The sequence below is a fragment of the Roseobacter sp. TSBP12 genome, from assembly GCF_009129705.1.
Taxonomy (GTDB): domain Bacteria; phylum Pseudomonadota; class Alphaproteobacteria; order Rhodobacterales; family Rhodobacteraceae; genus Celeribacter; species Celeribacter baekdonensis_A.
In genome coordinates this window covers 57,672-272,026 of the sequence record NZ_PYIB01000026.1, presented here as the reverse complement: position 1 = coordinate 272,026, position 214,355 = coordinate 57,672, and the positions used below count along the sequence as shown (strand labels likewise).

Annotated in this window: 208 protein-coding genes, 10 pseudogenes and 1 riboswitch (1 of these 219 only partly in view); of the genes and pseudogenes, 92 read left to right on the top strand and 126 right to left on the bottom strand. The window is 58.2% G+C overall.

Translation table 11 applies throughout. The annotated features are described in order from the left end of the window. Positions 1-25: 25 nt before the first annotated feature. Positions 26-799: a sulfite exporter TauE/SafE family protein gene (locus C8029_RS08240; RefSeq protein ID WP_152002677.1), complete on the bottom strand. Its 774-nt coding sequence runs from the start codon at positions 797-799 to the stop codon at positions 26-28. A gap of 207 nt (positions 800-1,006) precedes the next feature. Between C8029_RS08240 and C8029_RS08235 the strand changes: the two genes are divergently transcribed. Next, positions 1,007-2,680, top strand: a complete 1,674-nt coding sequence (locus tag C8029_RS08235; protein ID WP_152002676.1) for an acyl-CoA dehydrogenase family protein — start codon at positions 1,007-1,009, stop codon at positions 2,678-2,680. 18 nt (positions 2,681-2,698) lie between these two features. Here the strand turns inward: C8029_RS08235 and recO are convergent, their stop codons facing one another. The 13 genes from recO to folK form a co-directional block, all read right to left on the bottom strand. Then, the gene (recO, locus tag C8029_RS08230) at positions 2,699-3,445 is read right to left on the bottom strand and encodes a DNA repair protein RecO (RefSeq protein ID WP_152002675.1); all 747 of its coding nucleotides are present in this window, start codon (positions 3,443-3,445) and stop codon (positions 2,699-2,701) included. A 92-nt stretch (positions 3,446-3,537) separates the two neighbouring features. Then, entirely contained in the window at positions 3,538-3,870 is a 333-nt protein-coding gene (locus C8029_RS08225) for a DUF1491 family protein (RefSeq protein WP_009569912.1), read from the bottom strand. Next, the gene (era, locus tag C8029_RS08220) at positions 3,870-4,793 is read right to left on the bottom strand and encodes a GTPase Era (protein WP_009569913.1); all 924 of its coding nucleotides are present in this window, start codon (positions 4,791-4,793) and stop codon (positions 3,870-3,872) included. Before era ends, C8029_RS08225 begins: the two co-directional genes overlap by 1 nt. Position 4,794: 1 nt before the next feature. Further along, positions 4,795-5,478, bottom strand: coding sequence for a ribonuclease III (gene rnc, locus C8029_RS08215; protein WP_009569914.1), 684 nt, complete (start codon positions 5,476-5,478; stop codon positions 4,795-4,797). Then, positions 5,475-6,251 (bottom strand): signal peptidase I, encoded by a 777-nt coding sequence (lepB, locus tag C8029_RS08210; protein ID WP_009569915.1) that lies wholly within the window; start codon positions 6,249-6,251, stop codon positions 5,475-5,477. The genes rnc and lepB overlap by 4 nt, the downstream gene beginning before the upstream one ends. Positions 6,252-6,389: 138 nt before the next feature. Beyond that, positions 6,390-6,794 (bottom strand): holo-ACP synthase, encoded by a 405-nt coding sequence (gene acpS / locus C8029_RS08205; protein WP_152002674.1) that lies wholly within the window; start codon positions 6,792-6,794, stop codon positions 6,390-6,392. Beyond that, positions 6,791-7,255: a hypothetical protein gene (locus tag C8029_RS08200; protein ID WP_152002673.1), complete on the bottom strand. Its 465-nt coding sequence runs from the start codon at positions 7,253-7,255 to the stop codon at positions 6,791-6,793. Before C8029_RS08200 ends, acpS begins: the two co-directional genes overlap by 4 nt. Position 7,256: 1 nt before the next feature. Continuing rightward, entirely contained in the window at positions 7,257-7,880 is a 624-nt protein-coding gene (locus C8029_RS08195; protein ID WP_152002672.1) for a LysE family translocator, read from the bottom strand. After that, positions 7,877-8,638, bottom strand: coding sequence for a pyridoxine 5'-phosphate synthase (locus tag C8029_RS08190; RefSeq protein WP_009569919.1), 762 nt, complete (start codon positions 8,636-8,638; stop codon positions 7,877-7,879). Before C8029_RS08190 ends, C8029_RS08195 begins: the two co-directional genes overlap by 4 nt. Before the next feature lie 99 nt (positions 8,639-8,737). Further along, complete coding sequence (locus tag C8029_RS08185) at positions 8,738-9,394, bottom strand: DUF2062 domain-containing protein (protein ID WP_009569920.1); 657 nt, start codon at positions 9,392-9,394, stop codon at positions 8,738-8,740. 24 nt (positions 9,395-9,418) lie between these two features. After that, positions 9,419-11,536 carry a RelA/SpoT family protein gene (locus C8029_RS08180; RefSeq protein WP_009569922.1) on the bottom strand — a complete coding sequence of 706 codons (2,118 nt, stop codon included), beginning with the start codon at positions 11,534-11,536 and terminating at the stop codon, positions 9,419-9,421. 39 nt (positions 11,537-11,575) lie between these two features. Then, positions 11,576-11,929, bottom strand: coding sequence for a DNA-directed RNA polymerase subunit omega (gene rpoZ / locus C8029_RS08175; protein ID WP_009569925.1), 354 nt, complete (start codon positions 11,927-11,929; stop codon positions 11,576-11,578). A gap of 82 nt (positions 11,930-12,011) precedes the next feature. Further along, a complete protein-coding gene (folK, locus tag C8029_RS08170) occupies positions 12,012-12,623 on the bottom strand; it encodes a 2-amino-4-hydroxy-6-hydroxymethyldihydropteridine diphosphokinase (protein WP_226946277.1) in 612 nt (203 codons plus the stop codon). Positions 12,624-12,758: 135 nt separating this feature from the next. Here folK and C8029_RS08165 point away from each other — a divergent pair, with 135 nt between their 5' ends. From C8029_RS08165 to C8029_RS08150, 4 genes are all read left to right on the top strand, one after another. Further along, positions 12,759-13,319 (top strand): LabA-like NYN domain-containing protein, encoded by a 561-nt coding sequence (locus C8029_RS08165; RefSeq protein WP_009569928.1) that lies wholly within the window; start codon positions 12,759-12,761, stop codon positions 13,317-13,319. Positions 13,320-13,461: 142 nt separating this feature from the next. Continuing rightward, positions 13,462-14,412: a 4-hydroxy-3-methylbut-2-enyl diphosphate reductase gene (gene ispH, locus C8029_RS08160; RefSeq protein WP_152002671.1), complete on the top strand. Its 951-nt coding sequence runs from the start codon at positions 13,462-13,464 to the stop codon at positions 14,410-14,412. 89 nt (positions 14,413-14,501) lie between these two features. Then, positions 14,502-14,963: a ribonuclease HI gene (rnhA, locus tag C8029_RS08155; protein ID WP_152002670.1), complete on the top strand. Its 462-nt coding sequence runs from the start codon at positions 14,502-14,504 to the stop codon at positions 14,961-14,963. Continuing rightward, positions 14,960-15,583: a trimeric intracellular cation channel family protein gene (locus C8029_RS08150; protein WP_152002669.1), complete on the top strand. Its 624-nt coding sequence runs from the start codon at positions 14,960-14,962 to the stop codon at positions 15,581-15,583. The genes rnhA and C8029_RS08150 overlap by 4 nt, the downstream gene beginning before the upstream one ends. Before the next feature lie 43 nt (positions 15,584-15,626). On the opposite strand, the gene C8029_RS21995 is transcribed toward C8029_RS08150, so the two are convergent. The 6 genes from C8029_RS21995 to def (C8029_RS08125) are packed head-to-tail and all read right to left on the bottom strand — an operon-like array spanning position 15,627 to position 18,440. Further along, positions 15,627-15,764 (bottom strand): hypothetical protein, encoded by a 138-nt coding sequence (locus C8029_RS21995; protein ID WP_176832880.1) that lies wholly within the window; start codon positions 15,762-15,764, stop codon positions 15,627-15,629. A gap of 9 nt (positions 15,765-15,773) precedes the next feature. After that, positions 15,774-16,016 carry a hypothetical protein gene (locus C8029_RS08145; RefSeq protein ID WP_009569933.1) on the bottom strand — a complete coding sequence of 81 codons (243 nt, stop codon included), beginning with the start codon at positions 16,014-16,016 and terminating at the stop codon, positions 15,774-15,776. Positions 16,017-16,025: 9 nt separating this feature from the next. Further along, on the bottom strand, positions 16,026-16,931 hold the full coding sequence (fmt, locus tag C8029_RS08140; protein ID WP_009569934.1) for a methionyl-tRNA formyltransferase: 906 nt from the start codon (positions 16,929-16,931) through the stop codon (positions 16,026-16,028). Then, entirely contained in the window at positions 16,928-17,431 is a 504-nt protein-coding gene (gene def, locus C8029_RS08135; protein WP_009569935.1) for a peptide deformylase, read from the bottom strand. Before def (C8029_RS08135) ends, fmt begins: the two co-directional genes overlap by 4 nt. Further along, positions 17,428-17,919 carry a peptide deformylase gene (gene def / locus C8029_RS08130; protein WP_009569936.1) on the bottom strand — a complete coding sequence of 164 codons (492 nt, stop codon included), beginning with the start codon at positions 17,917-17,919 and terminating at the stop codon, positions 17,428-17,430. The genes def (C8029_RS08135) and def (C8029_RS08130) overlap by 4 nt, the downstream gene beginning before the upstream one ends. Continuing rightward, complete coding sequence (def, locus tag C8029_RS08125) at positions 17,919-18,440, bottom strand: peptide deformylase (protein ID WP_040401757.1); 522 nt, start codon at positions 18,438-18,440, stop codon at positions 17,919-17,921. The genes def (C8029_RS08130) and def (C8029_RS08125) overlap by 1 nt, the downstream gene beginning before the upstream one ends. A gap of 135 nt (positions 18,441-18,575) precedes the next feature. Here def (C8029_RS08125) and C8029_RS08120 point away from each other — a divergent pair, with 135 nt between their 5' ends. Next, positions 18,576-19,754, top strand: coding sequence for a MalY/PatB family protein (locus C8029_RS08120; protein ID WP_009569938.1), 1,179 nt, complete (start codon positions 18,576-18,578; stop codon positions 19,752-19,754). On the opposite strand, the gene C8029_RS08115 is transcribed toward C8029_RS08120, so the two are convergent. The 8 genes from C8029_RS08115 to C8029_RS08080 form a co-directional block, all read right to left on the bottom strand. Then, positions 19,748-20,101 (bottom strand): hypothetical protein, encoded by a 354-nt coding sequence (locus C8029_RS08115; RefSeq protein WP_009569939.1) that lies wholly within the window; start codon positions 20,099-20,101, stop codon positions 19,748-19,750. The two genes, C8029_RS08120 and C8029_RS08115, sit on opposite strands and share 7 nt — an antisense overlap. A 126-nt stretch (positions 20,102-20,227) precedes the next feature. Further along, positions 20,228-20,995, bottom strand: a complete 768-nt coding sequence (gene cobM / locus C8029_RS08110) for a precorrin-4 C(11)-methyltransferase (protein WP_152002668.1) — start codon at positions 20,993-20,995, stop codon at positions 20,228-20,230. Beyond that, positions 20,992-22,806, bottom strand: coding sequence for a precorrin-3B C(17)-methyltransferase (cobJ, locus tag C8029_RS08105; protein ID WP_152002667.1), 1,815 nt, complete (start codon positions 22,804-22,806; stop codon positions 20,992-20,994). Before cobJ ends, cobM begins: the two co-directional genes overlap by 4 nt. After that, the gene (cobI, locus tag C8029_RS08100) at positions 22,797-23,513 is read right to left on the bottom strand and encodes a precorrin-2 C(20)-methyltransferase (protein WP_009569942.1); all 717 of its coding nucleotides are present in this window, start codon (positions 23,511-23,513) and stop codon (positions 22,797-22,799) included. The genes cobJ and cobI overlap by 10 nt, the downstream gene beginning before the upstream one ends. Beyond that, positions 23,510-24,724 (bottom strand): bifunctional cobalt-precorrin-7 (C(5))-methyltransferase/cobalt-precorrin-6B (C(15))-methyltransferase, encoded by a 1,215-nt coding sequence (locus tag C8029_RS08095; protein WP_009569943.1) that lies wholly within the window; start codon positions 24,722-24,724, stop codon positions 23,510-23,512. Before C8029_RS08095 ends, cobI begins: the two co-directional genes overlap by 4 nt. Further along, on the bottom strand, positions 24,721-25,359 hold the full coding sequence (locus tag C8029_RS08090) for a precorrin-8X methylmutase (RefSeq protein WP_009569944.1): 639 nt from the start codon (positions 25,357-25,359) through the stop codon (positions 24,721-24,723). The genes C8029_RS08095 and C8029_RS08090 overlap by 4 nt, the downstream gene beginning before the upstream one ends. A gap of 5 nt (positions 25,360-25,364) precedes the next feature. Further along, positions 25,365-26,672: a sirohydrochlorin chelatase gene (locus C8029_RS08085; RefSeq protein ID WP_009569945.1), complete on the bottom strand. Its 1,308-nt coding sequence runs from the start codon at positions 26,670-26,672 to the stop codon at positions 25,365-25,367. 6 nt (positions 26,673-26,678) lie between these two features. Beyond that, complete coding sequence (locus tag C8029_RS08080; RefSeq protein ID WP_009569946.1) at positions 26,679-26,894, bottom strand: DUF6732 family protein; 216 nt, start codon at positions 26,892-26,894, stop codon at positions 26,679-26,681. A gap of 297 nt (positions 26,895-27,191) precedes the next feature. Between C8029_RS08080 and C8029_RS08075 the strand changes: the two genes are divergently transcribed. Beyond that, positions 27,192-28,166: a glutathione S-transferase family protein gene (locus tag C8029_RS08075; RefSeq protein WP_009569947.1), complete on the top strand. Its 975-nt coding sequence runs from the start codon at positions 27,192-27,194 to the stop codon at positions 28,164-28,166. Positions 28,167-28,187: 21 nt separating this feature from the next. Here the strand turns inward: C8029_RS08075 and C8029_RS08070 are convergent, their stop codons facing one another. After that, complete coding sequence (locus C8029_RS08070) at positions 28,188-28,553, bottom strand: response regulator transcription factor (protein WP_009569948.1); 366 nt, start codon at positions 28,551-28,553, stop codon at positions 28,188-28,190. 184 nt (positions 28,554-28,737) lie between these two features. Between C8029_RS08070 and C8029_RS08065 the strand changes: the two genes are divergently transcribed. The 4 genes from C8029_RS08065 to C8029_RS08050 are packed head-to-tail and all read left to right on the top strand — an operon-like array spanning position 28,738 to position 32,191. Continuing rightward, the gene (locus tag C8029_RS08065) at positions 28,738-29,133 is read left to right on the top strand and encodes a DUF1636 family protein (protein WP_009569949.1); all 396 of its coding nucleotides are present in this window, start codon (positions 28,738-28,740) and stop codon (positions 29,131-29,133) included. Next, positions 29,130-30,065, top strand: coding sequence for a threonine-phosphate decarboxylase (locus C8029_RS08060; protein WP_009569950.1), 936 nt, complete (start codon positions 29,130-29,132; stop codon positions 30,063-30,065). Before C8029_RS08065 ends, C8029_RS08060 begins: the two co-directional genes overlap by 4 nt. Further along, complete coding sequence (gene cbiB, locus C8029_RS08055) at positions 30,062-30,967, top strand: adenosylcobinamide-phosphate synthase CbiB (protein WP_009569951.1); 906 nt, start codon at positions 30,062-30,064, stop codon at positions 30,965-30,967. Before C8029_RS08060 ends, cbiB begins: the two co-directional genes overlap by 4 nt. A 51-nt stretch (positions 30,968-31,018) precedes the next feature. Beyond that, the gene (locus C8029_RS08050) at positions 31,019-32,191 is read left to right on the top strand and encodes a lytic murein transglycosylase (protein ID WP_152002666.1); all 1,173 of its coding nucleotides are present in this window, start codon (positions 31,019-31,021) and stop codon (positions 32,189-32,191) included. A gap of 41 nt (positions 32,192-32,232) precedes the next feature. On the opposite strand, the gene smc is transcribed toward C8029_RS08050, so the two are convergent. Further along, positions 32,233-35,688, bottom strand: coding sequence for a chromosome segregation protein SMC (gene smc / locus C8029_RS08045; protein ID WP_009569953.1), 3,456 nt, complete (start codon positions 35,686-35,688; stop codon positions 32,233-32,235). Positions 35,689-35,887: 199 nt separating this feature from the next. Next, positions 35,888-36,110, top strand: a riboswitch (cobalamin riboswitch). Between the two features lie 35 nt (positions 36,111-36,145). On the opposite strand from smc, the gene C8029_RS08040 reads away from it, so the two are divergent. Both C8029_RS08040 and cobW read left to right on the top strand, forming a co-directional pair. After that, positions 36,146-36,820, top strand: a complete 675-nt coding sequence (locus C8029_RS08040; RefSeq protein WP_009569954.1) for an energy-coupling factor ABC transporter permease — start codon at positions 36,146-36,148, stop codon at positions 36,818-36,820. Between the two features lie 77 nt (positions 36,821-36,897). After that, positions 36,898-37,947: a cobalamin biosynthesis protein CobW gene (cobW, locus tag C8029_RS08035; RefSeq protein ID WP_009569955.1), complete on the top strand. Its 1,050-nt coding sequence runs from the start codon at positions 36,898-36,900 to the stop codon at positions 37,945-37,947. A gap of 19 nt (positions 37,948-37,966) precedes the next feature. On the opposite strand, the gene C8029_RS21990 is transcribed toward cobW, so the two are convergent. Continuing rightward, entirely contained in the window at positions 37,967-38,134 is a 168-nt protein-coding gene (locus C8029_RS21990; protein ID WP_009569956.1) for a hypothetical protein, read from the bottom strand. A gap of 69 nt (positions 38,135-38,203) precedes the next feature. Here C8029_RS21990 and cobN point away from each other — a divergent pair, with 69 nt between their 5' ends. Genes cobN through C8029_RS22935 form a run of 3 tightly spaced genes read left to right on the top strand, consistent with a single transcriptional unit; the run spans position 38,204 to position 42,356 of the window. After that, positions 38,204-41,881: a cobaltochelatase subunit CobN gene (gene cobN / locus C8029_RS08030; RefSeq protein WP_009569957.1), complete on the top strand. Its 3,678-nt coding sequence runs from the start codon at positions 38,204-38,206 to the stop codon at positions 41,879-41,881. Next, complete coding sequence (locus tag C8029_RS22940) at positions 41,878-42,072, top strand: hypothetical protein (protein WP_353617594.1); 195 nt, start codon at positions 41,878-41,880, stop codon at positions 42,070-42,072. The genes cobN and C8029_RS22940 overlap by 4 nt, the downstream gene beginning before the upstream one ends. Before the next feature lie 44 nt (positions 42,073-42,116). Continuing rightward, positions 42,117-42,356, top strand: a complete 240-nt coding sequence (locus C8029_RS22935; RefSeq protein WP_353617593.1) for a GNAT family N-acetyltransferase — start codon at positions 42,117-42,119, stop codon at positions 42,354-42,356. On the opposite strand, the gene C8029_RS08020 is transcribed toward C8029_RS22935, so the two are convergent. Both C8029_RS08020 and C8029_RS08015 read right to left on the bottom strand, forming a co-directional pair. Next, positions 42,334-42,729 (bottom strand): hypothetical protein, encoded by a 396-nt coding sequence (locus C8029_RS08020; RefSeq protein ID WP_009569959.1) that lies wholly within the window; start codon positions 42,727-42,729, stop codon positions 42,334-42,336. The two genes, C8029_RS22935 and C8029_RS08020, sit on opposite strands and share 23 nt — an antisense overlap. Positions 42,730-42,782: 53 nt before the next feature. After that, positions 42,783-43,631 (bottom strand): MOSC domain-containing protein, encoded by an 849-nt coding sequence (locus tag C8029_RS08015; protein WP_009569960.1) that lies wholly within the window; start codon positions 43,629-43,631, stop codon positions 42,783-42,785. A 345-nt stretch (positions 43,632-43,976) separates the two neighbouring features. On the opposite strand from C8029_RS08015, the gene C8029_RS08010 reads away from it, so the two are divergent. Genes C8029_RS08010 through cobO form a run of 3 tightly spaced genes read left to right on the top strand, consistent with a single transcriptional unit; the run spans position 43,977 to position 45,679 of the window. After that, positions 43,977-44,339 carry a CidA/LrgA family protein gene (locus tag C8029_RS08010; RefSeq protein ID WP_009569961.1) on the top strand — a complete coding sequence of 121 codons (363 nt, stop codon included), beginning with the start codon at positions 43,977-43,979 and terminating at the stop codon, positions 44,337-44,339. Beyond that, positions 44,336-45,052, top strand: coding sequence for an LrgB family protein (locus C8029_RS08005; protein ID WP_009569962.1), 717 nt, complete (start codon positions 44,336-44,338; stop codon positions 45,050-45,052). Before C8029_RS08010 ends, C8029_RS08005 begins: the two co-directional genes overlap by 4 nt. 12 nt (positions 45,053-45,064) lie before the next feature. After that, entirely contained in the window at positions 45,065-45,679 is a 615-nt protein-coding gene (gene cobO, locus C8029_RS08000; RefSeq protein WP_009569963.1) for a cob(I)yrinic acid a,c-diamide adenosyltransferase, read from the top strand. A 55-nt stretch (positions 45,680-45,734) separates the two neighbouring features. Here the strand turns inward: cobO and C8029_RS07995 are convergent, their stop codons facing one another. Next, complete coding sequence (locus C8029_RS07995) at positions 45,735-46,775, bottom strand: NAD(P)/FAD-dependent oxidoreductase (RefSeq protein ID WP_040401719.1); 1,041 nt, start codon at positions 46,773-46,775, stop codon at positions 45,735-45,737. A gap of 76 nt (positions 46,776-46,851) precedes the next feature. Between C8029_RS07995 and mnmC2 the strand changes: the two genes are divergently transcribed. Both mnmC2 and C8029_RS07985 read left to right on the top strand, forming a co-directional pair. Then, positions 46,852-47,517: a tRNA (5-methylaminomethyl-2-thiouridine)(34)-methyltransferase MnmC2 gene (gene mnmC2, locus C8029_RS07990; protein ID WP_009569965.1), complete on the top strand. Its 666-nt coding sequence runs from the start codon at positions 46,852-46,854 to the stop codon at positions 47,515-47,517. After that, a complete protein-coding gene (locus C8029_RS07985) occupies positions 47,514-48,404 on the top strand; it encodes a DMT family transporter (protein ID WP_009569966.1) in 891 nt (296 codons plus the stop codon). Before mnmC2 ends, C8029_RS07985 begins: the two co-directional genes overlap by 4 nt. 6 nt (positions 48,405-48,410) lie before the next feature. Here the strand turns inward: C8029_RS07985 and C8029_RS07980 are convergent, their stop codons facing one another. After that, entirely contained in the window at positions 48,411-50,351 is a 1,941-nt protein-coding gene (locus C8029_RS07980; RefSeq protein WP_152002664.1) for a lytic transglycosylase domain-containing protein, read from the bottom strand. A gap of 170 nt (positions 50,352-50,521) precedes the next feature. Between C8029_RS07980 and dapA (C8029_RS07975) the strand changes: the two genes are divergently transcribed. Beyond that, a complete protein-coding gene (dapA, locus tag C8029_RS07975) occupies positions 50,522-51,394 on the top strand; it encodes a 4-hydroxy-tetrahydrodipicolinate synthase (protein ID WP_009569968.1) in 873 nt (290 codons plus the stop codon). Between the two features lie 51 nt (positions 51,395-51,445). On the opposite strand, the gene C8029_RS07970 is transcribed toward dapA (C8029_RS07975), so the two are convergent. Further along, on the bottom strand, positions 51,446-51,886 hold the full coding sequence (locus C8029_RS07970) for an ion channel (protein ID WP_009569969.1): 441 nt from the start codon (positions 51,884-51,886) through the stop codon (positions 51,446-51,448). A gap of 105 nt (positions 51,887-51,991) precedes the next feature. On the opposite strand from C8029_RS07970, the gene smpB reads away from it, so the two are divergent. The 5 genes and pseudogenes from smpB (at position 51,992) to C8029_RS07945 (ending at position 55,734) form a co-directional block, all read left to right on the top strand. After that, positions 51,992-52,474: an SsrA-binding protein SmpB gene (smpB, locus tag C8029_RS07965; RefSeq protein WP_009569970.1), complete on the top strand. Its 483-nt coding sequence runs from the start codon at positions 51,992-51,994 to the stop codon at positions 52,472-52,474. A 150-nt stretch (positions 52,475-52,624) separates the two neighbouring features. After that, positions 52,625-52,915: a hypothetical protein gene (locus tag C8029_RS07960; RefSeq protein ID WP_009569971.1), complete on the top strand. Its 291-nt coding sequence runs from the start codon at positions 52,625-52,627 to the stop codon at positions 52,913-52,915. A 223-nt stretch (positions 52,916-53,138) separates the two neighbouring features. Next, positions 53,139-53,992: pseudogene (gene sseA / locus C8029_RS07955) on the top strand (3-mercaptopyruvate sulfurtransferase). Then, positions 53,992-55,176: an amino acid aminotransferase gene (locus C8029_RS07950; RefSeq protein ID WP_009569973.1), complete on the top strand. Its 1,185-nt coding sequence runs from the start codon at positions 53,992-53,994 to the stop codon at positions 55,174-55,176. The pseudogene sseA and the gene C8029_RS07950 overlap by 1 nt, the downstream one beginning before the upstream one ends. Positions 55,177-55,353: 177 nt before the next feature. Continuing rightward, positions 55,354-55,734 carry a rhodanese-like domain-containing protein gene (locus tag C8029_RS07945; protein ID WP_009569974.1) on the top strand — a complete coding sequence of 127 codons (381 nt, stop codon included), beginning with the start codon at positions 55,354-55,356 and terminating at the stop codon, positions 55,732-55,734. 51 nt (positions 55,735-55,785) lie between these two features. On the opposite strand, the gene C8029_RS07940 is transcribed toward C8029_RS07945, so the two are convergent. From C8029_RS07940 to C8029_RS07930, 3 genes are all read right to left on the bottom strand, one after another. Then, the gene (locus tag C8029_RS07940) at positions 55,786-56,547 is read right to left on the bottom strand and encodes a lysozyme family protein (protein ID WP_152002663.1); all 762 of its coding nucleotides are present in this window, start codon (positions 56,545-56,547) and stop codon (positions 55,786-55,788) included. Between the two features lie 156 nt (positions 56,548-56,703). Further along, positions 56,704-58,032, bottom strand: coding sequence for an ammonium transporter AmtB (gene amt / locus C8029_RS07935; protein ID WP_009569976.1), 1,329 nt, complete (start codon positions 58,030-58,032; stop codon positions 56,704-56,706). A 35-nt stretch (positions 58,033-58,067) separates the two neighbouring features. Then, a complete protein-coding gene (locus tag C8029_RS07930) occupies positions 58,068-58,406 on the bottom strand; it encodes a P-II family nitrogen regulator (protein WP_009569977.1) in 339 nt (112 codons plus the stop codon). A 272-nt stretch (positions 58,407-58,678) separates the two neighbouring features. Here C8029_RS07930 and C8029_RS07925 point away from each other — a divergent pair, with 272 nt between their 5' ends. Next, positions 58,679-60,874 carry a transglycosylase domain-containing protein gene (locus C8029_RS07925; RefSeq protein ID WP_152002662.1) on the top strand — a complete coding sequence of 732 codons (2,196 nt, stop codon included), beginning with the start codon at positions 58,679-58,681 and terminating at the stop codon, positions 60,872-60,874. Positions 60,875-60,937: 63 nt separating this feature from the next. Here C8029_RS07925 and C8029_RS07920 read toward each other — a convergent pair whose 3' ends face one another. Continuing rightward, entirely contained in the window at positions 60,938-61,534 is a 597-nt protein-coding gene (locus tag C8029_RS07920; RefSeq protein ID WP_009569979.1) for an MlaC/ttg2D family ABC transporter substrate-binding protein, read from the bottom strand. Beyond that, entirely contained in the window at positions 61,527-62,288 is a 762-nt protein-coding gene (locus C8029_RS07915; protein WP_009569980.1) for an MlaA family lipoprotein, read from the bottom strand. The genes C8029_RS07920 and C8029_RS07915 overlap by 8 nt, the downstream gene beginning before the upstream one ends. Positions 62,289-62,477: 189 nt before the next feature. Here C8029_RS07915 and C8029_RS07910 point away from each other — a divergent pair, with 189 nt between their 5' ends. The 7 genes from C8029_RS07910 to C8029_RS07880 all read left to right on the top strand — a co-directional run bounded on the left by C8029_RS07910 (position 62,478) and on the right by C8029_RS07880 (position 69,193). After that, positions 62,478-64,217 carry a type I secretion system permease/ATPase gene (locus C8029_RS07910; RefSeq protein ID WP_152002661.1) on the top strand — a complete coding sequence of 580 codons (1,740 nt, stop codon included), beginning with the start codon at positions 62,478-62,480 and terminating at the stop codon, positions 64,215-64,217. Beyond that, positions 64,214-65,521 carry an HlyD family type I secretion periplasmic adaptor subunit gene (locus tag C8029_RS07905; RefSeq protein WP_009569982.1) on the top strand — a complete coding sequence of 436 codons (1,308 nt, stop codon included), beginning with the start codon at positions 64,214-64,216 and terminating at the stop codon, positions 65,519-65,521. Before C8029_RS07910 ends, C8029_RS07905 begins: the two co-directional genes overlap by 4 nt. A gap of 86 nt (positions 65,522-65,607) precedes the next feature. Beyond that, positions 65,608-66,072, top strand: coding sequence for a RidA family protein (locus C8029_RS07900; protein ID WP_009569983.1), 465 nt, complete (start codon positions 65,608-65,610; stop codon positions 66,070-66,072). Continuing rightward, the gene (locus C8029_RS07895; protein WP_009569984.1) at positions 66,072-66,830 is read left to right on the top strand and encodes a glycerophosphodiester phosphodiesterase family protein; all 759 of its coding nucleotides are present in this window, start codon (positions 66,072-66,074) and stop codon (positions 66,828-66,830) included. Before C8029_RS07900 ends, C8029_RS07895 begins: the two co-directional genes overlap by 1 nt. 48 nt (positions 66,831-66,878) lie before the next feature. Continuing rightward, positions 66,879-68,057, top strand: coding sequence for a GNAT family N-acetyltransferase (locus C8029_RS07890; RefSeq protein WP_009569985.1), 1,179 nt, complete (start codon positions 66,879-66,881; stop codon positions 68,055-68,057). After that, complete coding sequence (locus C8029_RS07885; RefSeq protein WP_009569986.1) at positions 68,050-68,352, top strand: 4a-hydroxytetrahydrobiopterin dehydratase; 303 nt, start codon at positions 68,050-68,052, stop codon at positions 68,350-68,352. The genes C8029_RS07890 and C8029_RS07885 overlap by 8 nt, the downstream gene beginning before the upstream one ends. Then, positions 68,345-69,193, top strand: a complete 849-nt coding sequence (locus tag C8029_RS07880) for a mechanosensitive ion channel family protein (RefSeq protein WP_009569987.1) — start codon at positions 68,345-68,347, stop codon at positions 69,191-69,193. Before C8029_RS07885 ends, C8029_RS07880 begins: the two co-directional genes overlap by 8 nt. A gap of 39 nt (positions 69,194-69,232) precedes the next feature. Here C8029_RS07880 and C8029_RS07875 read toward each other — a convergent pair whose 3' ends face one another. Further along, positions 69,233-69,721 carry a peroxiredoxin gene (locus C8029_RS07875; protein ID WP_009569988.1) on the bottom strand — a complete coding sequence of 163 codons (489 nt, stop codon included), beginning with the start codon at positions 69,719-69,721 and terminating at the stop codon, positions 69,233-69,235. An 89-nt stretch (positions 69,722-69,810) separates the two neighbouring features. Between C8029_RS07875 and C8029_RS07870 the strand changes: the two genes are divergently transcribed. From C8029_RS07870 to C8029_RS07860, 3 genes are read left to right on the top strand one after another with little or no spacing between them, the layout of a single operon-like run. Beyond that, entirely contained in the window at positions 69,811-71,016 is a 1,206-nt protein-coding gene (locus tag C8029_RS07870; protein WP_009569989.1) for an NAD(P)/FAD-dependent oxidoreductase, read from the top strand. Continuing rightward, positions 71,016-71,576 (top strand): 16S rRNA (guanine(966)-N(2))-methyltransferase RsmD, encoded by a 561-nt coding sequence (gene rsmD, locus C8029_RS07865; RefSeq protein WP_009569990.1) that lies wholly within the window; start codon positions 71,016-71,018, stop codon positions 71,574-71,576. Before C8029_RS07870 ends, rsmD begins: the two co-directional genes overlap by 1 nt. Then, a complete protein-coding gene (locus C8029_RS07860) occupies positions 71,573-72,220 on the top strand; it encodes an HAD family hydrolase (protein ID WP_009569991.1) in 648 nt (215 codons plus the stop codon). Before rsmD ends, C8029_RS07860 begins: the two co-directional genes overlap by 4 nt. Positions 72,221-72,286: 66 nt before the next feature. Here the strand turns inward: C8029_RS07860 and C8029_RS07855 are convergent, their stop codons facing one another. From C8029_RS07855 to sfsA, 3 genes are all read right to left on the bottom strand, one after another. Next, complete coding sequence (locus tag C8029_RS07855; protein ID WP_009569992.1) at positions 72,287-73,372, bottom strand: TRAP transporter substrate-binding protein; 1,086 nt, start codon at positions 73,370-73,372, stop codon at positions 72,287-72,289. Positions 73,373-73,551: 179 nt separating this feature from the next. Further along, positions 73,552-74,400, bottom strand: coding sequence for a type I methionyl aminopeptidase (map, locus tag C8029_RS07850; RefSeq protein ID WP_009569993.1), 849 nt, complete (start codon positions 74,398-74,400; stop codon positions 73,552-73,554). A gap of 74 nt (positions 74,401-74,474) precedes the next feature. Continuing rightward, positions 74,475-75,161, bottom strand: coding sequence for a DNA/RNA nuclease SfsA (gene sfsA / locus C8029_RS07845; protein WP_152002660.1), 687 nt, complete (start codon positions 75,159-75,161; stop codon positions 74,475-74,477). A gap of 46 nt (positions 75,162-75,207) precedes the next feature. On the opposite strand from sfsA, the gene C8029_RS07840 reads away from it, so the two are divergent. The 3 genes from C8029_RS07840 to C8029_RS07830 are packed head-to-tail and all read left to right on the top strand — an operon-like array spanning position 75,208 to position 77,619. Continuing rightward, positions 75,208-75,942 (top strand): competence/damage-inducible protein A, encoded by a 735-nt coding sequence (locus C8029_RS07840; RefSeq protein WP_152002659.1) that lies wholly within the window; start codon positions 75,208-75,210, stop codon positions 75,940-75,942. Continuing rightward, positions 75,935-76,666, top strand: coding sequence for a GNAT family N-acetyltransferase (locus C8029_RS07835; RefSeq protein WP_152002658.1), 732 nt, complete (start codon positions 75,935-75,937; stop codon positions 76,664-76,666). Before C8029_RS07840 ends, C8029_RS07835 begins: the two co-directional genes overlap by 8 nt. Next, positions 76,666-77,619 carry an OmpA family protein gene (locus C8029_RS07830; RefSeq protein WP_152002657.1) on the top strand — a complete coding sequence of 318 codons (954 nt, stop codon included), beginning with the start codon at positions 76,666-76,668 and terminating at the stop codon, positions 77,617-77,619. Before C8029_RS07835 ends, C8029_RS07830 begins: the two co-directional genes overlap by 1 nt. Before the next feature lie 43 nt (positions 77,620-77,662). Here C8029_RS07830 and C8029_RS07825 read toward each other — a convergent pair whose 3' ends face one another. The 5 genes and pseudogenes from C8029_RS07825 to C8029_RS07805 form a co-directional block, all read right to left on the bottom strand. Then, positions 77,663-78,568, bottom strand: coding sequence for a LysR family transcriptional regulator (locus tag C8029_RS07825; RefSeq protein WP_009569998.1), 906 nt, complete (start codon positions 78,566-78,568; stop codon positions 77,663-77,665). Between the two features lie 202 nt (positions 78,569-78,770). After that, a pseudogene (locus C8029_RS07820) lies at positions 78,771-80,794 on the bottom strand (oxidoreductase). An 88-nt stretch (positions 80,795-80,882) separates the two neighbouring features. Then, complete coding sequence (locus C8029_RS07815) at positions 80,883-81,269, bottom strand: hypothetical protein (RefSeq protein ID WP_009570000.1); 387 nt, start codon at positions 81,267-81,269, stop codon at positions 80,883-80,885. Positions 81,270-81,280: 11 nt separating this feature from the next. Beyond that, the gene (locus C8029_RS07810) at positions 81,281-82,054 is read right to left on the bottom strand and encodes a DUF6478 family protein (protein WP_009570001.1); all 774 of its coding nucleotides are present in this window, start codon (positions 82,052-82,054) and stop codon (positions 81,281-81,283) included. 153 nt (positions 82,055-82,207) lie between these two features. Next, positions 82,208-82,849: a hypothetical protein gene (locus C8029_RS07805; RefSeq protein ID WP_009570002.1), complete on the bottom strand. Its 642-nt coding sequence runs from the start codon at positions 82,847-82,849 to the stop codon at positions 82,208-82,210. A 75-nt stretch (positions 82,850-82,924) separates the two neighbouring features. On the opposite strand from C8029_RS07805, the gene C8029_RS07800 reads away from it, so the two are divergent. The 4 genes and pseudogenes from C8029_RS07800 (at position 82,925) to C8029_RS07785 (ending at position 87,363) form a co-directional block, all read left to right on the top strand. Next, positions 82,925-83,950: a CPBP family intramembrane glutamic endopeptidase gene (locus tag C8029_RS07800; RefSeq protein WP_193217615.1), complete on the top strand. Its 1,026-nt coding sequence runs from the start codon at positions 82,925-82,927 to the stop codon at positions 83,948-83,950. 63 nt (positions 83,951-84,013) lie between these two features. Further along, a pseudogene (gene accD, locus C8029_RS07795) lies at positions 84,014-84,978 on the top strand (acetyl-CoA carboxylase, carboxyltransferase subunit beta). A gap of 35 nt (positions 84,979-85,013) precedes the next feature. Beyond that, positions 85,014-86,249 (top strand): bifunctional folylpolyglutamate synthase/dihydrofolate synthase, encoded by a 1,236-nt coding sequence (locus C8029_RS07790; RefSeq protein WP_051130576.1) that lies wholly within the window; start codon positions 85,014-85,016, stop codon positions 86,247-86,249. Between the two features lie 82 nt (positions 86,250-86,331). Further along, a complete protein-coding gene (locus C8029_RS07785; protein ID WP_009570006.1) occupies positions 86,332-87,363 on the top strand; it encodes an LLM class flavin-dependent oxidoreductase in 1,032 nt (343 codons plus the stop codon). A gap of 1 nt (position 87,364) precedes the next feature. Here the strand turns inward: C8029_RS07785 and zapE are convergent, their stop codons facing one another. Continuing rightward, positions 87,365-88,456 carry a cell division protein ZapE gene (gene zapE / locus C8029_RS07780; protein WP_040401720.1) on the bottom strand — a complete coding sequence of 364 codons (1,092 nt, stop codon included), beginning with the start codon at positions 88,454-88,456 and terminating at the stop codon, positions 87,365-87,367. A gap of 112 nt (positions 88,457-88,568) precedes the next feature. On the opposite strand from zapE, the gene C8029_RS07775 reads away from it, so the two are divergent. Continuing rightward, on the top strand, positions 88,569-89,822 hold the full coding sequence (locus C8029_RS07775) for an MFS transporter (protein WP_152002656.1): 1,254 nt from the start codon (positions 88,569-88,571) through the stop codon (positions 89,820-89,822). Here the strand turns inward: C8029_RS07775 and C8029_RS07770 are convergent. The 3 genes and pseudogenes from C8029_RS07770 to mbfA all read right to left on the bottom strand — a co-directional run bounded on the left by C8029_RS07770 (position 89,819) and on the right by mbfA (position 91,922). After that, the gene (locus C8029_RS07770) at positions 89,819-90,451 is read right to left on the bottom strand and encodes an HAD family hydrolase (RefSeq protein ID WP_152002655.1); all 633 of its coding nucleotides are present in this window, start codon (positions 90,449-90,451) and stop codon (positions 89,819-89,821) included. The two genes, C8029_RS07775 and C8029_RS07770, sit on opposite strands and share 4 nt — an antisense overlap. Further along, positions 90,448-90,905, bottom strand: a pseudogene (locus C8029_RS07765) (YaiI/YqxD family protein). The gene C8029_RS07770 and the pseudogene C8029_RS07765 overlap by 4 nt, the downstream one beginning before the upstream one ends. Positions 90,906-90,944: 39 nt before the next feature. Then, positions 90,945-91,922 carry an iron exporter MbfA gene (gene mbfA, locus C8029_RS07760; protein ID WP_152002654.1) on the bottom strand — a complete coding sequence of 326 codons (978 nt, stop codon included), beginning with the start codon at positions 91,920-91,922 and terminating at the stop codon, positions 90,945-90,947. 354 nt (positions 91,923-92,276) lie between these two features. Between mbfA and C8029_RS07755 the strand changes: the two genes are divergently transcribed. The 3 genes from C8029_RS07755 (at position 92,277) to C8029_RS07745 (ending at position 93,840) form a co-directional block, all read left to right on the top strand. Beyond that, positions 92,277-92,900 carry a TetR/AcrR family transcriptional regulator gene (locus C8029_RS07755; protein WP_009570015.1) on the top strand — a complete coding sequence of 208 codons (624 nt, stop codon included), beginning with the start codon at positions 92,277-92,279 and terminating at the stop codon, positions 92,898-92,900. Further along, a complete protein-coding gene (locus C8029_RS07750) occupies positions 92,897-93,190 on the top strand; it encodes an I78 family peptidase inhibitor (RefSeq protein ID WP_193217614.1) in 294 nt (97 codons plus the stop codon). The genes C8029_RS07755 and C8029_RS07750 overlap by 4 nt, the downstream gene beginning before the upstream one ends. Positions 93,191-93,498: 308 nt before the next feature. Continuing rightward, complete coding sequence (locus C8029_RS07745; protein WP_009570017.1) at positions 93,499-93,840, top strand: DUF2794 domain-containing protein; 342 nt, start codon at positions 93,499-93,501, stop codon at positions 93,838-93,840. A gap of 7 nt (positions 93,841-93,847) precedes the next feature. On the opposite strand, the gene C8029_RS07740 is transcribed toward C8029_RS07745, so the two are convergent. From C8029_RS07740 to C8029_RS07730, 3 genes are all read right to left on the bottom strand, one after another. Beyond that, the gene (locus C8029_RS07740) at positions 93,848-94,660 is read right to left on the bottom strand and encodes a C40 family peptidase (RefSeq protein WP_152002653.1); all 813 of its coding nucleotides are present in this window, start codon (positions 94,658-94,660) and stop codon (positions 93,848-93,850) included. Next, a complete protein-coding gene (locus C8029_RS07735; protein WP_152002652.1) occupies positions 94,657-96,039 on the bottom strand; it encodes a leucyl aminopeptidase family protein in 1,383 nt (460 codons plus the stop codon). Before C8029_RS07735 ends, C8029_RS07740 begins: the two co-directional genes overlap by 4 nt. Positions 96,040-96,173: 134 nt before the next feature. After that, entirely contained in the window at positions 96,174-96,566 is a 393-nt protein-coding gene (locus tag C8029_RS07730; RefSeq protein WP_152002651.1) for a hypothetical protein, read from the bottom strand. A gap of 152 nt (positions 96,567-96,718) precedes the next feature. Here C8029_RS07730 and C8029_RS07725 point away from each other — a divergent pair, with 152 nt between their 5' ends. Next, positions 96,719-97,366 carry a carbonic anhydrase gene (locus C8029_RS07725; RefSeq protein WP_152002650.1) on the top strand — a complete coding sequence of 216 codons (648 nt, stop codon included), beginning with the start codon at positions 96,719-96,721 and terminating at the stop codon, positions 97,364-97,366. 5 nt (positions 97,367-97,371) lie between these two features. Here C8029_RS07725 and C8029_RS07720 read toward each other — a convergent pair whose 3' ends face one another. From C8029_RS07720 to C8029_RS07690, 7 genes are all read right to left on the bottom strand, one after another. After that, positions 97,372-97,674 (bottom strand): hypothetical protein, encoded by a 303-nt coding sequence (locus C8029_RS07720; protein ID WP_009570022.1) that lies wholly within the window; start codon positions 97,672-97,674, stop codon positions 97,372-97,374. Positions 97,675-97,709: 35 nt separating this feature from the next. Further along, complete coding sequence (locus C8029_RS07715) at positions 97,710-97,925, bottom strand: hypothetical protein (protein ID WP_193217613.1); 216 nt, start codon at positions 97,923-97,925, stop codon at positions 97,710-97,712. 384 nt (positions 97,926-98,309) lie between these two features. Further along, the gene (locus C8029_RS07710; protein WP_193217612.1) at positions 98,310-99,974 is read right to left on the bottom strand and encodes a DUF4139 domain-containing protein; all 1,665 of its coding nucleotides are present in this window, start codon (positions 99,972-99,974) and stop codon (positions 98,310-98,312) included. A 123-nt stretch (positions 99,975-100,097) separates the two neighbouring features. Beyond that, a complete protein-coding gene (locus C8029_RS07705) occupies positions 100,098-100,298 on the bottom strand; it encodes a hypothetical protein (RefSeq protein ID WP_009570025.1) in 201 nt (66 codons plus the stop codon). Between the two features lie 357 nt (positions 100,299-100,655). Next, the gene (locus tag C8029_RS07700) at positions 100,656-101,678 is read right to left on the bottom strand and encodes an aspartate-semialdehyde dehydrogenase (protein WP_009570026.1); all 1,023 of its coding nucleotides are present in this window, start codon (positions 101,676-101,678) and stop codon (positions 100,656-100,658) included. A 72-nt stretch (positions 101,679-101,750) separates the two neighbouring features. After that, on the bottom strand, positions 101,751-102,887 hold the full coding sequence (locus C8029_RS07695) for a capsular polysaccharide export protein, LipB/KpsS family (protein WP_009570027.1): 1,137 nt from the start codon (positions 102,885-102,887) through the stop codon (positions 101,751-101,753). 86 nt (positions 102,888-102,973) lie between these two features. Continuing rightward, complete coding sequence (locus C8029_RS07690; RefSeq protein WP_009570028.1) at positions 102,974-104,164, bottom strand: MFS transporter; 1,191 nt, start codon at positions 104,162-104,164, stop codon at positions 102,974-102,976. Positions 104,165-104,521: 357 nt separating this feature from the next. Here C8029_RS07690 and C8029_RS07685 point away from each other — a divergent pair, with 357 nt between their 5' ends. Then, positions 104,522-104,719, top strand: coding sequence for a hypothetical protein (locus C8029_RS07685; RefSeq protein WP_009570029.1), 198 nt, complete (start codon positions 104,522-104,524; stop codon positions 104,717-104,719). 89 nt (positions 104,720-104,808) lie between these two features. On the opposite strand, the gene C8029_RS07680 is transcribed toward C8029_RS07685, so the two are convergent. From C8029_RS07680 to C8029_RS07640, 9 genes are all read right to left on the bottom strand, one after another. After that, positions 104,809-105,516 carry a YjbF family lipoprotein gene (locus C8029_RS07680; RefSeq protein ID WP_009570030.1) on the bottom strand — a complete coding sequence of 236 codons (708 nt, stop codon included), beginning with the start codon at positions 105,514-105,516 and terminating at the stop codon, positions 104,809-104,811. After that, entirely contained in the window at positions 105,513-107,600 is a 2,088-nt protein-coding gene (locus C8029_RS07675) for a YjbH domain-containing protein (RefSeq protein ID WP_193217611.1), read from the bottom strand. Before C8029_RS07675 ends, C8029_RS07680 begins: the two co-directional genes overlap by 4 nt. Before the next feature lie 186 nt (positions 107,601-107,786). Next, the gene (locus C8029_RS07670; protein WP_009570032.1) at positions 107,787-109,643 is read right to left on the bottom strand and encodes a polysaccharide biosynthesis protein; all 1,857 of its coding nucleotides are present in this window, start codon (positions 109,641-109,643) and stop codon (positions 107,787-107,789) included. Positions 109,644-109,815: 172 nt separating this feature from the next. Continuing rightward, the gene (locus C8029_RS07665; protein WP_152002646.1) at positions 109,816-110,427 is read right to left on the bottom strand and encodes a sugar transferase; all 612 of its coding nucleotides are present in this window, start codon (positions 110,425-110,427) and stop codon (positions 109,816-109,818) included. Beyond that, on the bottom strand, positions 110,424-111,320 hold the full coding sequence (locus tag C8029_RS07660; protein ID WP_152002645.1) for an NAD-dependent epimerase/dehydratase family protein: 897 nt from the start codon (positions 111,318-111,320) through the stop codon (positions 110,424-110,426). The genes C8029_RS07665 and C8029_RS07660 overlap by 4 nt, the downstream gene beginning before the upstream one ends. An 82-nt stretch (positions 111,321-111,402) precedes the next feature. After that, positions 111,403-113,370 (bottom strand): MacB family efflux pump subunit, encoded by a 1,968-nt coding sequence (locus C8029_RS07655; RefSeq protein ID WP_009570035.1) that lies wholly within the window; start codon positions 113,368-113,370, stop codon positions 111,403-111,405. A gap of 1 nt (position 113,371) precedes the next feature. Continuing rightward, entirely contained in the window at positions 113,372-114,538 is a 1,167-nt protein-coding gene (locus C8029_RS07650) for an efflux RND transporter periplasmic adaptor subunit (protein WP_009570036.1), read from the bottom strand. A gap of 161 nt (positions 114,539-114,699) precedes the next feature. Continuing rightward, a complete protein-coding gene (locus C8029_RS07645) occupies positions 114,700-116,616 on the bottom strand; it encodes an elongation factor G (RefSeq protein WP_009570037.1) in 1,917 nt (638 codons plus the stop codon). A 132-nt stretch (positions 116,617-116,748) separates the two neighbouring features. Then, a complete protein-coding gene (locus C8029_RS07640) occupies positions 116,749-117,645 on the bottom strand; it encodes a LysR family transcriptional regulator (protein ID WP_009570038.1) in 897 nt (298 codons plus the stop codon). A 140-nt stretch (positions 117,646-117,785) separates the two neighbouring features. Here C8029_RS07640 and ygiD point away from each other — a divergent pair, with 140 nt between their 5' ends. After that, the gene (ygiD, locus tag C8029_RS07635) at positions 117,786-118,604 is read left to right on the top strand and encodes a 4,5-DOPA-extradiol-dioxygenase (RefSeq protein WP_152002644.1); all 819 of its coding nucleotides are present in this window, start codon (positions 117,786-117,788) and stop codon (positions 118,602-118,604) included. 6 nt (positions 118,605-118,610) lie between these two features. Here the strand turns inward: ygiD and C8029_RS07630 are convergent, their stop codons facing one another. From C8029_RS07630 to C8029_RS07615, 4 genes are all read right to left on the bottom strand, one after another. After that, positions 118,611-119,498, bottom strand: a complete 888-nt coding sequence (locus C8029_RS07630) for a transglutaminase family protein (RefSeq protein WP_009570040.1) — start codon at positions 119,496-119,498, stop codon at positions 118,611-118,613. Positions 119,499-119,501: 3 nt separating this feature from the next. Beyond that, a complete protein-coding gene (locus tag C8029_RS07625; RefSeq protein ID WP_009570041.1) occupies positions 119,502-121,925 on the bottom strand; it encodes a circularly permuted type 2 ATP-grasp protein in 2,424 nt (807 codons plus the stop codon). A 78-nt stretch (positions 121,926-122,003) separates the two neighbouring features. After that, positions 122,004-125,447 (bottom strand): transglutaminase family protein, encoded by a 3,444-nt coding sequence (locus C8029_RS07620; RefSeq protein WP_152002643.1) that lies wholly within the window; start codon positions 125,445-125,447, stop codon positions 122,004-122,006. Positions 125,448-125,594: 147 nt separating this feature from the next. Then, a complete protein-coding gene (locus C8029_RS07615; RefSeq protein WP_152002642.1) occupies positions 125,595-126,884 on the bottom strand; it encodes an Nramp family divalent metal transporter in 1,290 nt (429 codons plus the stop codon). A gap of 187 nt (positions 126,885-127,071) precedes the next feature. Between C8029_RS07615 and mntR the strand changes: the two genes are divergently transcribed. After that, a complete protein-coding gene (gene mntR, locus C8029_RS07610; RefSeq protein WP_009570044.1) occupies positions 127,072-127,530 on the top strand; it encodes a manganese-binding transcriptional regulator MntR in 459 nt (152 codons plus the stop codon). Between the two features lie 76 nt (positions 127,531-127,606). Here mntR and C8029_RS07605 read toward each other — a convergent pair whose 3' ends face one another. The 5 genes from C8029_RS07605 to C8029_RS07585 are packed head-to-tail and all read right to left on the bottom strand — an operon-like array spanning position 127,607 to position 131,991. Beyond that, positions 127,607-128,524, bottom strand: coding sequence for a LysR family transcriptional regulator (locus C8029_RS07605; protein ID WP_152002641.1), 918 nt, complete (start codon positions 128,522-128,524; stop codon positions 127,607-127,609). A gap of 30 nt (positions 128,525-128,554) precedes the next feature. Continuing rightward, positions 128,555-129,652 (bottom strand): saccharopine dehydrogenase family protein, encoded by a 1,098-nt coding sequence (locus tag C8029_RS07600; protein ID WP_152002640.1) that lies wholly within the window; start codon positions 129,650-129,652, stop codon positions 128,555-128,557. Continuing rightward, positions 129,649-130,407, bottom strand: coding sequence for an amino acid ABC transporter ATP-binding protein (locus C8029_RS07595; RefSeq protein ID WP_286189771.1), 759 nt, complete (start codon positions 130,405-130,407; stop codon positions 129,649-129,651). The genes C8029_RS07600 and C8029_RS07595 overlap by 4 nt, the downstream gene beginning before the upstream one ends. A gap of 20 nt (positions 130,408-130,427) precedes the next feature. Continuing rightward, entirely contained in the window at positions 130,428-131,090 is a 663-nt protein-coding gene (locus C8029_RS07590; protein ID WP_009570048.1) for an amino acid ABC transporter permease, read from the bottom strand. After that, on the bottom strand, positions 131,083-131,991 hold the full coding sequence (locus tag C8029_RS07585; protein ID WP_226946276.1) for a transporter substrate-binding domain-containing protein: 909 nt from the start codon (positions 131,989-131,991) through the stop codon (positions 131,083-131,085). Before C8029_RS07585 ends, C8029_RS07590 begins: the two co-directional genes overlap by 8 nt. A 276-nt stretch (positions 131,992-132,267) precedes the next feature. Between C8029_RS07585 and C8029_RS07580 the strand changes: the two genes are divergently transcribed. The 6 genes from C8029_RS07580 to dapA (C8029_RS07555) are packed head-to-tail and all read left to right on the top strand — an operon-like array spanning position 132,268 to position 138,009. Beyond that, positions 132,268-133,428 carry an NAD(P)/FAD-dependent oxidoreductase gene (locus tag C8029_RS07580; RefSeq protein ID WP_193217610.1) on the top strand — a complete coding sequence of 387 codons (1,161 nt, stop codon included), beginning with the start codon at positions 132,268-132,270 and terminating at the stop codon, positions 133,426-133,428. After that, on the top strand, positions 133,425-133,700 hold the full coding sequence (locus C8029_RS07575) for a 2Fe-2S iron-sulfur cluster-binding protein (protein WP_152002638.1): 276 nt from the start codon (positions 133,425-133,427) through the stop codon (positions 133,698-133,700). Before C8029_RS07580 ends, C8029_RS07575 begins: the two co-directional genes overlap by 4 nt. Then, positions 133,693-135,000, top strand: coding sequence for an FAD-dependent oxidoreductase (locus C8029_RS07570; RefSeq protein WP_152002637.1), 1,308 nt, complete (start codon positions 133,693-133,695; stop codon positions 134,998-135,000). The genes C8029_RS07575 and C8029_RS07570 overlap by 8 nt, the downstream gene beginning before the upstream one ends. Continuing rightward, positions 135,000-136,394 carry an aldehyde dehydrogenase family protein gene (locus tag C8029_RS07565; RefSeq protein WP_152002636.1) on the top strand — a complete coding sequence of 465 codons (1,395 nt, stop codon included), beginning with the start codon at positions 135,000-135,002 and terminating at the stop codon, positions 136,392-136,394. Before C8029_RS07570 ends, C8029_RS07565 begins: the two co-directional genes overlap by 1 nt. 8 nt (positions 136,395-136,402) lie before the next feature. Further along, entirely contained in the window at positions 136,403-137,089 is a 687-nt protein-coding gene (locus C8029_RS07560; RefSeq protein WP_152002635.1) for a dihydrodipicolinate reductase C-terminal domain-containing protein, read from the top strand. Between the two features lie 11 nt (positions 137,090-137,100). Next, positions 137,101-138,009: a 4-hydroxy-tetrahydrodipicolinate synthase gene (gene dapA / locus C8029_RS07555; protein WP_226946275.1), complete on the top strand. Its 909-nt coding sequence runs from the start codon at positions 137,101-137,103 to the stop codon at positions 138,007-138,009. Positions 138,010-138,191: 182 nt separating this feature from the next. On the opposite strand, the gene C8029_RS07550 is transcribed toward dapA (C8029_RS07555), so the two are convergent. The 3 genes from C8029_RS07550 to C8029_RS07540 all read right to left on the bottom strand — a co-directional run bounded on the left by C8029_RS07550 (position 138,192) and on the right by C8029_RS07540 (position 141,266). Further along, on the bottom strand, positions 138,192-139,733 hold the full coding sequence (locus C8029_RS07550; protein WP_009570056.1) for a tripartite tricarboxylate transporter permease: 1,542 nt from the start codon (positions 139,731-139,733) through the stop codon (positions 138,192-138,194). Between the two features lie 12 nt (positions 139,734-139,745). Then, positions 139,746-140,177 carry a tripartite tricarboxylate transporter TctB family protein gene (locus C8029_RS07545; RefSeq protein WP_152002633.1) on the bottom strand — a complete coding sequence of 144 codons (432 nt, stop codon included), beginning with the start codon at positions 140,175-140,177 and terminating at the stop codon, positions 139,746-139,748. Positions 140,178-140,276: 99 nt separating this feature from the next. Then, positions 140,277-141,266: a Bug family tripartite tricarboxylate transporter substrate binding protein gene (locus C8029_RS07540; RefSeq protein WP_152002632.1), complete on the bottom strand. Its 990-nt coding sequence runs from the start codon at positions 141,264-141,266 to the stop codon at positions 140,277-140,279. Between the two features lie 181 nt (positions 141,267-141,447). Here C8029_RS07540 and C8029_RS07535 point away from each other — a divergent pair, with 181 nt between their 5' ends. Genes C8029_RS07535 through C8029_RS07525 form a run of 3 tightly spaced genes read left to right on the top strand, consistent with a single transcriptional unit; the run spans position 141,448 to position 144,576 of the window. Then, on the top strand, positions 141,448-142,119 hold the full coding sequence (locus C8029_RS07535; protein WP_009570059.1) for a response regulator transcription factor: 672 nt from the start codon (positions 141,448-141,450) through the stop codon (positions 142,117-142,119). Beyond that, positions 142,112-143,515, top strand: a complete 1,404-nt coding sequence (locus C8029_RS07530; protein WP_226946274.1) for a sensor histidine kinase — start codon at positions 142,112-142,114, stop codon at positions 143,513-143,515. The genes C8029_RS07535 and C8029_RS07530 overlap by 8 nt, the downstream gene beginning before the upstream one ends. Beyond that, a complete protein-coding gene (locus C8029_RS07525; protein WP_193217609.1) occupies positions 143,512-144,576 on the top strand; it encodes an ABC transporter substrate-binding protein in 1,065 nt (354 codons plus the stop codon). Before C8029_RS07530 ends, C8029_RS07525 begins: the two co-directional genes overlap by 4 nt. A 28-nt stretch (positions 144,577-144,604) precedes the next feature. Here C8029_RS07525 and C8029_RS07520 read toward each other — a convergent pair whose 3' ends face one another. After that, positions 144,605-145,501, bottom strand: a complete 897-nt coding sequence (locus C8029_RS07520) for a LysR family transcriptional regulator (RefSeq protein WP_152002631.1) — start codon at positions 145,499-145,501, stop codon at positions 144,605-144,607. 94 nt (positions 145,502-145,595) lie between these two features. Between C8029_RS07520 and C8029_RS07515 the strand changes: the two genes are divergently transcribed. Next, the gene (locus C8029_RS07515) at positions 145,596-146,333 is read left to right on the top strand and encodes an SDR family oxidoreductase (protein ID WP_152002630.1); all 738 of its coding nucleotides are present in this window, start codon (positions 145,596-145,598) and stop codon (positions 146,331-146,333) included. A gap of 26 nt (positions 146,334-146,359) precedes the next feature. Then, positions 146,360-146,572, top strand: coding sequence for a tautomerase family protein (locus tag C8029_RS07510; RefSeq protein WP_009570064.1), 213 nt, complete (start codon positions 146,360-146,362; stop codon positions 146,570-146,572). Positions 146,573-146,682: 110 nt separating this feature from the next. Here C8029_RS07510 and C8029_RS07505 read toward each other — a convergent pair whose 3' ends face one another. The 8 genes and pseudogenes from C8029_RS07505 to C8029_RS07470 all read right to left on the bottom strand — a co-directional run bounded on the left by C8029_RS07505 (position 146,683) and on the right by C8029_RS07470 (position 153,508). Then, the gene (locus C8029_RS07505) at positions 146,683-147,348 is read right to left on the bottom strand and encodes an NnrU family protein (protein WP_193217608.1); all 666 of its coding nucleotides are present in this window, start codon (positions 147,346-147,348) and stop codon (positions 146,683-146,685) included. Positions 147,349-147,361: 13 nt separating this feature from the next. Beyond that, positions 147,362-148,558 carry an NnrS family protein gene (locus tag C8029_RS07500; RefSeq protein WP_009570066.1) on the bottom strand — a complete coding sequence of 399 codons (1,197 nt, stop codon included), beginning with the start codon at positions 148,556-148,558 and terminating at the stop codon, positions 147,362-147,364. Positions 148,559-148,571: 13 nt separating this feature from the next. Next, positions 148,572-148,808: a hypothetical protein gene (locus tag C8029_RS07495; protein WP_009570067.1), complete on the bottom strand. Its 237-nt coding sequence runs from the start codon at positions 148,806-148,808 to the stop codon at positions 148,572-148,574. Continuing rightward, the gene (locus C8029_RS07490) at positions 148,805-148,978 is read right to left on the bottom strand and encodes a protein NnrT (RefSeq protein ID WP_152002628.1); all 174 of its coding nucleotides are present in this window, start codon (positions 148,976-148,978) and stop codon (positions 148,805-148,807) included. Before C8029_RS07490 ends, C8029_RS07495 begins: the two co-directional genes overlap by 4 nt. 1 nt (position 148,979) lies before the next feature. After that, complete coding sequence (locus C8029_RS07485; protein WP_152002627.1) at positions 148,980-150,875, bottom strand: nitric oxide reductase activation protein NorD; 1,896 nt, start codon at positions 150,873-150,875, stop codon at positions 148,980-148,982. Positions 150,876-150,885: 10 nt separating this feature from the next. Then, positions 150,886-151,698: a CbbQ/NirQ/NorQ/GpvN family protein gene (locus C8029_RS07480; protein WP_009570070.1), complete on the bottom strand. Its 813-nt coding sequence runs from the start codon at positions 151,696-151,698 to the stop codon at positions 150,886-150,888. Further along, the gene (locus tag C8029_RS07475; RefSeq protein WP_009570071.1) at positions 151,695-153,044 is read right to left on the bottom strand and encodes a cbb3-type cytochrome c oxidase subunit I; all 1,350 of its coding nucleotides are present in this window, start codon (positions 153,042-153,044) and stop codon (positions 151,695-151,697) included. The genes C8029_RS07480 and C8029_RS07475 overlap by 4 nt, the downstream gene beginning before the upstream one ends. A gap of 12 nt (positions 153,045-153,056) precedes the next feature. Beyond that, positions 153,057-153,508, bottom strand: a pseudogene (locus C8029_RS07470) (c-type cytochrome). A gap of 124 nt (positions 153,509-153,632) precedes the next feature. Here C8029_RS07470 and C8029_RS07465 point away from each other — a divergent pair. After that, positions 153,633-153,890, top strand: coding sequence for a DUF1858 domain-containing protein (locus C8029_RS07465; RefSeq protein ID WP_081583642.1), 258 nt, complete (start codon positions 153,633-153,635; stop codon positions 153,888-153,890). On the opposite strand, the gene C8029_RS07460 is transcribed toward C8029_RS07465, so the two are convergent. Then, complete coding sequence (locus C8029_RS07460; RefSeq protein ID WP_009570073.1) at positions 153,832-154,554, bottom strand: Crp/Fnr family transcriptional regulator; 723 nt, start codon at positions 154,552-154,554, stop codon at positions 153,832-153,834. The two genes, C8029_RS07465 and C8029_RS07460, sit on opposite strands and share 59 nt — an antisense overlap. Before the next feature lie 145 nt (positions 154,555-154,699). Here C8029_RS07460 and C8029_RS07455 point away from each other — a divergent pair, with 145 nt between their 5' ends. The 5 genes from C8029_RS07455 (at position 154,700) to C8029_RS07435 (ending at position 159,017) form a co-directional block, all read left to right on the top strand. Then, entirely contained in the window at positions 154,700-155,128 is a 429-nt protein-coding gene (locus tag C8029_RS07455) for a pseudoazurin (protein WP_009570074.1), read from the top strand. 70 nt (positions 155,129-155,198) lie between these two features. Continuing rightward, a complete protein-coding gene (nirK, locus tag C8029_RS07450) occupies positions 155,199-156,419 on the top strand; it encodes a copper-containing nitrite reductase (RefSeq protein ID WP_152002626.1) in 1,221 nt (406 codons plus the stop codon). 14 nt (positions 156,420-156,433) lie between these two features. Then, complete coding sequence (locus tag C8029_RS07445) at positions 156,434-157,195, top strand: formylglycine-generating enzyme family protein (protein ID WP_152002625.1); 762 nt, start codon at positions 156,434-156,436, stop codon at positions 157,193-157,195. Between the two features lie 549 nt (positions 157,196-157,744). After that, positions 157,745-158,695 (top strand): DnaJ C-terminal domain-containing protein, encoded by a 951-nt coding sequence (locus C8029_RS07440; RefSeq protein WP_152002624.1) that lies wholly within the window; start codon positions 157,745-157,747, stop codon positions 158,693-158,695. Continuing rightward, a complete protein-coding gene (locus tag C8029_RS07435) occupies positions 158,688-159,017 on the top strand; it encodes a hypothetical protein (RefSeq protein ID WP_009570078.1) in 330 nt (109 codons plus the stop codon). Before C8029_RS07440 ends, C8029_RS07435 begins: the two co-directional genes overlap by 8 nt. A 5-nt stretch (positions 159,018-159,022) precedes the next feature. Here C8029_RS07435 and C8029_RS07430 read toward each other — a convergent pair whose 3' ends face one another. The 10 genes and pseudogenes from C8029_RS07430 to chvE form a co-directional block, all read right to left on the bottom strand. Further along, positions 159,023-159,871 carry an SMP-30/gluconolactonase/LRE family protein gene (locus C8029_RS07430; protein WP_152002623.1) on the bottom strand — a complete coding sequence of 283 codons (849 nt, stop codon included), beginning with the start codon at positions 159,869-159,871 and terminating at the stop codon, positions 159,023-159,025. Continuing rightward, the gene (locus C8029_RS07425; protein WP_152002622.1) at positions 159,868-160,476 is read right to left on the bottom strand and encodes a 2-dehydro-3-deoxy-6-phosphogalactonate aldolase; all 609 of its coding nucleotides are present in this window, start codon (positions 160,474-160,476) and stop codon (positions 159,868-159,870) included. The genes C8029_RS07430 and C8029_RS07425 overlap by 4 nt, the downstream gene beginning before the upstream one ends. A gap of 9 nt (positions 160,477-160,485) precedes the next feature. Continuing rightward, complete coding sequence (locus C8029_RS07420) at positions 160,486-161,409, bottom strand: 2-dehydro-3-deoxygalactonokinase (protein WP_152002621.1); 924 nt, start codon at positions 161,407-161,409, stop codon at positions 160,486-160,488. Further along, positions 161,406-162,923, bottom strand: coding sequence for an aldehyde dehydrogenase (NADP(+)) (locus C8029_RS07415; RefSeq protein WP_152002620.1), 1,518 nt, complete (start codon positions 162,921-162,923; stop codon positions 161,406-161,408). The genes C8029_RS07420 and C8029_RS07415 overlap by 4 nt, the downstream gene beginning before the upstream one ends. Positions 162,924-162,939: 16 nt before the next feature. Next, complete coding sequence (locus tag C8029_RS07410) at positions 162,940-163,857, bottom strand: dihydrodipicolinate synthase family protein (protein WP_152002619.1); 918 nt, start codon at positions 163,855-163,857, stop codon at positions 162,940-162,942. 18 nt (positions 163,858-163,875) lie between these two features. Next, on the bottom strand, positions 163,876-164,805 hold the full coding sequence (locus C8029_RS07405) for a Gfo/Idh/MocA family protein (protein WP_152002618.1): 930 nt from the start codon (positions 164,803-164,805) through the stop codon (positions 163,876-163,878). Further along, the gene (araD, locus tag C8029_RS07400) at positions 164,805-166,550 is read right to left on the bottom strand and encodes an L-arabinonate dehydratase (RefSeq protein ID WP_152002617.1); all 1,746 of its coding nucleotides are present in this window, start codon (positions 166,548-166,550) and stop codon (positions 164,805-164,807) included. Before araD ends, C8029_RS07405 begins: the two co-directional genes overlap by 1 nt. A gap of 24 nt (positions 166,551-166,574) precedes the next feature. Further along, a complete protein-coding gene (gene mmsB / locus C8029_RS07395; RefSeq protein ID WP_009570086.1) occupies positions 166,575-167,786 on the bottom strand; it encodes a multiple monosaccharide ABC transporter permease in 1,212 nt (403 codons plus the stop codon). Positions 167,787-167,798: 12 nt separating this feature from the next. Next, positions 167,799-169,315: pseudogene (gene mmsA, locus C8029_RS07390) on the bottom strand (multiple monosaccharide ABC transporter ATP-binding protein). A 127-nt stretch (positions 169,316-169,442) separates the two neighbouring features. Then, positions 169,443-170,494: pseudogene (gene chvE, locus C8029_RS07385) on the bottom strand (multiple monosaccharide ABC transporter substrate-binding protein). 161 nt (positions 170,495-170,655) lie between these two features. On the opposite strand from chvE, the gene C8029_RS07380 reads away from it, so the two are divergent. After that, positions 170,656-171,573 carry a LysR family transcriptional regulator gene (locus C8029_RS07380; protein WP_009570089.1) on the top strand — a complete coding sequence of 306 codons (918 nt, stop codon included), beginning with the start codon at positions 170,656-170,658 and terminating at the stop codon, positions 171,571-171,573. A 256-nt stretch (positions 171,574-171,829) separates the two neighbouring features. Here C8029_RS07380 and C8029_RS07375 read toward each other — a convergent pair whose 3' ends face one another. The 5 genes from C8029_RS07375 to C8029_RS07355 form a co-directional block, all read right to left on the bottom strand. Further along, complete coding sequence (locus tag C8029_RS07375) at positions 171,830-172,471, bottom strand: queuosine precursor transporter (protein ID WP_009570090.1); 642 nt, start codon at positions 172,469-172,471, stop codon at positions 171,830-171,832. A 95-nt stretch (positions 172,472-172,566) separates the two neighbouring features. Beyond that, positions 172,567-173,448, bottom strand: coding sequence for an esterase-like activity of phytase family protein (locus C8029_RS07370; RefSeq protein WP_152002616.1), 882 nt, complete (start codon positions 173,446-173,448; stop codon positions 172,567-172,569). After that, positions 173,421-174,329: a penicillin-insensitive murein endopeptidase gene (mepA, locus tag C8029_RS07365; RefSeq protein WP_152002615.1), complete on the bottom strand. Its 909-nt coding sequence runs from the start codon at positions 174,327-174,329 to the stop codon at positions 173,421-173,423. Before mepA ends, C8029_RS07370 begins: the two co-directional genes overlap by 28 nt. Further along, positions 174,326-175,714: an MFS transporter gene (locus C8029_RS07360; RefSeq protein ID WP_152002614.1), complete on the bottom strand. Its 1,389-nt coding sequence runs from the start codon at positions 175,712-175,714 to the stop codon at positions 174,326-174,328. Before C8029_RS07360 ends, mepA begins: the two co-directional genes overlap by 4 nt. A 69-nt stretch (positions 175,715-175,783) precedes the next feature. Beyond that, the gene (locus C8029_RS07355) at positions 175,784-176,386 is read right to left on the bottom strand and encodes an acyl-CoA thioesterase (protein ID WP_009570094.1); all 603 of its coding nucleotides are present in this window, start codon (positions 176,384-176,386) and stop codon (positions 175,784-175,786) included. A 69-nt stretch (positions 176,387-176,455) separates the two neighbouring features. On the opposite strand from C8029_RS07355, the gene C8029_RS07350 reads away from it, so the two are divergent. After that, the gene (locus C8029_RS07350) at positions 176,456-176,743 is read left to right on the top strand and encodes a YggT family protein (protein WP_009570095.1); all 288 of its coding nucleotides are present in this window, start codon (positions 176,456-176,458) and stop codon (positions 176,741-176,743) included. A gap of 107 nt (positions 176,744-176,850) precedes the next feature. Beyond that, positions 176,851-178,917 carry a DNA helicase RecQ gene (recQ, locus tag C8029_RS07345; protein ID WP_152002613.1) on the top strand — a complete coding sequence of 689 codons (2,067 nt, stop codon included), beginning with the start codon at positions 176,851-176,853 and terminating at the stop codon, positions 178,915-178,917. A 4-nt stretch (positions 178,918-178,921) separates the two neighbouring features. Here recQ and C8029_RS07340 read toward each other — a convergent pair. The 4 genes and pseudogenes from C8029_RS07340 to C8029_RS07325 form a co-directional block, all read right to left on the bottom strand. Next, positions 178,922-181,104: pseudogene (locus tag C8029_RS07340) on the bottom strand (ATP-binding protein). A gap of 205 nt (positions 181,105-181,309) precedes the next feature. Beyond that, positions 181,310-182,053: a metallophosphoesterase family protein gene (locus C8029_RS07335; RefSeq protein WP_152002612.1), complete on the bottom strand. Its 744-nt coding sequence runs from the start codon at positions 182,051-182,053 to the stop codon at positions 181,310-181,312. Positions 182,054-182,140: 87 nt separating this feature from the next. After that, positions 182,141-183,733, bottom strand: coding sequence for a phosphoglycerate dehydrogenase (gene serA / locus C8029_RS07330; protein WP_152002611.1), 1,593 nt, complete (start codon positions 183,731-183,733; stop codon positions 182,141-182,143). A gap of 75 nt (positions 183,734-183,808) precedes the next feature. Then, entirely contained in the window at positions 183,809-184,951 is a 1,143-nt protein-coding gene (locus C8029_RS07325) for a phosphoserine transaminase (protein WP_152002610.1), read from the bottom strand. Between the two features lie 255 nt (positions 184,952-185,206). Between C8029_RS07325 and serB the strand changes: the two genes are divergently transcribed. Both serB and C8029_RS07315 read left to right on the top strand, forming a co-directional pair. Continuing rightward, a complete protein-coding gene (gene serB / locus C8029_RS07320) occupies positions 185,207-186,100 on the top strand; it encodes a phosphoserine phosphatase SerB (protein WP_152002609.1) in 894 nt (297 codons plus the stop codon). Continuing rightward, complete coding sequence (locus C8029_RS07315; protein WP_009570102.1) at positions 186,093-186,851, top strand: TSUP family transporter; 759 nt, start codon at positions 186,093-186,095, stop codon at positions 186,849-186,851. The genes serB and C8029_RS07315 overlap by 8 nt, the downstream gene beginning before the upstream one ends. Here the strand turns inward: C8029_RS07315 and C8029_RS07310 are convergent. Beyond that, a pseudogene (locus C8029_RS07310) lies at positions 186,848-187,857 on the bottom strand (asparaginase). The gene C8029_RS07315 and the pseudogene C8029_RS07310 sit on opposite strands and share 4 nt — an antisense overlap. 179 nt (positions 187,858-188,036) lie before the next feature. On the opposite strand from C8029_RS07310, the gene C8029_RS07305 reads away from it, so the two are divergent. The 4 genes from C8029_RS07305 (at position 188,037) to C8029_RS07290 (ending at position 190,638) form a co-directional block, all read left to right on the top strand. Continuing rightward, positions 188,037-188,576 carry an invasion associated locus B family protein gene (locus C8029_RS07305; protein ID WP_009570104.1) on the top strand — a complete coding sequence of 180 codons (540 nt, stop codon included), beginning with the start codon at positions 188,037-188,039 and terminating at the stop codon, positions 188,574-188,576. A 121-nt stretch (positions 188,577-188,697) separates the two neighbouring features. Next, on the top strand, positions 188,698-189,876 hold the full coding sequence (rlmN, locus tag C8029_RS07300) for a dual-specificity RNA methyltransferase RlmN (RefSeq protein ID WP_152002608.1): 1,179 nt from the start codon (positions 188,698-188,700) through the stop codon (positions 189,874-189,876). 86 nt (positions 189,877-189,962) lie between these two features. Continuing rightward, complete coding sequence (locus tag C8029_RS07295; RefSeq protein ID WP_152002607.1) at positions 189,963-190,307, top strand: hypothetical protein; 345 nt, start codon at positions 189,963-189,965, stop codon at positions 190,305-190,307. Positions 190,308-190,419: 112 nt separating this feature from the next. Next, positions 190,420-190,638 (top strand): hypothetical protein, encoded by a 219-nt coding sequence (locus C8029_RS07290; protein ID WP_009570107.1) that lies wholly within the window; start codon positions 190,420-190,422, stop codon positions 190,636-190,638. 2 nt (positions 190,639-190,640) lie between these two features. Here C8029_RS07290 and C8029_RS07285 read toward each other — a convergent pair whose 3' ends face one another. Further along, a complete protein-coding gene (locus tag C8029_RS07285; protein ID WP_152002606.1) occupies positions 190,641-191,501 on the bottom strand; it encodes an LOG family protein in 861 nt (286 codons plus the stop codon). 123 nt (positions 191,502-191,624) lie between these two features. Between C8029_RS07285 and dapD the strand changes: the two genes are divergently transcribed. From dapD to C8029_RS07265, 4 genes are all read left to right on the top strand, one after another. Continuing rightward, the gene (gene dapD / locus C8029_RS07280) at positions 191,625-192,452 is read left to right on the top strand and encodes a 2,3,4,5-tetrahydropyridine-2,6-dicarboxylate N-succinyltransferase (RefSeq protein WP_009570111.1); all 828 of its coding nucleotides are present in this window, start codon (positions 191,625-191,627) and stop codon (positions 192,450-192,452) included. A gap of 90 nt (positions 192,453-192,542) precedes the next feature. Beyond that, a complete protein-coding gene (locus C8029_RS07275; protein ID WP_009570113.1) occupies positions 192,543-192,785 on the top strand; it encodes a GlsB/YeaQ/YmgE family stress response membrane protein in 243 nt (80 codons plus the stop codon). Positions 192,786-192,880: 95 nt separating this feature from the next. Beyond that, positions 192,881-193,231 carry a DUF8846 family protein gene (locus C8029_RS07270; RefSeq protein ID WP_152002605.1) on the top strand — a complete coding sequence of 117 codons (351 nt, stop codon included), beginning with the start codon at positions 192,881-192,883 and terminating at the stop codon, positions 193,229-193,231. A 3-nt stretch (positions 193,232-193,234) separates the two neighbouring features. Next, entirely contained in the window at positions 193,235-194,242 is a 1,008-nt protein-coding gene (locus C8029_RS07265) for a TIGR00341 family protein (protein ID WP_152002604.1), read from the top strand. A gap of 12 nt (positions 194,243-194,254) precedes the next feature. Here C8029_RS07265 and C8029_RS07260 read toward each other — a convergent pair whose 3' ends face one another. Together C8029_RS07260 and C8029_RS07255 are read right to left on the bottom strand one after the other, a co-directional pair. Then, positions 194,255-195,307 (bottom strand): transporter substrate-binding domain-containing protein, encoded by a 1,053-nt coding sequence (locus C8029_RS07260; RefSeq protein ID WP_009570116.1) that lies wholly within the window; start codon positions 195,305-195,307, stop codon positions 194,255-194,257. A 59-nt stretch (positions 195,308-195,366) separates the two neighbouring features. Further along, positions 195,367-196,365: a Hint domain-containing protein gene (locus C8029_RS07255; RefSeq protein WP_152002603.1), complete on the bottom strand. Its 999-nt coding sequence runs from the start codon at positions 196,363-196,365 to the stop codon at positions 195,367-195,369. 427 nt (positions 196,366-196,792) lie between these two features. On the opposite strand from C8029_RS07255, the gene dapE reads away from it, so the two are divergent. The 5 genes from dapE (at position 196,793) to C8029_RS07230 (ending at position 202,651) form a co-directional block, all read left to right on the top strand. Next, positions 196,793-197,950 (top strand): succinyl-diaminopimelate desuccinylase, encoded by a 1,158-nt coding sequence (dapE, locus tag C8029_RS07250; RefSeq protein ID WP_009570118.1) that lies wholly within the window; start codon positions 196,793-196,795, stop codon positions 197,948-197,950. Then, positions 197,947-198,372: a GNAT family N-acetyltransferase gene (locus tag C8029_RS07245; RefSeq protein WP_009570119.1), complete on the top strand. Its 426-nt coding sequence runs from the start codon at positions 197,947-197,949 to the stop codon at positions 198,370-198,372. The genes dapE and C8029_RS07245 overlap by 4 nt, the downstream gene beginning before the upstream one ends. Positions 198,373-198,389: 17 nt before the next feature. Then, complete coding sequence (locus tag C8029_RS07240; protein WP_009570120.1) at positions 198,390-198,959, top strand: TIGR04282 family arsenosugar biosynthesis glycosyltransferase; 570 nt, start codon at positions 198,390-198,392, stop codon at positions 198,957-198,959. A 74-nt stretch (positions 198,960-199,033) separates the two neighbouring features. Next, positions 199,034-201,289 (top strand): ribonuclease R, encoded by a 2,256-nt coding sequence (gene rnr, locus C8029_RS07235; protein ID WP_152002602.1) that lies wholly within the window; start codon positions 199,034-199,036, stop codon positions 201,287-201,289. 99 nt (positions 201,290-201,388) lie between these two features. After that, positions 201,389-202,651 (top strand): lytic murein transglycosylase, encoded by a 1,263-nt coding sequence (locus C8029_RS07230; RefSeq protein WP_152002601.1) that lies wholly within the window; start codon positions 201,389-201,391, stop codon positions 202,649-202,651. A 7-nt stretch (positions 202,652-202,658) separates the two neighbouring features. Here C8029_RS07230 and C8029_RS07225 read toward each other — a convergent pair whose 3' ends face one another. The 7 genes and pseudogenes from C8029_RS07225 to C8029_RS07195 form a co-directional block, all read right to left on the bottom strand. Beyond that, positions 202,659-203,138, bottom strand: coding sequence for an RNA pyrophosphohydrolase (locus tag C8029_RS07225; protein ID WP_152002600.1), 480 nt, complete (start codon positions 203,136-203,138; stop codon positions 202,659-202,661). A gap of 49 nt (positions 203,139-203,187) precedes the next feature. Then, positions 203,188-204,513: a S41 family peptidase gene (locus tag C8029_RS07220; protein WP_009570124.1), complete on the bottom strand. Its 1,326-nt coding sequence runs from the start codon at positions 204,511-204,513 to the stop codon at positions 203,188-203,190. A 42-nt stretch (positions 204,514-204,555) separates the two neighbouring features. Next, positions 204,556-205,689 (bottom strand): murein hydrolase activator EnvC family protein, encoded by a 1,134-nt coding sequence (locus C8029_RS07215; RefSeq protein ID WP_152002599.1) that lies wholly within the window; start codon positions 205,687-205,689, stop codon positions 204,556-204,558. Next, positions 205,686-207,212, bottom strand: a complete 1,527-nt coding sequence (gene gpmI, locus C8029_RS07210) for a 2,3-bisphosphoglycerate-independent phosphoglycerate mutase (RefSeq protein ID WP_152002598.1) — start codon at positions 207,210-207,212, stop codon at positions 205,686-205,688. Before gpmI ends, C8029_RS07215 begins: the two co-directional genes overlap by 4 nt. Before the next feature lie 103 nt (positions 207,213-207,315). Continuing rightward, entirely contained in the window at positions 207,316-207,786 is a 471-nt protein-coding gene (gene rlmH, locus C8029_RS07205) for a 23S rRNA (pseudouridine(1915)-N(3))-methyltransferase RlmH (protein WP_009570127.1), read from the bottom strand. Then, positions 207,786-208,175 (bottom strand): ribosome silencing factor, encoded by a 390-nt coding sequence (gene rsfS, locus C8029_RS07200; protein ID WP_152002597.1) that lies wholly within the window; start codon positions 208,173-208,175, stop codon positions 207,786-207,788. Before rsfS ends, rlmH begins: the two co-directional genes overlap by 1 nt. Positions 208,176-208,327: 152 nt before the next feature. Then, positions 208,328-209,643, bottom strand: a pseudogene (locus C8029_RS07195) (mechanosensitive ion channel family protein). 279 nt (positions 209,644-209,922) lie between these two features. Between C8029_RS07195 and leuC the strand changes: the two are divergent. The 4 genes from leuC to C8029_RS07170 all read left to right on the top strand — a co-directional run bounded on the left by leuC (position 209,923) and on the right by C8029_RS07170 (position 214,144). Next, on the top strand, positions 209,923-211,332 hold the full coding sequence (gene leuC / locus C8029_RS07185; protein ID WP_152002595.1) for a 3-isopropylmalate dehydratase large subunit: 1,410 nt from the start codon (positions 209,923-209,925) through the stop codon (positions 211,330-211,332). An 18-nt stretch (positions 211,333-211,350) separates the two neighbouring features. Continuing rightward, on the top strand, positions 211,351-212,889 hold the full coding sequence (locus C8029_RS07180; RefSeq protein ID WP_152002594.1) for a sialate O-acetylesterase: 1,539 nt from the start codon (positions 211,351-211,353) through the stop codon (positions 212,887-212,889). A gap of 14 nt (positions 212,890-212,903) precedes the next feature. Further along, on the top strand, positions 212,904-213,509 hold the full coding sequence (gene leuD, locus C8029_RS07175) for a 3-isopropylmalate dehydratase small subunit (RefSeq protein WP_074645012.1): 606 nt from the start codon (positions 212,904-212,906) through the stop codon (positions 213,507-213,509). Between the two features lie 116 nt (positions 213,510-213,625). Then, positions 213,626-214,144, top strand: a complete 519-nt coding sequence (locus tag C8029_RS07170; protein ID WP_152002593.1) for an HdeD family acid-resistance protein — start codon at positions 213,626-213,628, stop codon at positions 214,142-214,144. Positions 214,145-214,184: 40 nt separating this feature from the next. Here C8029_RS07170 and C8029_RS07165 read toward each other — a convergent pair whose 3' ends face one another. Next, positions 214,185-214,355 carry the 3' portion of an EF-hand domain-containing protein gene (locus C8029_RS07165; protein ID WP_009570134.1) on the bottom strand. Its footprint extends 69 nt past the window's final position, so 171 of the gene's 240 nt are visible here — the last part of the coding sequence; its start codon lies off the right edge, out of view — the gene reads right to left on this strand; it ends in the stop codon at positions 214,185-214,187.

The following is a 214,355-nucleotide window of genomic DNA, read 5'->3' as shown; positions in this document are numbered from 1 at the left end:
CCAGATCACCCGTTAAAACGGAGTGTTAAAAAAGCCCGCGCCGTACCAAATTGGCCCCGGCGACGAGCAAGACAAACAGGGTGGCGCGTTTGAATTTCTTTTGATCCAAACGGTCCTGAACCTGTTGGCCGATCACCATCCCCAACAGTGCCGGGATTAAGAGCGCCAAAGATAGCGGCAGCGTTTGCGCATTGAGCACACCAGAGCGCAGATGGGCTGCAAACAACATCAAAGCCCCCGCGCCAAAGATCACGCCGGTGATTTTGATCTGCATTTTTTTCGGCGTATCGACGGCGGTGAGATAGGCCACCGTCAGCGGCCCCCAAATCCCCGCAACCCCACCGATCATCCCCGACAGCGCACCAAGGCCGAGATCGTAAAAGGCCCGGTGATGGTCCGGAATATGCAGCGCCCGCCCAATCAAAAGGTAGCTCGCCAAGACGATCACAATGATCCCAAGCGTTAAAAATACCACCGATTGCGGCAAGATCACCACAAGCTGCGCCGACAAAAGGATCATCACCAAAAGCGCTGCGATATAGAGTTTATAGACCTTCGCCGCCTGCACCGCCTCGGCCACGCCGCCACGCAGCGATTGCCAGATGTTCGACACCACGGTCGACAGAATCAGTCCCGCCAGCGCCAGTTCAGGCGAAAGGAATGACCCCAGCCCCGAAATCATGATCATCGGCATGGCAAAGCCGGTTGCACCTTTGACGAAACCCGCAAGCAGGGCAATGGCAAGGGAAACCGCCATTTGCGGCAAGGTAAGCAGGGAGAAAAGCGCGTTGAAGTCCATGGGTTTGTCATAGGGCCTGTGATCCCCGTGTGACCAGAGAATTCGCGCCTATCCGATGCGGCCAGTCTAAAACTTTCTCAGGGCCACGGGGGCATTCGGCTTGTCTGCGACACTTTTGGTCCTAAATGACATCTAATGCAAAATAATATTGCGCTGCAACTGCGAAGGGATTAGACAGTCCCATGACCCTGAGAAGGAGAGATTCCCATGGCCCTTGATCAACAGGAGATGACCATGTCGAACCCCATATTGCCCGATCTTCTGGCTTTGACCGGTGCCGCAGTGGCCCCTGCTGAGGCCCTTTTGGATCGCGCCCGCGCATCCTTGCGCACCGAATTTTTGGACGGAGATCGCATCTCTGGCACCAAACTTGAGGCCAATCAAACGGCGGCTCATGGCCTTGCTTGGCTTGCGACCTATGTCGAGGCGCTGCGTCAAATGCAAAAATGGGCCTTGGCTCTGACGGATGACGGTAAATTTGGCGAGATGGAACAACTGATCCATCAGATCGCCTTTGGCGAATACCTCAACCAAATCTACGGCGGCATTCCGATGAACCAAGGCGAGATCTGCCGCTTGGCCGATATGGGTCTTGGCCTCGCGCAGCCGAGCCACAAAGATGTCGTCAAACTCATGCTGGAGGGCAACACCGTTGCCGCGCGTTCCCGTCTTGTCGCTTTGATGCGCGACAATCATGGTCACGCCACTTTTGGCGCCTCTGGCCTTGATGACGAGCTGGAAATGGTGCGCGAACAGTTCCGCCGCTTTGCCGACGAAAAAGTCGTGCCCTTTGCCCATGAATGGCACCTCAAAGACGAATTGATCCCGATGGAGATCATCGAAGAGCTGGCCGAACTTGGCGTCTTTGGCCTGACCATCCCCGAGGAATACGGCGGCTTTGGCTTTCCGAAAGCAGCGATGGTGGTGGTCTCCGAGGAGCTGTCGCGTGGCTATATCGGCGTCGGCTCTTTGGGCACACGCTCCGAGATCGCGGCTGAATTGATCCTCAGCGGCGGCACCGAAGAGCAAAAACAAAATTGGTTGCCAAAACTCTCCTCCGCCGAAATCCTGCCGACCGCCGTGTTCACCGAACCGAACACCGGCTCGGACCTTGGCTCCCTGCGCACCCGTGCGGTGAAAGAGGGCGAAACCTATACGGTCACTGGCAACAAGACCTGGATCACCCACGCCGCGCGCACCCATGTGATGACGCTTTTGGCGCGCACCGATCCGAACACCACGGATTACAAAGGCCTGTCGATGTTCCTGGCGGAGAAAACGCCGGGCACGGATGAGGCCCCCTTCCCGACCCCCGGCATGACCGGCGGCGAGATCGAAGTCTTGGGCTATCGCGGCATGAAGGAATACGAGCTGGCCTTTGACGGGTTCAAAGTGAAGGCCGAAAACCTTTTGGGCGGCGAAGAAGGCAAAGGCTTTAAACAGCTGATGGAGACCTTTGAGTCTGCCCGCATCCAAACCGCCGCGCGTGCCATTGGTGTGGCGCAAAACGCGCTCGAAGTTGGGATGCAATACGCCGAGGACCGCAAGCAATTCGGCAAGTCCCTGATCGAATTCCCCCGCGTCTCCGGCAAGTTGGCGATGATGGCGGTCGAGATCATGGTCGCGCGTCAGCTCACCTATTTCTCCGCCTGGGAAAAAGATCACGGCCATCGTTGCGATGTTGAGGCAGGCATGGCGAAACTCTTGGGCGCGCGTGTCGCCTGGGCCGCCGCCGACAATGCCTTGCAAATCCACGGCGGCAACGGCTTTGCGCTTGAGTATCAAATTTCCCGCATCCTCTGTGATGCGCGCATTCTCAATATCTTTGAGGGTGCCGGGGAAATCCAAGCGCAGGTGATTGCACGCCGCATTTTGGGCTAAGCCCAGCGTGAAACAGCTTTAAAAAGGCGGTGCCTCCTGCGCCGCCTTTCTTGCAATCCGATCCAAAAACCGATCCCGCGCGGCGGGCATCGGTCGATCGGACAGCTCCGCCGCGATTCGGTTCAGAAAATGTCCGGTCGTGGTCAACCCTTGCGAAATTTCCGTGAAATTCAACGAGGATTGCCCCAACAAACATTGCGGCAACGGCAACATCCGGTCCGCCCACTCCCCCGCCCCCAAACGTGACACAGCGCGGCCAGATTTGGGTGAGACATAGATGAGATCTTCATGCGATCCCGTCACCGCACAGGCCGAGAGATCAAGGCCAAACCCTAGCTCTTCCAACAGTGACACCTCCCAATGCAGATAGGCCAAAGGCCACATCGGGTCCGTGCCGAGACGGTCCAAAAGCCGCATACTGTCGATGTAAAGATAGCCATGCGCCTCGCGTTCCGGCAAAACAAACGCCAACATCGCGGTGACCGCGTTGAGGGCTGCAAGCGCCAAAGGATCGTCCATCACGGCGGCGGCACGTCCCTTGACGGGTTCAAAGGTGAACGCACCCAGATGGTCCTCAAGCCGCGCTTTCCACGTCACGCTGACCTGCCCGCCGGGCTGCAGATGCGGCGTCATTTTGCGCGAAATGCCACCGCGCACGACCCCCGCTTGGCGACCGTGGTTCTCAGTGAACACCTCGACGATCACGGAGGTCTCGCCATGCTTGCGCACCGCCAAAACCGCCCCTTCATCGCGCCATTCAATCATGCGCGCGCCCCTGCTTCTTCTTGGTAAAAATACTCATGAAACCCTGCCCCGCAACATAGGCCGCGTCAATCAGACAGGCTCATCCTTGAGGCTCAATCGCTCAAACCGGGCTCGTCCAAAAGTGTGCGTCCCAGACGGTCCTCGACCTCGATGATCCAAAGGTCGGGGTCAAAACTGCGTTGTTTCATCAACGCCGCATCGACATCGCGTTCGTCGCCCTCGGACAGGACCGCCCAATCGCGGCGGTCCTCCATCAGGTTAAACTCGCGCTGAAACGCTTTGGCTTTGCCATCCAGCGTATTGAGCTTGATCATCACGGCCCCTGCGGTCAGGTCGCCCTTTTTCACCACAAACACCGGAATGTCGGCCAGGCGCAACCGCGTCAAATAGGCCGAAACCCAGACATCTGCGGTCAGTCGCGCCATCAGTTTCCGTCTTTGAAATCAAGACCCATCTCGCCGTAGCGTTCGGCCTCTTCCAACCAGTTCGGCCGGACTTTGACCTGCAAAAACAGGTGCACAGGCCGACCCAAAAACTCGGCCAATTCTTCCCGTGACGCGCGCGAAATCCGTTTGATCGTCTCGCCCCGGTGGCCCAAAATGATGCCCTTGTGACCATCACGGGACACATAGACGATCTGATCGACGCGCGCCGATCCGTCTTTGCGCTCTTCCCAGGCTTCGGTCTCGACCGTGAGCTGATAGGGCAATTCCTGATGCAGATTCAACGTCAGTTTTTCGCGGGTGATTTCCGCCGCGATCATCCGCATCGGCAGATCGGCAATCTGATCTTCGGGGTAAAGCCATGGGCCGACGGGCAATTCTTTGGCCAACCATTTGCGCAGATCGTCAACACCCCGGCCCTTTTCGGCAGAGATCATAAAGGTCTCTACAAAATTGCGGCGTTCGTTCAAAACCTTGGTCATATCCAACAGCTTTTCGACCGGCACCATGTCGATCTTATTGATCGCCAAAGCGATCTTGCGCGGCGGGCCTTTGTATTGAGCGTCTTGTTCGTCAAGTGCGGCAAGGATAGCCTCGACGCCCTCGGTCAGGCCACGATGGGCCTCAACCAGCAACACAACCACATCGGCGTCCGCAGCCCCACCCCATGCGGCGGTGACCATGGCGCGGTCCAGACGGCGCTTGGGTTTAAAAATACCCGGCGTGTCGACGAAAACAATTTGCGCATCCCCCTCAATCGCCACGCCGCGAATGCGGGCACGAGTGGTTTGCACTTTGTGGGTGACGATGGACACTTTGGCCCCAACCATGCGGTTGAGAAGGGTCGATTTTCCGGCGTTCGGTTCGCCGATCAGAGCCACAAAGCCAGAACGTGTCTCAGCCATGTTATTTGGCCTCCAGTTTGGTCAAAAGCGCCTTGGCGACCGCTTGTTCGGCCTGACGTTTGGACGTTGCCTCGGATTGCGCCGTCTCACCGCTTTCCAGTGTCACTTCGATGGTGAACACGGGTGCATGATCAGGGCCTTTGCGAGAAATTTCGGTATATTTTGGCGGCTTCTGACCCCGCGCCTGGGCCCATTCCTGCAGCGCGGTCTTGGCGTCGCGCGCATCATGTTCAACCATATCGATCCGCGTGCTCCACAGCCGTCGCACAAGCGTCTTGGCCGCGGCAAAGCCACCATCACGATAGACGGCGGCAATCACTGCTTCCATCGCATCGGCCAAAAGTGCCTCTTTGCGGCGTCCGCCAGACATCATCTCGGACCGGCCCAGTTTGAGCACAGCCCCAAGATCAATCTCGCGCGCGACGTCGGCACAGGTTTCTTTGCGCACCAGTGCGTTGAAACGCGGTGCAAGTTGACCTTCGGACGCTTTGCGGTCGACCTCAAACAGTGCCTCCGCCATCACCAGCCCAAGCACCCGGTCGCCCAAAAATTCAAGCCGTTGGTTGTCGGGGCGGGTGACGGAAGAAATCGAACTGTGGGTCACGGCACGCATCAAAAGCTCGGGCTGAGAAAACTCATAGCCGAGGCGCTGTTGAAACGCTTGGAGTTCGGTCGAAATCTTCACTGAAGCCCCTTAAAGAAACGATCTTTGCGCCATGTCCAAAAATACACAAGGTGCTTGCCAGCCGAGGAAAAGATCACCCGATCCACCCGACCGAGCAGATATTCCGCAGGTACAAAACCCACACCCGATGGCTGTGCAATCCGGCTGTCGACGGAGTTGTCGCGGTTGTCACCCATAAAGAAATACTGACCTTCTGGAACCGTGTAGACCTTGGTGTTGTCCACGCCCGTGACGGCGGCATTGAGCACCGAATGCTGACGCCCGCCGGGCAGAGTTTCGATGAATTTCTCTTTGACGCAGTCGCCGCCAAGCCCCGGCGCCGGGTTGGCACAGCGCGGCGGGTTGCCTGCGGCACCTTGCGGCTCAAAGGTCTCGACAAACACACCATCGGGCGTTTGTACGGCCTCTTCGCCATTGATAAAGACCACACCGTCTTTCAGTTGAACCTGATCGCCGGGCAGGCCGATCAGACGTTTGACATAGGTGACATGTTTGGTCGGGTGTTCAAACACCACAATATCCCCGCGCTCCGGTTCGGTGAACAGGATGCGCCCGGACACCGGGCACATAAAAGCCATCGGACAGGACCATTTCGAATACCCATAGCTCATCTTATTGACGAACAAGAAATCGCCGATCAGCAACGTGTCTTTCATCGAACTGGAGGGGATGAAAAACGGCTGAAAAAAGAAAGTCCGAAAAATCCCCGCGATCAAAAGGGCGTAGACGATGGTTTTGATGGTTTCGACCACACTGTCTTTGGTGCTGCTCATCTGAATTCAGGTCCTTTGGGGGCGTTGGCGGGGATTTGGATACCGGTCCCCGGCTACATGGAAGGCGGCGCGATTGGAGTCAAGGCAAAGCCCCGTGAAACCCCCGCAATGAGTGGGATTTCGCGGCTTTTGAGACGCTCACAGCGCGGTCGGGCGCGCCTCGATCACCACAAAGGCCTGCGCCCAGGGGTGATCGTCGGTCAGCGTGACATGGATGATCGCCTCATGCCCTGGCGGGGTCATTGCCTCCAACCGCTCTTTGGCCCATCCGGTGACCTCCATCACCGGCTGGCCGGAGGCGAGGTTTTTGACCGCCATGTCTTTCCACGAAATCCCCATGGCCAGCCCCGTTCCCAAGGCTTTGGAACAGGCTTCTTTGGCGGCCCAGCGTTTGGCATAGGTGCCCGCAACGTCACGACGACGTTCGGCTTTGTGTTGCTCCGTCTCCGTAAACACGCGGTTTTTGAACCGGTCGCCAAAACGCGCCAAGGTGCCGGAAATACGGTCAATATTGGCAAGGTCCGTACCGATGCCAAGGATCATTTCGCGGCCTCAAACAAGGTGGCGATCTCGCCCGTGGCTTGGTTCAGCGCAAAACTCAACCGGCCCATCTTGGCCGGGCCATCTTCGGGGTCATAAAGGCGCGCGGGCATCATGAACAACAGCCCCGTTGAAGGCTCATAATCGGCCTCAAGGGCCGCAAAATCTATTGCTTCAAACCCGGAGCCTGCCGCATCTGCGGAAATGATCCGGCACTGCCGCCCGCCGACCTCGTCAAAGGGCGGCGACAGGACCAAAACGTGAAAGGCCGCAGCGGCGGGTTCAATCGTATCCAAAAGCGCCAGCCGCACCGCGCCATTGGCAAAGGTCCGGGCATTTTCATCCCAAGGTTCAACCACAGACGCCGCCGAGGCACGCCAATCACAGAGCGTGGTCTCCTGTGCCTGCGCTGCGAGCGGTAAGGTCGCAATGAAAAGCGCAAAGACCCCTCGAAAACCCATCATATCATACCACTTTCGCTGTCAACACTTTGAGGGCGGCAAAGCCGAAAAGAGCCGCAAACGCCCCCTCAAACACACGATGAAGGCGCAAATAGCCCCGCGCGATGAAGCGGGTCGAAAACGCAAAGGCCATCGTGGACATGACCGTGAACGACACCGCCAGACAGGATGCGCCGACTTGCAAAAGCGCGATGGGTTCGGCGCCTTCGGGGATCACGACCGCGAACAACGCGCCCCAAAACAGGATCGCTTTCGGGTTCATGACGTGGATGGTCAGGCCTTTGAGAAAGGACACGCGCAGTGGCTCGTCCACGGCGCGCACCTTGGCCTCGCCCTTTGACATTGCCGCCCGTGCCGATTTGAAGGCAAGCACCAAAAGATATCCGGCTCCAATATAGCGCAGCGCGTCGAGCACCCAGGCATGGGCCATCATCGCGGCGCCAAGGCCAAAGCCCGCAAGCAGGGCCCAAAACACCGATCCGCACCACACGCCGGTGGACACGGCAAACCCATTGGCGCGCCCACCACCCATGGCGGCCCCGACGATGGCCAAGATCGCCGGACCCGGAGAGCCAACGGCAATCGCCCAGCCCAGCAAAATCGGCCAGAGGTCAGAAAACGGGATCACGCAGATGCCTCAGCACGCGCCGCATCCATCAGCCGCCGCATCTCGGCAATCGCCGGTTTGATACCGCGAAAAATCGCCTCGCCGATAAGGAAATGACCGATGTTCAGTTCAACAATCTGTGGCAAAGCGGCAATCGGAGCAACGGTGTCATAAGTCAAACCGTGGCCCGCATGGACTTCCAGACCCAAATCCGTCGCAAACGCGGCCATCTCGGTGAGGCGTTTCAGTTCCTCGTCACGCGCCGCAAAATCGCCCTCGGCGTGGAAATCGCAATAGGCCCCGGTGTGCAGTTCGACCACGGCGGCCCCGATCCGATGCGCAGCTTCGATTTGGCGTTTGTCCGCCGCGATAAAGATCGACACACGACAGCCCGCCTCCCGCAAAGGCGCAATGAAATGCGCCAGTTTGTTCTCTTCGCGCGCGACTTCAAGCCCGCCTTCGGTGGTCCGTTCTTCACGCTTTTCGGGCACGATACAGACCGCATGTGGTTTATGGCGCAGTGCAATGGATTGCATCTCATCGGTCGCGGCCATTTCGAAATTCAGTGGCACAGAGAGCGCGGCAACAAGGCGTTCGATGTCATCGTCTGTGATATGACGGCGGTCTTCGCGCAGATGCGCCGTGATCCCGTCGGCGCCCGCCTCTTCGGCCAATTTAGCCGCTCGGATCGGGTCCGGGTAAGCCGAGCCACGCGCATTGCGCACGGTGGCAACGTGGTCGATGTTCATCCCAAGACGCAGCACGCTTGTCGCAGTCATATTCAGTGTCCTTGACGCTTTATTCGGTTTGCGGCCGACAATACCGCGCCTGCGTCGAAAGAAAACCGCGAATTCTTGATCCGACCGATCACATCCTGTTCACACCTGATTGGGCGGAACCTTTTTGGCGGCGGCTTTTTTGCGACGGAGTTCCTCAAGCTTGGCTTTCAAGCGCCCGCGGCGGCTTTTCTGATACGCGGCAATCATTGGCAAAGTGACGTAATAGGCCGCCAAGCCCGCGACGATCCCCGGCAAAATCCCCCCGACCAGATAGGGCAGGAAAATCTCGTGAAAAAACCGGATGAGCGCATCCCAATTGGTGTCACGCTCTGTGAACAATGCCAAAAAGTTTTGCCAGAAATCATCAGCAGCATCAAAGAACTTGCCCACCAATGAGCGCTCTGCCTCATGATTAAACCGCGTGCCCAAAATGAAATGCCCCATCTTCATCGAGATCACGCCAATCGGAACATAGGTCAACGGATTGCCGACAAAAGTGGCAAGCAAGGCAGCAATCACATTGCCACGGGTGAGTTTGGCAATGGCGTAGGCAATGAAAAAGTGAAATCCAAACAAAGGGGTGAACACGGTAAACACCCCCGCAAACACGCCACGCGCGATTTTATGCGGCGTGTCTGGCAGGCGGTGCAGACGATGTTGAAGATAGCGCGCCGCGCGCGACCAACCACCTTTCGGCCAGATCACCTGCGACAGCCATTTCAATGGCGTCAGTTTTTCCCGGCGCTTGAAGACCACATCATCCCCCGTGGATCTCGTGTTTTAGGGCTTTCTGGTCAAATCCCTGTACCGCCGAACGCGCGCAACGTCGCTTTCGGCCTCAAGTGCAAGCATAACAGCATGAAGATGTTCTACATCTCGCAGATCGACATCTACAATCAAACGGTAAAAGTCCGGTTTGCGATCAACAAATTGCAAATCAGAGATATTGGCCTTTTGTTCGGCGATTAAGGTACAAATTCTGCCCAAAACGCCCGTGTCATTCGAAATCGTGATGTCGAGCGACACTGTATGTTCGGCGGCGTGAGGACCAGCGTGCCATTGCAAATCCACCCAACGCCCGGTTTCCGCCTCAAGCTCCTCAAGAGCCGGACAATCAATCGCGTGAATCACCACGCCCTTGCCGCGATAGGTGATGCCAACAATGCGCTCACCGGGCACCGGTTGGCAGCATCGCGCACGATTGTAGCTTTCGCCCTCGGACAAGCCCAGAACCGCGCGTTTGGAATCAATCGCGCCGCTGGTGCGCACCAATTCCGGATAAACAGCGCGAACCACATCGGAGGCGGCCAATTCGGCCGAGCCCAGCCGCGCCAATAGTTCTTGGGCGCTCACCAGAGACATTTGTTTGGCCGCCGTCGCCAATGCCTTTTCCGAGGATTTTTTGCCGACATGATCGAAAGCGACGCGCGCCAATTCCCGGCCCAGTTTGATAAACCGCTCGCGATCCTCTTCGCGCAGGGATTTGCGGATCGCGGCCTTGGCGCGTCCGGTCACAACGATGTCGATCCACGTCGCTTGTGGGCGCTGCCCTTCGGCAGTGAGAATTTCGACCGACTGGCCGTTTTTCAACCGGGTCCAAAGCGGCACACGGATGCCGTCCACTTTAGCGCCAACGCAGCTGTTCCCGATCCGGGTGTGGATCGCATAGGCATAATCCAAAGGCGTTGCGCCTTTCGGCAAGGACACAACCTCGCCTTTGGGCGTAAAGGTGAACACCTTGTCCGAGTACATTTCGAGTTTGACGTGTTCGAGAAACTCGGAATGATCCTCAGCGTTTTCAAACCGTTCGGTGAGCTGCGCCAGCCATTTGGCCGGATCAACCGCAAACGGGTTCTTGGCGCGCACACCGTCGCGATATGACCAATGCGCCGCCACGCCAGACTCAGCCACTTCGTGCATTTGCCGGGTGCGAATTTGCACCTCGACCCGCTTGCCATCGCGGCCCGACACGGTGGTGTGGATCGACCGATAACCGTTGGATTTCGGCTGCGAGATATAGTCTTTGAATCGGGTCGGCACGGCGCGCCAGCGTTGGTGGATCACCCCCAAAACGCGGTAGCAATCGCCCTCGGAGCGGGTGATGACACGAAAGCCGTAAATGTCTGACAGACGGGAGAAACTTTGTTGTTTCTCCTCCATTTTGCGCCAGATCGAATAGGGTTTTTTGGCGCGACCAAACACATCCGCCTCAATGCCCTCTTTTTCAAGTTCGGCGCGAATGTCGTTGGTGATCTTATGGATCACATCACCGGTCTCGCGTTGCAACGTGATAAAGCGACGGATGATCGAATTGCGCGCCTCGGGATTGATCACCCGAAAACTGAGATCTTCCAATTCTTCGCGCATCCATTGCATGCCCATCCGACCGGCAAGCGGCGCAAAGATGTCCATGGTTTCGCGCGCTTTTTGCAGCTGCTTTTCCGGGCGCATGGACTTGATCGTACGCATGTTGTGCAGACGGTCGGCGAGTTTGACCAAAATGACGCGCAAGTCTTTCGACATCGCCATAAACAGTTTACGAAAGTTTTCCGCCTGTTTGGTCTCGGAACTCGACAGTTGCAGATTGGTGAGCTTCGTCACCCCATCGACCAGCTCGGCCACATCGGTGCCGAATTTGCGCTCGACCTCGCTATAGGTCGATTTCGTGTCCTCGATCGTGTCATGCAACAGGGCGGTGATGATAGTGGCATCATCAAGCGCCTGTTCGGTCAGGATCGCGGCGACGGCAACGGGATGAGTGAAATACGGCTCGCCCGAGCGGCGAAACTGCCCCTCGTGCATCTCCCGCCCGTAGGCATAAGCCTCGCGGATGAGATTGGCGTTTGTCTTTGGGTTGTAGTTGCGGACCAGGGCGATCAGGTCTTCGACGTCGATCATTTCGGTCCGCAAACTCCTTTGAGGGGCGCCATGGCGCCCTTAGTTTTGGCCCTGAGCTTCCATCAAGGCGCGCAGGAGTTTCTCTTCGGACATGTCGTCTTCGACCGGCTTGTCCTGTTCCTGGCCCATGAGCAGAGCCATTTGATCGTCTTCCGGCTCGTCGACCTCGATCTGGGTCTGTTGGCTTTCGATCATCCGCTCGCGCAGCGCGTCGGCGGACTGAGTTTCCTCAGCAATCTCACGCAAAGCCACAACCGGATTCTTGTCGTTGTCACGATCCACGGTCAGTGCAGAGCCCGCCGCAACCTCACGCGCACGGTGAGCCGCAAGCATCACAAGCTCGAAACGGTTCGGGACTTTGTCGACGCAATCTTCAACTGTGACGCGGGCCATGTGGATCTCCAATCGTTGGACGGATGGGGTACAAAGGCCCTATTTAGGCGCAAGGCGTCCCATTGACAAGCGCCCTCTTCCCTTAATTCACGGGGATTTCAAGACCCGATTGCGCTTTTATCTCGGATTTATCCACATCAGGCAGGGCGTCGACCATCTCTTGTACGGTTTTGCCAAGCAACGGATGAACCCAATCAGGTGCCAGATCGGCAAAGGGAATCAGCATAAATGCCCGATCTTGGATACGCGGGTGCGGCAGGATCAATGTCTCAGGCGCTTGTGTGGTCTGCGCGCTCATCGGCAAATCCATCCAGGCCTGGACAGTTTTTGCATTGGGGCGCACTTCGCCCTCCATCGCCATCAGATCAAGATCAATCGACCGCCCCGCCCAGCGGGTTTTGCGCACCCGGCCATGCCGGGCTTCAATATCATGCAACAGGCTCAATACCGCTTCGGGGGTTAGCTCAGTCTCGACTTCAACCGCGAAATTGATATAGGCTGGACCAGCACCAACAGGAAAACACGGCGTTTCAAAAACACGACTCGCCCTCCTGACAGTCACCCCCATGTCGCGCAGGTCCTGCACCGCCGCGAACAGCGTTTCGACCGGTTCGCCCGTTTCCGTGGGCAAATTGGCCCCAAATGCAACCCATGCGCGCATTTTCGCGCATTTTTCATCAACGCCTCGCGACACGATCGCCTCCACCCTATATTTTTAGACAAGTTCATATTTGATGCGTTTCGTACTACTGACAGCTCCAGAAAGCCACGAACACTTGGTCACCCATTCGGGAAGGCCCAACAAAAAACAACCCAAAAGGACCTTTTGATGTTTTACAAAGATGAACGGCTTGCCTTGTTCATCGATGGATCGAACCTCTATGCGGCCGCCAAGTCGCTGGGTTTCGATATCGATTACAAACTTCTCCGACAGGAATTCATGCGCCGCGGCAAACTTTTGCGTGCGTTTTATTACACCGCCCTGCTCGAAAACGATGAATATTCTCCGATCCGCCCGCTGGTTGATTGGCTGAATTACAACGGCTTCACGATGGTGACCAAACCCGCCAAGGAATTCACCGATTCCATGGGTCGCCGCAAGATCAAGGGCAATATGGACATCGAATTGACCGTTGATGCCATGGAACTTGCGCCCCGGATTGATCACATTGTGATTTTCTCCGGCGATGGCGATTTCCGCCCGCTGGTCGAAAGCCTGCAACGTCAAGGCGTGCGCGTCTCCGTGGTCTCGACCATTCGCTCGCAACCACCGATGATTGCCGACGAACTGCGCCGTCAGGCCGATAATTTCATCGAACTTGAAGAGCTGCGCAATGTGATCGGTCGCCCCGCACGCGAGCCGCGCGAAGACGATGCCTTCGACGAATAAGCCTGCTGATTACAGCATCACACGGATCATGGCCCGGACAGATGTTCGGGCCATTTTTGTTGAGACAATCGGCAACTGAGCGCCCCGAAACATTGCACCCGCACCCATTTCGCCCTACCTCTTGTGACAACAGGAGCGCGCCATGACCAAACCCTCTTTGACCCTTTACCTTGCAGCCCCCCGCGGCTTTTGCGCCGGTGTAGATCGCGCCATTAAGATCGTTGAACTGGCAATCGAAAAATGGGGCGCGCCCGTCTATGTGCGCCACGAGATCGTTCACAACAAATTTGTTGTCGATAGCCTGCGCGACAAAGGGGCGGTCTTTGTCGAAGAGTTGGACGATTGCCCCGATGACCGCCCGGTGATTTTTTCGGCCCATGGTGTGCCGAAAGCCGTGCCCGCCGAGGCCGCCAAACGCGAGATGGTCTATGTCGATGCCACCTGTCCGCTGGTGTCCAAAGTGCATATCGAAGCCGAGCGTCATTTCGAGGCCGGGCTTCAGATGGTGATGATTGGCCACGCGGGTCACCCGGAAACCATCGGCACCATGGGGCAATTGCCCGAAGGCGAAGTGCTTTTGGTCGAAACGCCGGGGGATGTGGCCGGGCTCTCTGTGCGTGATCCTGAAAAACTGGCCTTTATCACCCAGACCACATTGTCGGTTGATGACACCGTGGATGTGATCGCCGCCCTGCGCACGCGGTTTCCGAACATCATCGGCCCGCACAAAGAGGATATTTGCTACGCCACCACCAACCGGCAAGCGGCGGTCAAAGCCATCTCATCACATATAGACGCTCTTTTGGTCATTGGTGCGCCAAATAGTTCAAATAGCAAACGTTTGGTCGAAGTCGGATCGGCCAATGGCTGTGCGTATTCTCAACTTGTCCAACGCGCCACCGAGATTGATTGGCGTGCCTTGACGGGCATCCAATCCGTCGGCATCACCGCCGGTGCCTCCGCGCCTGAGCTATTGGTCAATGAGGTGATCGACGCCTTCAAAGCCCGCTATGATGTCACGGTCGAATTGGTCGAAACCGCGCAGGAAAACGTCGAATTCAAAGTCCCGCGCGTGTTGCGAGCACTTGCATGATCCGCAAACGGCGCGCTCTCTAAATCGCTCTTGCCTCGGTGTTGCCCAAGACGTAACGCGTCACCTGAGACCTCACGGAAAGGAACGACATGCCCGAAATTCACGCTTGGACCGATGGTGCCTGCTCTGGAAATCCCGGCCCCGGTGGTTGGGGCGTGGTGATGCGGGCGATGGATGGGGATACGATCGTCAAAGAACGTGAACTCAAAGGCGGCGAGGCGGACACGACCAATAACCGGATGGAGCTTTTGGCGGCGATCAATGCGCTCGAAACCCTGACGCGCCCCACTGACATCACCATCACCACCGACAGCGCCTATGTCAAAAATGGTGTAACGGGTTGGATTCATGGTTGGAAACGCAACGGTTGGAAAACCGCAAACAAAAAGCCGGTGAAAAACGTCGATCTGTGGCAACGCATTGATGCAGCGCAACACACCCACAACGTCACGTGGAAATGGATCAAGGGCCACGCCGGGCACGCCGAAAACGAACAGGCCGATGAACTGGCCCGCGCCGGGATGGCCCCGTTTAAGAAAGCCGTAAAATGAGCGTGCTCTCGGCGCTTGATTATACTGCCGTGATCGTTTTTGCGATTTCTGGCGCTTTGGCCGCCTCTCGCGCCCAGCTCGACATTGTCGGCTTTGCCTTTGTCGCCTGTTTGACGGCGGTCGGCGGCGGCACAATCCGCGATGTGTTGCTCAATCGCGATGCGGTCTTTTGGATCTCCGATCCAACCTACATCCTGATCGCGACATTAATCGCCACCATAGTGTTTTTCACCGCGCATCTGTTTGAAAGCCGTCTCAAAGCCCTGATGTGGGCGGATGCGATTGCCCTTGGGGTGGCCGTGGCGGCGGGGGCGGGTGTGGCGCTTAATCTGGGCCAACCGCCGGTGATCATTGCGCTGATGGGGGTGGCCACCGGATGTTTTGGCGGTTTGATGCGCGATGTGGTCTGTAACGAAGTCCCGTTGGTTTTGACCCAAGGCGAACTTTACGCCTCGGCAGCTTTGGCGGGAGCGATCGCGATGATCACCGCATCTTATTTGGATTTTGCGCCAATTTATTCCTATATTTCATGTGCCGTTTTGACATTTGGCCTGCGCGCCGGAAGCCTAATCTTTGGCTGGTCCCTGCCCGTCTATAAATCCCGCCCACCGCGCACTTAAAGTGTTCCGCCTTTCCCCTGTCTCAGGTTAAAGGCGTGACGCTTTAGGCCTTGATGTACCACGTTGCCGCAATGCCGATGCAACAAACGACAAACCATCCGCCGGGGCGAAACATCAGCCAAAGACAGAGGCCAAACAACAGCCGTACCACCATTCCCGGAAGTGCCAAAAGCCCAAACATGCAACTCTCCTAACGGCGCTTGCGCCAATGGGTCGGCACAATGATCAGTGCGCCGAGCGAGGAGACGATGGCATTCACGCCGGGCGGGTTTAACCCGATGCCAAACATCAGTTTGAGGAAATAGGCCAAAAACGCGCCACCAATGCAGATGATGATCGAAGGCAAATAGCCATTACTGGTAAATCCTGTTTTTTCAACGGCATAACCAACGATACCGGCGATAAACACTGTGCCGATCAGAACTGGAAACATCGGGTGACCTCACGCAAAACGGCTGCCTTTGGGGACATCCATCCCCTTTAGAATTTCGCTGACAGCCATAGCACGTTTTCCCTCGCGCTGCGCGGTGAGAATTTCGACGCTGCCGTCACCACAGGCAATGGTAAACGTGCCCATCACCTCACCGGGTTGACCCGCCCCATCGACCAGACGCGAGGAAAGAAATTTGATCCGCTCGCCTTGGTAGTCCGCCCAAGCGCCGGGAAAGGGCGACAGCCCGCGAATTTGGCGGTCAATCTCGGTGGCCGAACGAGTCCAGTCTATTTTAGCCTCGGATTTGTCGATCTTTTTGGCGTAGGTCACGCCCTCTTCTGGCTGCGGCACTGCGGTCAAATCGGCCAGCGTTGACAGCGCCTCAACAATCGCAGCCGCGCCCATTTTCGAGAGACGATCATGCAAACTCGCCGTGGTATCCTCCGCCGAGATCAAAGTTTCACGGCGCAAGAGCACGGGGCCGGTGTCGAGTCCTGCCTCCATCTGCATGATGCACACGCCAGTCTCGGCATCGCCTTCCAAAATTGCGCGGTGGATCGGCGCGGCCCCGCGCCACCGCGGCAGGAGCGAGGCGTGGATATTCAGGCAGCCCAGTTTCGGCGCGTCCAAAATGCTCTGCGGCAGCAACAGCCCATAAGCCACGACCACGGCAACCTCGGCATTGAGCGCGACAAATTCGGCGACGTCTTCGGGGTTTTTGAAATTAACCGGATGACGGACCGGCAGGCCCATCGCTTCGGCGCGGGCCTGAACCGGGGTTGGCCGATCCTTCTTGCCCCGCCCCGCCGGACGCGGAGGCTGGCAATAGACGCACGCAATCTCATGACCTGCGTCCACAAGCGCCTCAAGCACTGGCACCGAAAACTCCGGCGACCCCATAAAGATCACCCTCATTTCATCGCCCCCGCTTTTTTCGCCTTTTTCAAAAACATCTGACGTTTCACCGGTTTGAGATGATCGAAATACATTTTGCCGTTCAGGTGGTCGATCTGATGCTGCACCGAGGTGGCCCAAAGATGCACAAAATCGCGCTCCTCGATCTCTCCCGCCTCATTAAGAAACTGCACTGTAACCGCCCGCGGGCGAGTGATGACAGCAGACATGCCCGGCAGGTTGGGCGAGGCTTCTTCGTGATCACGCGGCTGTACCGAGGCATGGAGCACCTTGGGGTTGGCCATGCGCACAGCCTTGCCGCGCTCATCCGAACAATCGACCACAGCGAGTTGCATCATCACACCGATTTGCGGTCCGGCAAGCCCGTATCCCGGCATCGCATCCATGGTCTCAATCATGTCGTCCCAGATCGCGCGGATCTCGTCGGTGATTTCGGTCACAGACGGCACCACGGTTTTCAGGCGCTTGTCGGGATAGGGGATAAACGGGCGCTGAGTCATTGATATGCGGCCTCCAAATGGGCGCGGGCTTTGGCATCGAGGCGGTCAAAATGCACGCGGCCATTGAGGTGATCGAATTCGTGTTGGGCGATGCGGGCCTCTGCCCCGTCCATCTCGCGGACATGTGTCTCGCCGTCCAAATCCACCCAACGGATCGTGATTCGAGTGGGTCGGGTCACGGGCGCTTCCACACCGGGAATGGACAGGCAGACCTCATCCATTTCGACGCGCTCATCAGAGTGAGACAGGATTTCGGGATTGATCATCACGAGGGGCGATTTGACCCCCTCTTTCCACGTCGCATCCATGACAAACAACCGCAGCATCGCGCCGACTTGCGGCCCCGCCAAACCGCGTCCCGGAGCGGCATACATGGTGTCAAACATATCCGCGACCAGCTTGCGAATCGTGTCCGTGATCTGATCCACCGGGGCACAGAGCGTACTCAGCCGTGCATCCGGCCAAAGCAAAATCTCCAAAACGGCCATCAGGCCCGCGTCCGATCACGTTTGAGTTTTTGCATTTTGCGGGTGATCATCTGGCGCTTGAGCGGCTTGAGATAATCAATGAACAAAATACCGTCGAGGTGGTCGATTTCATGCTGCACACAGGTGGCCCACAGCGCATCGAATTCCTCTTCATGCGCTTTGCCTTCGACATCAAGCCAACTCACCCGCACCATTTTGGGCCGTTCCACATCGGCATATTGACCGGGGATCGACAGGCAGCCCTCTTCATAGACGTTCTTCTCGTCGCTCGACCAGGTCACCGCCGGATTCACCATAACCATCGGTTCCGGTGTGCCACTGGCCTCTTTGACGCAATCCATCACCAACATGCGCTTGGTCAAACCAACCTGCGGCGCGGCAAGGCCAATACCCGGCGCCTCATACATGGTCTGTAACATATCGTCGGCAAACCGAGCCAAGTCGCGGTCGAACTCGGTCACAGGGTCACAAACCTTTTTCAGGCGCGGGTCGGGGTGGATGAGGATCGGTTTCAGGGTCATGAATATGCATTTAGTCAAACCGCGCCCCCCGCGCAACTCCCCGCCATCAAAGAGCGCAACGCCCTTGATCAAGAATTGTGGTTTCCCTTCCCCACTCGTGCTGATTACCCTGACCGCAACAAATGAGGAGCCCCCATGACCCAGCCATTTTTTGATGACGTGATCCCCCGTTTTGGCACCCATTGTTCGAAATGGGACATGATGGAGCCGCTCTACGGTGTGCCGAAAGAAGACGGGATTGCGATGTGGGTGGCCGACATGGATTTCCGCCCGCCCGCCTGTGTACAAAAGGCGGTGGAAAAAATGGCCGCCCATGGCATTTACGGCTATTTCGGTGATGACAGCGACTACCGCGCTGCCATTGGGTGGTGGATGAAAAACCGCCATGGCTGGGACATTGAGCCCAATTGGATTTTTACCACCCATGGTTTGGTCAATGGCACCGGGCTTTGCGTTGATACCTTCACCCAACCCGGCGATGGTGTGGTCTTGATGACGCCCGTGTATCACGCCTTTGCCCGCGTGATCAAAGCCGCCGGACGCGAGGTTGTTGAATGTGAATTGGCGCTGAATGAGGGCCGCTATACCCTCGATTTCGACGCTTGGGATGCGCAGATGACGGGTCGCGAGACCATGTTGGTGTTGTGCTCACCGCACAATCCGGGCGGTCGTGTTTGGACCCGCGCCGAGTTGGAAGGAGTCGCAGAGTTTTGCAAACGCCATGATTTGATCCTTGTCTCAGACGAGATTCACCACGATCTGGTCATGCCCGGCCAGACGCATACGCCGATGGCGTTGATCAACGGGATTTCGGATCGTTTGGTGATGATGACGGCGACGACCAAGACGTTTAACATCGCGGGCACGCATTCGGGCAATGTGATCATCCCCGATCCCACCTTGCGCGCGCGCTTTGCGGCCCGCATGACCGGGCTTGGCATTTCACCCAACTCTTTTGGCTTGGAAATGGCCACCGCCGCCTATTCGCCCGAAGGGGCGGCGTGGGTTGACGCGCTGGTGGATTATTTGGACGGCAACCGTGCGATCTTCGATGCAGCTCTCGCCACGATCCCCGGTCTGGCCTCGATGCCACTCGAAGCAACCTATCTGGCTTGGGTGGATTTTTCCGGCACCGGCATGAGCCGCGAAGAGTTCACCGCGCGGGTCGAAAAATCCGCCCGCATTGCGCCCAACCATGGCCCAACCTTTGGCAAAGGCGGTGAAACCTTTCTACGCTTCAATTTGGCCACGCCGCGCAGCATTGTCGAAACCGCCTGTGCCCGTTTGACCGAGGCCTTCAGCGATCTTCAGTGAAAATTCGGCAAAAGCGCGACCGGGGCGTCATCGGCCCGGTCGTAATCCAAAGGCGGCTTGTCGGTCGCAGGTGTCGCGCGTTTAAAATCAAAACTCATCTCTTGACCGTCTTCCTGTGCGGCCACGATCAGTGCCTGATAGAGGTGCTTTGTACCGTCATACACGTCCACAAGCCCCCGCAAATGCGTGGAATTTTCACGGTCCAGCGCAAACCCCGTTTCCCAAGAGCGCAGGATCGGATAACTCGCGTCCCCCACGCGCACGCGCAAACGAGAGCGGCGTTTCAGCTTGGCCTTGCGCGCCTGCTCTAAGCCTTCAAGGACTTCTTTGGGCAGAAAATCAGACATCTCGGGCCCTCCCAGGCATTTCACCGATTGAGTGATATGCCAATGATGGCCCAAGTTTGGTTTCGGTCAAGTTAACCGTAACGACAGGTTTCACCCCGTCCCCAAGAGTCACCCGATTGCCGCAGTTTACCCCGTCACCTTCGGGCGCAGCACATGCGGCATTTTCGGATCATAGAGCGCACTGTCTTTGAAATCCGCGACCTCGCCCAAGGCGGGCCCAACAAGGATCAAGGCGGTTCGGGTGATTTTCGCGTCGCGCGCTTTTTCTCGAATGTCGCTCAACGTGCCACGGATCAACATCTGATCCGGCCAGCCGACACGATACGCTACGGCAACGGGGCAATCCGCGCCGTAATAGGGCACCAATTGCCGTTCGATTTCACGCAGGTTGCGAATGCCCAGATGGATCGCCAAGGTTGCCCCGGTTTTGGCGAAATTCTCAAGCGTTTCACCCTTAGGCATTGACGTGGATTTCATCGACACGCGGGTCAGGATGATGCTTTGCGCGATCTCCGGTATGGTCAATTCCTGCCCCAAAGCGGCGGCGGCGGCGGCATAGGCGGGCACGCCGGGGATGATCTCATAGTCAATCCCATCGGCGCGCAGACGTCGAATTTGCTCGGCAATTGCACCGTACAAAGATGGGTCTCCACTGTGCACACGGGCAACATTAAATCCATTTTCATGTGCCATTTTGATTTCGGCATGGGTGTCATCCAGCGTCATCGGTGCCGTATCCAAAACCCGCGCGCCCTTGGGGGCACAGGCCACCACCTCTGCGGGGACCAAAGAGCCCGCATACAAACAAACCGGACATTCACCGATGATCCGCTCGGCCTTTTTGGTCAAAAGCTCTGGGTCACCCGGCCCCGCGCCAATAAAGAAAACAGTCATGCGAGGTCTCCATCAATTTTGCGCGCATAGCCACGCGGCGTATACATCCGCGGGCCTTCGCCAAGCTGGGCAAGGCGGGAATTGGACGAGCCAATGAGTACGACGGTCAGCATATCGACCTCATCCACCTTCAAGTCCTCCAAACGACGATAACGGACATATTCCGTCGGCCGCCCAAGGTTCGACGCCAACATCACCGGCGTGTCTGCCGGGCGATGCTGGAGCAAAATATCCCGCGCCTCGGCCAAAAGCGTGCGGCGTTTTTTCGATACCGGATTGTAGAAGGCGATGACAAAATCGCCCTCTGCCGCCGCCTTGAGGCGGCGAACAATATCCGCCCGTGGGGTCAAAAGATCCGACAGAGAGATGGCGCAGAAATCATGCCCCAAAGGCGCACCCGCGCGCGCTGCGGCCCCTTGCAGCGCCGAAACACCCGGCGAACAAATCACCTCAACGCGGTGAGCCGCGTCCGATACGCCATGGTCTTCCGGGTCGCGATCCAGCAGCTCAAACACCAGTGCGCCCATGGCATAAATGCCCGCATCTCCCGAACACACCAGCGCAACATTTTTGCCCTTGGCGGCCTGTTCCAACGCATAGCGACACCGATCCTCTTCGCCACCCAACGGGAAATCGGAACGGATCTTGCCAACCGCCAACGGCCCCAAAAGATCAATATAGAGGCCATATCCAACGAGTTCTTCAGCCTCTGCGACAAGTTTGGACACTTCCGGCGTGCGCCATGCCGCCTGCCCCGGACCGATCCCAACCACGGACAAACGTCCACGCGGACGGCCATTGAGCGCGGTGATCACGTCCGTCGAGACCGCCAAGGACGCAGTGGCCATCGCGCTTTTGATCTTCGGCTCGGCCAAACTAACTTTCGCGCCACCACAGGCCAGAGCGGCGTTTTCGGCCACGCCATGGGTGCCAATTTCCGCAAACACCACCTCAGAACTGGTGGCGCATCGCGGCGTCTCGGCCTCAAGCTCAAGCGCCGTGAACAGGCGCAGCGGAACATCATAGGATGCAGCCAAGGCCAAGATCGCCGGTTCGTCCGCCTTCAAATCCACGGTCGCAATCGCCGCCAATGCCTTCGGCGAGATATTGGCCTTTTGCAACAGCGCGCCAACCAGATCGGCAAGCTCCTCAGGTGGGCAATTGCGCGAACAACCAACGCCCAAAACGTAGCGCTGCGGGTGATACACAAGCGTTGTATTGCCGGGCGCAGATACATCCTGCACGGTACAGATCAACTCGGCCCCCTCAGCCTGCGAAACATCCGCCAGCCATATAGCTGTCTCCGCCTCATCGCCCGTCACCGTCGCCCCCCCATGGGCCAACATTGCGGCCATGGTCGATTTGGCATTTTCTGGATTGCCCAAGCGCCACCCAAGCGGCGGTTCGTCCAAAGCGATGCCCATCGACACGTCGCCCGCCGTCGTGATCGCCGCTTTGGCACCCAGCACCTGCGCGATCTCCAAGGCCAGCCGATTGGCCCCGCGATGCCCACCCAAAAGCGGCACAACGACTGATCCGTCATCGGAGACCGAAATCACCGGTGGTTCGGTCTTTTTATTTGAGAGCAGGGGGGCCACGGCGCGGATCAGGATGCCCGAGGCACACACACCAATCACCGGAACGCCTGCCGCAAACAAGGTGCGCACATGGTCTAACGCATTGGCAAATCTGATCTTTGCCTCTGTGCGCCCCTCGCGTCCGTGGAGTTCAAAACCAAAGGCAACGGCAATGCGGGCGGCGGTCTTTTCGCCGGATGCGTTGAGTGCGATGACAACCGGGCTCACAGCCATGGATCGGCCCCTTTCACGATGAGGATCATAGAAAAATACGGCGCCTTTTCAGGCGCTTGTGACAGTGGCAGAACCACCTCATGAGGCGTTGAGGCCCGTTCGATATAGACAGCTTCCTCAGTCAGGCCCGCCGTCTCAATCGCCGCGCGCACGCGGGCAAAATGGCGGCCGAGTTTCATCACCACAAGAGTGTCAGCGCCGTGCAGCACATCCATCGGATGTCCGCCCTCCATGCGTGCGACAAGTTCCGGCGCAGGCAGGATGGTGACCACCTCATTGCGCGCCGCCATCGGCACTCCCGCCACTGCGGCACAGGTGGTCACAGAGGTCACGCCAGGCACCACCTCAACCGCATAGTCGCGTTTGAGGCGGGCGAAAAGATACATGAACGAACCGTAGAAAAACGGATCCCCCTCACACAAAACAACCACATCCTCGCCCGCATCCAATGCAGATCGGATCGCATTCGCGCCGATGTCATAAGCGGCCTGTGCGGGGGCGCGGTCCACCGTCATCGGCACATCCATGACAATCTCGCGTGTGCCCTTGGGAATATATGCCGCCGCAATCGAGCGGGCAAAAGACTCACCACCTGCTAGGGTCGGATAGGCGATCACTTTGGCCTCGCCAATCAGGCGGGCGGCTTTGAGCGTCATCAACTCCGGGTCGCCGGGGCCAAGGCCGATGCCATAAACTGTCCCGCTCATGGGGCGCATCCTCCTTTGGTCAGGCTCCATTGGGTCACCGGCATGAACGGCTTCCAGCCCGAAAGAGAACCCACAGGTTTAGCGCGCGCCACCGCCATGCGGCTCAGATCGCCACCAAATTCGCTGCGCAGCGCAATCAACAGGGCCTCACCTTCCAGCGTCACCGCATTGGCAACCAGTCGTCCAAATGGGGCGAGGGCCTTCCATGCGGCCTCAAACACCTCACGCGTCAAGCCGCCGCCGATGAACACCGCATCGGGCGGTGGCAGATCGGCAAGGCCTTCGGGCGCTGTGGCGTCAATCAGTTTGAGACCCGGCGTGCCTAGGGCCAGCGCGTTTTGCACCGCCAAGGCGCGGCGATCGGCGCGGCATTCGATCCCGATGGCACGGGCATCCCGCGCCGCGCGCATCCACTCAATCGCGACCGAGCCAGAGCCACATCCGATGTCCCATAGCAACGCACCGCGTCTTGGCGCGAGTTTGGCCAGAGTGACGACACGGACCTCTTGCTTGGTCATATTTCCGTCAGAGACAAAGGCGCTGTCAGGCAAGCCGAAGCGCGGCAAAGGCGCTGCAGTCTCCTCGGCGATGCACTCGACCGCAAGTGTGTGAAAGTCAGGCACATCATGGGGCCAGCTTGAGGCCATGCCATCAAAGCGGACCTCGTCTGTGCCTCCCATATGCGCCAAAACACTCAAACGCGAAGGGCCAAATCCACGATCCCTCAAAATAGAAGATATTTCTCGCGGTGAATCGTGGCCTTGTGTCAAAATAAGCATTTTTTGACCGGGCCTTAGAAAGGGGATGATTTGCTCTGCCGGGCGTCCGTGCACGGTCAATGTTTCCACATTCGCAAGCGACCAGCCCATACGCGCCGCAGCGAGTTGAAAGGCCGAAAGTTGTGGGTGGTACAAGATTTCAGCCGGGTCAATGTCTCGCCCGATGCGCGCACCGACCGAATACCAAAGCGGATCGCCCGTCGCGAACACCACCACGCGACGCCCCCGTAGATCGCGCAACTCGTCAATCAGGGCGTTGAACGGTGAAGGCCACGCCCGGCGTTCACCTTTGAGTGAAGGGGTGAGCGCATGGTGACGCGCCGCGCCAAAAATCACCTCGGCATCCGCAAGTACGCTACGCGTGGCGGCGCTCAGGCTCTCCAATCCATCGTCGCCGATACCGATGATGTGAAGCCATTTCGACATGCTCATTCGCCGATCTCCGGCAATCCCACAGCCAGTGCATTCACCGCCGCCGAAGCGATAGCCGAACCACCGCGACGCCCCCGCAACGCGACAAAATCGCACCCCCTCGGGTTACCCGCCAATTCGGCTTTAGATTCCGCCGCACCGACAAACCCCACCGGAAATCCAAGGATGACGGCGGGTTTGGGCGCGCCTTGGTCGATCAACTCCAACAAGTGAAACAGCGCGGTCGGGGCATTGCCAATGGCAACAACGGCCCCGTCCAAATACGGTTCCCACAGCTCAACAGCAGCGGCAGAGCGGGTGTTGCCGATCTCTTTGGCACGTTCTGGCGTGCGTGGATCATTGAGGGTGACGATCACCTGATTTTCGGCGGGAAGGTAGCGACGGATGATGCCCGCGCCGACCATTTCGCAATCGCACAGGATCGGCGCACCCGCTTTCAGTGCCGCATGGCCAACCGCATAGGCATCGGGTGAAAAAGCCAAGCGATCCGCCACCTCAACCATGCCGCAGGCGTGGATCAGGCGGATCGCAAGGCGTTCCATTCCGGCGTCAAACCGATCCAACCGTGCTTCTTTGCGCACGGTGGCAAAGCTTTGCGCATAGATCGACTGCGGGTCTTTGTCATAGGGGCGCACCGGGATCAGACCTTAGACTTGCGCGCGGATTCGGGTCCGTGCGGGTGCTTGGCATGAGGGTATTCCGGGTGGACGTGATCATGGGAGTGGCCATGGTCATGATGGTCATGATGATGATCGTGGTCATGGCCGTGGATATGGCTGTGTGCATGACCGTGGCTATGGTCATGATCATGGGTGTGGCCATGAGTGTGATTGTGATGATGGTGCACATGCGCGGTTTTTTCCAACCGACAAAGCCCCGTACAGAACGTATCGCAAAGCGCACAATCGGCCACGTTTGAACCGGGGGCAGAGGCGCCTTGGCCTTCGACATGGTGGTGGTGGCTTTCTTGCACCGCACCGACCTCGGCCTCAAACCCAAGCACCTGTGTGCGGTATTTGCACAGCACACAAGTCGGCGGCGGCACATCGCCAAAAGCCGGATGGCCCTTGCCGTTTTCACGCGCCGCGGCGCGCTCTTTTGGGGTGATTTGACGGGCCTGTTGACCTTCGATCGCAAGCACTTGGGTGCGATAGGCACAGATGCCACAGTTCGGGATCGGCACGTCGCCGTCCTGTTCCAATACCCGTTCCGCAAAGGTTTGCAGCACTTTCGGGTGATCATTCAGATAGCCGGCTTTAACGAATTGAATGTCGGCATGCTCAGCCGCAACTTGGTCGGTGAAACCGTAAATCCGGTCGATCAGGATACCGGTGAAGAGGAAATACGGAAACACGATGACGCGTTTGTAGCCGAGTTTCGACACATGTTGCAGGCAGGGTTCGACAAGCGGAAACGTAACACCGGAATAGCCGACCTCGCACCAGCCAAAACCCATGCCCTCCCACAACATCCGCGCGATTTTCGAGACGTTGCCATTGGCGTCTGGATCAGACGCGCCGCGCCCGATGACGACCAAGGCGGTCTCATGCAGCGGCAATTCACCCAACTCTGCATTGGCCCGGTCCACTGCTTCGCGTACCCGCGCACCGGCGGCGGCGATCATCTTGGGATCAACGCCCAATTCGCGACCATAGCTGACGGTCATGCCATGTTTGGCGGCATAGGTGTTGAGCACGGTCGGGATGTCATTTTTCGCATGCATCGCGGCAAACAACATGCCCGGAACGGCCAAAATACGCTCGCAGCCAGCCTCACGCAGACGGTCCAAACCATCACGGATCACCGGATTGGCGAACTCAAGATAGCCGTAATCCACCATCCAATCCGCGGGCAACAGGGCGGGAAGTTTCTCTGCCAAAACGGCAAATTCGTCCACGGCGGCCTGGCTGCGCGAGCCATGGCCACAAATCATCACACCAGTTTTCATCTTAAATTATGCCTCCTGCGGCTCAGCCTCATGGTCGGGGTCTGCCGCCTCTGGCTCTTGTTTTTTGCCTTTGATAGCCCCCCAAATGGCGGTCGCAATCGCGCCGCCAATCAAAACACCCGCAAGCCAATGGTTGTGACCTGCGGCCTCGGCGATATGGCCTGGATGGGCCAGCGCAGGGGCGGCAAAAAATGTAAGCGTGAGCGTCATAGCGCGAAACATGTCATATCCTTGTCGTTATGCCCGAATGGGGCGGTCGTGGTTCAAGGAGGCTGGGACACTTGACGATGCTGCGCGCAATCCCCGGTTTGGGTCGATCCGCCACTGCCAACCTCTCTGGCCCCGTATCGGGGCGTCGTCATAGGTCTCATCTATAGGCCGAGGGCACAGAGCGCGCAAATGCTTTAGCGCCAACGGGTTGGGACAAATGTGCACAATCGCACCATTCCTGCGCTCTCACACCTGTTTGCGCGCGAACCTGGAGTGTTTAGGGTGCACAGGGAACATGAGGAGGCCCCTATGGGACATTTAAAAGACGGTATCTGGCATGACGAATGGTACGACACATCGAAGTCAGGCGGCCGGTTTGAACGCAGCTCAGCGGGCTTTCGCAACTGGATCACGCCCGATGGCGCGGCGGGACCCTCCGGCAAGGGTGGGTTTGAGGCCGAGGCCGGGCGCTATCACCTCTATGTCTCTTATGCTTGTCCGTGGGCCCATCGCACTCTGATTTTTCGGGCGTTAAAAGGCCTCGAAGAGCTGATTTCCGTCTCCGTTGTTCACCCCGATATGCTGAGCGATGGCTGGACCTTTGCGCAGGATTTCCCCGGCACCACGGGGGACGCCCTCTTTGGCAAGCCTTTCCTGCGCGATATTTATACCGAAGCCGACCCCGGCCTGTCGGGGCGCGTTACTGTGCCGATTCTCTGGGACAAAAAACGGGACACGATTGTCTCAAACGAATCCTCTGAAATCATCCGCATGTTCAATTCGGCCTTTGATGCGATCACTGGAAACACCCATGATTTCTGGCCCCTCGCCCTGCGTGACGAGATCGAAACGGTAAATGCCCGCATCTATGACACGATCAACAATGGCGTCTATAAGGCCGGGTTTGCCACCACGCAAAAGGCCTATGACGCCGCCATTGCGCCGCTGTTCGACAGTCTCGATTGGCTCGAAACCCATCTCTCGGAGAATCGCTATCTCATGGGAGAGCAGGTGACCGAAGCGGATTGGCGATTGTTCACCACCCTCATCCGGTTTGACAAGGTCTACCACGGCCACTTCAAATGCAACAAACGCATGGTAAAAGACTACCCCGCCGTTTGGGCCTACACACGCGCGCTTTATCAATGGCCGGGGGTGCGCGAGACGGTGAATTTCGATCATATCGTGCGTCACTATTACTATAGCCACGATACGATCAACCCGCATCGGATTGTGCCGGTCACACCGGATTTGGATTTTGATGCGCCGCATGGGCGGGGCTGAGACGTCGTTGAAAACCGCGCCTTACGAGGCCGCTTTGCCGTAATGCTCGACCATGGCCGACAGATCCTCTGGGTCCACCTGTTTGGTGACAAAGGCACAAGCGTTGGCCGCGTGTTGAAAGATGGAACCGTCCGAGAAAAAACTGGCGTTGGTGGTAAATATCACCCGCGCGCTGGGGCAACGATAATTGGCATAATCTGCGATGGCAAAAGCGGAGCCATTCTCCAGAACCAAATCCAGAACAATCAGATCCGGGGCCTCTTGTTGCATGTGCGCAATCGCTGCGTCCTGCCCCGACACCAAAACCACCTTCATGCCCTGACGCTCAAGATGGCGCATCCAGATCCGCCCTAGGTCCGGGTTACTTTCAACAATCAATACCCGCATACTCTTCCTAAATCGTGACCACCAACTGAGCGCGTTTCGCACTGGCTACCCGACGTTAAACCTTGTGTAAGACACCCTTACGAACCCTTAAGATCAGGGTCAATCAAAGCCGCCGAAATAAGGGCGTGGGAAAAAGCTAAGATTTTAACTTGCACTCCGCCCGCGCTAAGGCAAAACAGAGCACATGACACATAAAGCCCCCACCTGGATCACCATCTGCGAAACCTGCAAATTGCCCGATTGGGCAGAGCGTGGGATGGATAAGACCGATGGCGAAATTCTGGCCGAAGCGATTGAACAGCGCGCCGCGGCCACCGGGATCAAAACCCGCCGCGTGGCCTGTACGATGGGCTGTGAACGCGCCTGTAACATCATCGTTCAGGGCGCGGGAAAAATCGGCTATTCCCTTGGAAAGTTTGACGGAAATGACGCGGACGCGGAGGCTATCGTAAGCTACGCCACACAACATGCCGCCTCTCCGTCTGGGCAGGTCCCGTTCCGCGACTGGCCGCAAGGCGTCAAGGGTCATTTCGTCTCCCGCCACTTGCCACCCCCCACCGATCCCGCCGAGGGCGCATGAGCCGGCACCGGGATCATGGTGGCGGTCTAGATGCCGCCGTGGCGCGGTTCGGCGGCGAGAAATCCGACTGGATCGACCTCTCCACCGGCATCAACCCAACTGCCTATTTGATAGGCGAAATGCCACCCAGTGCTTGGGAAACCTTGCCCGATGCCGCAGCCCAGGATTCGTTGATCCAAGCGGCGCGTGCCTATTGGAACGTCCCGCGCGGGGCCTCCATTTTGGCCGCACCCGGCGCCTCCGCCCTCATCGCCCGCTTGCCTGCGCTCTGGCCCAAAGCCCGCGTCGAGATCAGAACGCCAACCTATAACGAACATGCCGCCGCCTTTGAGGCACATGGCTGGACGTTGGACGGCACTGACCCGTCTGTTCAGGTCGCCGTTCATCCCAACAACCCGGACGGGCGGCTTTGGCGTGCGGATGAATTGACCGCGCCAATCACGATCATCGACGAAAGTTTTTGCGATGTGATGCCAGAGAAGAGCCATATTGAGCGCGTCACCGATGGGCGCACGATTGTACTCAAAAGTTTTGGCAAATTCTGGGGGCTGGCCGGTCTGCGGCTTGGCTTTGCCATTGGTGCGCCGGAGTGGATCAATCGCCTTTCGACCCTCACCGGCCCTTGGGCGGTTTCCGGCCCGGCGCTTGCGATTGGCACAAGGGCACTGAATGACCCGGATTGGGCGTTGCAGACACGGATCAATTTGGCACAGTCTTCGGCAAGAATGGACGATCTCATGCAAAATAAAGGCGCTAAATTGATTGGTGGGACAGATCTATTCCGTCTCTATGAGGTCGACAATGCCCGTGCCTTTCAGGATCATTTGGCCAAAGGTCGGGTTTGGTCGCGCATCTTTCCCTATTCCGACACTTGGGTCCGCCTCGGTCTGCCCGCCCCGGACCGTTGGGATCAATTTGAGGCCGCACTGTGACCACGGCTTTTGCGCTGTCTCTGGCTATGATCCTTGATGCGCTTATGGGCGAACCGAAATGGCTTTGGGACCGCCTGCCCCATCCTGCGGTGTTGATTGGCCGCCTCATTGGTTGGGCAGATCGGCGGATGAACCATGGGGATCGACGCAAGGCCAAAGGCGTGGCTTTGCTTCTTTCTTTGGTGGTGGGCAGTGGGGTTCTTGGTCTCATTCTGGACCAAATCCCCTTTGTAGACATCCTCTTGGGCGCAATTCTTTTGGCCCATAAATCATTAATCCAACATGTCAAAGCGGTGGCGCGCGCGCTTGACACCTCACTTGAGGCTGGTCGCGCGTCTGTGGCGATGATCGTTGGGCGCGACACAACCGACATGGACACACCCGCCGTGTCCCGCGCCGCCATCGAATCCGCCGCTGAAAATTTCTCAGACGGTGTGATCGCCCCCGCGTTTTGGTTTTTACTGCTCGGCCTACCCGGCATCCTGATCTACAAAGCCGTCAACACCGCCGACAGCATGATCGGCTATCGCACCGATCGGCATCGCGATTTCGGCTGGGCCTCGGCCCGGTGTGACGATCTTCTAAACCTGATCCCAGCGCGGCTCACCGCTGTGTTGCTGTTCCCATGGGGCAAGCCTTTGTCGCTTTGGCGGAGCATTACCACGGAGGCGCGTCGCCATCGCTCGCCCAATGCCGGTTGGCCCGAAGCCGCCCTGTCGCGCAGTCTGGGCGTGGCGCTTTCCGGTCCGCGCGCCTATCACGGCGAGATGCGTGACTACCCGTGGGTCAATCCAGACGGGCGCCCCAACGCCACTCCGCGCGACATCGACATGGCCTGCGCCCGTCTTTGGACCGCTTGGGCCTTTACTCTCGTCTGCGTCATCACGCTGTCATTTGCGTAACTTGCGCCTGATCGCTATCGTGGCGCACAACTCAATGTAAAAGGTAAACCCATGCGTTTTCTGAGCCTTGCTCTTGCCCTGACCTTCACCGCCCCTGCCGTCGCTGACGTCCCCTGCGGCGGGTCATTTCCCTCCTTTGTCGGTAAAATAAAATCCGAAGCCCTGTCCAAAGGCTATGACAAAGCCACGGTGGATCGGTTTTTCGCCTCCGCCCAGCAGACCCAATCGGTGCTCAAAGCCGACCGTGCACAGGGGTTTTTCCAAAAGCCGTTCATCGACTTTTCCCGCGCCGTGATCAGCCAAAACCGCATCGACAATGGCCGCAAATATTCGCAGCAATACAATGCCACCTTTGACCGCATCGCCCGCGACTACGGCGTCTCACGCGGCGTACTTTTGGCATTTTGGGCGCTGGAAACCGACTTTGGCCAGGTGCAGGGCGATTTTAACACGCTGAATGCGCTGATGACTTTGGGGCACGATTGTCGTCGTCCCGAATTGTTCCAACCGCAAATTCTGGCCGCACTTGAGCTTTACAAACATGGCGATTTCGACCCGACCACGACCAAAGGTGCCTGGGCCGGCGAAATCGGCATGGTGCAAATGTTGCCGAAAGACATCCTGCAAAACGGTGTAGATGGCGATGGCGATGGCCATGTCCGCCTGAAAACCTCGGCTCCTGATGCGTTGATGTCGGGTGCGAAAATGCTCAAACATTTGGGCTGGCGGGCGAATGAGCCGTGGCTGCAAGAGATTATTGTACCTGCCGATCTCGATTGGTCCAAAACCGGGCTCAACCACAAAATGACCGTGGCGCAATGGGCAAAGCTCGGCGTCAAGCCACGCGCTGGATCGCTCGGGCCCTCATCGCTTCAGGCCTCCGTGCTTTTGCCAATGGGTCGTAAAGGTCCGGCGTTTCTCGCCTATCCGAATTTCGAGGTCTATTTTGAGTGGAACAAGAGCTTTGTCTATGTGACCACTGCGGCCTATTTTGCCGCCCGCCTCGAAGGCGCACCAGTCTACAATGCGGGATCGCCTGAGACCGGATTATCCGATGGGCAAATGAAGCAGCTGCAACAAAAACTGCAAAGCCGGGGCCATGACGTGGGCGGCGTCGATGGCATTTTGGGTGAAAAGACCCGCGAGGCCGTACAGAAGGAGCAAGTGCGCCTTGGGATGCCCGCCGATGCTTGGCCGACGCCCGCGCTGCTGGGCAAGCTCTGATCATATAAACATCGAAAAATTGGCTTTGGTCGCCATAAATATCAAGCGACCAAAGCTTCTGCCTTTTTCAAATCCACCGACACAAGCTGGCTCACACCCTGTTCTTGCATGGTCACACCAAACAGACGATCCATCCGCGCCATTGTGACGGCGTGGTGGGTGATGACCAAAAACCGCGTGTCGGTGCGTTGGGTCATCTCGTCCAACATATCGCAAAACCGCGTGACGTTCGCATCGTCCAAAGGCGCATCGACCTCGTCCAACACACAGATCGGGGCCGGGTTGGCCATGAACACCGCAAAGATCAGCGCGAGGGCCGTAAGCGTCTGTTCCCCACCTGACAGAAGCGACAAGGTCGACAATTTCTTACCCGGCGGCTGGCACATGATCTCCAGCCCGGCCTCCAGCGGATCGTCGCTTTCCACCATCATCAACTTGGCTTCCCCACCGCCAAACAGATGGGTGAACAACATCGAAAAATTCTCGTTCACCTGTTCAAACGCGGTCAAAAGACGTTCGCGGCCTTCGCGGTTCAGCGAGGCAATCCCCGCGCGCAGGGTCTTGATCGCCTCTTCTAAATCTTGCTTTTCACTCACCAAACTGTCGTGCTCTTCGCGCACCTCCAAAGCGTCCTCTTCGGCCCGCAGGTTCACCGCCCCAAGGCTTTCGCGCAGACGTTTGAGACGGTTCACATCGACCTCGATTGCCTCATGCGGCGGGATCGTGTCGGGATCGACGTCCAGCTCCTCAAGCAGCGCAACGGGTGTGCTGTCCAACTCCTCGCGGATGCGTTCGACCGCCGCATCAACCATCTCGCGCGCGGCATCCCGACGCGCCTCGGAGGCCGCGCGGATTTCTCGCGCTTCCGAGGCCACGCGTTCCGCATCGCGTTCGGTTGTCACCGCATCGCGCAGCGCGGTTTCGCCGGACGCCAGAGCATCAGAAGCCTGCTGCCGACGGCTCTCGGCCTCGGCAATTTGTTCCAAAAGCGCCTCGCGTTTCTCAGCGATGTCCTCGGGTTGCGCCGATGCCTCAAACAGTTCCTCCTCAGAGGTCTCCTTGCGCGCCTGAAGCTCCGCCACCCGTTTCCCCGCGGTTTCAAGACGGTGCCGCCAACCAGACAACTCCTTGGTCACCTCTTGCGAGCGCCGGGTGCGCGCCTCGCCTTCTCGGCGAATCTCGTCATGTGACGAGCGTTTCGTCATCATGGTGATCCGCGCCGCTTCAACCGCGAGTTTGACCTCTTCGATATCTGAGCGCGCCGCACTCAGGTCCGGCAATTCCGACACGGTCTTTTCCGCCTCGCGCAACCGGACCTCTGCGCCGCGCGCATCCTCTTCGTGGCGGGACACGGCCAGCCCGAGGTTCTCGACCTTGCCCTCGGCCAAGGTGCGGTCATTTTCGGCACGAGACAGCGCGCGTGCGGCTTCTGACAGGGCGCGATCAGCGGCCCGGCGGGCTTCACGGGCGGCGTGGTCGGCCTCGCTCAACCGTGTCAATTCCGCCTTCAAATGCTCATGCGCCTGCCGCGCACCTGCCGCCTTGGCTTCGGCCGCCACGAGGTCCTGTTTGAACCCTTCCAATCGGTTGAGCTGTTGCAGGCGCAGAGCCGCCGTTGAGGGTGCATCCTCGGCCCCGGCACGATAGCCGTCCCAACGCCACATATCGCCCTCGACCGACACCAACCGTTGCCCCGGCTCCAAATCGGCCTGAAGACGCGGACCATCTTCGGCGCGCACAAGCCCGATCTGCGACAAGCGCCGCGCCAAAACCGCAGGGGCGGTGACATAGTCACTCAGCGGCTCCACGCCGTAGGGCAGGTCTTGTTCGTCCGCATAGTCTGGCAAAGTGACCCAACCGGAGGCTTGATAGGCCTCAATCGCGGGTTGGCGCAAATCATCCGACAGGGCGGCACCCAGCGCCTTTTCATAGCCAGAAGTCACGCGAATCAGATCAAGCACCTGCGTCCCCGCAGTCTGATCACGATCGAGCATCCGCCCCAAAGCCAGAACTTCGGCCTTGAGGGCACCCACCTCGCCTTCCGCCTCGGACCGCGCCGCACGCGCCGAGGATTCACGGGTCTGCGCTTCGGTCCGCGCCTCATCCGCCTCAATCAACGCCGCCTCGGTGTATTCCGCCCGCTCGCTGGCCTCGGCTTGTGCCTCCTCAGCCGTAGCCAACGCATCCGCTGAACGAAACAGCGTCGATTTCGCGTCTTCAACAGCCGCTTTGGCCCGGTCCGCATCGCCACGCGCCCGTTCCAAGGTCTTGCGATTGTCCTCGACCAAACGGTTTGCGGATTGATGACGCGCGGCCAGCCGGGCGACATCTTCGGTCATTTCGGTCAGCGTGGTTTCACGATCCGCCAGGATTTGACTGGCCTCGGACGCCTCCGCACTCGATTGTGTCAGACGAGGACCATGCCCCTCGGAGGCCTTGATCAGTTCCTTTTGCTCCCATTCAAGCCGCGCAATGGTTTCAACCGCATCGCGGTTGAGTTGCTCTTCGCGGGCCATGTCGGCGACCAATTGATCAATCCGGCGGGCCAGAGTTTCGATCATATCGCGGGCGCGTTTTTCCTCATCGGCCAGTTGATCGCGCGACACGGTGAGCCGCTGCAATACGGCACTGGCGATAGCCTCTTCTTCGCGAAGCGGCGGCAGGGCCAACTCTCTGGATTCGCGCTGTTTTCCGGCATCACGCGCGAGGCGTTCGGCCTCAGACGCCTGTTTGAGACGGATGCGCAACACATCCTCGGCCTCAACGCGGGCGTGGTCGGCATCGCGCCACCGGCGATAGTACAAAAGCCCCTCGGCCTGACGCAACTCAATACCGATCTCACGATAGCGCGCCGCCTGTCGCGCCTGACGCGCCAGTGAGGCCAATTGCGCCGCAAGCTGTTCAATCACATCATCGACGCGGGCCAAATTGGTTTCCGCGCCTTTGAGCTTCAACTCGGCCTCATGGCGCCGCTGATAGAGGCCGGAAATCCCCGCCGCTTCCTCAAGGATGCGCCGTCGCGAGGTTGGTTTGGCGTTGATCAATTCGGAAATCTGACCCTGACGCACCAGCGCCGGAGAATGCGCGCCGGTGGAGGCATCGGCGAACAACATCGACACATCGCGCGCCCGCACGTCCTTGGTGTTGACCTTATAGGCGGACCCTGCGTCGCGGGTGATCCGGCGAATGATTTCAACCGTGTCGCTCTCATTAAATCCAGAGGGGGCGAGGCGATCCGAGTTGTCGATCATCAACATGACTTCGGCGAAATTGCGCGCCGGGCGAGAGGCCGCGCCGGCAAAAATCACGTCTTCCATCCCCGCCCCGCGCATCGCCTTGGGACGGGTTTCCCCCATGACCCAGCGCAGCGCCTCAAGCAGATTGGATTTGCCACAACCATTCGGCCCGACAACCCCCGTCAGCCCATCCGCGATCACAAGATCGGTGGGGTCAACAAAACTTTTAAAGCCGTTGAGACGCAGGCGGGTGAAACGCAAATGGGGCCTCGGAGTTGATTCCTTTGTGGATAAAACTGTTTGGGACTGCGACGGATGTGTCAACCGGGTGACACCGACATCTGGGCGAAACACCCAAGTTATCCACAAAATATTGCGGTTTGGTGCTCACCTTCTCTGCGCATAGCCATAGAAAGTCTATGCAGAAGGTTAAAGCACTTGACCCAACACAAGCCAATGCGCCAAATAGGGGCGTTATGGTTCCCCATCACGACGCCAAGCGTTTAGGGGAGAAATGGGAATGTGGTGCGCGAGACCCAAATCGGGGCGCAAAACCACAGCCGCCCCCGCGACTGTAAGCGGTGAGTGCCCGTCGACATGCCACTGGAACACCCTGTTCTGGGAAGGTGACGAAGGCGCTTTGACCCGCGAGCCAGGAAACCTGCCGTGACCTCATACCAACCCGCCGTCGGGGATGACGGCCTAGGAGGACTTGTCGATGCATATCGAACCCGGAATCGTCACTGGCGCAAAAATTGCGCTGTCTTATGCCACTGCCGCTGGTGCTGGCCTCTACACTCTCAAACAATCCATCACCGCATTGAGCGAAAAAGGCGTGGCCTCTTTTGCGGCCCGCGCAGCGCTCTCAACAGCGGCTGTATTTACCTTTTTCCAAGTGCTGCCGCATCACGCGGTTGGCGTGTCTGAGGTCCATTTGATCCTCGGCTCCACGCTGTTCTTGCTGTTCGGTGCGGCCCCTGCCGCGCTTGGTTTGGCCCTTGGCCTTTTGGCGCAGGGCCTGTTCTTTGCCCCCTTCGATCTGCCGCAATACGGCATGAATGTCACCACCCTGCTCGTACCGCTCTTTGGCATCAAAGCCGTCGCAGAGCGCATTATCGCACCGGGCACCGCCTATGCCGATATCAGCTACAAGCAAGCCCTCGCACTCTCAACCACCTATCAAGCCGGGATCGTGGCATGGGTTGGTTTCTGGGCATTTTACGGCCAAGGGGTCTCCGCCACCACACTGGCCTCCGTCGGCACATTCGGTGCGGCTTACATGACCGTCATCTTGATCGAACCGTTGGTGGATTTGGCCGTTTTGGCCGGGGCAAAAACGATCAAAGGTCTGGGTAACTCCGGCCTCGTGTCGCCGCGCACCTTGGCCGCCTGAGACCGCTCATTTCAATGATTTCGCGCCGGGGCTCGGGACATCCTGTGGCCCCGGCGTTTTCATAAAGGACATCTAAAATGGCTGCGAAAATTCCAGCAACGGTTGTGACCGGCTTTCTTGGCGCGGGCAAAACCACTCTCATTCGTCACATGTTGGCCAACGCGGGTGGCAAACGCATCGCTTTGATTATCAACGAATTTGGTGATCTGGGCGTCGACGGTGACATCCTCAAAGGCTGTGGCGACGAGACCTGCACCGAGGACGACATCATGGAGCTTTCGAATGGCTGCATCTGCTGCACGGTCGCGGAGGATTTCATCCCGACGATGCAAAAACTATTGGAACGGGACAATAAACCCGACCATATCGTGATTGAAACATCCGGCCTCGCCCTGCCGCAACCTTTGGTGCGCGCGTTCAATTGGCCGGAGATTTCGACCAAAGTCACCGTCGATGGTGTGATCACCGTGGTGGATGGCAAGGCGGTTGATGAGGGCCGGTTCGCCCATAATGTCGCCGCCGTTGATGCCCAGCGCAAACTCGACGAAAACCTAGATCACGAAACCCCGCTCTCTGAGCTGTTCGAAGATCAAATCGCCTGTGCCGATATGATCGTAGTGAACAAAGCCGACCTTTTGGGCGAAGATCACGCCGACGCTTTGGTTGCCAAACTCAAAGGCGAGGCACGCGGCGGTGTTCAGGTTGTGCGCGCAAGCATGGGCGTGTTGCCGATTGATGTTTTGCTGGGTCAGGGAATCGGATCAGAGGGCGATATGGACGCACGCGGCGAGGTGCATCATCATCACCACGATGATGAGGACGACGATCACCACCATCATGATCATGACGAGTTTGAAAGCTTTGTCGTCACGCGCGGCGAGATCAAAGACCCCAAGGCCTTTGCCCGTCAAATCGCCGAGGTGATCCGCGCCCATGACATCCTGCGCCTCAAGGGATTCGTGGCGGTCGAGGGCAAACCGATGCGCCTCACCGTTCAGGCCGTTGGCCCCCGCGTCGATCACTATTTCGACCAACCCTTTGGCACCGCGCCGCGGGATACGCGGCTGGTCGTCATTGGCGAAGCGGGCCTTGATCGCCTGTCAATCGAGACCGCGCTGAGTGCCTAAATGATAAGAGAAAAGCGGCTTACTTGTCGCTTTTCTTTGCCTCAGCCGCCGCTTTCATCCGGGCCAAAAGCTCCGCCTTGGGCGTCTTTGTCCCATAGGGGTTTTTCGATGTCCCCTTGGCGTTATGTTCATCATGCTTCGGTGCGTTCTTGCCACGTTTTGGGGCGCCCATTTTACCATAATCCATTGAGGGGTCTCCTGAGAGTTTCCCCGCTCATGACGCAAGACGCGCGGTAAGACAAGGAAAGAGAAAGCGATGCACCTGCTCGCGGCCACCCCCGGCTCCATTGATGATGGCAAAGACGCGGTCGATCTGGGGCAAACCCCCGCCGATCTGGTGGTGATTTCCGCCGCAGATACCGAGCTTGCCCTGCTCTCAGAGGCACGCAGTACAATGGCTGCGCCCCCCGCGATGCGCTTGGCTTCGATGTTACATCTGCGTCACCCGATGTCGGTCGACATGCATCTGGATGACTGCGCCACCAAATCCAAACTGGTGATTGCACGGGTGCTCGGCGGATCGGGTTATTGGAAATACGGCTTGGAGCAATATGCCGCGCGGCTCTATGAGGCGGGCGTGCCTTTCGTCGCCCTGCCCGGTGATGACAAACCGGATGCGGAATTGGCCGCCTTGTCGACGATCCCGACAGAGGATTACCACCAACTTTGGGCCTATCTGACCGAAGGTGGCGCGGAAAATGCGGTGGCGTTCTTGACCTACGCGCGTGCCTTGGTCGACGGTGGCGACAGGCCCGGCCCCGCCAGACCGCTGTTGCGGGCAGGACTCTATTGGCCTGGCAATGGGATAGCTGACCTAGATCAGATAAAATCGCAGTGGCAAGAGGGTGCGCCCGTGGTACCGCTGATCTTTTATCGTGCTCTGGTACAGGGAGCGGGGCTTGCGCCGATAAACCGCTTGGTGAAGTCGCTGTTGCGCCAGGGGTTGAACCCGATGCCGATCTTTGTCGCCTCACTGAAAGATCCAATTTCTGCCGCCACATTAGAAGCGCTGTTTTTAGATGCGCCACCGGATGTCATTCTCAATTGCACCGCGTTTGCCGTCGGCACTCCCGAGGGCGGCGGCCCGGACAATCCCCTCGCCGCCCCCTTTGCCAATCAGGCCCCGGTGTTCCAAGTCGTGCTTGCGGGCTCATCGCATGAGGCATGGGACGAGGGCACAACCGGTTTGTCGGCCCGCGACATTGCGATGAACGTCGCCCTGCCCGAAATTGATGGTCGCATTCTGTCGCGCGCCATCTCATTCAAAGGGGAGGCCTATTTTGACGCCGCCACCGAATGCACCATCGCCACCTATCATGCGGACGGATCGCGCATTGCTTTTGTTGCGGAACTGGCCGCCCGCTGGGCCCATCTGCGCCGCGCCGACAAGGCAGACCGCAAACTGGCGCTGATCCTCGCCAACTATCCAAATAAGGATGGGCGTTTGGCCAATGGTGTTGGCCTCGACACACCCGCCGCCACGGTGAACACCCTCAAAGCGCTCTCCAGTCAGGGCTACTCAGTCGAGGGCGTACCGGATGACAGCGATGCCTTGATGCAGGCGATTTTGTCAGGTCCAACCAATTGGCTGACAGATCGCTCCATACGTGAGGGCGGTGTGCGCTTGTCACTCGATGCGTATAAAAGCGCATATAATTCTATCCCTTACGAGGCCCGGCAAGAGATTGAAGCGCGTTGGGGTCCCCCCGAAGACGATCCGTTTGTGGGGCAAGATGGCTTTGCGCTTTCTGTGCTACGTTATGGCAACGCGGTCGTCGGAATCCAGCCCGCGCGCGGGTATAACATTGACCCGACCGAGACCTATCACGCCCCTGACCTTGTGCCGCCACACAATTATCTGGCCTTCTACTTTTGGCTCCGTTTTGAATTTGGCGCCGACGCGTTGGTCCATATGGGCAAACATGGCAATCTCGAATGGCTGCCCGGCAAGGCGCTTGCGCTCTCGGAGACCTGTTATCCCGAGGTCATCATGGGACCGATGCCGCATCTTTATCCGTTTATCGTCAACGATCCGGGCGAGGGCACACAGGCCAAACGCCGCGCCCAAGCGGTGATCTTGGATCACCTCACCCCGCCTTTGACCCGTGCCGAAACCTACGGCCCACTGCGTGATCTTGAGGCTCTGGTGGACGAGTATTTCGAAGCCGCGGGCGTCGATCCGCGCCGCATCGCCAGCCTACGAAAAGAAATTTTGAGCCTCTCCTCCGTAACCGGACTGGACCACGACGTCGGCATGACCGGACGCGATGAGGACGGCGATCTGGCGAAACTTGATGCCTACCTGTGTGAACTGAAAGAAGCGCAAATCCGCGATGGGTTGCACATCTTTGGCACCGCTCCCGAAGGCCGTTTGGCGCGGGATTTGGGTCTGGCTTTGGTGCGTGTGCCTCGGGGCAACGGCACGGGGGCTGATGCCTCCTTTGTGCGGGCTTTGGCTCTGGATTTGGGCCTTAACTTTGATCCGCTCGACTGTGACATGGCCGCACCATGGGAGGGGCCGAAACCCAATTGCCTGACTAAAGTCAGCAATTCAAATTGGCGCAGTCATGGCGACACCGTTGAGCGATTGGAGCTGTTGTGTGCAACCCTTTTAGATGAGCAAGCTGACGCCCCCGGCCCTGCCTCAGCTTTGGTGTTGGCGCATCTGCGCGATACCGTTTTGCCCACGGTGACGGCCTGTGGCCCCGCCGAGATGTCCGCGCTTTTAACCGGTCTTGACGGTCGGTTTATTCCCCCCGGCCCCTCAGGTGCCCCCACACGCGGGCGGTTGGATGTTCTGCCCACCGGGCGCAACTTTTTCTCTGTCGATGCCCGCGCCGTGCCAACACAGACCGCATGGCAACTCGGGTGGAAATCGGCCAATCTTTTGATTGAACGGCATTTGCAGGACCAAGGCGACTGGCCGCGCGCGATGTTGGTCACTGCTTGGGGCACCGCCAATATGCGCACGGGCGGAGACGACATTGCGCAGGCTTTGGCGCTGATGGGGGTCAAGCCGACATGGGATGCGATGTCGCGCCGCGTCACCGGGTTTGAAATCCTACCGGCTTCGGTTTTGGGCCGTCCGCGCGTGGATGTGACGCTCAGGGTTTCCGGCTTTTTCCGCGATGCCTTTCCGCAACTGATCGCGCTGGTCGATAGTGCTGCGCGCGCGGTTCAGGCCTTGGACGAATCTGATGCGGACAATCCCGCCGCAGCGCGGGCGCGCAGGGGCGCAAGCACGGCGCGGGTGTTTGGATCAAAACCCGGTGCTTACGGCGCAGGACTTCAGGCAATGATCGACGAGAGGATTTGGGACAACCGATCCGATCTGGCCGATGCCTATTTGGAATGGGGCGGCTATACCTATGGCGCGGGACAAGAGGGCGTGAAGGATCGCGCCGGATTTGCCGCACGCCTGTCCGAAGTCGAAGCCATCGTGCAAAACCAAGACAACCGCGAGCACGACCTGTTGGACAGTGACGATTACTACCAATTTGAGGGTGGTGCAGCGGCAGCGGTCGCGACATTACAGGGGCAAGATCGACCGATCTATCACAACGACCATTCCCGCCCCGAACGCCCGGTGATCCGCACATTGGACGAAGAAATCGGCCGGGTGATCCGCTCGCGCGTGGTCAATCCGAAATGGATCGACGGGGTCAAACGCCATGGCTACAAGGGCGCCTTTGAAATCGCCGCCACGGTCGATTACCTCTTTGCCTTTTCGGCCACGACCCATGCGGTCAAGGACCACCATTTCGATCACGTATACGGCGCCTTCATTGAGGATAACGTGACCCGCACATTTATTGCGGATCACAACGCGCCTGCGCTCAAAGAGATCGCAGAGCGGCTTTTGGAGGCCATAGAACGTGGGCTTTGGCAGCCTCGATCCAATTCAGCCCGCGCACTGTTGGAGGGACTCGCATGATCCCGGAACGGATTTTGGCACATGATCCCCGACTTCCGGAGGTTTTGCGGCTGATCCAAACGGAATTTGCCGATATGGATGGGCGGGTTGATCCCCCGTCCTCGATGCATCGCCTCACGTTGGGCTCGATTGCGCAAGAGGCCGAGATGCATGAAATCTGGGCCATGGGCTCGCCGCCCGTTGCTGTGTGATCCTGACGCCAAAGCCCGGGCGGCTGTATATCGGCAAGCTTGCGGTGGCAAAGTCTCAGCGTGGACAGGGGCTTGCCCGTGATCTCATGCATCATGCCGAAGTGCGGGCTTTGGACTTGGGGTTTGCGGTTTTGGAGCTTCAGACGCGGGTGGAATTGGTCGAAAACCACGCCACCTTCCGCGCCTTGGGCTTTGAGGAGTGTGGGCGTACGGCACATGTCGGATATGATCGACCCACCTCGATCACGTTCCAAAAACGCCTCAGCGCCACCGCCAAGGTTTGATGTTACAGGTCCCCGCGACCCACTCTTTGGCCGCAGTCCCTGTGCTACACTCCAACTGCCCCTTGGACATGGCCTGATCCCCCACAAACGTTCCCTTTTTGAGGGCACAGCCCGTCACCAGAACCGCAGCTTCTTCCATTTCCAACAGAATTTGCAGGCGTGAAGGCGGCGGGAACACCATGTTCACCCGATGTACCTCGACACAATTTCGGGTCTCTTCGGTGTAGACGCGGTAGGTATTTCCGCCCAGTTCGACGGAGGAAAACCCTGCGCGGGAGTAGCCCAAGGCTGGGCTGTCGGCGACACATGCGGGGAAGATCAAAAACGGCAGAAGGGTGAGGACGTGTTTCATCCGCCCAGATTGGCCGGACATGGTTAACAGAGCGTTAAACGTCCCTATCAAACGCAATCACACAGCATAGAGAGCTAAAACGACTGCGTGTCGCCTCGTTTGGGGTCCAAAAGGTTCGAGGGGCCAGATTCCAGCACTTCAACCTCATCCCCAAGCACAATGCTGCCCGGCTCTTCGACCACAAGATTTTGACCAAAGATAATTTTTCCGGTCACTGCCCGGTGAATACGGCGCAGCGTTGCCAACGGTTCGTTGCGATGGGTCTGCTCGCCGGTGCTTGGGTCCTGCGTGACCATGACACACCGCTCACAGGGCTTGACCACACGGAAAATCGTCGACCCGATGCGGATCACTTTCCATGTGTCTTCGGACCACGGTTCAATATCGCCACCGACAACAACATTTGGGCGAAAACGGCGCATTTCGACGGGGGTTTCAAGCTCCGCATTGAGTTCGGCCAGCGAGGCTTGCGTGGTCAAAAGCACGGGAAACCCGTCAGACAGTGCCGTGAAATGATCACCCGGCGCATAGGCGCGATCCACGACACGCTGTGCCGTGTCAGGAAAATAGACCAGCCTCACTTCGCGTTCGAGCGCGGAGGAGAGGAAATGCGAAGCGTAGTTGCCAGCATCCTCAACCCCATCAATCCCGGTCGAAAACACTTTGACCTTACAGGGCGCGCCGGACGGAATCGGAATATCAAAACGGTCACTTTCAAAGGAGATCGAAATTCCATGTGGCGTGGTCACCGCGCTCAAATGCGCCAACCGTGGCAACTCCCGGCGGGTCGCAACCACGCCATTGGCATAAACCACAGCCCAGCGCCGGTCGCCTTCAACCCCCAAACCACGCACCTCAGCCGCGGCCATATCTGTGCCGCTGACGCTTTTGACAGGGTAGGTTGTGATGCGTGCAAGTTTCATTGGCTCCTCGGTCGCCGGTTCAAGATTGGCCCACTCATAAGTGATTCGTCCACGAAAGAGCAGTTGGCTCAAAAGACAGGCGCGCGCATGCTATTTGGCTGCGCCATGCGCCCCCGACTCAACTGTAAATCGCTCCCCTTAACCCTACGCCAATTTGGCTGCGCACAAAACGCTCCGCGACCAAAACCTGCGCAATTCGTATTCTCCGCCCTCCTAAAGTACACGTTCTTAGGGAGCGGCCTTTTTCTTGCGTCCGGCGTCTTGCATCCGGCCATCCCCGCTTGCAGCCCTTAGCCCGCGCTGCGATGATGCCCTTTGACGCGAAAGCAAAACAAAGGGCGCGACATGATCCTACATTTCGGACTGTTTTTGGGCTTTCAGCTTGTCGGAGAAACAATCGCACGGATTTTTGCATTGCGCTTACCCGGCCCAGTGATTGGCATGATCCTTTTGGCGGTTCTGCTTTTGACGCGCCCCAAAATCGGCACAGCCATTGAGAAAACCGCGACCGGATTTTTATCGCATCTGTCCTTGCTTTATGTGCCTGCGGGCGTCGGCATCGTGCAATATCTTGATCAAGTGTCTGAAATCGGCCTGCCTTTGGCCGTGGCTCTTGTCGGCTCGACTGTTCTGGCCATTGCTGCGGGTGCTCTGACATTCAAATACGTCAACCGCCTGCTGGGTGTCGCCGATGAGACGCCGCTATGACCGACATTCTCGACATTTGGAGCTATCTGGCCGAGGGGCAATTGCTTTGGCTCACGCTGACGCTTATGGCCTATTTGGTGGGTGATGGCTGTTTTCGCCTTGCCGGGCGCAAACCCTTTGTGAACCCGGTGTTGATCGCGATGATCCTGTTAACCGTGCTGTTGAAGGTCACCGGCACCTCGTATGCGATCTATTTTGAAGGCGCGCAATTCGTCCATTTCATGCTCGGCCCGGCCACCGTCGCCCTTGCCGTGCCGCTGTGGTCCAATTGGCAAAAGGTCAAAAACGCTGCCGTGCCGATGATCGCAGCCCTTCTCGTGGGAGCCTTTGTCGCCATGGGGTCGGCTGTGGCAATCGGCGCCGCCTGTGGGCTACGCGGCGATGTGCTTTTGTCGCTGGTGCCCAAATCCGCCACCTCCCCGGTCGCCATTGGCGTGGCCGAGGCCATCGGCGGCTTGCCAACCCTCACCGTCGCCTTGGTGCTGATCACTGGGGTGATCGGCGCGGTGGTGACAACACCTTTGCTCAACACCATCGGCGTACGCGACTACCGCGCGCGCGGGTTTGCCACAGGGGTAGCCGCCCATGGCATCGGCACCGCGCGGGCCTTTCAGGTCCACGGCACCGCAGGGGCGTTTGCCGGGATCGGCATGGTCCTAAACGCCATTCTCACAGCGCTTCTTGCGCCGCTTTTTGTCCAACTCTTTATGTAAATGGAGGTCCCTATGGTTGACCAATCCGACAGTGAACGCCACGCCAGCAAAATGGCCAAGAAAAAGGCCGCGCGCGATAAAATCATGGCCACCAAGACCGATCAAAAGGGCCTGATCATCATCCATACGGGCAAGGGCAAAGGCAAATCCTCAGCCGCCTTCGGGATGATTTTCCGCTGTATCGCCCATGACATGAAATCCGCCGTGGTACAGTTCATCAAAGGGGGGATGGACTGCGGCGAACGCGATCTGATCACCGCCAAATTCGCCGATCTGTGCGAGTTTTATACGATGGGCGAGGGCTTTACCTGGGAAACCCAAAACAAAGAGCGCGACATCGAAATGGCGCAGGCCGCTTGGGAAAAGGCCAAAGAATTGATCCGCAATCCCGAGAATAAAATGGTGCTTTTGGATGAGATCAACATCGCGCTGCGCTATGATTATATCGACGTCAACGATGTGGTGGCATTTCTGAGCACCGAAAAACCGCCGCTCACCCATGTCGTTCTGACAGGACGAAATGCCAAAGACGAACTCATCGAAATAGCCGATCTGGTGACTGAAATGGAGCTGGTGAAACACCCGTTCCGCTCTGGCATCAAAGCCCAAATTGGCGTGGAATATTAAACTCGATGGCCCTCACGTTTCTCGGCATCTGATGCACGACCAGAGGGCCGTGGCGTCAAAGTGAGGCTTCGACCTTAAACTCATCTGGGATCGTATCGCGCCCCTCCAGCACAAGATCCATCAGCACTTTGGCCGCCATTGGCGCCATGCCAAAGCCGATTTTAAAGCCGCCATTGGCGATGAAATGGCCGGGGCGATCGGGCCAGGCCCCCAACATCGGCGCGCGCGATTTGGCACGGGGCCGCACCCCGGCCCACCGTCGGAGTTCACGCCCCTCGCGCAGGGCCGGGATCAACGCTCGCGCCCGCTCTAACAATGCATCTGCCTGTTCATCGGTCTGGTCAGAACTGTCAAAAATCCGCTCCGAGGTCGATCCAATCGCCGTCGTGCCGTCTGCGTGCGGGATCACATGCAGGCTTTCCCCATAAAGCTGCGGCGCATCGTTCAGAGCCAAATCCAGCAGGATCGCCTGTCCTTTGACCCCATTGCCAACCTCACGCCCAAAGGCCGCGTTCAAATCCTTCAGCCCCCACCAGCCGCTGGCATGGACTACAGCGCCCTCAACCGTACCCTCGCGCACAACCTCTCCGCCCAGCGCCGTGATCGCCGCCGCCAGCGCCGCGCAAGCGCGCCACGGGTTCAGCCGCGCGGAGAGGGTGTCGTGGATCAGATAGCCAGTGGGGCTGATCGGGGCCCAATATCCGGTCTCGCCTTGGCTGATGACCTGCCACAGGGCCTTGCCTTGCCACAGCGTTTTTGCCTGTTCCGCGCGCTCATGGGCGAGGCTCAATTGACGCGCATCCGCGATGGCCTGAACCCGCCCCATCGAACCATACCCCGACGAGACACCGCCAATGTCTTCGACCTCCGTCCAATGGGTCCGCGCCATGATCAGGCTTTGAAATTGAAACTCTTTTTTCGCATTCCAGCGCTCCGGCGTATGCGGGGCCAACGCGCCGACAACACCACCGGAGGAGCCAAACCCAACGCCGTTGGGATCAATCACCCGCACCTTTGCACCACGCTTCGCCGCTTCATAGGCGCAGGACAGGCCAAAGGCCCCGGCCCCGTAAATGGTGATCTCTGCTGTGCCCATGTGCGCAATTATCCATTGTACTCGCGCGCGCCGATCTTCATGGTCGCGCGTAATCAATCCTTTCATAAGCCATCCCATGACTGACCACCAGACAGCCCAAATCGAATGGCGCGACGGAACCATTCCCGTCTCGACCCGCTTTGACGATCCGTATTTCTCGCTCGCTTCCGGGCTTGAGGAAACGCGGCATGTGTTCCTGGCGGGCAATGACTTGCCAGCACGACTGTGCGATGGGTTTCATGTGGCGGAGTTGGGCTTTGGCACCGGATTGAATATGCTCGCCTTAGCGCTGATTTGGAACGGGCCGGGCGTGGTGCGGTTTACCTCCTTTGAGGCCTTTCCGATGGACAGCGCCGACATTGCCACGGCACTCAATGCCTTTCCCGAAGCCCGCGCCATCGCCGATCCGTTCCTGATGGCATGGGGCACAGGCGCGCGGCAGTTTCGGTTGGGCCAGATCGAGGTAGACGTCAAAATCGGCGATGCCCGCGACACGCTGCGCGCATGGGACGGATGGGCCGACGCGTGGTTTTTGGACGGGTTTTCACCCGCGAAAAACCCCGAACTTTGGGGCGAAGACATCATGACCGACGTCGGTCGTCACACCGCGCCAAACGGCACATTCGCGACCTATACGGCGGCCGGGCATGTGCGGCAAAAACTCACCGATGCCGGGTTCACCGTATCGCGTGTTCCCGGCCATGGCCGCAAACGTCATATGAGCATCGGGGTAAAATCATGAGCATCACCAAATCAGAGACCAACCCCCGCCTTGGCGTCTTGCTCATGGTGCTCACCATGTTCATTTTCGCCATGCAGGACGGTATTTCCCGTCACCTCGCTGGCGAATACAATGTCTATATGGTCCTGATGATCCGCTACTGGGTCTTCGCGGGCTTTGTGATCTTGTGGTCGATGCGTGCGCAGGGCGGCTTGCGCCGGGCCATGCGCAGCGCCCAGCCCAAATTGCAATTCTTTCGCGGCGCGATCTTGGCCGTTGAGGTCATCATCATGGTGATCGGCTTTGTCAAACTTGGCCTGGTGGAAAGCCATGCAATGTTTGCCTCTTACCCGCTGATCATCACCGCCCTGTCTGCTCCGATCCTGGGCGAAAAGGTCGGTTGGCGGCGTTGGCTTTTGGTGCTGATCGGCTTTGTCGGCGTGTTGATCATCCTCAATCCCGGCGGCGGCGTCATGTCCCCCGCTGCAATCTTCCCACTTGCCTCTGCGGTCTTGTTTGCGCTCTACGGCCTGCTCAACCGCTATGTCGCGCGCAAAGACCCCTCGTCGGTGACCTTCTTTTACACCGGGATCGCAGGGGCGGTGGTCACGACCTTGATCGGCATGTGGCATTGGGAGGCGATGACCTTGACCGATTGGGCGTGGATGGGATTGCTCTGCGCGACCTCGACCACGGGGCATTATTTGTTGATCCGCGCCTATGAGCTGTCCGAGGCCTCAGCGATCCAACCGCTGGCCTATTTCCAACTGGCGTTTGCGTCCATTTTGGGAGTGGTGGTGTTTGGCGACGCGGTGCGGATCAATGTCGCGGTGGGGGCCAGCCTTGTGGTCGCCGCCGGGATATTCACCTTTTTGCGCAGTCAAATGAAGAGCCGCAACCGCGCTTGAGTCGCTTTACCTTGACGCCAAATCTTTGGACAGGGTGATTGGCCCGGTCTCACCATGCAAACGCGCCCGGTAAACAGGCAGGCTTTCCGCCACCCGCATCACGTAATTCTGCGTCTCTCGAAAGGGGAGATGTTCGATCCAATCCACCGGATCGACCTTGCCCCCACGCGGATCACCAAACCGCGTGATCCAATCGCGCGCGCGCGACGGACCGGCGTTATATCCAACCGCGATGAGTGGAATGTTATGGCCGAATTCCTCTTCGAGCTGTGCCAGATAGGCCGAGCCAAGCCGCGCATTGAGGATCGGATCATCAAGCTGGGCTTCTTCAAAGCCCGTAATGCCCAATTTCTCCGCCATAGCCGCCCCGGTACGCGGCATCAATTGCATCAGCCCACGCGCGCCCACACCGGAGCGCGCTTTCGGATAAAATTCGCTTTCACGCCGGGCAATTGCCATGGCCAGCTCCGGCTCCACCGGTAAATCTGCCTGTGCCATGGCATGAAGCGGATAATAGGCCCGGTTCAACACAATGCCCTGATCGGCGGCAAATTTCGCCACCAACACCGCCAAGTAAGGATCAAGATCCAGCGCCATGTCGCCCAGCTGGCCCAATTCCTGCGGAGAAAGGCTTTCGCCCAAATGGCGCAGGAATCGCGCGGCCAAGGGCGCATCCCCGGCCTCATCCAACAACACGGCGGCTTTGAGCACCGAAGAGCCCATAAACGCCGCCTGTTTGTAATCGGCAAAACGCAGCTCCCCGGTCAGGGCCGGATCAAGGCTTCGGCCAATTTTCTCCGCCGACAACAGGCCGTAAAACGCGGTCTGAAACTGCGCACCAAAGGCATAGGCAGCGGCGGCATCATCTGCGGCCCCCATCGCCTCCAAGGCGCGGCCTTCCCAATAGCCCGCCCGCCCCAAAGAGATCGGCGTGCTCACAGACACCCGGAAGCGATTGAAATGATCGAGTGCCAGCGCCGGGTCATCCAGATAGCGCAGAGCGATATAGCCCGACAACCATTCGAGATCGGCGTAATGGTCCTCCTCTGCGCTCAGCCCATGGCGGGAGGCGGCGGCATAGGCGATTTGCGCCTTGCCATCGCGCATCATTTGCCGCGCCAAAGTGCGGCGACGGTTGCCCCAGTCTTCGGGATTGCCCAAACCATCGCGCCCGGTGGAGCGTTGCAGCAAAAGCGTCATCGCATCCTCATTGCGCCCACGCCGCACGCGCCATTCAAACCGCGCATGGGCCAGGACCGGATGGTCAGCCAGCGCCCCCGGCACCTCGGCCAGCGCCGCATCCACGCCCGCCTCATCGCGCATCAATTTGCGCGTGGCGGCGATCAATTTGTCCCATCCGGTCGGCAAACGCGGGATCATCCGCGCGGCATCGTCAAACCGCTCGGCCCATAACAACATCTCGGTGCGTGCAACATGGTGCGGTGCCAAAATTGAGGCATAGCGCGCCGCCAACCCCTCTTCGGATTTGGCATCCATCGGCAATGTGTTCCACACCAGAACCGTTTGCGCCTGTGCATCGGCATTCATGCCACGGGCCTCATAGGCCGAAATCATCCGCACCGCGCCCACGCCTGTTTGCGGCGGATAAGCATTAAGATAATCTAAAACCGCACTTGGCTCGGCATCTGCCGGGATCGTCGCCTCGCCTTTTTCGGCCAAAAGCGGCAGACCCGGCCAATCGGGGTTGCGCTTTAAAAAGCTCTGATACTCGGCGAAACTCCCCCGCCCTGCGCGCAACCGGTTCCATTCAATGATGTCGACCCCAACGCCCTGCGCCTCGCTCTTGGCCAGATTCCAATCGCCGGACCACTGCGCCTCATAGGCGCGCACCAACGCGTCCGATTGCGGTGACGCATCGGCGGGAAGGGCAAAAAATAAAGATATTCCAAAGGCGTAAACAGCCTTTGCCGGGAGGAAACGGTGCATGATATGGTCTAAGTCTTTTGAGGCTGCTCGGGCTTTTGCCTATAGCTTAACAACCGCACAATCCGCAGCAATACTGATTCTTGGCATTGGCTGCGAACACGGCTAGTTTCCGCCGGACAATTCACGGGCGACTCACGCCCAATTTATCCAAAGACGAAAAGGAGCGTTCGATGTTCAAAGGATCCATTCCTGCACTGGTGACGCCGTTTAAAGACGGCAAACTGGATGTCGAGACGCTCAAGACCCTCGTTGAGTGGCATATCGAACAGGGGTCAAACGGGCTTGTTCCGGTGGGCACCACGGGCGAATCCCCGACGCTGAGCCATGACGAACACAAACGCGTGATCGAGATCGTGGTGGAAACCGCTGCGGGCCGCATTCCGGTGATTGCGGGCGCGGGGTCGAACAACACAGTCGAGGGCATCGGTTTTATCGAACATGCCGCCAAAGTGGGGGCCGACGCCGCCCTCGTGGTCACGCCCTATTATAACAAGCCGACGCAAAGAGGCCTGATCGCGCATTTCACCGCCATGCACGATGCCGCCGATCTGCCCATCGTGATTTACAATATTCCGGGCCGCTCGGTGATCGACATGACGCCTGCGACCATGGGCGAATTGGCAAAATTGCCGCGTATCATCGGCGTCAAGGATGCCACCGGCGATCTGTCACGCGTGCCAAAAACCCGCCTGGCCTGTGGCACCGATTTTGTTCAGCTCTCCGGCGAAGATGCCACCGCGCTTGGCTTTAACGCCCATGGCGGCGTCGGCTGTATTTCCGTGACCGCCAACGTTGCGCCGAAACTTTGCGCCCAGATGCAGGCGGCCACTTTGGCCGGCGATTACGCCACGGCTTTGGAGATCACCGACACGTTGATGCCATTGCATATCGCGATCTTTGCCGAACCCGGCGTGGTCGGCGCAAAATATGCCCTGTCACTTTTGGGCCTGTGCTCAGACGAGGTGCGTTTGCCGCTGACCCCGCTTTATGAGGACACAAAAGACCTGATCAAAGAGGCGATGGAACACGCTGGTTTGCTCTAACCATCCTCACATTCTCACAACAAAAGGGGCCTTTCGAGGCCCCTTTTTGCATCAAATTCGATGGCGGCTTTCCAATTGGTTGCGCCGCACATGGCGCAGCACCTCCATCAACAGCGCCGTCATCATCCCGATGTTCAACAACCCGTTGGTCGCCGCCATTCCGGACAAAAGCCGCCATTCCTCCGGCAACAAAAGATCGCCAAAGCCCAGCGTGGTGAAGGCCACGAGCGAGAAATACAGCGCCTCTTCGAAATGGGCAAACAGGCCGATCATGCGAAAGGCAATCGCCCAAATCCACACGCCCGCCGTGATCATCCACAACACCGCGACCACCGCCGCCATCAGCACCAGCGCCAATTTCGGTCCATGCGGTTCGCGGGTCAGCCAATTATGCGCCCGTTGTAGTACCAGTTCGAGCAGCAAGAACCCCAAGGCGGCAACAAAAACCGACAGGACGATCAGGCCCGTGCCTACGAAAATCTGAAGAAACATCTGTGCTCCAAGCCGAATTCATACCGAATTTCGGCGAACTTGGCAGAATTGAGCCACGCAGGCCAGTGGACAGATCGCCTCTGAGTGCTTATCTGACGCTCTACCATGGCCAATAAAAAACAAACACCCGAAGAAAAGAACTACAAGGTCATCGCCGAAAATCGGCGGGCCCGCTATGACTATGCCATCGAGAATGACATAGAATGCGGCATTGTATTGACTGGTTCCGAGGTCAAATCCATGCGGACCGGCCAAACCAACATCGCCGAAAGCTACGCCTCGGTCGATGATGGCGAGCTTTGGCTGACCAATTCCTACATCGCGCCCTATCAACAGGCGATGTTCCCGCATGAAGAACGCCGCAAGCGCAAACTTTTGGTTTCGAAACGCGAATTGGCACGCCTTTGGCAGGCCACAGGGCGGCAGGGCATGACGCTTGTCCCTTTGGTGATGTATTTCAACCATAAGGGCCGTGTTAAAATCAAACTCGGCATCGCCAAGGGCAAAAAGAACCACGACAAACGCGCCACCGAAGCGGAGCGCGATTGGGGTCGGCAAAAACAGCGGTTGCTGCGTCACGGCGATTGATCCACCGACCTGCCTGCGCGCGCTGACGTAGCGTTCTGGCGGGAAAATCTCCGAAAATCTCCCCTGAAAGGCCCCGCCTCGGCCTGCCATATTATCGTCCACAACGAACAGATTTGCGCGGTGCCGGTCTGACAAAAGGACGTTTTGAATATGGAACAGCTCATTATGTCGCTCGTGGCAGGGGCCGTTGGCGGCAACGTCGGGGGCGCTGCTCTTAAAAACCTGAGCTTGGGCACTTTGGGCAATTCCTTGGCTGGGATCGTCGGCGGTGGCCTTGGCGGTCAACTCCTTGCCATGCTTGGCGCAGGTGGCATGGGGGACGTGGTTGCAGGGGCTTCCGGCCTTGATATCGGCGCGCTGGTGCAACAAGCCGCAGGCGGTGGTGTCGGTGGCGTCATCGTGATGGCCATCGTGGGGCTGATCAAAAACAAGATGGCCTAAAACGAGGTCGCGTTGGCACGAGTCATCCAGTGTTACGGGTTTTCTATCGGTACGAGTGTCTCTGGTTTCAAGTGTCGTGCAGTTATGAGTATCAGGTCAAACTGACCTTGGGGGCCTTGTGCCCCCTTTTTTTATGTCCACATGCGGACCAGCCGGGTACATCGCTTGCATGGTCCCAACTGGGCCTGTATGGCAGAAGACGTCACCCCAAAAAGGTCGCACCATGCCCGACAGTGATCCAAAAACCCTAGTTTCCACAGAGTGGCTTGCCGAGCATCTTAAGGCGCCCGAACTTCGTCTTATTGACGCAAGCTGGTACATGCCCGCCGATAATCGCGATTGCCGGTCCGAATATGAGGCCGAGCACATCCCCGGCGCCCGGTTTGTCGATGTCGATGAGGTCGCGGACCTGCGCTCTGATCTGCCGCATATGCTACCGCCCGTTGAAAAATTCATGTCCCGGATGCGCGAGCTTGGCATCGGTGATGGTCATCAGGTTGTGGTTTATGACACCGCAGGCGTGTTTTCCGCGCCGCGCGTGTGGTGGATGTTCAAATATTTCGGCCAAGACAATGTGGCCGTGCTTGATGGCGGGTTGCCGAAATGGAAGGCCGAGGGCCATCCCGTGACGGCCGAGCCGCCGACCATCCGCGACCGCCATATGATCACCGAGATTCGACCCGAACTGCTGCGCGACGTGACACAGGTCGCGGCCTCCTCGAAGCTGGGCGATTACACGATCATTGATGCGCGCTCTGCCGCACGGTTCAAAGGCGAGGCCCCTGAGCCCCGGCCCGGTCTGCGCTCCGGCCATATTCCGAATTCCCGCAACGTGCCCTTTCAGGAGCTTTTGACCCCGCAGGCACGTTGAAATCCACGGACGATCTTCGTGCGGTGTTCATGGGCGCGGGGGTCGATCTTGCTAAACCGGCGATCACCACCTGTGGGTCGGGGATAACCGCCGCCATTTTGGGCCTCGCGCTCACCCGTCTTGGGGCGACTTTCTCGCTTTATGACGGCTCTTGGGCAGAATGGGGCATGTACGGCGACCTGCGTGTCGCAACTGGAGAAGCGTAATGCTGAGCACTCTGAAACCGCAACCTGCGGATAAAATCCTCGAACTGATGGCGCTGTATCGCGACGATCCGCGCGACACTAAAATCGACCTTGGCGTTGGCATTTATAAAAACGCCGATGGCGAAACCCCGGTGATGCGGGCGATCAAAGCCGCCGAAAAGCAGCTTTGGGACGTCGAGACCACCAAAAAATACACCGCCCTGTCTGGCGATCCGGCCTTTGGTGCGGCGATGAAAACGCTGGTTTTGGCGGACAGCGTCGATCACGCCCGCGTCGGCGCGATTGCGACGCCGGGCGGCACCGGCGCGATCCGCCAAGCGTTTGAATTGGCGAAACTGGTGAACCCGGATGTGACCATCTGGACCTCGAACCCGACCTGGCCGAACCATGTGTCGATCATCAAATTCATGGGGCTGACCAACAAGTCCTACGCCTATTTCGACGAGGCCAATTGCACCGTCGATTTCGACGCGATGATGGAGAGCCTCAAAGAGGTGAAATCCGGCGACGTGGTGTTGTTGCATGGCTGCTGTCACAACCCAACCGGCGCCAATTTGACGCTCGAACAATTCGATCTGGTGGCCGACTTGATCCTTGAGAAAGGCGCGATGGCGCTGGTCGATATTGCTTACCAAGGCTTTGGCGACGGTCTTGAAGAAGACGCCGCAGCGACCCGTCTTTTGGCCGCAAAACTGCCGGAAATGCTGATCGCGTCGAGCTGTTCGAAAAACTTCGGGATTTACCGCGAGCGCACCGGCTGTCTCATGGCAATCTCCGAGAAGGCCGAACAGACCGCCGTGACCCAAGGCACGTTGAACTTTCTCAACCGTCAAAACTATTCCTTCCCGCCCGATCACGGCGCGCGGTTGGTGACGATGATCTTGGGTGATGCGGCGTTGAAAGCCGATTGGATGGCGGAACTTGAAGAGGTCCGTTTGGGCATGTTGGGGCTGCGCACGCAACTCGCCGATGAACTGCGCCGTCTGACCAATTCGGATCGGTTCGACTTCATCGCCAAACACCGCGGCATGTTCTCCCGCATCGGGGCGACACCCGAAGAGGTTTTGAAACTGCGCGAAGACTACGGCATCTACATGGTCGGGGATTCGCGTTTGAACATCGCCGGGTTGAACGCCGAAACGGTGCCGATTCTGGCGGCGGCTGTGGCGAAGATCTGCAAATAATCCGCGGGCCTGATCGCGATACGACATCCAAGAGCGCGCCTGCGGGGGCGCTCTTTTTTTCGTGGGTCGGCCCCGCAGAGCCGATTGCGAACTGTCACACTGGACACACTTTCAAAGATCATAATCACACCTATCTATATACCAGACTGTTCAATTCTCCCTTCCAAAGGACTCAGCATGAAAACCGAAACTGTAGACGGCGTGGCTTTTGAAACTTGGACCGTGGAGGAGGTGCAAAAGGCCTTTGACGCCAATGACATCGTCCTGATCGACGTGCGCACACCGCAAGAATATATGTTTGAGCATATCGAAGGCGCGCTGTTGTTTCCGATGTCGTTTTTCGCCGCCGACAAACTCCCGAGCCAAGACGGCAAACGGATCGTGTTCCATTGTGGCTCCGGCGTGCGCTCGGCGCGTGTCGCTACGGCCTGCGCCAAGGCGGGGATCACGCCGATCGCACATATGGAAGGTGGCTTTGGCGGCTGGAAGGCTGCGGGCAAGGCCTATATGGGCACCGACATGGCCTCTGGCGCACCAATGAGAGTTGCGGCGAAGTAACTGCACCTTTGAACGAGTGCATGGGGCATCCTGCGGGGTGCCCTTTTGTGTTTAACCGGCGAAAATGCGCGCCATTTCGCGGTCAAATTCGGCCCAGCTCATTGTCGCCTTATTGCCCGCATAGCCATGGTAATGAGATTTTCCCGTCGAGGTCGGCAGCCCGGCCCAGATTTTGGCCAGATTGTTCATAAATTCGCGTCGTGGGATTTGCCCCCGCCTCGCCTCATAAAGCCCCGCCTCCCTCAACAACATGTCGGACAAACGATCCTGAACGGCGGGGGTAAAGACCACCTCCGGCCCCAAATCCAATTCGGTGACAAGGCGGGCCAGTGTTTTGGGAATAAATTGATAGCGACCAATGGCATGGGGCTGGCCCGGCGTGGCGTCAATCCATGCGAAAATCTCACCCAGAGTCATCTGGGTTGGGCGTTTGCGCGGCAAAACCTTGGCCGCAAGTTGGATCGCATCATAGCCGTCGCGCCGCGATTCGGCGCGGCCAATGACGTTGCGGATCACCGCAAGATACCCAGATTCATCGTTGGGCACTGAGATCGTCGGCGTGGCAGGCAGGCGTGGCGGGGCGGGATCAAACAAGCTCCCGGACACACGCCCCACAAAGAGGCTTGGCCCGAAGGCGGGGTCTTGACCAAGAGAGACGGGCAGCAGCGACTGCGGGGTCACTCCGATCAAAGGCGCACGATCCGCAAACAGGGATTGAGGCTCTGCATGGCCACGCATCCCGAAGCTCGCGAGCATCACCACAGACATCACAAAACGGGGCACAAAACGCCAAACGCAATTCTTGCGAAACATATCATCCTCATCGGCTGGCCTCCTTTGAGAAGGCCTGACAAGGGATAGGGAAAACTGGTTTAGATTCGGTTTAGACGCATCAAAGCGAACGCCAAAACAAGAAAAAGCCCCGGCACTTTCGCGCCGGGGCCAATCTGTTTGATCTGCTAAAGGTGCTTAGCCTTTGTAGAACTCGGGGTAGGCTTCCATGCCAAGCTCAGCTTTGTCGAGGCCAGTGATCTCGGCTTCTTCGGAGACGCGGATGCCACCGAAAGCCTTGAGAACGAGCCAGAGCACCAGGGAGACCACGAAGGTGAAGGCGCCGATGGACACGATACCGACAAGCTGAGTGCCAAAGGAGGTGTCAGCGTTGGTCAACGGAACCGCGATGGTGCCCCAGATACCGCAGAGCAGGTGAACCGGGATGGCGCCAACAACGTCGTCGATTTTCAGCTTGTCGAGGAACGGCACAGCGAAGACCACGATGATACCGCCGATGCCACCGATGATCAGGGACATGAAAAGCGACGGAGCAAGCGGTTCAGCGGTGATGGACACAAGGCCAGCCAGCGCACCGTTGAGCACCATGGTGAGGTCGATTTTGCCGTAGATGATTTGCGTCAAGATCAGTGCCGCGATGGAACCCGCAGCAGCGGCCATGTTGGTGTTCACAAAGATACGGCCAACGTCGGTGATGTCGCCAACAGTACCAGCAGCAAGCTGCGAGCCACCGTTAAAGCCGAACCAACCGAGCCACAGGATGAACGTACCCAAGGTAGCGAGTGCCAGATTGGACCCCGGGAACGCAGTGACTTTGCCGTCTTTGTATTTGCCGATACGCGGGCCAAGGACCAACGCGCCAGCCAAAGCAGCCCAGCCACCAGCAGAGTGTACCAAGGTGGACCCAGCGAAGTCGGAGAAACCCATTTCGGAGAGGAACCCGCCGCCCCACTGCCAGGAAGCTTCGATCGGGTAGAAGAAACCGGTCAGAACGACAACAAAGATAAAGAACGGCCAGATTTTGATGCGCTCAGCCAAAGTACCGGACACGATGGACGCGGTGGTCGCACAGAACATCAACTGAAAGAAAAAGTCAGATGCGACAGAGGCATAGCCCAAATCGGCATCTGCCACAGCCAAGCCAACCGGCTCCATTGTGGCGCTGCCAACAGCACCGAGGAAACCCGGAATGATCCAGGCGTCGCCCGGATACATCAGCGAATAGCCGATGAGCCAGTACATGACGGCCGCGATGGAAAACAACACAACGTTTTTCAACAACTGCGTGGTCACGTTTTTGGAGCGCACGAGGCCCGCCTCCAACATCGCAAAACCCGCAGCCATCCACATGACGAGGAAACCGCCAATGAGGAACAGCAGCGTGGTCATGATGTACGGGCCGATTTCGTCAAAGCCAGGTACCGCCACTTCGGCATCCTGCGCAAAAGCCACAAGCGGAAGCAAAGTCGCCACCGCAGAGGCCGGAATGAGTTTGGTGAGTTTCATGTGTTTCAAGTCCCTTTCGTCTCGGGTAGCGCGACTTAGATCGCGTCGTCGTTGGTTTCGCCGGTACGGACGCGTGTTGCGCCTTCCACGTCGAGAACAAAAATCTTGCCATCGCCGATCTTGTCGGTTTTGGCAGTGGATGCGATGGTTTCGACAACCTGCTCGGCCATGGCATCACCCACGACGATCTCAAGTTTCACCTTCGGCACAAAATTCACGGCATATTCTGCGCCGCGATAGATTTCGGTGTGACCAGACTGCGAGCCGAAGCCTTTGATCTCGGTCACCATCATGCCCCGAACGCCAATACCCGTCAGCGCTTCACGGACTTCTTCAAGCTTAAACGGCTTGATTGCAGCAATAATGAGTTTCACGTTTTTCCCCTTCCGTTTGAGCGGGTGACCTCCTCTGCAGGGAGGGCCACGCATGAAGCAAAACGACGTTAGGAGGTCCTTCACAAGGAAAGGCATCGTTGGCACTGCGTGTTTTCAGGGCACTTCTGCACAAAAATTATACATTTTGTGCGACGAGACCATTTTTTAGGCAGAAAATAAAGCCATCGCAGCGACTCGTTTCCCCTCAACATTCCGGCAAGCTCTCTGTAAGCTGTCCCATAATCAAAAACGGCAATGATCGAGCAAAGCCCATGACCGAACCCAGACGGGGCAAGAGTAAACTTGTCGCGGAGCGCCGCTATCCTGCGAAAAAGCAGGCTCCAAAGGCACAGGCAAAAAAGACTGCGCCTCAAAAGGCCAAAGCGTCTAAATCCGCAAGATCGCGCAGACCGGCCCGAAAGCCCCCCTCCTCTTTGTTCATGCGCCTGTTTGGTGGGCTGTTCGGATGGGTGTTCCGTCTGATTTGGATCGTGACATCGCGGGTGGCGCTGATCGGCGCGCTCGTGCTTGGGATCGCGGTGTTTTACATCTACACAACCCTGCCGCCATTTTCTGATCTTTTGGACGGGCGCGCGCGCGGCTCAGTCACGCTTTTGGACCGCAATGGCTCGGTCTTTGCCTGGCGCGGCGAACAATTCGGCGGCCAGATCACCGCCGACACGGTGTCGCCCGATCTCAAAGAGGCCATTGTCGCCACTGAGGACCGCAGATTTTACAAGCATTTCGGCGTCTCCCCGCGCGGGATTGCCTCGGCGATCAAGATCAACCTGTCCGAAAACCGTAGCGCCTTGTCCGGCCACGGCGGCTCAACGCTGACGCAACAGACAGCCAAGCTTTTGTGCCTTGGGGTGCCTTATGATCCCAAAACGTGGAAAAATCAGACGGAATACGAAGCCGATTGCCGTCAGGGGTCTTTGACGCGCAAGATCAAAGAGGCTGTCTATGCGCTTGCGATGGAAGTGCGCTATTCCAAGGATGAAATCCTTTCTATCTACATGAACCGTGCTTATTTGGGCGCCGGTGCCAACGGGTTCGAAGCCGCTGCACAGCGCTACTTTGGCAAATCCGCAGCCGAGGTGAACATTGCAGAATCCGCCATGCTGGCGGGGCTTTTGACGGCACCGTCCCGCTATGCACCCACCAGCAATTTAGAACGGTCTCAGGATCGCGCGGGCATCGTGTTGTTGCTGATGAACCAACAGGGCTACATCACCGATGACGAACGCGCCTATGCCAAGGCCCATCCAGCCGAGCTGTCTGACACCGCCGAAAAACGCGCGGGCGGATATTTTGCCGATTGGGTGATGGGGGCGGGCCCGGACTTTTTGACCCGCGACACCACAGAAGACGTGGTGATCGACACCACGCTCGACCAACGCATCCAAACAGCGGCGGAAGACGCGCTGACTTGGGTGTTTGAAAACAAGGTGAGCGAAGGCTCCAAAGCCCAAGCCGCGATTGTCGTCATGTCCGCAGACGGAGCCGTGCGCGCCATGGTGGGCGGACGCAAGCTCAAGGTCTCGGGTGCGTTCAACCGCGCGACTCAGGCCAAACGCCAACCCGGCTCCTCGTTCAAACCCTTCGTCTATGCCACGGCGCTGGACATGGGATGGTCATACGACAGCCCGATCGTCGACGAGCCTCTCACAATTAACAGCCCCGGTTCCGGGCCTTGGTCGCCGCAGAACTATGACCGCAAATTCCACGGCACCGTGACGCTGACCGACGCGCTGCGCCACAGCTACAACATCCCGGCGGTGAAACTCGCGATGGATGCGGGATTGGAAAACGTGCGCACCGTGGCCGAAATGTTCGGCATCGAAAGCGATCTGGCGCAAGGCCCCGCTTTGGCGCTTGGCGTCTCTGAAACCACGCTTTTGGAAATGACGGGGGCTTATGCCGGCATCCTCAACGGCGGCTCTTCTGTGACGCCCTATGGCCTCAAATCCCTGCGCCTGAAAGGTGACAACACGCCGTTGATGGGACAGGATGGCGGTCTTGGCGAGCGGGTGATCACCCCCGAATCGGCACAAGAGCTGATCTACATGATGTATAACGCGGTCCAATCCGGCACTGGCACGCGCGCACAAATTCCGGGTGTCGAAGTGGCGGGCAAAACCGGCACGACACAGGCGGCGCGCGATGCATGGTTTATGGGCTTTACCGCCGATTATGTCGCGGGGGTCTGGATGGGCTATGATGACAACACGCCTTTGACCGGGGTCACAGGCGGCGGTCTTCCGGCCGAAATCTGGCAAAAGACGATGGAAAAGGTGCAAGAGGGGCTTGAACCGAAACCCCTGCCGATGATCCGCCCCGCCGCCCCGCCCAGGGTCAATCCGCAGTTTCCGGGCAACACGACGTCGTCCAACAGCCGCTCTGGCGACAAGGCCGACAATGTGTTGCTTGATCTGCTGGGGGCGATCTTTGGGGGCGGGAATAACTAAAGCGTTTCGAAATAAGCAAAGCGCGCCAAACAGGGCGCGCTTTTCAGAGTGAGTTGAGGCGCTTTAGGCCAAAGAGGCCGTCAGCTTGTCAATATTGCCACCGACCTTATCAAGCATCGCCCCAATTTCCGCGCGTTCGGATTTCAACAAAGAAATCCCCTCGATGGTCAGATCGATGAATTTGCCGGATTTATCGGCCACAATAAAGGAAATCGCAAAGGGCGGCTCGCCTTTCAAAATCGCGGTGCAGCGCACGTCATAGATCGAATTGATCTTTTGCGTGGTGTTGACCTCGATCTTGCCACCAATGAATTCACGGAAGCGCGAGCCATATTTGCGGGCGATATAGGTTTGAAACGCTTTGGTGAACGCCGCCATTTGCGCCGCAGATGCCGAGCGCGCCGGCGGGCCGACCACCGAGCGCGAGATGTTTGGCATATCGGCATAGCGCACCAAAGTGCGTTCGAAATCAACATACATCGCCGCCTCGGATTTGCCCGAGTTGATAATGGCGTTGATGTCGCTCACGACCTTGTCGATCAGCGCCTCTGCCTGACTTTCTGAAAAAGCAAACCCGGCCGTTGGAAAAGCGGCAACGGCCGCCATAGAGGTTATAAGCGCCCGGCGGGACAGCCCAAAGTTACGCGCGAAGTTACTCATAGAAATCCTCATAAATGTCGTAGGGTGTGGCCTGACCTTCGGCGCTATCGCTTGCTCCGATCGGAGTCCCAAGCGCGTAGTGGCGATTGTCGAGATAGGTCAGGCGCATCTGTGCATAGCCATCGGCGCTGTCATACACGAGGGACTCGTAAAGGTCCGAATAACGATAGCGTGTATCGGCCAGTTTCGCGACTTTCAGCCCGGTTTTATAGCTGCTTTCAGGTGTGCCAAACACATGCCCAATCGGGTCCAGCGCGATATCGACAACCAAACCCAAAGCGTCGCGTTCGGTCGACGGACCATAGACCGGGAGCACAACATAAGCCCCCTCGCCCACACCCCAGCGATGCAGGGTTTCGCCAAAATCACTGTCGCGCGGTTCAAGCCCCATACTGGTCGCCGGATCAAACAGACCCGCGATCCCTACGGTTGCGTTGACCAAAAAGCGCGCCGTATTGTGAACGGCATCGCCCAATTGCACCTGCAACACGTCGTTGACCACCGTGCCCGGAATTGACAGCGTGTCAGACACATTCGCCAAGCCTTTGCGCAACGGGTCTGGCACCACTGTGCCATAGGCCGTTGAAACCGGTTTGATCACCGCACGGTCCAACGCCACGTTGGTGTCATGCCAACTGCGGTTGGTTTCCTCATAGGGATCATTGATCCCGCCCGTGCTGTTTGGGGCGGAACACCCGGCCAAAAAGGCAACAATCAAAACGGGTGACAGACGGAATAAGTTGAATTTTATCATGGATTGATCTGGTGACAGCCCCAAATGAGAACGCTATACCCGCCACATAATCGTCTTGCGGCGAAAGCCCAATGTTAACACTGTTTGTGTTATCGAGATGTGACAAAGATTCAACAGGTGGTGGCGCCAGACCGGCGATAAAGCACTCAAAATCGGCAGATTGACGTAAATTGAGCAAATGACTCCCCTATGACGCAAGACCAAACCCGCCAAGGCCAACATGAACTCGCCTCGGTCCGCCGCCGCTCCCGGGGTCTCTTTTGGGCCACAGGGGTGTTTTCCGTCTGCGTCAACCTGTTGATGCTCACCGGCCCGTTGTTCATGCTCCAAGTCTATGACCGCGTTTTGGGCTCGGGCTCTGAGGCCACGTTGGTCGCGCTTTTCGTCATTGTCGCCTTTCTCTATCTGATGATGGGCCTGCTTGATGGCATTCGCGGCCGCGTCCTGTCGCGGATTGCCGCGCGGTTCCAATCTGATCTCGAAACCCGAGTGTTTCATGCCGCGATGTCGCGCGCCGCTCGCAAGCCGCGTGACAAAAGCCAATCGCGCGCCATGGACAATCTCGCGGCCCTGCGCCGCTTTTTCGGCTCGCCCGCGTTTTCTGCCCTCTACGATCTGCCATTCACCCCGGTGTTTCTTTTTGGCATCGGGTTGTTTCACCCCTACCTCGGCATGTTGGCCGTCGGCGGCGGCGCGGTTTTGGTCGCTCTCGCCTTACTGCATCGCGCCATTGCCAAACCGGCACAGGGCGCTGCCCTTCAGTCCGAAACAGAGGCCGCACAAATGGCCAGCCGGATGACCACCGCCGCCGAAGCCCTTCAGGCACTGGGGATGCAAGAGGCCGCCTATCGCCGCTGGATGCGGGCGCGTGGTGCCGCTCTGGCCCGCTCTGTGACCAGCGAAGATACCACCCATGGGTTTACCGCCGCCTCCCGCGCGCTACGGCTGTTTTTACAATCGGCCATGCTGGCGCTTGGCGCGTGGCTTGTGCTGCAAAAAGACGTGTCTTCGGGCGCGATGATCGCCAGTTCGATCTTGTTGGGACGCGCGTTGCAACCGATCGACATTTTGATCGGCCAATGGAATCTCGTGCAACATGCCCAACGTGCTTGGGCTGATCTCTCTGAACTGTTGGGCGCCTACCCGCCCCTGCCCGAGCGCACAGAATTGCCCCGCCCCATGGCCGCGTTGACGGTGCAAAACCTCACCATCGTACCGCCGGGCCAAACCCAAGCCTCGCTGCGGAGCATCAGTTTTGGCCTTTTGCCCGGCGAAGCCCTTGGCGTGATTGGGCCTTCGGGGGCAGGCAAATCGACCCTTGCGCGCGCGTTGACGGGGGTCTGGCCCCCCAACACCGGATCGCTGCGTCTGGATGGCGCGAAACTGTCGCATTATGCGCCTGAGGTTCTCGGCTCCTACATCGGCTACTTGCCGCAACAGGTGCAATTGTTCGACGGCACCATCGCGGAAAACATCGCCAAACTCGCCCTCAGCCCGGATGCGGAGGCCGTGGTGCTCGCCGCCCAAAAAGCCGACGCGCATAATTTGATCCTATCGCTGCCTGAGGGTTATGACACGCAAGTCGCCTCTGCTGGCGGGCTGTTGTCGGGTGGCCAGTTGCAACGCATCGGCTTGGCACGGGCCTTTTACGGCAATCCGGTGATCGTGATCCTGGATGAACCCAACTCGAACCTCGACAATGATGGCTCTTTGGCGCTCAACGCAGCAATCCGCCGCCACAAGGCCGAAGGCGGAGCCGTGTTGATCATGGCCCACCGCCCCTCGGCCATTCAGGAATGTGAAAAGCTTTTGGTGCTCGATGGCGGGTTGCGCCGCGCCTTTGGACCGCGTGACGCGGTGCTCACCGAAATGGTCAAAAACTCCAAAGACATCCTGCGCAAAAACGCTGGCCAAGGGGGCATTCAATGACACCGCCCGATCAAAAATGGTCTGCCCGCCGCGCGGTCTGGATCGGTCTGTTTTTTGTTGCCCTGCTGATCGGCGGCTTTGGCGGGTGGACGTTTCTGGCGCGGATTGATGGGGCGGTGGTCGCCGCCGGTCAGGTTCAGGTCGAACAAAACCGTCAAGCTGTGGCGCACCGCGATGGCGGCGAAGTGGCCGCCGTGCATGTTACAGAAGGCACGCAAGTAGCGGCGGGCGATCTATTGCTCGAACTGTCCTCCGATGAATATGTCAACGAAATCGCCGTGCTCGAAACCCAACTTTTTGAATTGTTGACCCGCAACGCCCGCCTCGAAGCGGAGCGCGACGGGGCCACTGAGATCGCCCTCTCTAAGGCGCTCATCGCCCGTATGGAAACCGACCCACAGGTCGCGCGCGCCGTGGAAGGTCAACGGGATTTGTTCGCCGCGCGCCAACTCACGGCGCGGGCCGAGGTCAGTCAGCTTGACAAAAAGCGCAGCCTGATCGAGGTCCAAATCCGCGGCTTGGAGGCGCAAAAATCGGCCCTCTCCGAAGAGGCCGCGTTGCTGCAAGAGGACCTGACCGCACAGGCCGATTTGCTCACCCGCGGTCTGACCCAACAAAGCCGGGTGATCGCCCTGCGCCGCGACACGGTGCAATTGGCCGCCGACATCGGCGAACTGGAAACCGCACAGGCGCAAGCGCAGGTCCAAATCACCGAAATTGACCTGCAAATTCTCAAGGCGGGTTCCGATCGGCGGGAGGCCGCCATCACCGAGTTGCGCGACATTCAGGCCTCTGTTGGGCGGTTGCGCGAACAGGTGCGCGGCCTGACGTCCAAGCTTGACCGGCTTGACCTGCGCGCGCCCGTCTCTGGTGTGGTCTATGGGCTCAAAGTCTTTGGTCCCGGCGCCGTGGTGTCGCCCGCGACCCCCGTGCTTTATATCGTGCCGCAAGACCGCCCACTCATCATCACCGCCAAAATCAGCCCGATGCATGTGGATCGGGTCTATCCCGGCCAACCCGTGCGCCTGCGGTTTTCAACCTTTGATCGCCGTACCACGCCCGAACTACTGGGCACGGTCACACGCGTGTCACCCGATGCCTTTATCGACGAGGCGACCCGCGCCAGCTACTACAGCGTCGACATCAATATCACGGAGGAGGAGCGCGCCCGACTGCCGAAAGGCTCGGTCCTTATTCCCGGCATGCCGGTGGAAGCCTATATGTCCACTGGCGAACGGTCGCCTTTGGCCTATCTGACCAAACCACTGGCCGATTATTTCATCCGTGCGTTCCGCGAAGATTGAGCGTACCAAGACCAAAATTCGACCTCCCCAAGTCGACCCAAACATGTCGCCTCTAAAATGCGACACTGACACAAAGGAAGCCTTCTATGTCCATCGACCTCATGGCCAAACTTGCCGACCTCGACCTGACTCTGCCCGATGCCCCTGCACCTGCTGCCAACTACGTGCCCTATGTGCAAAGCGGTGCACAGTTGTTTATCTCCGGCCAGATTTCCAATGGGCCGGACGGGTTGATCCTTGGAAAATTGGGCGCGGACATGACCACGGCGGAGGGCGCGGCCGCGGCTCAGACCTGTGCTTTGGCGCTTTTGGCCCAAGCCAATGCCGCCGTCGGCGGGGATTTTTCCAAAATCAAACGGCTGGTGAAACTCGTGGGCTTCGTCAATTCGACACCTGAGTTCACCGAGCAACCTAAAGTCGTCAACGGTGCCTCCGATCTTATGGTCGCTGTCTTGGGCGAGGCGGGTCGCCATGCCCGCTCCGCCGTCTCCGCCGCCAGTCTGCCTTTGGGCGTCGCGGTTGAGATCGAGGCCATTTTCGAGCTGAATTGATGCCAGACCTGCCAGCCGCCTTTTTGGGCGCTCCGATCGCTCACCGCGCCCTGCATGATGGCAACATCACCCGCGCCGAAAACAATTTTGCCGCGATTGACGCCGCCATCGCGGGCGGGTTTGCCATAGAGATTGACCTGCAACTGTCCGCCGACGGGGTGGCCATGGTGTTTCACGACTATGCCTTGAGCCGGTTGACGCTGGACGCGGGGGCTTTTGCGCTACGCAAGGCGGATGACCTGGCGAATGTGCGGTTCAAGACCGGGGAAATTGGCATTCCGCCTCTGGCCCGCGTTTTGGAACATGTCGCCGGGCGGGTGCCGCTTTTGATTGAGGTAAAGGATCAGGACGGGGCGATGGGGCCGAACGTTGGCGCGCTTGAACGCGCCGCCACCGCCGCCCTATCCACCTATGACGGCCCGGTCGCCTTGATGTCCTTTAACCCGCATTCCGTGGCCGCATTGGCCGAAGTCTGCCCGCATCTGCCGCGCGGCCTGACCACCTGTGACTGGACCAATGGTGAAGCCGGTATGATCCCATCGGCGTTGCGTCCAGCCCTGCGCGGAATTGTTGATTTTGACCGGGTGGGGGCGTCTTTCATATCGCATCAATGGTCCGACCTGACCGCACCGCGCGTACGTGAACTGAAAACAGCGGGCGCGCATATCCTGTGCTGGACGATCAAATCGCCCGAAGAAGAGGCGCAAGCCCGGCAGATCGCAGATAATATCACCTTTGAAGGCTATGTTCCGACTTGACGCATCGCGGCTAAGCCCCAGTTCTATAGCGATGTTGGAGAGCCGGGCGTGACAGATCAGATCGAGATCAACGTGAGCACGACGATCACTGAGATCGCACGTGAAGATTGGGATGCCTGTGCCAATCCATCGGACGAGCGACCCGATGATCCTTTTGTCACCCATCGGTTTCTTTTGGCCCTGGAACGCTCCGGCTCTGTTGGTCCGGGCACGGGGTGGTTTCCGCGTTATCTGATTGCCAAAGCGGCAGGTGACGTGATCGCCGTGGCACCGATCTATGCCAAGACTCACAGTCAGGGCGAATATGTGTTTGATCACGCCTGGGCGCAGGCCTATGAGCGCGCCGGTGGCGACTATTATCCCAAACTGCAAATCGCGGTGCCCTTTACCCCGGTCACTGGCCGGCGGCTTTTGACCCGTCCGGGGTTTGAGGAGATCGGCCAAGCGGCGCTGGTCCAAGGCGCTGTCGAAGTCGCGGCGCAAAACCAACTCTCGTCAGTGCACATCACCTTTTGTACCGAAGGCGAGGTTGAAGCGGGCAAAGCCATGGGCCTGATGCATCGCACCGGGCAACAGTTTCATTGGGACAATGCCGGATATACCGATTTTGACGCCTTCTTGGACGCGCTGTCCTCGCGCAAGCGCAAAAACATCCGCAAGGAACGGGCGCAGGCGCAGGGCTTTGGCGGCGAGATTGTGCAACTGACCGGCGACCAGATTGAGCCACACCATTGGGACGCGTTTTGGACCTTTTATCAGGACACGGGCGCGCGCAAATGGGGCTCACCCTATCTGACCCGCGCCTTTTTTGACCATATACACACCACCATGCGTGACGATGTTTTGATGGTTTTGGCTCTGGCTCAGGGGCGGCCCATCGCAGGCGCGCTGAATTTCATTGGCAAAGATCGCCTCTATGGTCGCTACTGGGGCTGCACAGAACATCACCCCTGCCTGCATTTCGAGATTTGCTATTATCAGGCCATCGACTACGCCATCGCCCATGGCCTGTCGCGGGTCGAGGCGGGGGCGCAGGGCGAACATAAGCTGGCGCGCGGGTATCTCCCCAACACCACCCATTCGCTGCATTGGATAGCTGATCCGGGCTTTGCCCGCGCGGTTGACGATTACCTTGTAGCCGAACGAGCCGCGGTAGACGAGGAAACCGAATTTCTCACCTCATACGGTCCATTTAAACGCACAGACAGAGAGGACGATCATGACTGAACTGCTCTCAGACGCATCCCGCACCGAGGCCCTTGCGCCGCTTTTGGCCACAGGATGGGCCGAGACCGAAGGCGGCACTGCGATTTCAAAACGCTTCACCTTCGTCAATTTCATCGAAGCGTTCGGTTTTATGACCCGCGTCGCGTTGATTGCGGAAAAAATGGATCACCACCCGGAATGGACCAATGTCTATCGCTCGGTCGAGGTGATCCTGTCCACCCATGACGCAGGTGGATTGACCGAGAAAGACATCAAACTCGCAAGAAAAATGGACAAGGTGGCCGCAGATGATTGAACAGATTTTGAACTATCCAATTTATAATGGACAGACGGTCGGGGACTATCTGTCGCTTGAGTTTCTGCTTGGGGTTGGCGGGTCCATCCTTGGTGCGTTGTTTCTTTTGGCCATTGGTATGCTCATTGCCGGATGGGTCGCGCGGCGCATTCGCGGTATCGGGTCCAAGTATCAGAAACTCGACAACACTCTGTTCAATTTCCTCGGAAATATCGCCCGCTACGTCATTCTGGCCTTTACCGCGCTGATCGTTCTCAACACCTTTGGCGTCCAAACCACCTCCATCGTCGCCGTCATCGGTGCCGCGGGTCTGGCCATTGGTTTGGCGTTGCAGGGCACCCTGTCGAATGTTGCCGCCGGTGTGATGATCATCCTGTTTCGCCCGTTTAAAATCGGCGATTTTGTTGATGTTGCGGGCAAAATGGGCACTGTCAAAGACATCTCGCTGAACTTTACTGAACTGGCCGATCTGTCCAACGTTCAGGTCATCGTCCCCAACTCTCAGGTCTGGGGCAACATCATCACCAACTTTTCCACCAACCAAACCCGGCGCGCCGAATGGACGTTTGGGGTGGGTTACGGCGCCAATCTCAAAACCGCCGAAGAGGTCATTCGCAAAGTGATCATGTCCGATCCGCGCTCAATGCCCGAGCCTGAGCCGTTTATTCAGGTCAACAATCTGGGCGATTTCTCGGTCGATTTTCTGGTCCGTGTGTGGGTGAAATCCAGTGATTTCTTTCAATATCAGGCCGACATGAAACGTCAGGTGAAAGAAGCGCTGGATGAGGCGGGCGTGGACATTCCTTTCCCGACGCGCACTTTGGTCAACGCCGCCGAATAAATAAAACGCCCGGGGAAATGCATCCCCGGGCGTCTTTTGTTAGATCGCTTCCAAAAGCGATTCACCGGCCGAAATCGTGCAATTCCCCGGGCTTTCCTCGACTTGCAGCACTTTCACCACACCGTCTTCTGCATACAGCGCAAAGCGTTTCGAACGTCCGAACAGGCCCGCAGGCGGAGCGGTGAAATCAAGACCCAATGCCTTGATAAACGTACCCTCTGCATCCCCCAACATTGACAACCCGGCCTCATCCGCGCCGGTGTCCTTGGCCCATGCGCCCATCACAAACGGGTCGTTCACGGACACACAGATCACCTCATCCACACCCTTGGCCGCGAAGGCGTCTTTGGTGCGGATGAAACTTGGGACATGAGCGGTGGTGCACACACCCGTATAAGCGCCCGGCAGGCCGAAAAGCACCACGTTGCGGCCTTTGAATTTGGCGGCCAGATCGACGGAGGCCGGTCCTTCTGCCCCCAACTCAAGCACGGTTCCGTCTGGAAGCGTGTCTCCAACAGAAATTGTCATTCTTGATCCTCTTCGCGTTGTCATTTGATCTCTTCACGATATAGGGTCAGGGCGTTTTCAGACCAGTCGAAAGCGCAAAAGGAGCACGCATGAGCCATTTTATCGTCGTCGGCGCCGGACAGGCCGGGCAAAGCATCGTCACCACCCTACGCGGTCAGGGATTTGACGGTAAAATTACGTTGATCGGCGACGAACCCGTGCCCCCCTATCAGCGTCCGCCGCTGTCAAAGGCCTACCTCTTGGGCGATATGGATTTGGATCGTTTGTATCTGCGCCCGCTGAGTTACTATGCCGATGAGACCATTGATTTGCGCATGGGTGCGTCCGTCACCGCCCTCGATCCGGCGGCGAAAACCATCACTGTCGATGGCGAACACCTCTCCTATGACAAGCTCGCACTGGCCACCGGCTCCGCACCGCGGGTTTTGCCCGCCTCCATCGGCGGGACATTGCAAGGCGTCTACACCATGCGCACGCTGGCCGATGCCGATGCGATTGAACCCGAGTTCAAAGAGGGCGCGTCGGTGTTGATCGTGGGCGGTGGGTACATCGGGCTTGAGGCCGCAGCCGTCGCGGCGAAAAAGGGGCTGAAGGTCACACTCGTGGAAATGTCCGACCGGATTTTGCAACGCGTTGCCTCGAAAGAGACCTCCGATTATTTCCGCGCTCTACATCAAAGCCATGGCGTTGACCTACGCGAAGGTGTGGGCCTCGAAACCCTTGTCGGTGACACCCGCGTGAACGCCGCGAAATTGACCGATGGCACCACGCTGGACGTGGATTTTGTCATTGTCGGCGTCGGCATCACCCCCAATACGCAACTGGCGGAGCTGGCTGGGCTGGTGCTGGACAACGGCATCATGACGGACCGCCATAGCTGCACCTCCAACCCGGATATTTTCGCCGCGGGCGATTGCGCCTCCTTTCCACATATGGGCCATCAGATGCGGCTTGAAAGCGTGGGCAACGCGATTGATCAAGGCGCTGTTGTGGCCAAAAACATGTTGGGCCAAGCGGTGGACTACACGCCGAAACCGTGGTTCTGGTCGGATCAATTTGATGTCAAACTGCAAATCGCCGGGCTGTCCACCGGCCATGATCAGGTGGTGATCCGCGAAACAGAAACCACGCGCTCGCATTGGTACTACAAAGAGGGTGCGTTGATTGCGATTGATGCGATGAACGATCCGCGCGGCTATATGGTGGCCAAGCGGCTGATCGAGGCGGGCAAATCTGCCGATCCGGCTTTGGTGGCTGATCCTGCAACTGACCTCAAAGCGCTGATGCGCAGCTGATGCGGATCATCGCAGGAGAGTTTCGTGGGCTGACATTGGCCGCCGTTGGCAAAGGCGATGTGGGTGCGCATTTGCGACCCACAACGGACCGGGTGCGCGAAAGTCTTTTTAACGTGCTGATGGGCGGAAAATACGATGATCCCATTGTGGAAGCGCGGGTGCTTGATCTGTTTGCGGGCACCGGGGCTTTGGGACTTGAGGCGCTGTCACGCGGGGCGGACCATGTGACTTTTGTCGATGACGGACGCAAAGCGCAGAGCCTTGTGATGCAAAACATCACCCTGTGCAAAGCCACAGATCGCACCACGCTGATGCGGGTGGACGCCACACGTTTGCCCGCCAATCCAGATGCGCCCTATGATCTGATCTTTCTCGATCCGCCCTATGGCAAGGCTCTGGGCGAAAAGGCCATGGCCGCCGCGATCACCGGAGGCTGGCTCACGCCACGCGCCTTGATTGTGTGGGAAGACAGTGCGGACATCATCATCCCAGAGGCGCTGACCCTTTTGGATCAGCGCAAATATGGCGAGACCAAAATCAACATCCTGGAGCCAAAATGATCCCGAACCTTGTAATTTTCGACTGTGACGGTGTGATCGTTGACAGCGAGCCGCCGCTTTTGGACTTTTTGCGCGATGAGTTCGCCCGCTATGGGCTCGACATCACCTTGCATGAGTTGGAAACCAAATATGTTGGCGGTACGATGAAAACCGTGGCCGAACGCGCCCGCGCCGCAGGGGCCACGCTGCCCCCGCATTGGGAAACCGAGGTCTATCCCCGAATTTATGACATGTTGTCCACTGGCGTGCCACTCATCCCCGGCATCGAAGCCGCCTTTGACGCGCTTGATCAGGCGGCCATCCCCTATTGCGTCGGCTCCAACGGTCCGATGGAAAAGATGGACGTCACTTTGGGCGCGCATCCGGCGGTGTTTGCCCGCCTCAAGGGGCGCATTCATTCGGCTCACACTCATGGTGTCGCCAAACCCGAGCCAGGCCTGTTTTTGATCGCCGCAGAGACTATGGGTGTTGCGCCGGAGGCCTGTGTGGTTGTGGACGATAGCCCGTCGGGCTGCATTGCCGCACGTCGGGCAGGAATGCGGTGTTTCGGCTTTGATCCGCACCGCGATGGCGCGCGGTTGGTCTCTGAGGGGGCCGAACACCTTTCAGATATGCACGATCTGCCACGCCGCCTCGGCTTGTGACCCATGCAAACATGAAAGGGCCACCCCAAAAGGCAGCCCAGTTTATTCTAATCCCGAAGGGTCAGATCATTTCTCAATGACGTGATAGGAGGCCCCAAAAGTGTCAATCCATGGGTGTTGGGTCGAAGCTGCGGCCATATCGGCGCGCGCATCTTCTACCAGTTTTGCCCCATCGTAGCCTTTGCCATCCATTTCGGTGATCCACTCGGCAATCACCTCATCCCCCAAGACTTTGATCTTGTCGGTCTCATCCTTGCTCATCACCTCGATCGAATTGCCTGACGCGACCATGACGTTGACGCCATCTTCATCGCCCTGATCATAGGCAGCACCCGCCCATTCTGAGGCCATCAGACCCGAATTGTTGTCGATCACGGCCTTCAGATCATCGGGCAGGCTGTCGTATTTCGCCTTGTTCATCGCCCAGATGAAATAAAGATTGTAAAATGACTGATGCCCGTCGACGTCGGTGTGACTGTCGGTCAACTCATCAAGCTTGAGCGAAGGCGCCATTTCATAGGTGATCACACCGCCGTCCAAAACGCCTTTGGCCAAGGCTTCGGGAAAAGCCGGAACCGGCATACCTACGGGTGTTGCGCCCAGTTTTTCCAGCAAAAGCGTTGAGGTCCGTGTCGGCGCGCGCAGTTTGAGGCCTTTGAAATCCTCAACCGTTGCAACCGACCCGCCCTTTTTGTGAATCAAGCCTTCGCCATGCATATGTGCCGCGAGGACATGCACGTCTTTGAAATCATCCATCAGGTGCTGTTGCGTGAAATTCCACGCCGCAATCGACGCCAATTCACCGGATTTCTCGGTCATGAACGGCAATTCCAACGCCTCGGCTTCCGGGAAACGCCCAGGTTGATAGCCCGGAATCACCCAGCCGCCATCAATCGCGCCATCGCGGATCAGGTCATATTGGTCCGGTGCTTTACCGCCCAATTGCATCAACGGATAGATCTCGATCTTGATGCGGCCTTCGGATTCTGTTTCGATTTTCTTGGCCCAAGGTTCCATGAAATACATCGGTGACCCGGAGTTTGGTGACACGAAATGCTGAAAGCGGAGCGTCACCTCCTGCGCAAGGGCAGATGTGGTGCTTACGGCTGTCACAAGAGCCGCGGCGGCGGCGGTTTTAAACAGGTGTTTCACGGGCAGTCCTCCTTATGGGCTGTCTCATGCGGACCTTTCGCGGTCCGCGCCCAGTTGACGTAGGGTCTTGCTAGTACTGCTGCAAGTCATTCGCAACAGGAGGATGCGAAGATTTCTCTGACTCTTTGGTCAGGCGATTGAAGTCAAACACTATTCTTGAAAAACAGCTCTTTGCCGCCTTAGCCGCCAAAGCTCGGATAAAACAAACCCGCCGGGGAAAGCGTGAAAATCTCACATCCGGTTGCCGTCACCCCGATGGAGTGTTCGAACTGCGCAGAGAGTTTCTTATCCTTGGTGATGGCTGTCCAATCATCCGCAAGGACCTTGGTTTCCGGACGACCGAGATTGATCATCGGCTCAATGGTAAAGAACATGCCCTCTTCGAGCACCGGGGCGCTGTCGCCCGGACGACGCACAGGGACATAGTGCAGCACATTTGGCGGCGCATGAAACACCCGTCCCAAGCCATGCCCGCAAAAATCGCGCACCACCGACATGCGGTTCTTATGGGCGTGCTCCTGAATGGCACCTGCAATGTCGTCAAACGTGTTGCCCGGCTTCACTTGTTCGATCCCAAACATCAGACAGTCATGGGTGACCTGCACCAAACGCTCGGCAAATTTCTTGGGCTGACCGGCGAAATACATCCGGCTTGAATCGCCAAACCAACCGTCTTTGATCACCGTCACATCAATATTGACGATGTCCCCATCGACCAGCTTGTCGTCCTTATGGCCGGGAATTTTCGCCCCCGGAATCCCGTGACACACCACATAGTTCACCGAAATACAGGAGGCGTGTTTATAGCCTTTATAGTCGATGGTCGCGGACACGGTGCCAAGCTCGACCACCCGGCGGGTGATAAACGCGTCGATCTCCTCGGTGGTTGCACCGGGCACGACAAGTGGGCCGACCTCATCAAGGATTTGCGCGGCAATTTTGCCCGCCGCGTGCATGCCAGCAAAATCGGCATCCTCATAAATCCGAATTCCGTCTTTGGTGATGCGGCCGCGATGCGTCTCGTCCAAGGGTCTACTCCATCTCTTTGCCGCACTGATATAAGGGGTTCAGCCGCGAAGGGCCAGTGCTTCGAACGGAGTTCTTATGCAAAGCGGCCCGCGTCAAAACGCACCTGTTCGGGCGTGATGGTGACCGAATGGACGCGAATATCGACGCCCGCTGCGCGCGCCTCTGCCTCGGCTTTGGCATAGGTCGGGTCGATATCGCCTGCGGGAGCGAAGCGATTGCAATCATCGCGCGACACCAGATAAAGCATCACCGCCCGGTCGCCCTCGGCCACACGAGCCGCCAATTCACCAAGATGCTTGGCCCCGCGCGCAGTTTTCGCATCCGGAAACTCGGCCAAGCCGGTATCGCGCGATAAGGTGACGGATTTAACCTCGATCCAAATCCTATTCTGATTTTGTACAACCATGAAATCAGCGCGCGAATTGACACCGTATTTGACCTCCGCGTGGACCTCACCGATCAAATCCGGGATCAACCCCGCGCGCAAAGTCTCGCCTACGACCTTATTGGCAACGCCCGTGTCGACCACCACCATCGCTCCCGCAAGCTCGACAATCCGCAGGCCGTATTTGAGCTTTTTCTTCGGGTCGTCATTGGGTTCGACCCAAACCCGTGTACCCGGATCAGACAGGCCCATCATCGAGCCTGGATTGGGGCAATGCGCCGTCACCTCGCGCCCGTCGGGCAGACGAATATCCGCCAGGAAGCGTTTATACCGACGTAAAAGTGTCGCGGGGATCAGTTCGGTTTGAAAGCGCATGAACACAGGACTATACCCTTAGCAACAGCCGCTCAAGGAGGTCCTGATGCCCAACCCAACCGCCGCGATTCTGATCATCGGGGATGAAATCCTGTCGGGGCGCACCCGCGACGCCAATATGTACCTGCTTGCGGGCGAATTGACCCGCATCGGCATTGATTTGAAGGAAGTGCGGGTGATTTCCGATGATCGCAATGCGATTGTAACCACGGTGCGGGCGCTCTCAGACGCTTACGATCATGTCTTTACCTCAGGCGGCATCGGCCCGACCCATGATGACATCACCGCCGATTGTGTCGCCGAGGCCTTTGGTCGTTCGATCGGTGTGCGCGACGATGCCCGTGCGCTTTTGGGCGCGCATTACGAGGCGCGTGGGGTTGAGTTCAACGAAGCGCGGATGCGGATGGCGCGGATTCCAGAGGGCGCGACTTTGATCGAAAATCCGGTCTCCATTGCGCCGGGATTCAGTCTTGAGAACACCCATGTCATGGCCGGAGTGCCCAACGTGTTTGCCGCCATGGTCGCCTCGATCCTGCCGACGCTCACGGGTGGCAAGCCGTTGCTGTCGCAAACCTATCGTATCAATCGCGCGGAAAGCACCGTGGCCGAACCTTTGGGGATATTGGCGCAAAAATACCCTGATCTGTCGATGGGCTCTTATCCGTTTACCAATAATGGCGCGTTTGGCACCAATATCGTCATTCGTGGCCAAGACGGGGCAAAGGTTGATGCCGCTATTCTGGAACTTGCGGCCCTGTTTCCTGCGCATGAAAATGGCTGAGCCTGCCTGTCCCGACGACTATATCACGGCGTTCGAGGCAACATGGCCCGCGCTCAGGTGCGACCCCGTCGGCCCGTTCATCTATCGCGACGGCGCGGGGGGTGGCAGCCGCACTTCGGCGGCCACGCTTGCGGGGTATGTTTCCACGGACGCGCTGGATCAGATCGAAGCCCGCTTTGCCGCGGATGCCCGCCCCGCGTTGTTTCAAATCCGCACGGGGGAGGCGGCGTTTGACACGCTGCTCGCAGAGCGCGGCTACACGATGTTTGATCCTACCCTCTGCCTCGCCGCTCCGATTGAAACCTTTGCGCCCTCTGATCCCAAATGCAGCTATGTGTCCTGGCCGCCGGTCTCGATTCAGCGCGAAATTTGGGCCGAGGGCGGCATTGGTCCGGCGCGGCTTGCGGTCATGGATCGGGCCTGCGCGCCAAAAACCTCCCTGCTGGGCCGCATCAAAGATCGCCCTGCCGGGGTAGGATTTGTTGCGCTGTCTGGGTCCATCGCCGTACTTCACGCGCTTGAAATCACACCAACCGAGCGCCGCAAAGGCATGGCCCGCATCTTGGTGAGACTGGCCGCCGATTGGGCCCGAACCCAAGGCGCCGCCACGCTTGCGCTTCAGGTCACGCGCGCCAACACCGCCGCCCTTGCGCTTTATTCTTCGCTTGGACTGCGTGAAATCGGCCAGTACCACTATAGAACCAAACCGATGACCGAGGCCTGATGATCTTACCTTTCCCACGCATGCTTTTGCTGTCTTTGAGCGTCGTACTTTCTGTCGAGGCCAATGGCGCGTGCGCACTTGATCTCGACTTGCCGGGGGCTTCGGTTGAAACCGCCTCACGCGACGATTCCCTGTCGGCCCAGCCGTTTCCGTCCAGCGCCTATCAAGGTGACGCCACACAGATGGTCATGGCCGAAGGCGCAGTGATACACCATGCCTACCGTCTGCCCGGCACAAGTCTGACGGCGTTTCAATTGATCCAACCTCTGCGCAAGCAATTGGAAGCCGCCGGATTTCACATCGCTTTTGCCTGTGCCGATAGCCTGTGTGGTGGCTTTGATTTTCGCTACCTGCTGGATCTTTTGCCGGAACCGGCCATGCATGTGGATCTGGGAAATTTCCAATATCTCCTGGCCCAACACCCAGACGGGCGCACCATCGCCATTGTCACAAGCCGCGCGACCAGCGCCGGGTTTGTGCATATCAGCACGGTGACGCCAAGCGATACGCCAGACGTCGAGTTGATTGCCCCCTCGCCCGGCCCCGAGACCCCCGCAGGCACTCTGCCGCCCAACCGCAATGTGATTGCCACGCTTGAGGCGCGGGGTCGGGTGGTTTTGGATGATCTGTCGTTTGAAACCGGAGCGACCGAGCTTGGGGCGGGGCCATTTGCCTCTCTCACACAGATCGCAGCCTATTTGACCACCCATCCTTTGACGAAAATCGTTTTGGTCGGCCACACTGACACCGTTGGCGGGCTGGCCAACAATACCGCCCTTTCGCGCAAGCGCGCGGAGGCGGTGCGGGCGCGGCTGATATCGGCCCATGGCGTGTCTCCGGATCAGGTCAGCGCCGAAGGCATCGGCTATCTCGCGCCACGGGTATCAAACGCGACCGCCGAGGGCCGCGAGACAAACAGAAGGGTCGAAGCGGTGATCGCCTCGACCCAGTAATGGCTTTCGCCTTCTCTCCACGAGAATTCGTTTGGGTGTCACATCACCACTTGTCAGGTCCTTTGTCGGCAAAGGAATGCACAAGGAAATCAATGAATGCGCGTACTTTCGGCTGGGTAAAGCGGCCCGGCGGATAGACGGCATAGATGCCTTGGGTCTCTGACGGAAGGTCCGGGATCGCCTCTTCGATCAGGCCCGCTTCCATTGCATCCGCGTAAAGGAAGGACGGCAGATAGGCGATGCCAAGGCCCGAAATACAAGCGTTGAGCAGCGACTGACCATCATTCACCGTCAACCAGCCAGCGGTGCGGATTTGCCGCTTTTCACCAGAGGGCGCGGTCAGTTTCCATACCGCCCCGTTGGATTGGTTGGAATAATGCAAAAGCTTGTGATCATTCAGATCGTCGATCTTTTCGGGCCGACCGTATTTTTCAAAATAGGCCGGGGCGCCGACCATGCGTTTGGTGGTCTCGGTCAATTTACGGGCGCGCAGGGTGCTGTCTTCCAACTCGCCAATGCGCACGGCCATGTCAAAGCCTTCGGAAATCAATTCCACATAGCGATTGTTCAGCACCATATTGACGGTGATGTCAGGGAATTCGGACAAAAACTCGCCCAACACAGGCGAGAGATGATTGACGCCAAAATCGGTTGCCACCGAGATGCGCAACAGCCCGGAAGGCGCGCTTTGCATGGAGGTGACCAGCGCGTCCGCCTCGCCCGCATCGTTCAAAACCCGGCGGGCGCGGTCATAATAGGCCAATCCGATCTCTGTCGGACTGACCCGGCGGGTTGTGCGGTTGAGCAACCGTGCGCCCAAACGCGCCTCAAGGGCAGATACATGTTTGGAAACGGCGGATTTGGAAATCCCCATCTTCTTTGCTGCATCCGTGAAACCGCCCTGGTCCACAACGGTGGCAAAGGCTTCCATTTCCGTCAGTCGATCCATGTCTGTCTTACCTACAATCTTGACCCTACAAGCCACATCAATGACGGTCAATTCGGGCAAGAATGGGGAAGATGGGAGACAATAGCGTGGTGTTTCAAGGATCGTTCTGCGTCAGGAAACGCAGAAACAATCCCAAAACGGCATTTTTGCCCCACCGAAAGCGCGCCTCCGGCGGGAGTGTTTGGGCAAGGAAGACACCGCGTCAGAGCGTGGCGGCAAGCCTTGCGCCCTGATCAATCGCGCGTTTGGCATCAAGCTCCGCAGCCACATCTGCGCCGCCGATGACATGACAGGCCACGCCTTGTGCCGCCAGCGCATCGGCCAAGCTGCGCTCGGACAGTTGCCCGGCACACAAAACAATGGTGTCCGCCTCGATCAATTGCCGCTCATCGGCCTTGGTGACCCAAAGCCCCTCGGAGGTGATTTCGTCATAAGACACGCCGCCGATCATCTTCACACCCTTCATCGCCAGAGTGGCGCGGTGAATCCAGCCGGTGGTTTTACCCAGCCGCTTGCCGGGTTTCTCGGCCTTGCGTTGCAACAAAGTGACCTGGCGCAGCGGCGCTTCGGGCTTTGGTCCCTCGGATGAAAGACCGCCGCGATCAAGGGTGGGATCGGTAATGCCCCATTCTTCTTTCCACTCTTTGAGGTTCAAGGTAGGGCTATCGCCTGTGGTCAGGAATTCAGCCACATCAAAGCCAATGCCCCCAGCGCCAATCACGGCCACACGCGGGCCGACCGCGACTCTGCCCCGCAGCACGTCGATATAAGAGACCACCGAATTATGTTCCTTTTGACAGGGGATCTCGGGATCACGCGGGCGCACGCCGGTGGCGATGATGACCTCGTCAAAACCCGCGAGCGTCTCAACCGTGGCTTCCGTGTTCAGACGCGTGGTGATGGTGGAGCGGGCGACCATGGTTGTGAACCACTCGACCAGCCCGTGAAATTCCTCTTTGCCCGGCACCTGACGTGCCATGTTGAGTTGACCGCCCAGCGCATCGGCTTTGTCAAACAGCGTGACCGCATGACCGCGCTCGGAGGCGACCATGGCCGCCATCAGACCAGCAGGCCCAGCGCCCACGACGGCCACGGTTTTGGGCCTCTCGGCGGGGAGATAGGTCAGTTCGGTCTCATGACAGGCGCGCGGGTTGACCAAACAAGAGGTGAGCTTTCCAGCGAAAGTATGATCCAAACAGGCTTGATTACAGGCGATACAGGGCGCGATCTCATCCGCTTTGCCCATTGCCGCTTTATTGACAAACTCAGCATCGGCGAGGAAAGGCCGGGCCATCGACACCATATCGGCGCAGCCTCGGCCAAAACATCCTCGGCCACTTGTGGATGGTTGATGCGGTTGGAGGTGATCACCGGGATCGACACCTCACCCATCATCCGTTTTGTCACCGAGGCAAAGGCCGCGCGCGGCACAGAGGTTGCAATCGTCGGCACACGCGCCTCGTGCCAGCCGATGCCGGTGTTGAGGATCGTCGCCCCCGCCGCCTCGACCGCTTTCGCCAACAGGACGACCTCATCCCAAGTCGAACCGTTCGGCACCAGATCAATCATCGAGATGCGATAGATCACGATGAACTCCGGCCCAACAGCGGCGCGCACACGTTTCACCACCTCGATGGCAAAGCGCATCCGGTTTTCATAGGAGCCGCCCCACGCGTCTTCGCGTTTGTTGGTATGGGTGACCAAAAATTGATTGATCAGGTAGCCTTCGGACCCCATCACCTCGACACCATCATAGCCGGCCTCTTTGGCGCGCAGGGCAGCGGTGGCATAATCCGCGATTTGTTTTTCGATGCCCGCCGCGTCCAATTCGGTCGGTTTGAACGGCGAAATCGGGGATTTGATCGCGGAGGGGGCGACGCAGTTTGGCCCGTAGGCATAGCGCCCGGCGTTCAAAATCTGCATCGCGATCTTGCCGCCCTCAGCATGAACGCGGTCGGCGACGCGACGGTGATTGGCAATATCTTGATCGGAGAACAGCCCAGCAGCCCCAGGGAACACCCCGCCTTCGGCATTCGGCGCCATGCCGCCGGTGACAATGATCCCGGCACCGCCCTTGGCGCGCGCCGCGTAAAATTCGGACACAGCCGCCCAATCGCCGCGCTCTTCCAACCCGGTGTGCATCGACCCCATCAGGGTCCGATTGCGCAGGCTGGTAAAGCCGAGGTCAAGCGGTTCAAGCAGATGCGGATACAGTTCATGCGTCATATGAGGGCCTCCCTTGCCCGCGCCAAAATGCGCTGAGCCGTGAGAGATGTCACTCGAAACGCGGCGTCAGGGCCACAAATGCGCGGCCTCAGTTTGCACCGACCTCAAGACAATGCCGCCGAAATGCCCGTTTGAGCATGTCCAATTCCTGACGCAGCAAGTCCATTTCGGCACGGATATCATCGGCCAGGCCATCGCCCGCGATCAGGGCAAAAGAGCCAAGCACCTGTCCGCTGTCCCGATCTGTGAAGACAAAGGTCTGCACCCCGTCACTGATCACTTCGGAGGGCACAGCAAAGCGGAAAAACCAAACCCCGGCACGGTCCGGGTCCTCGGACAGGGTGTGCCCCGGCAATGGTTGATCGAGATAGCTCACCTCAATCTCCGGCAGCCGTTCAATCGCATCGGGCACACGCAATTCGCCCTCCCAAATCCCCGCCTGAAGCCGCGTTTTGACCAATGTCACCTTGTCCATCTTGCTCTCCGTCAAAGTTCCGCGCGCGGACGGCGCGACAGAGTCAGGTCCCGCAGGACGATTTGGTTCATTTCGGGGCCTTCAAAGATCAAGTCGATCCAGAGTTTTTCAACCCGTTTTTCGTTCAGCTTGGTGTAAGCCAGATCAAAATCGACAAAGCCTTCGTCGGAATGCAACGGCAATTCGCGCACCAATTGTTCGAGGTTCGGACCGTGTTTCACATTCAGCCGGGCGAAAATTTCAATTGGCTTTTCAAGGTCCACCGCGAAATCCAGCCGCAACACGTGGCGCAAGCTCAACCCATGACAGACCTCATCCGGGATATTGACCGACAAGGACAAAAAAGAGCCGTCAAAGCGAAACACATCGAGGCGCAGACCAAAGGGAGCCAGGTCTGCTTCTGAACTGTTACGGACCTGGCGGTAGGTCAGTTCAGAGATTTGGCAATCGTGAAACAAGGTCGCCTCGGACCCGATGGATGTTTTCGAAGGCACCGCAGAGGCCCCTTGTGGCGCAATTGGACCGCGCCATAATTCGGGTCGATACGACCATTCGGTGTAAAGCGGCAATTGCATCGCATTCGATCCGATCAGCGGCAATGCCAAACGGCCTTCTGCAATGAAAAGGAATTGGTCCAACTCCCATCGCAGACTACGGGCCTGAGCACGCAACCACCGCAGTGTCGCAAGATCAAGCCCTTCGGCTGTGCGGACACGGCGCGCCCAACGCGCTATCGACGCTTTGTTGAGACGTTTTTCAAACAGTTTCCTGACCCGACCGCTCATACTCTTAAGAAACCTTTCTGTGCACCTGCCTTAGCCCATGACGTTCTTTGACGTGCCTTTGACTTTGGCCAATTATGACCGACACAGGTTTCATCTCAACAAACGCCCAATAAATCCAGTGTTTGGTTCCATTTTGGCAATAATTTCCGCCCATTACGTCGGGTTTTTACGCGCCAAAACCCCCGCGAACTGTTTCAAGGCGGTTTTTAATCCGCCAGACGACATTGGAGCCTGAGAGAACGGCGTTGCCGTCGCGGTCATCAACCGCCCCCCTGAGACAAAGAAGGCCCGCCAATATTCATCATCAAGCCCATTGATCATAGGCGCAGAGCTATCACGGGCATGGACAAAGACGGTGCCGCCTTCGATCGCACTGCCCAAAAGTGTGACCGTTGCCATGTTCCCAGACCGCGACAGGGCGGTGCGGCCAGCGTCGGAGGCAAAAAAGGCCTGAACGCCCGCTGCATCAAAGGCCGCCACGTCTGTCAACGGGCCAGAAACAGACAGAGTTAAAACCGCCGTGCTGGCTGTGCGCCCAAGATTGGAGCCGCCGCTCAGACCGGTGCAACTGCTCAAAAGCACGAAACTTCCGCCTTGCTCGTCTTTCACCGAGCCGGGGTCGATGCAAAATCCTGTTGGTCCGGCCACGGTCAGACCGCTACTGGACAGGCGGATCTCTTTCGGCGCGGCCTGTGTGGGTGTCACGGGTGTCGGCACCGCCATCTGACAGGCCGACAGGGCCAAAACCAGACTGAGGATAAAGCCGCTCCAAAGCCCCTGTTTGTATCGGCTCATATGATGCCTTACCTTTACCAAAATCCCGAAAATCCAATTGACTGTCGCGTCGCAACCGCACTTGGCATACAAGGGATGTCGCCCTGCCTGCAAGCCATCCTTACACGGCTTGGCGGCACTACGCCGAGCGGCTTTCGGACCACCACAGGCCGTGCTATCGGTTTGGTCAAGCAACGCGCCGAACTCAGAAAGAACACCATGATCCCGCCCCGCCCTCATCCCTATGATGCGATCCTGCGGTCTGCGGCGCGCCGCCCCGAGCTTTGGCGCATCGCGGTTCAGATCTTGGCCGCTTTGGCGCTTGGAGCCTTGGTCACACCTGTGCTCTACGGGCTGATCGGGCGGATGGCGCCCGCGTTGATGCCCGTTCATTTTGGTCCGAGCGGGATCGTCATTGGGGCGACGCCCGGCGGGATGTTTGTGTTGCTGGCGGGCTATGCGGTGCTTTTGGTCGGCAGTGTTGTTTTGGCCCGCCGCTTGCACAACCGGAGCCTGCGCGAGATCACCGGACCGGCGAACGTGATGCGCAGGCAATTTTTCGCAACCCTCAAATGGGTCGCGCTCCTGAGCTTTGTCGCCATGCTCCTGCCGTGGGACAGCACCGATTCCGCGCTGTCAGAAAACCTCAATCTTGGGATGTGGCTGTTTTGGATGCCCTTCGCGCTTTTGGGCCTGATGATCCAAATCACTGCCGAAGAGGTGTTTTTTCGCGGCTATCTGCAAAGCCAACTGATCGCCTCGACCAAATCCTACACGCTGGGGGTATTGGCCGCCTCCGTTTTGTTCGGACTGGGCCATCTCAGCGGCGCGGTCGAAGGAACGGCGGCGATATTCCCGGTTGTCTGGGCGATGTTGTTTGGGCTTTTGGCGGGCGATCTGACCGCGCGTTCGGGCACAATTGGTCCGGCTTGCGCATTACACCTGATGAACAATGCCACCGCCATGGTGATCGCCCCGCAGCAAGACATCATGTCTGGCTTTGGTCGCATGGTCCAAACGCTTGATCTCACCGACGCCTATAGCGACCCAAAAGTGATTGCCTTTCAAACGCTGCTTTTGTTGGCAACATGGCTGACCGCAAGGCTTGCGATCAGGCGTTGATTGCAATTCTTCTCCCATGGCCTTATCTGAGGGCCAGTAATGTTACGTCCAAAGGCTCCCCGTATGAACTGGATTTCCAACTACGTCCGTCCAAAGATCAATTCGCTGTTTTCCAAACACGATACCCCGGACAACCTTTGGACCAAATGTCCAGAATGCAACACCATGCTGTTCCATCGCGAATTGGCAGACAATCTCAATGTCTGCACCAATTGCGATCACCACATGCATATCACGCCGCGCGCGCGCTTTTCGGCGCTGTTTGATGGCGGGGTGTTTTCTGAGATCAAGGTTCCCGAACCGATTGAAGATCCTTTGAAATTCCGCGACCAAAAACGCTATCCCGAGCGGATGAAAGCGGCACAGCGCTCCACCGGCGAAAAAGAAGCCATGTTGGTGGCTGAGGGCGAGATGGGGCGCACACCGATCGTGGCCGCCGCACAGGATTTTTCGTTCATGGCGGGTTCCATGGGCATGTATGTCGGCAATGCTTTCATCGCCGGCGTTGAACGCGCCATCGCACTCAAACGCCCGTTCGTGATGTTTTCCGCCGCCGGCGCGCCCGGATGCAAGAGGGGATTCTCTCCCTCATGCAAATGCCGCGCACCACCGTGGCGGTCGAGATGCTCAAAGAGGCTGGCCTGCCCTATATCGTTGTGCTCACCCATCCGACCACCGGCGGCGTCACCGCCTCCTACGCCATGCTGGGCGACGTGCAAATCGCCGAACCCAATGCATTGATTTGTTTCGCGGGTCCGCGTGTGATCGAACAGACGATTCGTGAAAAACTGCCCGAAGGCTTTCAGCGCGCCGAATACCTGTTGGATCACGGCATGTTGGACCGGGTGACCCACCGGAGTCAGATGAAATCCGAATTGGTCACGATCCTGCGCATGTTGGGACAAATGACCCCGGCCGTTGCGGGTGATCTTCCGGCACCCACACCCGAGGTCAAACCTCTTGAGGCCGCAAAAGCCCCCGAGGGTGCAAAGCCCAAAACGACCCCTGCCAAGGACGCGCAAAAGTGACATCCTCCTCGTCGGACATCATCCTTGATCGGTTGATGTCGCTTCACCCCAAGATCATTGATCTTGTGCTGGACCGTGTCTGGCGTTTGCTGGACGCCTTGGATCACCCCGAACGCGATCTGCCCCCGGTGATTCACATCGCGGGCACCAACGGCAAAGGCTCGACCCAGGCGATGATCCGTGCCGGGCTTGAGGCCGCCGACAAATCGGTTCACGCCTATACTTCGCCGCATCTGGCACGGTTTCACGAGCGCATTCGTTTGGCGGGCACGTTTATTTCCGAACCCGCGCTGATGCAGGTGTTGGAAGAATGCGAGATTGCCAACGGCGGCGCGCCGATCACCTATTTCGAAATCACCACCGTTGCGGGCATCCTCGCCATGGCGCGCACCCCTGCGGATTATACTTTGCTTGAGGTGGGCCTTGGCGGGCGGTTGGATGCGACCAATGTGGTCGAGTCCCCGGCCTTGACCATCATCACCCCGATCTCGATTGATCACACTCAATATCTGGGCGAAACTCTGGCCGAGATTGCGACGGAAAAAGCCGGGATCATCAAACGCGGTGTGCCCTGTATCGTTGGCCCGCAACCCGACGAGGCGATGGAGGTCATCGAAGCCCGCGCCGCCCGTCTTGGCGCGCCGCTTTTGGCCTATGGTCAACACTGGCATGTTTGGGAAGAACGCGGTCGCCTGATTTATCAGGACGAACACGGGTTGCGTGACCTGCCGCTGCCGCGTCTGATCGGCCATCACCAAGTCATCAACGCGGGCGCTGCCATTGCCGCGCTGCGCCATCTTGGCTTTGACGATGCCGCCTTTGAGGCCGCTTTAACGGACGCCTATTGGCCCGCCCGGATGCAACGCCTTGCCACCGGACCGCTGAATGATGCCGCCCCGAAAGCCGAGCTTTGGCTTGATGGCGGCCATAATCCGGCTGCGGGGATCGCCTTGGCCGAGGCTCTGGACCGTTTGCCAAACCGTCCAACCTATATGGTCTGCGGCATGCTGAACACCAAAGACGTGGGAGGCTATCTCGAACCGCTCGCGCGCCATGCCGAACGGCTTTATGCGGTGTCGATTCCCGACGCCCAAGCCACCCTGCCCGCCTCCGCCACCGCCGAAACGGCGCGCGAAGTTGGGATGGAGGCCCTCGAAGCCCAAAGTGTTTTGGCCGCAGTGCAAGAGATCGTCAGCACCGCCCCCGAAGCGCGTATATTGATCTGTGGCTCGCTCTATCTGGCCGGGCATATCCTGCAAGACAACGCGTGATCTGAACAGTCTCTGTGCGCTCGCGCATGTAGGCGCACGGCGGATTTGGCAGTATCTCTAGGCCAAGCACAGGAGATGCATCATGTCTTTGGAATTCGGAATCGACACGTTTGGTGATGTCACATGGGACGATCAGGGCCGCGATCTGTCGCACGGCCAAGTGATCCGCAACGTCATTGAAGAGGCCAAACTGGCCGATGCGGTTGGCCTCGATATTTTCGGTCTGGGCGAACATCACCGCGACGATTTTGCGGTCTCCGCCCCGGACACGATCTTGGCCGCCATCGCCGCCGTGACCTCAAAGATCAAACTCACCTCTGCAGTTACCGTGTTGTCCTCGGACGATCCGATCCGGGTGTTTCAACGGTTTTCCACGATCCAAGCCATTTCAAATGGCCGCGCCGAAGTCACGCTTGGACGCGGCTCATTTACCGAATCTTTCCCGCTCTTTGGCTTTGATCTCTCCGATTATGAGATGTTGTTTGAGGAAAAATTTGAGATTTTTTCCAAACTGACCAGTGAGGAGAAAATCAGTTGGTCGGGCCGTCATCGCACCCCGCTCAAATCGCAAACGGTCTATCCGCGCCCTGAAAAGCCGATCCCGGTCTGGGTCGGTGTTGGCGGCACCCCCGAATCCGTAGTGCGTGCGGCCACCAATAACATGTCGATGTCTTTGGCCATCATCGGCGGCCCACCCGCCCGTTTTGCCCCCTACGCCGGGTTGTACCGCGAAGTGCGCGAAAAAATGGATGCGGCACCCTTGCCCATTGGCTGTCATTCGCCGGGCCATATTGCCGCCACCGACCAAGAGGCACGGGATCGGTTTTTCGACGGCTACCGCGTGATGCATCAACGCATCGGGCGCACACGCGGCTGGCCGCCGCTGACCCGTGACGCATTTGAACACGAGGTTGAAAACGGCGCGCTGTACGTTGGCTCGCCCGACACGGTGGCGCGCAAAATTGCCGCCACGGTTCAGGCGCTCGATGTCCAGCGGTTTGATCTCAAATATTCCGCTGGCCCGGTCAGCCATGAGGTGTTGATGGACAATATTCGGCTCTATGGCGAAGAGGTTGTGCCGCGGGTGCGCGCGCTTTTGGGCCTCACAGCCTAAGTCACGCGCCGTCTTCGGCCTCGCCCCAGCTCGCGTCCTGCATCTCGCGCAGGCGCGACGCGGTGCGTTCAAATTCAAACGCCCCAGCGCCTTCGACATACAGGCTCTCGGGCTCATCCACCGCACTACACACCAGCCGCACCTTAGCCTCATAAAGCGCGTCAATTAGGGTCACGAACCGTTTGGCCTCGTTGAAGTTGCTCCGGGTCAGGCGCGGAATGTCTTCCAAGATCAGCAGCTTAACAGCGCCCGCGATGACAAGATAATCGCCGGGGCCAAACATCTGACCACAGAGATCCCAAAAGCTCGCCCGCGCAATGCCGTTGTGAAACCTGGGCAAGACGACATCGCGGCCTTTGACCTTGAGCGTCAGCGACTCGGTCGCACCGCCGGTCAAATCCGTCCAAATATCCTCAATCGCTGCCCGTGCCTCTGCGTCCACCGGCTGAAAATACACCGGCGTTCCGGTCAAACGGCCTTGGCGATAATCCACCGGAGAATGCAGATGATGCACCTCCAGCCGTTCTTTCAAAATGGCGATGAAGGGCAAAAACAGCTGGCGGTTGAGCCCGTCTTTGTAGAGATCATCTGGCACCCGGTTCGAGGTGGTCACGACGGTGACGCCCTTGGCAAACAGCCCCTCAAACAACCGCCCCACGATCATCGCGTCGGCGATGTCGGTGATTTGCATCTCATCAAAGCACAAGAGTTTGATTTCGCTGGCGATCTCTTCGATCACGGGGGCTATGGCATCCGGTGTTCCGGCCTTGCGCGCCGTGTTGATGCCGTCTTGGACCTCTTGCATGAAAGCATGAAAATGCACGCGGCGCGCCGGCACCGGGGCATGGTCATAAAACAGATCCATCAACATGGATTTGCCGCGCCCCACACCGCCCCAAAGGTAGAGCCCCGTGATGGGTTCGGGTTTCTTGCGCCCGCCGATCAGGGACAAAAGCCCTTTTTTCCCGGTCGGTTGGCTGGCCAGTTGCGCCCGCACCCGTTCCAGCATCGGCAGCACAGATTCCTGCGCCGCATCCGCGCGCAGCGTGCCCTCGGCCACGCGGGCCGCATAAATATTCATAAGCGTATCCATGCCCTCCCCATACTGCGTCCCGGATCATAAGAAAAGATGATGCGTTTCATGCCAATCATTCAATTGACCTGTGCCCGGATTTTGCCGAAAGCTGACGCAAAGGAGACCAAAGATGTCCACCGCACGCACACCACTTCTCACCCCCGTCCTTTTGGCTGGGTGTATCGTCATCATCGTCAGCTTCGCGATCCGAGCCTCCTTTGGTGTGTTTCAGATCCCGATTGCCACCGAGTTCAACTGGCCCCGGTCGGAATTTTCCTTGGCCATTGCGTTGCAAAACCTGTTTTGGGGCATCGGACAGCCAATTTTCGGCGCTTTGGCCGAACGGATTGGTGATCGAAAAGCCATCATCCTTGGCGCCTTGACCTATGCGGCGGGGCTTGTGCTGTCGTCATTCGCGGTCACACCTGAGGCACATCAGCTCTACGAAGTGCTTGTCGGATTTGGCATCGCGGGCACAGGGTTTGGCGTGATCCTGGCGGTCGTGGGCCGGGCGTCTTCGGATGAAAACCGGTCGATGTCCTTGGCCATTGCCACGGCGGCGGGGTCCGCCGGACAGGTGTTTGGCGCGCCTTTGGCGGAATGGCTTTTGGGAATGATGGCATGGCAAAACGTGTTTGTCCTCTTCGCCGCTGCAATCTTACTCACGCTCTTGGCGCTGCCCCTGATGCGCTCGCCACACATGGCAAGCAAAGCCGAATTGGAAGAGAGCCTTGGCGCGATCCTTGGCAAAGCCTTTCGCGACCCAAGCTACACGTTGATCTTTTTGGGCTTCTTCTCCTGTGGCTATCAGCTTGCCTTTATCACCGCGCATTTCCCTGCGCTGGTGACCGAGATGTGCGGCGCGATTGACCCGTCGGGCACGCTCGCATCTCTGGGCGTGACCTCTACCTCGGCTTTGGGCGCTGTGTCGATCTCGCTCATCGGCTTGGCCAATATCTGTGGCACACTGTTCGCTGGATACCTCGGCAAACGCTATTCAAAAAAGTATTTGCTGACCGGGATTTACATTGGCCGGACCTTGGCCGCTGCCGCCTTTATTGCCTTCCCGATCACGCCAACATCCGTGTTGGTCTTCTCTGTCGTCATGGGCGCGCTGTGGTTGGCCACGGTACCTCTGACCTCCGGCCTTGTCGCCCATATTTACGGGCTGCGTTACATGGGAACGCTCTACGGCATCGTGTTCTTTTCTCACCAACTCGGCGCGTTTCTTGGTGTTTGGCTGGGCGGACGGCTTTATGACGTCTACGGCAATTACACCGCCGTCTGGTGGGTTGGCGTTGGTATCGGGGCGTTTTCCGCCATCGTGCATTTGCCGATCAAAGAGGTGCCTCTGGGCAAACGCGTGGCAAACGCTTTGGCTTAAAACCCTGCGGCGCTGAGGTCTTTCGCCGTCAAAAGCCCCTCAGACACAAGACGATCGGCCCAGCCCCTTGGCCCGTCAAACAGATGCGTCTGCCAGCCTCGGCTGGCGGCCATATCAAGGTTTTCAAGGCGGTCGTCGGTGAACAAAAGCGCCTTTGGTGCGATGTGGCAGTCCGCTTCGACCATCTCGAAAATCAAAGAATGCGGTTTGACACAGCCCATGCGGCCAGAGACGTAACGGCGGTCAAACTCCATCAAAAACGGGTATTTCGTTTCGGCAAATTCGAAACTTTCAATGCCAAAATTGGTCAGAGCAAAAACCGGAATGCCCTTGGCCCGCAAAGCGCGTAAAATCGCGACAGAGCCGGGAATGGCGGGAGCGGCCATTTTGATCCAGTCGAAATACCACATCAGGATTTCGTCTTTGAATTCAGGGTAGTGATCCGCCGTTGCCGCAATCGTTTCGCGAAAATTTGCGCCCTGATCGACACGATCGTTCATCGCGTGCAAATCAACGGTTTCAAACATCTCGCGACGGCGCGCTTCGCCGATCACCGCATCGTAATGGCGCTCCGGCTGCCATTCGATCAACACGTTGCCAATGTCAAAAATCACCGCGTCTATGGTCATAGGGCATCCCTTTTTGCGCCTTGCACCGCGCGTTCCAAAGCATCCAAAAACCGCGAGCGATCCGCCTTTGAAAATGGTTTTCCGCCGCCTTGGCGGAACGGGTCCGCCGCGCGCAAATCATACATCAAATCGCGGGTCGCCAACGCGTTACCGATGTTCGCGGGCGTAAACGCCTCGCCGTCATGTTTGATCACGCGCGCACCCGCTTCGACCGCTTTGGCCGCCAAGGGAATGTCACCCGTGACCACCACATCACCGACGCCGCGCGCTCCGCAATCCACATGTCAGCCACATCCGGGCCATCGGGAACGATGACCAACTCGACATAGGGATTGGGCGAGGGCCGCAGCCCGCCGTTGCAGACAAAGAGACAGGGAATTTGGTGCCGGGTGGCGACTTTTTCGGCCTCGGCTTTGACTGGACAGGCATCGGCATCAATGTAGATTTTGGTCACAGATGCCTCCGAGGCGCTGGCTTATAGGTCAAATCTGCATCAACCGCCGCCGATCAATGCCCCCGCAGCGAACACCAGCGCGCCGCCAAGCACAACCTGAAAAGCCGCCCGCAAGAAGGGTGTTTCCATGAATTTGTTTTGAATCCACGCAATGGCCCACAGCTCGATAAAGACCACGATGAAGGCGATGATCGTTGCAGTCCAGAAGTCGGTGATCAGATAGGGCAGCGCGTGCCCCAAACCGCCGACCATCGTCATGATGCCCGAGGCAAAGCCGCGTTTGATCGGAGAGCCACGTCCCGAGATCACGCCATCGTCATGCGCGGCCTCGGTGAAGCCCATGGAAATCCCCGCGCCCACAGAGGCGGCAAGGCCGACAAGAAAGGTGGTGTGGGTGTTTTGGGTGGCAAAGGCGGTGGCGAAAATCGGCGCAAGGGTCGAGACCGAGCCATCCATGAGGCCCGCGAGGCCGGGTTGCACCCATGTCAGCACGAATTGACGATGCGCGGCCTTGTCTTCGGCCTCGCGCTCGTCTCCATCGAGGAACTCTTTCTCCAATTCCCCGGCTTTTTTGTCGTGCCCGGCCTCCGCGGCGGCCAGATGTCCCAAAAGTGCGCGGGTGTCGGCATCTGTGGTGCGCGCGGCGGCTTTGAGGTAAAATTCTTCGGCGCCACGTTCCATCGCCTGCGCTTCGGACCGCATCCGCTCAAGCCCGAGATTTTCGATCAACCACACCGGATTGCGCGCATAATAGCCCGAAACATGCTCGCGCCGGATCAACGGAATAACAGTCCCGAACCGTTTTTTATGCAGTTCAATCAAAGAGGTGCGGTGGCCGTCTTCCTCTTTTGCCATCGCCTCGAACACAGCCGCACTGCTAGGGAATTCTTCGCGTAAACGTTCGGCATACATACGATAAATCTGCGCATCATCTTCCTCGGAAGAGATCGCGAGTGCGAGGATTTCCTGTTCCGTCAGATCAGAAAAGCGGCGGCGATTGGCAAAACCGGGGATCATTTGGGCCTCTCTTTTAGAATGGTTCTAAATTATGAAATTCACCGATGGTTCGCAAGCATCAATTTACTCTAGAGCGTTCCGCCATAAATCCGTGATTCAGGTTTATGGCGGAACCTGTTAAACTAAACTGTTGAGTTCAGAAATGCTTGCTCAACTGCACCGATCCGTTTAAATATTGATGTGGTCCGTGTGTTGTACGGCCTTCGATCGACATCCCTGTCGAGCACTGGGCAGGCCATAGGGCCTGCCTTTTTTCTGTATCACTCCAGAACACGAAAGGGCAGTTTGTTTTCTTATTTCGTGATTCAGAAAACCCAAAAACCGCTCTACTATAACCAGACACGGAGGGGACTCATGAGCGATACACATCCCGCGATAAAAAAGGGACGCAAATTCGATCAGGTTGTCGAAGGGGCGCGCATTGTGTTTCTACGCGACGGATTCGAGGGCGCATCAGTTGATGACATCGCCCGCGAGGCTGGCGTGTCCAAAGCCACGCTCTATAGTTATTTCCCTGACAAACGCGTGTTGTTTTTAGAAATCGCAGCCCAAGAAACCAGACGGCAGGCCGACGCGTTTGAAGAGCGCATGGACGAAAACCTTTCGCCTGACGCGCTTCTACCAAATGTCGGCCGCAAAATCCTTGATTTCATCCTCTCGGATTTTGGTCAGGCGGTGTTTCGCATTGCGGTGTCGGAAAGTGACCGCTTCCCCGAATTGGGTCGTAAATATTATGAAAGCGGCCCGGCCTTGGTGACCAAGCGCTTGTCGCAATATCTTGCAAGCTGCACCGCACGCGGCGAATTGGCGATTGACGACATCGAACTGGCCGCCGAGCAATTTGCCGAATTGTGCAAGGTCCGCGTCCAATCCATGCGTCTGTTTCAGGCCTGTTGCGACATCGACGATTCTGAAAAGCAAAAGGTCATCGACGGCGCAGTTCACATGTTTTTATGTTGCTATGGAGTACGCAAATGATCCGCCCCACAGTTGTTGCCCTCATCCTCGGTGCCTGCGCCCTGATCGGATGCAAAGAAGAGACACAAGAGCCCAATGGAGGTCCGGAACCTATGGCTGCGACAGAATGCGCTTTAGAGCTACTTACCCCCTTGATCGGGCAGGACAAATCCGCGCTTGACGCGTTTGATCTTCCCGAAGGCACCCGCATCATCCCTCCGGGGCGCATGGTGACAATGGACTTCCGCCCGGAGCGCACGAATATTGATCTGGATGCAACGGGCCAGATCATCCGCATTTGGTGCGGCTAAACGCAACACATCAGCCAACGCAACGCCCCCTAAAGGAAAAGCCGAGACAGCAAGCTGCCTCGGCCTTACAAGTTGGTTTTGAGCGAGATCCCCGGAGTCACGAACTGGGTGGGGGCTGTTAAACCGTAACACCGGGGCAAAGCGTTCTCGCTCTGCCTAACGTTTTGCCCCAACACCTTGGCCAAAAAAGGGGTGAAACAAGAAAAGTCGCAGACCATTTCATGGCCGCAATAAGGCGACCGGGGGTGGCAGTCGATTGTGAAATGAGTTTCCTTGATTTCTGACAGATTTATGACCAAGCTCAGAACATGAATGCACCAACTCCCTTTCCCGGCCCCGCGCCTCAACACGACAGGGTCGCCTTTGATCGCCAGGAACTTGGCACGATCCTGGGACTGTATGGCCGGATGGTGGCCGCGGGCGAATGGCGCGATTATGGCATGTCGTTTCTCAAAGATGTCGCCGTATTTTCCGTGTTTCGACGCACCGCCGAACATCCGATCTACCGGATTGAGAAACGTCCAAAACTGCGCGGCAAACAAGGGATGTATTCGGTCATCGGCATGGATGGCCAGATTCTCAAACGCGGCGGCGATCTGCGCGCTGTGCTGCGGATTTTGGACCGCAAACTGATCCGCGCGGTCGAATAGGCCCGCCTTACATCCGCCGATGCGCCGTGACCGGCCCATCGCCCTGCGCCTCGATCCGTGCAATTGCCCGCAAGATCGGCTCATAGGCCACAGCCATGTGATGAGCATTGGCGTGAATCAGAACTTCGTCATCGACGCAAAGCGCCACATGGCCCTTCCACAACAAAAGATCGCCGCGCCTGTAGGGCGCTGAGGCGGGGGCGCCCATACTCATTTGCATATCGCTGTCACCCGGGCAGTCGATACCACAGGCCAAAAACGCCGCCTGAACGAGACCCGAACAATCAATGCCAAAGGCGGAATTGCCGCCCCAAAGGTAAGGCGTCCCAAAGAACAGTTGCGCGACCGTGACAGGATCGGAAAAGGGTCGCTCGATCGGGCGGATATGCGGTTTCGGTACAAAAAACCCGCCCTCGATCTCCATAAATTTGCGCCGCTCATCCACCACCCGGATGCGCGCGCCGAAAGACAGGCTTGCCACCGCTTCGGATTTGAAATCATCGGTGGGATAAAGATGGGCAGCGCGCACGGAAATCAGGTGGGTTGGCGTCATATTCGGCCCAAGATCGGCCTCAGCCACATAGCCCACATAGCCATCGCGCCGCGCGACGCCAAAGGCCCATCCGTCTCGGCGCTCCAGCACGTCAAACCCGTCGCCCCACAACACTTGTCGATCCCGCGCACCGTCGGGTGCGGTGCGCAAATCGGCAACAGGGACGCGGACGGTGGCGGGCTTTGCAAGCACTTCGCTCTGGCCTTGGCGGGCATATCCCGCAAGCGCCACTCGGGTATTGGCCGGAGTCAGGCGGCGATCCGTCATAGCGACAAAAGCTCCGGCAAAGCGGCCAAAAGCGCGCGTGCCCCTTGGCCAACGCCGCCTTTGGGACGCGCTGGCGCAGCCGTCGGGTTCCACCCATAGATGTCAAAATGCATATACCGCGGAGACTCGGTCACGAAACGCCGCAAAAACAGCGCAGCAGTGATCGACCCGGCCATGCCACCCGAGGGGGCGTTGTCGAGATCGGCAATCCCCGGCTCGATCATGCTCTCGTAAGGCTCCCAATAGGGCAGTTGCCAGACCGGATCGGCCACCTTGGCCGCCGCGGCTGACAGCACCAAGGCATCCTTCGGATCAGTGGCAAAAAACGGCGCGAGATCCGGCCCAACGGCCACGCGCGCCGCTCCCGTGAGGGTCGCCATCGAGATCAACAAATCCGGCGGGGTTTCATCCGCAAGCGCCAGAGCATCGGCCAAAACCAAACGCCCCTCGGCATCGGTATTGTTGATTTCAACCGTCAATCCTTTGCGCGAGGTCAACACGTCTTGTGGCCGGAAGGCGTTGCCCGACACCGCGTTTTCCACCGCCGGGATCAACACCCGCAGTCGCAGCGGCACATCCAGCGCCATGATCATTTTCGCCAGCCCCAAAACGGTCGCCGCCCCACCCATGTCCTTTTTCATCAAGCCCATGGAAGCGCCGGGTTTGAGGTTCAACCCGCCAGTGTCAAAACACACGCCTTTGCCCACCAGTGTCAACGTCGGCCCTGCCTTGCCCCAGCGCATGTCGATCAAGGCAGGGGCGCGCGGCGAGGCACGGCCCACGGCGTGAATCATCGGGAAGTTTTGCTCCAACAAAGCCTCACCTGACGTTACAGAAATCTCTGCACCATGCGCCTGCGCCAAGCTGCGCGCCGCCTGTTCCAACTCGGCCGGGCCCATGTCATTTGAGGGCGTGTTGATCAGATCACGGGTCAGCGCCTCGCCCGCAGCAATGGCTTCGATCCGACCGACATCGATGCTCTCAGGAGCCACAAGATGGACGGAGGATTTTGACTTTTTAACATATGTATCAAAAACATATCCGGACAGAAGCCACGCCAAAAGCTGCTCCTCCAATGCCTCGCCCGTCAGCGTCGTGTGCAAGGCATAGGTGCCGTCCGGCAATTTCGCACGCACCGCGCCAAAGCCAAACCGGTCCCGCGCCCGCGTTTTTTCGGTGCCAAACCCGGCGACAACCGCCGCAATTTTCCCGTCTGCCGGAATCACGCAGACAGTGCCCAATGCGGCGGAAAACCCATTGGCTTTGAGCCAGAGCTTATCATCGTCGGATCGGGTGGCGAGGAAACCGTCCAGATCGTCAGCGCCGATCAGGAACAAAGGAACAGCGGACTCTGTGGGTGAGACAAAAGAAAGTGGCATCGGACGGGCCTTTCATTGGCGTTGCGCCAAGACTAACCGATCCGATGCCACCTGCAAGCTGGTTCGCGGGACGGCTGTCCGGCGCACCAAAGTCTTTTCTGTCGCCTCTTTTGATCCGCGATTGTCGGAACGGGTCAGAGCGATGCGCCCTGAAGGTCCCATACCGCCAAAAGGGAATTTTCCCCGATCCGCATCAACCGCTCCACACAAGCGGCCAAGGCCGTTCCGTCATCGGACAGCGCCAATTCATTCACGTCACTTGCGACGCGTGCGAAACTGACCATCCCGATCTGTTCGGAAATTGCGACCATCGAGCGTGCTGCTCGCTGTAAGTCTTCGAGCTGGCTCTTTCTATAGCTGCTCTCGACTTTGGCCAATCTGACCGCCAGTTCTTCCATGGCGCGCGACACGACACCATCGGCCCCTGACGTGCCAAGTTGACCATAAAGTTGATCCAAACGGTCTCGATCAACGTGCACAGCCCCATCGGGCCGCAGCTTTACCACCACCATTTTAGTACCCCACATATTTGAGCGCCCCCACGCGCCGTGATCTGACTTTGGCTCAAGACCCTCAAGAAAAGGTTTAGTCCCAAGCTGATTTTCCCTCGAATTCCTCGAAAACTCTCATTACATTCGCGCAAACTGGCTATCGACATCCCCAAGAGAGCTTCTCCGCGATGAAATATGCAAAACCCCTCCCAAGCTATATGGTTCAACGGTATCAAGGATGGAAAGCGACCACGTTTGCCGAGAACAAATCCTGGTATCGCCGTCTGGCCGAAGACGGTCAGCGTCCGCGCGCGTTCATCATTTCCTGCTGTGATTCGCGGGTTCATGTGACATCCATTTTTGGCGCGGATCAGGGCGAATTTTTCATCCACCGCAACATCGCCAATCTTGTCCCACCCTTTGCCGACGATGGCGACCATCACGGCACATCGGCGGCGGTTGAATATGCCGTCACCGCGCTCAAAGTGGCGCATATCGTGGTTTTGGGCCATTCCAATTGCGGTGGCGTTCAGGGCTGTTACGACATGTGTTCGGGCAATGCGCCTGAGCTTGAAGAAAAGTCTTCGTTTATCGGCCGCTGGATGGACATCTTGCGTCCCGGATATGAGCGCGTCCTCGACAAACCGGAAGGCGAACGCAAGCGGGCATTGGAAAAAGAATCCATCCTTGTGTCGCTTGAAAACCTGATGACGTTCCCCTTTGTCCAAGCCGCCGTCGAAGCCGGTGATCTGACACTTCATGGGCTTTGGACCGACATTGGTGAGGGCGATTTGCATCAGTACGACCCCGAGACCAACAGCTTCTCGCCAATCTGATCCGCTTAAGCCACCAACCGCAGAACGGTTTCAATCGTATCGTCGTTGAGCGCAAGCGCATTGGTCAAAAGATAGGGCGCATCGCCACTGTTTCCGGCCTGCGCTGTCCCAATTACTGCGCCGGTTTCAACAGAACTGGAGCGTACGAACATGGGTTTGCTCATTTGTGTGAGCGTCTGACGGATGACCGGACGCTTACTCAGGTCCAGTGCCTCAATCTCTTCGGGAAAGAACATAACGGCCCCGCTTTGATGCAAGTTCAGAGCGATGGTGCGACCTTGGCGGGCTTTGTCGAAATAACTGGTCATGGCGTTTCCTTTTTCAGAGTGGCAGTCGGTTTGGATCAGGCGACAAGCGCAATACGCGCGCCTTGGTCCGGGCGAAAATCGGGGGTTTCGCGACATCCGCCCAAAAGCACAACATTGGAACGGCGTGCATCACGGGTCAGATTATGGTTCGCCGGGCGGCATGTCGCCTCAAACTCCTGCACATCCCAGCTGAAAGACATCGCGCCGTATACGGTGCCAGATTGGCCGGTTGTTTTCATCAGCATGATCATCGTTCCATCCTTTCGGTCCGTGCCCCCGGCCCCCGTGAGATAAAGGGACCACAGAGCGCGGTTTGACGGTAGGAAAGCATGGAAACAATTTGAGATATTTGCTGATTTTCGGCGAAGCGGAAAAACAATAGCCCTGTGTTATCAAACACCTAAACCAGAGTTAAAGCTCTGTTTGAAAAGTTAAAATTTGGTGCAACCCCCAAAAGAGGGTTAATTTCGCCAAAGGTCCATGACGCGCGTCGGGCGAAGGTCGGGCAAGCCCGCGGCAGCTTCATGGCGGCTTTGTGACGTCCTCTGTTTCTCTCCACTTTCGAACGAATCGCCGGCCCAGCGCGGACGGCGCGCAACAGGGCGCCGCCCGCATAGTATGCGTTCAGCCCTGAATCATTCCAGCGCCATCCCCTCAGGCCAGCGCAGGCTTTCCCGCAAAGTGATGTCTTGGGTCTTGCCCGCATCCAGATCGAAATGCCACGCCATCACACCGCGCTTGTCGTCCAGATTGGTCATATCCGGCATCGGCGTGGCCGACCAATCGACCTTAAGGTCTTCTTGCTCCGACACGGACACCCGGTCGATCACCTCTATCGGCCAGGTCTTCGCCGTCAGGTTTTCCACGGAAATCCGCACCTCAGACGACATTTCATTCGATTTCGAAATCACGCCCCGATCGCCTTCGTTTTTCGCCAGCACCGTTCGGGTCACGCGGATGCCATCGACCACACCAAAGGCCAGATCGACCTCGGCCCCGTCCACAACCGTGTCCAAACGGGTCTCGCCAAGGCTCACCCCGTCGCGGATCAGCCGCACAGAGCCGGGCACCAACATTTCGCTCGTGTCATTGGTGAAATGTGCCATGAGATAACCAGTGTCTTCAAAAAGCGGCACAGCCCGCACCATGATCTCCGGCGACAGGGCCACTTCGGAGAGGGCGAATTCGCTCATTCCCTCATCGGAATAGAGCGTTGTCGGCGTCGGATAGCTATAGGTCAGGCTCAACCCGGTAAGAGTGGCGGTGGCCATTTGTTTGTCCATCGCCATGGGCGCCGCCATCACCGATTCGGCATAGCCCGCCATGCCTGCGTCCGCGCTGCGCATCAATTCCTGAACCGGCTGTGGCTCATAAATGCGGCGCACCCAGGGGTAGACCTCATTTGGATCGCTGCGTCGCGCCGGATTGTCGGTGGCAAAGCGCAACATCACGTTCTGCCAGTTCTCGCCCGTCTCCTGAGTCGCCTGCACCGCGCGGGTAAGGTCCAACGTGCCTGTTTCTGTGTTCAGCCGCGCCGTATACATCGGCCGCCAATAGGCATCGTCCACACTATAGCTGAAATCCACCGTCACATCGCCCGCCTCGGCGACATCCAGCGCGAGGGTGATCGACAGGCGGTCACCCCCAGACGGGGCAAGACGGTCCAAGGCGGCTTTGGCGCGGGTGATATTGTCCTTGAGGGCCTCAAGGTCTCGGTCTGCGGCCTCGGCGCGGGCGGTCGCATCAGCCATGGCAAGACGGGCGGACAAGGAGTGTTCGCGGATCATGTCAGCCGTGGCGGCCATCGTGTCGACAGACGTGGCCTCCCCTGCCGACAGGCGACCCAAATAGGCCAATGTGTCCTCGGCGGCGGCGACCTCTAGGCGTACTGCGGCGGCTTTACGGGTCTCGTCGCGCAGCTGCGCCTCAAGCGCGTCCAATGCGGCTTTCGCGGCCTTGGCCTCTGGTGTGCGGTAGCGCTCCGCATCGCCAATGGTGGCTGTGCGTGCATAGGTGACCGGACCCAACGCGGCACCCGTTACCGTGCTTTGCAGACTGGCAATGATCCCGTCGACCGAGCTTGCAGGAATGTCGGTAAAGGTCACCTCATGCTGGCCCGCGGGAAGGCTGATCTGGCCCTCTCGGGTCACGGTGGCGCTTTGCGGGTAAAGCGTCACTTCGGTGACATCCGACTGGGCGGAAAAACTATCGGCCAAGCTCATACCGGGCACAGTCATCGCGCAGATCACAAGCGCGGATGTGGTCCAAATGGATTGTTTGGCAATGGGGTTTGAAAACATCGTTTCCTCCTGTTCGATCGGAGGAGAAGGTCCAATGGCACTGCGTGAGACGCAAGTCATATTCCCGCGACAGAGGAGCTTTTGCGCCGCTCCCGGCAAAAGCCCGCCGACGGAGATGCCTTGTTAAGCCACGGTTTTATTATAGCCCTCACCCGCAATGCCGCCGAATTTGTCCCCAAAGGTGCGGCATAACTCCTCGCGCGTCAGGCGGGGCTCGGTGTTCACGATTTCCTCGGCCCAATCGCCCATCCGATCTTCGGCGTCACATTTAGGCGCGCAAGGATCGTGCCGGATGGCGCTGAGATTGATCTTCACTCGAAACATAAATGACCTCCCTCTCTATGTGGCGGTGTCTTCAGTCAATCAGAACATAACAGCGCCACAATTTCTCCGCGCTGATAAATAAACTTTAAAGTTAATGCGGCCTCTAGGAGGAATTTTCAAAACTCCCCTTTTATTTCAATGACATAAATAGATAAAAACTTGAATTTATTGCTCTGTGAGCGCTCTGAGTTTTCGATCTTTTGGGCGCAAAGATGGCAAAACTGGTCCCTAAATCCAATAAAAAGACGGCAATGCTGTCCGCGCAGCGTCGAATCGGCAACAAAAAGGGCGCCCGCAAGCGCCCTTTCTTTAAGACTTTAGTAACCAAAGATCAGAGGCTCTTTTGGCCTCCTACCCTTAGCCTTTTTTCAAAACCCGACGGCCCAGAAGCTCGGCGATCTGAACCGCGTTCAGAGCCGCGCCTTTACGCAGGTTGTCGGAGACGCACCACAGGTTGAGACCATTCTCGATGCTCACGTCCTGACGGATGCGCGAGATAAAGGTGGCGTAATCGCCAACGCATTCAACCGGCGTGACATAGCCGCCATCTTCGCGCTTATCGACCACCAAGATCCCCGGCGCAACGCGCAGGATTTCGCGGGCTTCATCTTCGTCCAGAAACTCTTCGGTCTCGATGTTGATCGATTCAGAATGGCCGACAAACACCGGCACACGCACACAGGTCGCGGTGACTTTGATCGACGTGTCCAAAATCTTTTTGGTCTCGGCGATCATTTTCCATTCTTCTTTGGTGTCGCCGGAATCCATGAACACATCAATATGCGGGATCACGTTAAAGGCGATCTGCTTGGTGAATTTCGCCGCGGCGCGTTCCTGACCTGGGACATACATGCCCTTGGTCTGATCCCACAACTCATCAATCCCGGCTTTGCCCGCGCCAGATACCGATTGATAGGTCGACACAACAACGCGTTTGATTTTGGCACGGTCATGCAGCGGCTTCAAAGCCACAACCATCTGCGCGGTCGAACAGTTCGGGTTGGCAATGATGTTTTTCTTCGCATACCCCATCACGGCGTCCGGGTTCACTTCCGGCACGATCAACGGCACATCGGCGTCGTAGCGATAGAGCGACGAGTTGTCGATCACCACACAGCCCGCTTTCGCGGCTTTCGGCGCGTAGATTTTGGTCGCGTCAGACCCCACGGCAAACAACGCCATGTCCCAGCCGGTGAAATCAAAGGTGTCAAGATCTTGGGTCTTGAGGGTCTTGTCGCCAAAGCTCACTTCGGTGCCGAGAGATTTGCGCGATGCAAGAACCGCAATCTCATCCACAGGAAACTCGCGCTCGGCGAGGATGTTCAGCATTTCGCGGCCCACGTTGCCCGTGGCGCCTGCGACGACGACTTTATAGCCCATTTGGCACTCCTCATCAGTCCAGGTTGACTGGCGCGGAGCCTTACGCGAAAGGGCGTTTGGAGGAAAGAGGGTTTAGTGCCCTACGGCAGTCTTTGCCGCCTTTATCCGCTGTACTGCGGCGTTTTGGTCGATCTCGATGGTGCCATCGGGGCTTTCCGATACATGCGGGAAATGCACCTGATCAAGATAATTCATGAAAGCGGCCCGCAAGACCGGATCAAAGGCGAGCGATTCCGCCTCCGCCATCGCCGCATGGAGTGCCGTTTGGTCCCCGGCCACACGCACCAAACCGGGCAGCGCAAAAAACGCCTCGCCCAAAACAATCACTGGTGTGTCGTAGAAAAACGATTGCAGCCCGACCGAGGAGTTGATGGTAACCACGCCACGGCTGGCGCGGACTTGGGCGAAAGTGTCGGTTTGGTTGTCGATGCGCAGACGTCCTTGAGCAATAGACATGGCGCGGGTCAGCGGTTCCGCCAAAGAGGTCTTGGCGGAGGGGTGTTCTTTGATCCGAATATGCCAACCCTCTGGCAGGGCCTCGGAGGCCTCGGCCAGCGCTGCGATCATCCCTGCAACGGAGCCGGTCCAGCCGCCAAACATGGTGATTTGGCTGTCATTGGGCACTTGCAACGGCACGAAAAGAAACGGCTCATCGGACAGATCGGCCTCCACCTGCCTCACATCGGCGCGCCGCGACAGCCGCGCGGTGAGGTTTGCCCCCATCGCCCGCCACGCGTCGCCCTGACGATCCGCGCGTCCTGCCGCCCATGCGGTGAAAAACCCCGGATCGCGCGGCACAGAACTCAGCGCATTGACGCCTTTGGGATCAAGTTGCATCCGACCGGGAAAGGGCGCGAGTTCACCATAAAGCCGCGGCACCCCTGCATCGCGCGCCCCTTCCATGAACACACGGCGAGAGCCGGTGATGCCATTCCAACACATCGCGATCCTGTCCGGGTGGCGGGTGAAATAGCGGCGCGCGCCGTTGTATTGCGCCCAGATCAGGCGAAATTTCAACATCCGCACCAGCGCGCTTTTGGGCTGGCGTTTGGCCACGGCCATCGCCGCCTTGGCACGCGCGTCACTTTCGGGAAAGCCGTGAAACGACAGCGGGATCAGCGGCAAGCCTTTGCCGCCCCCTGCCGCCTTGGCGACCGAGGCAAAGAAGCTGTCCTTTTTGGTCGACCAGCCTTTGAGATATGCGATCATCGCGCGGATGCCTCCTGATCAAGCCCCGGTGCCACAGGTGTTCACCCCAAATGTCTTAGGACAGGCGCCGCCCTGTCACAAGCCAGCTATCGGGGATCGCGCGCGCCAAAAGCATAGACCACAAGGCCAAGCACCAGCGTGATAGAGAAGAAGCCAAAGACAACACTATAGGACGTCACCATGGCGCTCTCGGCCCCCATCTGCGCGGCAAACAAGCGCGCGGAGACAATCTGTGACAGGCCCACGCCACCGATGGAGAACAGGTTGATCAACGTCACCCCGCGCCCGACCAGTTCCGGCGGCAAAAGCGTGCGACCGTGGTTCATGATCTGCGGATAGTTGGACGAGAAAAATCCAACCAGCGCAAACAAGACAATGGCCGCCGTCACCTTGGCATCGCCAAAGCCCCGCCATAACATCGCCAAGGGCACTAACGTCAGCGCGGCACTGCCGCCGACGATCCATTTGTGGCTTTTGATCAGGCGATCAACCGGACCAAAGGCAAGGCTGCCAATGATCATCGCAAACGCCATGACCAGCGTCCCCGTTCCGACCTGCGCTGAGCTCAACCCATGCACATCGGACAAATAACCGCCAATCCAACTGCCGCGCAACCCGCCCCCGGGCGCGTAAGCGACCAAAGCAATCAACAAGATCGGGTAGAGTGCGCGCAGTTTCAACAAATCGCGCATCCCTTTGCGCGGCCCTTCCGCAGTGTGAGCAAGCCGGGGCGGATCCTCGACAAAACGATAAAGCGCACCGGCAATCAATAGCGTCAGAGCGGCCAAAGCCAGCAATGTCCCGCGCCAACCCAACAGCTCCATCGACCATGTCAAAGGGGTGGCGGCAGCAACATTGCCCAACGACCCAATGCCAAGCACAAGCCCGGTCAGCGTGCCGAAACGTGCAGGCGGCGCGGTACGGGCGATGATGTAAAGCGAAGTCATCAACACCGGAGAGCAACCGATGCCGATCAACATCATTGCGACGTTGACTCCTAAAGGCCCCTGCGCCATCGCAAACACGATCGCCCCCAAGCCACCGCCAAACGACAAAAGCACCATCGCCGTGGCTTTGGGGGAATGATGGTCCAACAACCAGCCCACGGGGATTTGCATAGCGGCAAAGGTCAAAAACCACAGCCCCAAAGCCATGGACGTGTCCTCAGGCCCCAACCCGATTTCGGATTTGAGAATGGGCCCGAACACCGCAAGGCAAGCCCGATAAAATTGACTCAGCCCATAGGCCAGCACAAGCCAGACAATGCCTTTGACCATGATCCCCTCCCAGAGATTGGCGCGCCAAACCGAGAGGTTTCGGTCTATTCGTTCCCATTTAAGCGTGTTGCATTTGACCGGAACCAGATCACATGCAAAACGCCCGTAACATTGATGCTACGCGGTCCTTTTGCAAGCCTCCTGACCCCAGAAACACGCAAAAGGCTTTAGTGTATGTTTTTATTAAATTCTTCTCTTAAAATCAGTAAGTGAGTTGAATACGACACGATGTAGATTTTTTTCGCCGAAAACAGACTGGCCGCATAGTTTGTGGTTTCCCGCTTAAGGTGAGTATGCAAAATTCGATTTGAACTTGGCTTTGGATGCTGAGTGATTTGTTGTAACGGAGATACCAATATGAAAAAAGTTACCCTCGCCTCTATGCTTGTTGTCGCAACAGCATCCGCTTCCTTTGCCGGTGGCTATTCTGAGCCCGAAATGGCCCCCACCGTGATTGTTGAGGAAAGCTCCAGCTCTTCCAATGGTTCCATGGGTGGTAACGCTCTTTTGCTTCTGCTCGGCGCTGCTGCGCTCGCAGTTGCTCTCGACTCCTAAGTCGACCTGTTTTCGAATTTTAAAACGGCGGTCATTTGGCCGCCGTTTTTCTTTCTCAAATTCAAATGTCTTGAGCGCCAATGACGCGCTCACCTCAGACGGCGAAACACCAATTGGCCAATCTCGGCACTGGCCCATTGCACCGATTGCACCATCCGGCCTCCCGCATCAATCCAATAGGTGTTGGTGAAAGAAAATTCCCCGGTCGCGGTCTGACAGGTCTCGCGCATGATCCTTGCAGAGGTCGAAATCTCACCAGATGTCACCGATTGAGTTTCACCCGGCGTGATTGCACAGGTTAGCGCCAAACGCGTCGTGCGCTCCAACCCATCCAGAAACCGATAGGTTTTCGTCACCGTCCCGGCCTGTTTTGTGGTGATCAGCCGCACAGCCCCGCCGTCTTCCACAGACATCAAGTCATTGCCAAAGCCACGGGTGGCCGTCAGCATTCCCCGATCAAGGCTTGTGGTTTTTCGATCGGCCCCCACCCAAGTGATCACCGAACCGTTTTGGCCATAGATCGAGGTCACCGCATAGGCGCTCGTTTTTTCTTGCATCACAAATTGCAGCGGGACCCCTGGGATTTCTCTCATGGTGGTCTCAATCGACACGCGCGGATCAACCGGGGGCGCGGCTTTACCCTTGCCGCCCAGCTTCCCCACAGCCATGGACGAGAGATCTTTGATCGTTGCGCTGGCCCGTTTGGCGGACTGATCATTGCCACAGCCCATCAGGCCAAACGACAAACCGAGCGCCGCCAAAGCCACGGCAAGACGCGTCATCTTGTGCTGTTTCATCTCCAATACCGCCCCCAACGGTCTTCGATCTCTGGTTGTTGGGTGCCGCGGATACGCTCATACAACCGTCCCTGCACATTCAGGCGCGCGCCGCCATCACGGGTGAGCGATTGCAACAGGAAATCATTACGTTCGGTGGTCGGCGTTCCGGCGAACCAATCAGAGGGCATGGAAATCCGAATGCCTTTGTCAAAAGAGCCTTCGCCAAATTCATCAAAGGGCACATCGGTCAAGGTCGCATAGGCGCCAACCCGCCAACCATTGTTGAATTCGCGATCCACAGAGAACGTCGCGCCCCAGTCGCCGGCAAGATAGCGACCCACATCCACTTGACCATGGAAACCGTTGCCCATGTCGTAGTAGCCGGAGACGTGCCCCGTCACGATATCATAGTCGCCGAAGCCAAACAGATCATCAAAATCGCGTTTGAGCGCATAGTTGACCTCGGCGCCAAGGGCCAGGCGGCTGGCGGATTTTTTCCAAAGCACTTCACCGGACACACCGCCATACATCCGTTCAAGATAGCCGACAGATGCGCGGGTAAAGATGTTTTCAGCCGGATGACCATACCAGTTGGCCGTCAGGTTTTCGAGTTGTACCTGATTGGAATAATAGGGTGCCTCAGAACGCACAGGCGGCAGGGTGGTGTCATCGACGCTGACATCCTCATCGGCAATATTGCCACTGAGACGGACCGAGGTTGACGCCCGCAAAGACAGGCCCGGCATCAGTTCGTAATTGACCTTGCCACGCAATCCGATGTCAGCACGCAATGGGCTTTCGGGGTCAAAGACGGAGGCTGTCAGATAGGGTGACACAGACCAGTGCAGGCGCGGATAGACATCGTCAAGCCGCACCAAAGGATCGGAGGGCAAAGCGCGGGGATCGGCAAATTGCGTCACGGCCAGCATCTGGCCAGCCGGCTCGAATTCAAGCCGCTCGACACCGGTGCGCGGGACGATGGTGGACTGTGTCGGCACGCCCTCAACCACCTCGGTCATCACAAAGGTTTCGACCGACGGCGGGAAGGCCCGCGACATCAGGCGTGACAGGCGACCCAGCGCCTCGGCGCGTGCGGCAAAGCGGGTGTTGTTAAACCGCACTTCGGCGCGGGTCGCGGTCAAAGACATGGCTTCGAGTTCAAGCCCCTCTTTGGCCATCGCGCGCGCCAAGGCTTTGCGAATTGCGGGGGCGTCCGTGCCATCCTCAATCCATGCGCCAGACCACCCCAGCGCATCGGCAGAGCGGCTCGGGCGCTGCATCACCGGAATCGGCGCGGGTTCAAGCCCGCCTTTCACCGCCGGGGTTTTCGGGTTGAGAAATCCGGTGATCCCAAACCCGAACATGTCGCCATAGAGATAAGAGGCGGAGGCAGTGATATGGGGGGTAATGTGATAGCTCAGACCGACATTGAAAGGCGAATTATGCGTGACGATGCCACGCTCCGTTTCGGCCAGATAGGCATCAGACGAATATTCCGCCAAAACGGTCAACTTGTCATTGAGATCGTAACTCAACCCGCCAAACGCCCCGACAGGTCCGCGAAACCATTGATCATAATTGAGCGTGCCACCGGTGTCCCGAAGGTCGCCATCCCGATTGCCGATGGAAAAGCCAAGATCGTTTTGCGTCGCCAAACGGCCCCAACCAAGCCCCCCGGTCACGCGCAGGCGCTCACCGACGGATTTGGTGGCCACTATATATTCACTGCCCAAAAGGCTTGTGCCCATGAGATCGCGCAGACCGAGGGAAACGGCGGGGCGATAAGTCCCCTCGTCAAAAAGCTGATAGCTGAGATCAAAGGTCCGGTCCCAATAGACGTCGAATTCGTCGGTCAGATTTTCCGTGCCGCTGTAGCTGAGGCTGCCAGACAGGCGCGGCAGGATTTGAAAGGCCAAGGTGGTACGGCGCACGGGACCAAAACGCGTATGCGACAGGCTCAGTTGCCCATCCGGTGCCGTCTCTGCCGTGGGCATATCCAACAGACCTGCGGAGCCATAAAGGCCGAAACGTGAGGTGTGCAATTCCTCGGCCATCATCGGTGTGCTTGACAGCGCCACGCCTCCGACCGCGGCCCAAAGCAAAGCTTTGCCGCCTTGACGTTCAGCTCTCGCCCGTCGTCCCTGCATCGTCCTGTGACCCACTTTATTCCCCGAAATTTTACGTACCATATCAGAATTTAACCTGTGGCCTAGCCCGTATGCGGCCCGAACGCTGCACCATGATATGGGGCGCTTTTGCCCCCCTTTTTGAGCCATCTCTGCGGTGTTTCAAGCCTTGAGTGGAATTTGCTCGGACTGGTAGCCATCCACCCGCTCCATCGCCACCTTGCGCAATTTTTGCGGGTTCGCCGTGTCGATGGCCACCTGAACTTCGCGCAACATTCCCGCGATTTGAATCTCGCTCAGCCGCGCCTCCTCGGCGCGCAAGATTTTCGGATGCGGCGTTTTACACAGGCTGTCCTCATCGACAAACAGCTCTTCAAATAGCTTTTCACCGGGGCGCAGGCCCGTGATTTTGATCTCAATGTCACCCTCGCCCGTCACCGGATCCTTGACCCGGCGCCCGGACAGGCGGATCAGTTTGCGGGCAATATTGATGATTTTTTGCGGTTTCCCCATGTCCAATACGAACACATCGCCGCCTTCGGCATAGGCCCCGGCCAAAAGCACAAGACGCGCGGCCTCAGAGACTGTCATGAAATACCGGTTCATCTCTGGATGGGTGACGGTCACCGGTCCGCCCGCTTCGATTTGCGCCTGAAACAGCGGCAACACCGAGCCGGACGACCCCAAGACATTGCCAAAGCGCACCATGGCAAATTTGGTGTCCGGTGCGCGGGTTTGCACATCCTGAACGATCAATTCCGCCAAACGCTTTGTCGCCCCCATCACGCTGGTCGGGCGGACTGCCTTATCGGTTGACACAAGGATAAAACGCTCAATGCCCGCAGAAACGGCGGCATCGGCCAAAATTTTCGTGCCCAGAATATTGTTGCGCGCGCCCTCAAGCTCATTGCCCTCGACCAAAGGCACATGCTTGTAGGCGGCAGCGTGAAGGATGATTTCCACCTTCTCCTCGGCCATCACCTGACGCAAGCGCATGGGATCGGTGACCGAGCCAAGCCGGGAACAAATCTCGACCGCGCATGATTGGGTACGCTTGGCCAGATCGAGGTCTGCCATATAGAGATTGTATTCGCTTTGCTCGAACAACACGATTTTGGCTGGGCGACAGGCGATCAACTGACGGCACAATTCAGAGCCAATAGACCCGCCTGCCCCGGTGACCATCACCACACGCCCGGCATAGCTCTTGGCCACCTCAGGGGTCTCAAGATCAACTTTGTCGCGCCCCAGGATGTCATGCGGATCAACCGTGCGCAATTTTTCATTGCCGCGATCCGCCAGCAAATCAATGAAGGATGGCAAAATCTGCACGTCAATATCGGCGCGAAGACACATATCGACAATCGCCTTCTGCCGCGCCTTGGCGCTATCGGGCAAAGCGATGATCAGCTTTGAGATGGATTGGCGAAACATATCGGCGATTAAATCTTTTGGCGAGCACACAGGTATGCCGCCGATTTCCATCCCGTGCATGGTGGGATTGTCGTCAAAAAATGCAACCGGGCGCATGTCCGACGATTGGCTCAACGCCGAGGCCAATTGCACCCCGGCGGGTCCGGCACCAAACACGGCGACCGTTTGGCGTTTGTGCAAATGTTCCCGAAGGTGGCCGAACACAGACACTGCAATGGCACGGGTTCCGACCATGCCAGCAAAAGAAAACACGCCAAAAGTCAGCGTGTTGGCCAACATATGCGGCACACCGAGGCCAAGAGAGACAATCATCAGGCTCAGCATGATCGCGAGGTTGGCCTTGGCGATATTAAGCACATCGCCAGAGTTCAGCATCACGAGTTTAATCCGTTGAAGACGAAACCCCGTGATCATGGCCAGCCCAAACAGACCCACCACAAGGTAAAGCCAAAACATGCCCGGATAGGACGCAGGAAAATCCGCGCCAAAGAGCAAGATATGTGTCATCGTGAGTGCCGCGAATAAGACCCCGACGTCGTTTGCCATCAAAACAGCGCGCACAACATGCACAGGCAGGGAGGTCATACCAACGATTAAAACTCTTCTGTACACTCGATTACTCGCTCAAAAAGTGTATTTTCCCTTTCTTCCTTGCAAAAAGCATGGGCTTGGGAAAGGGCGTATGTGTATTAAAACCGAAACTGTGTAAAAAAGTACCAGATTGATCAGCGAAGGACCGCCGAGGGACCGCCGGACCTCATCGTCTCTGCAGAACGGCAGCGCAGGTAATGGCCAATATCTTGACGTCGAAACAGACAGTTGCATGTCTTTGATAGATCAGATCCAAACACGCCTTTCGGGGCACGCACCGGCGGGCATAGACATCATCCGTTTGCTCAAAACTGACGCATTTGGACAAAAGGCGTTCTTCATGGGCGTGGAAATATAAACTCGCCAAACCCGTCACGCCGGGGCGGTTTTTCAGGACATCCGCATAGAGATCGGGAAACCGCTCAACATAGGCTCTAAGCGGCGGGCGCGGACCGACAAAGGACATATCCCCGCGCAGAATGTTCCAAAGCTGCGGCAGTTCATCCAACCGGGTTTTCCTCAGAAAACGCCCAATTCTTGTCACCCGCGTGGCCTTATCGCCACCGGACACGCCGCTGTCATTTTGCGCCACGGTCATGGTGCGGAATTTGATCAGTTGAAAGCCTGTGTCTGCGGTTTTCATCCGCTCGGAGGTGTAGAAAATCGGCGCACCGTCCCGAAACAGGATCAACAGCGCCACGATGGCAAAGGCGGGCCATAGCAGAGCCGCCAAAACAAGCGCAAAGACGATATCAAAGAGTCGTTTTCGACCTGTCATAATACGCCTCGCAGCCGCTGCCATTCGGCAACAATATCTGCCGCAGTGTCGCCCACCCGGACCTGCGGGCAGATGTCAAAAAGAGCAGTACAGTTCAACGCGATGTTTTGATGTCCCGAGGCGGATACGGGTACGGCCGTCCATGGCTCTTCCGCCGCTTCCAAGAGCGCATTCATCGACACTGGGTGACGCGCCCCTAGGTTGAGTACAGACGGCAAGGGTTGATCCGTTACGATCAGCGCACAAAGCAGACGAAACAGGCTCAGAGGTCCGATATAAGACCGGCGCGGACCTTCGCCATCGGGGAACATATCCAGCCGCAACGGCGCATCGCCTGATGCCCGCGCCATGGCATTGCCCAAAAGCATATCCGCCCCCGCGACATTGCCAATGCGCAGGCAACAGATCTCAAGCCCCAATGCATCCGCTCGCCGGGCGCACAGTGCCTCCATCTCCATCTTCGCCGCGCCATAGGCGTTGAGCGGGTGGAGCGTATCGGTTTCGACAAAAGGACACCCCATCCCCGCGCCATAGACGGCAGAAGAGGACGCCACGATGAGTTTTGAAATCCCCGCTGACTGAGCCGCAGAGATCGCCGCGTCCACGATCTCGACGTTGGCTTTCATCTCAGCCGGATCGTCTTTGCGCCCGGTTTGGGACACGCCGGCAAAGACCAAAAGCGCATCCAGCCCGCCCCGGCGCGCGGCTTCATGGATCAGAGGCTGCGGGTCCGTGAGGTCAGGCCAGTGAAAACCGGTCTTCGGGTCAGGCGGGGGTGCGCGAAATTGCCATGTGATCTTTATATGCTCCGCAGGTTCCGCCCGTGATGCCGCACGCAACAGCGCGCCGATCCGCCCGGAGGCCCCGATGACTGCGGCGCGGTGGTTTGACATGCTCGCGTGGTGTCCTGTTCACATCTTTGAACGCCATGCTACCGAGCCGCGCGCCAAGGTGCCAGTCCCGAAAACCACCCTTTCACTCCCGGCTCAGCGCGACAACAGGATCGAGGCGCGCCGCATTGCGTGCCGGAAGAAAGCCAAAGGTGATCCCGATCAAGGTCGAGGACAGGAATGCGACGACAACGGCCGCGACCGAGAAACTCAATCGCACACTGTCCACAAAGCGTTCCACCAGAACCCCGCCAATCAACGCCGCCGCAATCCCAATCACCCCACCGACGAGACAGACCATCACGGCCTCCAGCAAAAACTGGCTGACAATATCGGAGCGCCGCGCCCCGATGGCGATGCGCACGCCGATCTCTTTGGTCCGTTCAGTCACAGAGACCAACATGATGTTCATCACGCCAATCCCGCCGACGATCAGTGAAATCACCGCAATCATCGCCACAAGATAGGTCAGTGTTTCGGTCGTTGAAGTGATGGTTTCACGGATCGTGTCCGTGTTGGTCAAAAAGAAATCCTTGGAACCGTGGCGCGCGGTCAAAAGTGCGGAAATCTGGGCTTCGGCCTCGGCCATATCGAAATCGTCAACCACCCGAATGCCAATGCTATCGAGGTTGTTTTGTCCCGACACCCGCGCCATCGCCGTGGTGTAGGGCACCCAGACATTGAGCGAAGACGGACCAAACGTGGCTCCTGTCGAACGCACCACGCCGATCACCCGGACCGGCACATGGCCTAATATCAATACCTGCCCCAAAGGATCGACCCCTGTGTCAAAAAACGTGCCTTGCGTGTCCTCATCAATCACCGCGACCTGCGTGTAACTCGTGACATCGCTGTCACTGAACACGGTGCCAGAGACGGTCTCATAGGCGTGGACCTGAAAGTAATCGCCACTCACCCCGCTGATCGTCGCGGAGGCTTCGGTGTTGCGATAGATCACCGAGGCCTGTGTGGACACGGCGGGAGACACGCTGTCGGCGAAAGGCATCAAGGACAGGGCATCGGCATCTGAGGGCATCAGCGTTTCGATCCGCCCGGAATCCCGCGCGCCAAAGCCCGAGCCAGCGCGCACCGAAATCGTGTTGGTGCCCAGAGAGCTGATACTTTCGAGCACCTTTTCCTGCGTGCCATTGCCAAGCGCCACGACCAGCACCACGGAGGCGATACCGATAATGATGCCGAGCATGGTCAGAAAAGAGCGGGTGCGATGCGCCAACATCGCCTTGAGCGAAATATTGAACGCCTCCCCCAACCTCTGCACCGCCGCGCCGATATGGGCGCTGGCGGGCGGGATTTGCGCCTTATAGGCGGTCTTGTTTTCGGGGTCTTTGCCGTCTTGCCGCTGATCCGAAATGATCCGTCCATCGCTGATCTCGATGATCCGATGGGCATGTTTGGCCACATTCGGGTCGTGTGTGACCATGGCGATGGTGTGGCCCCTGGCGTTGAGATCCAGCAAAAGCTCAATCAGGTCATCACCGCTTTTGGTGTCCAATGCGCCAGTCGGTTCATCGGCCAGGATCACCTCGCCCCCATTCATCAGGGCACGCGCCACAGAGACGCGTTGCTGCTGGCCGCCGGACAGTTCGGTAGGGCGATGATCAAAACGCGTCTCCAAGCCCAATTGGGTCAACAGCTCTTTGGCGTGTTCTCGCCGCGCGGTGCGCCCGACCCCGGCATAAATCGCGGGCACCTCGACATTCCCGACCGCATCCAGATCGGACAGCAATTGATAGCGTTGGAAAATAAAGCCGAAATGTTCGCGCCGCAGCCGCGACAATTCGTCAGGATCAAGATCTTCCACATCCTTGCCATCAAACATATATGTCCCGGCACTGGCCCGATCGAGACAGCCGAGGATGTTCATCAGGGTCGATTTACCTGAGCCCGAGGTGCCGATAATGGCCACCATTTCGCCGGGGTAAATGTCGATATCCACGTCGCGCAACACGGTGATGACCTCTTCCCCTGCGGGAAAACTGCGGGTCAGACCGCGCGCGGAAATAAGCGGGTTGGGCCTTATGGCATCGGTCATGTCAGAACCCCATTCCCGGACCCATGCGTCCAGAACTGCCTGTGGGTGCCGCAACGGCTGCCCCGGTCACCACCCAATCGCCCTCGCTCACACCTGAGATGATTTCCGCCGTCACTTTGTCGTTCAGCCCCACCTCAACCGGCTGCATTTTTTCTGCACCGCTGGTGGCGTCATACACCATGACAAACCTCTGCCCCTCTGCATCCGTATTCAAAGCCGCGGCAGGCACGGTCAACACATTCACCGCCTCATCCAAGACCACGGACACCTGTGTCGTCATCCCGATCCGCAACACATGATCCGGGTTATCCACCTCAAGAATGCCATTGTAATAAATCGCCTCATCGGTCGAAATCGTATCGCTGTCCTCGATCTCCGAGGGGGCGGGTTCGATGTCGCGCACGGTGGCGGCAAAGGCGTTGTCGGGTTCTCCAAGAATGGTAAAGCTGACCTTTTGCCCCGCCGCGACATGCACCACATCGGCCTCTGAAATTTCGGCTTTGACGAGCATCTTGTCGAGGTTGGCCAATTTCACCAAGGTCGGAGAGGTCGTGTTGGCATTCACCGTTTGACCTTCATCCACGACCACGGCCACAACCGTGCCGCTGATCGGCGCCGTCACCGTGGTGCGGTCCAGCGCGATTTTCGCGGTCGACACATTGACCTCTGCGCTTGATTTTTGTGCGTCCAACGCCTCAAGCTCGGCCTCATAAACCGCCAGATCGGCAATCGCGCTTTCGACATCTTCTTGCGAGGCGTAGTTTTGTTTGTTCAGCTCATTCAACCGATTCAAGGACAGTTGCGCCTTTTTCAAACTCGCATGTTTCGCCGCAATCTGCGCGTTGATATTGGCCAATTCCGCTTCGGCCTGAAGCACGTCGTTGTGTTGGTCCTGACTGTCGATCTGCGCGATCAAATCACCCGCCGCCACGGTTTGGCCCAAAGCGACGGCCATCGTTTCGATCTGACCCGAGGTGCGCGCACCGACGCTGATCAATTGCTTGGCTTCGATCGTGCCTGAGGCCAGCACAGTCTCGGACACCGATCCCCGCATGACACGCGCCGTTTGCGGCGGGGCTTGGTCGTCCTTGCTCGCATACTGGGTCCAGCCCCAATAGCCCGCTCCACAGAGCAGAATGACAATCAAAAAACGAAGGGAGGGTTTCATATCGAACCTTTCAAATGCCGCAGCGCAGAGAGCTTGAACCTGTAATACGCAGGAGCGTCGGATTTCCGTCGCACATATCTCGCTGAGGGGCCAAATTCAAAAGAGCCGCCAAAGGGGTCTCGGCGGCTCAAATTTTGATTTTGTTGTGAGGGTTAGCTCAATCAGGACGTTGGGACCATCGTCGCGACCGCGCCATGAGCCTCTTCATAATGATCCAGCTCCGTTTCATACCACGCGGTGCCGCGCGACGCGCTGCCCAAGGCCAGAAACAACTCCGCTTCGGATGCCGCAGGCAGCAGGGCAGAAAACACATCCCAACCCGCCACATCGCCTTCGGCCTCAAAGCCCAAAACCTGTCCCTTGAGACCCGTCACCAAAGGCACCAATCCACCGGAAAACGGGCTTGGGACATGAATGCTGATCCGGTGGATCGGCTGCAAGACAATGGGTTTCGCCTCGGCCATCGCCTCGCGCACAGCGCCTTTGGCGGCGGTGCGGAAGGCATGATCAGAGCTGTCCACCGCATGGTGTTTGCCATCTTTGAGCGTGACTTTGATGTCCACCACGGGCCATCCGTTTGGCCCCTCGGCCAGCGCATCGCACACCCCCGCTTCCACCGCCGACATGTAATTGCGCGGCACCGCGCCGCCTTTGACCGTTTCGGCAAAGACAAAACCATCGCCACGCGGCAAGGGTTCGATCTCGATCACCACATCGGCAAATTGACCGGCACCACCGGATTGTTTGCGGTGGCGGTGCTGGGTCTCGACCCGGCGGGTGATGGTTTCAAACAGCGCCGGAGGGATCGCCTCAAGGGTGACCGACACGCCGAAGACCTCGTCGAGTTTGCTCACAACGCGGCGTTGATGAAGCTGGTCTTGGGTCGCTAAAATCACTTTGCCGCTTTGGCTGTCCTGCTCCACGCTCAGCCCCGGATCAATCTCGGCCAGTTTTGCCAAAGCCAAGGACAAGCGCGCGTCATCGCGGTCATTGACGGGTGAGATCAAGCATCTGTGTTTTGGCGCATGTGCCGCGACCCAAACCGGCGCCTCCATCGGCCCACTCGCGCCATAGACCGGCGCGCGCAGGGACAGGTGATCGGTTTTCACCGTCAATGCGAGGGCACCGGGGGCAAGTTGGCTCACCGGGGTTTTGGCATCAATGTCAACGAGGCTGCCGATACTGCCGCCCGCCACTTGCGCGCCCGCCGAAATCTTGGCCCCCACAGGGCGGATCAGCACGGTTTTGCCAAGATGTTTGACCTGATCGGCAAAAATCCCGACCGCCACAGGAGACGTGCCCAACCGTTCTGACAGCACTTCAATCCCCGGCACTTCATGGCGCAGGCTTTTCATCAACCGGGTCAGACCATTGCCCTTTGCAGCCGCCCCCAAAAAGGTCGGGATCAGGTCGTGATGCTGAAGCACTTTGGTCGAGACCTCATAGATCTCGGCACTCATCACCTGTTGGTCCTCGATCAATTCTTCCAACAGCGCATCGTCAAAATCGGCAAGATGTTCGAGCAAATCGGCGCGGGCCTCTTGTTCGCGCGCCCGCATATCTTTCGGCAGTTCCATCAAGGACGAGCGCGCGCCGTCATGGAACGCCCAAGCGCGCTCAGAGATCAGATCCACCACGCCGGTGATTTCACCATTCTCGCGGATCGGCACTTCGCGCAGCACGATGCCATGGGCCGAATAGGCTTGCAGTGCGGCGACCACATCGCTGATGCGGTCGGTTGCGACATCAAGTTTGTTGACGAAAATCAGCGTCGGTAGATTGGCCGCCTCAAGCAGGCGCAAATAAGGCGCGGCCAAAACCGCCGCATCCACATCCGCCGACACGCACAGCACTGCCGCGTCACTGCCCGCCAAGGCCGATCCGGCCAGTGACAGGCCCTCCGCCCCGCCCGGACACTCCAGCACGGCCCAATCTTCATCCAGATAGCGAAACATCGTGACCGCAGCCTCGCCAAACAGGCTCAAAGAGCGGAATGTTCCCGTCTCAAGCCCGGCGAGCGCTTTGGCCAATGTTGATTTGCCTGATTGAGATGGGCCTAAAATGGTGACGGTTTTCATGCGGGAATCCTCCGGGTCATCGTGCTTTACGCTACACGTCAAAAAGCGTGATTGGGGATAAGACTACGCCCCAGCGTAGCGCTCGGCCTTGGTTCAGGTCAAACTGAGACAGAATTGTTGAACGGTCCAGTGTCAGACGATGCCCGCTTGGCGAATGTCCGTACGGGCGAAGTCGATCAAAGCACGCACTTTAAGAGGCAAGGTGCGCCCTTCAAGATAGATCGCGCTGATCGGGTGGCCGGGAGGATCAAACCCGTCCAAAAGCGACACCAAACGCCCGGTCTCAAGATCATCCCCCAAGACAAAGCGCGGGCAAAAGGCGATCCCTTGCCCGGCGACGGCCAAATCCCGCGCCGCGCGCGCGCTGTTGACCATGAACCGGCTGCGCACGGTGACGGCAATCTCTTGTGCACCATCCACAAACACCCAGTGCGCCGGGCGGCGGCGGTTGGTGTCGATGATACAACCGTGATGTGCCAGATCTTTGGGCCGCTTTGGTGCAGGGTGATCCGCGAGATAGGCCGGGGCGGCAACAACGACGCTTTGGATTTCGCCCAGTTTGCGCATCTTTAACGTCGGCTGATCCAGGGTGCCGATCCGAAACGCCAGATCGACCCCTTCGGCGGCCAGATCGACATAGCTGTCGTTGAGCCGCAAGTCGATGGTCAGGTCAGGATGCGGGGCGGCGAAGCGTTGCATCAGGCCCTGCACATAGGTTTCACCAAAGGTCACAGGGGCGGATACCCGCAGCGTACCGGAAAACCCACGACTGTCCTCGGTCACCGCCGAGAGCATCGCATCGAGTTCGTCCAAAAGCGCGGGCGCACGGGCCAAAAGCTCTTCGCCCGCCGAGGTGACCCCAACCTTGCGCGTGGTGCGTTGCAACACCCGCACGCCAAGGCGCTGTTCGAGCTCGGCGACATATTTTGACGTCAACCGATTGGACATGCCAAGCCGGTCCGCCGCCGCAGTAAACGACCCGGTTTGCGCCGTGGCCACAAAGGCTTTGAGCCCGTCAATCAGGTCCATCACGCAACCATTGGGAATGTTTTGTTCCTAGTCATTCCATATATTCGCTATTTCATTCCCTCACATCAAGTACCATCTTTGGCTCAAGCATTGGGACAAAGAGCCCCCAGCACAGCACCAGCCCCGCAAAGGACATCACTATGAGCCTCGCACAAGACCTGCAAAACCTGAAAGACCGTCTCACATCCTCGGATCGGATGCCGGTTGTGTTTTTGGGCCATGGTAGCCCGATGAACGCCATCGAAGACAATGCCTATTCGCGTAGTTGGGCCGAGTTAGGGTCTTCTTTGCCGCGACCACAGGCAATTTTGGTGGTGTCGGCGCATTGGATGACACGGGGGTCAACGCTGGTGGATGTGTCGCGCATGCCGAAGACCATCCATGATTTTTATGGCTTCCCACAGGAGCTGTTTGCCCAACACTACCCCGCCCAAGGCGCACCCGATGTGGCCAATGAGGTCGTCTCTCTTCTCGCCAGCCACCACGCCGAGGGCGATGACACATGGGGCCTGGATCACGGCGCGTGGTCGGTTTTGACATGGCTCTACCCTGAGGCCGATGTCCCGGTGTTTCAGCTGTCGATTGATATGACCAAGGACTTGCCGCATCATCTTGAGATTGGTCAGGCGCTTGCCGATCTGCGCCATCGCGGGGTGTTGATCCTCGGCTCCGGCAATATCGTTCACAACCTGCGCAGGATGAAATATGGCGCGAAACCCTATGACTGGGCGCTGGAGTTTGACGGGATGTTTGCCGAACGCCTTATGGCCCGCGACCATGCCGCACTCTCAGACCGTGAAGGGCTTGGCAGCCTGTTGACACTGGCGCATCCGTCGCTGGATCACTACCTTCCGGCGCTGACCATTGCGGGGGCTTCAGACGCCAAAGATGAGGTGATGTTCATGAACTCCTCCATCGACATCGCCTCGGTGTCGATGCGCAGCTTCGTCTATTATTGACGGCGCTTAGGTGACGTCCTCAAGCGGGATCACATCTACCGCCTGACGGCTTTCCTGCCCGCCTGAGGTCCGCATCACGCCACGCACAGGCGCGACATCACCATAATCGCGCCCGTAGCCCACGGTGATGTAATCCGTACCGGCAAACTGGTCATTGGTCGGGTCGAATTCGATCCAACCAGTCTCCTGACCGACCCAAGCGCGCACCCACGCATGCATCGCATCCGCCCCCTCAAGGCGCGGTTGTCCGGGGGGCGCGAAGGTACGCAAAAACCCCGAGACATAGCCCGCCGGAATGCCGATCCCGCGCAGGGCGGCGATCATCACATGGGCGAAATCCTGACAGACGCCATGACGGTTTTCAAAGGCCTCTTCGGGCGGCGTGTTCACGTCGGTCGCTTCGGGATCAAACGTCATATCGCGGTGCAGCGCCCGGCCCAGCACCTCGACAACCTGCATCGCAGTCATGTCCGGGTCGACAAGATCGCGGGCATAGGCCGTCATCGCGGGCGACGGCGACACCAGCGGCGAGGCGGAGGCAAAGTGATGCGGCGCATCCGGGCCAAGCCCATGCACCGCACTCAGATCCCGTGCGAACTCCGCCAGACGCGGCGAAAAATCAAGTGGCACGATGGTGTCAAACCGCTCCACTTTGGCGGTGAGATTGAGAGACATGGCGTCAATCGGATGGTGCCACGCCACCATGCTCATTGCGTTGCCAAAAAAATCAACGCCATCGCGGCGTTCATCGGGCCGGGGCGTGACCTGAAGCAGGCGTTGCCGGACCTGTTGCACGCCCACAATATTGGAGGGCAACAGCCGCACCAAATTGCGCGCCCGATCCGAGGTGGCCGCATAATTATATTCGATCGTCAGGCTCACGTCATACAACATCGCTTACCTCAAATACGCCGCGGAAATCAGATCGGAAATCCGCGCCAAATCCGCCCTGATGGACATCAGCCGCTCCGGCGTCATCTCGACCGGCATGGCACAAGCAATCCCGGTCTCAAGCGGCAAGATTGTACGCAACAAGTCGGACGGACGACCATGCAAATGGGCGTTGGGCAAAGCCTCGGCATGCTGGCGCAGGGCGCGGATCAAGAACAGCAGCGCACGCGGGTTGTCAGCGTCCAAAGCCAAGAGATCCACCACGGTGTCGCGGCTGGTTTCGACCCGATAGCGGCGCTGATGGGTGATGATCGAATCCCCCACTTCAACTGCCAAATCGAGCGCGCCCTCCGGCGCATCCTCGCCGGTGAACCGCGCCAAAAGCGAGGCCATCGCATCCGAGCGTTCCAAAGCCCGGCCAATGCTCAAAAACCGCCACCCGGCAAATCGGTACATGTTTTCGTGCACGAGTCCGGTGATCCCGGCGATTTTGCGGACCAAAACCGACATCGCCCGCGCGCAATCGTCGCCGGGCTGGACCGTTTTGGTCATCCGCGTGGCGGTTTTCAACAAATCGCTCAGCGCCGAAATGCCATCGGTCGAAAACCGATCGCGCACGTTGAACGCGCAATTGCGCGCCGTGTTGATGCGCGAAATCAACGCCTCGGGCACGGTTTGGGACAGATCAAACCCGTATCCTGCCATATAGCTGCGCAGGGCTTTCAAACGCGGGTCATTGCGATTGTCGGTGGCGGCCAAGCGCAAATGATAGGCCCGGATCAAACGCGCCGCATCTTCGGTGCGCTCCACATAGCGCCCCAGCCAAAACAGGTTGTCAGCGGCGCGCGCCGGGAGAATACCGGGGGCGGCGCGACGGAAATTACCATCGGACGGGACGGCGGATTTTGTGTGCGGCAGAGGCCGATCCGAGACCACCCAAACGTCCGCCACCGATCCGCCGCGCTGCATCGCGAGGGCGGTGACATCTTCACTGCGGCCAATACGAGCATAACCGCCCTTCATGAACTGCCAGCCCTCAGAAGTCCGTGCGGCAAAGATCCGCACGGTCATCGGACGCGGCACAACCCGGCCACTGCCTTCGCCATCCGCCTGCCATGCGGGCGTGGTCGAAAGCGTCACCGCCTCTTGACCCACAAGCCGGTCGCCTTCGCGCTCAAGCCAATCGGAGATCGACCCCATCGCTGTGCCGCGGAATTCCCCGCCCAGCGCCGTTGTCGCCCCAAGATCAAACGGTAGATCCACCGCATCCGCCGGGCTGATCAGCATGTTTTGTGCGTTCTTTTGGACATAGGCCCGCTCCCGCGTCCCGCCACACCACCATGTTGCAATGTTGGGCAGGGCCAAAGGCTGTCCGGTGAGCACCTTTGACATGCGCGGCAAAAACGCCATCATCGCCCGCATCTCAAGCACACCCGAGCCAAGCGCGTTGGCCATGCCAAGGTGCCCGGCCCGAACCGCTTCCATAAGACCCGGCGTGCCGATATGCGAGGTTGGATTGAACTCAATCGGGTCGGCAAAGGCCGCATCAATCCGGCGCCACAACATGCCAAGCGGTTGCAACCCCTCGATCGTGCGCACCATGGCTTGGGCATTTTCGACCACGATGTCTTCGCCCTCAAGCAACATCATCCCAAGGTAGCGCGCGATATAGGTATGTTCGTAATAGGTGTCGTTGGAGGGGCCGGGTGTCAGAATGCCACTGACCCGGTGCGGTTCCCATTGTGGCGAGGCCAGACGTTCCATCGCATTGCGGAAAGTACCGAAAAAGCCCGACAGTTTGTGGATATGCGCCCGCGGAAAGCGTTCGGGGAAAATCCGCCCCGTCGCCATCCGGTTTTCAAGCGCAAATCCCGCCCCCGAGGGCGCCTGTGTCCGGTCGCCCAGAACAAACCATGTGCCGTCCGGCGAACGCCCGATCTCGAAGGCGATGAAATGCAGGTAATGCCCGCCGCGCGGTTCCACCCCCACCATCGGGCGCAGCCAGTGCGGCGAGCGCGCAATCAAGGCCGCTGGCAAGTGATCGTCCGCCACCAAACGGCCCGGACCATAGAGATCGGTCATGACCCGTTCCAAAAGATCGGCGCGCTGCGTCAACCCGGCACAGATCGTGGCCCATTCGTCTTCGTGCAGGATCACCGGGATGTGGCTCAGGGGCCAATCCCGTTCCGCCAGAGGGTCGTTGGAGTATTGGCGGTAAAACACGCCCGCATCGCGCAGATATTGATCGCCGCGCTCAAAGCGTGCTTCAATCTCGGCGGGGGTCAGGCGAGCAAAGCGATCGACAAACCGCCGCCACACCGGGCGCATCTGGCCTTTGGCATCAAACAACTCATCGGCCACGCCCGGGCGTTGCAGATAGGCGGAAAAGAAATCCGACGTCACGTCAGTGGGCCGCGCTGAATTGGGCATGATGTCCCTTGGGTATCCTAACCTTGCCTCTGGGGCGTTTCGCGGGATTAGACTACCGCAAAACGCCCTAAACAAGGCTTAAAGCAGACCGATGGGCCTCCTGAGGTCAAGGGTCAAGGGAAATTCGGGATGCGGGACCTCAGTGGCGGGCGTGTAGGCCCCCGGCGCATGGCCATAGGGTTCAAACCGTGCCAAACGCCGCGCTTCGGCCTCGTTGCCATTGACCGGGAAGGTGTCATAGCTGCGCCCGCCCGGATGCGCAACGTGATAGGTACAGCCCGAAAGCGCCCGACCCGTCCAATCATCATAGATGTCAAAGGTCAGCGGCGCGTTGACCGGTAAGACCGGATGCAGCGCCTCTGGCGGTTGCCACGCCTTGAAGCGAACGCCACCGACAGAGGTGCCAGAGGTCGCGGTGCGCGCCATCGGCACGGGGCGTTGATTGCACATGATGCGGTAGCGATCCTGATGCAGCGTGGTCATTTTAACCTGAAGCCGTTCGACCGAACTATCGGTGTAGCGCACGGTGCCACCAATCGCGCCGGTTTCGCCCAACACATGCCACGGCTCAAGCGCCTGACGGATTTCAAGATGAACGCCCTCGGCCTCGATCTGACCGCAGAACGGGAAACGGAACTCGGCCTGCGCGACATACCATTCCGGGTCCAACTCGAACCCGTGCAATTTGAGATCGGCCAAAAGCGACAAAAGATCTTCCCACAGAAAATGCGGCAACATGAACCGATCATGCAACACCGTGCCCCAACGCACCGGCTTGCCCTCAACGGGCGCGTTCCAACAGCGCGCGATGATGGCGCGCAGCAACACCTGTTGCGCAAGGCTCATGCGCGGATGCGGTGGCATCTCGAAGCCCCGGAATTCGACCAAGCCAAGCCGCCCGGTCGGCCCATCTGGGGAGAACAATTTGTCGATACAAATCTCGGCGCGGTGGGTGTTGCCCGTCACATCGGTCAACATGTTGCGCAACAGACGGTCGACCAACCACGCGGGCGGCACCGCGCCCTCGGTCGGAGGCGTGATCTGCGACAGGGCGATTTCGAGCTCATAAAGCGTGTCGTGCCGCGCCTCATCAATACGCGGAGCTTGGGACGTTGGGCCGATGAACAACCCAGAGAACAGATAAGACAGCGCCGGATGACGTTGCCAGATCAGGATCAGAGATTTGAGCAAATCCGGACGACGCAGGAAGGGCGAATCCGCAGGTGTCGCCCCGCCGACAACAACGTGGTTGCCGCCGCCGGTTCCGGTATGGCGCCCGTCGATCATGAATTTATCCGCGCCCAGACGCGACAAACGCGCCTCTGCATAGATCGCCTCCGTGGTGGCAACACAATCGTCCCAGCTATGCGCCGGGTGAATATTCACCTCGATCACGCCGGGATCGGGGGCGACACGGATCACATTCAAACGCGGGTCTTCGGGCGGGGAATAGCCTTCGACATGGATCGGCAGGCCAAGCTCTTCGGCGGTGTCTTCGGCTGCAGCCAACAGTTCAAGGTAATCCTCAAGCGCCTCACAGGGCGGCATGAACAGGCACAACCGCCCGTCGCGCGGCTCAATCGCAATCGCGGTGCGCACTTCGCTGGTGGACGGATCAATGCCCTGCGCGATAAGCGCCTGACGTTCGGCCTCAGACACTTTGGCTTGGCTCACGGGTTGGCTGTGGCCCTCGGATGCCTCAGGCAAAAGATCGGATTTTTCCTTGGCTTCCTGTGCCGCACGCGCCTCTTCTTCGGCGGCCAATCGGGCGATTTCGTCCTCCACCCGCTTGCGCCGTTCAGACAGCTTTTTGTGGAAATCCGGTAAAGGCCCGTGATCCATCATCGGGTCAGACGGATAGGAATAGGGGAAACTCGCCGGAGGAATATGCGGCAAAGCGCCCAAAGGCAGGCGGAAGCCTACCGGGCTATCACCGGGCACCAAAAACAAATGCCCGCGCCGGGTTTGCCACAGCTCCGAAATCCAATTTGACCCGGCTTTTGATTGCCAGCGCTGGATCGGCAGGACATAGCCCGAGGGTTCGGTCAACCCGCGCTCAAACACCCGCGCATAGCGAGCGCGGTCTTCGGGGTTCTTCAGCTTGCTGTTTTCCGGGTTCACATTGGGCGGCAGCAGGGATTCTTTCAAAATCCATTCCGCCGGGTCCTCATAGGCAGGTTGGGCGTTGACCGGATCGACACCGAGGTTTTCGGCGAACTTCTTCATAAACGCCCCGGCCTCTGTCGCGCCAGCGGGCACAGGCACATCCTCCTTCGCGATCAGGTCCGGGTTTTTCCAAACCGGTTTACCATCGCGCCGCCAATAGAGCGAAAAGGTCCAACGCGGCAGGCTTTCACCCGGATACCATTTGCCTTGGCCATAATGCAGGAACCCGCCCGGTGCGAACCGGGTTTGCAGCCGCCGGATCAGCTCATCCGCCAAGGCGCGCTTTTGCGGCCCCACGGCTTCGGTGTTCCATTCCGCGCTTTCAAAATCATCAATCGACACAAAGGTCGGCTCACCGCCCATGGTCAGGCGCACGTCTCCCTCTTTCAGCGCTTTATCGACCTTATGACCCAGCGCGTTGAGCCGATCCCATGCCTCATCCGAGAAAGGTTTGGTGATGCGCGGATGTTCAGAGACACGTTTGACCTCCATTTGGAAATCAAAGCTGACCTCAGGTGCGCCGACCGAGGTGTAGCCACCCGAAATCGGCGCGGCGTTGCGGTAATGCGGGGTGGCGGCCAGCGGGATATGGCTTTCGCCGGTCAAAAGCCCGGAGGTCGGATCGAGCCCGATCCAGCCCGCGCCGGGGATAAACACTTCGCACCAGGCATGAAGATCGGTGAAATCATGATCCGTGCCAGAAGGGCCATCGAGCGCCTCGACATCCGGTTTGAGTTGAATGAGATAGCCTGACACAAAGCGCGCGGCCAAACCCAGATGGCGCAGCACCTGCACCAACAACCAACTGGAATCGCGACACGAGCCGGAGCGTTTTTCAAGCGTCTCTTCGGGCGTCTGCACCCCCGCTTCCATCCGAATGGTGTAATTCACGAAATTGGCGATCTGGGCGTTCAGCCCGACCAGAAAATCCACCGTCCGCATCTTTTTGAGATCGAGCGTGCCGATGAATTGCGCCAAAAGCGGGCCTTCGGGTTCGGGGGTGCGGTAGATCACAAGATCGTCCCTGAGGTCCGCCGGATACTCAAACGGCCACTCTTCGGCCTCTTCTTCGATAAAGAAATCGAACGGGTTATAGACGGTCATATCGGCGACAAGATCGACCTCGATTTTGAATTCCCGCACGGGTTCGGGGAACACAAACCGGGTCTGCCAGTTGCCATAGGGATCTTGTTGGCGATTGACGAAATGATTGGCAGGCGAAACCTTGAGCGAATGCGAAATCACCCGCGTGCGCGAATGTGGCGCGGGACGCAGACGGATGATTTGCGGGCCAAGGTCAACATTGCGATCATATTTATAATGGGTGACGTGATGGATGGATGCATAAATCGCCATGGTGTGTTCGCCCTTTGCCCGAATGCCCGATCCCTATCAGACTATAAGTGCTTCATCCCGGCTTCACGGGCAAAACGCCTTGGGTCGGGGTTTGGCGGGGAAAAATAGGGCAAACGATCAATTTTTCAGCAAACACTGCCCACAACGCTATCCTGCAAGAAACGGCATGCTGAGGCCAAAGAACTCCGCCAAAAGCACGAAGTTCAACCCCAGCACCGCAACGGCCCCAACCCCGGCCAAGAGACGCAGCCCCGGATGGATCACAAACTCGCCCATAATTTCACGGCGCGACACGAAAATGATCAGCGCGATCATCGGCACGGGCAGAGCGATGGAGAGCACGACTTGCGACATCACCAAAGCATCAGTGGCATTCACGCCTGCGGCAACAACGGCAAAGGCCGGAACCATGGTCACCAAACGGCGAATCCAAATCGGCACATGAAAATGCAAGAACCCCTGCATGATCATCTGACCCGCCATGGTGCCGACGACCGAGCTTGAAATGCCCGAGGCAATCAAAGAGGCCAAGAACATGCCCGCCGCAGCCGCACCCAAGAGCGGTGTGAGCGTATGGTAGGCGGTTTCGATTTCGGCCACATCCGAATGACCCAAGTGAAAGGCAGAGGCCGCCATCATCACCATCGCCATATTGACCATGCCCGCCACCGCAAGCGCGACCACGACTTCGGTGTTGGAGAATTTCAAAACCCTGCGCCGCTCGGCGGCATTGCGCACATTGGCACGCGATTGCGTCAGGCCCGAATGCAGGTAAATCGCGTGGGGCATCACAGTGGCCCCGATGATGCCGACCGCAATGGTCAGCGCCGCCGCATCGGGCAATTCCGGCGTGATCATCCCCATGGCCGCCCCGCCCCAATCAATTGGCGCGATGATGATTTCGGCCAGGTAACACAGGCCAATGACGGCTACGAGCGCCCCAATGATCAATTCCATCGGGCGAAAGCCTTTGCCCTCAAAAATCAGGATCGCATAGGTGACGATGGCAGTGATGATCATTCCGACCATCAACGGCAGGTCAAACAGGAGCGCCAGTCCGATGGCACCGCCCAAAAACTCGGCCAAATCGGTCGCCATGGCGGCGACTTCGCTGATCGCCCACATGATCCAAACCACCGGGCGAGGGAAATTGTCCCGTGACAGTTCGGCCAGGTTTTTTCCGGTCACGATGCCCAGCCGCGCTGAGAGTGCCTGAAACAACATCGCGATCAGATTGGCCAAAAGCACAACCCACAACAGCGTATAGCCATAACCCGCACCGGCTTGGATGTTCGTGGCGTAATTGCCGGGGTCCATATAGGCTACCGAGGCGATAATGGCAGGCCCGGCAAACAGCAGGCGCGCACGCCAACCGCCACGGTCCCCGGAGAGAACAGAGGCAATGCCTTGTTTTGTGCGATCTGTGAGGGAGGGCATGAACGCGCCTTACAAATAAATGTCACGCCGATTTATAGCCATCGCTATACTTATTGCAACAGTAAATCTGACCTGAATAGCGACACCCTCTGATATAAGCCCGCGTACCTTTGCCACACAATCTAAATGCTGGTGAAAAAGTCATCCCTAGGCTATACAGAATTCCCAACTGAACAGGAGCGCCGTTATGGCCCCATCACTTTCGACCAATCTTCCGCCAGAACAACAGAGTGCCTCGCAAGCGGATCGCTTCACCCGTGCCCGCGAAGTTCAGGCGGTGGCCCTGTTGGAGGACTATGTCGAAATGATCGGCGATTTGATCGCTGAGCATGGCGAAGCCCGCGTGGCCGATATTGCCGAGCGCATGGGCGTGGCGCAACCCACGGCCACCAAAGCCATCGCCCGGCTGAAACGCGAAGGCTTGGCGACGTCTCGCCCTTATCGCGGGGTGTTTTTGACCGATGACGGCGCGGCCCTGGCGGATCGGGTACGGGCACGGCACCGTACGGTTGTGGCCTTGCTCATTGCCGTGGGTGTGCCTGAAACCACCGCCGAACTTGACGCCGAAGGGATCGAACACCACGTCTCCGAAGGCACTCTGGCAGCGTTTGAGGCGTATCTCGCACAGCAAAATAGGAACAAATAACGCCCAATGGGGTGGGGATATAAGACACATCCATGGCGGCTGCGCGTTGGGTTAAAGCGGCAGGCCGTCTCTTGTGTCAGACCCGAAACCCCATCACGTTGCGACAAATTTCTCGTGTAAAGACAAGCACCGGGTCCTCGGACAAGAAAACCGGCGTGGCAAAATAGACCTTTACGGTCTGCATCTCGTCGAGAATGATCCATTTGACCTTCTCCCCGGCCGCTTCGGCAACCCATTCGGGCACGATGGCATACCCGATCCCGGCCCTGACAAGCTCCATGACGGAGGTCGAGCCAGAGACGGTGGTCATGTTTTGCGGCGCTTTGCCCAGTTTCTTGGTGAGGAAATCAATCCCCCGCGAGCGCAGGGTTTGACCCGGCTCGTAGGTGATAAAATTCTCCTGTTGCAAAGAAGCGAGGTCATTGCTTGAAGCGAAGTCGCGCGCCCAATGTTGCGGATAGACCAAGGCGAGACGGTATTGCCCCAAAAGAACCTGCGAAATACTGGCATCGCCAAAGAACCGTTCACAAACGCAGGCGTCCAGTTCGCCGTTGACCATCATCGACGACAGAACCGTGTCGCGCTCAAAAAAATTCAACTCCATATCGGGATGGGTTTCTTTCACCTGCCTGACAATTTCGGGAAAGAACGCATGAAACAGCGCCTGCGGGACACCAAACCGCATCACCGAATGGACATTTCGCAGCAAAAGCGACAGCCGCGCGAAAATCGTGTCAAGTTCCGCCCCCAATGAAGCGTGAAGCGCGCGCCCCGGAGCCGTCAACACAATCTCGCGCGAGCCTTTTTCGGCCTTCACCAACTGCGTGCCATAAAGCTGCTCAAGCCGTCGGACATGATTGGCGGCGGATTGGTAGGAAATATTGAGTTCACGCGCCGCACCGGAAAAAGACCCGATTTTTGCAACCAAATGAAAGGTCTGCAAAAGCGAAATGTCGATTTTTTGAGTCTGCGCGATACGCGGTTTCTCGGACATGATTTGCTCCCCGGTGAGAGCCTTGCGACCCTAGGCGTTGGTGAAGAGGGCCTTTGAAAAGGCAGAGTTCGAAAGGATCTCAAGTGAAAGATCGCCATGGTGCAACAGACCCTTGCGCGGCGCAAGACCACGCACGAGTATGTCCGCCACCGAACAGACATGATACGCCGAAATATGCGCAAGGGCGGACGTCGGAGTCTGCCGCGACAGTGATGACGGTGAGAACAGCCGCGTCTGTGTCCGTTCCTGCGCACCAACGCAGCAGGTCAGATGCACAATCACCCGATCGTCCTCGATCCGTTCAAGCCCGGTCAAAAGCAGGTTGCGCATAAGATAAAGCCGCTTTGACAGGCCCAGATCATCGAGCAGAAAGGAGATGTAATCGAGGTGCCCATGATAGCGCAGCGTCTTAAACGTCAATCCCTTCAAGCGGCCCTCATAGTGCGAGACCAAAGCATCCAATGTGCCCGAAGTGGTAAAGGCTTCAAAGGTCTCTCCGGAAATGGTTACGGTTTCGAGGTTGTCGAGCGGCGCCAAGCCGACCACCTTACCGTCCGCCAGCGCAGCACAGGGCTGGGTATATTCCGCGATCAACGCCTCAATGTCCCACATATTGCCATAGCCGAGACGATTGGTTTTTTTGGCCGGCAAAACACCGACATAGGCGGTGATCTCTGCCTCTGGACCACTGCGAGTCACAAGATCGTCCACCATGAGTGAAATCAGCCCCGGCGCAAGACCGCAGCCCGGCGCGAAGGGCGTTTCCGCCCCTGCGGCGATCTCAAACACCGCGCGCAATGCTTTTGGGTCTTCGCACAGGTCCAAATACACGCAACCCGCCGCGCGCGCGGCTTTTGCGGTACTGGGCACAACGGAGGGCGGCGCAGCGCATATGACTGCCGCCGCCCCCTTTAGAGCCTGCCCCATCCCGTCTAAATCCGTGCCACTGACCTGTGCGGCATTGAGGCCCTCCGCTTGCAAAAGACGCACACGGTCATAGTCGATGTCCAGCACAAGAGGCGAAAAGGCCCGATCCGCACCAAACACCCGCGCGATGGCGGTGCCGGAGCGCCCGCCGCCGACAATGACGATTTTGCAGGTTTCAGCGGGCGGCATAGAACGGGTCATGCGTGAAATCGCTGAAGAAACTGTTGAAGCCGTTCGGATTGGGGGCTGTGCATCACCTCCTGCGGCGGGCCTTGTTCGGCAATCACACCATTGTCGATAAAAATCACCCGGTCCGCGACATCCGCGGCAAAGGCCATTTCATGCGTGACCAACACCATGGTCATCCCACCTTCGGCCAAATCCCGCACCACCTGCAACACCTCAGACACCAGCTCGGGATCAAGCGCGCTGGTCACCTCGTCAAACAACATCACATCCGGGCGCATCGCCAGAGAGCGCGCAATCGCCACCCGCTGTTTTTGCCCACCGGAGAGTTTACTGGGATAATAGTTTTCCTTATCGGCAAGACCGACCTTGGCCAAAAGCGCGCGCGCATGAGCTTCGGCCTCAACTTGGCTCTCTTTTAAAACAACCCTCGGACCCTTGGTGACATTGTCCAAAACGGTCAAATGGGGAAACAGGTTAAAGTGTTGAAAACACATCCCAACCTTGCGCCGCAATGTGCCCGCTCCAAGCGCTCCCGCCTTGTCCTTAAACTCCGGCAACACATGGCTGCCGCGAAATTGAAACGATCCCGACGTGGGCACTTCCATCATGTTGAGACAGCGGATGAAGGTGGATTTGCCTGATCCCGACGGGCCGATGATGGCAATCACCTCACCCGGCGTGATGTCTAGATCAATGCCTTTGAGCACCTCAAGTTCGCCATAGCTCTTTGTCAACGCGCGCACAGAAAGAATAGAAGGCGTGGTCATAACAGGGTCCTTTTTGCGGTTCAGTCGCTGCGCCGCATACGGCGTTCGAAGTAATCGGCGAATTGGGTGAGCGGGAAAAGCATGGCGAAATACATGATCGCGGCGATCGAATAGCTTTCGAGCGGGCGGTAGGTTTCGCTATTCACGATGTAAGTCATATAGGTCAGTTCCGCGATGGAAATGGCGTATAGGAGCGATGTGTTTTTGACCTGAATAACCGACTGATTGATGAACGCAGGCAGCATCTTTTTGACCGCTTGCGGCATGATGATATGGCGCATCGCCTGGCCGCCAGACATGCCAACCGCCATGGCCGCTTCACGCTGACCTTTGTCGATTGCATTGATGCCGCCCCGAAAAATTTCGCCGTAAAACGACCCGACATAAAGCGAGAGCGTCGCCAGCCCTGCGATCCAGTTCGGTATGCTGATCCCCAGCAACATCGGCAAAGCATAGTAGGCCCACATGATTTGTACGAGCAAAGGCGTGCAGCGAAACACCTCTTGGTAGGTGCGTGCCGCACCGCGCAACAGCCGCCATTTAGACAGTCGGGCAAAGGCGGTCACAAGTCCGATGACGATGCCAAAACCAATCGAGCCGATGGTGTAAAGGAAAGTGGTGAGCAGCCCGTGCCAGAAGAGATCAAAGGACTGAAAGACCGTGTAGAAGTCCCAGTTATACATGGAGGTCCTCGAATATAGGTAAGGTCGACGCGCCAAAAGCGCGCCGAGAGTGAGTGGTGAAGACAGGCTTATCCGCCGATGTCGAACCTTCGGGCAAATCGTCCAGGGTCACATCAAAAGGGGCAAGGCTTTCGACGATCCATGTTTGGTTGTTACCAACACGGCGATTGTAATCGGCCCAGGCGGAAATGAAGGCTTTCCACGTTTCATCTGTGTCGTAATTCAAACCGATCACAGAGGGCGACGACAGGGTGGGTTCTGGGACATAAACGGTGCCAAGCGCCGGGTTCTTTTTGGACATGACAACGGAGTTCAACACCGTGTTGATCATCGCGTCCGCTTTGCCCGTAGTGACCGCAATCACCGCCTCATCACGGGATTTGAACCGAAGAACATTTGCGTTCGGAAGATACTGACGCGCGATATTGTCCTGCGAAGAGCCGAGATCAACCGCGATCGTATAAGCCGGATCGTTCAACTCCGCCCACCCCTTGTCGGCAAGCGCCTCATTCGGGGAGATGATCACGAAGCTGTTGTAATAGGTCGGGTCAGAGAATGAAATCGCCATCGCGCGTTTCGGCAAAGCGGTGAGCGCCAAGGCGAGGTCCACTTTGCCCGATTGCACATCAAGAATCGAGTTGCTCCAGCTGCTTTCAACAACTTCCAGCTCCACACCAAGCGTTTCGGCAATATCACGCGCCATAGACACGGCAAAGCCGCGCCATTCACCGGTGCGCGGGTCTTTCGCAAAATACGGGTCTTCGCTGAGAATCCCCGCCATGCGTAACGTACCTCGCTCGCGGATTTCATCAATCTTACTGTCTTGTGCCTGCGCCGAGCCAATCGACACAGCCGTGGCAAGTGCTGCAAGCGTGCCACCAATAAAAGCCTTGAGCTTCATTCTGATCTCCTTGTTGGACAAGGCAGCTTTTGCGCTGCCACTTCGTTTTGAGAAAACGGCGTTCCCGTGCTTCCTTGCTACAAAGCACCCGTTATCGGGGCCTCAGGCAATACAAGATCATCCTGCAAATATACAAAATAATTTACATGTCATAGACCTTTATCGAGCGCACACAGAATTGTTCCAACTTTTTTTGTATCTTAACCGCATATATTTGCATCGAAATCAGGCCCGGAATTGCCCAACCTTGGATCAAACCAAATTGGAGCAACCTTGGTGCAGCCGACAGACTCATATGACCTCGTGATTGCCGGAGCCGGCATTATCGGCGCCTGCGTGGCATGGCACGCGACCCAACGGGGTCTCCGCGTCGCCGTCATCGACGCAAAAGGCCCGGCGGCCGCAGCCTCAGGCGCGTCGGATGGGGCCGTCTCGGTCGCCTCCAAACGCCCGGGCCTCATGGCCAACCTTGCCGATGCCTCGCTTTGCTATGCGCGAGAGATGGCACAACACAACGGCATTTTAAAAGGCATTTTTCACCCTCGGCCAACGTTTATCTTTGCCCGTTCCGCCCCCGAAAGCGCAGCACTTGATCGGCTGACCCGCATGCTGCACGACCAGTCCCTTTCCGTCACCATCCACCAGGATGGGGCCGCGCAAACCTCGGCCATTTCTGGCCTTGGCAAAGACATCACGCGGGTGATCGAACTGCAAGGTGAGGCGCATATGCTCGGCTACCAAGCCACCCATGCCTATCTTCGCGCTGCCAAATGCGATCTCTTTTGGCCGCGCAGCCTGGAAGCCTATGAGCCGGGTCCCGAGGGTGTGCGGGTTTTCACCTCGGCGGGTGAGATGAATTGCGCACAGCTCGTGATCGCCTCCGGCATTGGCACCATGGGACTCCTCCCAAACGTGCCGATGATCGCGCGCTCCGGTCAGTTGATTGTCTCTGACAGGGGCCCCGCATCTGAACCCAACCTGCCCGGCCCGCTGACCTCTGCCGCGTATCTCCTTGATAAAACGGCAAACGGGCGCGGTGACGCTGGTCTCCCCGTCGTCATCGACCCCCTGCGCACAGGGCAGGTGTTGATCGGCTCAACCCGCGAAGATCATGGGACGGAGCGCCAAACAGACATCGCCACCGTGCGCCGCCTGCTGCACAGCGCCGTCGGCTGTCTGCCACGTCTGGCTGAGCGCCGGATCATTCGGGTCTTTGCGGGCGTGCGCAGCGCGTCTCTCGATGGTTTGCCGATTGTCGGTGCCCTGCCGGAAGAGCCGAATGTGGTCTGCGCCACCGGATTTGAAGGCGATGGGATTTGCCTGTCCGCCCTGATCGGTCGCGAGATCGCCGCACACCTCGCAACCGGGCAATCCAGCCCCGATCTTGCCGCCCTCACCCCCGGACGTTTTTCATCACAAGAGGCGATCCCAGCATGAGCGGCCAAACCATCCTTTGGAACGGCACTCCGATTGCCTTTCTCCCCGGCGATACAATCGCTTCGGCACTGTCGCGGGCCGGGATCACGGAGTTTGGCCTGCGCCAAACCGCGCTGCCCGCCGCGATTTTTTGCGGCATTGGTCAGTGCCAAAATTGCTTGGTCTCGATCGAAGGCATCGGTGTGGCTGAGGCCTGTCTGACCCTCTGCGATGCGGCGCAATCCGTGCGCAGCCTGTCCGATCACCGCCTGACGGAGAGCGCCCATGATTGACACCCGCCCCCTCATCGTCGGTGCAGGCCCCGCCGGGTTGCGTGCCGCCATCACATTGTCCGACGCGGGGCTTCACCCCGTTTTGGTCGACCATGCACCGGGCATCGGTGGGGCCGTTTATGCCAATTTGCGCGCCCAACCAAATCTGACGCCGAAACTGACCCGCGAAGCCCGCATCCTGCGTCAGGATTTCGAGCGCGTTCGTCCGCGTGTTGATCTACGCCTGTCGACCGCCTTCGCCGCCTTTGATCAGACGGGCACAGCCCTACTGACGGGGCAGGCTGGCATGATGTTCAAACCCCGCGCGGTCATTTTCGCCACCGGTGCGCGCGAACGCATTCAGCCCCGCCCCGGTTGGACCCTGGCCGGGGTGAGCAGTGCCGGGGCGCTGCAAATCGCGCTTAAAACCACAGGGACATTGCCTTTGGGGCGTCTTCTGTTGGCTGGCACCGGCCCCCTCCTCTATGCTATCGCAGCTCAAATGGTGGCGGCGGGCCGTGCGCCGGTTGCGGTGATCGAAACCGGGAACCCGCTGCGCCACCCTCTGATGGCTCTGCGTTTGCCCGCCCGCGTTTTGACCGAAGCCACGCGTTACATGGGGCAACTTCTGCTTGCAGGCGTTCCGATTCTTTCGGGGACGGATTTGACCCGGATTGAGACGCGCAACGGGGCGTTGATCGCTCACACCAGCCGTCAGGGTCGCTGGGCCGAAATTGCCGTGGACCACATTGGTTTGCATGACGGGTTGGCACGCAATGACTTTGGCGTCAGCGCCGAAATGACGGGGCAAACGCCCGTGTTTCAGGCCGGAGATTGCCGATCGGTTCTGGGGCGTTGGGCCGCCGAAGAAGATGGCAAACGTGCCGCTGAACAGGTCCTACACGCCTTGAACGCGACGCCAGGTCGGGCGGCGATTGCGCCTGATCAGAGATTTATCAAAACGCAAACCCTGCTCGCCAAACTCTTTGCCCGTGCGCCCGCGCTTGCGGCTCCCGAGTTGCCAGACGACACCGTCATCTGCCGCTGCGAAAACCGCAGTCTGGGTGATCTGAAACAGGCGCTTCAGACAGCCTCAGAGCAAACCCAAACAACGGCCCGCACCCTGCGCCTCACCGAACGGTTTGGCATGGGGCCCTGTCAAGGTCGTCAATGCCTCGATTGGGTCGCAGCCCTCACTCCCGACACCACCAGCTTTGCCGATCTTCGCGGCAATCGCTGGCCCATCAAACCCGTCCGCGTGCGCGACATTCTTGATGCGCCCGATTTCACCGTGGACCCCTCTCACCAGGACCTCAAATGATGAACGTACAATCTCCCTCCATCGCGACCCTTCAAGAGTTTGAAGTGCGCAACCCCTATGACAACAGCCTCGTCGGCAAGGTGCATGCAACCAGCGCCGAAGAGATCCAGACAATCGTCGCCAACGCCACGAAAGCCGCCGACGCCTTTCGGTTTTCCACCCCGCATGAACGCCGCGCCCTGTTGAACAGGATCGCCGATTTGATGGGACAAGATGCGGAAAACCTGGCGCAGACCGTGTCGCAGGAAATGGGCAAAACCATCACCGAAGCGCGCAATGAACTCCGCCGCGCCCAAAACACGCTGCGCCTGTCGGGCGATGCGGCGACGTTTCTGGATGGCGACGTCTTGCACACCGGGATCGTTGCTGGCGGCCCTGATCGTCAGGCCGTGATCACCTATGAGCCGGTCGGCGTCGTTGCCGCGATCACTCCGTTCAATTACCCGGTGAACCTGTTGTGCCACAAGCTCGGCCCGGCGATCGCGGCGGGCAATGCGGTGATCGCCAAACCTTCGCCGAAAGCGCCGCTTGCCGCACAAATGTTGATGGATCTCTGCGACGAGGCGGGTGCGCCGAAAGACCTGATTCAGATCGTCCATGGTGGCGCAGAGGCCGCGACCGCCTTGGCCAAGGCCCCGATTGACCTGTTGAGTTTCACCGGTGGCCCCGGCGCAGGCCTTGCGCTCAAAAACGCCTCTGGCCTTGTGCGGTGTTTGATGGAATTGGGCGGCAACGATCCGCTGTTTGTCCTGCCTGATGGCGATCTTGAGGCGGCGGCGAAAACCGCAGTGGCGCAACGCTATGAGATCGCAGGGCAAAGCTGTGCCGCGGTCAAAAAGCTCTACGTGCATGAGGCGATTGAAGCCGAATTCACCGACCGTCTTTTGGCGCTGGTGGCCAATGTCGGCATGGGCGACCCCTCTGATCCCGCCACCATCATGGGGCCGGTGATTGATGCCGCTTCTGCGATTGAAATCGAAGCTCGGATTGAGGCGGCCGTGGCCGGAGGCGCGCATGTGTTGACCGGTGGGCGGCGTCAGCACACCCATTTCGATCCGGTGGTGATGAGCGGTGTGGACCCGCGCTCCAAACTGATGCGCGAAGAGACCTTTGGTCCGGTAATTTCCATCCGCAGCTTCACCGATTTCTCCGGCGCGATCGGCGAAGTGAACGCGGCGGGATTTGGACTTCAGGCTGGCGTCTACACCAATGATCACGCCGCAATCAAACTGGCCTCGCGTCAGCTCAAAGTCGGCGGCGTCATGATCAACGAAGGTCCCGATTTCCGGGTCGAACATGTGCCGTTTGGCGGGGTGCGCAAATCCGGCCTTGGCCGCGAAGGGGTCCGCATCGCGCTGCGCGAAATGAGCGAAACCAAGGTTGTGATAGATTGAGGCCGCAGATGACACATATTTCGGTTTTTGGTGCGACAGGTAAAGTGGGGCGCGAGGTCTGCGCCCTGCTGACGGAGACAGACCAGGCCACCCTGGCAGAGGCAATATCGGCCTCTGGCACAGACACCACTTTGACATTGGCCGAAGCCGATTTCACAGGCACGGATGTTGTGATTGATTTTTCCACACCGGATGCGGTCATGACACTTTTGGACCATCTGCAAGGCACCTCTTTGCCAGTGATCATTGGCACCACCGGGTTTTCCGCTGCGCAAACCGCGCGCCTTCACGCCGAAGCGGACCACCGCGCCCTCTTGATCGGTGCCAATTTCACCAAAGGATTTGAAGCCTTCGCCGCCGCAGCCCTTGCCCTCAGCAAAGCCTTGCCAGAGGCCGCGATTACGGTGGGGGAGGTCTATAAAGCCGGCAAGAAAATGGCCGCCTCCGGCACCACCAAACGGCTGAGTGCCGAGCTTTCTGAGATCACCGGCAAAGAGATCGATCTCGACATTCAGCGCATCGGGGATACGGCTGGTATCACCACCGTTGTTCTGGATTACAAAATCGCCACGCTGCGCCTTGAACTGAATGTGCGCACCCGCGCCGCCTATGCCGCCGGTGCGGTTGAGGCCGCCCTTTGGCTCGTTGGACGCGCCAATGGCCTCTACGCCCCCAAAGATTTGCTTGCATCCTAATGGAGAATCCCATGTCCGATCTGTCTCGCTTTGACGGTGTTTTCACCGCCCTCATCACCCCTTTCACCCAATCCGGCGATATCGACTGGGTCGCTTTTGACAGGTTGATTGACCGCCAACTCGCCGCTGGCATCACCGGCCTTGTGCCCGTTGGCACCACAGGCGAGGCGGCAACCCTTACCTCCGAGGAAGCCGATGCGCTCATCGCGCATACGGTCAAACACGCCAAGGGCAAAGCCTATGTTTTGGCCGGCACCGGGTCCAATTCCACAGCCAAAACGATAGCCGCGACACAGCGTGCAACCGAGCTTGGCGTCGATGGGGTTTTGGTCGTCACACCTTATTACAACAAGCCCTCACAACAGGGGCTGCTCAACCATTTTTCTGCGGTGGCCGATGCAACCACAGCCGATGTCGTGCTCTATTCTGTGCCCGGCCGGGCGGGCGTTGAGATTGCCCCCGACACCGCTGGTGCCTTGGCCCAGCGTCATCTCAACATCGTTGCAATCAAAGAAGCCGGTGGCGCGCCGTCGCGCGTGACTGATCTGCGCACGGCCGCGCCCGGCCTGGCTATTCACTGTGGCGATGACGGTCTGGCACTGGCGTTTTACGCGCTTGGGTCTTGTGGTCTGACCTCGGTGTTTTCGAACTACGACCCGGAAATCTGTGTTGAGCTGTACAAAGCCTGGCAGGCAGGGGATCGCCTGCGCGCCTTGGACATTCACGAGGCCCTGCGCGACATCGCCGATGCCATGTTTATCGAAAACAGCCCCGCCCCGGTGAAATACGTTCTGTCCAATGCCGGGCTCTATACCGCTTCGGTGCGGATGCCGCTGGCGGAAGTGTCGGCACCATCACGGAGCGTGTTGGATCAACATGTGGTGGACTTCAAAACCCGCCGGGAGGGTCTCGCCCTTTAATCTCGCCCGGAGGACTCCACCCTGGCGGCGTAACCGCCTTGGCCACGCCGGCTGTGTCTTTGGGTTGCCGACCCCGACGCGGACGTGTGCATGGGGCGTGACTTCAGCCTTGCCGCAAAACAGAGCCGTGGGGAGAAGCGGGCGTTTGCGACGTGAGCACAAACGCCCGCCAGTCTTTTGCTTCAGTCGGCCAGAGAGCCTTCTTCGTCACGCCGGGCGTGCATTTTCGATTTCACTTTGCGGCCAATGATCAGCGGCAAAATGAAGCCGACGATAGCGATCAACCAAAGTGTGATCGACAACGGGCTGTCGACCAAGGTCAGCCAATTGCCATTGTCGATGGTGATCGCGCGGCGCAGGTTGTTTTCCATCGCATTGCCCAACAAGGTGCCAAGAATGATCGGCACCAGCGGCACATCGAATTTGCGCAAGATCCAGCCCAACATGCCAAAGCCAACCATGACCAAGAGGTCAAAGGACGAACCCGAAATGCCGTAGATGCCAACGAAAGACACCATGGCAACCACCGGCATCAAGATACGCGGCGGCACCATCAACACGCGGGTGAACAGGCCGACCATCGGAATGTTCATCGCCAAGAGCATGAAGTTGGCGATGAACAGCGCCGCGATCAGGCCCCAGACTACATCCGGGTTTTGCGAAAACAACAGCGGTCCCGGCGTGATGTTGAGCGACAACAGCACCGCCAACAACACCGCCGTAGTGCCTGACCCCGGCACACCCAGCGCCAACATCGGCACAAGCGCGCCCCCCGCGGCGGCATTGTTGCCGGCCTCGGGGGCGGCCACACCGCGCGGATCGCCTTTGCCAAAGGTCTTGCCGTCCTTGTCCACCAACCGTTTCTCAAACGAATAGGCAATAAAGGACCCAAGCGAGGCCCCTGCCCCCGGCAACACCCCCGCCAAGAAGCCCAGGAGCGTGGAACGGATCATTGTCGGCGTGGTTTGTTTGAGCATCGACAAAGGCGGCGTCAGACGCCCGACTTTGATTTTCGATGCCGTGCCTTCTGCGTCACCATGGCGGTGCTCCAAAAAAATGAACACTTCGGAGAGCGCAAACAGGCCGACAATGGCAACGAGGAAATCCAAACCGTCATAGAGGTGCACTTCGCCAAAGGTAAAACGCGGCACGCCGGTTTGGGTGTCAACGCCAATCATTGCAAGGCCAAGACCGAGTGCTGCGGCAAAGGCCGATTTGGCTTGGTTGGTCGAAGACACGCCGCCCAAGGTCATAAAAGCCAAGGCGAACAGTGCGAAATATTCGGCGGGGCCAAACAAGAGCGCGATTTTGACGAGCTGCGGCGCAAGGAAAATCAGGCCCCAAGTGGCAAAAAACGCACCAACAAAAGAGGCAATACCAGAGAGCGACAGCGCCTGCCCTGCCATGCCCTTTTGCGCCATTGGATAGCCGTCGAGACAGGTCATCATCGCCGGTTCATCGCCGGGAATGTTGAGCAGGATGGACGAAATCCGCCCACCATACATCGCACCGTAATAAACCGACGTGAGCAAGATCAACGAGGGCGTGGCCCCAAGACCAAGGGTAAAGGCCAGCGGGATCAAAATCGCCACACCGTTTGACGGACCGAGGCCCGGAAGCGCGCCCATGATGGTGCCAAGGAAACAGCCCAACAGGGCCAAAAGGATGTTCTGCCACGTCAGTGCAATGGCAAAACCGTCCGCGAGAGACATGAAAGTGTCCATGATGGTGGTCCTTTAAAACCCAAGCGGGCCGCGCGCGAGCGACAGGCCAAGCACAAGGTGAAAGATGACATAAATCCCAACCGAGGTGCCGACACCGGTCAGCACGGTGGCCACCACGCCCGACCCAAGCCGCCATGTCAGATAGGCGGCGGCAAAGGCCGTTGCGATCACGAAACCAAGGACGGGAAGCAGTTCGGCGTAAAGCATCATAACCACAGCCGCCGCGAGAATTTCCGCGAAGCGACCGAGGCTTGGCCACGTCGGCGCGTCGTCGGGCTTAAGCGCGATGGCAATGGAACTGAGGCCGAGAATGGTGGCAATGATCAGCGGAAAGGCTTTGGGACCGACGGCATCAGAGAGGAAACTTTCCTCGATCGCCAAGGCAGCAAAGGCAAAGCCGATGGCAAGAAGCAGGCCAACCAAACCAAAAATACGATCACTCATGGGGATCTCCTTTGGAGGATGTGGAAACGGACCGGTGGGGATATGAGCTGGGCGCCGCAACAGATGCGGCGCCCGTCACATCATCACAAACCAAATGGCTTATTTGATGATGCCGATGTCTTTCGAAATCGCCTGAATTTGCGCAACGCTCTCGGAGACGAATGTTTCGAAGGCTGCACCTTGCAGGTCAAGCGGCGCCATGCCGTTGTTCGCCATGATCTCTTTCCATTCAGGTGTGGCATAGAGATCCGCGATTTTGGACACCCATGCGTCATAGGCTTCGTCGCTCATCTCGCCCGGTGCGTAGAAGCCACGCCAGTTGGCCCCGATGGCATCCACGCCCTGCTCTTTTGCCGTCGGGAAATCGGCAAATTCGCCACCGAGACGCTCAGGCGACAACACGGCAAGCACACGGATGTCACCGCTGTCGACAAAGCCTTTGGCTTCGGAAATGTCACCGGTGAAGGCCTGAACAGACCCGGCCAAAAGCTGGGTCACCGCCTCGCCGCCGCCATCAAAGGCGATGTATTTCACAGTGCGCACATCGTCGATGCCATAAGCATTGGCCGCAATCAGGACCTTGAGGTGGTCCCAACCGCCCACAGCGGAGCCGCCCGCAACGGACACAGAGCGCGGATCGGTTTTGATCATCTCAAGCAGCGCGGGAAGATCGGCAATATCGCTGTCTTTGGCGACGGCGATCACACCGTAATCGGCACCAATCGAGGCCAACCAACGAACTTGATCCATAGTATTGCCGGGGAACGCGCCCTGAGCCAAACGGGTGGCCGTTGCGGATGAGGCGGCCACGATCAGATCGTTGTCATCGGCGCGCTTGTTGACGACTTCGGCATAGGCCACACCACCACCGCCCCCGGCGAGGTTCACGACCTGCATGGTTTTCTCGATAAGGCCGAGGTCTTGCAGTGTTTTTCCCACCTGACGGCAGGTGAAATCCCAGCCACCACCTGGGTTGGCCGGGGCGATACATTCGGGGTTCTCTGGGGTGAAACCCTCCGCAAATGCGCCAAAGGTGGATGCGCCAAGCAAAGCTGCGGCAACGGTGAGGCGAGTGGCCTTGATGATCATGTGTATTTTCCTCCACATTCATGTCTGTCGGGCTGTAAGGCCGCCCGAAGTCCAAAAGCCAACGCACCGCAGGTTTGCGGTCTCCTCGCGAATGGCTATGAAGGATGTGTAGACTGCAAAGCTGTCATGAACCTGTCACGGCGGATCACGCGGGCCAGTGAAGCGGGAGGATCAGAGGACCATGCGGATATTGATCGTTGAAGATGCGGCCGATGTGGCCGAAGCCGTGGCCATTCGGCTGGACAAATCCGGCATGGCCTGTGACATCGCCGAGTGTTGTGAGGCAGCGGAAGATTTTCTGGCGGTGCAGCGCTATGATGCGATTGTGCTCGACATCAACCTGCCCGACCGCAACGGCACCGAGCTGTTGCGCGACATGCGCACGCGCGGTGACCGCACGCCGGTGTTGATGCTGACCGCCTTGTTTTCCGTCGATGACCGGGTGTCCGCGCTTGATCTTGGGGCCGATGACTATTTGGTCAAACCCTTTGATCAACGTGAATTGGAAGCCCGCCTTCGTGCCCTTGTGCGGCGCGAAGCGGAGCAAAAATCGGACGCCATCTCTTTGGGACCGCTGACATTTTCGCTCGCAACCCTGAATGCGACACTTGAGGGTGTGCCGCTGAATCTGACCCGACGCGAGGCCACGCTTTTGGGGCTGTTGTTGCGCAATCAAAAGGCCGCGCTGAGTAAGAAACGCCTGTATGATGGGTTGTTCGCCTTTGATGACGCCGATGTGGGATTAAACGCCATCGAACTCTACATCGCGCGGCTGCGCAAAAAGCTCGCGGGCACAAGCGTGAGCATCGAAACCCAACGCGGTGTCGGCTATCGGATTTTCCAAAATGAATAGCCACATGGTTGTGCTGAACGGTCAACGCACACTCCTGTCACGAGTGATGGGCGGGGTCTTGTCGCTTTTGGCCGTAGGGGGCATTTTGGTGACGATCGCCGCCTTTGCCTACGGCAAAAACGCAGCGCGGCAATCCTTTGACCGCATTTTACTGGGTGCGGCCAATGACATTGCGGAATCAATCGACATCGTGAATGGCGCCCCGATTGCAGATATTCCGGTCTCGGCCTTTGGCCTTTTGTCCCTAGCGGCGGACGATCGCATTTTTTATTCAGTGCGTGGCCCGCAGGGCGAGGTTCTGACCGGCTACGCGGGCGCTGTTGCACGCGATTTCACCCATGACACGCTCACCACGCCAGCGTTTTTTGACAGCACACTCCAAGGCGAACGCGCCCGGTTTGTCACCGTGGCCAGGCGGTTCTCGGAACGGGATTTTTCCGGCGCGGTGTTTGTCTTTGTCGGACAGACGTTGCGGGCGCGCAATGCGATGGCGCTGGACCTGACCAAGGGCGCGGTTCTGGTCACGGGGATTGGCGGCATCGCTCTGCTTTTGGGGGCATTTTTAGTGATCCGCTCAGCCATGCGACCGCTTGAACACCTGACCCGAGACCTGTCGCACCGTGACCCCTATGACCTGACGCCGATGGCCGCAGACGGGCCTGCCGAAGTTGCGGTCATGGTCCATGCGATGAACCGGTTTATGCAGCGTCTGGACCGACAAGTCGGCGCGATGAAACATCTGATTTCTGACACCGCGCATCAGTTGCGCACCCCTGTTGCCGCGATCCGGGCGCAGGCGGAATTGGCGATTGAAGACGATCCCGCGCATCGCGCCCAACGGCTGGAGCGCTTGGTGCGGCGCACACGTTCTTTGGGCACATTGTTGGATCAAATGTTGTCCCGCGCCATGGTCATCCACCGCACAGATAACGCCCCGCCCTCCGCCGTGGATTTGCGCGACGTGGCGCTGAAGGTCTTTGAGGACCGCGACCACGAAGTTTTGGCCCCGGAGGCCGAGGTTCGATTAGAGATCGGGGATGTGGCGGTGATCGTGATGGCCGATGAAATTTCATTGAGTGAAGCGGCGAAAAACATGCTGGCGAATGCGCTGCGTCATGGCACATCCCCGATCACCATCGGGGTCTGTGCCGATCGAGGCATAGGTGAGATTTGGGTCCAAGACGCGGGTCCTGGCCCGGCCAACGATGTGATCGACACCATCGGCCAACGGTTTGAACGCTCCGCCGCCTCAAAGGGCAACAGCGCGGGATTGGGCCTCTCGATTGTGCGCGCCGTGGCCGAGGCATTCGAAGGAAAGGTGCATATGGCACGCAATGATCAAGGGTTTCGTGTCAGTCTGGCCTTGCCTGCGGATCAGAGTACGGGGAAGGTATGATGGGCTATGTATCGCCTCTGTGGCGTATGAGTTTGATGGTGCTGTGCCTCATTGCCAACCCGGCGATGAGCCAAGAGGCCAGCCAAAGATTTATCGCCAAAGACGCCACACCAAGCACCGTTCTCCTGGTGCGCTCCACCACCGATATTTCGATTTTTGCCCCTGCTTTGGCGGCCTTTGTCGCGGCCAACCCAAGCGTCGAAATCGCCTATGAACAATGGGGGTCCAACGCGCTTTATGCCAACAGTCTTGGAGCCTGTGAGGGGACAGCCACACCTGCGGATGTGGTGATTTCCTCCGGGGTGCATCAGATGGTGGATTTGGTCAACCGCGCCTGTGCCAGTGCCTATCAGTCTGAATTCACAGCCCAATTGCCCGCCGCGCGTCGGTGGCGCGACGAGCTTTGGGGGATCACCCGCGAAGCCGCTGTGATCATCTACAACACCGATCTGGTCTCTGCTGAGGACGCCCCGCGCACGCGCTTTGCACTGTTGGATTTGATGCGGCGTTCCTCTGCCGACTTTATGGGTAGAATCGCCACCTATGATGTCGAAGCCTCAGGCCTTGGGTTTCTCTTTGCCTTTATGGACAGTCAGGAGGCCACAACCTTTGGCGGGCTTTTGGAAGGCTTCGCCCGAGTCGATGCGGTGGCAACCTGTTGTTCGGCGGAGATCATTGAAGGGGTCGACAGTGGCCGATATAAAATCGCCTATAATGTCTTGGGCTCCTATGTGGATACCGTACCGCATGAGAATTTGGGCGTGATTTACCCCGAAGATTACACGTTGTTTTTGTCGCGCGCTTTTATGATCCCCAAGGGCACGCACCAAGGTGCTGCGGCGGGGGTTTTTTTAGACTTTCTCCTGTCACCCCGAGGGCGCGCCCTGTTGTCCCAGAGCACGCTCATTCATGACAGCAACAGCGATGAAACCGCCGCAAACGAAAGTGCGACACGCTACATTCCCATTGGGCCGACCTTGCTTGTGGCAATGGATCGACATAGGCGCGCCCGCTTTATCGAAAAATGGCGCGATAGTTTTGGTGTGGATGCGGTGAAATAACCGGGGCGCGCCTCGTCGAGACAGCACCTCATAGGACCGCGTCCTCAAACACATGAACCACCCAATCCAGAAACACCCGCACTCTGGGGGAGAGTTGTCGGTTCTGGGGGGAGTAGGCGGCGAGGAAAATGGGTGGGGGTGGCGCATTGCTCAGGACTTCCACCAGTCTCCCAGCCTCAAGGTCATCCAGAAAACGATACTTTGGTGCTTGCACGAGGCCAAAGCCTTCCCTTGCCAAGTGATGCACCGTGTCTGCGTCATTGGCCGTCACAGTTGCAGGTAAAGAAACTTCCTCAAAACGCGTCCCAACTTTGAACTCAAGCGGCATCGCCGTTCCGGTTCGCGACGACAAAAACCCCACCATGCGATGGCCATCGAGGTCCTTGACGGACTGCGGCGTGCCGTATTTTGCAAGATACTCGGGACTGGCGCAGGTGATCTCCGGGATGCTGGCGAGTCGCCGCATCATCATGGTGCTGTCCTCCGGTTCTCCGGCGCGGATGACACAGTCGACCCCTTCGCGCACCAGATCGACCAATCGTTCCGTCTGACCAAGTTGCAATGTGATCTTGGGATATCGGGCGAGGAACCCCGACAGGCGCGGCAACAAAAAGACCCGTGTGAGTGTACCAGGGGCATCAATGCGCAAAAGCCCCGAAGGCTCGTGTCCACGCAAGGCGCCTTCTGCCTCCTCCAAATCGGCCAGGATCGACAAGCACCGTTGATAATAGGCCGCCCCATCGGGCGTGGCGGCGATGTGCCGTGTCGTGCGGTCAAGCAAGCGACTTTCCAAATCGCGCTCCAACCGTTGAATGGCTTCGCTGGCGGTTGAGCGCGGAATGTTCAGATCGGTGGCGGCTTTGGTAAAGCTGCCACGCTCCAGAACACGGACAAAAAGGCGCATCGTCGCAAGCCGGTCTATCATTTGTTCGTCATTTCCGAATTATCATTCCAATTTTCGCCGGATTATCTGAAATCTATTCCGGTTTATCTACCGTGACAACAGACCGGAGATCGACATGAAACACCCAACTCAAAACACAATCATCACTGGCGCCAGCAAAGGGATCGGTGCGGCCATCGCACTGCGTCTTGCTCAGGACGGTCATGCTGTTCTGATAAACTATGCGCGTGACAAAGCCGCGGCTCATCGCGTCGTCAAAACGATAAAGGAGGCGGGCGGTCAAGCGATTGCGGTCCAAGGCGATGTCGCAGAGCCATCCTGCATGGCCGAGCTGTTTGACGCTGTTGAACAGACCTTCGGACCCGCCAACGGTCTGATCAACAATGCAGGCATCATGCGCGCCGGCCCGATTGGCGCCGCGACAGATGAGGACTTTGACGCGCAATGCGCCGTCAATTTTGCGGGCGTCTTCAGAGGCATGCGCGAGGCCGCCCATCGCATGACGGAGGGCGGGACCATTGTCAGCCTGTCGTCCAGCGTCGTTGGTCTCTACCAGCCAAACTACGGCCTCTATGCCGCGACCAAAGCCGCCGTCGAGGCGATGACACATGTGTTGGCAAAAGAACTTGGGCCGCGTGGGATCACGGTCAACGCCGTCGCGCCCGGCCCGGTGGACACCGAATTTTTCAGGACCGGGAAACCCGATGCCTTGATCGAACACATTAAGGACTTGAACCCGTTTGGGCGTCTCGGGACGCCTGACGACATCGCTGCCGCTGTGGCTTTTCTCGCTGGCCCTGATGGCCGCTGGATCAGTGGCCAAACCCTTCGCGCCAATGGCGGCGTGATCTAACCCCCTCCCCTTGAAAGGACAATCAAATGCCATTTGCAAACTACAAATTGCCACAAGACTCCCTCACCACGGCCCAGAAAGAAGACCTGATCCACAAGACAACCGACCTGCTGGTTGGGCTCTTTGGAGAGGTCGTGCGCCCCAACACAATGGTTCTGATCGAAGAGGTCAAGGATGGTGGGTACGGCCGCGCCGACGAAGTGTTTGTGTTGCCGGATGAGTATCGCGCCAAGGGCTAAGTCGCCTTGTGCACGGGGCAGCAGTGCAAGCCGCCGCCCCAATGATTTCTGATAATGACCTTTGGTTTCGACACCCGTCTTCGTGGTTCGACCAAGGATCACTCAGAGGATCACCAAAACACAGAAACGCCCGCAAAAAAGCTGTGGCCAGCAATCAGGGCACAATAGGCGATCAGCGCGTAGACACTCCGCCTGACATCGCCCTTTGCAAAGACCGTCCGCAGGGGCGCGCGTTTCGCATGGTGCCACAGGGTCTGCCATGTCTGCATCCCCAGTTCTTTTTGCCGCCGCCGATCCAGAAGCCGCATCCCAAGGGTGGCAAACCCGCCCAGAGCTCCAAACAGCAACACATGCGCCAAATCGCCATTGGGCAACAGATGCAAACCCGCCCAAAGCAGAAACCCCAACAGGAGCGGATGGCGGTGCACCCGTACGAAACCCGGTCGCGACGGATCAAACACATCAGTCTTTGCCCCTCCGAAGGAAAAGGGATTGGGCCGCCCAAGCGACAGGGCGAATATCATGCAGACCGCCAGCATTCCAATCCGGGTCACAGTCAGAGTGATCGCAGATTGTGGCCACAACAGAACCGGGTCGGGCCAGTTGGCCGCGCGGATCAGCAGCAAGAGCATGGCCAGCGACAGAAGCGAGTATAGAATGGTAAAGCCCCGCGCGCCCACCGCCGCCACCGCCCGGCGTTTGACGGCGGGGCGGGTCGGGATCGAATGGCTGAACAAAAACAACGCGAACATCGTCCCATAGGCAACCCAGTTCATGTCACAGACCTCCTCAACGGGACCGTTTCGCAGACCACAGCATCGGGGCATACTGTATGGCGAAGCCCAGAAATGCCATAATCCAAAAGCCACCCGAAAGCTGATACAGCCCGGTCAGTGGCACAAACCCGGCTAGAAACCGCAGGATTGTGGCGGCAAAGAGCGCGACATAGACCGCCACGGTCCCGGCGCTGGCCTGTAGGTCGCGCCCGGTATGACCCAGCGAGGCACGGCTCATCACCGACAGCGTCATTCCACCAATCACGCCTGCGGTCCACAGGTGCACTGCGGCAGGCCCCGCCAACATCCCCGGCCACAGGATCGAGGCACTGACAGCCAAAGCCCCGAGCGGCAAGCAGAGATAACTCATATGCAAGACAAACAGAATCGGTTCGCGCCGGGTCATCAGCCCTTGCCAACGGCTCAGGCGGATCAGGTGCAACACGCCGATCACGGCAAGGAGAAGCGCGGTGACCACATGCAACGGCGCCGCCCCCCATGCCAAAAGCGCTAGGGCGCTCAGCGCCAATGTGGCTTTGTCAAACCGCTGCATCGGCGGCACCGGACGCGCCGCATGTCCCGCTTTCACCAACCAGTTACGGGTGAAAGACGGGATGATCCGACCGCCAATCAGGGCGACCATCATCAACGCCGAGCCAAGCCCCAGCCGCATCCCGAAACCCGTCGCCGCATTGCCCCCGCGCCCGGCCTCCAAAAGGAACAGCAGGTCAGAGAGGGTAAACACCATGAGCAGGAGCAACACGGGCAGGTTGCGCCAATTCCGCCCCGCAACGATCTCTCGCAGCAAGAACGCCCCGAGCACCAGTGGAAAGGCAAGGTCGGTGGCGGCCGCATAGCCGAAAGGGATCAGCCCCGAAAACAGCATGGCGATGCGCCCGATACCCCAGAGCGCGAACACCCCGATCAGGGACGTACCGACCACCGGCAGGCGCCCGGTCCAGTTGGGAACAGCCGTCAAAAGGAACCCGGCGATGATCGCACCGAGATAGCCAAACAGGAACGCATGGGCGTGCCAACTCACCGGATCGAGCCGTGACGGCAGGGTGAGCGCCCCGGACAAGACCAATATCCACAGGCACATGGCACAGGCAGCCCAAAGCGATCCAAACAGGAAAAACGGACGAAACCCGTAGGAAAACAGGGCTGGACCCGTCCAACGGCGCATCTGTTCAGTAGAAGAAACGGGCATTCTCACGGTCCTTTCAAGTGTCGGCAACATCCATCAGGCGTCGGATATGACAGGCAAAGGCATAAGTGGCAGGCAGCGCGATGAGCGCGCCAAGCCCCAGCGACACCGAGGTCGTCGCAACCGGCAAGCCAAGCCACGACCCAATGAGCGAGGCGAAAAAGACATTCACCGCAAAAGCGCCCCAACCGAAAGGAAAGAGCAGCACCGCGATGCGTGCCGCGCTCCAGTGCCCCACGCCCTGTCGGGTCATCGCCGCGCCACCACCCGCGCGACCACAATCAGCGCGGCAATCAGTGCCAATGTGGCGAAAAAGAACCAAAGTTCCGCTGTGGCGGATTGTGCCTGTGGGATTGGACGATCGAACGCCTCGGCAAAACCCGATACGGGGATGAGAGCGGTGAGAAGGATTAGAAAACGCATATTAACTCTCCTGTGTGAGGCTGCGGTAAATGTCGGGAAGGGCCCGCAAGAGCCGTTCGGGATGGGGCAAAAGCGTGAACCCGCCCCGGCCAAAAATGCGGGCGAACCAGTCCTGCCCGTCTTCGTCGATGATCACACCATGCAACGACAGTCCGGCCCGGCGCGCCTCGCGCACCGCCATATGGCTGTCCTCGATGCCGTGCTGGCCTTCGTAGTGATCAAGATCGTTGGGTTTGCCATCGGTCAAAACGATCAACAGCTTGTGGCTGGCGCTTTCTTTCGCCAATTCCGCGCTGACATGACGGATCGCGGCGCCGAGCCGGGTGAAATGGCCGGGTTTGAGCGCGGCGATATTGTCTTGGACAGTGGCGCCCATCGGATCGGCAAAGCCTTTGACCCGCGCGACAAAAACCCGGTCGCGCCGGAGCGAGGAAAACCCCCAGATGCCAAACCGGTCACCCGCGGCGTCGATCCCGGCACTGAGCGCCGACATGGCCTCACGGGCCACATTGATCACCGAGCTGTCGCCAATCGCGGCCTCTGTCGACCGCGACGTGTCAATCAGAAAGGCGACCGTCAGATCACGGTCAACTTGGCGTGCTTGTTGCCAGATACGATCCGTGCCGCGCCCGCTGGCGAGGATGTCGGTGCGGTTACAAATCACTGCGTCGAGATCCAATTCGCTGCCATCGATTTGACGCGGGCGCAGGATGCGTTTCGGGCGCAGCGCCTCGAATTGCCGCCGCACCGCGCGAATGTGGCGCGGATCGGCGCGAAACCCGTCATTGGGACCAACGGCAACAGGGGCTTCGAGCACCCGGCAATGACCCTCCATATAGCTGCCTGTCCGGTGGTTCCATTCAGGATAAACATGTGTGCCCGCGAGCCTCTCGTGTTCGGCATCGACCGGAGAGAGGTCGAGATGCAGCCGAAGCCGGGTCGCCGCCTTGCGATTGTGTTTGCTCAGGGCGATCTGGTCCTGATCCTCCGCTGCCTTGGCGGCGTTCTCTTCGTCGTCATCGTCCACCGAGCGGTTGATATTCATCGACTCGACCCAAGAGAGAATGGATTCAAACCTGTGGATGATAAAACTGTCGCGCCGCCGCGTCTGATCGAGATCGCGACGCTCGCCAAGCTTGCGTTTGGTGCTGGCCGCACCGGAGGCGGCAGTCTTGCTCTGGGCCTGATCCTCGCTCGCACCGCGACCGGATGTCAGACGCTCGAACCGCAGCCAGATCGGCACTGGGGCGAGCGGCATATAGGTGCCCGTTTCACTTGGCGGCACACCGGCGGATGAGACCTCCCCACCCAGCTGATCCCGCAACGCCTGTTCCATCATGGCTTCGGCAGGAGGGCGTGCCAGATTGGTACGGCGCCCGAGGGACAAAAGCGCAAGGTCGCGGTAAGCCGCGCGCAGACCGGGACAGCGCAGATAGGCGTGATCGCAGGCCTGCGCATTGGCCCGGATTTGCGCGCAATCCATCGCCTGGCCCACAGGTTCCCTGGGCAAATCCGGCATTTCTTGACTGCTCACCACCGCCAAAGAGGTGAGCCAAAAATACGCCGCGCGGTTGAGCCGCGCCTCTGGAAACACATCAATGACCGGCGGCAAGCGCAGGCGCTCGCCATCAAAGGCCGCCACATGTTCTGTTTCGCGGGCGGACCCGAGTTTGCGGCGCAACGCCACGCGATGCCGCACCGGCGTTGGGGCGGCTTCGACAAGCTCCACCCCCGCATGACCACCGAGCGCACGAAACACCACCGTCAGAGAGGGGCGCAGTGAGGAAAGGGTCACGCCCTCCTCAGGGAACCTTGTATCGGCACCGATGTCTTTGGCCCAATCGTGCCACAGGTTGCCCACCGTCTCCTCCGGTTCCATCAGGTCCATCAAACGCATGGCGCGGCTCCTATCCGTAGATCGTCGAAACCAGATCACGCAGCGCCTGCTGCACATCCGGCTCATCGGTGAGCGGTTCGATGATGGCGACCTGAATCGCCTGATCGACACTCATATTGCTGGCCATCAGCCGCGCCGCATAGGTCAGAAGCCGGGTGGACACGCCCTCTTCGAGATCCATCCCCGAGAGCGCGCGAATATGCCCCGCGAGCCGCACCAATGGCGCAACGCGCCCGGGTTCCAGCCCGCTTTCGGCACTGACCACCGCGATTTCCACCTCTGGCTCCGGAAAGTCGAAAGAGATCGAAAGGAACCGTTGACGGGTCGAGGGTTTCAAACGCTTGAGCACGTTTTGATAGCCCGGATTGTAGGAGGCAACGAGCATGAAACCCTTTGGTGCGGCAAGCTCTTCCCCCGTGCGGTCGATCATCAGGGTGCGGCGCGAATCCGTCAACGGGTGCAGCACCACGGTGACGTCTTTGCGCGCCTCAACCACCTCGTCGAGGTAACAGATCGCGCCCTCACGCACGGCGCGGGTCAGTGGCCCATCAACCCATTCGGTTTCGCCACCCTTGAGCAGGTAGCGCCCGATCAGATCGGCCGCAGAGAGATCGTCGTGACAGGCCACGGTGTAGACCGGCTTGCCTAGAATTGCGGCCATATATTCGACAAAGCGGGTTTTGCCGCAGCCGGTCGGCCCCTTCAAAAGAAGGGGCAAACCGTTTTCATAGGCCGTTTCGAACAGGCCGCATTCCATACCTGTTGGCTGATAGAACGGCAGATCAACAGAGGCGGAAGGTGAAAGATCAAGCGTCATGGTCATTCTCCTGCGACAGCTTGTGCTGGGCCGGGTTGAATCACTTCACGTTTGCGCGCAACGACGAGCGAGTAGATGAACAGGAGCGCGCCAATGACCACTGCGGCCCCCGCGCCAAAGCGCATCAGGTAGAAGAGCGACAGGCTGTCCTGAACCTCCATGTAGTTTTCGCCCAGTACACGCTGCATATGGGTCTGGATCGTCCCGGCAAAGGTCAGCACGAAGGTCATAAAGGTCATGCCGCCGGTCATCAGCCAGAAGGACGCCATGTTGAGCACCTGGTTATAGGGATCACGTCCGCGCAGCATCGGCATGGCGTAGGTGAAGACCGCGAGGTTCAGGGCGACATAGGCGCCGTAGAAGGCGAGGTGGCCATGGGCGGCGGTGATCTGGGTGCCGTGCGAGTAGAAATTCACCCCATGCAGCGTGTGCAGGAAACCCCAGACGCCAGCGCCGAAGAAGGCTACGGTGGAGGACCCGAGCGACCACAAAAGCGCGGCCTTGTTCGGGTGGTTCTTGCGCCCTTTCCAGACCATGACGAAGGCGAAGGACATCATCAGAAAGAAGGGGATGACTTCGAAGGTGGAGAAGATCGACCCGATCCACTGCCAATAGCCCGGCGTGCCGATCCAGTAGAAATGGTGGCCTGTGCCAAGGATACCGGAGAACAGCGCGGTGGCGACGATGACATAGAGCCATTTTTCGACCACTTCGCGGTCTACACCAGTGAGCTTGAGCATCAGATAACCAAGGATCGCGGCCATGACCAGTTCCCAGGTCGCTTCGACCCAGAGGTGAACGACCATCCACCAGTACATCTTGTCGAGGCTGAGGTTCTCGGGGTTGATGAAAGCGAAGACCCAGAGCAGGCACAACAACCACAGCCCCATCAAAAGTACGTTGGTGATCGCGGTTTTGCGCCCGGCGAGAACCGTCATCGAGATGTTGAACAAGAAAATGACGGCTGCGACAAGAATGCCGAATTTCACCCACAAGGGCTGTTCGAGGAACTCGCGACCGCCGTGAATGCCGACAAGATAGGACCCAACCGCGCCCAGCGTGCCAACCATCAAAATGATCAATTGGAGATAGGCGAGTTTGACGGAGAACAGTTCGCGTTCCGACTCTTCGGGAACGAGGAAATAGGCCGCGCCGAAAAAGCCCAGCAACAGCCAGACGATCAGCGCGTTGGTGTGGATCATGCGGATCACGTTGAAAGGCACGATCTCGGACAGGGTGTTGGGCGAAACGTAAATCCAGCCCGCCAAAAGCCCGCCCAGCACCTGAATGCCAAACAGCGCCATGGCGCAGTAGAAATAGGCTTTCGCCACAGATTGGGATTGGTATTTCATGGGTTATTCTCCTTAGCCCGCGTCATTCGGCGGCCAGCTTGGGTGTCGGTTTGATCGGCCCAGCGCAGGAACTCAGAGAGCGCGCGCATCTCTTCCTCGGTGATCTCGAAATGTGGCATCTGGCGGCGGCCTTCGATGCCCGAAGGCTGCGCCTGCATCCATCCGTCGAGGATTTCATAGGCGGTTTCCGGGTCGTCGGCGACACCCCAGCGGGTCATCACATTGCCAATCTCAGGGGCGAAATAGGCGCCTTCGCCATGCAGCGTGTGGCAGTTGATGCAGGAATTTTTTTCCCAGACATGTTTGCCGAGCGCGACCTGTTCGGTCAGCGGCATCCCTGCGGTAGACGTTTTGACGATATGTCGGTGGCTCTGCGCGGTCAGCGCAATGAACACCACAACGAAGAAGATTGATCCTCCGTAAAAGATGTTTCGCGCCCGCGTTTTGGTCAGAATTTCAGCCATGGTGGGCCTCTCTTTGGGTCACTTGATGACCAGAGAGGTAACCGTCCTGAAATGTACGAAGTTTGCGCTGGCGCAACGTTTCGATACATTCAGCTCTTTAGATTGATCGGTGAAAGGACGCGCCATGCCTCTGACATCCCCGCTCAATGCCGATCTGACCCTGAATGAGCTTATGGAAACATGGCCCGCGACGATTCAGGTTTTCTTACGCCACAAAATGCTCTGTGTTGGCTGTCTCGTCACACCCTTTCACACAGTTGAAGACGCCTGTGCAGAATACCATCTCGATCAGCACGCCTTTGTCGCGGAATTGCATGAGGCGGTTATGTCGGCACCCCACCCCGGCACATCAACACAAGGCGGTGGGGATCGGTCACGGTGATCCGCTTGCGGCGACTTGACACCAACCCCTGTTTTTCCCAGGCACTCAACAAACGCGATACTGTATGTAATGTGGTGGCAGTCATTTCCGAGAGGTCCTGACGGGTGATCGGAAAGTCGATCTCGATGCCGCCTTCAACCTTGCGACCAGTCTGGTTGATCAACCGCAAAAGCGCATTGGCAACACGTTGCTCGACCTGTTGCGTCGCCATCTCAACAATGCGGTTGTTCATTTCGCCAAGGCGCTGTCCCAGCGTCTTGTAAGTCTCGGTGGCGAAACCGTCGTAACGCGCAACGAAATCGTCCCAAACCCGCATGGGCCAACTCAAGATGATCGCTTCAGACGCCGTCACAGAGGTCGCTGGATAGGTGTCACGTCCAATCGCTTTGGCGATGCCAAACAATTGGCCAGACGGAATGTGGAGAGCGATGACCTGCTCTCCGGTCGCGGTGATCCGCATCACCCGAATATAGCCGTCCAGCAACATATAGAAACGCTCCGCCGGGGCACCTTCTTCAAAGACCGCAACGCCCTCGCCGAGGCGGCGGACGCTTGCCATGTCCAGAATCTCACGAATCTGCCGCTTTTCCAACTTTGAGAAGGGCGGCACATGACTGAGCAGGCTCTCATCAAGGCGCGGCAATGTTTTGGCTGTGTCAGACATTGTTCTTTCTAAACACGTTAGAGCGCGGCGTCCAATAGATGCGTATCGCCCGAGAGAAACGATGAGAAGTTTGTGCCACCGCAAACTTCGTCTTGGAGGCGGGTCTATAAATAAGCCGAAAACAAATCAACCGAAAGGAAAGACAATGTTTCGTTCCCTGATTTCTGGACTGGCTCTCGCCGCGTTGCTCGGCGGTGCCGCCAGTGCGGAGGTGTTCGAGGTGCATATGCTCAACAAGAGCGACAATGGCACAATGGTTTTCGAACCCGACCTCGTGCAGATCGCGCCCGGTGATACCGTCAAATTCATTCCGACGGACAAAGCCCATAACGCCGAAAGCGTCGATGGTATGATCCCTGCCGGAGCCGAGGCCTTCAAAGGTAAGATCAACCAGGAACTCGACGTGACCTTCGATGCCGAAGGTGTCTATGCCGTCAAATGCAATCCGCATTTCGCAATGGGCATGGTGATGACGATCAAAGTCGGCGATGCCGCCGCCCCAGATGATTTCCTTGCCGGGCGTTTGCCGAAAAAGGCCAAGGAACGCTTTGAGACACAACTCGGCAAACTCTGAACAGTGCCGTGAACAAAATTAAGACCCAACGCACAAGACACAACAATCCATAAAAATCTTGGAGGGTCTCATGACCACTTATATCAACCCCGGCCTCGTGAAAACCAATCGTCGCAATGTGCTGCGCGGCTCTCTTCTTGCCGGTGCCGCGGCCGCTGTTGGCGGTGCCGCACTGGCGACACCGGTGCGCAAATCCGCGCCTCTGGCCGCCCCACGCGCCGCCGCGCCTCGGTTCATTCAGGCCGAAGCTCAGGCTCAGGCCGTCGCGCCGAAAGTGGACCTGTCGGGCTACACCCGCGTGAAACAAGACCTTGTCGCGCCGCCCTTTGCCCCGGTCCACGAACAGGTGGCAACCGGCGGCCCCAAAATCGTCGAAATCACCATGGATACAAAAGAGGTGCTGTTGACGGTGGATGAGGACACGGGTGCCGAAATTTGGGCGCTCACCTACAACGGTTCCGTCCCCGGTCCGCTGGTCATCGTGCATGAGGGTGATTATGTCGAACTGACCCTGCGCAACCCCGTGGATTCGATGATGGAACATAACATCGACTTTCACGCCTCCACAGGCGCCTTGGGCGGCGGCGGGCTGACCCATGTCTTCCCCGGCGAGGAAACCGTGTTGCGTTGGAAAGCCACTAAACCGGGCGTATTCACCTATCACTGCGCACCGGGCGGGGCGATGATCCCCTATCACGTCACCCATGGGATGAACGGTGCGGTGATGGTGTTGCCGCGAGATGGGTTGAAAGACCGCGATGGCAACGCGCTCACATACGACCGCATCGCCTATATCGGCGAACAGGATTTCTACCTGCCACTCGACGAAAATGGCGCGTACAAAACATATGAGACGGCTGGCGAAGACTACGCCGACAGCATTGATGCCATGCGCACACTCACCCCGACCCATTCCGTGTTTAATGGCTCTGTCGGCGCGCTGACAGGTGAGAACGCACTGAAGGCCAAGGTCGGTGAAACGGTCTTGATGATCCACAATCAGGCCAACCGCGACACCCGTCCACACCTCATTGGCGGCCATGGCAACTATGTCTGGGAAGCCGGATCCTTCTCTGACGCCCCGCAAACAGGTCTCGAAAGCTGGTTCATCCGGGGCGGCTCAGCCGGAGCCGCGCTCTATACGTTCGAACAGCCGGGGGTTTACGCCTATGTGAACCACAACCTCATCGAGGCGGCTCTTCTTGGTGCCACCGCGCATTTCGTCGTCGAAGGCGAATGGAACAACGCCCTGATGGAACAAGTCGTCGCTCCGAAGAGTATTGAAACTTAAGGGGGACCAAACCTATGACCGTTTCCGTATCTCATGTGATCTTTTCGTCCCTTCTGAAGATCGTGGCAGGTATGGCAACGGTCACGCTCGTCGGGGGCGCGTGGTGGATGCTGCGCGGCCCCGACTTGTCCTATGTGCCCGAGATGGCCGAACATGCGGTCGTGCTGTCCGACGATCACAAGATTTTCGTTCAGAAATTCGAAGTGACTGTGGCCGAATGGAACCAGTGTCACGCCGATGGCGCCTGTGATCTGGAACTGCGCGCCCCTGCACACGAAGACCCCGCGTTCCTTCCGGCCACCGGGCTGAATTTCGTAGACGTCAACCAGTACCTGGACTGGATCAACCGCCATTCGCGTCATCCCTTCAGACTGCCGACGGCAGAGGAATGGGATTTCATGGCCAAAGATGTTTTGCCCGAGGAACCAGATCCGATTTTCACAGATCCCGCATTGAGCTGGGCTTCCAGCTATCTGATCGAGGGCCTCGCGCCGCGGCGTCTGGTGCGACAAGGCAGTTTTTCCGTCAGCCCCGAGGGCATTGTCGATCTTGATGGCTCCGTGTGGGAATGGACCGAAGATTGTTTTGCCGGTGACGGTGGAGGCTCCATCGACCGCGATCGTTGCCCGGCCTTTTTTGCCGGCGGCGAACATGTTGCCGCGATCCCGTTTCTGGTCCGCGACCCGGCCCGCGGCGGCTGCGCTGTCGGCAGCCCGCCTGCCCATCTCGGACTGCGATTGGTGACAAACAAGAAAATAAAGGGCGGTCGTGTGTGACGCGGTAAGAAATAGGTCCGGTTGACCGACAAACGGCTTACCATACGCGTTGATCTACGCCAAAAGGCGGCTTCTGGTTTCAACGAGTTGCGCAATCCGAAGTCAATGCTCTGATAAGGCGTATTCAGGCGTATCTCGCGTTACCCCCGATCAGGATGCATTCCTACTCAGGCGACCTAAAAAGCGTCGTCACGACCGCGACCAGCGTGTTCACAATACCGGGGCTGCGGTTGACAGCTCCGCTATGTCCTTCCAAGGTCAAACCACCGCGCAGGCCGTCGAGACGTTTGCCTTTGCCTTTCCCCTTCCTCTCGGTCCAATATTCCCAAAGCTGTTTTCGATGAAACGTGAAACCAACGCCCCGATGCTACCGTTGTTGCCAACGATTTCGAAGAGTTGACCAAACAATTGACCGTTTTGCGTGAAGACATTGCCGAAGGGTTTGATGACGCACAAAATATGTCGAACGCACAGGTCACAACACAAATGAGTAAGCATTTTTACGGGACTGCACTATCATGACGCCACAAAGATCGATAAGGAATCCAGATGCCCGATGATCCCTACAAAGTGTTAGGTCTCACCAAGTCGGCAACCGCAGATGAGATCAAAAAAGCCTATCGCAAACTGGTGCGCACCAGCCACCCTGATCTGCACCCGGATGATCCCGCTGCGGAAGATCGGTTTAAAGCGATTGGGGCGGCTTATGATCTTTTGAAAAAGCCCGAAACCCGTGCCCGCTATGATGCGGGCGAGATTGATGCACAGGGGGCGGAGCGGCCCCCGCGCCAATATTACCGCGATTTTGCGGACACCTCCGACAATGCCTATCGGCAACGTAGCGGCTTTGGTGCGGACACCGACCCGGCCGATATTTTCGCCGAAATATTGCGTAACCGTGCACGGCAATCCGGCGGCGGCGGGTTTGGCGCTCAAGGGGCCTCTGTGCGTGGCGCTGACCTGCGGTATAGTCTTGAAGTGCCGTTTCTGGAGGCCGTGCTGGGCACCAAAACGAGGATCACCCTGCCGGACGGTCAGGCCCTTTCGGTGAGTATTCCCAAAGGCACGGCGGATGGCCAAACCCTACGTCTGCGCGGGAAAGGCGCGCCCGGATTTGGGCAAGGCCCCGCCGGAGATGCGTTGATCACCGTGTCCGTGCGCCCACATCCGGTGTTTCACCGTGACGGAGATGACATCCTTCTGACGCTGCCGATCACCATTGAAGAGGCCATTTTGGGCGGCAAAGTCAGCACGCCGACGATCCACGGACCCGTGGATTTGACCATCCCTCCCGGTAGCAGTTCGGGGCGCATTCTGCGGCTGAGAGGCCGTGGCGTTGAACGCGCCGGGGCCAAAGAAAAAGGCGATCAAAAGGTCGAGCTTAAAATCGTCGTCCCGCCCGAGGTCGATGCCGATTTGCGGGACTTTCTGGCGGCACGGCGCGGCGAAAACACCTTTGATCCTCGGATTGATCTGATGAAGGGGGCCACTCATGATTGAACATTTTTCTGAAGAGGAGGTGATCACCACAATCACCCGATTGAGCCGGGACCAACTTGTCCGCTTCATCGAGGCCGAGTTTGTGCGACCGGATCGGAGTGAGACGGGCTATGTGTTTCGGCGCATCGACATCGCCCGGTTGGAATTGCTGTGCGATCTGTCGTTTGATTTGGATCTGGATGAGACGGCTCTGGGCGTGGTGATTTCGCTGATTGATCAACTCCATACCGCTCACCAAGAACGCCTTGCCATTGAACGCGCCATTCAGGCGCTGCCGGCGGATGTACATGCGCGGATTTTGGAGAGCTTGAACGCGTCATAAGGCCCTTACAGAAGAATTTGCGGCTCCCGTAGGCCTTTCACACCCGCGTCACAGGCGTAAACCACCCCTTGCGCCGCATCCGGCGTCGGGATGTCTTCGCGCGCGGTGGTCACAAACAGCGTGGTCAAATCCGCGCCGCCAAAGGCCGGACAGGAGCTATGCACCCCACCAACCGATATGGCGCGATCAAACGAGCCATCCGGTAAATACCGCGCCACGCGGCCCGCGCCCCATTGCGCATTCCAAATCCCGCCCGCGGCATCCACCACCGCGCCATCGGGGTTCAATCCCGCGGCGCGCAGGTCAAGAAACACCTCAGATGCGCCTATGGGCCAGCCTGAGGCATCGAGCGCCTGACGGTTGATCTGTCCGGTCTTGGTACAGGCGAAATAGGCGATGCGCCCATCGGGAGCGAAACAGATGGCATTGGGGATGGTCAGCCCGTCAAACAACCGCACAGTCTCGCCTTTGTAATAGCGATAAATCGCCCCCAGACCGGGCTCGGCGCGCTTGCCCATAGTGCCAATCCAAAACCCGCCCTGCCGATCGGCGCGGCCATCGTTCGATCGCATTTCGGAACGATCCGCCTCCAAAGGCGCAACCAAATCGCGCCGTCCGGTTTCAATATCAAACCGCCAAAGACCCGTCTCGGAGGCCAACAAAAGCGTATCGTGATCGACCAAACCCGCCGCCGAATGATGCTCGTCAAACTGCCACATCCGCGTGGTCTCGCCCTGACGTGACAACAGGCGGCATGCGATGATGTCGAACCAAAAAAGCTCTTGGCGCAGCGGGTGCCACAGTGGCCCTTCGCCCAAAACACAAGGGCGGGGATCAAAAACCTGCGTGCTCATGGCCTGAACACCGCGTCATAGGCGGCGACAATGATGCGCGCCTTACCACGGACCGCATCGACACTGTCGCCCGGTTTGTAAATCGCGGACCCGATGCCAAAGCCATCGACACGGGCCGCTGCCCATGCGGCAAAATTATCTGGACCGGCCCCGCCGACGCAAAGCACTTCGGTGCCCGCGGGCAAGACGGCGCGGATCGCTTTCAATCCCTCAGGCCCCAAAAGCGCGCCCGGGAAAAGTTTCAATCCATCCGCTCCGGCTTGGAGTGCCGCAAAGCATTCGGATGGGGTCATCACGCCGGGATAGGACAACATCCCGGCGGCTTTCGTCGCTTGGATCACCTCGGGGTCCATGTTGGGCGAGACCACAAGCTGCGCGCCGATGGTTTTGAGCTGCGCCACTTGCGCGGTCTCAAGCACGGTCCCCGCGCCGATCACCGCCCGTGCGCCGCAGACCTTGACCATATCGGCAATCGAGGCAAACGGGTTCGGCGAATTGAGCGGCACTTCGATTTTGGTGATGCCCTCAGCGATCAGAGCTTCGGCGATGGGCACAGCGTCTTCGGGGGTGATGCCGCGCAAAATGGCGATGATGTTGCGTGTCATGGGGTGTCCTTAAAGCTCATATATATGCGGGTAGGCGGCGCGCAATCCGCGCAGGGCGAGATCGCGCCCGTCCTCAATGTGCGGCGAGGGACCGAGTTCGGACAGCGCGCGCGCGTAAAGCGTGGTCAAAGCACCAGCGCCAATCAAAGCCACCTTTTGCCCGCTCCAAAAATCGCGTGTCGCGGCCAGTTCGATGCCAATCAAAAGCCCGGACAGCCGTGCGCGCAGCGTCGTGGGGGGCGTGGCATTCACAAGGCTCTCGGCGCGCAGAGCAAACAGCGTGGCAAAGGCAGTCCCCCCTGCGTCCAAAGCGTGGCGCACGCCGTGAATAAACGCGGCTTCATCGAGCGTATCCCCGGCAATGTCGCGGCCAACACTGTGCCGCAACACGGAGTGTTCGGACAACAGCGCAAACATCTCTCCCGTCATCACCGTGCGAAAGCGGCTCACAGTTCCCTGCGCCAATGACACCCATTTGCTATGGGTGCCGGGCAGGCAGAGGGTGCCGTCAAATTCGGGATGAAGGGCCGCGAACCCGGCGATTTGGGTCTCTTCGCCACGCATCACATCCGCAGGGGTGGCTTGGGACAGGCCGGGAAGGATACGCACAGTGATCAAGGGCGATGTGACCAAAGGGGTGACGCCCCCGGCCCCGAGCGCGCTCAAGGTGACCGGGACCGACACATACTGCGCCTCGGCCCAGCCTTGCCGCGCCCCCGCCATGCCACAGATCAGCACAGGGGTCACACGCGCAGGGTCAAGCAGCCCGTCGCAAAGGCCCAAGAGTACCGGCTCAAACTGGTCCGGCGTCAACCGCCCCATGCCTTGATCCGAACTCCGCTCGATCCTCACCTGACCTTGGGCGTCTATCGCCCAAAGCCTCAGGTTCGAGGTGCCCCAATCGACGGCAATCCAGTCTGCAAATGGCCTCACCCGATCAAATCTCCCGGCAAGACGGCCTCTGGGATGTTTTGGTAGCTGACTGGACGTAGGAAGCGGCGGATCGCCAGGGTGCCGACAGAGGTTGCGCCAAAATTGGTCGAAGCCGGATAAGGCCCGCCATGCACCATCGCGTCACAGACTTCGACCCCGGTTGGAAAGCCATTGGCAAGGATGCGCCCGGCTTTGCGTTCGAGGATCGGCAGGAGGCTCTGTGCCAAGTCGGCGTCATCCGCATCCATGTGCAGCGTGCAGGTCAACTGACCCTGTAGCGATTTGGCCACCGCACGCATTTCCTCCACATCCGTCACCCGAACAATCAACCCGAGCGGCCCAAACACCTCTTCGCCCAAAGCCTCATTGGTCAGCCATTCGGCTCCGGTTGTGGCAAAGAGATAGGGGGTGGCGTTGCGCAGGTCGCAGGTTGAGGTCAACACTTCTTGGACACCGCTTGTGGCGGCGATTTTGTCACGGCCAGCGCGGTAGGCTGTGGCGATGCCATCGGTGAGCATGACTTGCGCGCCGGTGGCAGACAGGGCTTTGACCGCGGCGTTCATGTATGTGTCGGCGTCAGGGCCGTCGATGACGACGGAAATCCCCGGATTGGTGCAAAACTGCCCGGCACCCATGGTCAGCGATCCGGCCCAGCCTGTGCCAATATCTGCCGCGCGTGCGGACATCGCAGCGGGCAAAAGGAACATCGGATTGACCGAGCCCAATTCGCCAAAGAACGGGATCGGTTCTGGACGTTGGGCGCAGAGATCAAACAAGGCCCGGCCGCCACCCAAGGAGCCGGTAAAGCCCACGGCGCGGACAAGGGGATGCTGCACAAGCGCCACCCCGACATCGCGCGAACCGCCTTGCACCAGCGAGAACACACCGGGATGCACACCGCATGTTTGGATCGCGGCATGGATCGCCTCGGCGATGATTTCGCCGGTGCCGGGATGGGCGTCGTGGCCCTTGACCACAACCGGACAGCCTGCCGCCAGCGCCGAGGCGGTGTCACCGCCTGCGGTCGAAAAGGCCAGCGGGAAATTCGACGCGCCAAACACAGCCACAGGGCCGATCGGGCGCTGCATCATTCGAATGTCGGGGCGTGGAAGCGGCTGACGATCCGGCAGGGCTACGTCATGACGACGGTCCAAATACTCGGCCTTGAGGATATGCGTTGCAAACAAACGCAACTGGCCAGTGGTGCGGCCACGTTCGCCCTGAAGGCGACCTTCGGGCAGGCCGGATTCTTGCGATCCGATCTCGGTGATCGCCTCGGCGCGGGCTTCGATCTCGTCGGCGATGGTGTTTAAAAACGCTGCGCGCTCTTCGCGGGAGCTGTAGCCAAAGGACCAAAACGCCTCTTCGGCGGCCTGCACAGCACGGTCCACCACATCAGGTGTGCCATGTGAAAAAAGATGCGACGGACCGTGAGCCGGGGCGGAGGCGAACGTGTCTTCGCTCGCAACCCAGTCGCCCGCGATCAGGTGTTTGCCGTGTGGTGTGAAGGTCATGGGAGGATGTCCTATCTTATTTGCCCCATTTCAGGGCGATAACGTCAAGGTCACGCGACAGCTGCAACAGCCGATCTTTGGTGCGTGCGCTCATCGGTTGCAACGGGGCGCGGACATAATCGCTTTCGATCACGCCGCCCTCCATCATTACGGTTTTCGCAGCGCGGAGGCCACATTGGCGGTTCTCGTGGTTGATCAACGGCAGGCACAGACGCCATTGTTCCAAAGCTGCGTCGATGTTGCCGGCGCGGTAGTCGATCAGGATGGGGCGGATTTTTTCCGGCTGAAGCGCGGAGGTCATCGTCCCGGTACAACCTGCATCCAAATCGGCCAAAAGCGTGACGGCCTCTTCGCCATCAAACGGACCAACGATGTGATCGCCACCGGCCTCGATGAGAGCGGCGAGTTTATCGGCGGCAAAGGGGGTTTCCATCTTGAAATAAGACACGTTTTCGATCTCTTGTGCCATTCGAACCAAGAATGGCACAGACAATGTCACGCCAGACAAGGGCGCGTCTTGCACCATGATCGGGATATTCACCGCGTCGGAGACGGCTTTGAATTGGCCAAAAATGGCGTGTTCGGGCGGGACAAGACCGACGCCATGATAGGGCGGCATCATCATCAACATCGCGGCGCCCATGGCCTGCGCTTCGCGCGCACGCGCGACAACAATCTCATTGGCGAAATGCGAAATGGTCACGATCACCGGAACGCGGCCCGCGACATGTTCCAAACTCACACGGGTCAAAAGCGCACGCTCCTCGTCGGACAACAGGAATTGTTCGGAGTAATTGGCCAGGATACAGATCGCATCGACGCCTTGGTCGATCATACAATCCAACACGCGTTTCATGCCCTCAGAGTCGACTTGACCATCGGCAAAAAACGGCGTGGGGGCAACGGGAAGGATGCCGGTTAAGTGGTGTTTCATAGCGGGAAATCTTTCGTGTCAGTCGTGAAAAGGGTCAACGGCAACCCGGCGACCAAGGGCCAGCGCGTCCGAGACATGCACCATCGGACGCAGGTCCATGTCGATGCCGCCACACGCGATCAAAGCGGCCATATTGGCGTAAAGGCGCGGGTATTCGCCGGAGAGCGGATTGTTGTCGACAAGCGCATCCTCGCGGCCATCAACCATGATCCGCGCGCCGCCATCCAAAAGTGTCAGGGTGCCCTGATCAGTCACCGCCTCGATGGTCCATATTTGATCCCCCTCTTGGCGCCAATCAAACGTGGCACTGACCTCGGCACCCCGGGGATGATAAAACGCCAGATTGGCGGCAATCGGGGTTTGACGGTTTTCGGGCACCATCAGTGTGGCGTCACGCAGGTGGATGTCCACGGGCAAGATTTCGGTCACGATGGACAGCGCATTGATGCCCGGATCAAACACGCCCATGCCGCCCGGCTCCCAAATCCAATCTTGGTTCGGGTGCCAACGGCGCACGTCTTCTTTCCATGTTACTTTCAGGCTTAAAAGCGTTTTGTCCGCCAGCCATGCTTTGGCCACAGCCACCTTATCGGCCTCACGCGAGTGCCATGTGGCATAGAGCGAAAGGCCGTTGTCTTGTGCCAGTTTGGTCAAGGCATGGCATTCGGCCAAGGTCGCGCCGGGGGGCTTTTCCAACATCACATGACGACCGGCCTTGAGTGCTTTGGCGGCGTATTCAAACCGTGGCACGGGAGGCAGGCACAGGGACACCATGGCGATGTCCGGGTGCGTGTTCAGGAGCGTGTCAAAATCGGTGTAGCTGTCTATGCCGTCAAGGGTGCCATGACGGGATAACGTGGCCGCCAGTTCCCATTGATCCGAGGCCGCAATAGAGGGGACATGTTGGTCCACCGCGATCTTTCCGATCCCTACAAGTGCTAGTTTCATCAATGCGAATCCTTTCCAACAGCGGAACCGCGACAGCCCTTGAGGAAGTCCAGATCGGCACCGGTGTCCGCACCCTCAACGTGGTGTTGGTGCAACCAGGCATAGCCACTGTCGGCTCGCTCATGCTGGGGTGACCAGTTTGCGAGCCGTTCGGCCAACTCCGCATCCGAAATGTCCAAATGCAACCGGCGATTGGCCACGTCCAACTCGATCATATCGCCATTTTGTACCACGGCGAGCGGGCCACCAGCGGCAGCTTCGGGTGAGGTGTGCAACACGACGGTGCCATAGGCCGTGCCCGACATCCGTGCGTCAGAGATGCGCACCATATCCGTGATGCCCTTTCTCAGGATCTTCGGCGGTAGGCCCATGTTGCCAACCTCGGCCATGCCCGGATAGCCTTTGGGACCACAGTTTTTCATCACCATGATACAGGTCTCGTCAATGTCGAGATCGGGGTCTTCGATCTTGGCTTTATAGTCGTCGATGTCTTCGAATACGACCGCGCGGCCTTTGTGTTGCAACAAAGCGGGAGTGGCGGCGGAGGGTTTGAGGACCGCGCCTTTCGGGGCCAAATTGCCTTTGACCACGACGATGCCACCCGATTGCGTGAGCGCCTTATCGGTCGGCAGGATCACGTCCTCATTGTGGTTCACGACGTCTTTGACCTCGTCCCACATCGACTGACCGGACACGGTGATCGCGTCTTTATGGAGCAATCCGCCCTCGCCCAAACGTTTGAGCACCACAGGCAGACCACCAGCATAAAAGAACTCTTCCATCAGGTATTTGCCCGAGGGCATCAGGTTCACAATCGTCGGCACATCCCGGCCACACCGATCCCAATCCTCAAGCGTCAGATCAATGCCTGCACGGCCCGCCATCGCCAACAAATGGATCACTGCGTTGGTCGATCCGCCGATTGCGGCATTGGTACGGATGGCGTTTTCAAACGCCTCTTTGGTCATCACGTCGGAAGGTTTCAAATCGTCTTTGACCATCTGAACGATGCGCCGCCCGGAGAGCTGCGCCATAACGCGGCGGCGGCTGTCCACCGCAGGGATCGCGGCGTTGCCCGACAAAGCCATGCCCAAGGCTTCGGCCATTGACGCCATGGTGGATGCCGTGCCCATGGTGTTACAGGTGCCGGTGGAGCGCGACATCGAGGCCTCGGCTTCCAAGAACTCGTCCTGTGTCATCTCGCCCGCTTTTACCGCCTCGGAGAATTTCCAAAGATGTGTGCCCGACCCGACCCGTTCGTTGCGGTAATAACCATTGAGCATCGGCCCGCCCGTGACCACGATGGCGGGTAAATCGACAGAGGCCGCAGCCATCATCAACGACGGTGTGGTCTTGTCACAGCCGACCAAAAGCACACAGCCGTCCATCGGTTGTCCGCGAATGGTTTCCTCCACCGCCAAAGCGGCCAGATTGCGAAACATCATTGCGGTCGGGCGAAAGGTATTCTCGGAAGCGGAGAACACGGGGACTTCGACCGGGAAACCTCCGGCCTCCCAAATGCCTGCCTTCACCTTCTCGGCCAGTTCCTTCATGTGGATGCCGTTGCAAGGCGACAGCTCGGACCATGTGTTGAGGATGCCGATGATCGGGCGCCCATCGAACAGGTCATGCGGGTAGCCTTGGTTTTTCATCCAGCCGCGATGGTAAATCGTGTCGCGGGAATTGCCGCCGTACCACTCTTGGCTTCTGAGTCTGCGCGGCCATTTTGCAGGAGTAAATGCCATGGGATGGCTCCTTTCCGTCAGGCCTCAGCCTTGTTTGTTTTTGTTGTAAACGTCGAAGAACACGGCCGCGAGCAGCACCAAGCCTTTGATCACCTGTTGGTAATCAATGCCGATGCCCATGATCGACATGCCGTTGTTCATCACGCCCATGATAAAGGCGCCGACCACGGCCCCGATGATTTTGCCCGAACCACCCGACATCGACGCGCCGCCAATGAACACCGCCGCGATGACATCGAGTTCGAGTGAAAACCCTGCCTTGGGCGTCGCCGTGTTCAACCGCGCGGCAAAGACCAACCCGGCCAAAGCGGCCAAAACCCCCATGTTCACAAAGGCCAAAAAGGTCAGGCGTTCGGTTTTGATGCCCGATAGTTTCGCGGCTTTTTCATTGCCGCCCAACGCATAGATGCGGCGACCAATGACGGTGCGTTCGGTGACGAAAGCGTAGATCATGATCAACACGCCCATGGTCACCACCACATTGGGCAGGCCGCGGAAGGTCGAGAGTTTGAACATCAAGAACACGATCGCCGCGCTGACGATCAATGTGCGGGTCCAGAACAGCCCTGCAGGTTCGCTCTCAATGCCATAGTCCATATCGCGTTTGCGCGCCTGCAAACCCATGCGGATGACAGCGGCTGCGGCGGCAAGGCCGAGCGCGAAGGAGAGCACATTGAATTTGCGCGCGTCAAAAAGCATCGCCAGACCTTCGCCCCAGCTTGCCGGGAAAAGCTCCGGCACGAAGCCGGTTGAGATGATTTGAAAGCTCTTGGGGAAGGGGCCAACCGATTGGCCTTCAAGCAGCCATAGAGACAACCCACGAAACACCAACATGCCCGCCAGGGTCACGATGAAGGACGGGATGCGCCAATAGGCCACGAAATAGCCCTGCGCACCGCCAATTGCAGCCCCCGCGATCAAACAGATCGGCACAGTGACCGCCACAGGCATATTGTAGTGAACGATCAACACGGCGGCCAAAGCGCCGACAAATCCCATCACTGAGCCGACGGACAGGTCGATATGACCTGCGACAATGACGATGAGCATCCCCAGCGCCATGATGATCACATAGCTGTTTTGCAAAAACAGATTGGTGATGTTCACCGGGCGCATCAACGTGCCGCCAGTGACGATTTGAAAAAACACCATGATGGCAATCAGTGCAAACAACAGACCGAAATCGCGCATATGGGCGGCCAAATGTGCCTTGATCCCTTTGGTTTGAGTGTCCATTTCCACGGTCCCTTATTCGTTGACGATGAGCGACATGATGCGCTCCTGGTTGGCCTCATCGGCGGAAAGTTCGCCGACAAAAGCCCCTTCGTTCATGACGTAAATGCGATCACTCATGCCTAAGAGTTCCGGCATTTCGGACGAGATCATCACGACCCCTTTGCCCTGTGCCGAAAGCTCGTTGATGATCGCGTAGATTTCATATTTCGCCCCCACGTCGATGCCGCGGGTCGGTTCATCGAGGATCAAAACCTCGGGCGAGGTGTTCAGCCATTTGGCCAAAACCACCTTTTGCTGATTGCCGCCAGACAGGTTGCCGACCTTTTGAAACACCGAAGGCGTACGGGTGCGCAGCGCCTCGCGGTAGTCTTCGGCCACTTTGGTCTCTGCATTGGCGTTCAAAACTCCGCCTTTGGACACGCCTTCCAGATTGGCCAAAGTGGTGTTGAACCGAATGGTTTCGTCCAGGATCAACCCAAGGCTTTTGCGGTCCTCGGTGACATAGGCCAAGCCCGCCTTGATCGCGCGATCGACGCGAGAGACGTCGGCCTCTTTGCCATGCAATTTGACCGTGCCGGTGATGCCCCGCCCATAGGAACGGCCAAAAATCGACATTGCCAATTCGGTCCGCCCCGACCCCATCAGCCCGGCGATGCCGACGACTTCGCCGGCGCGGACATTGAACGCGATGTCTTTGATCACCTGACGCTCAGAATGTTCGGGGTGCCAGACGTTCCAGTCCTCAACCTCCATCAACATTTCGCCCGCCCGGCGGGTGCGTGCCGGATAGCGGTCGGACATGTCGCGCCCCACCATGTCGCGCACGATCTGATCTTCGGACAGGCCCGCCTTGGCGTCCAATGTTGAGACCGACCGACCATCGCGTATCACGGTCACCGTGTCGGCGACATAACGGACCTCGCCCAGCTTGTGCGAGATGATGATGCAGGTGACGCCCTGTGCCTTAAGCTCCAACATCAGGTCCAAAAGTTTGCGCGAGTCGCCCTCTTGCAGCGCCGCTGTCGGCTCGTCGAGGATCAAAAGTTTCACATCCTTGGAGAGCGCCTTGGCGATCTCGACAAGTTGCTGTTTGCCGACACCAAGGCTGTCGATCAGCGTGGTCGGGCTTTCTTTAAGGCCGACTTTTTTCAAAAGCGCGCTGGTGCGCTGGTTGGCCTCATGCCAATTGATCACACCAGCTTTGGCCGTCTCATTGCCGAGGAAAATATTCTCAGAAATCGACAGTTGCGGCACCAAAGCCAACTCTTGGTGAATGATGATGATGCCGCGATCTTCGCTGTCTCGGATGCCCTGAAACTGCGCCAAGCGCCCTCAAAATGAATCTCTCCGTCATAGCTGCCTGCCGGATAGACGCCGGACAGAACCTTCATCAAGGTTGATTTACCGGCGCCGTTTTCGCCGCAAATGGCGTGAATTTCGCCGCCTTTTACCGCAAGGTTCACCTGATCAAGCGCTTTCACGCCGGGGAACTCTTTGGTGATGTCTCGCATTTCGAGAAGTGTGGTCATGATGTCCCCTTTGAGCGCCGAGCGCTCCGTCCCACCTTTGTCCGCGCCCACCCCGGTGGGACAAAGGAAACGCGTCGCCCGACCCCGGAAAGGACCCGGACGACGCCGATCTCAAATCAAGTGGAGGTTACTTGATCTGATCCATGCTGTAATACCCGGAGCCGATCAGCACCTCTTCCCAATTGCTGGCGTCAACTGCGACGGGCTCCAACAGGTAGGAGGGGATGACTTTGACGCCGTTGTCGTAGGTGGTGGTGTCGTTGATTTCCGGCTCTGAGCCGCCCAGCACCGCGTTCACCATGCCCACGGTCACTTTTGCAAGCTCGCGTGTGTCTTTGAACACGGTCGAATATTGCTCACCTGCCAGGATGGATTTCACCGATGGCACTTCTGCGTCCTGACCGGACACGATCGGCATTTTCAAATCGCCGGAGCCGTACCCCACGCCTTTGAGCGAGGACAGGATGCCAATGGAAAGGCCGTCATAGGGCGACAACACGCCATGGACCTCTTTGTCGGTGTAATTGGCGGACAGGATGTTATCCATCCGGGCCTGCGCGACAGCGCCGTCCCAGCGCAGGGTGCCGACTTTGTCCATACCCATTTGGCCGGACTGTACGACGACCGTGCCATCGTCAATCAAAGGCTGTAGGATCGACATCGCGCCATTGTAAAAGAAATAGGCGTTGTTGTCGTCCGGCGAGCCGCCGAAGAGCTCGACATTATACGGCCCGTCGCCAAACCGCGCCTTCAGGCCCTCAACGATGGAGGTTGCTTGTTGCACGCCGACCTTGAAGTTGTCGAAGGTGGCATAGTAATCAAGATCGCCCGAGTCGCGGATCAAACGGTCATAGGCGATGACTTTCACGCCAGCCGCCGCCGCATTTTCCAAGGCGTTCGACAAGGTGGTGCCGTCAATTGCCGCAATCACCAACACGTCCACACCTTTGGTGATCATGTTTTCGATCTGCGCCAATTGGTTCGGAATGTCGTCTTCGGCGTATTGAAGGTCGGCGGTGTAGCCTGCCGCTTCAAGTTCCTTGACCATATTGTCCCCGTCCGCGATCCAACGCGCCGAGGATTTGGTCGGCATGGCGATGCCCACAAGCCCGTCTGCATAGCTGCCGCCGACAATGCGATTGCCGCAGTGGCTGCGGCAAGAATGGTTTTGAGTTTCATAGTTCCTCCCAATCGGACGCTCCACACGGCCTCCCCGGCCGTCTCCCACGTCCCTTTTCAGGGTTGATCCCCTGGGACGGACCCTAGGCAGGGTTCACATAACTGTAAAATTCTATTATGCGTGTTTTGCATATCATTTAAGTTATGTAAGGCGTATTCCCATGGCCCACCTGCGACAAACCAAAGCAACCCACCTTGGATTGATCCTCAAAATCGCCGAAGTGGGGCAGTTGCAAAAGGCCGCGTCTTCTATGGCGATGTCGCAACCCGCCGCCTCCCGTATCTTGGCGGATATGGAGAAAAACGTGGGTGCACCGCTGTTTAAGCGGGGACCAAAAGGCATGGAGGTCACGCCGCTTGGCATGGCCTTTGTCCGCCACGCCCGCGTGATCCTCTCGGAACTTGATGGCTTGGACAAAGATGTCCAGCGACTCAAAAACGGACAGGCGGGGGAGGTTCGGATCGGCTCGGTCACCGGGCCTGCGGTCTCGACCCTGATGCCTGCACTGGAGGCAGTGCGCGCGCGATCACCGCATATCGACGTGACCATCGAGGTCGGCCCCTCCGTCGATCTGGTGCGCGGCTTGGATGAGGGTCGATTCGATTTCATCTTTGCCCGAATCCCTGCGACGCAAGACAGCCGGGATTTTCTGGTGCACCCGGCACAGGAGGAAATTGTCCGACTGATCATCCGCGACAGCCACCCTTTGGCGGGCCGCGCCAATGTGCGACTTGAGGATTTGTACGACTATGATTGGGTCATTCAGGAACGCGGTTCTCCCATCCGTCTTGCGGTAGAAGAAGCGTTTCACAGTGCGGGCGAACCCACGCCACCACGCATTATCAACAGTTCGTCTTTATTGATCGTGTTGGCCATGCTGGACAGTTTGGACGTGATTGCACCGCAGTCCAAAGAGGTCGCGAGCTTGCTCAGCGGTCCCATATTGGGCGGGCATCTGACCACCATTGACCTTGCGGAAAAGATCACCGTTTCGCCCTATTACATCATCCGCAACCGCTTCAAGGAGCTGCCGCAGGCCGCCAAGGATTTCTACGACGAGGTGTTGTTACGCATCTGAATGCGCGGACTTTGGTGGAAAAGCGGCCAAAGGAAAAGGGCTGCCCAGATCAGACAGCCCTTCGAGATCTTCGGAGATGGGCCAGTTAGGAAAGGCCCAATCAGGGGTGTTTAACCCAAAGGACTGCCTCTAGGTCGCGGCCCCCCCGACTGTCTTGACCTCATTCTCCACTATCACTCTAGACACTGGACCACCTCCTTTCGATGAATTGCCGATAGTTGGATGGTGGCACAGATTTGGTATATGGCAAGTAAAATTATACTAAAGGTGCCGTCATCCGCCTAACAATGAGGCGGAAAGGCACAAGAGCGATTAAGGCGAGTGCAAGTTTTACACCCCAATCGGCCACTGCGAGCGACACCCAGAGCGGAACGGCAGGTCCGACCAACAAGAACGGCACAGAGTCCCACGCCCAGGAAATTTCCATGTCCGCAGTTTCACCAAAAAAAACAATGGACTGCGAAAAGGCGAGGGTGAAAAAGATCGTGGTGTCCAAAGCCGATCCGATGAAGGACGAGGCAAACGGCGCTTTCCACCAGACTCCATCCCGCAACTTATTGAAAATAAAGACATCGACAAGCTGAGCGACAAGAAAAGCGGTGGCGGAGCCCACAGCCACACGCAGCGCGACAGCGGCATAGGTATAGCCGTCGCCTTGCAACATGATTTGCGTCCCGATGAGCGAACACAGGATGCCGGTGGCGAAGCCCGCAAAAATCACCTTGCGCGCAGATTGCACGCCATAGACGCGATTGATCACGTCGGTGACGAGAAAGGCGAACGGGTAAGTGAAGGCGCCCCAGGTCAGAAGCCCATCAGCGATGAGGAATTGAACGAGGATATTGGAGGCCACAACAATGGCGGCCATGGCCAGAATGCCAGGAAGGATGCGTTTCATGTTAGATCCGTTTTTTATCGAAGGTGACGGCAACTCGGCCCCGCGACTGCGGGGCGATGGGCGCGTTTAACCCCAGTATAGCTGCAATTCAAGCGCTATTTCGGGATCAGGTAGTCGACCAATTCGGTGCGTTGGAAGAACCGGAAATTGTCGTCGGAGATCATCGTGAGGTGAATCCCCTCCGCATCGGACCAAACCGAAATGCCTTCAAGATTATCATGTGTGCCCGTCATCGTGCGCAGCAACTCAACCTCATTGGCGGGGCCATTCGGAGTCATGTCGAACCGCCGCACACGGCTTGAAAACCCGATCCCGGTGAACCACCGTTCCAAAAGATAGAGCTTCCCATCCGGGCCAAAATCCATCCCGACAGGCAGGAAATCCGTGCCACTTTGCCGTGGGATCGACCATGGCTGGTCCCAGCCTGTCCCGGCGCGATAACGATAGAGCGGAAAGGGTCGCTCCATCGCCCCGGAGCGTTCCGGTAGCGTAAAAATTGCGCCTGAGGCATCTACGGCAATGGCCTCAAGCGACGAATTGGCCTGCATCTTGGCGAAATCGGGGTGGCCCTTGAGATCCACCGTCTGACCATTTGCCAGCGACAGTTTTGCGACCCGATGTTTGCCTTCAAAGGAGACATAGGCGGTGCCGTTTGGCGCCAGGGCAAACCCTTCAGAATCGCCCTTGATCACCCCCAAAGCGGTACCATCCTTTGATTTAAGGCGTTGAATCGTATCAATCTGAGCTGCGGACACAGTGCCATTCTCCGTGCGGGTCAATGTCCCGGAAAACAGGTTTGCGCGATCTGAGAGCGCGTAAAAATGACGCCCATCTTCAGAGATGTCCAACCCTGAAAACCCACCAAAACGCTCATCAGCGGATGTCCACACAAAGCTGCCCAAGTAGCGTGCGCTTTCGGCCTGTCCTGTGAGCGGGACAAGGCTCGCGATCAGCGCGAGGAGGCTACGGCGGAGCATTGTGCAGGCAGTGTCGCGAGAGTGATTGGCGGTTTCGGTTTCGCAGGCTTGGCATTGGGGTTTGGCGGCGGCGGATTAAGGATGTTGTTCACCCAGTCCTGTGCATCGGCACAGCCATCGCCCGGCGGCGGCGGTGCTTGATCCTCACAGGATCTATCTCCGTTCGGACAGTTCAGCCGCACGTGGAAATGATAGTGGTGGCCAAACCACGGCCGAATTTTACGCAGCCACGCCCGGTCGCCCTTTTCATCCTTACACATCTGAACTTTCGCGCCCGGAAAGACAAAAATCCGCGCCACGCGAGGGTCACTTGCCGCCGCTTTCAAAACCTGGTGATGCTGCGGCGTCCAACTGTCGTTGACATAGGCACCTGCGGCGCGGCGCATCGAAATTGACGAAATGTTTTCGCGTTCCGCCACGGTCAAATCCAACCGTTTCGGCGGCAACATCCAAATGTCAGCGTCCAGCCCGATCTGGTGGCTGGCATGGCCCGAGGACATCGGTCCGCCACGCGGCTGGCTCATGTCACCCACATAAATGCCGGCCCATCCCGGCTGCATGGCCGCTTTGCGAGACAGATCTTCGAGGAAATCAATCAAAACAGGATGGCCATAATTGCGGTTGCGCGACAGGCGCATCGCTTGCCATGTCGGCCCGGTTTCGGGCAATTGCGCCGCCCCGCCGATACAGCCCTTGGCATAGCTGCCAAAGGAGGCGGGCTCTTGTCTTGAGGGGGCCGCGATTGGACCAAAGACCTCTTTGGCGGGTCTGTGATCCGACGAGGACACCGTGACCTTGTGCGCGGGCGCGCGGTCTTTTCCACCGCCCACACAGGCGACAAGCATCACACAGGCCAACAAGCCAACCCAATTACGCATCATTCTGACACCTTTGTTCCTTCTTGCGTTCCCTCAGGATGGACCCAAGCTAACAGCACAAGCCCAAGAAGGAAAAGCCCGATCAGCGGCATAATGCCGAGGCGCTGCGATCCGGTGAGATCAGACATCACTGCGATCAAGCCAGGTGCCAGAAAAGACGTCGCTTTTCCTGACAATGCGTAAAGTCCGAACGCTTCTGTCATCCGATCCGGGTCGGCCTGACGCACCATCATCGTGCGGCTCGCCGATTGGATCACGCCCGCGACGGCACCCAAGACCGCGCCACAGATGTAAAACGCCACATCCGGCAGTTTGCTTGTGGCATCAACGGATATGAACAACACGCTGTCACGGGTGATGGTCAAAATCACCAAACAGGTCGAGACCAGCACAAGGATGCAGAAAATAATCACGGGTTTGGGGCCAAATTTTTGATCTGCAAAGCCGCCAAAATAGGTGAAAATCGCCCCGGTGAGCGCTGCCAAAATGCCGAACACGCCAATGTCCACCACGCTCCAGTTGAGCGCACCAAGGGCGTAAATTCCGCCAAAGGTGAACACACCGTTCAACGCATCGCGGTAGAACATCGACGAGATCAGATAAGAGAACAACGATTTGCGCGAGGGCAAGGACGCGAGCGTGCGACCCAGATCATGGATGCCTTTTGATACGGCGGCGGTGAGTGACAGGCCTTTTATCTTTGGCTCTTTGACCCAAAGGAAAAACGGGATCATCGAGATCACAAACCAAAGTGCCACGAATGGGCCGACAAACCGCGTGCCTTCGCGCATCTCCGGGTCAAACCCGAACAGGGGCGGGATGCCCAAAAGCGTCACACCAGAGGCATTTTCGGCAAAGAGCAACAGCATGATCACCAGTGAAATGATCCCGCCGACATAGCCCCAAGCCCAACCGTCGCCTGAGATCTTGCCAATCTCGGCGCGCGTGCCCAAAGCGGGCAACAGCGCGTTGGTGAAAATCGTGGTGAATTCGACCCCAATCAGGCCCAATCCAAAGAAAATCAGCACGAGTACCGTGGGGAAATCGCCCGGTGCCGCAAGCCAAAGCCCCGCCGCGCCAATCGCATAGAGCGCGGAGAAAAGTTTGATCCACGGCATGCGACTGCCGCTTTCATCCGCGATGGAGCCGAGCAAAGGCGCGCTGACCGCAATCAACAATCCGGTGACGGTCAAACCATAGCCCCAGATGGATTGCGCCCGTGCCTTGGCCTCCAGCGTTTCCATTCCGCCAGCGCTCAAATAGGCGATCACCTGTTCGGCAAAATAAGGCCCGAAAATAAAGCTGATGATGAGCGTGTGAAAGGGCTGCGTCGCCCAGTCATACATCATCCAGCCCCAGATACGTTTTTTGTGACTTGGTGCGCCCATGGTCCTGCCTTCTCACCTCAGTTGACGCGATAGAACAGGCAAATGCGGGCGTGCGCAACGCCTAAGGCATCAATCGCGCACAGGTGGCCATGGCCGCGTGTTGTCCGCCTCAATCCAATTTTGAACCCACTCGGGTAGGGCTGGGCTTTCGACCTCAGGCTCGATCATTGTCAAAAGGTCGCGCGGCGGTACCATTTTGCGGTTCTTGATCACAGCACCCCGGATCAGAATATGATTACAACAGTCGCCTTTTTGGTCCCACATCGACTGTTCAATATAGAGAAACCTGTCGTCAAACCCCAAAGGTTTGGTCCACATATCAACCTTTTGAAACGTCGTCACCCGCTTGCGATAGCGCACGGACGCCCCCGCCACAGCCATGCCAAATCCACCGGCTTTGGCGGCCTGTGCGGTGCCATTGCGGATCGACATCGGAATCCGGCCAAGGTCAAAGAGTGTTAAGGTTCTTCCGTTATTCAATTCAAGCCAAAGGTCGATGTCCCAAGGCAGGCAATAGTGATGCGACAGATGTGCGTCGAACAGGCCAAGTTTTGGCGTGTTGCGCACTTTGCGGGCTTGGTGGATCATGCGGACAAATGGATACATGCCCAAACCTTTCGCAGCCGCGGCAAATTCGGTCAAGCCGGGACGTTGCGGCACAGGATGCGGCATCGTCCATCTTGCACGATCGGGACGGAGACCTTAGGTGAGTGAGCGACCTTACTGATTGGACCCCTGCACATGATGTCTCTTTTCCAAATCCTTCTCATGATCCTCGGTATCGTGAAATTCGTCATGATCGTTCAGATCATCATGAGTTGGTTGATCAACTTTCAGGTGCTCAACGTGCGCCAGCCTTTGGTCTATCAAATCTGGGAAGGCCTCTCGCGCCTGCTTGAGCCAATCTATCGCCCGATCCGTAAAATCCTGCCGCCGATGAGCGGCCTGGATCTCGCCCCGCTTGTGGCCTTCATTGCCATTTATGCGCTGGAGCGGATCATCTACAACAACGCGGGCATGTTTTACTAAAGCATTTCGGGTCTAGATTTAGACACGACTTAACCCGCGAAACGCCTTAAGCCCTTGAGCCTCGCGCCCGCCCGTGCGATTCTGCCCGCAACAAAGAGCAGGATCACATGGACACCTTACAGGCGGACCCGACGCACACAGGAGCGCACGCGCTTCTCTCTTCCGTGTTTGGATTTGACGCGTTTCGCCCCGGTCAGGAAGAGATCGTTGATGCCGTCATCGCGGGGCGCAATGTCTTGGCGATCATGCCGACGGGTGGCGGCAAATCGCTGTGTTTCCAACTTCCCGCGATGGTGTGTAACGGGCTGACCGTGGTCATTTCGCCCCTGATCGCCTTGATGCGCGACCAGGTTCAGGCTCTCAAGGCGGTGGGGGTTGAGGCGGGAGCGCTCACCTCTGGCAACACCGATGAGGAGACCGATGAGGTCTTTGCCGCCCTATCCGAGAACCGTCTCAAACTCCTGTACATGGCCCCGGAACGTTTGGCCTCTGGTGGCACTTTGCCCCTGCTGCGGCGGGCCAATGTGTCGCTGATTGCGGTGGACGAGGCGCATTGTGTGTCGCAATGGGGCCATGATTTCCGCCCCGATTATTTGCGCATCGGTGATCTGCGCCGCGCGCTTGATGTGCCACTGGCCGCATTTACTGCGACCGCAGACGAAGAAACCCGGGGCGAAATCATCACCCGGCTGTTCGATGGTCAAACGCCCGAGACCTTTTTGCGTGGCTTCGATCGACCAAACATTCACCTCGCCTTCGCGGTCAAGGATCAACCTCGCCGCCAAATCCTTGGCTTTGCCTCTGCGCGCAAGGGCCAATCCGGCATCGTCTATTGCGGCACTCGCGCCAAAACTGAAAGCCTTGCCAAGGCGCTAAGCGATGCCGGTCATCTCGCGCAGGCCTATCATGGCGGCATGGAGCCGGAGCGCCGCCGCGATGTCGAACGTCAGTTTCAACAAGAGGACGAGTTGATCGTCGTCGCCACCGTCGCTTTTGGCATGGGCATCGACAAACCGGATATCCGCTGGGTTGCCCATGCCGATCTGCCGAAATCGGTCGAAAGCTATTATCAGGAAATCGGGCGTTCGGGCCGCGATGGCGCACCGGCTGAAACCCTGACGCTCTTTGGCCCCGACGACATCCGGTTTCGCCGCACCCAGATTGACGAAAGCCCGGCCCCTTCCGAACGTCGCGCCGCCGATCATGCTCGCTTGAACGCGCTTTTGGGGCTGGCAGAGGCGCAGACTTGTCGACGTCAGACCTTGCTCTCCTATTTTGGCGAGACCTCCGCGCCTTGCGGCAATTGCGACCTGTGCGACAGTCCGCCGGCGTTGTTTGATGGCACGGTCGCGGTGCGCAAGGCGCTGTCGGCCGTGTTGCGGTGTGACGAAGGCTTTGGCGCAGGGCATTTGATTGACGTGCTGACGGGCACGATGACGGATAAGGTCAGGCAATGGAACCATGACCAATTGTCGGTGTTTGGCGTGGGTAAAGAATATGACAAACGGCAATGGAATGCGGTGTTTCGGCAAATGATGGGGGCCGATCTTGTGCGGCCCAACCCGGATCGGTTCGGCGCGTTGTTCATGACCGAACCTGCGATGCCGATCCTCAAAGGCGAGGCCAGTATCACCCTGCGCCGCGATACCTTGGCGAAAGCGCACAAAGGCCCGGTGGCCAAGGCACTGGTGTCGGACGAAGACGCACCACTTTTGTCCGCGCTCAAGGCCAAACGCCGCGCCCTGGCCGAAGAGCAACGTGTACCTGCCTATGTCGTCTTTGCCGATCGCACCCTGATCGAAATGGCCGAAACCCGACCGCAGAGTCTGGACGACATGGGGCGGATTGGCGGTGTTGGCGCGAAAAAGCTTGAGCGGTACGGCGATGCGTTTCTTTCGGTCATTTTGGGCGCGCCAAGCCCCGATGTGCATCCGTCTCGGCGCAAACTTGCGAGTTCTGGCGGCGGGGATTTGTTTGATCACCTGCAAGAGATTCAACGTCAGCTCGCGCGCGGTGACTGTGGTACGCTCAAACCACTGACGCTTTCACCCGGACAGATTGCCAAAATCGTCCAATTGCGTCCGCGTGATCTTACCGCGATGGCTCGCATCATTGGCGAAAAGCCCGCTGAACGCTTTGGTCCGGCTATGTTGGATGCGATCGCGGCGGCTTAGGGGATTATTCGCCAGCCATGACGGTGTCGCCGGAGGGAACGGCGGCTGTCTCTTCCGGAAGAATCGAACAGCAACCCTTGGGAAGTTCCGTCAGAATACGATCTATAATAGACGCCTTACGCAGAGGCTTTGTCATATAATAATCCAAACCCGCCGCAAGAATGTCTTGTTCATCGCCCGCCATCGCATGCGCTGTTAGGGCCACGATTGGGACATGCGCCCCGCTGTCAATTTCAAGCGCGCGGATTTGGCGGGTGGCCTCTTTGCCATCCACCTCTGGCATGGAGATGTCCATAAAGATCAAGTCTGGCTGAAAGCCTGATACTGTTCCACCGCCTCGCGCCCGTTGTTGGCAAAGCGCAATTCGATGTCGAGGGATTTGAGCATTTTTCCGAAGACCAATTGATTGGTCTTGTTGTCCTCCGCCGCCAAAACCCGCATGCGACGACCGGCTTCGGATGTGGGGGGGCTCGATTCCTCTGGGATGAGAGACGATAAAGTGCGCCACAGGTTTGCCCGCAACAGTGGTTTTTGCAGTGTTGTGGCATCATGCCCGTCCAAAGACCCCGCCGAAACCGGCCCGGAGGTCATCAACAGGATCGGCGCAGTGACCCCGCGTATGCGCAGAGTTTTTATCAGCGTGCCGATGTCGGTGTTCGGCATATTGTTGTCGATCAAAAACACCTGCGCATCCAGTGGTGACGCCAAAAGCGCATCGGCACTTTCAAACGGCGAGACCTCAAACCCCAGCACCGTCAATTGTTTTTCCAAGATCAAGGAATTGGCGTTGATGTGATCCAAAAGCGCGGCTTTGTGCATCCACGAGGGCAGGCGCTGATCGTCGGACTGGGCAATCACGTCCATGGTGATGTGGAAGCCAAAGCAGGAGCCCACGCCCTCTTCGCTATCGACCCAAATCTCGCCGCCCATCAATTGCACAAGCTGACGGGTGATCGCGAGCCCAAGGCCGGTGCCTTCGAATTTCCGATTGCGCTCGTCTTCGACTTGATTGAATTCGCCAAAAATATGCTCGATCATGTCATGGGCAATGCCGATCCCGGTGTCCTCGACAGAGACATGGACGCGCTGACGTTTGCCGTCCTCTTCGGGTAGGCCCACCACCCGGACGATGACGTGACCCGAATGGGTGAATTTCACCGCATTGCCAACAAGATTGGTCAATACCTGACGCATCCGGCCGGGATCACCGATGAAATTGGTCGGCAAGAACATGTCATAGTCGATGATCAGATCAACTTTTTTCTGGGTAGCGTTCGGTTGCAACAGCACCAGTACATCCTGAATACAGCGTTCAAGATCAAAAGGTTCCGGGTGTAAGGAAAGTTTAGAGGCTTCGATTTTCGAATAGTCCAATACGTCGTTGATCAACCCCAAAAGCGCCTCGCCCGAGGATTTGATGGTTTCGACGTAGAGGATTTGTTCTTCGTTCAATTCGGTTTCCGCCAAGAGATCGGCCATGCCAACCATGCCGTTCATCGGCGTGCGGATTTCGTGGCTCATATTGGCCAGAAACGCGGATTTGGCGCGATTGGCGGCCTCGGCCTTGGACCGCGCCTTTTTGAGCCGCTCCTCATAGCGGATCGTCGAGGTGATGTTGAGGCCCAAGGACACCATGTCACCATCCGAAGAGCGGCGGTCGACGAGTTTGACGAATTGGTTGTTCCAAAGTCGCAGAACATGGGGTTCACGCGACGGCGCACGCCAACGCGCCATCGCCCGTTCGATAAAGGCATCGCGGGTCAGATCACCGATATCAATGATGCCCTCTTCAACCGCGAGTTTGAGAATGTCGGGATAGCTGATGCCGGGCTGGATGTCTTCGAGCCCGTCAAACACCCGAAGATAGGCGGGATTGGCGGCGATCATGATGTCAGACGGGTCAAAAACGGCAAACCCATCCTGAATGGTTTCAAGCGAATCCCAAAGGCGGCGCTCGGCGATATGGACGGCCACATTGGCTTTTTCCAAATCCTCTTTGGTGCGGATGTTCTCGCCGCGCAGCACCTCGGTCTCTTCGCGTTTGACGATGATCTCATCGGACAGATGACGGGCGTGTTGAGACAGTTTGCGATTGGCTTCGAAAAGCTCAGCCTGTTTGAGTTCCAGAAGCCGCTCAGCCGCAAGGCGTGCGCGGCGTTCCTGAGAAAACGTTTCAGACAGTGACATGTGGGACCTCTTCACACCCTGCCCGATCCTATGTGACCGGGGCTTTGCGGTAGAATGGTCCAAACAGAGTGAAAAGAGTCTTAATCAATTCGAGAAAATTGACATGAAAAGACCGCACAGAGACGCAAATCCGCGCGATCACACAAGAGATGTCATGCACTGAGGTTGGCAGATTGCCGATGGCAAGACCGTGCGATGTCGTGGCTTATCCGGGCTTGGCATGGGTGAGGGGCTTGCGCCCAGTCTCTGTCACCACCTCTTCATGACCGTTTTCGATCACCAATGTTGTCATCGGGTGGCCGTAGCCCGCGCCGGAATCAATGTCGATGCGGTTGCCAAAATGGGTGGGCTCATCCAAGGCCGTGTGCCCATGCACCACCATCATCGGCAGTGTCCCGTGATAATCAAGCCAGCCGTCGCGAATCCAGATCAGATCCTCTTCGTCTTGATCCTCAAGTGCCACACCGGGTCGAATGCCCGCATGCACAAAGAGATAATTTCCCCATTGATGGGTCAGCGGCAGGTTTTCGATAAAGTCCAAATGGGCCGCAGGGACGCCCTTATGGGCGCGCATGTGACAGAGTTCAAAGTCACCGTCTTTGGCCTCAACTCCATAAGAGGCCAGTGTCTCCACCCCACCAAGGGCCGGGTGTAGCCAGCTTTTGCCGGATTTGATCTGAGCATCATGAGCGATGCCGTGGCGCACAAAGCGGGTGAACATGCGGTCATGATTGCCGCGAATGGCCAACCATGGCTGACCCGCCGCCATCCCATCCATCAGATATTGGATCACCCCAGCACTGTCCGGGCCGCGATCGACATAATCCCCAAGGTGGATGATCTTCGCATCGGGGTCGCCCACGCGGACCTTATCCGCTTCGATCCGCTTATGGGCAGCCTTGAGCATGTCGAGTTGTCCGTGAATGTCTCCGATGGCGTAGATGCGCATGTCTCTCTCCTGTGCTGCGGCCAAAATAGAAGGGCCGCCGGAAAACTCCAGCGGCCCTTGGTGATCTTTTCGTGACTGTTGCTTTGATTACGCTTTGAAGTGCAGCGGGATCACGCGTTGGAACAATCCGGTGTCTTTCAGCGCGGCTACAGTTTCCGCTTTGATCGGCGTATCAAGGAAGGTCATCGCAATCGCATCACCACCCTCGGAGGCGCGGCCCAGCGTGAAGTTCGCGATGTTTTCGCCATGCTCGGCCAACAATGTCCCGAGTTTGCCCAACACACCCGGCACGTCTTTGTTGGTGGTGTAGAGCATGTGCTCGCCGATCTCGGAATCAATGGTGATGCCTTTGATCTGGATAAAGCGCGGTTTGCCATCGGAGAATACGGTGCCCGCGATGGTGCGATATTTCTCAACCGTTTGGATGTCGAGCTTGATGAAACCATCAAATGTCCCCGACGCATCTTGGGTGGTTTTGGAAATCTGGATGCCGCGCTCTTTGGCGATCAGCGGCGCCGACACCATGTTCACGTCCGGGTTCACTGCCTGCATGATGCCTGCGATCACGGCGGCTTCCAACGCCTTGAGGTTCATCTCAGAGGCCACGCCATCATAGGTGATGTTGATGGTTTCGATGGCTTCTTCGGTGACCTGACCGATGAAAGAGCCAAGGCTTTCGGCCAATTTGACCCACGGACCCATAACTTTAGCTTCTTCGGCGCTCATCGACGGCATGTTCAGCGCGTTTTCAACGGCACCGTCCAAGAGGTAGTTGGCCATTTGCTCGGCCACTTGCAACGCCACGTTTTCTTGGGCTTCGGTGGTGGAAGCGCCAAGGTGCGGGGTGCAGACCACGTTTGGCAAGTTGAACAGCGGGTTCTCGGTGGCGGGTTCGACGGCGAAGACGTCAAAGGCGGCACCAGCAACGTGACCGGATTTCAACAACTCGGCCAAAGCCACCTCGTCAACCAAACCGCCGCGGGCACAGTTGATGATGCGCACGCCTTTTTTGGTTTTCTCAAGGTTCTCTTTCGAGAGGATGTTACGGGTGCTGTCGGTCAGCGGCACGTGCAAGGTGATGAAGTCGGCGCGTTTGAGCAACTCGTCGAGTTCGACTTTCTCAACGCCCATTTCAGCCGCACGTTCCTCGGAGAGGAAAGGATCATAAGCGACCACTTTCATCTTCAGGCCAAGCGCACGGTTGCACACGATGCCACCGATGTTGCCCGCGCCGATGACGCCAAGGGTTTTCGCGGTCAGCTCGACCCCCATGAATTTCGATTTTTCCCATTTGCCCGCGTGAGTGGAAGCGGAGGCCTCGGGCAATTGACGCGCCACGGCGAACATCATCGCAATCGCGTGTTCTGCGGTGGTGATCATGTTGCCGAACGGCGTGTTCATCACGATCACGCCTTTTTTGGACGCGGCTTCTTTGTCGACGTTATCTGTGCCGATGCCCGCACGACCGACCACTTTGAGGTTGGTGGCGTGTTCCAAAAGGGCGGCGGTCACTTTGGTCGCGGAACGGATCGCGAGACCATCGTATTTACCGATCACTTCGGCGAGCTTTTCTTTGTCTTTGCCGAGTTTGGGTTCGAAGTCTACTTCGATGCCACGGTCACGGAAGATTTGAACAGCGGTTTCAGACAGGCTGTCGGAGACGAGAACTTTGGGGGCCATGATGGGCGCTCCTGAAATATATGTGGGGATGTCGGGCGCGTTCCGCCCGACTGAATGTTTGAAAATCTGGCGCGCTTATTGCGCGTTGATGCACTCTTCAAAGGCCCATTTGAGCCAGAGCGTCAGCGCCTCGATGTCAGAGGATTCAACCGTCGCACCACACCATACGCGCAGGCCAGCCGGAGCATCGCGATACGCGCCGATGTCGTAGGCTGCGTTGTAGTCTTCGAGTTTTTTCGCCACAGCTTTTGCAAAAGCCGCCCCGTCTTTGATGCGCTCATCGGTGAATTTCAAACACACGGAGGTGTTGGACCGGGTGGTCTCATCCTCGGCCAGGTTGGCAATCCAGTCGTTGCGATCACAGAAGTCCCAAAGCACTTTTGCGTTGGTGGTGGAGCGTTCGATCAGCTTCGGCAGGCCACCGATTTTTTGTGCCCACTCAAGCGCCACAAGGTAATCTTCGACCGCAAGCATGGAGGGGGTGTTGATGGTTTCACCCTTAAAGATGCCGTCAATCAGCTTGCCGCCTTTGGTCATGCGGAAAATCTTCGGCATCGGCCATGCGGGGGTGTAGGTTTCAAGACGTTCCACAGCGCGCGGCGACAGAACGATCATCCCATGCGCGGCTTCGCCGCCCATCACCTTCTGCCAAGAGAAGGTGGTGACGTCGAGTTTGTCCCAAGGCAGGTCCATCGCGAAGGCCGCAGAGGTCGCATCACAGATGGTCAGACCGTCACGGTCCGCCGGGATTTTGTCGCCATTGGGGACGCGCACACCGGAGGTGGTGCCGTTCCATGTAAAGACAACGTCGGTGTCGAAATCAATCTCGGCGAAATCAACGATCTGACCGTAATCGGCGGTTTTGACTTCGGCGTCGATTTTGAGTTGTTTCACAACATCGGTGACCCAGCCAGCGCCAAAGGATTCCCAAGCCACCATCGTGGCTTTGCGTGCACCCAAGAGCGACCACATGGCCATCTCGACGGCGCCAGTGTCAGAGGCCGGAACGATACCGATTTTGTAATCAGCAGGAATGCCCAAAATGTCGCGGGTCGTCTCAATCGCGGCCTTCAGCTTGTCCTTGCCAACGGCGGCACGGTGCGAGCGACCCAGAGGGGCGTCGGCCAGAAGATCGAGAGAAAATGTGGGGATTTTGGCACAGGGGCCAGAGGAAAAACGCGGATTCGCAGGACGCGAGTGCGGGTGCTTAGTAGCCATTGCTGGTATCCTTACAGATAAATGCCTCTCGTTGGGGAGAGGTGTCCCGTTGATCGAACTAGAGGCTTTCCGAGCGCGCAGCAATATAGATTCGCAAAAATATGTCGCATTTTTATTCGACATATGTCGCATATGCGCTGGATCGTTTCCGATTGGAAACTTCGAGCCTCGCTTTGAAAACCGCCGAAACCCGACCTCATAGCACTGGCAACGCGACATTTCATTGCGTAAACAGGCGACAAACGGAGGTCTCCCATGTTCACCTGTATCCTGCTTACAAACCCCGCCGTGCCGGCACTCAATCTGACAACCGTCGATGCTTTGCGCTCGGCTTGGGGCGGTGGCGATCTCAAATGGCTCGCACTGGGAGAGGCTGCGGAATTCTCCGTTGAGGCGGTACCGTCGAATCAATGGGATGTCTGGGACGGGCTGCAAACGCAGGGCATCGACTTGATCGTCATTCCCACCGAAGCGCGGCGTAAGAAGATGCTTTTGGCGGATATGGACAGCACCATGATCCAACAAGAATGCATTGATGAATTGGCCGATGTTGCGGGCGTCGGCGATCACGTCAAAGCCATCACCGCCAAGGCGATGAACGGCGAGTTGGATTTTGAAGGGGCGTTGAAAGAGCGGGTCGGCTTGCTCAAAGGCTTGCCTGAATCCGTCATCCAACGGGTGATCGACGAACGCATCACCTTTATGCCCGGCGGCTGTGCGCTTTTGGCGACGATGAAACGCGATGGGGCCTATTGCGCGCTGGTCTCGGGCGGGTTCACCGCCTTTACGGGTTATGTGTCACAGACCCTTGGGTTTCATGAGAACCGCGCCAACACCTTGTTGATCGAAGACGGCAAACTCACTGGCGCGCCGGGGATGCCGATCCTTGGCCGCGAAGCCAAGGTGCAAGCGCTCAAAGACATCACCGCCCGCCTTGGCCTGGACCATGATGACGTGATGGCCGTGGGCGACGGTGCCAATGATCTGGGCATGTTGGGGCTGGCGGGGGCCGGGGTCGCGCTTCATGCTAAACCGTCTGTCGCCGCCGAATGTGATATTCGCATCAACCACGGTGATCTGAGCGCGCTGCTTTACATCCAAGGCTATGCCAGATCCGAGTTCGCCCAGGTTGAATGCCGAAATGTTTGAGGTCTCAACCGACCTTCTGTTTCTGTTGATCGCGGCGGCCTTTGCCGCAGGGTTTGTCGATAGTATCGCGGGCGGGGGTGGCTTGATCACCGTGCCCGCTTTGATGCTCGCGGGCCTGCCGCCGATCACCGCCTTGGCCACCAACAAAGTGCAGGGGCTGTTTGGCGCGGGGATGGCCGCGATCACTTACGCGCGGGCGGGACATGTGAATTTAAAACGTCAAATCGGCCCGGCGATTTTGTCCTTTGTCGGGGCGTTGATTGGCGCGCTGTTGGCAAGCTCACTGCCGACCGATGTGATCCGTCTGGGTCTGCCGATCCTGTTGATCGCTATCGCGTTGTTCTTTGCCTTCAAACCGGGATTGAGCGATGTGGACCGGACCCAGCGCATCACGCCTGTGGTCTTTGCCACAACCTTTGTACCGTTCATCGGGTTTTACGATGGCCTGCTTGGTCCCGGCACGGGCGCGTTTTTCATGCTCGGTTTTGTCGGCCTAGCAGGCTACGGCATTTTGAAAGCCACGGCCCATACCAAGCTGTTGAATTTCGCGTCAAATATTGGCGGTTTGACCGGGTTCATCCTGGTCGCCAAACCCTTTTGGATGTTGGGTTTGGCGATGGGCGCAGCGCAGATTGCCGGAGCCTATGTGGGATCAACCTTGGCCACGCGCGTGGGGGCAAAGCTGATCAAGCCGGTGTTGGTGATTGCCTCCACCGCCTTAGCGTTGAAACTCATGGCGGACTGGTTTTAAGCCGGAAAACCGGGGGCGGTTTTGATCTCGCCGGTGTTGATCCCGGCGAAGTTAGGCACATCCGGGTTCAGGCGCTTTTTCACCATTGGGTCATTGGCATCCAACGCACCTAGCTTGACCAAAAGCGCGGCAATCGCACATTCGGAGGCGCGTGTGGCCCCGTCGGCGATTTTCAATGCAATGCCCAAACCTTGCTCGGGCAGAATCGCGGTGAACACGCCCTCTGCCCCGGTCTTGATCGTGACTTTGCCCTCGGCGGCGCGCATCAATTCGGTACAGGCGCGGCCCTCGCCGGCGACCAGATCGGGATGGGTGCGCATCGCCTTGGCCAATCGAAACGCCGCGCGCTCCATCGTATCGCCCTCTTCGCGCGCCCCGGCGAAATATCCCATCGCGCGGCCTAGCCCACGCACGGTGGTGGCGAAGTTCGGCGCAGAGCAGCCATCGATGCCGTACCCCGGCGAGGTCTCGCCCGTCACGGTTTCAAACGCCTCAAGTGCCGCAACCTGCACCGGATGGGAGGGGTCAACATAGTCCGGCCCCGCACCCAAATGTTGGGTCAGGGTCAAAAATCCGCAGTGCTTGCCGGAGCAATTGTTGTGCACCTTGCATTTGCTCTCATCCGCTTTGATTTGGGCGTGAAGCGTGTCCGTGTCCCAAGGCCGTTGCGGGCCACAGATCAGGTCCTCTTGGCTCAGGCCCAGCCCATTCAGCCAGCTCAGAACCCGCGTGGTGTGGATCGGCGCGCTTGGTGCGAGGCACAGGACAGCGCGAGTTGTTCAACACTCAGACCAAAGGCATCGGCGGCACCGGATGTGACCAAAGGCAGCGCTTGGATCATCTTCACCGAGGAGCGTGGCAGGATCACCGTATCGAGATCGCCCCAACCCTCAATGACGTCGCCTTTTGCAGTGCAAATCACCGCAAACCCGTCATGTCGGCTTTCGCAAATCGGTCCACGCCAGACATCAACCATCGGATGCGTGGAGGGGCGTTTTTGATCCATTTGCTCTTTCCTTTCACGTTTCAGCGAATTTCCGCCAAGGGGCCTTTCCCAAATCAGCGGATTTACGTTACTGTGCCTTCGGAACATCGAAAAAGGTCTCATCACGCCACGAAACCGCAGCTATAGACAGCGGAGGCGTATCGAAAATGGGCCATGATAGCTAGAGGCAGCGAGATAACATGAGTTTTTCTGTGAAACAGGGCCTTCTTGCGGTGGGGTTTGCTATGGTTGCGAGCCATGCAATCGCGCAGGAAAGCACCAATCAAGTCGGCGCAAACACCGACTGGTACGTCTATGAAGAGGCCGCCCCGTCAAAGACCTGTTGGGCGGTGTCGAAACCGAAAGAAACCGTCAACACCGATAGCGCGGGCCGTTTGAAATCGGTCACCCGCAGTGAGATTCTTTTGTTCGTGACTTACGGTCCAGCCAGCGGCGTCAACGGCCAGGTGTCGTTCCTGGGCGGCTATCCTTTTGCCCCCGGCTCAGAGGTCAGCCTCGACATCGGCGGATCGGATTTCACCCTGTTCACCAAATCCGAGGATGAAACGGCCTGGGCCGTGACCCCGGAAGATGACGCAAAAATCATTGCGGCGATGAAGCGCGGCTCTGCGGCGACCCTGACCGCGCGCTCTGCCCGTGGCACGATCACCAAAGACACGTTCTCGCTATTGGGCTTTACCGCCTCTGTGGAAGAGGCCGCCAAACGCTGCGGCGGCTAATTCCGCTTTTGCCACAAACGAAAGGCCCTGCGGAAACTGCGGGGCCTTTTGCATATGGGTTTCATTGCGGGGCAGAATCCTGTATGAGCCGCGCTTATCCATCACAGAAGAGACCCCGAGCATGCAAACCCGCGCCCCGATCACGCAGGATGTTTTGACCATTCCCCGCAAGGACCCCGCCAGCGACAAGATCAATCTTGTCGGCCTGTCCCGTGAGGACCTGCGCACGGTTTTGATCGAAAACGGCACGCCTGAGAAACAGGCAAAGATGCGTGCGGGACAGATCTGGCAATGGATTTATCAATGGGGTGTGCGCGATTTTACCCAGATGACGAACTTGGGCAAAGCCTACCGCGACGAGCTCGACGCAAAGTTCGAAGCCCGCATCCCCGAGGTGGTCTCCAAGCAGGTCTCCGAGGATGGCACCCGCAAATATCTTGTGCGCATCAATGGCGGGCATGAGGTCGAGGTCGTCTACATCCCTGAAGAGGGCCGTGGCACGCTGTGTATTTCCTCGCAGGTTGGGTGCACGCTGACCTGTTCCTTCTGTCACACCGGCACGCAAAAATTGGTGCGTAATTTGACGGCGGGTGAAATCGTCGGTCAGGTGATGATGGCGCGTGACGATTTGGACGAATGGCCGGAAAAAGGCTCGCGCAAACCGGATGTACGGCTTCTGTCCAACATCGTCTTGATGGGCATGGGCGAGCCACTTTATAATTTTGAGAACGTGCGCGACGCGATGAAAATCGTGATGGATGGCGACGGTATTGCCCTTGGGCGGCGTCGGATCACGCTGTCCACCTCCGGTGTTGTGCCGGAAATTCATCGCACCGCCAAGGAGATCGGTTGTCTGTTGGCCGTGTCCTTTCATGCGACCACGGACGAGACCCGCGACATGTTGGTGCCGATCAACAAACGCTGGAACATTGAGGCGCTGTTGGATGCGCTGCGCGACTATCCGAAAGTGTCCAATTCCGAACGCATCACCTTTGAATATGTGATGCTCAAAGACGTGAATGACAGCGACGAAGACGCCTATCGTTTGATCAAGCTCCTCGAGGGAATCCCCTCAAAAGTGAACCTCATCCCGTTCAACGAATGGCCCGGCGCGCCCTACAAACGCTCGTCGAACAACCGCATCCACGCCTTTGCCAAAATCCTCCTGGCGGCGGGCTATGCCTCGCCCATTCGCACCCCGCGGGGCGAGGACATCATGGCCGCCTGTGGTCAGCTCAAATCCGCGACCGAACGCGAACGCAAATCCCGCAAGCAAATCGAGGCCGAAGCCGGAAAGTGAGCCGGTTCCAGCACGGAAACAGTGTGTTCGCGCTCGGCTCTTGAACGGTAACGCGGCTTTAACCATGTCCGGGCACAGTCCCCGGCATGGAATGGATACAGATCAGATTCGATGACAACCTTGGCACCCGCGTTCACCACGCGGCCCTACGTGCCGGTCAACCCATGGGCGCGCATATTCGCGACGTGTTAGACGTTGCGGTGCGCCCCGGCGAAGGGGCATTCGGCTACAAAGGCCCCAAACACCCCCATGCGCTTCAGGCCTATTTGGCTCATGATTTCGCCTATGCCTCTGGCTGGGACGATCTTCAGGAGGTGCTGCGCGCCAAAGGCTATGAATTGGCCGAACGCGGGGGTGGATTGATCCTGCAAACCACCGAAGGCGAACGGCTGTGCAAGGCCTCTCAAATTGGCCAACCTTATTCTGCCTGATGAAACGATTTGGCGCGCCCTTTGCCGGGCACGCGCATACGCACTTGGCTCAACACTCTCTGGGTCAGGCCACCCTGCCCTTTTAACGCGCATGCCGCGAGGAGGTTCCAAAATGGAACAAATCACCCTTTTGCTGTCTGAATCGACGGTTGAAATGCTACATCTTTTGGCCCGCGAAGGCGGTCAAACCATCGGCACCGTGGTGCAGGAAATGGCCCTTGATCGCTACATGCACCGGGCGATGGACGGCGCGATGGATGGCGTTCGGTTTTCCGACAGCGCGACAGAGTATCTTTTGGACGCCGAAATCTCCGTCGCCCAAAAAACCTGAATTCAGCGCCCGTCGATATGATCGCGCGCGCCCTCCATGGGCCACGCATCAATCGCGGCCACGGCCTCTTCTGCGGTTTCGACGAATTTGAACAAATCGAGGTCGGACCGGGCAATCGTTCCGGCCTCGGCCAAGGCCTCCCAGTTGATAATCTTTTCCCAAAAGGCCCGACCAAACAACAAGAACGGCACCCGGCTCATCCGCCCGGTTTGAATAAGCGTCAGGCTTTCAAACATCTCGTCCAGCGTCCCAAACCCGCCCGGAAACACCGCAATCGCTTTTGCGCGCATCAGGAAATGCATTTTGCGGATCGCGAAATAGTGGAAATTGAAACACAGCTCCGGCGTAACATATTCGTTTGGCGCTTGTTCATGCGGGAGCACAACGTTGAGACCGATTGACACCCCGCCCGCGTCCTTGGCACCGCGATTGCCCGCTTCCATCACCCCCGGCCCGCCGCCGGTCACGATCACATTATGGCGATGCCCGTTCACCTTGGCGCGCTCGGTCATCATTCGGGCGAAACTGCGCGCCTCGGCGTAGTATTTCGTCAGCTCGGCCAAGGTTTTGGTCCGGGCCCTGTCCTTTTTGGCAGGCTCGGGAATGCGCGCACCGCCGAACAGCACAATCGTGCTTTCGACGCCATATTCGGCCATCATCAATTCAGGTTTAAGCAGTTCCAACTGAAGCCGCACCGGACGCAATTCATCACGGCACATGAACGTGCCATCGGTAAACGCCAAGGCATAAGACGGCGAACGGGTTTGCGGCGTATCGGGAATATGCCGTGCCGTCTCCATATCCATATGGCTGTCGCGCAACGGATGGCGGCGCGTGGAGGGGGCTTGGGGATGGTCGGTCATGATGTGCAGTGCCTCACAAGTGTTTTGCTTTGCCGCGCTTTGCTGTCGTTCGCGTTGCGCGGGGGGTCTGGACCGACTATAGCCTCTGCCAACAGATATTCCATGTTGATCCGGGAGACCCACATGTCCAATGCACTGCTCGAAGCCGCCATCGAAGCCGCCTGGGAGGCGCGCGACACGATCACCCCCGCCACCACGGGCGAAACCCGCGAGGCGATCGAAGAGACGTTGAACGCGCTCGACAGCGGCACATTGCGCGTGGCTGAAAAGCGCGAGAATGGCGATTGGCACGTCAATCAATGGGCGAAAAAGGCCGTTTTGCTTGGCTTTCGCATCAAGGACATGGAAGAGCACGCTGGCGGCCCGCAAGGCTCTGGTTGGTGGGATAAGGTCGACAGCAAATTCAAAGGCTGGGGCGACAATCAATGGAAAGCCGCCGGGTTCCGCGCCGTGCCGAACGCCGTTGTCCGTAAATCTGCCTATATCGCGCCGGGCGTGGTGTTGATGCCGTCTTTCGTCAACCTCGGCGCGCATGTCGGCGAAGGCACGATGGTTGACACATGGGCCACCGTTGGCTCCTGTGCGCAGATCGGCAAACACGTCCACCTCTCCGGCGGTGTCGGCATTGGCGGCGTTTTGGAGCCGATGCAGGCTGGTCCGACCATCATCGAAGACAATTGTTTCATCGGTGCGCGTTCTGAAGTCGTCGAAGGCGTGATCGTGCGTGAAGGCTCGGTCTTGGGCATGGGCGTTTTTATCGGCCAATCGACCAAAATCCTCGACCGCGACACCGGCGAAGTCTTCTACGGCGAAGTGCCCCCCTATTCCGTCGTCGTCGCGGGTTCCATGCCGTCGAAAAACGGTGTGCACCTCTATTGCGCGGTCATCGTCAAACGTGTGGATGAGAAAACGCGTTCGAAAACCGGGATCAACGAGTTGCTTCGCGACTGATCTATCCTATATCTATTGAGAGCGGGCGCGCGGAGGGCAACCTTTGCGCGCCCTTTTCATTGCCAAATGTCAGTAAATGTGGAGTGTCTTATGGGACTTGGACTTATCGCGTCTATCATCATCGGCGGCATTGCGGGCTGGATTGCAAGCAACCTGATGAAAGCCAACACAGGCCTTCTGATGAACATCGTGTTGGGGATTGTTGGCGCCTTTGTGTTGAACCTGATCCTGTCGCTTTTGGGGATTTATGCCGCAAATGCTTGGCTGCCGCAGCTCGTCGTGAGCGTTCTTGGCGCAAGCCTTTTGATTTGGGTGGCGCGCCAGGTGCGCTGAGCCGCCTGTCATGATCCCGCCTTTGTTTGGCGGGATCACCGCTTGTCAATCCGCTGAGGCTTGACTTTCCCCCGTCGGCTCAGCAAACGGATGGCATGACAAAAGAACCAAAAATCAGCCGCCAAAAGGTCTACACCCTGCTGGTCGAAGTGGGTCGCAAAGACGGCGACGGGTTGCCCAAAGGGGCCACTGGCGGCGCGCTTATGATCTATGCGTCCGGTGTGGACGAAGCCGAGGCGGTGCGTGAAAGCGTTGCGATCCTGAAACAGGCCGACCTCGCGCCGCTTGATGTGACGGGCTATGGCACGTTGGAGGAGCGGCTGGCCGAGGGCCACGACATTTCAGACGACGAACGAGAGCTGATGCAGCGGGCCTTGGATGAGAATTCGGTCATCGTGGCGCAACTGACGCCGTTTTTTGAAGGCGATGACGGCGTGAGGCACTAAGCCATGGCGGACCGCCTCGTCCAACTTGTGATTTCAAAACAAGATTTCGAGGATGTCTCTGACTGTCTTGCCGACATGTCGTCCCGCGATTGGTGGCAAGTGCCCTGTGGCAGTGAGGACGGGCGGGTAACGGTTTTTATTGCCCTGCACAAAGCGGATGCCCAAGAGGTTGTCGACCGTCTGGCCGAGACATTGGACGGTCGCACAGGCTGGCGGCTCTATGCCTTGGCTACGGAATCCAGCCTGCCTGAAAACACCGATGAGGACGAACAGGAACGGATCGCCCAAAAGGAAACAGCGGCGACACGCGAAGACATTTACGCCGATATTCGTGCCGATGCCGCGCTGACCAAAGACTATTTGATCATGTCCGCCCTTGCGACCTGTGTTGCGGCAATTGGGCTCAGATCTGGTCAAGTTGCAGTGGTTATCGGCGCTATGGTGATCGCCCCGCTTTTGGGTCCGATCATCGCCTTTGCCTTTGGCACGGCGCTTGGGAACCTCGCCTTGTTGAAACTCTCGGCGCGCTCTTTGGGCGCTGGGATTTTAGTGTCGGTCCTGGTCGGCGCGGTGATCGGGCAGATGTTTCCTCCGTCTCAGGACACGGGCCTTTTGGATTACTCCGGCGTCCTGTCGCTTCAGACCGTGATCTTGCCCTTGGCCTCAGGGGCGGCAGCCGCGCTTATGGTTGCCTCTGGTAGCACCTCCGCTTTGATTGGCGTCATGGTGGCCGCCGCGCTTTTGCCACCGCTGGCGGGGTTCGGTCTTTTGATCGGGGGGCAAAACTGGGACATGGCCGTACGCGCCCTGGCAAGCGTGGCCGTCAACATCGTCGCCATCAACCTCGCCGCACAGGTGGTTTTTGTCCTCAAAGGCATCCGCCCAAGACGGTGGAAAAGCAAAGCCCACGCCACATCTGTGCGCGTGAGCCTTGCCATCTCTGTTGGGCTGGTCCTGTTGGTGACGCTCGCCTTATGGGGCTTTGGGCATCCCGATTTTTGGCACAATTAAGGCGGTTCGGGTCTATTTCGACCCAAACCACTTGCGATAAATCGCATCATACGTGCCATTTTCCCGCAGTTCCAAAAGGCTCTGATTGATTGGCTCGGCCAGCGCAGACCCCGACGGCAGCGCAATCCCATAGTTTTCTGGCACAAAGACCTGCCCAATGAGCCGCGCTTTGCCCCGACCCTTTTGGGTCACATAATACGCAAGGATTGGAGCGTCATAAACCACCGCGTCAATCTCGCCCTGTTCGAACGCCTCAATCAACGCCGCAGGATCATGATAAGGCACGAAGCTCAGATCACGCCGAGAGAGGAACTCCGCAGCCGTCGAGCGCTCAACCGTCCCGATGGTTTTGCCATAGAGATCGTTAAGCCCGTTCACATTGGCTTGGATCGCATCCACTGTCAGTGCGGCGGTGATGCGCGCAACAAAAACGGACACCAAAAACAGAGACGAAATCACCAGAAAGACGCCAAACAGACGGCCCATGGGCGAGCGTGGTTGCCGCTCCTCAAACCCACCATTGACGACAAGGTTCAAGGCCCACCAAAAGGCCGGGAACATCGCTTGGCTGGCGGGCATGTCGAAATACTCTTGATGCCGCTTTTCAAAATGCCACATCAACATGCCGCCCCCGAGCAAAAGCGCGAAAGCCCCCGCCAAAGCGATCAAAAGATCTTTTGAGAGGATAACGGCCCAAATGGAACTGCTTTCATTGCCCAGCGGGGTCATGATTTGCAGACCGGCCTGAAAGATCGGTTGGGAAAAATCCATGACCGACTCGCGGCTTGCGGTGATCGAAATATTGGCGATAGCGGCGTCTGCCGTGTTATCCTCAATCGCGCCAAGCATCTCTGTAAAGCTGTCCACCCTCTCGATGGCATAGCTCCAGCCAAGTTCAGTGGCCAATGCGTCCCAAAGCTCCATGGAAAAGCCGGTGTCACGCCCGGCCTCGACCATAGAAAATGGCACGCGCGAGACGGTCATAATTTTAAGGTCTTGTGCCCAGCCCGACATGGGACTGAACAACAGCAAAAGAAACGCCCAAAGGCGGAAAATGTGATTCATAGCATCACCCCCATCCAGATCGCATATGGCATAAGCTTGGCCCCGCTTTCAATCGCGGATCACAGATAGCGATCGGAAAGAAGCGCAAGGGCTTCATGGCGCAACAGGGATGCGGGGTCATGACCGCATCGTTTTGGGATCTGTATCGCGTTGAGATGCGACAGCCGGGTTGGCGCTGGTTGGTGTGGGTCATGGTTCAGGGCCAGGGGCATGACGCGAATGCCGGCGACGTGGTAGGCCTGAAAATCAGCAAGCACGAGGTTGTAGCGTTTCGACACCAATCCGGCCGAAGAGGTCGTGACCGGAAGGAAAGGCGCGATGTGCATCGCTTTGATCGACACGTCTTCGACGCCAAAGAGATAAGCGGTATCGACCCCTTCCGTCAGGATTTCGCAGCGTTGCGAGACGTCGAGGGTTTGGAGCAGGTTTTGAAAGGGTCGGCGCAGGCGGACCAACCCCATGCGTCCGATGTTTGGCAATGTGGTTTCGATCAGGGCCACCAAAGGCGACAGGCCGCCCGAATGGGTGGAAATGAGTGTCCCCGGTGTGAGCGTTTCGATCAAACGGGGCCCGTGCTCGGTATCGACCAGTGCTTTAGCGGCGATACCTTCGGAATAGCCTAGAGGTTCAACATGATCGGAAAAGGCAAAACAGGTCACATCGGAGGTCAGGGACGGTCTGTCGACGGCAAACAATATCCGCGCAAGGTCGTCTTCGTGTAGGGGCACAGGACGGTCGGTGGAGGATTTGGATGTTATGGCGCCAGTCTCAAGATTCTCGGCACCAATCCACGCGCTGTTGGTTTGACAACACCAACTGTAGGTGATGCGAATGGGGGTCTCTTTGCTCCATGCGGATAGATCAAGAGAGAGAACGGAGAGGGTTTGACCCTGTTCGACGGCCACCCAAAGCCGACCATTGGGACCCATCACCATATGAAAACTGCGTCTGAGTTCGGCGTGACGTTCAAAGTCGATCAGATCAAGTGGCTGGCAAAATTGGTCCGGGATCGCAGTCTCAAGGATCACACTGCCGCTGTGCAAGACACGGCGGCCCACGGGCCCACGCGCGGCACCTTGCTGCAATCCAAGTGAGTTGTAAACCGGGTGGCACTTCGTTGCCACTGCCCCAAGCCACGCCATATGATGCCCGCCCCCTCATGACCATGACCTTGTTCAAAGGTCATAATCTGCACAGTGCCGATGACGCAGATCCAACATTTGGGAAACCACACGGAAAACCGCGTTTTATTGACTTGTTAATGGGTGACAGAACCGTTCGGGTTTACCCGCAACTGGGTCTGACGTCTGCCTCACCTTTGTTTTGATCATACTCAAACATGCAATTCGGATTTAGTTAACACTTTTCCGCCCGCTCAAGAATGGCGGTGTGATCTGTTACAACCGCGCAACAATCTTCGGATTGCCCCGCGCGGGCGGGGCGGGTAACTCTTGAGGCCATATTTGGGGACCAAAGGAGACCGCAATGGCGCTCGATACACCGCTCGATCCCGTTCAACTGACAGCCGACTTGATCCGCTGTCCAAGTGTCACACCAGACGAGGCTGGTGCGCTGGCCCTTTTGGAACGCGTGTTAACGAAAGCCGGTTTTGTCTGCGTTCGGGTCGATCGCAATGGCACGCCAAACCTGTTTGCCCGTTGGGGCAAAAAGGCCGCGGCGCGCAGCTTGGGCTTTAATGGCCATACGGATGTTGTCCCCGTCGGCGATCTTGCGGCTTGGACCCATGACCCATTTGGCGGCGAGATCGCAGATGGTCTGCTGTGGGGGCGTGGGGCCACCGATATGAAATCCGGCGTGGCGGCTTTTGTTGCCGCCGCTTGCGACTATGCGACCCAAACCCAGCCGAAAGATGATGCCATCATCATCACCATCACGGGCGATGAAGAGGGCGACGCCACGGATGGCACCATCGCTCTGCTCGATTGGATGGCGCAAAACGGCGAGGCGATGAGTGATTGCCTTGTTGGCGAACCGACCTGTCCGAACACCATGGGCGAGATGATGAAAATCGGACGACGTGGCTCTCTCACCGCCTATTTCACCGCGCGCGGCATTCAGGGTCATGTCGCCTACCCGCATCAGACCCACAATCCGGTCCCGGTTTTGGCGCGGCTGATGGCCGATCTCTCGGCACATACGCTGGATCAGGGCACGGCGCATTTCGACCCAAGCAACCTAGAAGTCACAACCTTTGACACTGGGAATCCGGCAACCAACGTGGTTCCGGCACTCTGTCAGGCCACCGTCAACATCCGCTTTAATGACGCTCACTCAGGCGCGTCTCTGTCTGAGTGGCTGCGCGCCAAAGCCGCGCGCATGGCCAAGGAAACCGGGATCGAAATCGAGGTGCGGTTTTCCATTTCGGGCGAAAGTTTCCTGACACCTCCCGGTGCTTTCGTGAACTTGGTGGCCAGGTCGGTTGAGACGGTCACAGGCCTGCGCCCGGAACTCTCAACCACGGGCGGCACGTCGGATGCGCGGTTTGTCAAAAACCACTGCCCTGTGGTCGAATTTGGCCTCGTCGGCAAGACCATGCATAAAGTCGACGAACAGGTGCCAGTCTCGCAAATCGAAGACCTGAAAAGGGTCTATTCCCGCCTGATTGGGGACTATTTCGCATGAGCATCACCATTTGCAAAACCGATGACATCAAGGCCTGTTTGGCGTTGAGACTGGTGGTTTTTGTTGAGGAACAAAACGTCCCACTTGAAGAAGAAATCGACACATTCGACGATGAGGCGACGCATTTCCTCGCCCAAGACGAGGCGGGTGCCGCCGTGGGCACCGCACGCATCATCGAAGCTGGTGAAATCGGCAAAATAGGCCGGGTTTGTGTCGAAAAATCGCAAAGAGGCGCGGGGCTTGGGGCGGCTCTGATCGAGACGTGTTTGGCCGATCTAAAGACCCGCCCTCATATCAAAACCGCGAAACTCGGCGCGCAAAATCACGCCATCGGGTTTTATGAACGGTTCGGTTTCCGCGTGATTGGCGACGAATATATGGACGGTGGCATCCCACATCACGACATGGTCCTCGCCCTGTGAGGCCACATCTGGTCCTTATGGTTAAGGAACCGCATCCCGGTCGGGTCAAAACCCGGCTGGGCCGTGACATCGGCATGGTGCGCGCGGCATGGTGGTTTCGTCACCAAGCGCTTGGGACCATCCGACGCCTGCGCGATCCTCGTTGGGATATTGTGTTGGCTGTCTCGCCAGATCACGAAGGTCTTTTAAGTCGGGTTTGGCCCGATGATCTTATCAAAATGCCACAAGGTCATGGTGACCTTGGTGCCCGTATGGCGCGCGTGATGCGGGCCTGCGCTCCGCATCCAACCTGTGTCATTGGTGCCGATATTCCGGGTCTTCAAAAAGCCCACATTCGACAGGCTTTTACAGGATTAGGGTCACATTCTGCCGTGATCGGCCCTGCCGCAGATGGGGGATATTGGCTCATCGGGCTGCGTCACCCGGCGCAGCAACCCGCAGGCTTCTTAACCTCAGTGCGCTGGTCCACGCGCTGGGCGCGAGAGGACACACTTGCTTCGGCAAAACAGATGAGTTGGGCCAAGTTAGAGACGCTTTCAGATGTTGATGACCTCTCTGATCTGCGCCGACTGAATGAGCGCGACTGACCGCCCATGATGATTTCATCACATCCGCTGCTTTGTCAGTGGTGAGGCGCAGCGGGCCGTGGTAGATTCGCCCTATGAACAAGATCCCCACCAAAGACGAAATCCTCCAATGGATTTCCGATCACCCGACTGAGAGCGCAAAACGCGATATTGCCAAGGCTTTTGGCATCAAAGGTGCTGCGCGGATTGACCTGAAACGTATCCTCAAAGAACTTGAGGCGGAGGGTCACCTGCAAAAGCGGCACAAGACCTATCGCGACCCGGATAAACTTCCCCCGGTGTCGGTTTTGTCCGTGTTTGCCCCCGATGCTCAGGGCGATTTGTTTGCGCGCCCGCTGGAATGGACCGGCGAAGGTCCCGAGCCCCGGATTTTGATGGTACTGCGTGAAAGCGATGCCGCCTTGGGCGAGGGCGAGCGGATTTTGGCCAAGCTGCAAGAGGTAAAAGGCGAGGATCACCAATATGAGGCCCGCCTGATCCGTAAAATAGGCTCTAATCCACGCAAAATCTTGGGTATCTATCGCAAAGATGCCGAAGGTGGGCGGGTTGTGCCGATCGACAAAGGCAACGACAAAGACTTTCTGGTCCGGTCGGGCAATGACTATGGCGCGCAGGACGGTGAATTGGTTGAGGCCGAGCAAGCCGGGTCAAAGGGCCGTATGGGCCTGCCTCTGGCGCGCATCATCACCCGTCTGGGCGACCCGAGTGCGCCCAAGGCCGTGTCGCTGATCGCGATCCACCAACATGGCATTCCCGATGATTTCCCCGATGATGTGATCGCCGAGGCCGATGCCGCCAAACCAGCGGGTCTCAAGGGCCGCGAGGACCTGCGCGATCTGCCTCTGGTGACCATTGATCCGGCCGATGCGCGCGACCGTGATGATGCGATTTGGGCCGAATTCGACCCTGATCCAGCCAATAAGGGCGGGTTTATCCTTTGGGTGGCGATTGCCGATGTGGCGCATTATGTGACACCCGGTTCCGCGCTTGATCGCGAGGCGTGGAAACGTGGCAACTCGACCTATTTCCCGGATCGGGTTGTGCCGATGTTGCCGGATCGCCTGTCCGGCGATCTGTGTTCGCTGCACGAAGGCGTGCCGCGTGCCTGTTTGGCCGTGCGGATGGTGATTGATTCCGAAGGCAAAAAGAAATCGCATCGCTTCATGCGCGGTCTGATGAAATCGGCCGCCGCCTTGAATTACGCCGAAGTGCAAGCGGCCCGCGATGGGCAACCCAATGAGGCCTGTGCCCCGTTGATGGACACGGTGATCGGGCCGATTTACGAGGCTTACGAGGCCCTCAAACGCGCCCGCCATGACCGTCAGCCGCTGGATTTGGATCTGCCTGAACGCAAAATCGTTTTGAGCGAAGATGGGCGTGTCGCCTCTGTTGCTCTGGCCGAGCGGTTTGATGCGCATCGGCTGATCGAGGAGTTCATGGTGCTGGCCAATGTCTCCGCCGCCGAAGAACTGTTTCATCGCAACCGACCGCTGCTCTACCGTGTGCATGAAGAACCCTCGGGCGAGAAACTTGACGCGCTGCGCGAAGTGGCACAGGCCTCGGGCTTTACTCTGGCAAAGGGACAGGTGATCCACACCTCGCATCTGAACAGGCTTCTGGCTCAGGCCGAAGGCACGGAGCAGGACGAATTGATCAACATTTCGACCCTGCGCTCGATGACCCAAGCCTATTACCACCCGGAGAATTACGGCCATTTCGGTCTCGCCCTGCGCTCATACGCGCATTTCACCTCGCCGATCCGCCGTTATGCCGATCTTGTCGTCCATCGCGGTCTGATTTCAGCCCATGGTTGGGGCAAGGACGGCTTGTCTGCCGATGAGATTGAGCGTTTGGAGGTGACGGCCAAACATATCTCCGAAACCGAACGTCGCTCGATGACGGCGGAGCGCGACACGAATGACCGCTATCTGGCCTCCTATCTGAGCGAACGCATTGGCAATGAGATGACCGGGCATATTTCGGGCATCCAAAAATTTGGCGCTTTCATCAAACTGGATGAAACCGGCGCCGATGGCCTTGTGCCGGTGCGCACGATGGGCGCAGAGTTTTTCCATTACGACCCAGACGAGCAAACGCTGATGGGGGCTGACACCGGCATGAAGATTTCGATTGGTCAAAAGGTCGTTGTGCGTATTGCCGAGGCTGTGCCTGTGACCGGCGGGTTGGAGTTGGAATTGCTGTCAATTGACGGGGCGTTGATGCCGCGCGGACCGCGCCGGGCCAAAGGCCGCGTGGTGTCGCGCAAGTACAATAAAGGTAAGGCCCATAAGGAAAAGATCCGTAAGAAAGTACAGCGGCGGCGGAGCTGAACGACACGGATAGCGGATTATCGCCGCCTCTGTGTTCCCGGCTTCAACCCTGCCAAGGTTTTGGTCTACGGTCGAGTAACTGTTATTGGAGCTGTTAGAATGCGCCCTGTTTTCCTCTCTGTCTTTGGTCTGTTTTTCGGGCTTGGCCTCACCTCCGCCACCGCACAGCCTGCGGGGCACATTGCGGAATTGCCGCATCAATTTAATCGGGAGAGTGCCGTGACCTTGGTCTCATCCACCTCACAAGCCGGGCTGGACGCGTGGATCGCCGGGTTTAAGACCCGTGCCATGCGCGAAGGCATTTCTCAAACCACCTTTGATCGCGCCTTTCGCGGTGTGCGCTATAATGAAGACGTGATCGCCAAGGATCGCAAACAGTCCGAATTCACCAAACAAATCTGGGATTATCTCGACAGTGCCGCCTCCCCCACACGGGTGTCGAACGGTCAGGCGGCGATGCGCAAACATGCGGCGGTTTTGGACGGGGTCGAACGGGTGTATGGCGTCGATAAACATGTGGTTGCGGCAATCTGGGGCGTTGAGAGTGCCTATGGCGCGACCCGCGGTGACACCAATGTGATCGAAGCCATGGCGACGCTGGCCTATGACGGGCGGCGCGGTCGGTTTTTTGAAAGCCAACTTTTGGCGGCTTTGAAAATCCTTCAGTCGGGCGACACCTCGCCCCATAACATGAAGGGAAGCTGGGCCGGTGCTATGGGCCACACCCAGTTTATTCCGACCTCTTTTCTGGCCTTTGCGGTCGATGGCAACGGCGATGGAAAACGCGATATTTGGTCGAATGACCCAACCGATGCGCTGGCCTCCACGGCCGCCTACTTGGCCAAACACGGTTGGAAAAAGGGACAGCCTTGGGGCGTCGAAGTGCGACTTCCGGCTGGATTCGACTATAGTTCTGCGCGCCGCGACACCATGCGTGCGCCGTCAGATTGGGCCTCTTTAGGGGTGATGGGAATCGACGGACGGCCCGTGCCGAACTACGGCAAAGGCTCGATTCTTTTGCCTGCGGGCGCGTCAGGCGCGGCCTTTATGATCTTTGACAACTTCGCGGTGATTGAGCGCTACAACAAGGCGGATGCCTATGTGATCGGCGTTGGCCACCTCTCAGATCGACTGCGTGGTGGCCCGGCGATTCAGGCGTCTTGGCCGCGCGGCTATGCACCGTTGTCGTTTAAAGAAAAGATGCAGATGCAGCGGATTTTGAAGCGCAAAGGCTTCTTGGATGACAAGGTCGATGGCATCATTGGCCCGAACACGATCAATGCGATCCGAGCGTTTCAGAACTCGGTCGGCGTGACCCCGGATGGTTATCCGTCACAGACGCTTTTGAAACTGTTGAGATAAGAGGATTTCAGGCCAAATGGCCTGAGAATTCCGTCACCAAAGCCTGATAAATATCGCGCTTAAACGACACAATATCAGACACCAATCCGGCAGAATCGGTCCATTTCCATTGGCCAAATTCCGGGTGGTCGGTGTCGATATTGATGGCGCTCTCTGGCCCTTTGAAACGCAGCACAAACCAGAGCTGTTTCTGACCGCGATATTTGCCCTTCCAGACCTTGCCCAAAAGGTGATCCGGCAAATCATAGGTCAGCCAATCAGCGGACTGCGCGAGCACCTCGACATGATCTGACCTCACGCCAATTTCTTCCCAAAGCTCGCGTAAAGCGGCCTCTTCCGGCGTTTCACCGGCATCAATTCCGCCTTGCGGCATCTGCCAGGCACCGGGCGTGTCGATGCGCTCACCGACAAAAATCCGGCCCTCGGCGTTCAACAACATGATCCCCACGCAAGGGCGGTAGGGCAAAGTGGATCGGTCTTTGGTCATCAGGTCCTCGCAAGAAAAAAGGGGGCCACGCGGCCCCCTCTCCATAGGATCAATTGCCGATTTTCGACAGGCCTTTCAGCAGGTCGATCGCATAAGCAAGTTGGAAATCCTCATCGCGCAATTTCGCGGACTCTTCGGCGGCGGCGCGTTCTTCTTCGATCTTGCGGCGCTCATCCTCGGTGAAACTGTCGTTGTTGAGAGCCCCGCGCAAATCCGCCTCGGAACGCAACTTCGGCGCATCCGCCGTCTCGTCGGCTTCGGGCAGGCGCGGCGGCTGTGCGACGATGATGTCGGGCGAAATGCCAAGCGCCTGAATCGAGCGACCCGACGGCGTATAGTAACGCGCCGTGGTCAGGCGCATCGCGCCATCAGAGCGCAGCGGCATGACCGTTTGCACCGAGCCTTTGCCAAAGGATTTCGTCCCGACAACAACCGCGCGATGGTGATCTTGCAGAGCGCCTGAGACGATTTCAGAGGCCGAGGCCGAGCCGCCATTGATCAGCACGACAATCGGTTTGCCCTCGGCCAAATCGCCCGGACGCGCATTGACGCGTTCGCTGTCTTCGGGTGTGCGGCCACGGGTCGAGACGATTTCACCCTCTTCCAGGAACGCATCAGAGACCTTGATCGCCTGATCCAACAGCCCGCCGGGGTTGTTGCGCAAGTCGACGACGATGCCATCGACATTGGCCATGCCGCCCAGTTCTTCGACACCTTTTTTCAGGCCATCTTCGAGGTTCGGATAGGTTTGTTCGTTGAATGTGGTGACACGCAGCACGATGGTGTGATCTTCCACGCGCGAGCGCACGGCGGTCAATTTGATCGTGTCGCGGATGATGGAGATGTCGAAGGGCTCTTCAACCCCCTCGCGCACCACGGTGATGACGATCTCGGAGCCAACCGGCCCGCGCATCAATTCCACGGTTTGATCAAGGGTCATGCCCATCACGCTGCTGCCATCCACGGCGGTGATATAATCGCCGGTTTCGACACCTGCGATATCGGCGGGCGTGCCGTCCATCGGAGCGACGACTTTCACAAAGCCCTCTTCTTGCGTGACCTCAATGCCAAGTCCACCAAAGGAGCCGGAGGTTTGCACCCGCATATCGGCGGCGTCTTTTGGGGACAGATAGGAGGAATGCGGGTCAAGTGAAGAGAGCATGCCGTCAATGGCCGCCTCGATCAGCTCTTCGGAGTCAACCTCTTCGACATATTGCGCGCGGATGCGTTCAAACACGTCCCCAAAAAGATCAAGCTGCTCGTAGACGTTGCTGGACTTCTCGGCTTCTTGCGCCAAAAGCGGGCCGGCGAATTGCGTCGAGATCAATGTGCCTGCAAGGATACCGGCCACGCCCGCCATCAAATATTTCTTCATTCCTGTTCCTCTCACCCGCCCGCCATGCGGGCCCTTGATCGACTAAAGCGGTGCGTTCGCGAACCATTGTTCCGGGTTCACCGGCTTTCCGCCTTCTCTGACCTCTATATAAAGCGTCTCTGTCAGGCCTGCGCCAGTGCCTTGGGTGGCATTTTCCACAAAGGCGTCCAAATCCGGCGCGGCTCCGCCCATCAGTCCAACGGCTGTGCCAGCAGGGATCACCTCGCCAACTTCACCGTAGACCTCATCAAGCCCTGCCAAAACAAGCAATACGTCATTTCCGGGCTCAAGTATGATCACATTTCCGTAGTCCAGAAACGCGCCCCTGTAGCGAATGGTGGCGGGCCATGGCGTTGAGACCAAGGACAGCGCCCGCGTGGCCCAAAGCCAGCCCGGACGTGCCACCCCCGCCGCATCGGGTTCTTTATAGCCGCGGATGAAAACGCCACTGACCGGCATCGGCCATGTGCCCTTTGCCGCATCCAGATCGGGCAAGGGGCTGATCCCATCCACCACATCCATCACGGCAAGGCCGGAGGCAAAAGCCTCAAGTGTTTCCGAACTGTCAATCAGGGTCTTCAAACGATCGGGATCGGTGCTGAACCGACGCGGAAGGTCAGTGCGGTCCGACATCGCCTGAGACAGGTCGGTGCGCGCCTGTTGCGCCTCCTTGAGACCTCGGGCCAGGGTCTCGAGCGCCTCATCTTGCAATTCCCGCAAAATAGAGACCTCTTCGAGTTTGATCCGAAGCGCATCGGCATCCGCCTGCATCGCGGGCGTGATTGCAGAGACCAACATGCCCGCGCGCGCATGACCCAAAGGACCGGTCGGATGCACCAAGGCTTCTGGCGAGGCATCAGGTTTGAGATTGATCAAAATGCCAAGAAGTTGCGCGACTTGGCCGCTTTCATCCTGAAACTCACGGTCCAACTCATCTTCGCGCAGGGACACTTGCCGTAGCCCCGCGCGCATCGCCTCTAACCCGTCTTCATAGGCACGCACGACACGGGTCAGGGCCTTGACCCGATCCCCGGCAGATTGCGCCGCCTCCAATTCAGAATGCGCCGCATTGAACTGCGCCACAGCCCCTTCGGCCAGCGCAGCGGGGCTATCCTCCTGCGCCAGTGCGACCCCGGTCAGAAGCGCAAAACAAACTGCGACAGTGCCCAGTCTCATGTGACGATAAGACTTTCACCGGTCATTTCAGCGGGCTGATCGAGCCCCATCAATTCAAGGATCGTTGGTGCCACATCGGCCAAACGCCCGCCCGACCGCAACCGCGCGCCTTTGGGACCCCCGAACAGGATCACGGGAACCGGGTTGGTGGTGTGTGCGGTGTGAGGGCCACCCGTGATCGGATCAATCATGGTTTCACAATTGCCGTGATCCGCGATCACCAACATCGCGCCCCCGACCTTTTCAAGCTCGGCCACAACCTTGCCCAGACCGTCATCCACCGCCTCACAGGCGGCCATTGCGGCCTCCAAAATGCCCGTGTGTCCGACCATATCGGGGTTGGCAAAATTGGTGACGATCAGGTCATAGCCCTCATCAATCGCCCAGACGAATTTTTCGGCCACCTCAGGCTCGCTCATCTCGGGCTGCAAATCATAGGTCGCGACTTTTGGCGATTTCGGCATGAAGCGATCCTCGCCCTCCTCCGGCGTCTCTTTGCCGCCATTGAGGAAAAACGTCACATGCGGATATTTTTCGGTCTCGGCCAAACGGAATTGTTTCAACCCCTTCTTGGCGACCCATTCGCCCAGCGTGTTGATGATGTCACTTTTTGGATAGGCGGTGGTCATATAGGCGCCGTGGCTGGCGGAATAGTCGACCATGCCCAAGAATGCCGACAGGCGTGGGCGCGGGCCGGTGTCAAACTCGGCAAACTCCGGCTCGCCAATAGCGCGCAGGATCTCACGGGCGCGGTCGGCGCGGAAGTTGAGACAGAAAAAGCCATCGCCATCTTTGACGCCCGCGTAATCGCCAATCACTGTGGCTTTGATAAACTCATCATGCTCACCGCGCGCATAAGAGGCGGTGACAGCGCCTGCGGCCGTGGCGGCGGTTTCAACGCCTGTGCCATTGATCATCGCGAAATAGGCCTGAGACACCCGTTCCCACCGATTGTCGCGATCCATCGCGTAATAGCGGCCAATGACCGTGCCGACCGATGCCCCTTTGGGCAGGCGCGCCACTAGATCGGGGATGAATGTTGCCGAAGATTGCGGCGCAACATCGCGGCCATCGGTGATGGCATGGATGATCACCGGCACGCCATGATCGGTGATCGCCTTGGCGGCGGCCAGCGTGTGTTCGATATGGCCATGCACGCCACCGTCCGAGATCACGCCCATCAAATGCGCGGTGCCGCCAGCGGCTTTGACCTTTTCGGCAAAGGCGACGATTTCGGCGTTTTGAAAGAAAGAGCCATCTTCGATGGCCAAATCAATCTGGCCCAGATCCATCGCCACAACCCGGCCCGCGCCGATGTTGGTGTGACCGACCTCGGAGTTGCCCATTTGCCCGCTCGGCAGGCCCACATCCGGTCCAAATGTGATCAACGTGTCATGCGGACACTCTGCCATCAGCCGATCAAAGGTTGGGGTTTTGGCCAAAACGGGGGCGTTTGCCTCGGGTGTTGGGCCAATCCCCCAGCCATCGAGAATACAAAGAACGACGGGTTTCGGTGTGGCCATGACGGGCTTCCTTCTAAACAGAGCAAAGCAGTTGCACCCTATCTAACGTGCCATCACCGCTTGTTGAACCACCAAGGGCTTCATTGCAGCAAAAATACTTGGATCATTCGCGATGATAGGGCGATCCGGCGAGAATAGAGGCGGCACGGTAAAGTTGTTCGGTGAGCATGGCGCGGACCAGCATATGCGGCCAGACCATTTTGCCCAAAGAGATCGAAAACTCCGCCTGCGCGCGCAGCGATGGGTCAATCCCGTCGGCTCCGCCAATGACAAAGGCCACATCAGAGCGCCCGGCATCGCGCCAGTTCGCTAATTTATCTGCAAACTCAGGAGAGGAGAGCAGTTTGCCACGCTCATCCATGGTCACGATCACCGCGCCTTTCGGCAAGGCCCGCTCCAAAAGCACGGCTTCCGCTTTCATACCGCCGCCCTTTTTGTCCTCAACCTCTGATAGGGTCAAAGGTCCAAGGCCAAGCGCGCGCCCGGTGCGGTCGAACCGGGTGGTGTAATCTGCAATCAACGCCGCTTCAGGACCGGCACGCAGCCGGCCCACGGCATTGATGTGAACTTTCATCAGCTCTCGATCGGCTTGGACGTCGACGCAGCGCGGGAGTCTTCTGCCGACATCCACATTTTTTCGAGCTGGTAGAACTCACGGACTTCGGGACGGAAAATGTGAACAATCACATCGCCCGCATCAATCAAAACCCAATCGCCCTGATCTTTGCCTTCGATGCGCGAAAACACTTCGTGTTCCATTTTCAGGGCCGCGGAGAGTTTTTCGGCGGTGGCAGAGACCTGACGGGTCGAGCGACCGGAACAGATCACCATATAATCCGCCATCTCAGACTTGCCCTGCAAGCTGATGGTGACGATGTCTTCGGCTTTGTCTTGGTCAAGAAAGTCGGTGATGAAATTCAACAATTTCTGGCCACCAAATTTTTCAGAGGCTGCGCCTGTCATGGGCATCTCCGAATGTGCAGCGTCAAGGGCTGCGGTCTGAGGTAGAGACAGGACATAGTCCTCCTATCAAAGCGCGCCGTCATGCCCCGGCGCTGGGCATATAGTCAATATAGCATCAGTAGAGGTAAATCTCAATGTACCCTGCGCGTCGATCAATCAACCCCCTTTGTGACAAGCTGAGAGCCCTCCAACACCCGCACTTCGCGTTGTGGGAAGGGGATGGAAATGCCATTGGCTTTGAACGCATCCCAGAGCGAAAGATAGACATCGCCGCGCACATTGGTCAGCCCGCCCGTCGGTCCGTGATCCAAAACCTCAGGATGTAATCCACCGAGTTGTCTCCAAAACCAACGATATGACAGACGGGCGGTTTGGTGGTCAGGACCCGTTTGACGGCTTTGGCGGCCTCAATCGCGATTTGCCGGACTTGGTGCGGATCATCGCCGTAGGCGGTGCCAAAATAGATGTCCAAACGGACAAAATCGTTTGTATGTGACCAGTTGACCACCTGCCCGGTGATCAGATCTTCGTTGGGGATCAAAAACTCCTTGCCATCGCGGGTGGTGATCGAGGCATAGCGCGCGCCCAGCGTGTTGATCCACCCAAAGGTATCGCCCAGCGAAATCACGTCGCCGGGTTTGATGGATTTGTCCAAAAGGATGATCACGCCGGACACGAGGTTTGACACAACTTTCTGCAAGCCAAAACCAAGTCCCACACCAATTGCCCCGGACAAGACCGCGAGCCCGGTCAGATCAAAACCGACCGCTTTCAACCCGACGAAAAACGCGGCGCCATAGAGAGCCACCTGAACGCCTTTGATGATCAATTCGCGCATCGAGGGTGAAATGTCTTCGTTGCGCCGAATGCGGGTCGAGGTTTGGCGTGCGGTGATGCGGGCAAAGGAGACCAAAAGACCCGTCACCACCAAGGCCTTCAACAGCGAGAGGGCGGAGAGGCGAAAATCGCCAAACTCCACCGCGATGCTGTCTAAAAACGATGCCGCCCAGTCCAACCCACCAAAGAAATAGAGCGTCACATAGGCCCATAGCCCCCAGCGTACCGTGCGACGCAAGGATCGGTTGCGGACCAGTTGCACCACAAATTCCACCGCGAACCACGCCGAGACGACCCGCGCGATGATGGCGACCAAATAGGAGCGCGAGGGCCATGTGATTTGGTGCATCACAAGGTAGACGGCCCAGAGGAGCAGCGCCCAAACCAACAAGGGCAGCCGCTTTTCCACCGCCAAAAGCAGCCGCAATTGCCATTTTGGCCGACCTTCCAAGCTGCGCATCCAATTGCGCATCCGGGCGCTGAGAATTCGCCCGATCAAGATCGCGCCAGCGAGCGTCATAAGGGTGATGCCGATCTGATAAAGGTTCCACCGTCTGAGCAGGCCTTGGAGAAACCCCAGGATATCGTCACCGGTTTGGTTCAAAAGCTCTGTGATCTGGGTCGGTTCCACGCGCGGTCCTTTGGTGTTTGCGCCAGCTTGGCACGGCAAAGCGCCAGCGTGCAAGCGCAGCGCACCCGCAACGCGTCAACTCCCTTGCGGGACTCAATGCCAATCTATATGTGAACCGCATGGAACGTATGTTTGAAATCGCTGATCGGGCCTGGTTGCCCTGGCGCTTCTTCGGAGCGATGTGCTCAGTCCTTGCCCGACTTTGATGCGGTCTGGACAGGTGTGTCCGCACGCCACCCATATTCCTAAAATTCACTCACATATCCACGGGAGAGCGAAATGACCGCCCCGAAGACACTCTATGATAAAATCTGGGACGCCCATGTGACCCACGAGGACGCAGATGGCACCTGTTTGCTGTACATCGACCGCCACCTCGTTCACGAAGTGACGTCCCCGCAGGCCTTTGAAGGTCTGCGCATGACCGGTCGCAAAGTCCGTGCGCCGGAAAAAACCATCGCCGTGCCGGATCACAACGTGCCGACCACGTTGGACCGCGTGTCTGGCATCATCGCCAATGAAGAGAGCCGCATCCAACTTGAGGCGCTCGACACCAACGCCAAGGAATTCGGCGTGCATTACTATCCGGTGTCTGACATCCGTCAGGGCATCGTGCACATCGTTGGCCCGGAACAGGGTTGGACCTTGCCCGGCATGACCGTGGTCTGCGGCGACAGCCACACCGCCACTCACGGCGCATTCGGCGCGCTGGCCCATGGTATCGGCACCTCCGAGGTCGAACATGTTCTGGCCACCCAGACGCTGATCCAGCGCAAGGGCAAAAACATGAAGGTCGAAATCACCGGCAAGTTGAAGCCCGGCGTGACCGCGAAAGACATCACTTTGGCGGTGATCGGCGAAACCGGCACCGGCGGCGGCACTGGTTATGTGATTGAGTATTGCGGCGAAGCGATCCGCGATCTTTCGATGGAAGGCCGCATGACCGTCTGTAACATGGCGATTGAGGGCGGCGCACGCGCGGGTCTGATCGCGCCGGATGAAACCACGTTTGACTATGTCAAAGGTCGCCCGCACGCCCCCAAAGGCGCGCAGTGGGAAGCGGCTCTGAATTGGTGGAAAACACTCTACACCGACGAAGGCGCTCATTTTGACAAGGTTGTGACGCTGAAAGGCGAAGACATTCAGCCGGTTGTGACGTGGGGCACCTCACCCGAAGACGTATTGCCGATCTCCGCAGTTGTGCCCTCGCCCGACGATTTCACCGGCGGCAAGGTTGATGCGGTCAAACGCGCGTTGGAATATATGGGTATCGAGCCGGGTCAGAAACTGACCGACATCAAAATTGACACCGTGTTCATCGGGTCTTGCACCAATGGCCGGATCGAAGATTTGCGTGCAGCCGCCGCGATCCTCAAGGGCAAAAAGATCAAAGACGGCATGCGGGCGATGATCGTTCCGGGGTCCGGCCTTGTCCGCGCGCAAGCCGAAGAAGAGGGCTTGGCCGACATCTTTATCGAGGCGGGCTTTGAATGGCGTCTGGCCGGGTGTTCCATGTGTTTGGCGATGAACCCGGATCAACTTGCGCCGGGCGAGCGCTGTGCAGCGACCTCGAACCGCAACTTTGAAGGCCGCCAAGGCCGCGGCGGACGCACCCACTTGATGTCCCCGGCCATGGCAGCAGCGGCGGCGCTCACCGGTCATCTGACCGACGTGCGTGAAATGCTCTAAGCAACCTGGGCCACGGGCATGGCGCAACACGCACCTTCTGATCTGATCTTGATGGCTGGCCAAAGCAACATGGCTGGCCACAAGGTTGGTGTGGACGATCTCGCTGACACAGAGCGGGGTCAAATTGAGGGTGCGCGCATTTGGGCCAATGGGGCTTGGGTGCCTCTGGCGGTCGATGCGGGCTATCAGAAACGGGGGTTTGGTCCCGAACTGAGCTTTGCACGTCAGTGGCAGGTTCAGACTGGACGACCGCTGTCCATCGTCAAACTGGCCAAGGGCGGGTCTTACCTGTCTCGCGGCTGGTCTGCCGAGGGGCGTGGTGGTCCGCTCTACCAGCGTTTGGTGGCTGAGGTGCGCGCCGCAATGGCCACGGGACCAGTGCGGTTGCGGGGTTTGATCTGGATGCAGGGCGAAAGCGATGCCCTGGATCATGAGGACGCACAGGCTTACGGTACGCGGTTCGAAGGTTTTGTCGCACGCTTGCGGCAAGACCTCGGCGTGCCCGATCTGCCGATTGTGGCAGGGCTGATCACGGCTCCGGGCGACCGCGTTGATCTGGTGCGCGACGCAATGGCGTCTGCCGACGTAACGGCGTTCAAAACGGTAGAAACCCGCGATCTTGCGCATCGTTCCGGTGCCGTTCATCTGACGGCCTCCGGGCTTGCGGCGCTGGGGCAACGCTTTGCCGATGCGCTGTCTTCTTTTGAGGACAGCGCGTTGATCCGGCAATGGCTTTGGACCAGCGACCAGTATCACGCCTGGTATGAGGGCGAGACCCTGACACCGACAGGCGTCGTGGTCTCACTGCCTCATGCGGTGGCTGACGATGGCTTTGCTGAACCGGGCTTTGGCCAAAGGTTCTTTCGCAAACGCGGCACAGCAGCGGTCTATGTCCGCGCGCGGATGTCCAATTGGTTTCAGGACGAAGAGGTCTTTGAGATGGCCAAGGCGATCCGTGGCTTTGTCCCCAAAGAGACCAAACTCGTCACCTACGGGGCCTCAATGGGCGCTTATGGCGGGCTTTTACTGTCCGGGGCTTTGGCCGCAAATCGGGTTTTGGCCGTGGCGCCGCAATATTCCATCGACCGGGCGACTGTGCCTTGGGAAAAACGGTGGAGCAAAGCGGCGAAACGGATCGACGGGTTTGTGCACCGGATGGAGGACCATGTGTCCCCAACGGCGCAAAAGCTTGTGTTCTATGATCCGCTCAATGCGGACCGCAACCAAATCGCTCTGTTTGACACCGACGACACGTGGTCCCTGATCAAAATCCCGCTGGCCTCGCATCAAGTGGCACAGCGGCTTTTGGACAGCAAATCCTTGCCTCTGCTGTTTGAAGGTCTGTTTGACGACGGCCCGCCCGTGAATGACATCCGCAAAGCCGCGCGCGCGCGGCGGCGTGACAGCAAAATCTACTGGCTGACCCTGGCCAACAAAAGCGCCGAGCGCCGTCCGGGTCTTGCTCTTTATGCCATTGACCGTTGCCTTGAGGTCGGTGGCCCCAAATGGAAACTCAAAAAATTGCGCGAGACATTGTCCGCGCGTGAAACGACCTGAAAGGATTCGTGGACATGGAAAAATTTGAAAAGATCACGGGCATCGCGGCACCGATGCCGCTTGTGAATATCGACACCGATATGATCATTCCCAAAAACTTTCTCAAAACGATCAAACGCTCTGGTCTGGGTGTGAACCTGTTCGATGAGATGCGCTATGATGACGACCGCAACGAAATCCCCGATTTCGTGCTCAACAAACCGCAATATCGTGAGGCTCAGGTCATCGTTGCCGGTGACAACTTTGGCTGTGGCTCCTCGCGCGAACATGCGCCCTGGGCCTTGGCGGATTTTGGCATCAAATGCATCATCTCGACCTCTTTCGCCGACATTTTTTACAACAACTCTTTCAAAAACGGCATCCTCCCGATTGTGATGCCACAAGAGGTTGTGGACGTGTTGATGTCCGATGCTGAAAAAGGCGCAAACGCACGGATGACCGTCGATCTTGAGGCTCAGACCGTGACCACCTCGGACGGCCAGGAGTTCCCGTTTGAAGTCGATGCGTTCAAAAAGCATTGCCTGTTGGAAGGGCTCGATGACATCGGCCTGACCATGGCGAATGTCAAAGACATCGACGCGTATGAAGCCAAAATGGCGCAGGAACGTCCTTGGGTCTAAGCGCGGCTTAAAGACCATCACGACAGATTTGAAGCGGCGGCCCCTCGGGTCGCCGTTTTAATTTGTCCCTGAGTGTTTATATCTAGGCTAAAATCCGCAATCCCTTGGAGGACGCTATGATCAATTGGAAAACTTGGGTCGGTCTTGGTGCTTTGACCTTTCTCTTCGGCGTCTTGGCGCTGGGCAACGCCGTGGTTGCCTCACTGGCCATCACGATCCTTCTTGGCACGCTGTTCGCCATCACAGGTGCCGCGCAACTTTGGGCCGGCTTTTCCGCCGAGGCTGGAGGGCACCGTATCTTCAGCCTGCTTTGGGGGTTGATCAGCCTGATGATCGGGGTGAGTTTCATTGCCAATCCGGTTGAGGGCACCCTGTCTCTGACCATGGTGGTCATGGCCTTTCTTATGGCCTCCGGCGTGATCCGGTTGGTGATGTCATGGCAAATGCGGCAGACGCGGTTCTTTTGGGCCATGCTCTTGTCGGGCGCTGTGACCGTCCTGTTGGCTGGCTATATCTTTGCCAATTTTGCCGCCGTGTCGCTGTCGCTTTTGGGCATCTTGCTTGGCATTGAGCTTTTGGTGAATGGCGCGGGTCTCGTCGGGTTCGGGTTGTTCCTGCGCAGCCATCGCTCCTGACGGAAACGGCGGCCCTTACAGGCCGCCGCATCCAGTCCTTTTATTCCATCGGCGGAAGCAGACCCTCGGTTTGCGCCGTGGCCAATTCTTCAATGGACACTTCCCCACTCTCATCCGTGTCGATCGCTGCAAAGGTGTCTTCCGTCATGTCGGGATAGGCCATCAGCATTTCCTCCATGGAATAAGTGCCATTTTCATCGGCATCCATGAG

Bases quoted from the DNA above. Each gene is read 5' to 3' on its own strand.
- C8029_RS07605 (WP_152002641.1), bottom strand. From the start codon at position 128,524: ATGTCCGAGAAACCGCGTATCGCGCAGACTCAAAAAATCGACATTTCG.
- rlmH (WP_009570127.1), bottom strand. From the start codon at position 207,786: ATGAAAGTTCACATCAATGCCGTGGGCCGGCTGCGTGCCGGTCCTGAA.
- C8029_RS07295 (WP_152002607.1), top strand. From the start codon at position 189,963: ATGGAATGGATACAGATCAGATTCGATGACAACCTTGGCACCCGCGTT.
- C8029_RS07290 (WP_009570107.1), top strand. From the start codon at position 190,420: ATGGAACAAATCACCCTTTTGCTGTCTGAATCGACGGTTGAAATGCTA.
- C8029_RS07265 (WP_152002604.1), top strand. From the start codon at position 193,235: ATGGCGGACCGCCTCGTCCAACTTGTGATTTCAAAACAAGATTTCGAG.
- C8029_RS07455 (WP_009570074.1), top strand. From the start codon at position 154,700: ATGTTTCGTTCCCTGATTTCTGGACTGGCTCTCGCCGCGTTGCTCGGC.
- C8029_RS07835 (WP_152002658.1), top strand. From the start codon at position 75,935: ATGGCTGAGCCTGCCTGTCCCGACGACTATATCACGGCGTTCGAGGCA.
- C8029_RS07565 (WP_152002636.1), top strand. From the start codon at position 135,000: ATGAACGTACAATCTCCCTCCATCGCGACCCTTCAAGAGTTTGAAGTG.
- def (WP_040401757.1), bottom strand. From the start codon at position 18,440: ATGACCCTGAAACCGATCCTCATCCACCCCGACCCGCGCCTGAAAAAG.
- C8029_RS07790 (WP_051130576.1), top strand. From the start codon at position 85,014: ATGTCGCTTCACCCCAAGATCATTGATCTTGTGCTGGACCGTGTCTGG.
- C8029_RS07220 (WP_009570124.1), bottom strand. From the start codon at position 204,513: ATGAAGAAATATTTGATGGCGGGCGTGGCCGGTATCCTTGCAGGCACA.
- C8029_RS07170 (WP_152002593.1), top strand. From the start codon at position 213,626: ATGATCAATTGGAAAACTTGGGTCGGTCTTGGTGCTTTGACCTTTCTC.
- C8029_RS07680 (WP_009570030.1), bottom strand. From the start codon at position 105,516: ATGAAACAGCACAAGATGACGCGTCTTGCCGTGGCTTTGGCGGCGCTC.
- C8029_RS07695 (WP_009570027.1), bottom strand. From the start codon at position 102,887: ATGATCGCATATCTCAAAGGCTGGTCGACCAAAAAGGACAGCTTCTTT.
- C8029_RS08015 (WP_009569960.1), bottom strand. From the start codon at position 43,631: ATGAAACTTGCACGCATCACAACCTACCCTGTCAAAAGCGTCAGCGGC.
- C8029_RS07475 (WP_009570071.1), bottom strand. From the start codon at position 153,044: ATGAAATACCAATCCCAATCTGTGGCGAAAGCCTATTTCTACTGCGCC.
- C8029_RS07860 (WP_009569991.1), top strand. From the start codon at position 71,573: ATGATCCCGAACCTTGTAATTTTCGACTGTGACGGTGTGATCGTTGAC.
- C8029_RS07425 (WP_152002622.1), bottom strand. From the start codon at position 160,476: ATGACACGCAACATCATCGCCATTTTGCGCGGCATCACCCCCGAAGAC.
- C8029_RS07270 (WP_152002605.1), top strand. From the start codon at position 192,881: ATGACAAAAGAACCAAAAATCAGCCGCCAAAAGGTCTACACCCTGCTG.
- C8029_RS07945 (WP_009569974.1), top strand. From the start codon at position 55,354: ATGAAAACCGAAACTGTAGACGGCGTGGCTTTTGAAACTTGGACCGTG.
- lepB (WP_009569915.1), bottom strand. From the start codon at position 6,251: ATGAGCAGCACCAAAGACAGTGTGGTCGAAACCATCAAAACCATCGTC.
- C8029_RS07500 (WP_009570066.1), bottom strand. From the start codon at position 148,558: ATGCCCGTTTCTTCTACTGAACAGATGCGCCGTTGGACGGGTCCAGCC.
- C8029_RS07530 (WP_226946274.1), top strand. From the start codon at position 142,112: ATGAATAGCCACATGGTTGTGCTGAACGGTCAACGCACACTCCTGTCA.
- C8029_RS07335 (WP_152002612.1), bottom strand. From the start codon at position 182,053: ATGCGCATCTACGCCATCGGAGACATTCACGGACAACTCGACATGCTC.
- C8029_RS07410 (WP_152002619.1), bottom strand. From the start codon at position 163,857: ATGAAACACCACTTAACCGGCATCCTTCCCGTTGCCCCCACGCCGTTT.
- fmt (WP_009569934.1), bottom strand. From the start codon at position 16,931: ATGAGGGTGATCTTTATGGGGTCGCCGGAGTTTTCGGTGCCAGTGCTT.
- C8029_RS07710 (WP_193217612.1), bottom strand. From the start codon at position 99,974: ATGTTTTCAAACCCCATTGCCAAACAATCCATTTGGACCACATCCGCG.
- C8029_RS07885 (WP_009569986.1), top strand. From the start codon at position 68,050: ATGACTGAACTGCTCTCAGACGCATCCCGCACCGAGGCCCTTGCGCCG.
- C8029_RS07960 (WP_009569971.1), top strand. From the start codon at position 52,625: ATGGAACAGCTCATTATGTCGCTCGTGGCAGGGGCCGTTGGCGGCAAC.
- dapD (WP_009570111.1), top strand. From the start codon at position 191,625: ATGTCCAATGCACTGCTCGAAGCCGCCATCGAAGCCGCCTGGGAGGCG.
- C8029_RS08050 (WP_152002666.1), top strand. From the start codon at position 31,019: ATGCGTTTTCTGAGCCTTGCTCTTGCCCTGACCTTCACCGCCCCTGCC.
- C8029_RS07670 (WP_009570032.1), bottom strand. From the start codon at position 109,643: ATGACCTCCCTGCCTGTGCATGTTGTGCGCGCTGTTTTGATGGCAAAC.
- C8029_RS07805 (WP_009570002.1), bottom strand. From the start codon at position 82,849: ATGAGCCGATACAAACAGGGGCTTTGGAGCGGCTTTATCCTCAGTCTG.
- C8029_RS08080 (WP_009569946.1), bottom strand. From the start codon at position 26,894: ATGTTTCGCGCTATGACGCTCACGCTTACATTTTTTGCCGCCCCTGCG.
- C8029_RS07705 (WP_009570025.1), bottom strand. From the start codon at position 100,298: ATGTTTCGAGTGAAGATCAATCTCAGCGCCATCCGGCACGATCCTTGC.
- C8029_RS07840 (WP_152002659.1), top strand. From the start codon at position 75,208: ATGCCCAACCCAACCGCCGCGATTCTGATCATCGGGGATGAAATCCTG.
- C8029_RS07505 (WP_193217608.1), bottom strand. From the start codon at position 147,348: ATGAACTGGGTTGCCTATGGGACGATGTTCGCGTTGTTTTTGTTCAGC.
- C8029_RS07870 (WP_009569989.1), top strand. From the start codon at position 69,811: ATGAGCCATTTTATCGTCGTCGGCGCCGGACAGGCCGGGCAAAGCATC.
- acpS (WP_152002674.1), bottom strand. From the start codon at position 6,794: ATGATCCTTGGCATCGGTACGGACCTTGCCAATATTGACCGTATTTCC.
- cobW (WP_009569955.1), top strand. From the start codon at position 36,898: ATGGCTGCGAAAATTCCAGCAACGGTTGTGACCGGCTTTCTTGGCGCG.
- C8029_RS07380 (WP_009570089.1), top strand. From the start codon at position 170,656: ATGGCCCACCTGCGACAAACCAAAGCAACCCACCTTGGATTGATCCTC.
- rlmN (WP_152002608.1), top strand. From the start codon at position 188,698: ATGCAAACCCGCGCCCCGATCACGCAGGATGTTTTGACCATTCCCCGC.
- C8029_RS07750 (WP_193217614.1), top strand. From the start codon at position 92,897: ATGATCCGCCCCACAGTTGTTGCCCTCATCCTCGGTGCCTGCGCCCTG.
- C8029_RS08165 (WP_009569928.1), top strand. From the start codon at position 12,759: ATGTTTTACAAAGATGAACGGCTTGCCTTGTTCATCGATGGATCGAAC.
- C8029_RS07640 (WP_009570038.1), bottom strand. From the start codon at position 117,645: ATGGACCTGATTGACGGGCTCAAAGCCTTTGTGGCCACGGCGCAAACC.
- C8029_RS07620 (WP_152002643.1), bottom strand. From the start codon at position 125,447: ATGGCGATTTATGCATCCATCCATCACGTCACCCATTATAAATATGAT.
- C8029_RS07245 (WP_009570119.1), top strand. From the start codon at position 197,947: ATGAGCATCACCATTTGCAAAACCGATGACATCAAGGCCTGTTTGGCG.
- C8029_RS07735 (WP_152002652.1), bottom strand. From the start codon at position 96,039: ATGCCACTTTCTTTTGTCTCACCCACAGAGTCCGCTGTTCCTTTGTTC.
- cobJ (WP_152002667.1), bottom strand. From the start codon at position 22,806: ATGGCTGTGAGCCCGGTTGTCATCGCACTCAACGCATCCGGCGAAAAG.
- C8029_RS07360 (WP_152002614.1), bottom strand. From the start codon at position 175,714: ATGGGCGCACCAAGTCACAAAAAACGTATCTGGGGCTGGATGATGTAT.
- C8029_RS08095 (WP_009569943.1), bottom strand. From the start codon at position 24,724: ATGAGCATGTCGAAATGGCTTCACATCATCGGTATCGGCGACGATGGA.
- C8029_RS07645 (WP_009570037.1), bottom strand. From the start codon at position 116,616: ATGAAAACCGTCACCATTTTAGGCCCATCTCAATCAGGCAAATCAACA.
- sfsA (WP_152002660.1), bottom strand. From the start codon at position 75,161: ATGCGCTTTCAAACCGAACTGATCCCCGCGACACTTTTACGTCGGTAT.
- recO (WP_152002675.1), bottom strand. From the start codon at position 3,445: ATGATTGAATGGCGCGATGAAGGGGCGGTTTTGGCGGTGCGCAAGCAT.
- rpoZ (WP_009569925.1), bottom strand. From the start codon at position 11,929: ATGGCCCGCGTCACAGTTGAAGATTGCGTCGACAAAGTCCCGAACCGT.
- mnmC2 (WP_009569965.1), top strand. From the start codon at position 46,852: ATGACTGACCACCAGACAGCCCAAATCGAATGGCGCGACGGAACCATT.
- C8029_RS07495 (WP_009570067.1), bottom strand. From the start codon at position 148,808: ATGACCCGACAGGGCGTGGGGCACTGGAGCGCGGCACGCATCGCGGTG.
- C8029_RS08020 (WP_009569959.1), bottom strand. From the start codon at position 42,729: ATGTCCGGCCAATCTGGGCGGATGAAACACGTCCTCACCCTTCTGCCG.
- serB (WP_152002609.1), top strand. From the start codon at position 185,207: ATGTTCACCTGTATCCTGCTTACAAACCCCGCCGTGCCGGCACTCAAT.
- C8029_RS22940 (WP_353617594.1), top strand. From the start codon at position 41,878: ATGATCCCGGAACGGATTTTGGCACATGATCCCCGACTTCCGGAGGTT.
- recQ (WP_152002613.1), top strand. From the start codon at position 176,851: ATGGACACCTTACAGGCGGACCCGACGCACACAGGAGCGCACGCGCTT.
- serA (WP_152002611.1), bottom strand. From the start codon at position 183,733: ATGGCCCCCAAAGTTCTCGTCTCCGACAGCCTGTCTGAAACCGCTGTT.
- C8029_RS08225 (WP_009569912.1), bottom strand. From the start codon at position 3,870: ATGGCGCGACTGACCGCAGATGTCTGGGTTTCGGCCTATTTGACGCGG.
- C8029_RS08150 (WP_152002669.1), top strand. From the start codon at position 14,960: ATGAGCGTGCTCTCGGCGCTTGATTATACTGCCGTGATCGTTTTTGCG.
- cobI (WP_009569942.1), bottom strand. From the start codon at position 23,513: ATGAGCGGGACAGTTTATGGCATCGGCCTTGGCCCCGGCGACCCGGAG.
- C8029_RS07540 (WP_152002632.1), bottom strand. From the start codon at position 141,266: ATGATCATCAAGGCCACTCGCCTCACCGTTGCCGCAGCTTTGCTTGGC.
- C8029_RS07355 (WP_009570094.1), bottom strand. From the start codon at position 176,386: ATGCCGCATCCTGTGCCGCAACGTCCCGGCTTGACCGAATTTGCCGCG.
- dapA (WP_009569968.1), top strand. From the start codon at position 50,522: ATGTTCAAAGGATCCATTCCTGCACTGGTGACGCCGTTTAAAGACGGC.
- C8029_RS07440 (WP_152002624.1), top strand. From the start codon at position 157,745: ATGCCCGATGATCCCTACAAAGTGTTAGGTCTCACCAAGTCGGCAACC.
- gpmI (WP_152002598.1), bottom strand. From the start codon at position 207,212: ATGGCCACACCGAAACCCGTCGTTCTTTGTATTCTCGATGGCTGGGGG.
- C8029_RS08085 (WP_009569945.1), bottom strand. From the start codon at position 26,672: ATGAAAACTGGTGTGATGATTTGTGGCCATGGCTCGCGCAGCCAGGCC.
- C8029_RS07905 (WP_009569982.1), top strand. From the start codon at position 64,214: ATGACACCGCCCGATCAAAAATGGTCTGCCCGCCGCGCGGTCTGGATC.
- C8029_RS08200 (WP_152002673.1), bottom strand. From the start codon at position 7,255: ATGATGGGTTTTCGAGGGGTCTTTGCGCTTTTCATTGCGACCTTACCG.
- dapA (WP_226946275.1), top strand. From the start codon at position 137,101: ATGTCCGATCTGTCTCGCTTTGACGGTGTTTTCACCGCCCTCATCACC.
- smpB (WP_009569970.1), top strand. From the start codon at position 51,992: ATGGCCAATAAAAAACAAACACCCGAAGAAAAGAACTACAAGGTCATC.
- C8029_RS07465 (WP_081583642.1), top strand. From the start codon at position 153,633: ATGCCTCTGACATCCCCGCTCAATGCCGATCTGACCCTGAATGAGCTT.
- C8029_RS08120 (WP_009569938.1), top strand. From the start codon at position 18,576: ATGACCCAGCCATTTTTTGATGACGTGATCCCCCGTTTTGGCACCCAT.
- ispH (WP_152002671.1), top strand. From the start codon at position 13,462: ATGACCAAACCCTCTTTGACCCTTTACCTTGCAGCCCCCCGCGGCTTT.
- C8029_RS07650 (WP_009570036.1), bottom strand. From the start codon at position 114,538: ATGAAACCCTCCCTTCGTTTTTTGATTGTCATTCTGCTCTGTGGAGCG.
- C8029_RS07275 (WP_009570113.1), top strand. From the start codon at position 192,543: ATGGGACTTGGACTTATCGCGTCTATCATCATCGGCGGCATTGCGGGC.
- C8029_RS07630 (WP_009570040.1), bottom strand. From the start codon at position 119,498: ATGTTGTATGACGTGAGCCTGACGATCGAATATAATTATGCGGCCACC.
- C8029_RS08075 (WP_009569947.1), top strand. From the start codon at position 27,192: ATGGGACATTTAAAAGACGGTATCTGGCATGACGAATGGTACGACACA.
- nirK (WP_152002626.1), top strand. From the start codon at position 155,199: ATGACCACTTATATCAACCCCGGCCTCGTGAAAACCAATCGTCGCAAT.
- C8029_RS07350 (WP_009570095.1), top strand. From the start codon at position 176,456: ATGATGTCTCTTTTCCAAATCCTTCTCATGATCCTCGGTATCGTGAAA.
- C8029_RS07745 (WP_009570017.1), top strand. From the start codon at position 93,499: ATGAATGCACCAACTCCCTTTCCCGGCCCCGCGCCTCAACACGACAGG.
- C8029_RS07740 (WP_152002653.1), bottom strand. From the start codon at position 94,660: ATGACGGATCGCCGCCTGACTCCGGCCAATACCCGAGTGGCGCTTGCG.
- C8029_RS07815 (WP_009570000.1), bottom strand. From the start codon at position 81,269: ATGGACAAGGTGACATTGGTCAAAACGCGGCTTCAGGCGGGGATTTGG.
- C8029_RS21995 (WP_176832880.1), bottom strand. From the start codon at position 15,764: ATGTTTGGGCTTTTGGCACTTCCGGGAATGGTGGTACGGCTGTTGTTT.
- C8029_RS07775 (WP_152002656.1), top strand. From the start codon at position 88,569: ATGTCCACCGCACGCACACCACTTCTCACCCCCGTCCTTTTGGCTGGG.
- C8029_RS07900 (WP_009569983.1), top strand. From the start codon at position 65,608: ATGTCCATCGACCTCATGGCCAAACTTGCCGACCTCGACCTGACTCTG.
- C8029_RS07600 (WP_152002640.1), bottom strand. From the start codon at position 129,652: ATGACCCGTTCTATGCCGCCCGCTGAAACCTGCAAAATCGTCATTGTC.
- C8029_RS07430 (WP_152002623.1), bottom strand. From the start codon at position 159,871: ATGAGCACGCAGGTTTTTGATCCCCGCCCTTGTGTTTTGGGCGAAGGG.
- C8029_RS07305 (WP_009570104.1), top strand. From the start codon at position 188,037: ATGAGTTTTTCTGTGAAACAGGGCCTTCTTGCGGTGGGGTTTGCTATG.
- C8029_RS07970 (WP_009569969.1), bottom strand. From the start codon at position 51,886: ATGTTTCTTCAGATTTTCGTAGGCACGGGCCTGATCGTCCTGTCGGTT.
- C8029_RS08240 (WP_152002677.1), bottom strand. From the start codon at position 799: ATGGACTTCAACGCGCTTTTCTCCCTGCTTACCTTGCCGCAAATGGCG.
- era (WP_009569913.1), bottom strand. From the start codon at position 4,793: ATGGCTGAGACACGTTCTGGCTTTGTGGCTCTGATCGGCGAACCGAAC.
- C8029_RS07535 (WP_009570059.1), top strand. From the start codon at position 141,448: ATGCGGATATTGATCGTTGAAGATGCGGCCGATGTGGCCGAAGCCGTG.
- mbfA (WP_152002654.1), bottom strand. From the start codon at position 91,922: ATGATCCCCGGTTTTGCCAATCGCCGCCGCTTTTCTGATCTGACGGAA.
- C8029_RS08040 (WP_009569954.1), top strand. From the start codon at position 36,146: ATGCATATCGAACCCGGAATCGTCACTGGCGCAAAAATTGCGCTGTCT.
- C8029_RS07985 (WP_009569966.1), top strand. From the start codon at position 47,514: ATGAGCATCACCAAATCAGAGACCAACCCCCGCCTTGGCGTCTTGCTC.
- ygiD (WP_152002644.1), top strand. From the start codon at position 117,786: ATGAGCCTCGCACAAGACCTGCAAAACCTGAAAGACCGTCTCACATCC.
- C8029_RS07435 (WP_009570078.1), top strand. From the start codon at position 158,688: ATGATTGAACATTTTTCTGAAGAGGAGGTGATCACCACAATCACCCGA.
- C8029_RS07285 (WP_152002606.1), bottom strand. From the start codon at position 191,501: ATGACCGACCATCCCCAAGCCCCCTCCACGCGCCGCCATCCGTTGCGC.
- C8029_RS07730 (WP_152002651.1), bottom strand. From the start codon at position 96,566: ATGTGGGGTACTAAAATGGTGGTGGTAAAGCTGCGGCCCGATGGGGCT.
- mntR (WP_009570044.1), top strand. From the start codon at position 127,072: ATGGCCCCATCACTTTCGACCAATCTTCCGCCAGAACAACAGAGTGCC.
- C8029_RS07415 (WP_152002620.1), bottom strand. From the start codon at position 162,923: ATGACCTTCACACCACACGGCAAACACCTGATCGCGGGCGACTGGGTT.
- C8029_RS07785 (WP_009570006.1), top strand. From the start codon at position 86,332: ATGTCTTTGGAATTCGGAATCGACACGTTTGGTGATGTCACATGGGAC.
- C8029_RS08065 (WP_009569949.1), top strand. From the start codon at position 28,738: ATGACACATAAAGCCCCCACCTGGATCACCATCTGCGAAACCTGCAAA.
- C8029_RS07920 (WP_009569979.1), bottom strand. From the start codon at position 61,534: ATGAGTAACTTCGCGCGTAACTTTGGGCTGTCCCGCCGGGCGCTTATA.
- def (WP_009569935.1), bottom strand. From the start codon at position 17,431: ATGACTCAGCGCCCGTTTATCCCCTATCCCGACAAGCGCCTGAAAACC.
- cobN (WP_009569957.1), top strand. From the start codon at position 38,204: ATGCACCTGCTCGCGGCCACCCCCGGCTCCATTGATGATGGCAAAGAC.
- C8029_RS07910 (WP_152002661.1), top strand. From the start codon at position 62,478: ATGACGCAAGACCAAACCCGCCAAGGCCAACATGAACTCGCCTCGGTC.
- dapE (WP_009570118.1), top strand. From the start codon at position 196,793: ATGGCGCTCGATACACCGCTCGATCCCGTTCAACTGACAGCCGACTTG.
- C8029_RS07690 (WP_009570028.1), bottom strand. From the start codon at position 104,164: ATGGTCAAAGGCATTGTCTGGCTTGTGCTGGCCTATGGGCTGAGTCAA.
- C8029_RS07230 (WP_152002601.1), top strand. From the start codon at position 201,389: ATGCGCCCTGTTTTCCTCTCTGTCTTTGGTCTGTTTTTCGGGCTTGGC.
- C8029_RS07880 (WP_009569987.1), top strand. From the start codon at position 68,345: ATGATTGAACAGATTTTGAACTATCCAATTTATAATGGACAGACGGTC.
- C8029_RS07895 (WP_009569984.1), top strand. From the start codon at position 66,072: ATGCCAGACCTGCCAGCCGCCTTTTTGGGCGCTCCGATCGCTCACCGC.
- C8029_RS07180 (WP_152002594.1), top strand. From the start codon at position 211,351: ATGGCGCAACACGCACCTTCTGATCTGATCTTGATGGCTGGCCAAAGC.
- C8029_RS07830 (WP_152002657.1), top strand. From the start codon at position 76,666: ATGATCTTACCTTTCCCACGCATGCTTTTGCTGTCTTTGAGCGTCGTA.
- C8029_RS07550 (WP_009570056.1), bottom strand. From the start codon at position 139,733: ATGGACACTTTCATGTCTCTCGCGGACGGTTTTGCCATTGCACTGACG.
- C8029_RS08190 (WP_009569919.1), bottom strand. From the start codon at position 8,638: ATGACTGCGACAAGCGTGCTGCGTCTTGGGATGAACATCGACCACGTT.
- amt (WP_009569976.1), bottom strand. From the start codon at position 58,032: ATGAAACTCACCAAACTCATTCCGGCCTCTGCGGTGGCGACTTTGCTT.
- C8029_RS08010 (WP_009569961.1), top strand. From the start codon at position 43,977: ATGATCCTACATTTCGGACTGTTTTTGGGCTTTCAGCTTGTCGGAGAA.
- C8029_RS07660 (WP_152002645.1), bottom strand. From the start codon at position 111,320: ATGTCAAACCACCGCGCCGCAGTCATCGGGGCCTCCGGGCGGATCGGC.
- C8029_RS07460 (WP_009570073.1), bottom strand. From the start codon at position 154,554: ATGTCTGACACAGCCAAAACATTGCCGCGCCTTGATGAGAGCCTGCTC.
- C8029_RS07915 (WP_009569980.1), bottom strand. From the start codon at position 62,288: ATGATAAAATTCAACTTATTCCGTCTGTCACCCGTTTTGATTGTTGCC.
- C8029_RS07585 (WP_226946276.1), bottom strand. From the start codon at position 131,991: ATGAAGCTCAAGGCTTTTATTGGTGGCACGCTTGCAGCACTTGCCACG.
- C8029_RS07995 (WP_040401719.1), bottom strand. From the start codon at position 46,775: ATGGGCACAGCAGAGATCACCATTTACGGGGCCGGGGCCTTTGGCCTG.
- C8029_RS07590 (WP_009570048.1), bottom strand. From the start codon at position 131,090: ATGTATAACTGGGACTTCTACACGGTCTTTCAGTCCTTTGATCTCTTC.
- C8029_RS07215 (WP_152002599.1), bottom strand. From the start codon at position 205,689: ATGAGACTGGGCACTGTCGCAGTTTGTTTTGCGCTTCTGACCGGGGTC.
- C8029_RS07490 (WP_152002628.1), bottom strand. From the start codon at position 148,978: ATGCGTTTTCTAATCCTTCTCACCGCTCTCATCCCCGTATCGGGTTTT.
- C8029_RS08145 (WP_009569933.1), bottom strand. From the start codon at position 16,016: ATGTTTCCAGTTCTGATCGGCACAGTGTTTATCGCCGGTATCGTTGGT.
- C8029_RS08060 (WP_009569950.1), top strand. From the start codon at position 29,130: ATGAGCCGGCACCGGGATCATGGTGGCGGTCTAGATGCCGCCGTGGCG.
- C8029_RS07715 (WP_193217613.1), bottom strand. From the start codon at position 97,925: ATGATCATGCTGATGAAAACAACCGGCCAATCTGGCACCGTATACGGC.
- mepA (WP_152002615.1), bottom strand. From the start codon at position 174,329: ATGATGCGTAATTGGGTTGGCTTGTTGGCCTGTGTGATGCTTGTCGCC.
- C8029_RS07685 (WP_009570029.1), top strand. From the start codon at position 104,522: ATGAAAAAAGTTACCCTCGCCTCTATGCTTGTTGTCGCAACAGCATCC.
- C8029_RS07755 (WP_009570015.1), top strand. From the start codon at position 92,277: ATGAGCGATACACATCCCGCGATAAAAAAGGGACGCAAATTCGATCAG.
- rnhA (WP_152002670.1), top strand. From the start codon at position 14,502: ATGCCCGAAATTCACGCTTGGACCGATGGTGCCTGCTCTGGAAATCCC.
- rsmD (WP_009569990.1), top strand. From the start codon at position 71,016: ATGCGGATCATCGCAGGAGAGTTTCGTGGGCTGACATTGGCCGCCGTT.
- C8029_RS07560 (WP_152002635.1), top strand. From the start codon at position 136,403: ATGACACATATTTCGGTTTTTGGTGCGACAGGTAAAGTGGGGCGCGAG.
- C8029_RS07770 (WP_152002655.1), bottom strand. From the start codon at position 90,451: ATGACCATAGACGCGGTGATTTTTGACATTGGCAACGTGTTGATCGAA.
- C8029_RS07570 (WP_152002637.1), top strand. From the start codon at position 133,693: ATGATTGACACCCGCCCCCTCATCGTCGGTGCAGGCCCCGCCGGGTTG.
- C8029_RS07665 (WP_152002646.1), bottom strand. From the start codon at position 110,427: ATGACAGGTCGAAAACGACTCTTTGATATCGTCTTTGCGCTTGTTTTG.
- C8029_RS07575 (WP_152002638.1), top strand. From the start codon at position 133,425: ATGAGCGGCCAAACCATCCTTTGGAACGGCACTCCGATTGCCTTTCTC.
- C8029_RS07225 (WP_152002600.1), bottom strand. From the start codon at position 203,138: ATGACCAAAGACCGATCCACTTTGCCCTACCGCCCTTGCGTGGGGATC.
- C8029_RS07625 (WP_009570041.1), bottom strand. From the start codon at position 121,925: ATGCCCAATTCAGCGCGGCCCACTGACGTGACGTCGGATTTCTTTTCC.
- C8029_RS08005 (WP_009569962.1), top strand. From the start codon at position 44,336: ATGACCGACATTCTCGACATTTGGAGCTATCTGGCCGAGGGGCAATTG.
- C8029_RS08070 (WP_009569948.1), bottom strand. From the start codon at position 28,553: ATGCGGGTATTGATTGTTGAAAGTAACCCGGACCTAGGGCGGATCTGG.
- C8029_RS21990 (WP_009569956.1), bottom strand. From the start codon at position 38,134: ATGGATTATGGTAAAATGGGCGCCCCAAAACGTGGCAAGAACGCACCG.
- zapE (WP_040401720.1), bottom strand. From the start codon at position 88,456: ATGGATACGCTTATGAATATTTATGCGGCCCGCGTGGCCGAGGGCACG.
- C8029_RS07525 (WP_193217609.1), top strand. From the start codon at position 143,512: ATGATGGGCTATGTATCGCCTCTGTGGCGTATGAGTTTGATGGTGCTG.
- C8029_RS07405 (WP_152002618.1), bottom strand. From the start codon at position 164,805: ATGAAACTAGCACTTGTAGGGATCGGAAAGATCGCGGTGGACCAACAT.
- C8029_RS07655 (WP_009570035.1), bottom strand. From the start codon at position 113,370: ATGACCGATGCCATAAGGCCCAACCCGCTTATTTCCGCGCGCGGTCTG.
- C8029_RS07980 (WP_152002664.1), bottom strand. From the start codon at position 50,351: ATGCACCGTTTCCTCCCGGCAAAGGCTGTTTACGCCTTTGGAATATCT.
- C8029_RS07445 (WP_152002625.1), top strand. From the start codon at position 156,434: ATGACCGTTTCCGTATCTCATGTGATCTTTTCGTCCCTTCTGAAGATC.
- araD (WP_152002617.1), bottom strand. From the start codon at position 166,550: ATGGCATTTACTCCTGCAAAATGGCCGCGCAGACTCAGAAGCCAAGAG.
- C8029_RS07725 (WP_152002650.1), top strand. From the start codon at position 96,719: ATGAAATATGCAAAACCCCTCCCAAGCTATATGGTTCAACGGTATCAA.
- leuC (WP_152002595.1), top strand. From the start codon at position 209,923: ATGACCGCCCCGAAGACACTCTATGATAAAATCTGGGACGCCCATGTG.
- C8029_RS07700 (WP_009570026.1), bottom strand. From the start codon at position 101,678: ATGGGCTATAAAGTCGTCGTCGCAGGCGCCACGGGCAACGTGGGCCGC.
- C8029_RS07370 (WP_152002616.1), bottom strand. From the start codon at position 173,448: ATGCTCCGCCGTAGCCTCCTCGCGCTGATCGCGAGCCTTGTCCCGCTC.
- mmsB (WP_009570086.1), bottom strand. From the start codon at position 167,786: ATGGACACTCAAACCAAAGGGATCAAGGCACATTTGGCCGCCCATATG.
- C8029_RS08115 (WP_009569939.1), bottom strand. From the start codon at position 20,101: ATGTCTGATTTTCTGCCCAAAGAAGTCCTTGAAGGCTTAGAGCAGGCG.
- C8029_RS07720 (WP_009570022.1), bottom strand. From the start codon at position 97,674: ATGACCAGTTATTTCGACAAAGCCCGCCAAGGTCGCACCATCGCTCTG.
- C8029_RS07480 (WP_009570070.1), bottom strand. From the start codon at position 151,698: ATGACCATGACGCTTGATCTTTCACCTTCCGCCTCTGTTGATCTGCCG.
- C8029_RS07615 (WP_152002642.1), bottom strand. From the start codon at position 126,884: ATGCCCTCCCTCACAGATCGCACAAAACAAGGCATTGCCTCTGTTCTC.
- C8029_RS08180 (WP_009569922.1), bottom strand. From the start codon at position 11,536: ATGATCGACGTCGAAGACCTGATCGCCCTGGTCCGCAACTACAACCCA.
- C8029_RS07545 (WP_152002633.1), bottom strand. From the start codon at position 140,177: ATGAGTGATCGTATTTTTGGTTTGGTTGGCCTGCTTCTTGCCATCGGC.
- cobM (WP_152002668.1), bottom strand. From the start codon at position 20,995: ATGACTGTTTTCTTTATTGGCGCGGGGCCGGGTGACCCAGAGCTTTTG.
- C8029_RS07925 (WP_152002662.1), top strand. From the start codon at position 58,679: ATGACCGAACCCAGACGGGGCAAGAGTAAACTTGTCGCGGAGCGCCGC.
- C8029_RS07825 (WP_009569998.1), bottom strand. From the start codon at position 78,568: ATGGATCGACTGACGGAAATGGAAGCCTTTGCCACCGTTGTGGACCAG.
- rsfS (WP_152002597.1), bottom strand. From the start codon at position 208,175: ATGACAGGCGCAGCCTCTGAAAAATTTGGTGGCCAGAAATTGTTGAAT.
- cobO (WP_009569963.1), top strand. From the start codon at position 45,065: ATGGTTGACCAATCCGACAGTGAACGCCACGCCAGCAAAATGGCCAAG.
- C8029_RS07875 (WP_009569988.1), bottom strand. From the start codon at position 69,721: ATGACAATTTCTGTTGGAGACACGCTTCCAGACGGAACCGTGCTTGAG.
- C8029_RS07315 (WP_009570102.1), top strand. From the start codon at position 186,093: ATGTTTGAGGTCTCAACCGACCTTCTGTTTCTGTTGATCGCGGCGGCC.
- C8029_RS07375 (WP_009570090.1), bottom strand. From the start codon at position 172,471: ATGAAACGCATCCTTCCTGGCATTCTGGCCATGGCCGCCATTGTTGTG.
- C8029_RS07240 (WP_009570120.1), top strand. From the start codon at position 198,390: ATGGTTAAGGAACCGCATCCCGGTCGGGTCAAAACCCGGCTGGGCCGT.
- leuD (WP_074645012.1), top strand. From the start codon at position 212,904: ATGGAAAAATTTGAAAAGATCACGGGCATCGCGGCACCGATGCCGCTT.
- C8029_RS07800 (WP_193217615.1), top strand. From the start codon at position 82,925: ATGTCGCCCTGCCTGCAAGCCATCCTTACACGGCTTGGCGGCACTACG.
- C8029_RS07810 (WP_009570001.1), bottom strand. From the start codon at position 82,054: ATGAGCGGTCGGGTCAGGAAACTGTTTGAAAAACGTCTCAACAAAGCG.
- C8029_RS07325 (WP_152002610.1), bottom strand. From the start codon at position 184,951: ATGGCTACTAAGCACCCGCACTCGCGTCCTGCGAATCCGCGTTTTTCC.
- C8029_RS07940 (WP_152002663.1), bottom strand. From the start codon at position 56,547: ATGTTTCGCAAGAATTGCGTTTGGCGTTTTGTGCCCCGTTTTGTGATG.
- C8029_RS07520 (WP_152002631.1), bottom strand. From the start codon at position 145,501: ATGATAGACCGGCTTGCGACGATGCGCCTTTTTGTCCGTGTTCTGGAG.
- C8029_RS08235 (WP_152002676.1), top strand. From the start codon at position 1,007: ATGGCCCTTGATCAACAGGAGATGACCATGTCGAACCCCATATTGCCC.
- C8029_RS07485 (WP_152002627.1), bottom strand. From the start codon at position 150,875: ATGCGTTTGATGGACCTGATGGAACCGGAGGAGACGGTGGGCAACCTG.
- rnr (WP_152002602.1), top strand. From the start codon at position 199,034: ATGAACAAGATCCCCACCAAAGACGAAATCCTCCAATGGATTTCCGAT.
- C8029_RS07950 (WP_009569973.1), top strand. From the start codon at position 53,992: ATGCTGAGCACTCTGAAACCGCAACCTGCGGATAAAATCCTCGAACTG.
- C8029_RS07260 (WP_009570116.1), bottom strand. From the start codon at position 195,307: ATGAATCACATTTTCCGCCTTTGGGCGTTTCTTTTGCTGTTGTTCAGT.
- def (WP_009569936.1), bottom strand. From the start codon at position 17,919: ATGGCCGTTTTGGAGATTTTGCTTTGGCCGGATGCACGGCTGAGTACG.
- C8029_RS07595 (WP_286189771.1), bottom strand. From the start codon at position 130,407: ATGACCACGCCTTCTATTCTTTCTGTGCGCGCGTTGACAAAGAGCTAT.
- C8029_RS07510 (WP_009570064.1), top strand. From the start codon at position 146,360: ATGCCATTTGCAAACTACAAATTGCCACAAGACTCCCTCACCACGGCC.
- C8029_RS07515 (WP_152002630.1), top strand. From the start codon at position 145,596: ATGAAACACCCAACTCAAAACACAATCATCACTGGCGCCAGCAAAGGG.